Here is a 226,310-nt window from a genome sequence, read left to right as displayed (position 1 = left end):
TTCGCCCGTTCCAGCCGCTGCCTGATGCCTTGCAGGGTTGCTGCATCGGTCGCGGTGCCGAGCTGCGAATCGACCAGCTCGTCCGCCAGACGGATCGCCGCATCGAGCACGGGCGCACCAGCGGCGACCGGCACATCGCCGCGCTTGATCGATGTCCACGTCACGTCGCGGTTCGCGCGCGCCTCGCGCACTTCGGTCGGCGTGACCACCTTGTGTGCGTGCTCGAATTGCGCCACCTCGAGTTCGAGGCGGGCCGTTTCGGCATGGGATTCGTCCAGCTTCTCGCGCGCATGCGCACACGCCGTCGCGGCCTCGTGGCGCTGGCGTTGCAGCGCCGAGATTCGCGCGGTGGACGGCGCCTGCATGGCACGCAGCGTGTCGACCGGCGCGCGCCAGCGGCCCAGCGCCGCCAGCGCGTGGTTCAGCCGCTCGTTGGCCTGCTCGACCCCGGCACTCAAGGTCCGCAGCCGGGCACCGCTGTTCTTGAGCGGCAAGGCTTCATCGAGCGCCTGCCGCAATGCCATCGGCACTTCCGAGGCCTGCAGGCCCTGCAGCTCCGCGAGGTCGCCGTCGAGGTCTGCCGTCTTCTGCCGCACCGCTTCTTCGGCGCTGCGCATCGTCTGGTGCACCGCGCCACGGTCTCGCAACAGGTTCGAAACGGCCTTCAGCGCCAGCGCGGTCGGCAAGCTGGCGCGAATGCCGGCCTCGTCCCCCGGCCAGCCCAGTTGCGCGGCGGCGGCCCTGGCTTCTTCGAGCAGCCGGTCGACTTCGGCCTGCCGCAAAGGCAGGTCGCGCGGATGGTTCACGCACAGGCTTCGCATCGCGTCGAGCGCTTCGATGTCCTTGCGGAACGCCAACACGGTGCGGTCGAACGACACCTCGTCGCACGCGGCCTGCAGCGTCTTCACGTCGGCGGTGCGTGCCTGCAGGAGAGATTCGGCGGACGCCAGCTCGGCCGCGGCAGTGTTCAGGTCGACAAGGGCACTGGACGGAAACTCGGTCACCTCGCCCTGTTCCGCGAGCGCCGCCAGTTCGGCTTCGCGGCTCTGCAGCTTGAGCAGGAACGGCGCAAGCCGCCGCACGCGCTCCAGCCGGGAGCGCACCGCTTCCAGCGACTGGCGCCGGGCTTCTTCGGTGGCGATCTCGCCGTGCACCTCGTCCAGCGCGCTCCTCGCATCGCTCCAGACCTTCGTCTTGACCTGTGCGTTCTTCAGCTCGGCGCTGGCTTCGTCCAGGCGCTGCGCGGCCTGCGCATAGTCGCTGCTGGCCTTGCGCGGCGCCCACAGGCTGCTTGCCTGCTTTTCCAGCGCCTCGCGCACCGGGCCAAGGCTCGCGATGCCGGCCGCCGACTGGAACAGCACGCGCCCGACGTCCTTCGAGCCATCGAGGATGCTCTTGCCGCCTTCGACAAGCTGCTCGTGGTCCATGCAGAACATCTGCTCGAAGAAGGCCTTGTCGGCGGACCCGAGGAAGGGCGCGAGATGGTTTTCGGGCAGCGTGGCGTCGTCCGGCGTGCGCAGCGGCGTTCTTCCACGCGCCCGGTGAAAGACCGTGTCGCCCGCTTCGCTTTCCAGCGCGCCGCCAAGGCGCATCTCGGTGAGCGCATGCCTGAAGTCGAGCTTCGTGCGCAGCGGCATGCCGAACAGCAGCTCGGAAATGGCATTGCGCACGGTCGACTTGCCGGCCTCGTTGGGCCCGACGATCACGTGGAAATCGCACGCGGCTTTGGCGAATTCGATGGACGTGCCATCGAACTTGCCGTACTTGAGAAGTTGCAGTTGCCTGAGGCGCATCGCCATCACTCCCCGTCCATCAGGCTGGCCAGCAATGCCGGCGAGACATGCGCGAGCAACGCGCTGAAATCGCCCTCACGCGCCAGCGCAAGGAAGGGCACGTCTTCCTTCACGTCGGCGGGCACCTTGCCGAAGAAAGGCTGCAACTCGCTGCGCAACTGTTCCAGAAAGGCCGGGTCGGCTGCCGCCTCGCCAAGAATCTCCTGCAGGTCGGCAATCGCGTCCATGCGGGCGCCGACATCGTTCACCACATCGAAAGGCCGCGTCGCGAGCTTCACCTTTTCGAGCCAGAGCCGTTCGTTGCCGATGGCCGCGATCTGCCCCAGCACTTCGGCGCGCAGTTCATGCGCCTTGCCGAACAGCGCACCATGCGCCCGCGAGCGCCCGATCAGCGTGACCCGAACGGCGCGCGGCACGTGGCTGTCGACCTGCAGCAGGTCTTCGAGCGAGCGCCCGACCTGGCGGGCCACGTCGGCCATCGAATGGCATTCCGACGCATCGACCGCCACCGACTCCCAGCGCAGCACATCGAGGTAGAGCCGCTCGACCTGCGTGCGGCCCTCTTCCACCGTCACCAGCACCGCGCCACGGCGGCCGGTCTCGCGGATGTGCCGCCCCTGCAGGTTGCCGGGGAAGACGATCTCGGACTGCTCCGACCAGTGCTGGAACTCGTGCACATGGCCCAGCGCCCAGTAGTCGTAGCCCCGGGCATTGAGTTCGGCCCGCGAGCACGGGGCGTAGTTGGCATGGGCGCTGTAGCCCTCCAGCGCCGTGTGCAGCACGCCGATGTTGTAGTAGCCGGCCACGGGCTCCGGGTAGCGCAGCACGAGGTTGTCGGTGATGGCCTTGTCCTTGAAGCTCTGGCCATGCAGCGCGACCTTCAGGTCGTCCAGCCGGTGCACCTCGGGCTTGCGCGAAGAAAAGCTCTGCACGTTGTCGGGCAAGGTGAGCTTTCGGGTCATTTCGCTTTCGGCATCGTGGTTGCCGAACAGCACAAACACCCGGATGCCCGCGCGCTTCAGGCGCCCCATCTCCTTGCTGAAGAAGATGCCGGTGTTGTGGTCTTTCCAGTCGCCGTCGTACAGGTCGCCGGCGATCACGACGAAGGCCACCTGCTCTTCGATCGCGCGCTCGACCAGTTGGGAAAACGCGTCGCGCGACGCGTTGCGCAGCAGTGCGGCGGGCGCGTCGGGGTACGCGCTCAGGCCGTGCAAGGGGCTGTCGAGATGGATGTCCGCGGCATGAATGAATTTCACGCGGCCTCGCTTCGTTGATGGTGGGTATCGGGCAACCGCGCATTATCGGTTCCGCTGCATCGGCGCATGGAGCACGCGGCGCGGGCCGGCGTCACAATCCACCTCTCAGGAGATACACACGATGGACGGTCTGGAAGAAACGGCGGAAGCGGCCAAGGGCAAGCTCATATATCCCTTTGCGGAGCTTCCGCAACGCGGCAAATCGATCGAGGTGGCGGCCGGCGTGCACTGGATACGCATGCCGCTGCCCTACTCGCTCGATCACATCAACCTGTGGGCACTGGACGACGGCGACGGCTGGGCCGTGGTGGACACGGGCGTGCGCACCGAAGAAACCGTGGCCGTCTGGCGCGAGCTGTTCGCCAACTCGCCCGACACGCGCGGCCTGACCCGCGTCTTCGTGACGCACATGCACCCCGACCACGTGGGCATGGCCGGCTGGCTCACGCGCAAGTTCGGCGTGCGGCTGTGGATGACGCGCGCCGAATACATGATGTGCCGCGTGATGGTGTCCGACACCGGCCGCGAGGCGCCCGACGACGCCATCGGCTTCTACCGGCGCGCCGGCTGGGGCGACGCGGCCATCGAGACCTACCGCACGCGCTTCGGCAACTTCGGCAAGCACATCCATCCGCTGCCCGACAGTTTTCGGCGGCTGCGTGACGGCGAGACGCTGCGCATCGGCGCGCACGACTGGCGCGTGGTGACCGGCAACGGCCATTCACCGGAGCATGCCTGCTTGTACTGCCCCGACTTGAAGGTGCTGATCTCGGGCGACCAGATCCTGCCGCGCATTTCGTCGAACGTGTCGGTGTCGCCCGTCGAGCCCGACGCCAACCCGATGGGCGACTGGCTCGCGTCGCTGGCCAAGCTCAAGCGCGAGATTCCCGACGACGTGCTGGTGCTGCCATCGCACAACGAATGCTTTCGCGGCCTGCATGCGCGCATCGACAGGCTGCAGACGGGCCAGGAACGCGCGCTCGACCGCCTGAAGAACGCGCTGAAGACCCCCAAGCGCGCAGTGGATGTGTTCGGCAGCCTGTTCGCGCGCGCCATCGCCGAATCCGACGTTCCGCTGCTGGGCATGGCGACGGGCGAAAGCCTGGCGTGTCTGAACTACCTGCTGCACCGCGGCGAAATCGCCCGCGACACGGACGACGCCGGCATCGACTGGTACCGGGCCACCGCCGCGGCCTGAACGCCGCGGTCAGCGCAGGCCCGGCGCCAGCAGCGTGATCGCGAGCCCTGCGGCGCCGCACAGGCCCAGCAGCGGCATCACGCCGATCTTGAAGCGGAACAGCGCCACGGCGGCCAGCACCGCGATGACGGCCGAGACCACGTCGAAGTGCCCGCCGAAGCCTTGCGGCCAGAGCACGTGGTACGCGAAGAACAGTGCCAGGTTCAGGATCACGCCCACCACCGCGGCCGTGATGGCCGACAGCGGTGCCGTGAAGCCCTGCCGGCCGTGCGTGGCCTCGATGGCCGGGCCACCCGCCAGGATGAAGATGAACGACGGCAGGAAGGTGAAGAAGGTGACCACGCTGGCCGCCAGCGCGCCCGACAAAAACAGCGCTTCAGGCCCGAGCGCCTGCTTGAGCCACCCGCCGACAAAGCCGACGAAGGCCACGACCATGATGAGCGGACCGGGCGTGGTTTCGCCGAGCGCCAGGCCATCGATCATCTGCGCGCCCGACAGCCACTGGTACTGCTCGACGGCCCCCTGGTAGACGTACGGCAGCACCGCATACGCGCCGCCGAAGGTCAGCAGCGCGGCCTTGGTGAAGAACCAGCCCATCTGCGTCAGCGTGCCGTGCAGGCCTTGCACGGCGACGAGCGCGCCCATCGCCAGCAACCACAGGCCCAGCCCGACGCCCAGCACCTTGGCCAGGTGCGAGCGCGAAAAGCGCGCGTGCGGCGGCGGTGGCGTGTCGTCGTCGATCAGCGCGGGGCCGTAGCTCTTGCTGGCGCTGCCATGGCCGCCGCCGATCGCGAACACCTCCGGGTGCCATCGCGCGCCGAAGTAACCGATCAGGCCGGCGCCGATCACGATGGCCGGGAACGGGGTGTCGAACGCGAAGATGGCGATGAAGGCCGCGGCCGCGATGCCCCACATCCACCCGTTCTTCAGCGCGCGGGTGCCGATGCGATGCGCCGCGTGCACCACCAGCGCCGTCACCGCCGGCTTGATGCCATAGAAGATGCCCGCCACCACCGGCACGTTGCCGAAGCGCAGGTAGACCCACGACAGTGCGATGAGGATGAACAGCGAGGGCAGCACGAACAGCGCACCGGCCACGATGCCGCCTTTCGTGCGGTGCATCAGCCAGCCGATGTAGGTCGCCAGTTGCTGGGCCTCGGGGCCGGGCAGCAGCATGCAGAAGTTGAGCGCATGGAGAAAGCGCTTTTCGCTGATCCAGCGCCGGCGCTCGACCAGCTCGGTGTGCATCAGCGCGATCTGCCCCGCCGGTCCGCCGAAGCTGATGAAGCCCAGCTTGAACCAGAAGCGCAGGGCTTCGGCGAACGAAACGGGCTGGATCGCCGATGCGGGCACCGGCGCTGCGGGTGGCTGTGAGGTGTCCACGGAGGCCTTCGTCATGGGTCGCACACATTACCAACATGTAATCTCCGGCGGACGACGCGCCGATAAAATTTTTGGCATGTGTCGTTTCCGTGCGTGGCTTCTGTGGGCGTTGATGCTTGCGATTCCCTTCCAGGGGTTCGCGGCCGTGTCCCAGGCGTTTTGCGCACCATCGTCGCCGTCGCTGCCATTGGCCTCGCAGGCGGTGCACGCCGCGTCTTCTTCACATGACCACGCCATACCGGACGGCGATACCGCCCACAAGTGCGGCACCTGCGGTGCCTGCCAGGCTGCGGCGCTGATGCCTTCGGCTACCGCCGTGGCCTTCCCGCATCTGCCGGCGGCGGACCTGGTGCCGCTACCCAGTGCCCTGCGGGTCCTTGTGCCCGGCGTTCCCGAAAAACCTCCTCGCGCCTGAGCGCGCCCGTGCCCCTGCACCCGTGATCCGTCGCGGGTGCGGCCGTGCGCGCCCGCTCATCTGGCTCCCGGTTTTTCCCTCACATACCCCGACACACAAGGAATTTCATGAAAACGCTTCACTCCCTGGCCCTGTTCGCCCTTTCCGTATTCGCCGCCGCGAGCGCCAACGCGGCCGGCAGCCATGCGGGCGATCACGCCGACGACGACGCCGTGGGCAAGCCCGGCGTGGCGGCGAAGGTCACGCGCACGGTCAAGGTTGACATGACCGACTCGATGCGCTTCACTCCCGCCAACATAGACGTCAAACAGAACGAGACCGTGCGCTTCGTCGTCACCAACTCCGGCAACCTCAAGCACGAACTCGTGCTCGGCACCGAGAAGGATCTGAAGGCGCACTACGAGGCGATGAAGAAGAACCCCGAGATGGAACACGCCGAGCCGAACATGGTGACGCTCGCGCCCGGCAAGACGGGCGAGATCGTCTGGCAGTTCACCAAGGCCGGCAAGGTCGATTTCGGCTGCCTTCAGCCCGGCCACTACGACATGGGCATGAAGGGCGCCGTGAGCGTGGCCAAGGCGTCCGGCAAGTAGGCCAACACGCAAGCGTCCATGGGGTCACGGCCCCATGCGGTGGCCGGCTTCGTTGCCGGCCCCTTCGGCCTACCCGCCGAACCAGTCCCGGGCCGAACGCCCCTGGTCCGGCCCGAGCATCGAGAACCCGCCGTCGACCGGAATGTCCGCGCCCGTCACGAAGCGCGCGGCGTCCGAGCAAAGGAACAGCACCACCTGCGCGACGTCGTCGGCGTCGCCCGCGCGGCCCAGCGGGTGCATCGGTGCCGCGACACGGTCCGCGTGCGCCCGGTCGCCGCCGGCCATGCGGGATAGTGCATCGGACCACGTCCAGCCCGGCGACACCGAGTTCACCCGCACCCGCCGCGGCGCCAGGCTTGCCGCCTGATTGCGCGTGAGCTGCAGGATCGCCGCCTTGGCCGCGGGATACAGCGCCCGCCCCGCCGCGCCGAACTTGCCCCCGACGCTGCCCATGTTCACGACCGCTCCGCCCTGCGCCGCCAGCGCGTCGGCGGTCTTCTGTACCAGCATCGCGCCGGAGACCAGGTTGACATCGAGCGCCTGCAGCCATTCGCCGCGCGAAGCCTCCAGCCCCTTGTCGCCGTAGACCACCGCGTTGTTGACCAGGAAGTCGATGCGGCCCGCGCCGGCGAGCACGTCGGCCACCAGCGCGTCGAGCGCTGTGTCGGACGCGATGTCGCAGGCCACGAAGCGGCAGCGCGGGCCCAGCTCGGCCTGCAATGCCTCGCCCCGCGCGGTATCGATATCGACCGCAAACACCTGTGCCCCGCCTTGCACGAAGGCCCGCACGATGGCGCTGCCGAGCATCGCGGCTGCGCCGGTGACGATGGCGACTTTTCCTTCGAAGTTCATGGCGTGGCCTCCATCTGCGCGATCGCGCCGTCGACGTTCATCACCTCCGCAAGCATCGCCAGCGTTTCGAGGCTGGCTGCATGCAGATGCGCTTGCGCGGTGCTGCAGGCATCGGCAACCACCGCCACGTCGTAGCCCAGGTCGCTGGCGTGGCGCGCGCCATGCTCGACCACGTGATTGGTCGCGATGCCCGCCACATAGAGGCGTGAGGCGCCGGTGCGGCGCACGGCCTCTTCAAGCCCGCTGGCCCAGAACGGGTTGTTCCGCTTGTGCGTGACGATGGCTTCGCCCGGCAACGGCGCGAGTTCGCCATAGAACTCCGCGCCCCACGACCCGTCGAGCACCGCGCCGGTTTCGGCCACGCGCCGGAACAGCGTGCAGTTGCGCAGGCAGTCCGCATAGCCGGGCGCAAAGGCGATGCGCACGAAGATCACCGGCACGCCGTTCGCCCGCGCGCCGGCGATCAGGCGCGCGGCCGAGGCGATCAAGCGGGGCCGCGCGGGGTCGTCGGCCGCCACGCCCACCCGCACCTTGCCATCGACGTGCAGCACGTCGTTCTGGTAGTGCATGGCCAGCAGCGCGGCCGTCACATGAACACCTGCAGGGCTTCGTGCGGCGCGTCGCAATTGACGAGGTCGACGCGCTTGGTCTGCATGCGCAGTTCGCCGCCGTCGCGCCGCAGGGTGTGCAGCACGCTGCCGCCGAAGGTGCGCTGCTCGGTCTTGCGCCATTCGAGCAGCAGGAAGGTCGAGCGCACGACGAGGCCCCCTTCGGTCTCACTGCGCGATTCGAGCGAGATGTTGCCCAGCACATGCACCGTGCGCGTGGGCGGCTGCTGCGAATAGGCGCGCGCCTGTTCGAGCCGCCGCGCCCGCATCGAGCGCAACAGCGCGTCTTCGCAGAACAGCGACGCGTGGTTGATGTGGTCGGTCTGCCCGTGCACCAGCGGCACCCAGTACAGCCCGCCGGGCGTGAAGAGGCGCTGCCATTCATCCCAGCGGTGTTCGTCCAGGAGGCGTGCCTCGTGGTGCAGGAACTGGGTGATCTCCTGTTGCTCGTGCCAGTCGTTGAAGTTCATGCTGCACCTCCGGCCTGCACGCCCATGTACGACGCCCAGGCGGCAAACATGTTGCGCGACGGCATCTCGCTGTTGCCGGTGGAGGCGCGCCCGCCCGGCAAGGGCTGGTCGCGCCCTGCCGCGCGGTGCATGCTGACCCAGTCGCCGCCGTCGGAGCCCAGCCCTTCCTGCACGCGGTTGTAGGCCTCCAGGTCGTCGGGCATGACGTTCGACGAAGGCGAGTTGACGATGTTGGTGTATTTCAGCGTGCGCTGGAAGCTCGCCTCCGGCGCGCCCTTCAGCCTGAAGCTGAAGATCTCGACCAGCGTGCGGTCGACCGACAGCGGCCGGATCACGCGGATCTGCTGGAACGAGGTGTGCGGCGAGCAGCTCGGGTACACGATGGTGTTGTGCCGGTTCACGCGAAGAATCTCGTCGGCACGCTGCGCGCCCTGGCTGGCCTCGAGCGAGGCCACGTAGGCCAGGCTCACCGGGTCGGTGGGCGGCACAAAGATGCCTTCCATGAAGCCGTGGCCGTGGTCGTAGCCCTTGAGTTCGAGGTTGGCCCAGAACTCCAGCGGCTCGCCGTTGCCGTCGACGATCACCACCTCGAAGGGCTTGCGCGTGCCGGCCGGCATGGCTTCGTATTCTTCCTTGGCCGCGCGCCACGACGATTCGTGTGTGGCCACCGCGTGGATGGTGTCGTGCAGGTTCTCGAAGAAGATCTTCCAGTTGTTGCGCTGGATCACCCGCTGCACGCCGCCGGCCACCTCCACCTCGCCATCGGGGGCGCGGTCGCAGAAGTTGTCGAGCGAGGTGGCCACGCCGCCCAGAAACTCCGTCAGCCCGGGGCCTTCTTCGGACAGGCTCGCGAACACGAAGCCGCGGTGGATTGCCACGCGCGCCACCTTGCGCACCGAGTGCGAACCGTCCTTGAGATCGAGCGCCGTGTCTTCATAGCCGCTGCGCAGCGGCACCGACAGCAGGCTGCCGTCGCACTTGAAAGTCCAGCCGTGGTACAGGCACCGCAAGAACTTGCCGGCGCTGCCGCTGCCGTCGGGCACGATCTTGGCGCCCTTGTGCGGGCAGCGGTTGTACAGCACGTTCACTTCGCCGTCGGTGTGGCGCACCATCACCACGGGCTCGCGGCCCAGGCGCGTGGTGAAGTAGTCGCCGACGTTCGGCACCTGGCTTTCGTGGCCCACGTACAGCCAGGCTTGGCCGAAGACGCGGTCCATCTCCAGCTCGAAGATGGCGGGGTCGGTGTAGACGCGCTTGTGCACGCGGTCAGGCTGCACGAGCGCCTGCAGGTCGATGGTGGTTGTCGTCATGGGGGTGGGTCTCCTGAAACTTCGTCGTCAGATGTCGAGCACCAGGTGCGGCGTCTTGGCGCGCGACACGCAGGTACACAGGGTCCGGCCTTCGGCCTTTTCGCGTTCGCTGAGGTTGTGGTCGCGGTGGTCGGGAATGCCCTCGACCACATCGATGGCGCACACGCCGCAGTCGCCCTGGCGGCAGTCGTACAAGGGGTCGAGCCCGGCGGCGATGAGCACGTCGAGCAGGCTCTGTTGCGGTGAAACGGTCAGCGTCTTGCCCGAGCGCAGGGTGCGCACCTCGAAGGCCGTGTCGCCCGTCTGCTCGAGGGCGCCGGCGAACAGCTCGCAGTGCACATGGTCGTCGGGCCATCCGAGCGCGCGGGCCGTGTCCACCACGGCCTGCACCATGCCCCGCGGGCCGCACACATGCAGATGGCGGCCCGGTTGCGGGTTTGCCAGCACCGCTTGCAGCACAAGCCCGCGCGACGGGTCGCCGCCATCGTGAACCACCTGTCCGCCCAGTGCGCGCACTTCATGCAGATAGGCCGTCGCCTCCTCGCTGCGGGTGGCGTAGTGAAAGTCGAAGGGCAACCCTTCGGCCGCCAGCGCCCTTGCCATGCACAGCAGCGGCGTGATGCCGATGCCACCGGCGATCAGCAACGGCGGCGCGCTTCCCTTGTGCAGTGCGAAGTCGTTGCGCGGCGGGTGCGTGGCAATGACGGCGCCCTGCGCAAGGCCGTGCATCCAGGCGGAGCCGCCCGCGCCCTGCGGCTCGCGGAGCACGGCGATCTCGTAGCAGTCATCGCCGGCATGCGGCGCCACCAGCGAATACGCACGCTGCCCGGCACGCCCATTGGGCTGGACCACCTGCACGCCCAGGTGCGCGCCCGGCGCGAACGGCGGCAGCGCACCGCCTCGCGCATCGCGCAGCACGAAGGACGTGATGGCCGGCGTGAGCGGCTTCACCGCCGCCACCACGAGTTCCAGCATGGCGTCGGCTTCTTTCATCCCAGGGGCAGCGCGGGGTCGGCAATGGTCAGTCCGTTCGACTTCGACCAGCGCGGCATCAACGTGTTCGACGGGTGCGTTTCGTCCACCAGCTTGCGCGCGGTTTCCACGCCGGCCACCGGCAGGCCCTTCGTGTCGAGCAGGCCGATCTGCGTGAGCACGCTGGCCTGGTCCCAGTAGATGTGCTCGTGATAGAGCTTGTCCCCGCGGAACTTCACGATGGCCACGAGCGGAATTTCCACCGGCTTGCCGGTGGGCGCGATGCCCGGCAGCATCCAGTCGATCTCGACCGTGTGGGTGAAGCAGAACAGCATTTCGTCGACGATCTGCGTCGCGCCCACGGTGCGCGAGATGGGCGTGAGCCGCGTGTCCGGCGGCGTGCTCGGAATGAAGTGGTGCTTGTAGAAGCGCGACAGCTCCTTGGCCCCCACTCCGCCGGTCATGGTCGGAATGTGGTTGACGTAGGGCTCGCTCACCATCGTGGCCATGGTGGCGACCACGTCGCGCGTGGCGAACTCGTACTCGCAGTGCTTGTCCCAGAGCGCCGACAGGTCGTAGACAGGGCCGATGGCCTCCTTGAACAGCGCCATGGAGCGCTGGTGCGCCATCAGGGTGGAAGGCTTGTCGAAATGCTCGCCGCCGGTGCGCGCGAACGCGTGGTCCACGCCGGGGTAGACGTACATCTGCGCGCCCGGCTTGCCGACGAAGGCATCGAGCACCTGCGCGCGCGCCTCGGCCGGGCAGAACTTGTCGAGTTCGGCGAAGTGCAGCGCGATCGGGCATTCGATCTTGGGCACTAGGTCGAGTGCCGCCTCGATGCCGACGCCGTAGTAGCCCACGGCCGCGTCCACGCCCGAATGCGCGGCCGCCAGGTAGGCCAGCTTGCCGCCCAGGCAAAAGCCCAGTGCGCCGACCTTGCCGGTGCAGGCCGGGTGCGCGCGGAGCGCCTTCACGCTGGCGGTGACGTCCGCGATGCCGGCGGCGATGTCGAACTTCTGGAAGAAGCCGAAGGCGCGCTGCCAGTCTTCCGGCGAATAGCCCAGATCGACGTTGGGCTCCATCCGCCAGAACAGGTCGGGCGCCAGCACCACGTAGCCTTCTTCGGCATAGAGATCGGCCACCTCGCGCACGTAGTCGTTGATGCCGAAGATCTCCTGGCACAGCACGATGCCGGGGCCGCGCCCCGAGGCCGGCAGGGCCAGGTAGCCGCGAAAGGTCTGGCCGCCGTCGGTGGCCGGGATGTCGATGTACTGACTCATCGTGGGTGTCTCTCGAAGTGGTGGAAGTAGTGGAGATGGGTGGGGTTTGCGGGGCATTCTGGGCAGCGCCCTCCCCGCTGTCTGTCCATTTCGTGCAGGCCGCGTCGCTGCAAAAAGCGGATAGCCGCCCGCCATGGCGGCACGCAGACTCCGACCCGCGCTTCGCATCCCCCACGTCACCCGAATCACCCCGAGAGGAGATTTTTCATGTCGCAGGCAAGCATCAGAACGGCCTTGTTGGCCATCGCCGTCGTCACAGGCGCAACGCCGTCGTTATCGCAGGCACAGGCGCAGGCACCGGCCGTCAAGGTCGGTCTCGCGATGGACCTTTCAGGCCCGTTCGCCGTCGGCGGCGCCGAGGCCAAGGCCGGCTTTGCCGTCGCGATGAAGCAGCTGGGCGGCAAGCTCGGTGGCGTGCCGGTCGAGTTCGTCGAGGCCGACACCGCTGGCAACCCCGAGACGGCCCGGCAGGTGGTCGACCGCATGCTGCTGCGCGACAAGATCGACCTGTTCACCGGGCCCGTCGGCTCATCGGTTGCGCTGGCCGTGGGGCCACCGCTCTTTGCCGCCAAGGTGCCCTACCTGTCGAGCAACGCGGGGCCGAGCGACTATTCGGGTGCGCGCTGCAACCCGTACTTCTTCGGCGCCTCGTACCCCAACGACGCGTACTACGAATCGGCCGGCAAGTTCGCCTCCGACAAAGGGTTCAAGAAGGTCGCGATGATCGCGCCCAGCTACCCCGGCGGCAAGGACGCCATCAACGGCTTCAAGCACACCTTCAAGGGCACGGTGGGCGACGAGCTGTACACCAAGCTCGGGCAGCTCGATTACTCGGCCGAACTCGCGCAGATCCGTGCGTCGAAACCCGAGGCGCTCTACTTCTTCCTGCCCGGCGCGATGGGCGTGAGCTTCATCAAGCAGTTCGTGGCCGCGGGTCTGTCGAAAGACGTGGCGCTGATCTCCACCGCGTTCTCGGCCGACGAAGACATGATCCCGGCCGTGGGCGAGCCGATGCTCGGGCTCTTCAACACCGCGCACTGGTCGTTCGACCTCGACAACCCGGCCAACCAGCGCTTCGTGGCAGCCTTCCGGCAGCAGAACAACGGGCGCAACCCGTCGTTCTATGCGGGCCAGGCCTACGACGTGCTGATGGCCATGGACGCGGCCGTGCGCGACATCGGCGGCAAGGTGGCCGACAAGCCCGCGCTGCTCAAGGCGATCAAGGCGGCGAACTACAAGTCGGTGCGGGGCGATTTCCGCTATGGGCCGAACAACTTCCCCATCCAGAACTACTACCTGCGCGTGATCGCCAAGGACGCCAACGGACGCATCGCCAACAAGGTGATCGGCACCGTGTTCCAGAACTACCAGGACAGCTCTGCCGCCAAGTGCGCGATGAAGTCCTGAGCGTTCAGTGCTTGGCGCCCGGCTCCCGCGAGGTGTCGCGCGGGAGTTGGCCGAAGCGCTCGCGGTAGCAGGCGGCAAAGCGGCTCAGATGCGAGAAGCCGCAGTCGAGCGCGATCTGCGTCACGCTCGTGCCGTCGTGGCGTGCCAGTTGCTCGTGGGCAGCATCGAGCCGCATGTTGCGCAGCACTTCCATCGGCGAAAGATCGCGGTAGCGCCGGAACAGCAGTGCCAGCGTGCGCCGATTGACCCCGGCGGCCTGCGCCACTTCTTCCAGCGACAGGGCGGCTTCGAGATGGCTGCGCATGAACTCCTCGGCCCGCCGCAGTTGCCGCAGGCTGGTGGTTTCCGAGCCGATGCGCAGGGCCTCGTGCTGCCGGCGTACCGAATTGGGCCGGTGGCACAGCAGGTAGAGCATGAGGTTGTCTTCGCAGTGCGCGAGCCAGCGCGGGTCGTACGGCGAGCTGTCGCTTGAAGCCGGCAACAGCGACGCGAGGTTGGCCACCATGCGGCACCACTGCGTGCCGGCGGCGTCGTCGAGCCGCAGCGGCATCTCGAAATCGATCTCGCCCACGTCGTTTGAATGGCGCGTGGCGAAGGCGCGGCGCGCCACCTCCTGCAGGCGGCTGAGTTCGATTTTCAGCATCAGCTGTTCGCAGTCGGCATGCCAGCGCAGCCGCACGGGCTTGTGCGCGGACACCACCGCGCCCTGGCCGGGATGTATCTGCAGCGTCTGCCCGCCGGTGTGGATTTCGGCATGGCCCCGCAACGGCATCTGGACCAGCACGAAGTTGCCCAGGGCGTCCGGCTCGATGTCGACGTCGCAGCCATAGCGCAGGATGCACAGCGACAGTGCGCTCAGCTCGGCGCGGCAGAAGATCGCATCGACCTTGCCCCGCCCCCAGACGCTGCGATGCGCCTTCAGCTCATGCGCCACCCGCTCGTGCGTCTCGTCCGCCTCGTGCGAGCGGAAAACCTCGCGCCCGTACAGGGGAGAAAGCTGCTGGCTCGACCATGCGTCCACGAACACTCCTGAGGGCCAAAGTGGGGAAATCGATTGCTTGTGCGCCGGTGGGCGTGCGGGCAATTTACCGGCGCAAGCCGCTTCGTGCCATGGGGAGTTGCCCGAGCGGATGCGGCGGCGCAGCAAGATTCCTGCCAATAACCCTTCGGCCGCGCCGTATTCAGCGGGCATGCCGCTTGACCTTCACACCATGTCAATCCTGACACTGGCGTCAATTTCAACGAAGGAGTCCCCATGCAAGAGTTCGAAATCCAGTCGATGACCTGCGGCGGTTGCGCCAGCCGGGTCGCCCGGGCCATCAAGAACCTGGACGCCCAGGCCCGGATCGAGTTCGACATGCCGACGCGAACGGTGCGCATCGACACCACCGAGGACCGCGCGTCCGTCGTGGCCGCCCTGGCCGAAGCGGGCTATCCGCCGAAGTGATCGATCCGGCACCACGCGTGCCACGCGCACCGCTCGCAACCCCTGCAACCTCTGGTTTCCCGTGAGAGAACCTGAATGAACCACACGCACCCGCACCATCACCATTCGCCAGGACACCACGCGCACCCACCCGCGCCGCCGCAGCCGGCCCCGGCGGACGGCGCACCGGGCACGGTCTACACCTGCCCCATGCACCCCGAGATCCGGCAGGACCACCCCGGCAACTGCCCCAAGTGCGGCATGACGCTGGAGCCCTTGATGCCGACGCTCGACGAAGGCGAAGACCCGGAGTTGCGGGATTTCAAGCGAAGGTTCTTCTGGACCCTGCCGCTCACCATCGCCGTGACCGTGCTTGCAATGGCCGGCCACCGCCTGCAGTGGTTCGACATGACCACGCAGAGCTGGGTCGAACTCGTGCTCACGGTGCCGATCGTGCTGTGGGCCGGCTGGCCCTTCTTCGAGCGCGCGGTGCAGTCGGTCGTGCATCGCAGCCCGAACATGTGGACACTGATCGGCCTGGGCACCAGCGCCGCGTTCGTCTACAGCGTCGTGGCCACGCTGGCGCCGGGCGTGTTCCCGGCGTCGTTCGTGTCGATGGGGCGCGTGGCGGTCTATTTCGAGGCGGCCGCGGTGATCATCTCGCTCACCCTGCTCGGCCAGATCCTCGAGCTGAAGGCGCGCTCGCAAACCTCGGCGGCCATCAAGTCGCTGCTGGGCCTTGCGCCCAAGACGGCCCGCCGCATCGGCGCCGACGGCACCGAAGAAGACGTGCCCATCGCCCATGTGCACGTGGGCGACAGGCTGCGCGTGCGCCCCGGCGAGAAGGTGCCCGTCGATGGCGTGGTGATCGAAGGCGGCAGCGCGGTCGACGAATCCATGCTCACCGGCGAGCCGCTGCCGGTGACCAAGCGGGTCGGCGACAAGCTCATCGGCGCGACGCTGAACACCCACGGCGCGCTGGTGATGCAGTCCGAAAAAGTCGGCTCGCAGACCGTGCTGTCGAGCATCGTGCAGATGGTTGCGCAGGCCCAGCGCTCCAGGGCGCCGATGCAGCGCATGGCCGACCACGTGGCCGGCTACTTCGTCATGGCCGTCATCGGCATCGCGGTGCTGACCTTCTTCGCCTGGGGGCTCTTCGGGCCGCAGCCCAGCTGGGTCTATGGCCTCATCAACGCGGTGGCCGTGCTCATCATTGCCTGCCCGTGTGCGCTGGGCCTGGCCACGCCCATGTCGATCATGGTCGCCACCGGCAAGGCCGCCACGCAGGGCGTGCTGTTCCGCGATGCCGCCGCGATCGAGAACTTCCGCAAGGTCGATGCGCTCATCGTCGACAAGACCGGCACGCTGACCGAAGGCCGGCCCCGGTTCGAGCGCGCCGTCGCCCTGCCCGGCTTTGCCGAAGACGAGGTGCTGCGCCTTGCCGCCAGCCTGGACCAGGGCAGCGAACACCCGCTGGCGGACGCCATCGTGCGCGCGGCGCGCGAGCACGGCCTTGCGCTCGCCCCGGTCGAAGGTTTCGAGTCGGGCAGCGGCATCGGCGTGAGCGGCACCGTGGACGGCCGCAAGCTGGCGCTCGGCAACACGGCGCTGATGAATCAGCTGCACGTGCCGGTCGACAGCCTCAAGCCGCAGGCCGAAGCCCTGCGTGCCGAAGGGGCCAGCGTGATGTTCCTGGCGGCCGACGGCCAGCCCGCCGGCCTGCTCGCCGTGTCGGACCCGATCAAGGCCACCACGCTGGAGGCGCTGGCCGCGCTCAAGGCGTCGGGCATGCGCGTCATCATGGCGACGGGCGATGGCTCGACCACCGCCCGGGCCGTCGCAAGCAGGCTGGGCATCGACGAGGTGCATGGAGAGGTCAAGCCCGCCGACAAGCTGGCGCTGGTGGAAAAGCTGCAGCGCGAGGGCCACATCGTCGCCATGGCCGGCGACGGCATCAACGACGCACCGGCGCTCGCCAGGGCCGACGTCGGCGTGGCAATGGGCACCGGCACCGACGTCGCGATGAACAGCGCGCAGGTGACGCTGGTCAAGGGCGACCTGCGGGGCATTGCCCAGGCACGCGTCGTCTCCGAGCAGACCATCGCCAACATGAAGCAGAACCTGGGCTTTGCCTTTCTCTACAACGCCCTGGGCGTGCCGTTGGCCGCGGGCGTGTTGTTCCCGTTCACGGGGTGGCTGCTGTCGCCGATGATCGCCGCGCTGGCGATGAGCCTGAGCTCGGCCTCGGTCATCACCAACGCGCTGCGCCTGCGGGGCTTCGCAAGCCCGGAGGGCGCAAAAGGTGCGCACGAGGCGCACCGCCACGGCAACTAGCGCGCGGCTTCCATGTGGGTCACGGTGGGCTTGCCCTTCATGACCTCCACATGGAACCGGACCTTGTCGCCGGCCTTCACCCCGTCGAGCATCTTCCTGTCGGCAACGTCGAAGCCCATGGTCATGGCCGGCATGGCGAGGTTCGGAATGTCGCCGTGCTTGAGCACGATCACGCCGCCCGCCGTGTCGATCTTCTGCACGACCGCATCGGTCAGCATGCCGGCTGCCGCTTGCGGCGCCGGTGCGGCGGGCTTCATGGACGACATCGCGTCCTTCGACATCTGGGCCTGGGCCGCAACGGCCGATGCAATAAGCAGCGCGAACGCGAGGGGATGCAGAACTTTCATCGGGTAACTCCTTCGGTGGGTTGAATGGAAACAGCGGGAGAACGGGTGCGCGCGGCATCGCCACGCCGGCGCAACAGGAACCAGGCAGCCGGAACGACCAGCATGCTCAACAGCGGCGCGGTGACCATGCCGCCGACCATCGGCGCGGCGATGCGCGTCATCACCTCCGAGCCGGTGCCGCTGCCCCACAGGATGGGCAGCAGGCCGGCCATCACCACGGCCACGGTCATGGCCTTGGGCCGCACGCGCAGCACGGCGCCTTCGCGGATGGCGGCCAGCAGCGTGTCGTCGTTCATCGGTTCGCCGGCTTCGAGGCGCCGGGCCAGCGCGTTCTTCAGGTAGACCAGCATCACCACGCCGAACTCGGCCGCCACGCCGGCCAGCGCGATGAAGCCGACCGCCGTGGCGACCGAGATCGATTGGCCCAGCGCCCAGATCAGCCAGAAGCCGCCGATGAGCGAGAACGGCACGGCCGCCATCACCAGCGCCGCATCGGCGAACGAGCGGAACAGCAGGTAGAGCAGCACGAAGATGACCGCCAGCGTGACCGGCACGACCAGCTTCAGCCGCTCGGTCGCGCGCTCCAGGTACTCGAACTGGCCCGACCACGACACGGCATAGCCGGCGGGCATCTTCACGGCCTTGTCGACGGCGGCCTGCATGTCGGTGACGGCGGAGCGCAGGTCGCGGCCGCGCACGTCCACATACACCCACCCCGACAGGCGCGCGTTTTCGCTGCGCAGCATCGGCGGGCCGTCTTCGATGGCGATCTTTGCCACGTCGCCGAGCAGCAGTTGCGCGCCCTTGCCGGTCACGAAGGGCAACTGCCGCAGCCGTTCGAGCGAATCGCGGATCTCGCGCGGGTAGCGCACGTTGATCGGATAGCGCTCGCGGCCCGAGATGACCTCGCCCACGTTCTCGCCGCCGATGGCCGCGGACACCACGGCCTGCACGTCGGCCACCGAAAGCCCGTAGCGCGCAGCGGCCAGCCGGTCGACATCGACGTCGATGTAGCGCCCGCCCGTCAGCCGCTCCGCCAATGCCGACAACACGCCGGGAACCGTCTTCACCGCTGCCTCGATCTGCGTTGTCAGCGCATCGATGGTGGCCAGGTCCGCGCCCGCCACCTTGATGCCCACCGGGCTCTTGATGCCGGTCGCCAGCATGTCGATGCGGTTGCGGATCGGCGGCACCCACACGTTGGTCAGGCCCGGCACCTTCACCGCGCGGTCCAGTTCCTCGACCAGCCTGTCGGCCGTCATGCCCGCGCGCCATTGCGCCTTCGGCTTGAACTGGATGGTGGTCTCGAACATTTCGAGCGGGGCCGGGTCGGTCGCGGTGTCCGCGCGGCCGGCCTTGCCGAACACGCGCGCAACCTCGGGCACGGTCTTGATGAGGCGGTCGGTCTGCTGCAGCAGTTCCGAAGCCTTAGACACCGACAGGCCCGGCAGCGCGGATGGCATGTAGAGCAGATCGCCTTCGTCCAGCGGCGGCATGAACTCGCCGCCCAGCCGCATCAACGGCACCGCCGTCAGCGCCAGCAGCAAGGCGGCCACCACCAGCGTTCCCTTGGGAAAGCGCAGCACCAGTTCCAGCGCGGGCCGGTACACCGCCATCAGCAGGCGGTTGACGGGGTTGGCGGCTTCGTGCGGAATGCGCCCCCGGATCAGGTAGCCCATGAGCACCGGGATCAGCGTGACCGACAGGCCCGCGGCAGCCGCCATCGCGTAGGTCTTGGTGAAGGCCAGCGGCGAGAACAGCCGGCCCTCCTGCGCCTCGAGCGAGAACACCGGCACGAAGGACAGCGTGATCACCAGCAGCGAGAAGAACAGCGCGGGGCCGACTTCCACCGAGGCATCGGCGACGAGCTGCCACCGCTCCGGCACCGTGGGCTGCCGGCCGTGCGCCGTCTCGAAGGCCTCGATGTGCTTGTGCACGTTCTCGACCATCACGATGGCGCCGTCCACCATCGCGCCGATGGCGATCGCGATGCCGCCCAGCGACATGATGTTGGCGTTGACGCCCTGCCAGTGCATGACGATGAACGCGGCCAGCACGCCGACCGGCAGGGCCACGACCGCCACCAGCGCCGAGCGCAGATGGAACAGGAAGACCGCGCAGACCAGCGCGACGACGATGAATTCCTCGACCAGCTTGCCGCGCAGGTTGTCGACGGCGCGGTCGATCAGCAGCGAGCGGTCGTAGGTCGGCACGATCTCGACGCCCGGCGGCAGGCTGGGCTTGAGCGCGTCGAGCTTGGCCTTGACGGCCTCGATGGTCGAGCGGGCGTTCTTGCCCGAACGCATGACGATCACGCCGCCGGCCACTTCGCCCTCGCCGTCCAGCTCTGCGATGCCGCGCCGCATTTCGGGGCCGACCTGCACCGTCGCCACGTCGCGCAGCAGCACCGGCGTGGCGCCGGACACGGCGAGCGGGATCGTGCGGAAGTCGTCCAGCGAGCGCAGGTAGCCGCGCGAACGCACCATGTACTCGGCTTCGGCGAATTCGACCACCGAGCCGCCCGATGCCTGGTTGGCCTTCTGCAGGGCCTCCACCACCGCCTGCTGCGTGATGCCCAGCGCGCGCATGCGGTCGGGGTCGAGCACCACCTGGTACTGGCGCACCATGCCGCCGATGCTGGCGACCTCGGCCACATCGGGCACGGTCTTCAGCTCGAACTTGAGGAACCAGTCGTTGAGTGCGCGCAGCTGCCCGATGTCGCGCGCGCCCGTGCGGTCGACCAGTGCGTATTCGTAGACCCAGCCGACGCCTGTTGCGTCTGGGCCCAGCGAGGCGTTGGCGCCCGCGGGCAGCTTGCTCTGCACCTGGTTCAGGTACTCCACCACGCGCGAACGTGCCCAGTACGGATCGGTCTTGTCGTCGAACAACACATAGACGAAGGAATCGCCGAAGAAGGAATAGCCGCGCACGGTCTTGGCGCCGGGCACGCTGAGCATGGTGGTGGTCAGCGGATAGGTCACGAGGTCTTCGACCACCTGCGGCGCCTTGCCGGGGAAAGGCGTGCGGATGATGACCTGCGTGTCGGAAAGATCGGGCAATGCATCGAGCGGCGTGCGGGCTACCGACCACCAGCCGGCAGCCACGAGGAACACGGTCGCGATCAGCACCAGGAAGCGGTTGCCGACCGACCAGCGGATGAGCGCGGCGATCATGGCTTGGCGCCCTGCTGCGGGTTGTTCACGCGCTGCACCGAGACCAGCTCGTAGCCCGTGGGGCCGCCTTCCCTGAACTCGAAGCGGACCGTGTCGCCGGGCTTGATGTCGGGGAAGGCCTCTGGCGTGGCCTTGGCGAAGCCCATCGTCATGGCGGGCCATTTGAGCGTTGCGACGGGGCCGTGCGAGATGGTGATGCCGTCGGGCGCCACGCTTTCGACCTTTCCTTCTGCCTTGTGGACCGTCGCGGCTGGCGCCGAAGTGCCCGTGGTCGGCGAGGCTGCCGGCGCCGCCATGTTGCCCAGCACCGAGCGCAGGCGCGCTTCGGAGTCGATCAGGAACTGGCCGCTCGCCACCACCTGGTCGCCTTCGGCAAGGCCCGAAACGACTGCGATGTCGTCGCCGAGGTCGGCGCCCAGCGACACGTCTCGCGGCTCGAAAGCGCCATCGGCCTTGCGCACGATCACGACGGCGCGCTTGCCGGTGCGGATCACGGCTTCAGCGGACACAACCAACCGGGTGGCGCCGGCACCGGCCACCTGCAGCCGAAGCAGCATGCCGGGCACGAGCTTTCCGCTGCGGTTGTCGACCTCGAAGCGGGCCTTCAGGGTTCGCGTGGCCGCATTCACTTCGGGAAGGATCTCGTCCAGCGTGCCGTCGAAAGACTGCGACGCATCGGCCTGCAGGCTCGCCCTGACCTTCTGGCCGCGCGCGAGGTGCACCGCTTGCGCTTCCGGGATCTCGACCACTGCCCAGACTTTTTCGAGGCCCGCGATGCGGAACAGCGTCATGCCTGGCGTGACCGCGACGCCTTCGCGTACGCCCAGTTCGACCACGACGCCGTCGGCCGGCGCGGCAAGAACGTAGCGCGCCTGCGCGGTGCCCGTCTCTTCGCTGCGCCGGACGAGATCGGCCGGGATGGACATGGCGCGCATGCGCTCGCGCGCCGCCGCGATGAGATCCGAAGAAACACCGGACCGCTTCAGTGCGAGCAGTTCGTTCTGTGGGCCAAGCCATTCCGGCGCGAAGACCGTCGCCAGGGCCTGCCCCTTGCGCACACGTTCCATCGGCGCGCGCACCGACAGGTGTTCGACATAGCCCGCAACGCGGGTCTGCACGGCGACGCTGAGCCGTTCGTAGAACTGCACGCTGCCGACCGCGTCGAACGAGGCAGAGGTTTCCGCCCGCCGCACGCTGGCGTAGCGGATGCCCAGGTTCTGCTGGACCGAGGGGCTGATCTTCACGCCCTGTTCTTCTCCACTGCCGCTCGCGCCCGTTGCGCTGTCGGCATACACCGGGGCCAGTTGCATGTCCATGAAGGGCGACTTGCCGGGCTTGTCGAAGCGCTGGCCCGGCACCATCGGGTCGTGCCAGTAGAGAACCTTGCGGCCATCGGCGGTCGCTGGCGCGGCCATCGACGTATCCGCAGGCTGGGCCGTCTTGCGGCCCAGGTAGAAAGCGCCCGTGGCGAGCAGCAAGGCGGCCAGCGCAACGGCGCCCATCGTGTGTGTTCTGTTCATTGCGCCACCTCGGCGGTCAGCGGCCGGAAGGCCAGTTGGATTCGGGCTTTGGCAAGGTCGCGCTGCAGCGTCAGCAGCTTGCGCTGTGCCTCGACCTCGGCGTGCCGTGCCTCGAACAGGACGACGAGGCTGCCCTGGCTCGATTGGTAGGCCGCCAACGCGGCGGCCGTTCTTTGCGCGGCGGGCACGACGACGCCACTGCGATAGCGGTCGATGCGTTGCTGCAGGCGTTGCGCATCGCCAGACAGCGAGCGGTACTCGGCGGTCGCGGCCCGCGTGGCTTCGGCCAGGTCGGCTTCGGCCTTGTCGACCAGTGCCCGCCGGCTCGCGGTATCGCGGTCCTGCCGCTCGCCGGGCGCCACGGCAAGCGGAATGCTCACGCCCACCGACACCATGTCGGCATAGCCGGTACGCTGGCCGTAAGACACCTCCCAGGTCCAGTTGGGCTTGCGGTTCGACGCGGTGACGTCGGCCGCACGGCCGGCCACGTCGACATCGCGCTGCATCGCCGCGACCGTGGGGTGGCCGGCGACGTAGTCCTGCTCGCTGGGGAGCGGCATGGCATCGGGCGGCGCCAGATCGTCGGGCGGCACGCCGACCCAGCGCTCGAACGCGACGCGGGCGGTGTTCTGCTGCTGGCGGATCTCGGCCGTGTCGTCTTCCGAGATGCCGCGTGCACCGGCCAGTGCCAGCACGTCCTGGCTGTTGCCCGAGGCCGAGGACAGGCGTGCGCGCGAGGCTTCCAGCTCTTCATGGGCGTGGTGCTCCATGAGGGTGGCGAGCTTCAGGGTCTCGCCTGCGTAGAACGCGTCGAGGTACGCGAGTGCGGCCTGCAGGCGGGCATCGGCCGCAGCAACGCGCGCCTGCACGGCCTCGCGCCCGACCGAGGCGTCGGCCGCGGCCTGCCGCGCGGCGCGCTTGTCGGCGGACAGCCATTCCTGGCTGATGCCGATGCGCTTCATCGTCATCGAATCGCGCGTGGTGTTGAAGCGATCCGGCCCTGTCGCGGGCAGGTTGTCGATGCCGACGCGCAAGGTCGGATCGGGCAACTGCGCCGCGGCGCGGGCGGCCTCCGTGGCGCTCAGTACGCCGGCACGGGCGGCACGCGCCGCCTCGGAGCGCTGGACGGCGAGTCGAAGGGCCGCGTCAAAGGAAAGAGGTGCGGCCGGCGCAAGGCACGGCAGCGATAACGCGGCGGCCAGGGCGGCCGCGCGCGGAAAAGGAATGGACATGAAGACTCCGCAGACGAACGAGGCAATCGCTGGCGAGCGGACAAGCCGCGCCAGCACCGGTCAGTCGACGGAAATTTCAGACGCGAAGTCTGCGTGTGGCGAGAAAGACGGGGTCGGGTGGCGGATGCTGCTGCTCGGGCTGGGCCTGCACCGGCAGCGCATCGCCCTCCGACACGAGCACCAGCGGCATCACCACCATCTGCACGATGGCGGGCAGCGACGGCGTGGCCAGCTTCACAGGCTCGAACGACAGCGACATGTCGGCCGCGTGCTGGTAGCAGAGCACGGGCTGCGCCATGTCCATGCCTTCGCAGGGCTCGCCCGACGCCATCATCTGCGCCATCGACGAGGTGTCAGGCACGCCCGGGCACACGTAGCTTGCCAGCGCCAGCTGCGAGAACAGCAGCGACAGGACCACGAGGAGCGCGGTCATGCAGCGATGGAAGGCGGAGCGGGACGACATGTGCGGCGGGAGTGTAGCGCCGTTGGCCCGGGCACGATGGCACCCGGAAACCACGGCCCTCTTTTCAGCTCAGCGCTTTCTTATCTGGCCGGCAGGTACTGCCTCGGATCGACAGCCTTGCCGCGGTAGCGGATCTCGAAGTGCAGCTTGGCCTCGCTCCCCATCTCGGCGATCTTCTGGCCCCTTTGCACCTTCTGGCCCTGCTTGACCAGCATGGTCCGCACGTTGGTGTAGACCGACATGTACGAGCCGCCGTGGTCGACCATGATGACGCTGCCGTAGCCCCGCAGCGTTTCGGTGGCGGCCACCGAGCCCGCGCCGATCGACAGCACCGCCTCGCCGGCGCTGCCGCTGATGTCGATGCCCTTGTTGCTGCTGCCGTTGAAGCCCGCGACAACCGGACCCTGCGAGGGCCAGCCCCAGTCGCTGCGCCGGGACGCAGGTGGCACGACCGGATCGGGCTCCCTGGCCGGTGCCGTGGACCGGGGCGGCCTCGGGCGGTCGGCGCCGCTGGCGCTTCGCGAAGGCGCGGGCGCATCGGACGACGATGCGCCACCCGGCGGCACCACGCGCAGCACCTGCCCCGCTTCGAGGCGGTCAGGGTCCTGGATGTTGTTCCAGCGCGCGATGTCGGCGGCCGAGCGGCCCGACTTCGACGCGATGCGATAGAGCGTGTCGCCCTGCTGCACGACGTATTCGCCGGGCCCCGCCACCTTGGGTGTCGTGGTGCACGCGCCCACCATCAATGCCGCCACCAGCGCGAGGCTCGCGCGCCACTTCCTGCCTGTCACAACCACTACCGGATTCCTTCCTGGAAGACTGGGATCTCGCGCCCCCATGTGCCCGGGGTCGCGTTCGAAGAATCCGCAGAGGCTACCAGCAGTGGCTGAAGGGCCCTGTCGCTTTGACCCCAGAGCCCCTTCGGGCCCCGGCAGTCACCAGCCGTGGAAGCGCCCCCAGCGCGCCAGGCTGCCGTCTTCCGACAGCGCGTGGTACTCGGGAAACTGCGCGCCGGTGGCACAGGCGTGGTTGGGCAGGATGCGCAGCCGCGTGCCGAGCGGAAAGCGCGCGGCAATGCCGGTGTCGGGTGCGCCTTCGCCCGACAGGATGCCGTGCTCCTGGTTGGCCGCGCTGAGCACGTAGCCGTCGAGCACCTTGCCGTCGATGTCGCAGACCCGGCCGTAGCCGAAGTCGTGCCGCTGCTTTTGCGTGCCGCGGTCGCGGCTCATGGCCATCCAGCCTGCATCGACGATGGCCCAGCCTTTTTCAGCCTGGTGGCCGATGACCGTGGTGAGCACGCTCAGCGCGATGTCGTCTTCGGTGCAGACACCGACATTGCGCATCACGAGGTCGAAGAACACGTAGACGCCGGCCCGCACCTCGGTCACGCCGTCCAGGCGCTCGGCCATCAGCGCGGTGGGCGTGGAGCCCACGCTGACCACGGGGCACGGCAGGCCGGCGTCGCGCAGCCGTTGCGCGGCGCGCACGCAACCGGCGCGCTCCTGTTCGGCGATGGCACGCAGCGCCTCGGGCGTGTCGAACTCGTAGCTGGAGCCGGCGTGCGTCATCACGCCACCCAGGCGCATGCCGCCGTTGTGCAGCACGCGCGCCACGTCGAGCAAGGCGTCGTCTTCGGGGCGGATGCCGGAGCGGTGGCCGTCCGTGTCGACTTCGATCAGCACCTCGAACACCTCCCCCTGCGCGCGGCCGAACTCGGCAATGGCGCGCGCCGACGCCACGCCGTCGGTGAGGATGACCAGCGCGCAGCCGCGCCGGCGCAAGTCCAGCGCATGCGGCAGCCGGTGCGGCGCCATGCCGACCGCATAGAGGATGTCGGTGAAGCCATCGACGAAGAACTGCTCGGCCTCTTTCAGCGTGGACACGGTGATGCCCTGCGCACCCGCATCGCGCTGGGCCCGGGCGACCTCGGCGCACTTGGTGGTCTTGACGTGCGGGCGAAAGCGCACGCCCAGTTCGTTCATGCGCTGCTGCATGCGCACGATGTTGTGCTGCATGCGCGTGCGCTCGACGATGGCGGCGGGCGTGTCGAGGGTGGCAAGGGTCGAAGAAGCCATGGGGTGATTCCGTTCAGAGTGTCTGGGCCGAAGCGAAGGTGCGCAGCCACGGCAGTGCCGGTGCGAGCGTGGCGCCTTGCAGCTCGGGCGACGGCGCGCCCTGCGGCAGCGCCAGGCCCACGCGGTTGTGCCAGTAGGTGCGCAGGCCGACCACCGAGGTGCCGAACATGTCGTAGCCCGAACCGGCGATGAAGGCGGCGTCTTCGGCCTGCACGCCCAGCTGGTCGAGCGCGGCGCGGTACGGGCGCGGGTCGGGCTTGTAGAAGCCGGCCTCTTCCGAAGTGACGACCGCGTCCCACGCGATGCCGAGCCGCGCGGCCGCCCGATGGCCGAGACGGCGCGAGCAGTTGGTGACCACGGCCAGCTTGCAATGCGGCTGGAGCGCCAGCAGCAGTTCGCGCGCGCCGTCCCACACGGGCAGCGTGTCCCAGTGGGCTTCGAGCGCATCGGGTGCCGAGTCGGCCATGCCGGTGTTGCGGGCGGCGTCTTTCACGAGTTGCTCGTAGGGCACGTAGGCACCGCAGCCATAGGTCAGGCGCAGGTACTCGGCGCGCCAGGTGCGGCCTTTTTCTTCGGAGCCGGCGGCGGCGTTCCAGACGGTCCAGGAGTCGAGCAGCGCAGTCAGCAGGTCGAACAGAACGGCGCGTGGGTAGGTGGCGCCAGGGGGCGTTGTGGATGCTTGCATGAGCCCGGACTTTACGTTTCAAAGCCCCTGTCGTGCTTCAATACGCCATCATCAATCGTTAAGCACAAGTGAATGATCCAGATCGAGGACATGCAACTGGCGGCCGCCCTGCTGCGCGAACCTTCCCTGAGCGCTGCAGCCCGTGCGCTCGACGTGACGCCGCCCGCGCTGTCGATGCGGCTGCGCAAGCTGGAAGCCGCGCTGGGCCTGTCGCTCGCCACCCGTACCTCGCGAAAACTCAGCCTGACGCCCGAGGGTGAACGCTTCGCGCGCGAAGCCGCCGCGCTGCTCGGGCAGATCGAGGGCCTGCGCGAATCGATGCAGCGCGACGACCGCCGGCTCGCCGGCACCCTGCGCATCGCGGCGCCCTTCGGCTACGGCCGGCAGTACGTGGCGCCGATGCTCGCGCGCTTTGCCCGCCTGCATCCGGGGCTGCACGTGCAGCTCGACCTGCGCGAAACACCGTGGCCCGACCGGCACGATGCCGACGCGGTGATCCACATCGGCGCGGTGCGCGATTCGTCGTGGGTAGCGCGCACGCTCAGCGCCAACGAGCGCTGGCTGTGCGCCAGCCCCGAATACCTGCGCCTGCATGGCGTGCCGCATGTTCCGCGCGACGTGATGGCGCATGCCTGCATCAGCATCCGCGAGAACGACGAAGACGTGACGCTGTGGCACGTGCGCGCGGCCGGCAACGCTGCAACCGGCAAGCGCGCTCCGCAGCGCGAAACGCTGCGCATCGCGCCCGCCTACGTCACCAACGACGGCGGCGTGGCGCGGCAGTGGGCCGAGCAAGGCCTCGGGCTGGTGCTGCGCTCCGAATGGGACGCGGCCGACGCCATCGCGCGCGGCACGCTGGTGCGTGTGCTGCCCGACTGGCAGTTCGACAGCGCGCCGGTGCTGCTGCTGGTGCCGACCCGCAAGGGGCGCACGGCACGCATGCAGGCGCTGGTCGAGTTTCTCGAACTGAGCTTCGGCACCGCGCGCAAGTGAAGCGCGGGCGGTGCGCCGCCGCACCCGTCACAGATGATTCGTGCATGTAGAAGCAACGAATCGGTCGTTGGTCGCGCGCAAGTCGCGCCACAGAATTCGTGGCCCTGAACAGAGGAGATTCCACGATGAGCGACAACAAGGTCCCTTCTTCTTCCATCGACACGCGCTTCGGCGACCTGCACGTCCGCCGCGTGGCCGGCCACATCGGCGGCGAGGTGCAGAACCTGAAGCTTTCCGCGGAACTGCCGCAGGAAGTGATCGAGCAATTGAACGCAGCGCTGGTCAGGCACAAGGTGCTGTTCTTTCGCGGGCAGGACCATCTCGACGACGCCGCGCACCAGGCCTTTGGCGGGCGCTTCGGCCGCACCGTGGCGCACCCCACGGTGCCCTCGCCCAGCGGCACGAAGCTGTTCGAGCTCGATGCGTCCAGGGGCGGTGGGCGCGCCGACTCGTGGCACACCGACGTGACCTTCGTCGACGCCTTTCCCAAGATCTCCATCCTGCGCGCGGTAACGATCCCGGCCTTCGGCGGCGACACCGTCTGGGCCAACACCGCCCTGGCCTACGAGCGCCTTCCCGCGCCACTGAAGCAACTGGCCGACCAGCTGTGGGCCGTGCACAGCAACGACTACGACTACGGCGCCGATCGCGTGCTGGTCGACGAAGAGCGGCTGCGGCATCACCGCAACGTGTTCGTCTCGGCGGTGTACGAGGCCGAGCATCCGGTGGTGCACGTGCACCCGGTGTCGGGCGAGCGCGCGTTGCTGCTCGGGCATTTCGTGAAGAAGCTGGTCGGGCTGTCGAGCGCCGAGTCGGCGCGCATCTTCGAGCTGCTGCAGAACCGCGTGACCCGGCTGGAGAACACCGTGCGCTGGAGCTGGCGGCAAGACGACGTGGCGATCTGGGACAACCGGGCCACGCAGCACTTTGCGATCAACGACTACGGCGACCAGGCGCGGCTGGTGCGGCGCGTGACGGTGCATGGCGAAACCGCCGTAGCCATCGACGGCCAGCGCAGCCGCACCCGCAGCCGGCCCGAGGCGACGAATGACGCGCGCATCGACGAAGTCATCACCGCCACGGCTTGACGGCCTGAAGGCCTGACGGCCGGCGTGGCTGCGGTGAAGCCACGGGCCGGCCGATACCTGCCTATGCCTTCGCCGTCTCCTGCGGCTCGCCCAGCGACAGCATCAGGCGGTTGGCCCAGTTGAAGAAGGCCGCGCCGTGGATCACGTCGGCAATTGCAAGGTCGTCCAGTCCCTGGGCACGCAGCCGCTCGATGTGTTCCGCTCCGAAGGTCGATGGCGTGGAGGACAGCGCGACCGACGCCGCCACGATCGCATTCCATCGCTCACCCAGTTCCGCACCCACGCCTTCGTCCAGCAGGCGCTGCACGTCTTCCGTGCGGTGCGAGAAATGCGAGGCAAAACGCGCATGCACCGACGCGCAATAGATGCAGCCGTTGTAGCGCGAAGCGGCCGCCGCCGACAGCTCGCGCTCGGCGCGCGGCAGGCCGGCTTCGGGGTTGTAGAAGATGTCCTTGTCGGTGCGCGTGCGGGCGCCCAGGATGTCGGGGTCGCGCGCCAGCAGCCGGAAGTACGGCGACTTGGCGCGCGCCGCGTCCACCAGGCCCGCATAGTGCCGCTCGGTCAGCTCGGCCTCGGGCAGCGGTGCCAGCCACGGCAGCCATTCGAGTTGCGCCTGCGTGAATGCGGTCGGGTGCGTGTTGCCGGGCTGGGTCAGGGTCGATTCGATGGTCATGGTGTTCAGGCCGTGGTTGCAGGATGCCGGGCCAGCGACTGGAGGCCCGTGACGACGCGGATCTGGAACGCGAGAAAGGCCACGAGCTGCGACAGCGTGACGATCTCGGTGCTCGACCAGCCTTCGTCGAGCAGCGCCTGCAAGGCGGCAGGGCTCGCATCGCGCGGATGAAAGACGAGCAGGTGCGCGTGGACAAGGGCCGCGGACAGGCGGGCGCCCAGCACCTCGCGGTGCGTGTCGCTCACCGCATACGTGGGGCCGGTGGTGTCTTCGGCACTGAGCGGGCCGGCGGGATAGCGCCCGTAGGGGCCCTGCGCGGCGCCGCGCCTTGTCTCCGCGGCGATGGCTTCGGCCAAGCCGGCGCGTGGGCCCTGCCCGGCCAGCCCTGTGGCGTAGAAGTTCGCCACATCGGCGTGCCCGTGCAGCCCGGCGACGAAAGCCGCGACGGCAAACCTGTCGGCTTGATTGAAGTGTCCGAAGACGGGCGGCGTGGGCGCGAACAACGCAAGGTAGCTCTGTTGCGCATGCGTGCGCGCTTCCTGGCGCCGCGCGCGGACGAGGTCGATGGCGTCGCCCGGCGCCACGCCGACAAGGCGGTCGATCACGTCGGGAATGGAAGGCGCTGGAGAAGAAAGCGAAGAGGAAGAAGCCATGGCGTTCATGCAGCCTTGAGGAGCGTGTGAGTGGGTTGAAGGTCGGCCACATCCGCGCCGCGCACCCAGCCCAACGCTGGGGCGACCACGGTGGCGGTCAGTTCGATGGAGCGCAGGATCGCGTCGTGCGGCGGGTCGATGGAATGCACCTGGCAGACCAGGTCGGTCACGCGCTGCAGCGTGCTGTCGGCGCGCAGCGAGGCGATCACGTCATCGGGCGTGCCGACGTGCACGTCGTAGGCGGCGATCAGTTCGTCCAGCGTGGCATCGGGGCCGACACGGTCCAAAAGACCTGCCTGCCCCGACGAAGCGAAACGGGCCGCCGCACGGCGCAGGCCGATGTCGGCCAGCCGCAGCGCCTCGTTGCGGGTCTCGGCCACGAAGACGCTGCGCGAGCCGACGATGCGCGGTGTGCCGCCGGCCGGCAACGCGGCCAGATAGGCATCGACGATGGGGTTCTGGATGTCGGCCAGCGTGACGTGGGGTGCGTCGGCCGAACGCGGCTGCGTGCGCGAAAGCATGAGCCCATCGCCCACCTGCCCCGCGCGCGTGCCGCCGCTCACCGAAAAGGTCGCCTGCCAGATGCGGCCGGGCAGTTGCGGCGCTGCAGGGTACAGCGTGTCGCCGCCGGGCAGCGGTTGCCCGGCCCAGGCCGCGCGCACCAGCGCGAGATGCTTCGCGAAGATGGCTGGACGGTCGTCGCTGTCGAGCCCGAACGCAGCAAAGGCCTCCGGCGTGCCGCCCGTTCCCACGCCCACGTCGAGCCGGCCGCCGGACAGCAGGTCGAGCACGGCCGCGTCTTCGGCCACGCGCACCGGGTTCTCCAGCGGCAGCGTCACGATGCCGGTGCCCAGCCGGATGCGCCGGGTGCGCGACGCCACGTAGGCCAGGAAGACGAAGGGCGATGGCAGGCCGCCTTCGTGCTCGTGGAAATGGTGCTGCGCGACCCAGGCCGAATCGAAGCCGAAGGCCTCGGCATGCGCGATCTGCGCGGCCACGAGGCGATAGCGTTCGGCGGCCGTGGCATCGTCAAGCAGCCGGCTGAAGAAGCCCAGGCGCAGCGGCGCGGCGCGCTGGAAAGGCGTGAAGGAAGACGAAGAAGGTGCGGACACGGTCGGGGTCCCTTCCGCCGGGAGCGGTGTCCGCGATCTGGTGCCCGGCATCCGGAAGGAAAAAAGTTGCGAGGAAGCCGCCGAGTTTTGCCCGCAACACCGCATCGCCGGAAATGCGGATTTAGAGTTTGCTTATCTGTTTTTCATGACCACTCAGCGCAGCGTGTAGCCGCCATCGACGTAGATCGTCGAGCCGCTCATGTTGCCGTTGTCGAGCAGGAAGAGCGCCGCGCCCGCCGCTTCGGCCACGGTGCCGAAACGGCGGTTGAGCGTCAGCTTCTCCCACATCTGGCCCACGGCCTTGAAGACTTCGGGCGGCTTGTTGCGCCACAGCTCGCTGTCGATGGTGCCGGGCGATACGCAGTTGACGCGGATCGGTGCCAGCTCCAGCGCCAGCGCGCGTGCCAGCCCTTCGACCGCCGCGTTGCATGCCGCGTAGGCCGGCGCGCCAATGGGCCGCACCGAAGCCGCGCCCGACATCAGCACCACCGCCGCGTCCGGCGCGAGGTGCGGCAAGGCCGCGTGCACGGTCCAGTACTGGCCCCAGAACTTGGCCTTGAACACCGCCTCGGCCGCCTCTTGCGAGTCTTCGCGAAACGACACCGAGTGGTTGACGGAACCGGGCGTAAACAGGCCGGCCAGCGGGCCGCTGCCCTCGAAGAAGGCGGCGATGGATGCGCGCTCTCTCGCGTCCACGGTGCGTGCGGTGGCGAGAGGGCCGAGCTTCTGTGCTGCGGCCTCGGCCTTTTCGGGCGAGCGCCCGCCGATGAGGACGCGGTCGCCGCGCGCCACCAGTTGCTGGGCCAGCGCGAATCCCATGCCCGAGGTGCCGCCGATGATGGCGTATGTCTTGACTGTGCTCACAAGGTGCTTTCGTTGGGGGTTGAACTCATGCACCGATGCTAGGAAGCCATGCGCCAGAGGTAAAACGATAAGATTTCGCGAGACCCGTGCGCCGGGTTCCGCAATCGATCTCCCCTCGCAGCTCCCCTCCCCTTGCCCGAATGTCCAACCTCGAGCCGCACGGCCCCATCCGCGTCTTCCTGGCCGTCTGCCAGGCGGGCAGCTTCGCCAAGGCCGCGGATGGACTGGCGCTGACGCCCTCGGCCATCGCCAAGACCATTGCGCGGCTCGAAGCGCGGCTGCAGGTGCGGCTGTTCGACCGGACCACGCGCCGCCTTTCGCTGACGCGCGAAGGCCAGACCTATCAGGAGGCCTGCCAACGTGCGACCAGCGACATCGACCGGGTCGAGGCCTCGCTGGCGCAGGCCGCTTCGATGCCCAGCGGCACGCTGCGCGTCAGCCTGCCGCCGCTCTTCGGCACACAGGTGATCGCGCCGGTGCTGTACGGGCTCGGCGAACGCTATCCGGCGCTGGCCTTCGATATCTCGCTGGACATCGAGCGCGTCGACCTGCTCGCGCGCGGCATCGACCTGGCCGTGCGCATCGGCGAGCTGCCCGACGTGACGGGCCTCACGGCGCGACGGCTCGGCATGCAGGAACTGGTGATGTGCGCCTCGACCGGCTATGTCGAGCAGCACGGCGAGCCGGCCACGAGGGACGCGCTTGGTGCGCATGCATTGATCGCGACCGCGCATCGCGGCCAGCCGGTGCCCTGGCAATGGATCGATGACGAAGGCCGCATCGAGAGCTGGTCGCCGCCCTCGCGGCTGCGCACCGACAGCAGCATGCTCACGCTGGCCGCCGTGCGTGCCGGCCATGGCATCGGCCTGCTGCCGCGTTGGCTGGTGGCCGACGACCTTGCCGCGGGCCGTCTGCGCACCTTGCTGGACGGCCGGATCGCGGGACATCTGCCGATCCATGCGCTGTGGCTCACGGCGCCGGTGATGCTGCCGAGGCTCAGGGTGGCGATCGACGCGATCGTCGAGGCGGTGTGATGCGCGCTGCGATCCGTGCGATGACAGATCGCTTTGGGTTCTGCTGCTGAATTTGGCGCAGCCTCACGCCTCAACCATCCACGGCTTACCGGAAACGCCTCCGGTAACCGATACGACGCGCAAGCAAGAGCGCCGAAGCGACCATCAGCACAAGCCCACTGGCAGCTTCAGCCCAGATGGTGAGATTCGTCGCAAGCGTGTGCTCGGAGCAAAGGGCCAGCGTGTAGTGCGCAAGCCCGTCGAGACCGAAGGCCCCATACGCGCCGACCAGCAGAACGCCCAGCGCATGAAGACCGAGCCGTGCGACAAACAGGCCCGCAACGCCCAGGCAGGTGATGGCCAGCCAGGCGAGATACACCTGCTCCCGCGTCAACCAGGCGGGCATGTTCGGATAGAAGGCAATGAACTCGGCGTTGTGGGCAAAGTGCGCCAGGCTGGCGATGAAATACACCACGACAAGCACCCACATGTGGGCCGGAAAAAGTGATCTCTTGGGCATGGCCCGCATTGTGTGCCAGCGGTTGGATCGTGTGGATGCGCGCGCCATGTCCCAGTGCCCCGATGTCGTCTCGGCCCGCTCATGGCGTATGCAATACTGCCGCGGCCCCCTGCGCCTTGTCTTCGGCTCACGCTTTGCTCGCTTGCTTGAAGCGCTGCTCGCGCCGTTCCGTCGCAATCGCCCTGGGGCTGAACAGCCAACTGCTCCCCCGGTAGTTCTCTGATGCATTTTCCAGGCGCGGCTGCGCGCCCCACAGAACAATGATCGATATCGTCAGCGCGACAAGATTGTCCGAATCCGCGTTTTGGGCCGACTCCGCTTTGGGGCAATCGCTGCGCCGGCTCGAATTCGATCGTCGCTTGAGGCCACGCGTGAGCTTCGAGAATCGACGGGGTCTCTCCGACGTGTTCAACAGCGCGATCAACGCGGCCGACGCCAACGGCATGCTCGTCTTCGTGCATGACGACGTGTGGCTGGAAGACTTCTTCTTGGCCGATCGCATCTCGGACGGATTGCGCGCCTACGACGTCATCGGCCTGGCGGGCAATCGGCGCCTGCCGAAGCGGCATGTGAGCTGGAACTACATCGACACCGACCTGACCTGGGACGATCTGTCGAATCTCTCGGGAATCATTGCCCACGGGCTGCAGCCCTTCGGCCACATCGACTGCTTTGGGTCGGTTCCGGCCGACTGCGAACTGCTGGATGGCGTTTTTCTGGCAGCCAACCGGCAAACGCTGCTGGCGAAAGCCGTGCAATTCGATCCACGCTTCGACTTTCACTTCTACGACATCGACTTCTGCAGGACCGCGCGCCAGCAAGGGCTGCGATTGGGGACATGGCCGATTTCGATCACGCACCAAAGCGATGGCGCGTTCGGAGGCGAGCCATGGCGCAAGCTCCATCGGGTCTACGCGCAAAAGTGGGGCGACTGACTGGCGCCCCTTGCGCACCGACCTAGCGCATGTACCCGAGATCCCGCACGTCCGAGCGGACCGCCGCCCTGTCGGCCCCTTGCATCGGCAGGCTGACCAGCAGTTCCAGCCGGCGGCGCAGTGAGAACAGCAGCTGGATCGCGGCGTGGGCCGTTTCTTCAACGTCCTTTCCTGCCGCCACATCGGGGTAGGCCCACAGCGCGGCATCGGGCTGGCCGGGCCATGACGGCTCCAGCGGCTGGCAGGCGGCATCGAGCGTGATGACGAAATCGGCCACGGGCGAGTTGGAGCGCGCAAAGTCGTCCCAGCTGCGCGGCGGCCTGTCCGGCACGGGCATGCTCGCGCTCTTCAGGGCGCCGATGGCCGCGGGGTGGATCTCACTGGCAAGTTGTCCGGGCTGACCGCAGGAATGGGCCGAGAACCGCGTCGGGTCCAGGTGCGCAAGGCATGCTTCGGCGAGGATGCTGCGCAATGAATTTCGCCGGGAGACGAAGATCACCGCTATACGTTTTTGCATGGAACCCTGACTATAGCCACGCTTCGTGACCTCTGTCACCGCCCGCTCAGTCGAGCACGAAAACCCGGCGAAAGGTCTGGACGACGCCGTCGCCGCGGTTCTTGATGCCCAGCTCCAGTTCGAGCCCGGTCGCGGTTGTGCGCGCGGGTGCCACGCCCGGCAGGTTGCGCCATCCCTGGCCGGGTTCCCAGGCCCGAAGCTGGAAGACGGACACCGCATCCAGCACCGCCACGCGCGCGGTCGCATCCGGCGCCGACAAGGGGAACGAGGCCGACGCCGGCCCCGTGGCGCGGTACAGCGCATCGCCGCGCCGCCACCACTGCACGCGCTGCCATTGGCCCGGCGCGGCCGGTGCCGCGCGGACGATCTCCAGGAAGAACGGCAGGTCGTTCTGCCTGCGCACCAGCAACGCCGGCGGCAGCAGTTCGGCTGCGGTGGGCTGCGGCAGCTCGGTGGTCGCGCGCAGGGCCACGTCGCGCTCGAGCTGGTCGAGCGCACGCATGAGGCGGGCGATGTCTTCCGTGCGTTCTTCGAGCATGCCGTGGGCGCGCGACACGCTGTCCAGGCCGCGCCATGCCATCAGGCTCACCACCGCCATCAGCGTGATGGCGATCATGACTTCGATGAGCGTGAAACCCGCTTGCCGTCGCCGCTGCATCTAGCGGGTCTCCTGCAGGCGGGTGCGCAGCGAAGCCAGCCGGTTGCCGCCCTCTTCCGCCAGGTACACGTCGACCGCCGCGGCGCGCATGCCGTCGACGGCCGGACTCAGCTCGAGCCGGCAGACCAGCCGTACGCCGCCTTGCGGGCACGGACTGCGAATCACGCCCGGCGTGTTCGGGCCCTGGCCGATCTTCAGCTCCGCCAGCAGGTTCTCAGCGGACAGCATCGCGAGCGATTGCTGCTGCAGCAACCCGAGGTTGGTGATGGTCAGGCTCGACGCACGCACGATGGCCGCGAGCGCGATGCTGACGATGGTCAGTGCCATCAGCACCTCGATCAGCGTGAAGCCGCGCGAGCCACGGGATGGCGTCGATGATGAGAACGGCATGCGCATGAGGGGCAATGCTTGCTAGTGCACCTCGTAGCCGCCCGCCGCGTTGCGCTGCACCACGACCGTGGCGTCGCCATGGCGCAGTTCCATCCGCCAGCTCGCGCCGATGGGCTCCGACGTGAGCAGCACCGGCTGCGCGGGCGTGACCTGCACCGGCGCCACGCGCCACTGCCGGGGGCGCAGTTCGTCGTCGCGCGCAAAGTTGTCGAGCAGGCCCGCCGTCGACACCACCGGGATCGCGCTGCCGGGTGCGGCGTACCAGGTTCCGCGCGCAAAGCTGTAGCCCTCGCCATCGGCCTGCCATGCGATCACGCGGCCGTCGATGCGCACCTCGTTCTGCGCGACGGCCAGGTGCAACACCAGCTCGTGCGCATCGCGCCGCAGGTCTTTCGCGGGGTCGGGCGCGATGCTCAGGCTGATCGCCGCGGTCGCGATGCCGACAATGACCATCACGACCATCAGCTCGATCAGCGAGAAGCCGCGTTGGCCGGCTTTCGTCGGGGTTCCCTGTGGCATGCGCACCTTCATGTGGCGGCGCCCGGGGGATTCGCGGGGCCACAGCCCATGCTAGGCGGCCTGTGTGATGCCCCCGTGAAAGCGCCCATGCAAGCGCCCATGCAAGCGCCCATGAAAACGTTGACACGAAAAGCCAACACCACCGTGATAGACACGACAGGCACGAAGCCCAACGACCGCCAAGGAAAACCATGACCGCCATGCGCACCATGACCATCGCAACCCATCCCTCCGCCAAATACATCGTCCATGCGGTGGGCCTGCTGCTGGTGGTCGCGGGCGTTGCGACATGGGCCCGCGTGCTCTACAAGCCCGCCCCGCCCGCCCCCGTCGCGCGGGTGCAAGCCACGCAGGCAGACGCGGCGGCCGACGTGCTCGCCACGTGGTTCGGCCCCGGCGAGCTGCGCGCGAACATCGCGGTCAAGGGGCTCATCAAGAGCGCGGACCAGGGCGTGGTCGTGCTGGCCGTCAACGACGCACCTGCAAGGCCTTACCAGGTCGGAGAAACGCTGGCCCGTTCGGTCACGCTGAAGGCCATCGAGGCCGATGCGGTGGTGATCGACAAGGCCGGCACCGCCGAGCGCATCGCCGCGCCGGCGATCCCGCAGCCCGCGACGCCGGGCATCGCCAGGGCCACGCCGGCCGGCGCTGCGCGCTGACGCCCGCGAGCCGCACCGACGGGCCGGCATCTACCGCACCGCTTCGTGCGGCCTGGCGCCCGGCGTGGTGGACGGCGCCGACGCCCAGGCCGACAGCGCGTGCAGCAGCCCGCGGTTGACCCGGAAATCGCCGTCGCCGGACTCCGGCAAAAAGGTGTGCGACAGGCACCGCGTGATGACGCGCACCGCCCGCGCATCGGCCCCCACGGCATTCAGCTCGCGCGTGAATGCCGCGCGCGCGGGCAGCTCGTCGGCGAACTTCTCGAAACCCACGAACCATCGGAACAGCATGTTGTAGGTCAGGCTCTCGTGCACCTTCTCGCTGTCTTCCAGCGAATAGATGATCTGCAGCATCAGGCACTTGAAGAGCCTCGCCGCACCGATGGTGCTGCCGTGCTGCCGCTCCAGGTCGGCCAGCAGGTCGCGCTCGTAGCGCAGCGCGTCTTCCACCAGGTCGTGCAGCGGCACGAGGGGGTGGCTCTGCGGCACCAGCGCGCGCAGGTTGTCGGCCTGCACCCAGGCCTGGTGGCTCACGATCCACACCCATGGCGAGCCGTAGCGGTTGACCGCCACCGGCTCCTCGCGCGCCCGCTCCACGATCTTCGAGAGCTTGGCGTCCAGCTCCTGCATGGTGACCCGCATGGGCGACATCCACTTCATCATCTGACTCCCTCCACTTCCTGAATGACTGTGCAACAGGATGCGCGACAGCAGCTCGCGCAGAGGTCTCGCATCCGGTAAGCCGCTCCCTGATCGATCATCAACGCAGCACGCCCAGCGCCTGCCGCAGCGCGGTGTCCACCTTGCGCACCGACACGCCATGGCGCCTTGCCACCTCCTGGCGCGACATCTCGTGCCAGCGCAGTGCCAGCAGCACCGACTGGTGGCGGCGCGGCAGGCGCTGCATGGCGCGGTCGACCGCCGCCACCTCCGAGCGCGCCTCGGCGATCAGCTCGGGGCCGGGCTGCCCGTCGGCGATCACGTCGACGTCCGCCCCCTCGTCGTTCACGCCGATCCAGCGCTTGCGCGCGCGCAGGCTGTCCATCGCGAGGTTGCAGGCCACGCGGTAGATGTAGGCCTCGGGGTTGGCCGGCGTCTCCTGCGATCGGCGCTCGCCCAGGCGCAGCCACGCATCGTGCAGGCATTCGCTCGCCAGGTCCGAACACCCGAGCTGCCGTTCCAGGCGCTGGTGCAACACCGCGTAGTGCGCCGCCAGGTGGGCCTGCAGATCGAGCGCGGGCGCCGTTGCCTTCTTCGGTGCGCGCAGTTCCACGGCCGGCAGCGGAATGCGCTCGTCGAGCCGTCGCCAGACCGATGGGAACAGCATGGAGAACCGGTCCGGCGCAGGGCGGATCGCCTGGGTGTTGAGGGTCATGATGGTTTTCGCTGAACGCCCGGCCTGCCCGCGTCCGGGATCGCCGGTTGCGGGAAAGGCCAGGCCTTGAGACAAGAAAGGAACGGGTGCGCCCGTCGACAGGGGCGCCGGGCACGTGTCAGCGTTGCAGGTTGGCGCGCTCCTCGTCCGTCAGTTGCCGGCTTGCCGACGGCGGCAGGCTGCCGCCGCCCCCGAGCACGCGGATCACGCTGCGCGGGTTGTAGGCGACCGGCGTGCCGGCCTTGCCGGCAGGTGCCTCGCTGCTGCTGTTGTTGTCGGGTGCGGGTTCGTTGCCGAAGCCGAGCACCCGCACCGTGAAGACCGACGGCAGTGCCTGCCGCGCGGCGGCGCGCTCGCGCTGCATCGCGTCCTGTGCCGCCATGCTGGCCTGCGACGCGGCCGCGCTGGCGTTGGTCAGCGCGCCGATGTTCACCGACGCGATCACCGGCAGGCCCGACGACTCGCCCTTCACCTGGATGTTGGCCGCGTTGACCACCTGCAGTGCCGCCACGTTGACGTTGCCCGATACGCGAATGCCGGCCTCGCCCGCATCGATGGTGCCCAGCGGCGCGATCAGGTCGACGTCGCCCGGCGGCACCTCGGCGATGGGCGCCAGCGTCGCGATGCCCGCGCCCGAGCTCGGCACTTGCGGCGAGATCCCGACGTTGCCCACGTTGTCGTAGACCACCTTCGGCGGCGTGAACAGCACCGTCGTCTTGGAGCCGCGGCCGGCGTTGATGTCGCCCTTCTCGGACCACGCCAGGATGCTGCCGCCGAAGGTCGTCATGATGCGCGACAGGCCCAGCAGCAGGCTGCCTTCGCTGAACAGGCGGATGTCGCCCTGCCCTTGCGTCATCACGCCCGACGTGGCCGGCGGCACCGCGCCCTGCACGCCGAGGATGATCTTGCCGCCCGGCGCCAGCATCTCGATGTCGCCACCGAAATTGGTACGCACGCCCGAGCCGCCGAACATCGTGATGTCGCCGCTGCGCGCAACCGGGTTGCCGGCTGCATCGTTGTCGGGGAACAGCGCGGCGATCATCTCGCGGCCGCGCAGGTACGAGCCCGTGCGGCTGCCGGTCTTGCCGTTGTATTCGCGGCCGCCTTCGCGCAGCTCGGCGTAGTACACCTGCCGCAGGAAGATGCGTTGCTGCTCCGGCGCCAGGCTGTCGAAATACGACAGGGCCTGCGCAGTGCTGCCGCTGAAGCCGTAGCGCGCCTTCAGCCATGCGGCGAGTTCGACCTCGTAGGTCTTTGCCGCCTTGCCCGGTTGCTGGGCCAGCGGCGTGCCGGCCGCCGCGAGCTTCGACGGATCGAGGTAGCGCGCACGGATCGCCGACATGTCGAGGCCCGATGCGCCCACGCCTGCCATCAGCGCGATCGACGCGCCCGGCCGCGTGTCGCCCGCCACAACCGGCCCGATGGACGTGATGCCGCCCCGGTCTTCCTGCAGCAGGTTGCGGCCCGCCGAGACTTCGAGCGTGCCGGGGCCCGCGACGTCGAAGTTGGCGTAGAGGATGTCGCGGCCGGCGGAGACGATGGAGACGTCGGTGGGGTTGTTGTGGACGATGAGGTTGCCGTGCAACTTGGCGCCGTCGATCTCTGCCGGAGCCGTGGTCGAGGTGCCCGGTGCGTTGCCTGTATTGACGATGTCCCGGCCCGCCTTGATCCAGGTCGGGCCGGCGGCGTTGTACCAGGCATCCTTGCCGGGTCCCCTGTCCACCGTCTCGCCGGTCTTCAGGCCGACGATGTCGCCGCCCGCGGCGTAGAAGCGGATAGGCAGTGCATCGGCCGGGCGATCCAGGCGCACCGCCGCCGTGTTCGGGCCGAACGCGAAAAGCGTGGGGCCGTTGAACGCCGTCGTGATGCCGTTGTTCGACAACGCCGTTCCGTCTCCGGAGACGTTGCCTACAAGGATATCGCCAGCACCATAGGCCCGGCCGACGAACGCCGGATTGAACGGCGTCGGCACCTGTATGCCCGCGCCGGACATGCCGACCAAATACTGGCCCGCGTAGATCGATCCGCCTGCAAGCATTTCCAGTTCGCCCGATGTCGATGGTGCAAGGGTCAGTCCATAAGTGATCGTCTCGGGGATGCCCACGGTCTGCGGCAATGCCGCGTAGCCGTAGTAGAGGCTTCCCGTCAGGGCCGCGGCGCGGAAGATCGAGGGATAGACGATCCATGCGTCCTTCGACGCGATGCCGATCTGTTTACGATCGCCCGTCGTCGTGACAGGCGTCAACTGCCCACCCGCGGAAACCAGATTGATCGCGCTGCGACCGGTCCAGAGACTGAACCACCCCTGGCCACCACCGCCCAGGCTGCGCCCACCGGTCGAGAAGGCGGAACTGTTCGGCGTGTCGCTGCGGCCCGGGTCCGCTGCACCGCCCAGCACCAGGTCGCCGCGCGTCTGCAGGTAGATCGCCGTGTCGCCCGGTACGAGGTTGATGCCGGCCCTGGCACTGGCATAGGCGGCCGTAAAGGGATCGATGCCGCGTGCATCGACCGGGTCGGTGAACGCGGCATTGCTCGACAGATATTGCAGGCCCACGCTGCCGATCGAAGCAGCGTTGATCTGCGTGACGCCGCGCAAATTGGCGACAGCACCGGCAAGCGCATTTTTTTCCGCCACCGTGCCGAGTTCACGATGCGGGTTGAGGGCACCGGCAACGCGCATGTCGATGTCGCCGCCGCCCGTCAAGGTCAGGCTGCCGTCGGCACCGACCCGGCCCGTGCCACCCACCGCGACCATCAGGCCGTCGCTGCGATCGACGCCGCCGGACACCGCAAGGCTGCCGCGCGTTCCCATCGTTCCGGCATCGCCACCCACACGGATGCGCACGTCGCCACCGCCGAGCGTGCCGATTCCCGTGAAGCCGGTCAGGTCCGGCGCCTTGCGGTCGCTCACCGTACTGGTCGTGCGGGTGTAGGCCCCGAAATTGATCCACCACGCGGTCGGAATCGCGGCATCGATCGCTGCCGTGCCTGAGCCCTGCCGCCACAGCCAGTTGCCCGGTACCACGCTCGTCGTCGCCGCCCCGGTAAGGTCGCCCACCAGATTGCCGCCGGCGGCGATCAGCACATTGCCGCCCTGGTCCGGATACCAGGCGTGATAGGTGCCAAGGCCGCCCTTGTAGTCGAGCAGCGATGGCTGCACGCCGATCAGCGTCCCGTCGGCGGCCGTGCCGCGCGGGCGGTCGTATGCCGCGCCGACAGCTGTCGACGTCCCGGCGGTGTAGACACCGTAGAGCGAATCCATGCGGACGTCGCCGGCAGCAAGGACTTCCAGGTCGCCAATGCCAGTGCGCACCACGCTGAAGGCGGGAGCGGCAGGCGTCTTGCCCTTGATCGTGGGTGGACCACCGGGCGTTACGGTTGCGACGCACCAGCTTGGAATGCTCTTGCAGTAGATCTGCTGGCTGGCCGCGACAGGTGAACCCGGGACCTTTCCAAAACCATTGGTCTTGGACCAGGTGTAGGTGACGATGTCCGCGCTCACGACGGTGAAATCCATCACGCTGTGCGTATCACCCATCCTGACGGCCGCGCTCGAGGCCGGATTGAGTGCGCGCCGGTCGGCCGAGCCGAGGTCAGAGCCCGCCACCATCTGCATCCCCCATGAGGTGGCGCCCTCGCCAAGCATCGGCGCGACCGCCCAATTGCGCCCTTGCGCGCCGCCCACCACCGGCCGCAGGTTGACCGGCAGATTGCCCGGCAACTCAATCCCCGTGTTGGACGGAATCAGCGACCCTCGTGCGAGTTGCGTCAGGCCGGTGGTGGTCATGTTCACGGGCAGCATCACGCCCTTGGGCCAGGTCAGCGCGGCCACGGCCGCCGCCGCGCGCAGCGCCGTGCCGGCGCCCAGCCGCATGCCGGCGGCGAGCGTGACTCCCCCCGGCAACACGGCGCCGGCCGCATAGGCAACAGACCCGTCGGGGTTGTAGATGTTGGCCCCCACGACCGTTCCCGCCGGCAGGCCCAGCGTACCGGTGAGCACCGCGTCCACCGGCAGGACGACACCGGCCGGCAGCGTCATCGCGGCCACGGCCACGCTGTAGTTGAGGGTCGATCCGGCAGGAAAACGCGTACCGGTGTCGAGCGTCACGCCGTCGATCGGCACCACGACGTCGCCGCCGAATGTGGAAGAACTGTCGTTGCCCGTGTAGCGCGCCTCCGCCAGCACCCAGCCCGTGTCGTCGGGCGTGCCCGGGGGCGGCGCGAAGCCGTCGCTGATGCTGCCGTGGATGTTGAGTTGGCCGCCCGCGCGGATCGACAACCGGCCCGGCTCGCCAAAACCTCGCCGCGCCGGATCGCCGCGGTTGGCATCGGGGCCGTAGCGATAGCCCGAGAAGTCCAGGTCGCCCAACACCGTCAGATCGCCGTGCGGGTTGAGCACGCTGTCGCTGACGATCTCCACGCCGGGGCGCAGGTGGTAGCTGCCCAAGCCCGAGAGGCGGCTGCCCAGCGCCACATTGCCGATGGCGGCATTGATGAAGGACTGGCTGTCCCCGTCGATACGGTCCAGGTAGTCCTGCGTGATGAGCTGCGGCCGGTAGCCCGACACGTCGGGCAGGCTGGCCAGCGGCGCGTCGTCGTAGCGCCGGAAGGCGTTGACGGCGACGGTCTTCGCTCCCTGGATGACCGGCGTGCCATTGACCGCGATCGCCACGTCGTTGGCGCCGACGCGCGGCGCATTGAGGTCGAGCGTGCCGCGCGCGCGGCCGTCGTTCTGGCCGGCGCCCGTGCCCGCGGGTACTTCGGTGCCGGCGCGCAGGTCGATGCGCGCACCGCTGCCCAGCGTCAATGTGCCCGCGCTGCTGGTGAGGTCGACGATGGCCCGGTTCGGGCTGTCGATGATCTTGCCGTAGCTGTCCACGCGCAGACCGGTGCCGTGCGCATCCAGCGTGCCGTTGACGCGCAGGTCGCCCTTGGCCGCCAGCCGGATCGTGCCCACCTGGTAGCCGCTCGCATCGATGCGGCCGTCCACGCTGAGGCTGCCACCGTCCAGCGTAATCGCCACCTCGCGGGCCTTGACGCCATCGCCCACGGCCAGGTCGCCCTGCTTGATCTGGAAGCGGCGGGCGCCGAACACGCCGCCTTCGTTGAGCCGGCTGTTCAGGCCCGCGAAATCGCCGAGGATCTGCGCTCGCACGGTCAGCTCGGCCGCGTCATAGGGCACGACCGTGCCGCCTGCGTCGTAGGTGCCGCTGCTGCCGCCGCGGATCGCTCCGGCCAGATCGACGCGCCCGGCGCTCGTGCCCAGCGCGGTGGCCTCGACCGTGCCGCCACGGTTGAAACGAGCCGACACATCGATGACCGAGCCCGCAGCCTGCGTGATGTTGCCGGCGGCGCTGGACAGCACGAAGTCGCCGCCCCAGCTGTACTTGTCGACATCGAACAGCGACACCTTGCGCCCCGACAGGTCCACGCGCGAGGCAGCGCCCAACACGATGTCGTCGGTCGCCGACAGCACCAGCCTGCCGGAGGGCAGCACGACGCTGCCCTCCAGGCCGATGCTCTTCCCCCTCAGTTCCAGTGTTCCGCCCAGCGCATCGTTCGAAGCGCCCGCGCTGGCGCCTTCGGGCGCGGAGACGACGATGGCCCCGCCCGCGGTGATTCGCGTCTTCGAGCCTGCCTGCCCCGTCAGCAGCGGCGACACGATGGCGAGGTTGCCACCTTCGTAGGCATAGCCCGTGCCCGGCGTGTACGCACCCTGCCGGCGATACACCGACAGCGTGCTGTTGCCGTCGGAGGTCACGCGCTCTGTGGCCGCCAGCTTCACGTCGGCAAAGCCCAGCGCCATGCGCGCGTCCGTGGTGGTGCCGCTGACTTGCGCGTAAGGGCCGTGGCCCAGCACGATCGAACGGGCCGAGATGTCGAGCCTGCCGGCGCCCAGGAGCCCGGGGATGGCCGCGCCCGGCTGGCTGTCGGTGCCGGTCCAGACGAATTCGCCGGCACGGATCGCGGCCACGTCGCCCGCCGCGCCATAGCCGTAGATGGCCGGCGTGCCGAGCACCAGCCGGCGCAGGCTCGATGCGTCGAGCTTCACCGAGCCGTACATGTTGACGGCATCGCGCGCATTGAGCGTCAGCGTCTCCAGCGCAGGCGCACCCGTGGCCGTGTTACCGGCCAGCAACTGGTCGAGCTTCGCCTGGTTCAGCACGAGGCCGCGCGGCAGCTGTCCGTTGGCGCTGGCGGCGGCGATGCTCGCGTCTTCGCCCAGGTTCACCGCGGCGAGTGCCAGCAGAAGATTGCGCGTGCCGTACGAGACGTTCCGGGACAGGGTCAGCGAACCGTCGGTGGCCACGGCCAGCGTGCCCTCCGACACCAGCCGGGTCGTGCCGTTGCAGACCGTGCTCACGCAACTGCCGATGTCGATGGCCACCGTTGTCCCAGGTGTCTGCCCCGGTGAGGGTTGCGCCAGAAGAAGGTTGAACCAGCCGTTGGACAGGGCCAGCACGCCATTGCCGGTGAACACGTAGCCGTCGCTCGAGCCGTAGCTCGGCGCGCCCTTGCCGATCGTGCTGAGCGAGGCACCTTCCTCGATGGTGATGCGGCCATCGCTGGTCGAAGGCGCGGCGGCTAGGATGATTTCGGCGGCGGACAGGCTCGCGCCGCTGCGGACGACCAGGCTGCCCGCGCCTGCGATCTGGACCAGCCCGCCACGCTGCCCGTAGGTGCTGCCCATGGTGCCGTTGAGCAGCAGCCGGGGTGCGTTGAGCTTGTTCAGCGCGCCGTCGTAGACCGATGCGCCTGCCAGGGTTTCGTCCGCTGCCTGCCCTGTCGCCAGGACCTCGCCGACATTGCGCACGCTCACCGTCCCGCCGAAGCCCTTGCTGCCGGCCTGCGCACCCAGGCGCAGATCGCCGTCGAACTTCAGCCCGGTCCGGTCGCCATCCTCTTTGGCGGGCCTGGACAGGAAGATGTCCAGCGTGCGGGCATCCGAGGTTTGCATCGCGCGCAGAAAGCCGCGCCGTGCCGCGTCGGCCAGCACGAAGGCGTTGTAGTCGGTCTCGGTGTAGGCCGAGTAGCTGCGCACCTTGTCGGCCGGGGTGATGACGACCTGGTTGGGCAATGCATCGCGGATCGGGGTATCGGCCACGCCCAGGTAGCCGCCGGCGACGTAGGAGCCATTGCCGGTGCTGGTGACGCCCGACAGGCCGACGCGGTCGGCGGCGCCGATTTCGACCCGGAAGGCACCCGGCAGGAGCGCGTAGCTGGAAGGCATCAGCGTATAGGTGCCGGCGGGCAGGCCCGGCACGCCCGCGGGCACGGTGATCTGCTGCCCGATGGCCGGCGTACCGAAGCCCGCTTCAGGGGCCACCGGCGCATAGCGCGCTGCGCTGCCGGGCACGATGGCATAGACGGCGTTTCCGGCACGGCTGTAGGTGTTGACGGGGTTGGCATTGGCCAGGGCCGTGGTGAGCACGTTGACCGAACCGCCGCGTCCGCTAACGAAGCCGGCGCCGGTCAGCGTGCCGCCGCCCGACAGGTCGAGCACGGCGCCGGCCTGCGCGTCCAGATGCCGGGTCTTCACCTGGATGCCCTGCGACAGATCGCCGACACCGCTCAGCACCACCGGCTGGCCGTTGTACAGGTAGCTCAGGCCGTCGACCGTGCCCCCGTAGGGCATGAGCAAGCCCGCCCCACTCACCGAGGTGATGCTGCCGGGCAGCAGGGTCACGCGCTGCGTCGCCGCCGTCACGGTGTCGGCTTGCGAACCCAGGACCAGTTGCCCCAGCGGCGCCCGCACGATGCCACCCTGCTCGATGGTTTCGGCCACGAGAACAAGGCTGCCGAAGGCCGAATAGGGCATGGCGACTTCGCCATCTCCATAGCGACGAATGGAGAGGAGCTTGCCGGCTGCGTAGTTCGTGTAGAGGGCCCCGGAGAGTGCGTCATAGGTGACCCCGGCTCCGACCACATTGCGCGTTCCGGTTGCCGGATAGATTTGTGCGGCGGTCAGGCTCAGGTTGCCAAGCGTTCCGAGCTTCGCGCCCAGCAGGCGGATGTCGCCCCGGCTCATCAGTTCGACGGCGTCGAATCCGCGCCGGTCCACGGTATAGACCGAGGGACGCAGGTTGACATCTGCGTGGGTACCGAATCCGACATCGTCGCGAATGTCGACCAGATCGGCCGCGACAGAGAACGTGCCACCGGGCGGCTGGAGGGATGACCCGTTGGCCCAGTGAGCCCTGGGCATGATCGTGCCTTCCTTCGTGGCGATGCGCGTCGTACCGGCCATGCGCACATAGGGCGCGGACAGCGACACCTTCGAGCCGGCCGCCGCGTTCTCGCCATGGGCATAGGTGCCCGCATACAGGCGCAGGCTCTGGTTCATGGCAAGCGCCACATCGCCATCGAAGCTGAGAGGCCCGTCGACAAGCATCGAAAGATTGCCGAAGCCACCGGCCCCGATGCGGTCCACGCCGATGCGCGCCGTGCCCGTGACCAGTTGGTTCTTCGCGTCCGACAGGCCTCCCGCGCTGGCCAAGGCGCTGTCGCCTTGCGTTTGCGCCACGACCAGTTCGCGGTGCCGCAGAATGTCGCCACTGGTGGTCGCAACGTCGTAGATCGGCGAGGCCAGCGCCAGCGCCAGCGTTCCGCCCGCGGCACCAGTACCGCCGGCCGCCGCGCGCAGCGTTCCGTCCAGATACAGGCCGTGGTTGGACTTGAGCACGATGGTGCCGCCGTTGCTGGCAACCGTCACGGGCGCCGGGGCACGGCCCGGCGCGTTGCCCACCGGGTCGAGCACGGCGCTGGTTCCCGAGGCATCGAGCAGCGCGCCGGGCCGGATCACGGTGAACACGTCGGCTGCATCGGCCTCGCCTGTCTTCTCCCAATCCAGCGTGCCACCGATGCTGATGGTGCCGCCGTCGGCGACCTGGCCGTACACACGGCCGAAGTTGTCCCGCGCGGTGGCTGCGCGCGCCGCGACGTCGAGCACCGCACGCTCGCCAATCCAGACCAGGCCGGGCATTCCGGGCACCGCGCCGCGGGGCCGGTCGATCGTGATCGCGCCGCCCGGGGCACTGAGCGTGCCGTTGACCGTGACATCGCGGCCCAGCAGCGAGATCGACTGGCCGGGATCGACGATGATCGCCGTGCCCGGCCGGAGGTCGATCGGACCACCGGCCGTGGTCGCGATGCCTGTGCCGATCGTCGACTGCAGCACCACGCTGGCACCACCGCGCTGGGTGAGCACGCCGCGCACCGGGTCTTCGCTCCACACAGGCGGCGTCCAGCGCGCGAGCGCGGCGGCCGGTTCGCTGTTGGTGGCGACCGTGTTCGCGGTATCGGCAAATCGGTAGACCGGCATCGCAACATCGAGCCGGGTGTTGTCGGCAATCACGGTGCCCAGATGACCGTTGAGGTCGTAGCGGGCAAAGCCCGACTGGAAGACGGCCGCATCGATGGCTGTGTTGGCCAGGGTGGCCACGTTCTGCTTGAAGACCGAACCCGCGGCGACCGTCGTGCCGCCCTTGAGCGTGAAGTCGACCGGCGCCGCCTTGCCGGCGGCCACCGTCACGGTTTGCGGCCGGACGGCGAGTCCATCCGGAAAGACATTTGCCGGGACGACATAGCCAGTCGGGAACACGCCGTTGTCGGAGATGCCGACGAGCACCGAGCCTGCCGGCAAGGTCACCTTGGCCGTGCCATCGCCGTCCCTGCCACCGCTGAAGGTCTTCGACACGCCATTGACGATGGCCTCCACAGCATAGAAGTCGGCTTTGCCCGGAGATGCGCTGGGCAACGTCCAGTCGGCCGCCAGGGTGACCGTAGCGCCCGGGCCGTTGGCAAAGACCGGCACCGTCCCCACGGCCTCGCCTGGCCGGGCGCGCGTGCGCTCGTAGCGGTAGTCCACCGGCAGCAGGTCGCCGGCACGGACCTGGTAGTCCTGCAGCAGCACCATGTCCAGCGGTGCGGCATCGCCCGCACTCAGAAGCCCGCCGGTGCCGCGCACCTTGCCACCAACCACGATGCCCGTGCCCGAGGCCATGCGCAGCGTGCCGCCGCCGTTGACACCATACCCGCGGATGTCGCCATCGACGGTCAGCAGGCCATAGGCCGGCGCACCCGCGGACTGCACATCGGCCCACAGCGTCACGTCGCCTCCGCGCCCTCCTCGTGTCTTGCCGTTCGCCAGCACGGCACCGCCCGAGGACACGTCGACCGTCGCGCCGGCCACGAGCGTCACCGCGCCCGAGCTGCGGATATTCACGCTGCCGCCGTCCAGGTACGGCATGCCGCGCCCGTTGGCCGGATCGAGCTGCAGGTTGCTCCACAGGCCGCGCGCATCCAGCGTCACGCCCTTGGCCACGGTCACCTCGACCGGTGTCTTGTCGGCGGCGGGCATGGGTCCGTCCACGATGCCAGTGCCTGTCATGCTGCTGAGCACGTTGCCCAGCACGATCGATCCGCTGCGCGCCTTCAGGTCGGCGTTGACCGCGACCTGCGTCGCATGAAGCTCAATGTTGCCGCCGGGCTCGACCGAGAGCGCGCTCTCCACCGTCACGCTCTTGTTGGCCACCGCGACGATCGCGCCCAGGCCGAAGCCGTTCAGGCGTTCGCTATCGATATACAGCGCGTCCTTGCGCTCCTGCGGCAGCGCGCTGCCTTGTGCCAGGCCGTTGCCGAGGTCTGGTTGCGCATGGTCGAACACGATGCGGTCGAGCGTGGGCAGCAGCGTGCTGTACTTGCCGACCGGACCCAGCTTCGCATCGGCGTTGTAGCCGGTCGTGTAGCTGCCCAGGATCAGTTGCGCCGCGTGCGCCGCCGCGTTGTGCGATTGGGCGTAGCCGTCGAGCGCCGCGTCGGCCTTCTCGGTCTGGCGCGGCCCCTGGTAGGCCTTGGCGGTGATGTCGCCTTCGAGCACGGCCGCGCCCGTGGCCACCACCAGTCGGCCTGCGTCGCGGCCCACCGTGTAGCCGTTCTCCATGCGCTGCTGCGGCCCGATCAGCGGGTTGTAGAAATAGTCGGTGGTCTTGTCGCCCCAGCGCTTGTGTTCGTCCTCGAAGCCCTTGTAGAGGCCCGTGTACGAGATGTTGGCCGGCGCGTTCGACACCTCGTAGAGCCGCCCGTCGGAGCCCTTGAGCCAGCTCTGGCGGATCGCGCCGGTCTGCACGTCGAGCGTGCCGCCCGAGAGGTTGATGTTCGAGCCCGCCTGCGTGACCAGCTCGCCGCCCGAGAAGGTCACGGTGCCACCCTGCGCGGCCCACTCGCCGATGCCGTGGCCCTGCAGGCCCAGGTAGCCGCCGACCTCGAGCAGGCCGCCCGGGGTGTACCAGCGCTCCTTGTCGTAGCCGCCCGTGCCTGCGGCCACCCGCACCAGCTTGCGCCGGTCGATCCATACGTTGGCGTTGTTCAGCATCGAGGTGTCGCGGTTCAGCGGTGCGTCGCGCTGCTCGTTGCCCTGGATGTTGACCTTCACGTTGTTGGAGGACATGGCCACCTGCACACCCACCGCGCCCGAGACATCGAGCCGCGCGCCGTCGGCCACGGTGCTGCGCCCGGTGGCCTTGCCGCCCGCGCTGACCGCGATCTGGCCGCCGGTGGCCAGCGTGGTGGAGCCGCCTTCGAACAGCACGTTGCCGCCCGAGACGATCTCGATGCGCGACTGGTCGCGGCGGTCATCGAGCATCGAAAGGTTGTCGAAGGCGCCCTTTGCATCGGCGCGCGTGGTCGCCGTCAATGCGTCGCGCTGACTGTCCAGCGCCGTGCGCCCGCCCCGGTCGTCGATCAGCACCGCATTCAACGCCCTCGGCGTGACGGTGACGGTGCCCAGCTTGTCGCTGGCCGAATTCAGCAGGTGGATCGTGCCGCGCGTGTCCACGGTGGTGGTGGCGAGCGCCACGCCATCCTGCACCACCCTGCGGCCAGCCAGCGTGATGTCGCCTTCGGGTGCCTGCAACAACCCGGTGTTGGCCACGCGGCCCGCCGTGCTGTCGGCGTTGAACTGCGGCGCCACCTCGTTGCCGCGCGTGGTGGAGCCTTGATTGGTCGCCGTGCTTTGGCCGGGGCGCACGATGAAGAAATCGCCCGCCGCCAGTTGCACCTGCCCGCGCGGCGTCGTGATCGTGCCCGCGTTGCTCACCTCCTGCCCCATCAGCAGCACGTAGCCGCCGCCCTGCTTCACCGAGCCCGGCGTGGCGGTCGTGATCCGCGCGCCCGCCTCGACCGTTACCGCGCCGCCCGCATCGGTGAAGCTCGGCGCGTAGCTGTCCTTCGTCTGCGCGCTGTGGATGCCGCGCGACTTGAACTGGTCGTCGCTGATCTTCGCGGCGGCCGCCACGAGGTTGCGCGTGTCGACCTGGCTGCTGCCGCTGAACACCACGCCGTTGCGGTTGGCGATGAGCACCGTGCCGTCGGCCTTGATCTGGCCCTGGATCTGCGAGGGCCGCGCCTGCGGGTCGTTGACGCGGTTGAGCAGCGCCCAGTCAGCCTGCTGCTTGAAATCAACCGTGGTGTTGCGCCCGACGTTGAAGGTCTCCCAGTTCAGGATGGCCCTGTCGCCGGTCTGCTGGATCGCCACGTTCGTGCGGCCATCGGCCTGCTGCGTCTGCACGGGCGCGTTGGCGTTCTGCCAGCCGGCCGTGAGGCTGTTGGTGTCGACCTTCAGGCCGCCATCGGCCAAGCCGTTGGGCACCGACGACGGATCCTTCAGCGCCGCATCGCGCGCAGCGGCCTGCGCCGCCTGCTGCGCGGCAATGGCCTGCGCGGCAAGGTTCAGGTTGCTGATCGAACGCTGCAGTTGCGCATTGGCCTGCTGTTGCTGTTGTGTCGGCCCCGCGAGGCTCGCTGCCGGCATGCCGTTGGGCAGTCGGCCGGTCTGCACCGCACCTGCCTGCGCCGCGCCCTTGTCCGCGAACCACGCGGGGCTGAAGGCCTGGCCCGCATGCGCCGCACCCAGTGCACCGATGGCCGCAAGCGCCACGGCCATCGAGCGCGCCATCGGTGTCAGGCGGAGATCACCGGCAACGATTTCGCTGGAGCCTGCGGCGGACCGGCGCGAACGGGAGGTGTGCGGATTCAAGACCATGATTGCCTGGGACGAAGGTTCGGAGACAGGTTGTCGGACGCAGCGAAGGAATCCGCGCTGCGACTGGAGATGCGGATGTCGCACGCGCCAGCCGGAATTCGGGGGCGGCGGGCATGCCTTGGCTGTTCGCAGGCGACGGGCAGCAGCAGCCACAGCGCCATCGCTTCGCGCCAGGCCTGGGCATGCGCCGTGCTGCGCGCGCACCAGGCTTCGAGCGCCACGAACTCCGCCTCGCCGGCGCGAAAGCGGTTCAGCCGCACGAGCCAGTCCAGCGCTTCGCTCAGGCAGCTGTCGTCGCTGCGCGCGTTGCGTGGCCGGTCGTCATGAGGCTTTGCTTCCATACCTGCATGACGAGCCTGCGCGGGGCAACCCGTAAATTAATTTCGGGAAATCCGCGGCACCGCACGCGCGCGTCAGCTCAGCACGACGATGCCGCCCGGCAGGCTGCGCATGCGTGCGCCATACAGCTCGCGAATCATCAAAGGCGCGTTGTCGATGCTGCGCAGCGACACCTGCATCCGCACCAGCGTGCGGCCCAGTTCGTCGTTGCGCAGGAAGACCTTGCCGGGGCGATAGCGGTTGATTTCAGCGACCACCTCCGACAGCGGCATGCGGTCGAAGGACAAGGTCCCGGTGCGCCAGGTGCTCACGCTGACCACGTCCGCGCGCACCACTTCGCGCAGGCCTGTCGCGTCGTATGTCACCTGCCGCCCCGCCTCCAGCGAGCGCTGCTCGCCGCCCACCGAGACCAGCACGCGGCCATCGAGGCAGGTCACGCAGACCTGCGGGCCGGTATGGCGGATGTTGAAACGCGCCCCGCGTGCCTGCAGGCGCCCGCCACCCGTTTCGACGAAGAACTCGGCGGCGCCCGTGGTCACGACCTCGGCTTCGCCGCTCACCAGCTCGATGCCGTGTGCATTCGCGCCGCCGATGCGGTTGACCAGCGTCTGGGTGTTCATGCGCACGCTGGCGCGCTCGCCCAAGGCGACCTCGCGTTGCTCGCCGGTGGCGGTGCGGTAGTCGGCCGCCATGTCGGTGACCGAGGGCCACAACCCCAGCGGCGGCTCGACCGCCAGCACGCCCGCCGCCACCGAGGCCGCAACCGCGCCACCGAGGAATGCGCGGCGCCCCGGGGAATGCAGGGCCCGCGAAACACCGGCCCACGAGAAGGCGCGTGTTCGCGAAGCCTGGCGCGCGGCCTCTTCGGCCAGCAGCGGATCGAGTGCCGACCAGATGCGCATCACCTCGCGCCATGCCTGCGCATGCGCGGTGCTGTGCGTGGCCCATTGCCGGAATGCGTCGGCATCGGCGCGCGTGGCCTGGCCCGAATGCAGGCGCACCCACCAGGCTTCGGCCTGGCGACGCAGCGCTCCGGGTTCAGGTTCGTAGGAGGACATGGCGATCATCAGTATTTTCTCGGCCCGGCAAAGTGCCCGCGCTGGGCGGCCTCCACATCCGGCAAATGCTTCTTGCAATACTCCAGTGCCGCGCGAAGCTCCTTCTCGACCGTGCTCACCGATACGTCGAGCCGCTGCGCGATCTCGTCGTTGAGCTGGCCCTCGACGCGCGCCGCCACCAGGATGGCACGGCGCCGCGCGGGCATACGGCTCAACACGAGGCTCAGTGCTTGCACATCGCTGCGCGCGCTCGCGATGCGCTCGGGGTCGCCGGCCTCGTCCACCACATGCACCAGTTCGGCGATCTCGCCACGCACCAGCAGCACGTTGTCATGACGGTAGTGATCGGTGGCGATGTTCGCGGCCATGCGCAGCAGGTAGGCGTCGGCGTTGTTCACCGAGCCCGTGTCGCCCATGGCGGCGAGCCGAAGCCACGTCTCTTGCATGGCATCGGCCGCATCGTCGCGCGAACCCACGATGCGCTCGAGCTTGCCGCGCAGCTCGACATAGCGCGCGACCATGCGCGCGCGCAGCGAGGACGAAGTGCTTTCGCTCATGGCGCGCGCCCATCCGCGCCGGACACGGACGCTTCGCAGTCGGACTGCGCGCCCGGCCCCTCCGGCAGCAGCAGGACGACCAGCGGCTGCGGCAGCGAAGGCGGCGGCGGGCTGCCGACGGACATGCCGCGCACTTTCAGCTGCACGGCCGCATCGCGATCGGACACGCCGGTCGTGCTCAGCAGGCGAAAGCGGTCCACCGTGCCGCGCGCATCCAGATGCAGCTGCAGCGCCAGGCGGTAACTGCCCGGACGCGTCTGCGTCGAGGCACACAAGGTGCTGCGCAAGGCCTGCTGGACCTGGGCGGCATAAGACTGATGCAAGACTTCCCCCTCGTTGAATCCCGATGCCTCCATGCCCGCGGGCTCGGGCAGCAGCGGCAAGGCCTTCATGCCCGGAAACCGGGACGCCCGGATCACCACCGACGTCGCGCTCGCGCGGCGCGCCTCCAATCCCGTTCCTGCCAGCATTGCCTCGAGTCCTTCCGGCGCGGTCATCGTTCCGCGCACCGTGCTCGAAAGCCGCTGTGCATGCTCCCCGTCGATCAATACGTCCAGCCCCGTGACCATGCTGTAGACCGCGATGGCATCGCCCAGACGCTGCGCCGCGATGTCGAATTCGATGCGCGCAGCAGGTGCCGTCGAAGCCATCGGTACTGGTTGCTGCGCGTGCGCGTTGCTCGCGGCAGCCCCTAGCGCGGTACCGACCAGACACCAGGCCAGTGCCAGAACACCGACCGGTGCCGAATTCGCTGTCATACCGGATGGGTGCACATGCTCCTGAACTGCCGAGGCCGCCGCCCGACGCACAGGCCACGTCGGCGAACCCGGACAACCTTAGTCCTCGGTAGTGACGTTCACATGACATTGCTAAAACGTATGCAGTCGTTGTCATAGGCCGCGGTGGTCGAAGGCGCGCACGGAACAAAGCCCCGGGCCCGGGCCACGCTTTCGCGCGCCTGCTCCCTCGGGGGCGGAACTGCGACCGATGGATCAACGATCAGGGACGGCCGATGCCATTGCAGACATTGGTGTTGCCGATACCCAGCGAATTGGCCGAGTCCATGAAGGTTGAAACAATAGCCCCTCTCCAGTCGTTGGTGCCATTGGTGCCGTCAGGCAGGTCGACGAAACCATGGGTACCGACCAGGCTGCTGCTGTACAGGTCGCCCAGGAAGACCATGACGTTGCTCTGCACCGTTGCATTCGCATAGCACTGGTTGATCAGCAAGTTGGTCGTGCCGAAGATCGGATAGCTCGCGCCAGAGCCACTGACTGGCGGCTTGATGTAGGCCGGAACCCAGGCCAGCGGGTCGTTCGCAGCATTATTCAAGGGCAGCGACTGTGCGCCCAGTGCATTCTTGATCGAAGCGGCAACAGGCAAGAATCCGTTGACTTTGGCAATACGCGTGTTGTTGCTCGGGTTGTATGCCGGGTCAGGGCTCATGTACCCGATCCGGCCAGCTCCTCCAAACGAGCTCGACATTTCACCGTCGCCTTTGACACTGAGCCAACCCGTGGAGGCTAGCGTGGTACCGCTCGGCAGCGCGCCAGCTACGACGGCGGCAAAGCTGTTGGACACGAAAAAGCCCGAGCCCGGGCAGGCTGCGACGAGGTAGCGGCTCAGCAGTTCGGTGGTGCCGCTGCCATCGGCTTGGTAGACGACCTGCACCGGCGTGTTGTCGTTCGTGCCGAGCACTTCACCCCAAGTGCGGCCACCGGTCTTCTGCGAGAAGACGGCGCACATCTTCCCGTCGGACAGGTTCAGGTCGGTGCCCGCGCTGATGGTGGAGCTCTTGTATGGAATCAACACCGCAGTGGCGACAGCCGGGATCTGGATCAAAGGCCCCCAAGCTTGCTGACGCGTCTTCGGAGCCGACGACGTTCCAAGGAAGTTGTCGTTGTTGTAGCCGTTCTTCTCGGCCGAGGTCAGGACCGAATCGCTTCCAACGAAGTGCACCGATTGCGTGGTCGGCCAGATCGGACGGGCTGCCAGGCTTTCGTTACGGAACTCACGATCGGTGGTTGCCCGCGGGTTGTTGTTCAGGAACGCCTTCTTGCCAGCGCCACTGCCCGTACCGGTGTAGGTGAATTCGAAATTACCAACACCGCTCGGCAGGAGCGCGTCATACAGCGGCTCGGGCAGCGTCGCGCCACCACCGACGGTCTGGGCGGAGATCGCGCCTGCAGCAATCAAACCCGCCATCATCATGGCCGACAGGGTGACCGTCTTGAACTTTCCGTTCATGAAATTCCTTTGATGGACCTGAAGAAATGAGCTGCCAAGAACAGGCGTCGTATGTGATTCGCCTGCCCTTTCGCTTCTTGTGCCGCCCCTTTGACGATGTCGTTGGTTTTTTCGCACAGAACAAGACCCCGGGGCCCGGGCCACGCTTTCGCGCAGCCCGTTGCCTCGGGGCAGAACCGCAGCCGGCAGCCACCGCATCGCGGCGGCTGCACGGGCGCGATCAATCAACGATCAGGGACGGCCGATGCCGTTGCAGACGTTGGTGTTGCCGATGCCCAGCGAGCTGCTCGGGTCCAGGAAGGTCGTGATGATGGCCGTCTTCCAGTCGTTGGTGCCGTTGGTGCCGTCAGGCAGATCGACGAAACCGTGGGTACCGACCAGGCTGCTGCTGTACAGGTTGCCCAGGAAGGCGACGACGTTGTTCTGCGCCGTTGCGTTCGCGTAGCACTGGTTGATCAGCAGGTTGGTGGTGCCGAAGATCGGATAGCTCGCGCCAGAGCCGCTGACCGGCGGCTTGATGTAGGCCGGGACCCAGGCCAGGGGGTCGTTCGAAGCACCGCCCAGGGGCAGCGACTGGGAACCGAGCGCGGTCTTGATCGAAGCGGCAACGGGCAGGAAGCCATTGACCTTGGCGACGACCGTGTTGTTGCTCGGGTTGTAGGCCGGGTCCGGGCTCAGGTAGCCGATGCGGCCAGCGGTGCCGAACGAGCTCGACATGCCGCCGTTGCCGTTGACACCGAACCAGCCCGTGGAGGCCAGCGTGGTGCCGCTCGGCAGCGCGCCGGCCACGACAGCGGCGAAGCTGTTGGACACGACGAAGCCTGAGCCCGGGCAGGCTGCGACGAGGTAGCGGCTCAGCAGTTCGGTGGTGCCGCTGCCGTCGGTGCGGTAGACCACTTGCACCGGCGTGTTGTCGTTGGAGCCAAGGACTTCACCCCAGGTGCGGCCACCGGTCTTCTGCGAGAAGACGGCGCACATCTTCGCGTCGGACAGGTCCAGATTGGTCACGCCACTGGTGGTGGAGCTCTTGTAGGGAACCAGCACGGCGGCGCCAACCGAAGGCACCTGGATCAGGGGACCCCAGCCTTGCAGGCGGGTCTTGGGTGCGGAGGTCGTGCCCAGGAAGTTGTCGTTGTTGTAGCTGTTCTTTTCAGCCGAGGTCAGGGCCGAATCGCTGCCGGCGAAGTGCACCGATTGCGTGGTCGGCCAGATCGGACGGGCTGCCAGGCTTTCGTTGCGGAACTCGCTGCCGGCGGTGGCTTGCGGGTTGTTGGCCAGGAACGCCTTCTTGCCGGCGCCGCTGCCCGTGCCGGTGTAGGTGTAGTCGGTATTGCCAACGCCGCTCGGCAGGAGCGCGTCATACAGCGGCTCGGGCAGCGTCGCGCCACCACCGACGGTCTGGGCGGAAACCGCACCCGCAGCCATCAGACCCGCCATCATCACGGCCGACAGGGCGACCGTCTTGAACTTTGCATTCATGGAAACTCCTTTGAATGGACCAAAAGAAATGAGCTGCCAAGGACAGGCGTTGTTTGTGTGTTTCGCCTGCCCTTTCGCTTCCTGTGTCGCCCCTCTGGCGACGCCTTTGATCTTGCTTTTGGGAGGTGACAGCAGCCCGAAAAAAGCTCGGGAACACCGCGTTGAAAGTTCCCGAATTCATCGCTCTTTTTTCGCGCGATGCTCCCGAGAATTCAATGCACCATCTGGTTGATTTCCATGATCGGCATGAGCACGGCGAGCACGATCAACATGACCACACCGCCCATCGCAAGGATCATCACAGGCTCCAGCAAAGTGGTCAGGCGCATCGCGCGGCGCTCCAGGTCACGGGAGAGGTTCAGCGCGGCACGCTCGAACATGGCCGCGAGCGCACCCGTCTTCTCGCCGCTGGCCACCAGATGCACGAGGTTCGACGGAAAAATCTTTTGCGCTTTCAGCGCCGCCGCGAGCGGCGTGCCCTCTTTCACGCGGCCAGTGGCTTCGAGCACGCAGCGCTTGATCCATTCGTTCACCAGTGTCTGCCGCGCGGCTTCGAGTGCACGCAGCAGCGGCACGCCGGCATCCATGAGGATCGACAGCGTGGACGCGAAGCGCGCGGTGTCCACGCCCAGCGCATAGCGCCCGACCACCGGCATGCGCAAGATCAAGCCGTGCCAACGCAATCGCCGCCCCGCATCGCGCAGCGACGCGCGCGCCAGCGCCCACGCACCCACGATCAACCCCGCCGTGAGCCAGCCCCATTCGCGCACGAAGGCGCTTGCAGCCAGCATGACGCGGGTGATGGTCGGCAGCTCCTGCCGCGCCTGCGCAAAGGCGCCGATGACCTGCGGCACTACGTACCCGAGCAGGAACACGACGATGCACAGCGACACGAAGCCGACGATGGCCGGATAGATGAAGGCCGTGAGCACCTTGCCGCGCAGGTTGTCGCGGTTTTCCAGGTAGTCGGCCAGCCGCTCCATCACGCGCGCGAGATCGCCGGAGTCTTCGCCGGCACTCACCAGCGCGCGATAGATCTGCGGAAAATCGCGCGGCCGCTCACCGAGCGCATCGGCAAGGCGCATGCCAGCGCGCACGCCGTCGCACACCGCGCTCAACGACTCGGCGACGTGCTTGCGCTCGGCCTGTTCGATGGTCGCGACCAATGCTGCTTCGAGCGGCAGGCGCGCGCCCAGCAGGCTTGCCAGTTCGCGCGTGGCCCAGCACAGGTCGGCCGCGCCGAGCTTGGGGCTGAGCCACGCGAGCGCCCCGCCGCTTGCGGCCTTCTCTCGAATGTCGAGCGGCGTGAGACCGCGCTCGCGCAACTGGGCGCGCACCGAGCGCGCGGACTCGCCTTCGGTGGTGCCGCGCTGGATCTCGCCGCCGGCGGTGGCGGCCTCGAACTCGAAACGTGCCATGTCGTGCAGCCTCCTCAGGCGTCGCGCGTCACGCGCAGGATCTCCTCGGCGGTGGTGATGCCCTCGCGCACCCAGCGTTGCCCGTCTTCGCGCATGGAGCGCATGCCATGCCGCACCGCCGCGGCACGCATGGCCTGTTCGTCGCCGCCCTCGTGGATCAGGCGCCGGATGTCTTCATGCACCACGAACAGTTCGTGGATGCCGGTGCGCCCCTTGAAGCCCGAATGGCCACAGGCCGGGCAGCCCACCGGCACGTACGCGACGCTGCCATCGGGCTTCGTCTGCTGCACCTTGCACGCGGAGCACAGGCAACGCACCAGCCGCTGTGCGAGCACGCCGAGCAGCGAGGACGACAGCAGGAAGGGCTCGATGCCCATGTCGGTCATGCGGGTGACGGCGGAGACGGCGTCGTTGGTGTGCAGCGAGGCCAGCACGCCGTGGCCGGTGAGCGACGACTGCACCGCGATCTGCGCGGTCTCCAGGTCGCGGATCTCGCCGATCATGATGTTGTCGGGGTCCTGCCGCAGCGCGGCGCGCAGGGCCGCGCCGAAGGTCATGCCGATCTTGCTGTGCACCGGGATCTGGCCGATGCCGGGCAGGTCGTATTCGACCGGGTCTTCGACGGTGAGGATGTTGCTGGTGCTCAGGTCGAGCTGACCCAGCGCCGCGTACAGCGTGGTGGTCTTGCCGCTGCCGGTGGGGCCGGTCACGAGCACGATGCCGTGCGGCTGGCGCACCAGCCGCGTGAGCTCGGCCAGCGTGTCGGGCGCCATGCCCAGGCGTTCGAGCCGCAGGCGGCCGGCATCTTTTTCGAGCAAGCGCAGCACGGCGCGCTCGCCGTGCGCAGTGGGCACGGTCGACACGCGCACGTCGATCGGCCGACCGCCTACGCGCAACGCGATGCGCCCGTCTTGCGGCAAGCGCTTTTCGGCGATGTCGAGCTGCGACATGATCTTGATGCGCGAGATCAGCGCCGCATGCAACGCCTTGCGCGGCGCCACCACGTCGCGCAGCGTGCCGTCGACGCGGTAGCGCACCACCGAGTGCGTCTCGAACGATTCGAGGTGCACGTCGCTCGCACCGTCGCGCGCGGCCTGGGCCAGCAGCGCGTTGATCATGCGGATGACGGGCGCATCGTCCTGCGCGTCGAGCAGGTCTGTGACGGCGGGAATGTCCTGCATCAGGCGGTCGAGATCGACCTGCTGCTCGACCGCGCCGACCACCGATGCGGCGTCGTCGGCATCGGCATAGCTGTTGCCGAGCAGCGCGTCCATCTCCTGCGGGCTGACCTGTTGCAGCGGCAGTTCGCCCAGCATCAGGCGGGCCTCGACGATGGCCCAGCCCGGCGTGCGCTCGCACACCACGAGCGACGGCGCGGCGCCTTCGTCGTGCCGAACGATGAGGCGCTGGCTGCGCGCCCATGCATGCGGTAGCACGGCGGCTTGCAGCACGGCGCTCATGGCGTCACCACCATCTCTGGCCGGTAGCCGAGCTCGCGCAGCACGGCGATGGCGTTGTCCACCGACTGTGGATCGCGTGGAACGTCTGCGCGCACCATGTTGCCCTCGCCGCCCGGCCCGCTCACGATGTAGGCGCCAATGCCGCTGATGCGCACCCGCTTGACGACAAGCACCGCATCCGTTTCGGTCTTCACGTCGGCGATCTGCACCACGGCGAGCTTGTCGTTGGCGCTTCCGTAGAGCGCGGCGGGGTCCGAGTCCACCGTCACGCCCCTGGGTAACTGCGAGCGCGTGACCGGTAGCGGGGCCTGCACCTCGGGCGACCGGCGCAGCTCGGTGGCCGACGCGGTGGGCGGCGGTGTCTGCTCGCGCGTGCGCTCCCAGTTCTGCGGACGCAGGTCGACCTCGGGCGCGCGGCCCACGGTGGGCACGTCCGAAGGGGGCAATGCAGGCCCGCCGAGATTGGGCAGCACCCCATGAGGCATCGGCCGCGAGCGCCCCTGCCGCGCGCGCATGAAGTTGTAGCGATCGAGCGTGAGGCTGCGGCTCGCGTCGGCATCGCGAATCACGTAGGGCCGCAGAAAGACCATCAGGTTGGTCTTGACGCGCTGGCGCTTGTCGTAGCGGAACAGGTTGCCCACCACCGGCAGCGAGCCCAGGCCCGGCACGGCGTCGGTGCCGTTGGTGACGTTGTCTTCCATCAGCCCGCCGAGCACCATGATCTGGCCGTCGTCGACCAGGATGCTGGTGTCGAGCGCCCGCTTGTTGGTGACGATGCCGCTGGCCGCGCTCGATGCCTGGTCGTCGATGCTCGACACCTCCTGGTAGATGTCGAGCTTGACCGTGCCGCCCTCGGAAATCTGCGGGCGGATGTTCAGCTTCAGGCCGATGTCCTCGCGCTGGATGGTCTGGAAGGGGTTGGTGCTGCTGTTGCCGTTGGTGATGTACTGCCCGCTTACGAAGGGCACGGTCTTGCCGACCATGATCGAGGCGGCCTCGTTGTCCAGCGTGAGGATGTTGGGCGTCGACAGGATGTTGGCACCGCCCTTGGTCTGCAGCGCACGCGCCAGCAGCTTGAGGTTGAGGATCTCGCCCACGCCCGGCAGCTTGACGGTGCCGTCGACCACGCCGATGTTCAGGCCGCGCGGCATGGCCTCGATGGTGTTGCGCGCATTCGGGTTGAGCGTGGCGCCGCCGAAATTCGCACCGCCGATCACGCGGCCGTTGCCCCCGCCGGCCATCCACTGGATGCCCAGCTCGGAGACGTCGGTCTCGGTCACCTCGACGATCAGGCTTTCGACCAGCACCTGCGCGCGCCGCTGGTCGAGCGTATCGATCACGCGGCGCAGGCTGCGGTACATCGGCTCGGGCGCCGCGATGATGAGCGTGTTGGTGGTGGCATCGGCCTGCACCGTCACGCCACCGGCCGAGAAGGCGGTGGAGCCGCTGCCGCCGCTCGCAGTGCCGGACTGGCCGCCTGTGCCACCCGCGCCCCCGATGCCGCGCAGGCCACCGCTCGTCGAGCTGCTGCTGCCGCCGCTGCCGGTCGTGCTGCCCGTGCCACTCGTGCTCCGGTTCGAAGCGCTGCTGCCCGCCGCGCCATTGCCTGCGCCGTTCGCGCCCCCTGCTCCGCTGAGCATGCCGCCCGCGCCCAGCGCCGCGCGCACCGAGCCGCCGCCGGTGGTGGCCGGGTCTGCCGGCGACTCGCCCGTGAGCAGCCCGCGCAGCACGCCCGACAGGTTCACCGCCTGCGCGTTGCGGAGGTAAACCACGTGCAGGTTGCCCGGGTCGCTCTGCGCGTTCTCGAGCTTGGCGACGAGCTCGCGGGCGAGCGAGGTCCGCCCCGGGCTGCTGGAGCGAATCACGATGCTGTTGGAGCGCGGGTCGGCCAGCACCACGATGTCGCGCTTGCCCTTGTCGCCGCTGCCTTCCAGCAGTTCGGTGGCGAGCCCGGCGATGTCCACCGCCACGCCGTTCTTCAGCTTGATGACTTCCGAGTCCAGCGAGGTCGGCGTGTCGATGCTCTCGATGATGCGGGCCAGCCGTTCGAGGTTGTCGATGTAGTCGGTCACCACCAGCGTGTTGTTGGCCTGGTAAGCGGTGATGGTGTTCTCGGCCGCGATCAGCGGCTTGAGCACCGGCACCATGGCCTCGGCGTTCTCGTAGTTCAGCCGGAAGGTGCGCGTGGCCAGCCCGCCGCCGGGGTTGCGCGTGTTGACCGAGCCGCCCTGCATCTTGGCGTCGGCCACGGGCACGACGCGGCTGACCTCGCCCACGTCGACGATCGCAAAGCCGCGCATGCGCAATGCCGACGCCAGCATGCCGTAGGCCGTGGCCGCAGGCACCTCGCCTTCGGAGACGAGGGTGATCTGCCCCTTCACGCGCGGGTCGAACAGGAAGTTGCGGCCCAGGAATTTGGCCAGCGCCGAGACCACGGAGGTGATGTCCGCATCGACGAAGTTCAGCACCACCTTGTCGTCCCTGCCGCTGCGGGCGGGCTGCGGCGCAGGCGCGCGTTCCGCGGCCGCGGGTGCGCCGGTTGCACCAGTGGCACACGGCGGCAAGGAGGCCAGCCCGATGCAACAGGCCACGGTCCATCGGCGCATCGTTGCGCCCTTCATCTCTCGTATCACGGGCCATCCTTGTAGAGTGAGGTGGACTGAAGCTCCACCACGCCGCGCACATGCCCTTGCGGGCCGGCGGCTGGGTCTGCGGCGGCGCTGTCCGTGCGGTCGAGCACAGCGCCGGTGAGTTCGAGGTCGGTGCGGGCAGACACGGCCAGCAGCCACGGAAAAAACTTCGCGGCAACGACCGGCTTGGCGAACTCGATACGCCATGCCTTTGCCGGCACAGGCTTGCCGGTGGTCGGCGGTGCATCGGCCACCATCGCGTCGATGCGGTAGAGGCCTTGCAGGCCGGCGCGGTCCAGCCCGGCTTGCAGCGGTTCGCTCGCACCGGCGGCCGGTTGTGCCGTGGGTACGCCCGACAGCACCTGATCGAGCTCGGCGGATTGCGCCCGCAGCTTCGGCAGGTCGCGCTGCCAGCGCGTGACGTTGTCGAGCGCCGGCTTCGCGAAGGCCAGCCACAGCACGGCGAGCGTCATCACGAGGGCGGCGCTGCACACGGCCAGGCGATCGCGCGAAGACAGCGCGCGCCACCGGGTCGTGCCCTCGCGCAGCCATTGCCGTGCCGGAGCCAGGCGGCGGAGCATCGGACGCAGGCGGTCGGCGATCACGGCGCGCCCTTCTTGACGACGGCGCTGTCGGGCGCGGTGGTGGCCACGGTCACGCGCATGCCCTCCGCGTCGCTTTGAACGGCGAGGCCTTGCTCGGTGGCCTTGGTCTGCAAGGCATGCCACACCTCTGCGCTCGGCGCGGCGCCTTCACGCCAGCGGACGCGCAGTTCGCCCGCTGCGTAGCGCAGCCCCTGCACCTGTCCCGGCGCCGCCTGTGCCAGCAGGCCCGTTGCCGCACGCAGGAGGCCCGCCGCATCGCTGGTGGCCGATGGCACCGCGCCGGCCGCGAGCGCCTCTTTCTGCTGCTTCGCCTGCTTCACCGGATCGACCACCACAGGCACATCCGGAAAGGCTGCCTTCACCCTCGCCGCCATCTGCCGCTTCAGCGCCAGCCCTTGCGACGCCAACTGGCTCGCATAGACGTTCAACCCGACCAGCCACACGGCGACGGCAACGACACCCCACGCGACCGCCGGCCGCACCAGCGCCGCGGCTGCTTCGTTGCCCTCGGCTTCGCCCGACGACAACGCCCAGCGCCAGCCATCGCCCGACCAGGCTTCGGCCGGATCGCCATCGCCGTCACCCATCCATTGCACGTCCGGGGGCTGCGCATCGCCACCAGCCTGCGCCGCCGCAAGGGCGGCCGCCCGGTCCACACCTTCAGGCAGCCACTGCGAAAAGCCCTGATGCAATCCCGTGCGGACCACCAGCCAGCGATCGACCTGGCAGGCCACCCAGCCCCGCGCCGGGCATGGCAGGAACGCGGCCGGAAGCTGCAGCTCGTGCACCGCCAATCCGTGCTGCCGCAGCAATGCGAGCCAGCCTTCGATGACATGGCGCGCGATCCATGCGGCAGGCACGACGCCGTCCGCGCCGCGCGGGCCGAAGCCTGTCACCAGCCGGTCCAGCGGCTGCAACGCGCAAGGCTCGATGGCGCCCTGCACCGCCGCCTGCAGGCGCCGGCCCGACAGCGGTGGCAACGTGAAAGCGGCCATCGGTACGTCGCCAGGATGCAGGCCGACTTCGAGCCGCTTCGCGTTGAAGTCGCCGGTGATGGCCGACAGGGCACGCACGCCGCCGTCGCGCCACCGCCCATCGGGCTGGCGGTAGCCACAGCGCACGACGACATCGGATGCATCGCCGCCCGCCCATGGCGGCAGCATCAGGCGCAGCAGATCGACCTTCACACGCCCTCCCGCAGCCACACCACGCGCGGCAGCGAGCGCTTGTCGTCGTGCAGCAGGGCCGTCAGAACGAACTTCGTGCGCACGGTGTCGAGCACGCTCGCCACGCGAAACCAGTTGCTGGTGATGCCCACGCGCAGCTCGGTGAAGTCCTGGTCCGGCATGCGCAGGCGCTGGGTGAAGTCGCCCCGGTTGATGAACCACTGGCCCTTGTCGCGCGCCGCCAGCAAGGCGCGGGCACGCTCCAGCGAAAGCCCCGGCACGCCCGAGGCCACGACCTCGGCGCTCGCGGTGTTCGAGTTGATCCAGGTCCGCTCGGGCAGCACGGTCACGAAGGGCGTCAGCCGCGCGAGCACGTTGCCGTCCACGCCGGGCACGGCCAGCAGGTCTTCCAGTGCGCGCAGCCGCGGCGCCTGCGCGGTGCGCGGCAGCTCGGCCGGCAGGCCGAGGCTTTCGGAGAGCCTGGCTGCCTGCACGCGAACGGTGTCGGGCACATTGCCGGCCGATTGCAGGTCCGCGTCGCCCAGGCTCAGGGCCACGCGCCGCATGATCGACTGCGCCTGCGGCGCAGGCACCCCCACCAGCGCGCACAGGCGCGTGAACACCTCGGCCTCGGCCGGGTCGATGCGCCCCCGGTCGACCAGGTTGCGCAGGTTGAACTTGCCCTGCTCGTCCGTGATCTCGCTGACCAGCCGCCCGCCATCGGCAGCGACCTGCCCCGCGCCCTGGCGCGAGAAGGCCCGGTTCCACAGCCCGTCGAGCCGCGTGGTCGGTTCGCGCGCGGCCTCGGCGCGCAGCGTGCGCTGGGCTTCGCCCACTTCGCCTCGCAGCAGCCACCGGGCCTGCACGCGGAACTGCTCGCCCTGGGTGGTGCGGATAAAGCTCGACTGCCGCCCGAGCAGGCTGGCCGCCAGCACCGCGATCACCGCGACGATGAGCAGTGCGCTCACCACCGCCATGCCGCGCAGGCGTTCTTGCGCGGACGGGCCTCTGCCCGCCTTCACGCGCCCCGGTTTGTCCGGCATGGCGCTACCAGGAGCCGATGTCGGCGTTGGCTTTCTCGCCGCCGGGCTCGCCATCGGCGCCCAGCGAAAACACATCGACCTCGCCGTGGGTGCCCGGGTTCAGGTACTGGTAGGGGTTGCCCCAGGGGTCGGCGGGCAGCCGCTCCAGATAGGTGCGCCAGTTGGCCGGCGGCTTGCCGGTCGTGGGCTTTTCGACCAGCGCGCGCAGGCCTTGCGTGGCACTGGGGTAGCCGCCGTTGTCCAGCCGGTAGAGCTTCAGCGCCTGCATGATCGCGGCCACGTCCTGCCTGGCGGCGGTGGCGCGGGCCTGGTCGGGCCGGTCCATCAGACTGGGCACGATGAGCGCGGCCAGCACGCCGATGATGACCAGCACCACCATCAGCTCGATCAGGGTGAAGCCGCGCTGCAGCGGGGAGACGGAGCGCCGACCTGCGCGACAACGGGCTGAACGTGCGGCCATCTTCCACTCCCGGAACAAAGGACATCAAGGGCTTTCACGCGGTCGATCCTCGCAGCGCAGCATGTCAGTCCGATTGAAAATCCTCGGGAGTTCGGTTTCATCCGGGTGCCGCACAGCCGCCGATGGGTGCAGACTTGGGGGCATGGACAAGCATTTCCTGACCCCGCTTTTCGCCCCGGCTTCCATCGTCGCCTTCGTCGGCCACACCGACGATCCGGGCGGCCACGCCCCGGCGGGCCGCACGCTGCGCGAGGCCTTCCGCGCCGACCGCTTCGACGGCACCCTGCGCTTTCTGGATGTGCGCACCAAGGGCACGCTGGAAGAGCTGTCGCAAACCCATGCCGACCTCGCGCTGATCGCCCTCGCCCCGCGCGACGTGGCGGCCGCGTTGGAGATCGCCGGGCGCATCGGCTGCAGCGCCGCCGTCGTCATGTCGAGCGGCATCGGTGCCGACCAGGCCGACCAGTGGCGCAAGATCGCGCGGCGCGAAGGTGTGCATCTGCTGGGGCCGAATTCGCTGGGCTTCCAGCGTCCGCTGCTGCATCTGAACGCCAGCGTTGCGGGGCCGCTGGCCAAGGCCGGGCCGCTTGCGCTGGTGTCGCAGTCGGGCGCCCTCACCGCCTCGATGCTCGACTGGGCGCGGCAGAACGGCGTCGGCTTTTCCAGCGTGGTGTCGCTCGGCCCGCACACCTCGGTCGACATTCCGCAGGTGCTCGACTTCCTGGCGAACGACCAGGCCACGCACAGCATCATCGTGTACCTCGAAGGTATTGCAGACGCGCGCCGCTTCATGAGCGCGCTGCGCTCGGCCTCGCATGCCAAGCCGGTGGTGGTGCTCAAGGCCGGCCGCAAGCCCGCCGGCAACGAGGCCGCGCAGACGCACAGCGCCGCCATCGTGGGCAGCGACGATGTGTTCGATGCCGCGCTGCGCCGCGCGGGCGCCGTGCGGGTGCGCTCATTCGTCGAGCTGTTCTCGGCGGCCAAGTGCCTGGCCTCGCGCTACCGACCGGTCGGCAAGCGGCTGGCCGTGGTCACCAACGGCGGTGGGCCCGGCGTGCTGGCGGCCGACTGGATCAACGAGATCGGCCTTGACCTGGGCAAGCTGTCGGCCCCCGCGCAGCGGCTGTTGCAACCGACGCTGCCGCCGCTCGCCTCGCTGGCCGACCTGATCGACCTGTCGGAAGACGCGACCCCCGCGCACTACCGCGCCGCCATCGACGCCGCTTCGGCCGACAGCCAGGTCGACGGGGTGCTCGCCATCTTCTCTCCTAAGGCCGGTGCCGATGCAGCCGCCACCGCCAAGGCGCTGGCCGATATTCCGCGGCCGATGAACAAGCCGCTGCTGTCGTGCTGGATGGGCGATTCGTCGGTCGGCAAGGCCCGCACCGTGCTGGCCGACGCGACGATTCCGAGCTTTCGCACGCCCGAGGCGGCGGTCGGTGCCTTCGGCAACATCGCGGCCTTCTATCAGAACCAGCAACTGCTGCAGCAGACGCCGCCGCCGCTGTCGGAGATGGCCAAGCCCGACATCGAAGGCGCGCGCCTGCTCATCGAAAGCGTGCTGGCCGAGCGCCGCCGCGTGCTGACGGAGATGGAGTCGAAGTCGCTGCTGTCGTCCTTCCACATTCCGATCACGCGCACGCTGCTCGCGCGCAGCGCCAACGAAGCCATGATGATCGCGACGCAACTGGGCTTTCCGGTGGCGCTCAAGATCGACTCGCCCGACATCCCGCACAAGTCCGACGTCGAGGGCGTGGCGCTCAACGTGCTCAACGGCACCAGCGCGCGCGACACCTACATCGAGATGATGGAGCGCGTGACGCGCCTGGCACCCGAGGCCCGCATCAACGGCGTGACCGTGCAGAAGATGGTGCGCGCGCGGCGCGGTCGCGAAATCTACGTGGGCATGGTGACCGACCAGCCCTTCGGCCCCGTCATCGTCTTCGGCGCGGGCGGCACCATGATCGAGCTGCTGAACGACCGCGCGATGGAGCTGCCCCCGCTCAACCAGTTCCTGGCACGCCGGCTCATCGAACGCTCGCGCGTGGCAGAGACTTTGGGCGAATGGCGCGGTGCGAACGCCGTCGACATGGAAGCGCTCGAACACGTGCTGCTGCGCGTGTCTGAAATGGTGTGCGAGCTGCCCGAGCTGCGCGAGATGGACATCAACCCCATCATCGTGGACGAGTCGGGCGCCATCTCGGTCGATGCACGCATCGTGGTCGACAGCAGCACGCAGGCGGTGGCAGGGCACGTGGGCAACGGCTACCAGCACCTGGCGATCATGCCGTACCCCGCACGCTACCGGCGCGAATGGCCGCTGCCCGGTGGCAGCACCTACATCGTGCGGCCGGTGCATCCGAACGACGCGCAGATGCTGCAGGCGCTGGTGCAGGGCCTGTCGCCCGAAAGCCGGTGGTTCCGTTTTGTCTCGCGCTTCCACGAGCTGCCGCCGTCGATGCTCTCGCGCTTCACGCTCATCGACTACGACCGCGAAATGGCGCTCGTGGCCGTCGTGCTCGACCGCAGCATCACGCCCGACGGCACCGTGCTCGAAAGCGAGCGCATCGTGGGCGTATCGCGCTACATCACCAACCCCGACCAGACCAGCTGCGAGTTTTCGCTGGTGGTGGCCGACGAGTTCAGCGGCAAGGGCATCGGCTCGCGCCTGATGGAAAGCATCATCGACGTGGCGCGCGACAAGGGCTTGGCCGAAATCGACGGGCTGGTGCTGGCCAACAATCCCGACATGCTGAAGCTGGTGCGGCGGCTGGGGTTCAGCGTCAAGCCCTTCCCGGAAGACCCGGACTTCAGGCTTGTGACGTACATGCTGTAGCCCCTCGCCCTGAGGCGAGAGGCCACGGCAGGAACGCGTGCAGCGCCGCTCAGTCCGCGTGGTTCATGTCCGCGCATTCATGCGGATCGGCGCGGCACATCTTCTCGTAGGCCACCACGGCCTTCCTGCGTTCGCTCAAGGCCAGCGGTGTGCGGAATGGCGCGAGGATTTCCGCGAGCGACATGCTCACGCCGTTCTTCACCACGTACTCGACGGCGGCCGCGGCCTTCAGGTCTTGCAGCGGGTTGCCGCGCACCACCACGAGGTCGGCCAGCTTGCCGACCTCGACCGTGCCCAGGTCCTTGTCGACCCGGCTCATCTTCGCGGCGTTGATCGTCACGTCCTGCAGTGCTTGGAAGTTCGAGGCCGCCATGCCGGCCGCGCGCAGGTTGGTCTGCAGCGCGATGCCGGGCGCGACCAGCGGCGTGTCGGTGCCGATGGCCATCAGGCCGCCGGCGCGCTGCACCTTGGCCGATTGCTCGGCGTCCTTGCGGGCGCCTTGCAGGACGGCATCGGTCGGCACGGCGGTGCCCGTGAGGCCGGTCAGGAAGTTCGGCGGAATCAGCAGGTTGAAGCGGTCGTCGGTGGTCATCGACGCGTCTTGCCCCACCAGTGCCAACGACGAGAACAGCGTGTCGACCAGATGGAAGTCGGCCTTCGCGTGCAGGTCGTATGCATCCTGGTACGTGAAGCCGCCGACCGACTTCGACCAGCCATAGCCCATGCGCTGCGTGGCCGACAGGTGCGTGGTGCCGGCAATGCCCGCCGCCGCGCCGGGCGCCAGCATGTGCGTGCCGGTGGGCACACCCATGTCGAGCCCGGCCTGCGCGATCTTCGTCATGATCGGGATCGGCGCGCGCACATAGGACTTCAGGTAGTCGACCCCCATGGCCTTCGCCTTGGCGATCTCCAGGTCGGCCACCTCGGGCGTGCGCAGGGTCCGCGCAAAGCTGTAGAAGAGCCGGTTGCCCTCCCACAGCGGCGGCGAGACGAACACACGCGGCCCGACGAGGTTGCCCGAATCCAGTGCCTCGTGCATCTCGATGCTCTGGTGCAGCGGGCCGGCAACCGATTGCGTCGACGTGATCCCGTAGGCCAGCATCGACGCCGCCACCTGCCCGAACTGCCCGCCCTGGTACAGCGTGAGCGGATGGAAGTGCGGGTCCCACAGGCCCGGCATGACCGTGAGCGCCGAGGCATCGATGAACTTGGCCGCTGTCTTGGCCGACGACGGATCGTGCGGTCGGATCGCGGTGATGCGGTTGCCGTCGATCACGATGTCCACGTCGGTGCGCAGGTTCTCGCTGTTGCCGTCCCAAAGACGACCCGCATGAACGATGGTCGTGCCCTTCGACACGGCCTGCGTCCATGAAAGCGTCAGCGGCACCTCGGTTGCACTCGAGCCATCGGCGGCAATGGTCTTGAGCTTGTCGGTGGCCTTGTAGAGGATCGTGCGCGAATCGCCGGCCCACGAAGGCAGGTCGGCCGCTTCCTTGGTGATGGCCACGGGCGCGCCGGCTGGCGAACCATCGGGCTTGAGTGGCATCACGTGCAGCACCGAATCCATGATGAAGGCGACCTTGGTGCCGTCCGGCGACACGGTGGCGGCGCCCTCCTCGCGGTCCGAGATCTGGCGCGGCACCTCGGCCACCGGGTAGAAGGTGCCGGTCTTGGCCGCCACGTCGATCACGCGCAGCTTGTTGTAGCCCTCGCGGAAGCGGTTGTTCATGCGCTCGTTGTCGACCAGCACCACCTTCTTGCCATCGGGCAGCCACGACGGCGTGCTGACCTGCGAGCTGACCTGCGCAATCACGGTCTGCGCCGTGCGCGAGCCCACGTCCCACACCTCGAGCTGGCCCGAGCCGGTGGTGTAGGCGATGCGGTCGCCGGTAGGCGACATCTTCGGCGTGACCATCGACTTGGCGCGGATCGCCGCCAGCCGCGTGCGCTTCTTCGTCGCGATCTCGACCTGGTCGATGGCCAGCGCGCCGGCGTTGTCCTTCTCGGTCGAGAAGTACACCGAGAGCCCATCGGGCGTGAACTGCGGGCTGCCGTCGCGGGCGATGTCGTTGGTCAGTCGCACGGGCGCCTGACCGATCTTCATGACCCAGACGTCGTTCAGCGCGACGAAGGCCACGCTCTGCCCGTCGGGCGAGATCACTGGGCCGCTGATGCCACGCACCGGCTGCGGGCCCATCACGTTGAAGCCTCGGTCCTTCACCTTGGTGATGGCGGGGCGGCGCACCGTCAGCATTGCGCTGAAGGGCACGTCGGCCGGCTCGGTGCCGGCGGCGCTGCGAATCCTGATCTTGCCGTCGGCCGTGTACATGAAGCGGCCGTCCGACATGTAGCGGACCGGGAACGGAAAGAAGTCTTCGCCCGGTGCCACGTCCTTGCCCGCCACCGTCAGGGCCTTGCGGTCGTTCTGGAACACGAGGCCGCTGCCATCCGGCGTCCACGCGGGCATGGTGCCGGCGCCGACGAGCTTGGGTGCCTCGCTGCCGCCAATGGTTTTCGTGAAAACGCGCGCCGTGTCGACGAAGGCCAACTGCTTGCCATCGGGCGACACGACCGGGTTGCTTTCCGCCCCGGGGCCGGTGGTCAGCGCCGCGTAGGCAGGCTCGCTTAGCGACACGCGCCAGACCTTGTACTGCCCGTCGTTGCTGCGGTCCGACGCGAAGACGAGGCCGTTGCCATCGGGCGTCCATGCCGGCTCGCGGTCGTCATAAGGGCCGGTCGTCACGCGGCGCAGGTCTGCGCCGTTGGGCCGCACGACCCAGATGTGATAGTTGCCTTCGGCGTCGTAGTTCTGGAACGCGATCAGGCTGCCGTTGGGCGACCACACCGGCGCGGTGGGTTCCATGTCCCAGCTCGTGATGCGCGTGGCAGTGCCGCCGCTGGCCGGAAGGGTCCAGAGCGCGCCCATGGCGGTGAAGGCGATGCGCTTGCCATCGGGCGACGGCGCGGCGGCCATGTTGGTGCCCTCGTGGAACTCGACCGACACGTCTTTTGTCGAGCCCTGCAGGGTGTTCACGCTCACCACCGGCACGGCCGGTGGCGTGACACCCGAGAGGTCGACATACGGAATCCGGCCTCCGCCATCGCCGCCGCACCCCGCCACGAACAGCGATGCCGCAGCCACCGCCACCAGCGTTGCCCTGCGGGTTCTTGTGAGCGGATTCGGAAGGGGGTTCGATGGAAGTACCGGGCGGTACGAAACCGACGGACGTGCGAGTGCCGCCGCATGCTTGCGCATGTTCATGAGCTTGTCTCCTGTTGGTCTTTTTTCTATTCGCAACTTCGCTTGCGAACGCGCGGCACGCGACATAACAGTTGCAACGTGCCAGGGCACTTTGTGTGTGCTTTCTGACAGTTCGCTTACCTGTTACGGATAGAGATAATTGCGGCACTCATCTACTGAAGCTCCGAATGTTCTTGCGCTTTTGCGGCCGCCTCTCGGCATCGCTCCTCGTGTTGCTGACCGCGCTGTGGGCCTGCCTTGCGCTCTGGTACCAGTTGCCGGGGCCACCTGCGGTGAAGATCGGCGCCGCCATCCTGTGGGCCGGCTTCGGCCTTGCTGCCATCGCGTTGTTGTGGCGCGGCAGGGCGGCACGCGCCCTGCTCTCCTATGCCGTGGGCTTTGCGATGCTGATGGCGTGGTGGGGCACCATCCTGCCTTCGCAGAACCGCGTGTGGGCCGACGACGTCGCGCGCCAGCTGAGCGGCCATGTGGACGGCAACGTGGTCACCCTGCAGAACGTGCGCAACTTCGACTGGCGCAGCGACACCGACTACACCCAGCGCTGGGAAACGCGCCGCTACGACCTCGACCGCATCCGCTCGATCGACGTGGCCCTCTCCCATTGGTCCGGCCCCGCCATCGCGCACACGCTGGTGTCCTTCGGTTTCGACGACGGCCAGTTTGTCACCTTCTCCATCGAAATCCGCAAGGAGCGTGGCGAAAGCTTCTCGTCCATCGGCGGCTTCTTCAAGCAGTTCGAGCTGAGCCTCGTCGCAGCGGACGACCACGACATTCTTCGCGTGCGCACCAACGTGCGCGGCGAAGACATCTACATGTACCGCGTGAGCCTGCCGCAGCCTGAAATGCGTTCGCTGTTCCTGGCCTACGTCGATGAAGCCGCTTCGCTGGTGCGCGCGCCGAGCTTCTACAACACGCTCACCGCCAACTGCACCACCATCGTCTACGCCCTGGCCAAGCGCATCGTGCCCGGCCTGCCGATGGACTGGCGGCTGCTGGCCTCGGGCTACCTGCCCGGCTACCTCTACGACGTGGGTGCCCTGCCCACGGGCTACAGCCTTGAAGCGCTGCACACGCAAGGCCGCATCACCGAGCGCGCCATCGCCGCCGACAAGACCCCGGGCGCGGACTTCTCGCAGGCCATCCGCCGCGGCCTTCCGGGCGCAGGGGCCACGCCGTGACGCACGCTCGCGGCTTCTTCTCGCTGCCCGCACTGCTGTGTGCCGCCCTGCTGCTGGCCGGTTGCGCGGGCGTGCAGGTCGGATCGATCTCGCCGGCCGAGTACCTCGCGCAGCGCCGTGGCGACGTGCTCACCACCGGCCGCCTGAGCACCTCGGCGCAAGAGGTTCTGCGCGTGATCGGCTCCGACGCCGACCTGTGCCTCAAGGACGGCCAGGCCTGCCGGCATGCGCTGGCCGATTCGCGGGGCATCACCGACGAACAGCGGTTGTCGGCGCTGTCGGAAGTCTGGCTGCAGGTCGCGCTGACAGAAGAAAAAAGTGGCACGGCCACCAAGGCGCCGGCCACGGCCGCCATCGATGCATGGCTGGAAACCGCCCGCTACGCCTACGCCTACCTCTTCTTCACCGCGCGCAACCCGCGCGATCGTGCCTTCGAAGACCGGCAGACCCAGGTGCGCGACTACTACAACTACGCGGTGCAGCAGGCCATCACCGGCCTGTTCAGCCGCTACCAGAAGAGCAACCCGCTCGGCGCCGAGGGGGCGCAACCGGCCATTCCGCAGGTAGCCGACTGGCACATCGACAGCGACCTGTCGGCGCTGCAGCTGCCCACCGGCGCGATGCTGCCGCGCGAGCTGATCCCGGCCGCGTCCCTCACCTTCTCGGGCCTGCGCAACATCTACCGGCGCGACGGCTTCGGTGCCGAGCTGGTGGCCGTGACCGACGAGCGCCCGCACCAGGACAGGGTGCCCTACCGCGAAACGCCATTCCCCGCGCTCACCGCCGTGCTGAAGTTCGATGGCGACGACCTGGCGCAGGTGCTGGCCACGCGCTCGCTGCGGATCGTGGCCTTCGATCCCTACAAGACATCGACGGTGAAGCTGGCCGGGCAGGACATTCCGCTCGCTGCCAACTTCACCTCGGGCTACGGCCTGTGGCTCGCGCGCTCCGACTTCGCGCTGCAGGCCCTGCGCAGCCTCTTCGGCAGCGCCAACGGGCTCACGCAGCCGCGCATCTACCTGATGCAGCCCTACGACCCGAACCGCCGCACGATCATCATGCTGCACGGCCTGGCCAGCAGCCCCGAGGCCTGGATCAACGTGGCCAACGAAGTGCTGGGCGATGAGACCCTGCGCCGCCGCTACCAGGTCTGGCAGGTCTACTACCCCACCAACGCGCCGCTGCCGATCAACAACCTCGCGATTCGCGAAGCCGTCACGCAGACGCTGGCGCACTTCGACCCCACCGGGCAGGCCGAAGCCTCGCGCAACATCACGCTGATCGGCCACAGCATGGGCGGCGTGCTGTCGCGGCTGATGGTGTCGTCGTCAGAAGACAAGCTCTGGGACGCGCTGCTCGAGAGCTATCCGATGCAGGGCGCGCAGCAGGTGCGCATCGAAAAGCGGCTCGCGCCCTACCTGCGCTTCGAGCCCTTGCCTCAGGTGAGCGATGCGATCTTCATTGCGTCGCCGCACCGCGGCACCGACTTCGCCAACAACCGCATCGCACGCTGGGTGGCCAACCTCATCACGCTGCCGGTGACGATGCTCGGGCAGCTGAGCGACATCTCGCGCGAGCTGATCCGCATCGCGCCCGGCAAGCAGGACCTGGGGCCGCTGCGCATTCCCAACAGCATCGACAACCTGAGCGACCGCGATCCCTTCGTGCGCCTGTCGTCGGGCCTGCCGATGAACCCGCGCGTGCGCTTTCACTCGATCATCGGCAACGACACGCCGGGCGTGCCGCTGGCCGAGTCGAGCGACGGCATCGTGCCGTATGCGAGTGCGCATCTTGACGGCGCGGCGTCGGAGCTGGTGATTCCGTCGCAGCACAGCGTGCAGGAGAACCCGCTGGCGATCCTGGAAATCCGGCGGATTCTGAGAGAGCAATTGGCGCCTGCCGAGGCCGTCAAGGCACCCGGCGCCGCAGCAAGGCCCTAGGCCTTCTTGTTCTTCGCGCTGGCCTGCCGACCGCGCGCCTGCTTCAGGAAATCCGAGAAGAGCGAGTTCTTCTCGGGGAAGCGCGTCAGGCCTTCCGCAAAGACGGCTTCCGCCGCCTCCAGCTCACCCAGCCGCATGAGGCATTCGCCTTTTGAAAAGAAGGCAGCCACGCCATCGGGGTTCACGCGCAGAGATTCTTCGAAATCGCCCAGCGCATCACGGAAATTTCCAAGCTCCATGTGCGTGAACGCGCGGTTGTCGATGGCCTCGAAAAACGGAGGGAACAGATCGACCGCCGCGCTGTACGCAGCAATGCCCTCCAGCTTCAGGCCCTGCGCGCAGAGTTTGTTCGCACGCTGATAGTGCGCATTGGCCTCGTGGATGACCGACTGGGCGTCCTGCCCCGTCGCCTCAAGGTAACGCGGAAAGTCCGTGAGCTTCAGGTATTCGAGAAAGCCGATCCGTTCGCTCTCGGCGATTGGCTGGTTGCCGATCAACGTCCAGCCCTCACCGAAGCTGCCGGCGTCGATCGGGGCATGCCATATCAGCACCTCGGCCTGCGCGAGCGATTCGACGGTGGGCGGTTCGGCCATCGGCTTGTAGCTCAGGCAATGAGCTGCGGCCGATCCATCGGGCCACGGATCGACTTCGAGGATCTTCACGGGCCGCCAGCCCTGCGCATCGCGCATGGCGATCAGGTCGCCCGGCTTCACCACCAGCCGGCTTGTAGCAGGCGCATTCGCATGATCGGCAGCAGGCGCATCGGGTGCAGGAGCCGCAGAGCCGGCGAGGCGCGCGGCCAGCCGCTGGATGAATCGAGTGAGCATGGTGAGGTGCCTTGAAGATCGATGACGGTGGCGGGCAGGAGCCGATGACTTTAGCCGCTGTTCGCGCCGCGACAGCGGCTCCCATCGCTTCGAGGTCCGGCCCTTGTCGGGATGCCGCCTTGCCGCACCCCTGCATCGCGCTAACATACCGGCCGCGGTACAAGCCGCGCCCGGGCCCGCGGGAAGGGTTGAACCCACTTGTTGTCTTCATATGCCAATCCATCCACCTTTTGTGCAGCCGGATTTGCGGGCCATCGGCGTTTGATGCACGGAGGTTCATGTGAAGCACATTCCCGCCCGGCCCGATCTCGACCACTTGAAGAAGCAAGCCAAGACGCTGCTTGCGCTTTGTCGAGCCAACGACCCCACCGCCCTCGCTCGATTCCGCGACGCCTTGCCGGCCGCCGCGAACCAGAGCGATCACGGCATTGCCGCCCTCGGCTTGCGCCTTCACGATGCGCAGTCGTGCGTGGCGCGCGAGTACGGCTTCGCGTCTTGGGCAGACCTGAGCGGCTTCGTGCTGGCGCGCAGGTCGCAGGCGAACGACCCGGCGAAGTCGGTCCTCCATTGGCTGCGCCTTGTCTATGCCGGCGACATCGCCGGTGGATCGAACCGCGCCCGACCGCGCGTGGCCATCCGCCTGCTCGAAGATAGCCCGGGCCTTCTGGGCGACGACCCTTATCTTGGCTGCGCCATCGGTGACGAAGCCCTGCTGCGCCGCACGACCGAGCGCGATCCGGGCTGGGTCCATCGCGCAGGTGGGCCGCTCGGGCTTGTGCCGCTTGTGGCCGTCACGCATTCCGGCCTGTTGCAGCTTCCGGAGTTCCGCGAGCGCCTGCATGCCTGCGCAAGGCTGCTGCTCGCGGCCGGCGCCGATGCCAACCAGTCGGTTGGCAACCGCTGGCCGCCGGCATCGCTCGAAGTACCGGACGAAAGCGCACGCATTTCGGCGCTCTATGGCGCCGCCGGCCAGAACCACGACGCGGCGCTCACTAGGCTCTTGCTCGATGCCGGCGCCGATCCGAACGACGGCGAATCGCTCTATCACTCGCTCGACAACATCGACTGCACGCGGCTTCTGCTGCAGGCCGGGGCGCGCGTCACCGGCACGAACGCGCTCTATCGCGTGCTGGACCTCGATGCGGTCGATGCGCTGCGACTGCTGCTCGCACATGGAGGCGACGCGAACGAGGCGGCCGGGAACCAGCCCATCACGGATTGGGGTTCGCCGCTGTTGTGGGCCATTCGGCGGCGGCGCTCACCCGCGCACATCGAGGCGCTGCTGGCCGCCGGTGCGGACCCCGCTGCCATCACCTCGGATGGCATCCCCGCATACACCGTGGCCCTGCGCTTCGGACTGCCCGAGGTGGCCCGCCTGCTGCAGCAGGCTGGTGGCGGTGCGCCACTGCCGGTGGAAGAAGAATTCATCGCCGCCTGTGCTGCAGGCGATAAGGCCACAGCCCGTCGCATTCACGCGGCGCACCCCGGCATCATCGGCACACTCTCCGACAAGCAACTACGCCTATTGCCCGAACTCGCGGCCCAAGGTTGCAGCGATGCGGTGAAGCTCATGGTCGAGATGGGCTGGCCTATGGAAATCCGTGGTGGCGACTGGGACGCATCGGCACTCAACAAGGCCGTGTTCCGTGGCGACGCCGTGCTCACCCAGTTCCTGCTGGAGCACGGCGCCGACTGGAAGGCGCCGCATGGCTATGGCGACAACGCCTGCGGCACGCTGTCATGGGCTTCGGTCAACGAGCCCGTCGAAGGCGGCGACTGGCTGGGTTGTGCGAAGGCACTCGTTGCGCACGGCATGCCGACCGCGCGGCCGGACCCGGCAAGCGCAAGCAGCGTGCTCATGAACGGGCAGCGCTGCGTTTTCTCCGATGAGGTCAGCGACTTCCTGCTCGAAGCGTCGATGACGCACGCGACGGGATCGTCAGATAAACAGGACTGAAGCAATGCACCCACAAGTTCGTACGCATCAAGAAGCGCCCATCGACCGCGTTGCGCGGTGGTTCAGGACACCAGGGCACACCCAATCCGTTGTCAGATGGGCGCTACTGATTCCCGCAGCACTCGGCATTGCGGTGCTCTCCCAATTCCTGTTTCTGATGGCGTTGTCGACGGTCGCTCCATCCACCGGGGAGGCCGTGGAGAAACTCGTAATCCCATGGCTGATCCACACGTTCAACGCCGTGGTGGTCCCCTTCCTGGTCATCGTGCTGGGAACCCCCATCGCGCCGCGCTTCAAGCGAGCAGCGGCAGTGGTTCTTGCGATCCTGGCGGTGCTGCTTGTATCGATCGTGAGGCTCTCCTTCGAACTGCCTGATCGCGACTGGAGTCCTGCCCGCACGGCCTGGCTGGTTGTGTCCGCAGTGCTTTGCCTTGTGAGCGCCTGGCAGGGGCTGCGGCGGGTATGGCTCAAGTAGCAGGCGCGGCGGCAACGCCTTCGCCGAAATAGAAAGACTGGATATCGGCGCGCTGGCGCAGCGCCTGCGCATCGCCGTTCAACACCGCGATGCCGGCATCGAGCACGGTCGCGCGGTCTGCGTACTGCAGCGCCACGGTGGAGTTCTGCTCGGCCACAAGGATCGACAGGCCTTGCTCGCGGTTGAGCCGCCGCAGTTGCTCGAAGATGTCGCGCACCACCAGCGGCGCGAGGCCCATCGAGGGTTCGTCGAGCACCAGTAGCCGGGGCCGCGACATCAGCGCGCGGCCGATGGCCGTCATCTGCTGCTCGCCGCCGGAACTCAGGCCCGCGAGGGTCTTTCGCCTGTCCTTGAGCTTCGGAAAGATCGCGTAGACCCGCGCGAGGTCTTCGGCGGCTTCCGCACGCCGCGCACTGCGGCCGAGCGCGCCGGTCAGCAGGTTCTCTTCCACGGTGAGGCTGCGGAAGCAATGGCGGCCCTCCAGCACCTGGACCAGGCCGAACCGCACGAGGTCGGCCGGGCTGGTGCGGCCGGTGTCGTGCCCGTCGAAGACGATGCGACCGGCCGTCACCTGCCCGCGCTCGGCCGGCAGCAGGTTCGACACCGCCTTGAGCGTGGTCGACTTGCCCGCGCCGTTGGCGCCGAGCAGCGCATGGATTTCACCGACGCGCACGTCCAGGCTCACGCCGTGCAGCGCGACGATGGAGCGCTGGTACGCGGCCTCGACGGCTTCGATGCGCAGCAAGGGCGTCGTCATTTCAGTGCTTTCTTCCACCGCTTGCCATCAGTCATCGATGCTCTTGCGCACCTTGACGTTCTTCTCTTTCGCATAGGCCAGCGAAGACTTCTCGATGATCGGGCGCAGCAGCTTCCAGTCGGGCGCGATCCAGTCGGACACCACGTTCCACTTGCTGCCGTCCCACTGCTGGAAGGCCACGCGGCCATCGCCTTCGTGGTTGTCCCAGGTCACGTTGATCGAATGGAACAGGCCCTTGGCGCCGAGCGCGGCGGCGCGCGCCTCGTCGATCTTCAGGTTCTCCAGGCCCCAGCGGATTTCGTCGCCGGTGAGCGTGCGCTTGCCGAACTTCGCCTGCGCGATGCGGATGGCCTCCACGTTCAGGATGCCGTTGAGCACGCCCAGGTTGTGATAGACGCTGCCGATGCGCTTGGTGTCCTGCAGATTGCCCTTGCCCGCGCCATAGACGATCTTCGTGATGTCCTGCAGCACCGGGTATTGCGCGCCCGCCGCCACCGTGGTGATGGCCACATAGCCCTTGGCCGCATCGCCGGCCGGGATCACGTCTTCCTCGGAGTTGGACCACACGTTGCCCACGATGTGATCGACCGGAAAGCCCGTCTTCTGCGCCGTCTTGAGCGCCACCGGGTTCATCACGCCCCAGCCGCGCAGCACCACGTAGTCGGGCTTCACGCGGCGGATGGTGAGCCACTGCGACTGCTGCTCGTTGCCCGGATGCGGCACCTCGATCTGCTGCAGCGTGAAGCCGTACTTCTTGGCGAGCAGCTCATAGACCGGGATGGTCTCCTTGCCGTAGGGCGAGCCGTGGTACAGCACCACGATCTTCTTGCCCTTGAGCTTGTCGGTGCCGCCCTCCTTGCCCGCGATGTAGTTCACGATGCCCGAGGTTTCGCTGTACGGGTTGAGCAGCAGCGGAAAGATGTACTTGAACACGCGGCCGTCGGTGGTGTCGGTGCGGCCGTGGTTGATGGTGAGCAGCGGCACCTTGTCGGCCGTCACGCGGTCGATGAGCGCATAGGCGATGCCGACCGACAGCGGGTTCCAGGTGGCGATGCCGGGGCGTTGCTTCAGACGCTCGTACACCTCCACGCCGCGCTCCACTTCGTACTGCGTCTCGCCCTCTTCCCAGGTCAGCTTGACGCCGCCCACGCCGCCGTCGCGCGTGTTGACCAGGTTCAGGTAATCGATGAAGCCGCCGAAGAAGCCGGTGCCGCCGGCCGCATACGGGCCGACGCGGTAGCTTTGCAGCGGGAAGAACTGTTCATTGGCATCGGCATGCGCGAGCTGCAGGCCGCTCGCGGCCAGGGTGACGGCCAGGGCCGCGGTTTTCAGGTGCTTGATGAAGGACATGGTGATGAAGGCATCCTGCGATGCAAAGGAAAAAATCGGAGAGATGTGCGCTCAGGCCGGAGAGAACCGCTTGCGCGCGCGATCCCAGAGGGCAACCAGCCCCTGTGGCTCCACGGCGAGAAAGAAAATGATCAGCGCGCCCAGCACGATGCGCTGGCTCATGTCGAGCACGCCCGAATCGAACCAGCCGCCGAAGAGAAAGCTGCCGGCACGCGAGAGCAGCAGCGGAAACACCACGATCAGCGCCGCGCCGAAGAAGGCGCCGCGGATCGTCGCGAGCCCGCCGATGATCACGATGAACAGGATCTGGAACGAGCGGTCGAGATTGAAGCCCGCCGGCTCCACGGTGCGCAGGTACACAAAGCCCCACAGCACGCCCGCCACGCCGACGATGAATGACGACACCGCGAACGCCAGCAGCTTGGTGCGCAGCACCGGCACGCCGATGACGCGTGCAGCCAACTCGTTGTCGCGCACGGCGATGAAGTGATGGCCCGTCTGCGTGCGCACGAGGCGCCACGCCAGCAGCGTGAGCACCGTCACCACGACCAGCGAGAAGATGTAGCGGCCCACGGGCGTGTCGAACACGATGCCGGCCACTTCGAGCGCGGGCGCATCGATCACGCCCGAGGCGTTGTCGTTGCTGAACCAGCTGAACTTGGTCAGCGCCCATTGCACGAAGAACTGCGCAGCGAGTGTCGATACGGCGAGGTAGAAGCCGCGCAGACGCAGGCTCGGCAGGCCGAACACCAGGCCCACGGCCGTGGCAGCCAACCCGGCGAGGCCGATGCTCACGAGCAGTGGCAGCCCTTCCACGCGCAGGTTGAAGTTGTAGGCGGCGAAGGCGCCTACCGCCATGAAGGCCGCGGTGCCCAGCGAGAGCTGGCCTGCGTAGCCGGTCAGCAGGTTGAGCCCGACTGCCGCGAGCGACAGCGCGAGGAACGGGATCAGCAGCGCGTCGAACACATAGCCCGAGGCGACGAAGGGCACGACGCCGAAGGCGACAAGCAGCACGACGGCCGGCCAGATCCATGGAGGTACGGAAACTGTACGCATGGCTCAGGCACGCTCCACCAGCTTCTGCCCGAACAGCCCGCTCGGCCGGATCAGCAGGAAGGCCAACGCCGCCACATACGCGAACCAGCTCTCGATGCCGCCGCCCACGAAAGGCCCGATGTACACCTCGGCCAGCTTCTCCAGCGCGCCGATCACAAGCCCGCCGACGATGGCGCCGAGGATCGAGTCGAAACCGCCCAGCACCAGCACCGGCAGCGCCTTCAGCACCACGAGCGAGAGCGAAAACTGCACGCCCAGCCGTGCGCCCCACAGCAGCCCGGCCACCAAGGCGATGACGCCGGCCGCAGCCCACACCGTGGCCCAGATGCGCGGCAGGCGCAGGCCGACCGCAATGGCCGCATAGGTGTCGTCCGCCACCGCGCGGAACGCGAGGCCCACGCGGGTGTAGCGGAAGAAGGCCGAGAGCAGCGCAACCATCACGCCGGCCGTGGCGGCGGCGAACAGGTCGAAGGTCGAGACCATGATGCCGAGGAACTGCAGCGGCTCGTCCGCAATGCCGAGTTCGAGCGCGTGCACCTGCGTGCCCCACACGAGTTGCGCAACGCCCTCGATCACGTACGACAGGCCCAGCGTGGCCATGAAGAGCGTGATCGGCGGTTGGTTCACCAGCGGGCGCAGCACGGTGCGCTCGATGGTCAGGCCCAGCAGCACCATGAGCGCGAAGGTCAGCACGAGTGCGAGGGCAAAGGGCACGCCGCGCTCGACCAGGCTCACGAAGGTGAGCGCGGCGAACAGCAACTGCGCGCCTTGTGCGAAGTTGAGCACGCCCGATGTCTTGTAGATCAGCACGAAGCCGATGGCCACGAGGGAATACATCACGCCTGAGAGCAGGCCGCCGATGAGGACTTCGGCGAAGAAGCTGATGTCGGTGGTGGTCATTGGGCGGCCTCTGCCTTCGGGTCTTGCTCCCTCCCCTTCCGGGGGAGGGTTGGGGTGGGGGCAGTCGGCCGTTCCATCGGCGCGGCGGTATCCACCGCACAGAGCCCCCATCCCTGCCTTCGCCCGGAGGGGGAAGGAGAAATACCGGACGCGCTCATGCGCCCCGCCCCTCGTGATCGACGCCCAGGTAGGCATCGATCACCGCCGGATCGCTGCGCACTTCAGCCGGCGTACCGTCCGCAATCTTCCGGCCATAGTCCAGCACGGCCACGCGGTCCGACAGGCCCAGCACCACGCCGATGTCATGCTCGATCAACAGGATCGTGGTGCCGAACTCGTCCCGCGCGGCGCGCACGAAATGCGCCATCTCGCTTTTCTCGGTGACGGTCATCCCGGCCATCGGCTCGTCGAGCAGCAGAAGTTGCGGCGCGGCGACCAGCGCACGCGCCAGCTCGACCCGCTTCTGCAGCCCATAGGCCAGCGTGCCGGCCGGCCGCTCGCTCACGGCACCCAGCCCGAGAAAGCCGATGATCGCGTCGGCCCGTGCGCGCGCATCCTCCCGTTCACGCCGTGCACGGCCCAGCCCGATGAGTTGTTCGATGAAGGTAGAGCGCGCCGCATCCACGCGGCCCAGTACGATGTTGTCGCGCACGCTCAGGCCCTTGAAGAGCGCGAGGTTCTGGAAAGTGCGTGCGATGCCCAGCCGCGCCAGCCGCGCCGTCGGCACATGGCCGAAACCCCGCCCGCCAATCCACACGCGCCCCCGATCGGGCCGGTACAGCCCGCTGATGACATTGACCAGTGAGCTTTTGCCAGCACCGTTGGGGCCGATGATGGCGCGGATCTCTCCCTTGGCGATCGACAAGTCCACGCCCGACAGCGCGGTGACGCCGCCGAAAGACAGGTCGATGCCTTCCAGCCGCAGCACCGCCGAGGCGGCTGTGTTTTCCAAGGCAGATGCCGCACGGCCCGCCGGCATGAAGCCCACCGGATCGACACCGAGCGAGACCGGCCCTGCCTCGAAGAAAAAGTCGGGCATCGCCACGCTCACGCCACGGCTTCCAGTGCAGCCTTGGCCGAGCGGCTTGCATTCGCGCCCTGCTCCACTTCAAGCTTGCGCACCAGCGGCAGCACCTTCTCGCCGAAGTACTCCACCTCTTCGATGAAGTGCAGGAAGCCCGTGAGGATCAGGTCCACGCCGATAGCCTTCAGCGCCACGATGCGCTCGGCAATCTGCTGCGGCGTGCCGATGAGATTCGTGCGAAAACCGTCGTTGTATTGCACGAGGTCTTCGAAAGTCGACTTGGCCCAGTTGCCCTCGCCTTCGGGCGACGACTTGCCGGCCTGCTTGGCCGCGTCGCCGAAGGCATGCACCGCCTCCACATGCGCGTGCTTGATGATGTCCGCCAGCACGGCCTTGGCTTCTTCCTCGGTGTCGCGCGCGATCACGAAGGCGTTCACGCCGATGCGCACCGTGTGGCCGTTCTGCGCGGCCTTGGCCTGGATGTCGTCGATCTGCGCCTTCAGGCCTTCAGGCGTGTTGCCGTTGGTGAAGTACCAGTCCGACACGCTGGCTGCGTTATCGCGCGCGGCGCGCGAGCTGCCGCCCTGGAAGATTTCAGGGTGCGGCTTTTGCACCGGCTTCGGGCTCAGCGTGTAGTCGCTGAAGCGGTAGAAGTCGCCCTTGAATGTGAAGTTGTCCTGCGTCCAGATGCCCTTGAGCGCGCGGATGAATTCGTTGGAACGGCGATAGCGCTCATCGTGCTCCAGCCACGGCTCGCCGATGGCCTGGAACTCGCCCTTGAACCAGCCGCTCACCACGTTGATGGCGATGCGGCCATTGGAGATGTGGTCGATGGTGGCGATCTGCTTGGCCACCACGGCCGGGTTCCACGGGCCGGGCAGGATCGCAGCCAGCACCTTGAGCTTGGTGGTCGCATGCAGCAGCGCCTGGCTGAACGACACCGACTCGTGCTGGTACTCCGCGCCGTAGCCGGCGGTAAAGCGGATCTGGCTCAGCGCGTACTCGAAGCCGGCCTTCTCGGCCGCAAGCGCCAGGCGCTGGTTGTATTCGAGGCTCCAGTCGGTGCGCTGCTCGATGGTGCTGACCACGAGACCACCGCTGACGTTGGGCACCCAGTAGGCGAACTTGACGGGGTCGGCGATGGAAGACGGTTGGCTCATGGCAAGGTTCCTCTTTCTCTCTCTGTGAACGGGCGGATGGGTTTCAGGCGGCCAGCGCCACGGGCGCGGGCTTGCGGATGGCGGGCGCCGCCGCTGGCGAGGCATCGCGCAGGTCGCGAAGTTGGGGCACGGCGCGCGCCACGGCCAGCGCGATGCGTTCGCGCAGTGCCGGGTTGGCCACCTCGTAGCCCTCGAAATCCTTCTCGACCGCATAGACGCCGATGGGCAAGGTGCGTGCCTGGAAGAAGCTGAAGAGCGGGCGCAGCTGGTGGTCGATCACCAGCGCGTGGCGGTCGCTGCCGCCGGTGGCCGCGAGCAGCACGGGCTTGTCGGTCAGCGCCTCGTGATGCACGAAGTCGAACAGGTGCTTGAAGAGTCCGGTGTACGAGCCGCGGTACACCGGGCTCGCCACCAGCAGCAGATCGGCGGACTCGATGGCCGCGATGCTTTCTTCGACCACTGCGGGCAACTGGTTGCGATACAGCACGCCCGCGAACTGCGGGCCGATCTCGCCGAGCGAGATCACGCGCGCATCGATAGCGACTTCATCGCCGAGCGCGGCCAGCAGTTGATCGACCAGCACCAGCGTGCGCGAGGGGCGTTGCAGGCTGCCGGAGACGGCGACGACTTTCAGTTTCTTGCTCATGTTGATATGACCTCTGTTTGGAAGCTGCGACACATTCGCGGCGCACTGCATATAAGCGAATGGCGTGCCACTTCCGATGGCCTTATGAATCAACGAGTTAGAGCGAAATAGCTGCCGTGGCGCCTGCTGAAGCGACAGCAGGCTGCGGGTGAGTTGCTGCTGGATCAGCAAGGCCGCAGCCATAGTTGTTTGAAGCAGATCGGTATGCCCGCACCGCATGAACGCCCAGCAGCAACATGGCAGGAAAGTGCTGCCCTTGCAGCAGCACGAGGTGCGTGCGCGACTCGGTCAGCTCTCTTGCGCGAGCTGCGCCGGCTCTTGCGCATGCGATGGCGCGGCGGGTCCGGCGGTGCGGACTTGCGCTGCCAGTGCCTCTTCGCGCTTGACGCGCTCGATGTCGCGGTAGCGATGCGCGGGATGCGTGTCCGGCAGCAGCGGCCCCTGGCCGAAGAGCTTTTCGCGCAGCGTGCCCGGCAGGTAGGCCGTGGGGTACACGCCCCGGCGCTGCAGCTCGGGCACGAGATGGGTCACCACGTCTTCGAAGGTTTCGTGCGCGATCGCATAGGCCAGGTTGAATCCGTCCACGTCGGTGTGCGCCACCCACTGCTGCAGGATGTCGGCCACCGTGCTCGCGGAGCCGACGAACACCGGCCCCATGCCGCCCACGCCCCCCCACACGGCCAGCTCCGCGATGGTCCACGACCTGTCGCCTCCGGCCAGGTGCTCCACGGCGGAGACGATGGCATTGGTCTCGACCCTGCGCACAAGATCGGTCGGCGCGTACTGGCCGAAGTCGATGCCCGTCCAGCCCGACATGAACACCAGCGCGCCGTCGTAGGAAACGTAGCGCTTGTAGTCCTCGAACTTGGCCTGAGCCTTGGCGTCGGTCTCGTCCACGATCACGGTGACGAGGTTGTAGATGAGCAGCTTGCGCGCATCGCGCCCCGCTGCTGCAGCCTGCTCGCGCACCTCGCGCACATAGTTCTTCAGTACGCCCCGGGTGGGCGCCGCCACGAACACGCACTCGGCATGCTGCGCTGCAAAGGCTTTGCCCGAACCCGAGGCGCCCGCCTGGTAGAGCACGGGCGTGCGCTGTGGCGAAGGCTCGCTCAGGTGGTAGCCGGGCACCTCGAAGTACTGGCCCTTGTGTCCGATCTCGTGGATCTTTTCTGGGTGGGCGAAGATGCCCGAGCGGCGGTCGCGCACGACGGCATCGCTCTCCCAGCTGCCTTCGAGGAGCTTGTAGAGCACCTGCACGTATTCCTGCGCGACCTCGTAGCGGTTCTCGTGCTTGCGCAGCCCGCCCTGCCCGATGTTCTTCGCGCCGCTTTCCAGGTACGAGGTCACGACGTTCCAGCCCAGGCGCCCCTTCGAGTGGTGGTCGGCGGTGGAGAGCCGCCGTGCAAAGGTGTAAGGGTGCTCGAACGAGGTCGATGCGGTGATGCCGATGCCCAGGTGCTCCGTCACCATGGCGATGGGGGCGACCAGTTGCAGCGGATCGTTCACCGGGATCTGTGCCGCCTGCTGCAGCGCGTGGTAGTTGCCGCCCTTGTACACGTCGTAGTAGCCGATGACATCCGCGATGAAGATGCCGTCGAAGAAGCCCTTCTCCAGCACCTTCGCCAGGTCGGTCCAGTAGTTGAGGTCCTTGTATTCCCAGGATCGATCGCGCGGATGCGACCAGAGCCCGGGGGACTGGTGCGCCACGCAGTTCATCTCGAAGGCGTTGAAGCGGATGGTTTTGCTCATGTCGGCCGTCGCTCCTTCAGCTCCAGGCGTGGCGCGGCAAATGCACGCCGTTGAGCTGGTAGTTGCCCAGGTGATAGAACTTCCAGCGCACCGGGTCATGCAGCGTGTGCACGCGCGCGTTGCGCCAGTGGCGGTCGAGGTTGTGCTCGGCCAGCGTCGAACGGGTGCCGGCCAACTCGAAGAGCTTGTTGGTGGCGTTGATGGCCACCTCGGTGGTCAGCACCTTGGCTTCGGCCGTGGCCAGCGTGGCGGCGTTGACGGCGCTCTCTTCGGGGTCGGCAAGTGCCCGGTCGATGGCGCGGCCCGCGCGCTCCAGCAGTGCTTCCGCCGCGTGCAGGCGCAGCGTCAGGTCGCCGATCGTGCTGATGGTGAACGGGTCTTCGGCCGCTGTCTCCTTGCCGCTGTCGATCCACGGGCGGCTGCGCGTGCGCACGAAGGCGATGGTCTCCGCGATGGCGGCGGCGGCAATGCCTGCGTCGATGGCGGCCTGGATGATCTGCGAGATCGCGCCGGCCGCCGTGGGCCGGTCGAACGCGGCCACGGGCAGCAGGCGGCTGCGCGGCACGCGCACGTTGGTGATCTGTATGGAACCCGATGCGGTGGTGCGCTGGCCGAAGCTCGACCAGTCGTTGTGCACCGTGAGGCCCGGCGCATCGCGTTCGGCAAAAGCCAGGTAGCCCTTGCCCTCCACCGGGTCGACCGCCACGATGGGCACGATGTGCGAGAGCAATGCACCGGTGGTGTAGAACTTCTGGCCGTTGACCACGACGTCATCGCCATCGAACACCAGCGTCGTTTCGAACGCGGCGACGTTCTTGCTGTTCTTCTCCGAGAAGGCGTTGCCGAAGCGGATGCCTTGCAGCACCAGGCCGAACAGCTCTTTCTTCTGCTCGGGCGTGCCGTCGAGGTCGATGTGGCCGACCAGCGCCAGGTGGTTCTGCGTGATCTGGGCAATGCTCGAATCGCCCTCCGCCACGATGCGGATCACATCGGCCAGCGTGGCAAAGGACACGCCCGCCCCGCCGTAGGCCTTGGGCACGGTGATGCCCCACAGGCCGCTTTGCGAATAGGCATCCAGCTCGGCCAAGGGCAGCAAGCCGTCGCGGTCGCGCAGCGCCGACTCGGCGCCGAACTCGGCGGCAAGCTTGCGGGCCACGGTCACGGCCTCGGCGTCGTTGCGGATGACATGGGCGGGTTGCACCGGGCGTGGGCGCGGCGCAAAGGGTTCGGAAGAGTTGACGCGGGGACGGTCAAGGGTCGCAGTGGTCATGGTGAACTCCTAGGGAAAAGGGGAAAAAACGGGGTAACGGTCAGGAACGCGATGCGGATTCATCCTTGCGGCCGGGGCCATTGCCGATCTGCCACACATAGGGCGGCTCCGTGCCGTTCACGCGCCAGTCGCCGACGACGCGGGCCTTGTAGACCGTCGGGTTGTGCGAAGACACCGTGCGCGCATTGCGCCAGTGGCGGTCCAGCGCCTTCGAGGTGCTGGCGGCCGAAGCACCCAGTGCATTGAACAGATCGGTGCCGGCGCGCAGCACCAGCTCGGACACGACGATCTGGCCCTGTGCCGATTCGATCTCGGCATCGATGTTGGCTTGCCTTTCCGCGGCTTCGTCGTCGCCCTTCAGCCGTGCCTCGTAGGCCCGCTGTGCGGGGAGCGTCGCGCGCAGGGCCGTGGCCTGCGCGGCATAGGCCAGCGCCGAGACCTGCCCCACCACCTGCAGGATCTGCGCGTCCTGGCTCACGTGCTGTGCGTTGCCGTTGCTGTAGATGCGCTGGCGGTTGCGCACCTCGTGGCTCACGTCACGCTCGATGGCGCGGCCGATGCCGGCCAGCGTGGCCAGGTGGAAGAGTTGGTAGAACGCGGTCTGGTATTTGAAGCGCGTCTCGAACGGGAACACGTTCTCGTCGTCGATGTGGGCGTTCTCATACACCGAGGTGCCGCTGCCGGTGGTGCGCTGACCGAAGCCGTCCCAGTCGTCGTGCTGCGCGACACCGGCCTGATGCGTGCTGACCGCCGCCGTCACGTCGGCGTTGTCGTCGGCGCAGCGGGCGTACAGGTCGATCCAGTCGGCAAAGATGCTGCCGGTGCTGTAGAACTTGCGGCCGTTGGCCACCCAGTTGCCATCCTTGCGCGAGATCCGCGTGCCCACATCGCCGATGGCGACCGCACCGACTTCGGACCAGGCATTGCCGACCAGATCCCCCTTCACGAAGCGGCGCAGCCACACGTCGCGCGCTTCGCCGGGCGGTGCGTTGAGGCGGTCTTCCACGAATGCGAAGTGCCCGCGCAAGGCTTGCGGCACGTTCGAGTCCGCTTGTGCCAGCTCGATCAGCAGTTCGAAAAGCTGCGGAATGGAGGCGCCGCCACCGCCGTACTCAACCGGCACGCGCACGGCGCCGAAGCCCGCCTTCTTGAGCCAGTCGATGGGCTCGAAGGGCAACTGTCGGTTGTGCTCGCGCGCCAGCGCCGTATCGGCAATGCGCTGGAAAACGGGACGGAATTTCTCGGCCAGCGCGGGGTGTACGCCGGGCGTGTGCGCGGCGGTAGCGGCGGTGGGTTTATGGATGGATTCGACGGTCATGGCGATGCTAGGTCCTTGCTGCCTTGGTTGAAATGGAGTCCGCGCTGCCGGCCCGGGCCGGTGGCTGCAGACGTGCGCCCGATGCCGGGTCGAACAGATGGGTGTGCGATGCGTTCCAGGTCAACGTCACCTGCTCGCCAGCGCTGGCGCGGTGGCGTCCGGCGATCCGTGCGAGCCATGGGCGCGTATCGAACGCGCCTGCCACGGTGCCGTGCAGCTCGGTGACGGAGCCGAGGTAATCCACCGCGGACACCTGCAGCCGAAGCTGCGGCGCGCCCGGTGGCAAGGCGCCGTCTCCGCTGCGCAGCAGCAAGTGCTCGGGCCGCACGCCCAGACGCACCGCGTCGTCGTGCCGCCCCGCCATGCCCTGCGGCGCCGGCAGGCGAACGCCCTCGCCCAGCGACAGCTCGCCCTGCGCCCACCGCGCATCGATCAGGTTCATCGGCGGCGAGCCGATGAAGCGCGCCACGAACTCGTTGACGGGCTCGTCGTAGAGCGTCAACGGGTCGCCCACCTGTTCGATGCGCCCGGCCCGCAGCACTGCGATGCGGTCGGCCATGGTCATCGCCTCCTCCTGGTCGTGCGTGACGTAGACGGTGGTCGTGCCCAGTTGCCGCTGCAGCGCGCGGATTTCGGCGCGCATCTGCACGCGCAATTGCGCATCGAGGTTGGACAAGGGCTCGTCGAACAAGAAGGCCCGCGGCTCACGGACCATCGCACGCCCCATCGCCACCCGCTGGCGCTGGCCGCCCGAGAGTTCGCGCGGGTAGCGGCCCAGGTAGTCGTCCAGATGCAAGGCAGCCGAGGCCTTGGCGATGCGCTGGGCGATCAGGGTTTCGCTCTGGCGCTGCTCCCGCAGGCCGAAGGCCATGTTGTCGTGCGCGGTCATGTGCGGGTACAGCGCATAGCTCTGGAACACCATCGCCAGTCGGCGCTGCTGCGGCGGCAGATGGTTGGCCACCTCGCCGTCGAAGGCGATGGTGCCGCCGTCCGTCGTTTCGAGCCCGGCAATGGCGCGCAGCAGCGTGGACTTGCCGCAGCCCGACGGCCCGACCAGCACGACGAACTCGCCTTCGCCGATGCCCAGGTGAACGTCACGCAGCACAGGCGTGGCGCCGTACTTCTTGGACAGGCCCGTGATCTGTATGTGAGACATGGAACTCGAATGAAATGATGAAAACCGCTCAGCGGCCTGCCCCCAGCCCGCCGACCAGATGCTTCTGGAAGGCCAGCGCCACCAGGTACACCGGCGCGATGCCGACCAGCGAGGCCGCGGCCATCTGGCCGAAGTTCACCACCCGTTCGCCCTGGAAGAGCGAGATGGCGACGGTGATGGTGCGGATGTCGGGCCGGCTGTTGAGCACCGAGGCGAGCAGGAACTCGTTGTAGGTCAGGATCAGGCAGATCAGCGCCGTGGAGATCAGGCCCGGCCACAGCAGCGGCAGGTTGATGCGCCACAGCGTGCGCCAGTAGCCCACGCCATCGAGCCATGCGGCTTCGTCCAGCGCCACGGGAATCTGCTTGAAGAAGCTGCGCAGCAGCCAGAACGCGACCGGCACGTTCATCAGGCCGTCCACGAGGCCCAGCCCCAGCACGCTGTTGTTCAGGCCCGCATAGCGCATCATGAAGAACAGCGGCAGCAACGCCACCACGGGCGGTGCCACATAGCTGGACAGCAATGCGCTGGCCAGCGCAGGCCCACGCCGCAGCTTAACCACGGCGTACACCGCCGGCACGGCAACCACCAGCGTGACGACCACGCTGATCAGCGCAACCCCCAGCGAATTGAGCAGGTGCCGATGCAACGGCGCGATGTCGAACACCGAGGACCAGTTGGCCAGCGTGGGCGCCAGCGGCAAGAAGTGGCCCGACAGCACTTCGTCGCGCGTCTTGAACGAGGTTGCGATGAGAAAGGCGATCGGCAATAGGCAGAAGACCAGCACGGCCGCGAACGCAAGGCGCAGCGCCGTCTTGCGCAGCCATTCGCGCGCGTGAAACGCCGGACGGGCCCGGGCCCTGTTGCCTGCGTGCGTCTTCAGCGGGCCAGGGTGCTGCGCGGTGGATGCGTTGGCTGTCGTCATGTCGTGGTCCGTCTTCTTCGTGTGCCGACGGGCTAGCCCGTGCGCCGCTCCACCCACACCAGCGCCCGCAGGATCGGCCATGTCACCCACGCCACCAGCAGGCAGAAAACCAGCGTCTGCGCGGCCGCCTGCCCGATGTCGAAGTTCTGCAGGCCCGCTTTCCAGACTTCATAGCTCGCCAGCGTCGTGGCGCGCCCCGGGCCACCGGCGGTGAGGATGTAGACGAGGTCGAAGGTCTTGAGCGACATCACGACCCGCAGCAGGAAGATGCCGAGCAGCGCAGGCGCCAGCAGCGGCAGCGTGATCTTGAGGAAGATGCGCCGCGGGCTTGCGCCGTCGAGCGCGGCGGCCTCGTACACATCGGCAGGCAGGGCCTGCAATGCGGCCACGCACAGCACCACCACGAAGGGCAGCCATTGCCAGCTGTCTGCCAGCATCACGGCGGGCAGAGCCCATGTCGCGGAGCCCAGCAGCGAGACCGGGTCGTTCACCCATCCCAGGCGCAGCAAGGTGCCATTGAGCAAGCCGCCTGCCGGCGCCAGCAGCAGCTTCCAGGCCACGCCGACGAGCACCGGCGGCGTCATCAGTGGCAGCAGGATCAGGCTGTAGGCCCAGCGCCCTTGCCGCAGCGCCTGCAGCAGCAGTGCGATGAGCAGGCCGAAGACCAGTTGGAGTGCGCAGGCGGGCACTGCATAGAGCACGGTGCGCAGCAGGGTGAATGCGAAGTCGGAGGTCTGTACCAGCGTCGCGAAGTTGCGCCAGCCTGCCCAGGCGGTCAACGGCTGGCCCAGCGTGGACTTCGTGAATGCCAGTGCGAGCGTGTAGAGGCCGGGCACTACGCATACGAGGGCCAGGCCCAAGGCCGCTGGCGTCAGCATCCATCGCGGCGCCGTGCGTTGGCCGCTCGCGCGCCATGAGTGCAGCACGCTGTTCATTGAAGAATCTCCGCCTTCGGCTGTTGCTCCCTCCCCTTCCGGGGGAGGGTTGGGGTGGGGGCTCTGGGCGGTTGATACCGTCGCGGCAATAGAACGGCCGAGTGCCCCCACCCCAGCCCTCCCCCGTAAGGGGAGGGAGAAAGACGGAGCGCCGCGGCAGCACTCATGCGCTGAGCAACTGCACCCAACTCGCCTGGGCCGCCTCCAGCGCCTCACGCGGCTTCTTCTTGCCCGACACGATCAGCGCAAGCTGCTCCGTCAACGCATCCATCAACTTCGGGCTCTGCGCCTGCAGCGGCCACGTCAGCGCATCGCCGATGGCGGCCTTCAGCTCCGGTTGCAGCTTGGGCGCCGCCTTGATGTAGTCGGGGTGGTTCAGCACCGAGGTGCGGTTCGGGTCGATGCCGCTGCCCGGCAGCACATCCTGCTGGAGCGAGATGTCCTTGCTGGTGGCCCACTTGATGAACTCCCAGGCCAGCTCGGTCTTCTTGGTGCCAGCCGTGATGCCAAGGCCGAAGCCCGCATTCAATGCAGCGCGCGGCGTCTTGTTTTCGCCGCCGACCGGCAACTGGACCAAGGCCCACTTGTCCACGATCTTCGAAGAGGCCGGGTCCTGCGCAGTCACGCCCAGGTCGGTCCAGAAATCGATCATGGCCGCCTTGCCCGACAGGAAGGCAGGCAAGGCATGCTCGAACGCCGTCTCCGCCGGCGTGGGCAAGGCATAGGGAACGATGCGCGCGAGTTCCTCCGCGGCGGCCACTGCCTGCGGGCTGGTCAATGCAGGCTTGCCATCGGGCGTGAAGAAGCTGCCGCCGAAACCCGCGAGCCGATTGGCATAAGACGACCCGACGATCACCGGGATCTTGAAGCCCTGCACCACCGCGCCATAGATGCCGTTGGCGGACTCTTTCTCGGTGATCAGGCGAGCGGCCTTGTAGTAGTCGTCCCAGGTCTTGGGGGCCGTCAAACCATGCCGGCCGAAGATCTCCGTGTTGTAGAACAGCACGTGCGTGTCGCCGTCATACGGCAGGCCCCAGCGCCGGCCATTGCGCAGCGTGTAGGTGTCGTAGAGCGATGGCAGGAAATCGCCCGGCTCGATCTGCGCGGTGTCGCGCGCGATCCAGTCGGTGACATCGACCACCACCTTGTCGGCCACCAGCGCGCCGAGCGTGTGATAGAAATAATCGATGACGTCGAACTGGTTCGCGCCCGACTGCACATCGAGCGTGGCCTGCGCATGCAACTGGTCATAGGGCACCGGCGTGACGGTCACCTTGGCGCCGGTGAGCGCCTCGAACTCCTGGGCCAGCAGCTTGCCCGCCAGCGCATGCGGCTGGTTGAACAGCAGGTTCAGCGATTGGCCCGCGAACTTCTTCGCGCTTGCGCCGGCATCGGTCGAAGCTGCAGGTGGTGGCGTCTCGGTGTCTTTCTTGCCGCAGGCAGCCAGTGCGCCCGCAGCACCCAACGCGGCAGCCGTGCCCATGAATCGCCGGCGGCTCAAGGCCGATGCAATGGCGGAAGGCGCAGCGACCGACGTAGCGGACGCAGCAAGGACATTCTGTTTTCGACGCATGTTGATATGACCTCAATTTGGAAGCCGCGATGCATTCGCGGCGCGATGCATATAAGCGAATGGCGTGCCACGCCTTCACCTCATATGAATCAACGAGTTAGCGCGCAATGACCGCCGTCGCACGTGCTGGGGCGGCAGCAGGCTGCGGGTGGGTTGCTGATGAATCAGCAGTGCCGTCTTCACGCGGAAGCGCACGCGCAAAACACAACGGGCCTGCAACGCGAAGTCGCAGGCCCGTTGCATCTGAAGCCGAAAAAATCAGGAATAGAAGCTGGGTTGCGGCACGCGCGCATTGAGCGCCCAGTCGCCGAGTTCGCGCAGCTTGTAGTCCACCGGATCGTGCAGCGTGTGCACGCGCAGGTTGCGCCAGTAGCGGTCCAGCCGCAATGCAGCAGTGGTGGCGCGCGCCCCCGTCACCTCGAACATGCGATGCGCCACCTCGAGGCTCGCGCGTGTGCTCGCGACCTTGGCTGCAGCAACGGCAACGGCCACCTGTCCGCGCTCATGATCATCGAGCGAAGTGCCGCGCAGCCAAGCCTGGTCGAAGGCCGCTGCCGCATGGTCGAGCAGCGTGCGCGCGCCTTGCAAGGCGAGCCAGAAATCGCCGTAGTGCGTGAGCACATAAGGGTCTTCATTCGCGGCCGAAGCCGTCGAGAACAGCCAGGGCTTGCCCTGCTTCAGCGTGAATGACTTCGCCTCTTCGAGCGCGCCCTCCCCCAGCCCGAGGTAGATGTTCGCGAGGATCAGTTGCGCCAGCAGCGGGCGCAGGCAGGCGAACGGCGTCGAGAGCGGGCCGGGGTCGAGCAGCAGTTCGCCCGTGCCGACCCGCACGCTGTCGAACAGCACGCTGCCGCTGTCGGTCTGTCGCTGGCCCATGTTGTCCCAGTCATCGAGCACCGTGATGCCCGCGCGCTGCGTGGGCACAACACCGATCAGCAGGCGGTCGTTCGCATCGAGGGCAGAGGCCAGCAGCATGTCGGAATCGCTCGCACCGGAGCAGAAGCTCTTGCGGCCCGAGAACACATAGCCGCCATCGACCGCTTCAGCGCGCGTGGACTTGTCGAGCGGGTTCAGCGCATTGCCCCAGAACCAGCGCCGCTCGCGGGTCTGTTCGATCCACGGCTGCCACTGCGCACGCTGCGCAAAGAGCTGCGTGGTCGCGAGCAGCAGGTGATGAAAGGCGAACAGATGCGCCACCGAGCTGTCGACACGCGCGAAGCCGCGCACCACGTCCAGCGTCTGCTGCCAGCTCGCGCCCAGCCCACCGAGTTCGGTCGGCACGCTGAGCATCAGCAGGCCGCTGTCGCGCAACAAGTCACGCTCGACCTTGGGCGTGCCGCCGCGCTGGTCGCGTTCGACGGCGGTCTGCGCCAACGCCTGCGCGATGCGCTGCACGGTCGCATGCCACGGCACGACTTCGTCACCGGCCTCTGCAGAAAAATGCTTCATGCGGCAGCCTTCTCACGCACGGGCACTTGCGACGACGGCGGCACGATGTCGTTGGCGATGACCTCGCCGAACGGCCCGGTGATGTTGGCCTGCCCTGCCGGACGCACATGATCGAGCGGCAGCAGCGGAAACAGCAGTTCGGCCACGCGATACGCCTCTTCCAGATGCGGATAGCCCGAGAAGATGAAGGTCTCCACGCCCAGCGCGGCGTACTCCTTGATGCGCGCCGCCACCTCTTCAGGGCTGCCCACCAGCGCCGTGCCGGCACCGCCGCGCACCAGCCCCACGCCGGCCCAGAGGTTGGGCGATACCTCGAGCTTGTCTCGCCGTCCGCCGTGCAGCGCCGCCATGCGCTGCTGGCCCACCGAGTCGAAGCGAGAGAAGGCTTTCTGCGCGGCGGCGATGGTGTCGTCGGTCACATAGGAGATGAGTTCGTCGGCCGCGCGCCAGGCTGCTTCGCTGGTCTCGCGAACGATCACATGCAGGCGGATGCCGAAGCGCAGCGTGCGGCCGTGTTTCGCTGCAGCCGCACGTGCCTTCGCAATCTTGTCGGCCACATCGGCCGGCGGCTCGCCCCAGGTGAGGTACACATCGACCTGTTCGCCCGCGAGTTCGATGGCCGCGTCCGACGAACCGCCGAACCACAGCGGCGGATAAGGCTTCTGCACCGGCGGATAGAGCGTCTTCGCGTTCTCCACGCGCAGGTGCTTGCCTGAGAAGTTGACCGTCTCGCCGGCCGCCACGCCGCGCCAGATACGCAGGAATTCATCGGTGACTTCATAGCGCTCGGCATGCGTGAGAAAGCTGCCGTCGCCATGCTGTTCGTCGGGGTCGCCACCGGTCACCACATTGATGAGCAGGCGCCCATCGGAGAAACGGTCGAGCGTCGCGGCCTGCCGCGCCGAGACCGTCGGCGAAATGATGCCGGGGCGGATCGCCACCAGGAACTTGAGCCGCTCGGTCTGCGCCGCCAGCGACGAGGCCACCACCCACGAGTCTTCGCAGGAGCGCCCCGTGGGAATCAGCACGCCTTCGTAGCCCAGTTCGTCGGCGGCCTGCGCCACCTGCCGCAGGTATCGATGGCTCACCGTGCGCGCGCCGCGCGAGGTACCGAGGTAGCGGCTGTCGCCGTGCGTGGGGAGGAACCAGAAAAGTTGCATGCCACGGTTCAGCAGTTAGCGTGCCAGTCGCCCTGCCTGCGGGAATGCGCCCGCGCATGCGGTTTCTGCTGCTGGAGCAGCAGCGCAGCATCACATCTGCTGCACGCGGCACACCACCCCATGCGCAGTGCTGCCATGGAAGCAAAGCAAGGATCGATATACGGATCGCATCGTTGGCCGGGTGCTTCTTCACCGCGAACATGCTGCTGGCGCAGCAACCGTGCTGCCTGCACACCACCGAGGCCTTTGCGTGAGCTCCGTTCTTTCTCTTCCCGTGGTCGAATCCTCTCGCGACATTGCCCGCGACCTCATGCAGCGCTTTGCGGCCACGGCCGTCGAGCGCGATGAGCGTGGCGGCACGCCGAAGGCCGAGCGCGATGCCCTGCGCGAAAGCGGCCTGCTGGCCCTGAGCATTCCGCATGAATTCGGCGGCGGCGGCGCGGACTGGCGCGAGACGCTTGACGTCGTGCGCCTGCTCGCGCAGGCCGACAGCTCGATAGCGCATGTGTTCGGCTTCCATCACCTGATGCTGGCGACAGTGCGCCTGTTCGCACGGCCCGCACAGTGGCAGCCATGGTTCGAGCAGACCGCGCGCCGCCGCTGGTTCTGGGGCAACGCGCTCAACCCGCTGGACGACCGCACGGTGTCGAACGCGCACGAAGGCTGGCGCGAGTTCACCGGGCAAAAGAGCTTCTGCTCCGGCGCGCTCGATTCCGAAATGCTGATCGCCTCCGCACGCGAGGCGGGCAGCGGCGCCTTCATCGTCGCGGCGGTGCCCACCGGCCGCTCGGGCATCTTCGTCGCGCCCGACTGGAACAACATCGGCCAGCGCCAGACCGACAGCGGCAGCGTGACCTTCGAGAAGGTGCGCATCGAGCAGCACGAGGTGCTGGCCGACCCGGGCCCGCTCTCAACCCCTTTCGCCTGCCTGCGCCCGCTGGTGTCGCAGCTCGTGCTGGCCAATATCTACCTGGGCATTGCCGAGGCCGCCTTCAACGACGCGAAGCACTACACGCTGCACGAGTCGCGCCCGTGGCACACGGCCCGTGTGTCGCAGATGCACGAAGACCCTTATGTGCTGGGCCACTACGGCGACTTCTGGGTCGGCCTGGAAAGCGTGCGCGTGCTGGCCGACCGCGCGGCCGACCGGCTCGACACCGCCTGGCGGCGCGGCCCCGCGCTCACCGAGGCCGAGCGCGGCGACGTCGCGGTGGCCGTGGCCACCGCGAAGGTGGCCGCGACGAACACGGGGCTGGACATCTGTACGCGCATGTTCGACGTGGCCGGCGCGCGCGCCACGCATGGCGGCCTGCGCCTGGACCGCCACTGGCGCAACCTGCGCACCCAGACCCTGCACGACCCGGTGGCCTACAAGCTGCGCGAGATCGGCGAATGGGCCCTCAAGCAGCAATACCCCGTACCGACCTTCTACTCATGACCGCCTACACCCGCCCTCTTGCTGTGCTGCCGCCGGCCGATGCCTCCCCCGCATCGGACGAGGACTGGGATGCCCCCACCCTGCTCACGCTGCCCAACCCGCGCAAGCTCACCACCTCGATCCGCGCCACCGCGCAGGTGTTTCAGGACCCGCGCTCGGCCGCATTGCTCGACCGCATCCGCATGGTGGCGCCCAGCGATGCCAACGTGCTCATCATCGGAGAGACCGGCACCGGCAAGGAACTGATCGCGCGGCATGTACACGACCTGAGCCGCCGCAGCGGCAAGCCCTTCGTGGCCGTGAACTGCGGCGCCTTTTCCGAAAGCCTGGTCGAGAGCGAACTCTTCGGCCACGAAAAAGGCGCCTTCACCGGCGCGTTCTCGGCCAAGACGGGCTGGTTCGAGGCGGCCAACGGCGGCACGCTGTTCCTGGACGAGATTGGCGACCTGCCGCTGTCGATTCAGGTGAAGCTGCTGCGCGTGCTGCAGGAGCGCGAGGTGGTGCGGCTGGGCTCGCGCAAGAGCGTGCCCATCGACGTGCGCGTGGTGGCTGCCACCAACGTGCGGCTGCAGGACGCGGTGGCCGCCGGGAATTTCCGCGAAGACCTGTTCTACCGGCTGCACGTGGTGCATCTTGCGCTGCCGACGCTGCGCGAGCGGCCCGGCGACATTCTTCCGCTGGCGCGGCACTTCATCGAGGAATACCGCCAGCGCCTGGGCTACGGCCCGGTGGGGCTTGACGCGAGCGCCGAGCACAAGCTCAGTGAGCACGCGTGGCCCGGCAACATCCGCGAACTGGAGAACGTGATCCACCACGCGCTGCTGATCTGCCAGCACGGCATGCTGGGCGCGGAGCACCTGCACCTGTCGTCGCTGAACATCCAGCGCCGCCCGCCAGAAGGCGAAGCGCGGCCCGGCGCCACGCCGCAACAGGCGCTGGAGACCGTGCTGCGCGACCTCTTCAACGAGCCGAATGAACAGTTGTTCGAGCAGATCGAAGACACCGTGATGCGCACGGCCTTCGAGTTCTGCCACCGCAACCAGGTGCAGGCGGCCAAGCTGCTGGGCATCAGCCGTAATGTGCTGCGCTCGCGGCTCATCAAGAGCCGGGAGATCACTGCACTGAAGTAGCCGGGGCGAGGCTGGCCTGCACGGGCCCCACCTCGGGCACGCGCGCCGCGCGCAGATCCGGTACGGCTGCCATCAGCGCCTGCGTGTAGGCGTGCTTGGGCGCGTCGAGCACCTCACCCGCAGGCCCCTGCTCCACCAGCCGGCCGCGCTGCATCACGCCCACGTCGTCGCACATGTGGCGGATCACCGCAAGGTTGTGGCTGATCAGCAGGTAGGTCAGCCCGAACTCGTCCTGCAGGTCGCGCATGAGGTTCAGCACCTGCGCCTGTACCGACACGTCGAGCGACGAGGTCGGCTCGTCGCAGACGATGAACTCAGGCTGGCTCGCCAGCGCCCGCGCGATGGCGATGCGCTGGCGTTGCCCGCCGGAGAATTGGTGCGGGTAGCGCCGCCCGTCGTCGGGCGACATGCGTACGCGGCGCAGGGCCTCGACCACGCGCGCTTCGGTTTCCTCGGCGCTGCCGGCCAGGCCCAGCACCTCGACCGGCTCGGCGATCAGCCGGTCCACGCGCCAGCGCGGGTTGAGGCTGGCGTACGGGTCTTGGAAGATCATCTGGAAGCGCCGTCGCAGCGCGGCGGTCTGCTCGGTGCTGCCCCAGCGGTCGATGCCGTCGAACAGCACCGCACCTTTGGTCGGCCGCGTCAGGCCCGCGATCATGCGAGCGACGGTCGACTTGCCGGAGCCCGACTCGCCGACCAGCCCGAAGGTGCGGCCGCGCACGATGTCGAAGTGCACATCGTCGACCGCGTGCAGCACCTTCTTCGGCTGTCGCGCGAGCGTGCGAACGAGCCAACTTGCGGACAGGTCGAACTCGCGCGACAGGCCTTGCACGCGGATCAGTGGCGTGCCCTCGTTCGCTGTCGGGCGCGCCTCGATCTCCACCGGCGGCAACGCAGCAGGCGCGGCAATGTCCGCGCCGACCTCAGGCACCGGCAACCGATGCAGCCTGTGGCGCACCGAAGGAATCGCGGCCATCAGCGCGCGGGTGTAGGGCTCGCGGGGGTTGTCCAGAATCTCGCGCACCGGGCCGGTATCGAGCACGCGGCCCTGGTACATCACCATCACCCGGTCGGCAGCCTCGGCGATCACGCCCATGTCGTGCGTGATGAGCATGGCGGCAGTGCCGCGTTCGCGGCAGACGCGGCGGAACACGCGGATCACCTGGGCCTGCACCGACACGTCGAGCGCGGTGGTGGGCTCGTCGGCAATCAGCAGTTGCGGCTCGGCGCACAGCGCCAGCGCAATCGCCACGCGCTGGCGCATGCCGCCCGAGAACTGGTGCGGATACTGGTCGATGCGGCTTTCGGGGTCCGGAATTTCCACGTCGGCCAGCAGCGCCAGCGCGCGCTTGCGCGCCTCCTGCTCGCTCACGGGAAGGTGCGTGCGGATGGTCTCGATCAGGTGCCTGCCTATCGGGTAGACCGGGTTCAGGCTGGTCAGCGGGTCCTGGAACACGCTGCCGATGCGGCGCCCTCTCAGGCGGCGCATGTCTTCGCCGCGCAGCGTGTCGATGCGCTCGCCGTGCAGCTCGACGCTGCCGCTGGCGATGCGCCCCGGCTGCGGCACCAGCCCGATGACGGCAGCACCGACCATCGACTTGCCCGCGCCCGATTCGCCGACCACGCCAAGAATCTCGCCCGGTGCGATCTCGAAGGACACGCCATCGAGCACGCGCACAGTGCCCCGGTGCGTATCGAATTCCACGCCCAGGTCACGCACCCGCAGCACTGGCTGCGCGGGCACTCGGCCCACCGACCATTCGTCGCGCCCGCTCATTGCAGCCTCGGATTCAGGGCGTCGCGCAGCCAGTCGCCCACCAGGTTGACCGACAAGGCCAGTGCCAGCAACACCAGCCCGGGGAACAGCAAAATCCACCACTCGCCCGAGAACAGAAACCCCTGCCCGATGCGGATCAGCGTGCCCAGTGACGGTTGCGTGGGCGGCAGCCCGACACCCAGGTACGACAGCGTCGACTCCGCCACGATGGCCAGCGCAAAGCTGATTGTGGCAATCACCAGTACCGCCGCCAGCAGGTTCGGCAGGATGTGCCGCACCAGGATGCCCGTGCGCGAACGGCCGATGATCTGCGCGGCCGACACGTAGTCCTTGTGCTTCTCGACCATCACCGCGCCGCGCACCGTGCGCGCGTACTGCACCCATTCCGACAAACCGATGGCCACGACGATCACGTACACCGCCATGTCGTCGCGATAACCCTCGGGCAGCAGCCCACGCGCAATGCCGAAGATCAGCAGCGCCACCAGCAACACCGGAAAGGTGAGCTGCACATCAGCCACGCGCATCACCAGCGTGTCGAACCAGCCACCCGCGTAGCCCGCCGCCAGCCCGAGCGGCACGCCGATGGCCAACGACAGCGCCACCGCGCTCACGCCCACCAGCAGCGACATGCGCAGCCCGTAGAGGATGGCCGAGAACACATCGCGCCCCTGGTCGTCGGCGCCCAACGGATAGAAGGCGCCCGATGCGCCCTGCTGCCCCGGCGGCGTGAAGGCATCGATCAGGTCGAGGTTGGCCGGATCGAATGGGTTCTGCCGCGCGATCCACGGCGCGAACAGCAAAGCCACGGCGATCAGCAACAACACCAGCGCGGCCAACTGCACGGTGCGCGATCGCGCAAAGGCGCGCAGCACCGATGAATCGGCGTTGCGCCAGCGGCGCGATGCATCCGCGGCGGTCGAGGAAGGAAGCGTCATCAGGGGAAGGAAGAGAAGAGAAGAGAAGGTTCAGGCACGCCGCAGGCGCGGATCGACCAGCACATACAGCAGGTCGACGACAAGGTTGATCCCCACATAGAGCAGCGCGATCAGCAGCAGGTAGGCCGCCACCACCGGTACGTCCACCCCCTGGATCGATGAGATGAACAGCAGCCCCACGCCCGGCCACTGGAACACCGTCTCCGTGACGATGGCAAAGGCCACCAGCGAGCCGATCTGCAGCCCGGTGATGGTGATGACCGGAATCAGCGTGTTGCGCAGCGCATGCCCGTAGTTCAGGTCGCGCTCGCGCAACCCGCGTGCGCGGCCGAAGCGGATGTAGTCGGCGCGCAGCACTTCGAGCATTTCGGCGCGCACCAGCCGCATGATGAGGGTGAGCTTGTACAGGCCCAGCGTCAGCGCCGGCATCAGCAACGAGGCCCAGCCCGACGCGGTGAGCAGCCCCGTGCTCCAGCCACCGAGCTGCACCGTATCGCCGCGCCCGAACGACGGCAGCCAGCGCAGCTCGACCGCAAAGAGGTAGATGAGCCCGATGCCGATCAGGAAGGTGGGCAGCGACACGCCCACCAGCGACACGGTCATGACCACGCGGCTGGCCACGCTGTCGCGCCGGATCGCGGTGTATACGCCCAGCGCCACGCCACCTGCCACTGCCAGCACCGAAGCCACCAGCGCCAGTTCGAGCGTGGCCGGCAGCCGCTCGGCGAGCAACTCGACCACCGGCCGCTTGAGCCGGTACGACACGCCCAGGTCGCCCTGCAGCGCATGCCCCACATAGCGCAGGTACTGGATGGGCACCGGGCGGTCGAAGCCCAGCTCGGCCGTCAGCGCCGTGCGCTCTTCCACCGTCGCGTCTTCGCCGAGCAGGCTGATGGTCGGGTCGCCGATGTGGCGAAACACCAGGAACGAGACGAAAGACACCGCCAGCAGCACCAGCACGGACTGGCCGAGCCGGCGCAAGAGATGAACCAGCATCGCGCGGTGCCGTTACTTCTTGCCCACCTTCACGTCCCGGAAGTAGACGTTGCCATCGGGGTTGACCGGAATGTCCAGGCGCGGGTTCGACGCGAAGTTGAGCACCTGGTCGTGCAGCGCGATGTAGATGCGCTCCTTCTGCACCGTCTGCCAGATGCTCCTGATGGTGGCGTCGCGCTTGCCCTTGTCGCTTTCGGAGGCCAGCGATGCGATCTGCGCATCGACCTCGGGGTTGCTGTAGCCGGTGGCATTGGTCGGGCCACGGCCGTCCTTGCCGCGCGTGTAGACCAGGTAGTCGAAGATGTACGCCGAGTCGAAGGTCGGCACGCCCCAGCCGAAGAGGTAGAAGTCGGTGTCGGCCGTGTTGATGGCCGTGCTGTGCAACGCGATCGGACGTGCCGCCACCGTGGTCTTGATGCCGATGCGGCCCAGGAAGCCCGACACCGCGGTGCTGATCGCCTCATCGTTCACGTAACGGTCGTTCGGCGTGTGCAGCGTGATCGAAAAGCCGTTCGGATAACCAGCCTCGGCCAGCAGCTTCTTCGCCTGCGCGGCGTTGGCCTTCGGGTAGGCCGCGAAGCTCTTCTCATAGCCATGCACGAACGGCGGCGCGATGATGCCCGAGGGGTTCGACAGGCCGCGCATCACGGCCGTCTTGATCGCATCGCGGTCGATGGCCAGACCGATTGCTTCGCGCACGCGCGGGTCGGCCAGCGGGTTGCGGCCCTTCACATCCGAGTACTTGAGTTCTTTCGCGCCCACGTTCAGGCCCAGGAAGATCGACCGGTTCTCGGGCCCTTCGGTCACGCGCAGCCGCTTGTCGGCCTTGAGGCGGCCCACGTCCTGCGCGGGCAGGTCCTGAACGAAATCGACCTCGCCCGACAGCAGCGCCGCCACGCGCGTGGCGGGTGACTTGATGGGCACGTAGACCAGCTCGGTCACCTCCAGCGGAAACTGGCCCCGGCCCCAGTACTGCGGAAACTGCTTGAGCACCGTGCGCGTGTCGACCTCGCGCGAGGCCAGCACGTAGGCGCCCGTGCCGTTCTCGTTGCGGGTGGAGAAGTTCTCGGTCTTGCTCGCCACGTCCTGCGACTGCTCGGCCTTGTTGGCCTTTGCCCACGCTTCGCTCAGGATGAAGATGTTCGTGAGGTTGTTCGGAAAGATCAGGTTCGGCCCCTTGGTCTTGATCTGCACCGTGAGCGGATCGACCTTCGTCACCTCGGCCACCGACGTCAGCAGCGACTTCAGGGCCGACGTGGGCGCCTGTGCCCGCTTGATCGAGAACACCACGTCGTCGGCCGTGAGCAACGAACCGTCATGGAACTTGACGCCGGGGCGCAGCTTGAACTCCCACACCGTCGGATCGGCCGTGAGCTTCCACGACGTGGCCAGCGCGGGCCGCAGCTTGCTGTCGCCACCGCGCAAGACCAGCGGTTCGTAGATCTGGTGCAGCAACGCGAAGTTGGTGCCGGTGTTGACCGCATGCGGGTCGAGCGTGGCCGGATCGGCGCTGCGTGCCCATCGCACGGTTTCGGCGGAAGCGACGGACGCTTGCAGCAGGCCCGCGGCCAGCAGGGTCGCGGTCAGAAGTTGTCGGAGCATGAAATCCCTCGGGGTGTTCTTGTGAAAGAGAAACGGGCGGATGGCCATGGCTTGCATGGCATCGCCCGTTGCTGCGAGAAACGACTTTGCCGCGCCCTGCGCAATACCCAAAGAAGGAGTCCGCATATGGAAATTCGGTGCCATGTACGCCGATGCGTGGCGTAAAAAAAAGCGAGCACCAGGGCTCGCCAAAAGTCGTCCGTCGAATCGGCCGCAAGACGCGACCCGACTCCGACTCACCTCGAACTCCTCCGTGAAAGATCCATGCCCTCAGCGGGCGCGCCACCCCAGTTCGGGCGCGATGCGCGCGGACAGATCGGTCAGGATCTGCGCGTACTCTTCGCTGCTGAAGTTGTAGGGAAGCTCCACGCGCAACTCGCTCACATGCGGCAGCACCGGGTCTTTGCGCAAGCGCTCCAGGATCTCGTCGGCACTGCCCACGAGGTCGGTCGCGAACAGCGTGCGACGCTCGCCCTGCGGCGCCAGGGTGCGCTCGATGCGGCCCGCCGCAAACTCGCGGTAGCGCTTGCGCGTTGCGGCATCGGCGCTGTCGAGCGGCACGATGACGCGGCCCAGCGCCACCCTGCCCTTGCGCGGCGCCTCTTCGCTGGCACGGTAGCGCTCGATGAGGCCCGACTGGGCCTGCAGGAAATCGTCGGTGGTCTCGCCCGACAGCACGTTGCCCAGCAGCAGGTTGAAGCCATTGCGCCCCGCCCACTCGACCGAGCGCAACGAGCCGCCGCCATACCAGAGCCGGTCGACCAGCCCCGGCGCGTGGGGCTGCACGCGCGGGCGCACGCGGCCGCCGGCCGACTCGACGAAGGTGTAGTCATCGCCCAGCAGCACGTCCTCGAGGTTGGCCCGTAGCCTCCCCACCCGCTTGTGCGTGAAGTCGATGGTGTTCGGCGCCGTGTCGTAGAAGCGGTTGCCGAGCAGCGCGCCATGCAGCGGCGCACCCGCGCTCAGGCCCACCTGCAGGCGGCCGCGCGAGAGCACGTCGACGGTGGCCAGGTCTTCGGCCAGCCGGAACGGGTTCTCGTACCCCATCTGGATCACGGCGGCGCCGAGCTCGATGCGCTGCGTGCGTTGCGTCGCGGCGGCAAGAAAAGTCGCGGCCGACGAAACGCCGCGCTCCAGGTGCCGCTGGCGCACCCAGGCGCCGTCGAAGCCGAGCTTTTCGCCGAACTCGAAGAGCTTCAGCGCGGCTTCGAGGCCGGCCAGTGGATCGGCCTCGGCATAGTTGCCGGGCGTGAGAAAGCCAAGGTGTCGAATGGTCACGGTGTCAGAACTTCGGCAGGCCGGGCGGGTTGGTCTCGGACTTCGGCAACGCCTCTTCGGCCAGGCTCCAGCGTGCGAGCGCCTTGGCATAGGTGCCGTTGCGGATCAGGTTGTTGGTTGCCGTGGTCAGCGCCGCGGCGAGGCCGCTGCCCTTGCGCGTGGCAATCGCCACGTCGGACTTCAGCGGCCAGCCCGCGTTGACCGTGCCCACCAGCCGCAGTTGCCCGTTCTTCGCCGCCTCGTACGCCTGCGGCGCATTGGGGTTGAAGTTGGCATCGACCCGCTTGGTAGTCACCGCCAGCCAGCGCGTCACATCGTCGTCGTAGTACTGGATCTCGACCGGCTTCAGGCCGGCGGCGATGTTCTGCTTGTTCCATTCAAGCAGGATGCGCTCCTGGTTCGTGCCCGCGCCGGTCGTGAGCTTCAGGCCCGCCACGTCCTTCGGCGCCTTGATCGACGTGATGGCGCTGTCGGTGCGCACGTAGAAGCCGTGCAGGCCCAGCCGGTAGGTCGAGAAGTCGAACTTCTCCTTGCGCTGCTCGGTCACGCCCACATTGGAGATCACTGCATCGTACTTGCCCGAACTCAGGCCCAGCGGCCAGTCGGCCCAGGCGATGGGCTGCAGGTCGAGCTTGCGGCCCAGGGCCTCGGCAACGAGGTGCGCAAAGTCGGCGTCGAAGCCCACCACCGTTTTGGCATCGGTGGCGTAGGTGGAGATCGGCGGCGCAAAAGGCGCCACCGCGATGGTGAGCACGCCCTCCTTCACGAACTTGAAGCTCGGCGGAATGGCGTTGACGGCCTCGGCGTCCTTGCCCGTGTGTAGGCGGCCCGCCTGCTCGGGGCTGAAGTCGAATTTGTCGGCGGCGTGCGCAGTCGTCAGGATCGTCAAAGCCGTCAGGCCGAGAGTGGCCAGCACGGCTGCCTTGTTCTTGAATGACATGGTTTCTGGATGGCTCGCGGGGTTCAGTTCTTCGGCAGGCCGGGCGGATTGGTGCGCGCCACCGAGATCGCCTCCGAGCTCAGGTTCCAGCGCGACAGCGCCTTGGCGTAGTTGCCGTTCTTGATCTGCGCGTTCAGCCCCAGCGTGATGGCTTCGGCAATGCCCGAGCCCTTGCGCGAGGTGACGGCGATCTCGGCATCCAGCGGCCAGCCACCCGACACCAGCCCCGCAAGGCGTGTCTTGCCATCGCGTGCCTCGTAGGCCGCAAGGGCGTTGGGGCCCACGTAGGCATCGGCGCGGCCCGACTGGATCGCCAAGCGCTGCACCACATCGTCGTCGTAGTACTGCAGCTCGACCGGCTTGAGCCCGGCGGCGATGTTCTGCTTGTTCCAGCGCAAAAGGATCTGCTCCTGGTTGGTGCTGGCGCTGACGATGATCCGGAGCCCCGCGATGTCCTTGGGCTCCTTGATCGCGCCGATCTTGCTGTCGGACTTCACGTAGATGCCGAGCTGGTCGTTGCGGTAGGTCGAAAAGTCGAACTTCTCCTTGCGCTCTTCCGTCACCGTCACGTTCGACACCACCACGTCGAACTTGCCCGACTGCAGGCCCAGCGGCCAGTCGGCCCAGTTGGTGGGCACCAGTTCGAGCTTGCGCCCCAGGCTGTCGGCCACCAGCTGCGCGATGTCGGGCGCGTTGCCCACGGGCGTCTTGGTGTCGGTGGCATAGGCCGCGAGCGGCAGGCGCCCGACGGTGGTGCCGACGACCAGCACGCCTTCTTTCAGGAACTTGAAGTCCTTCGCGAGCCTGACCGCTTCGTCCAGCTTCTGCGCGCGCGGCCGGTCGGGCTGCGCGGGGTTCAGGTCGCCCACGGACTGGGCCGATGCGGCCAGCGGGAGCAAGGCGGCAATGGCCAGGGCGGACAGGATGCTTCTTCGGTGGTTCATGAGGGGCGATGCAGTGAGAGAAAAACGAGAAAAGAAAATCAGAGAACCTTGGCCAGAAACTCGGCCGTGCGCGGGTGTTCCGGTGCGTTGAACACCTTCTCGGGCGTGCCGGTTTCGAGGATGCGGCCGCGCTCCATGAAGACGATGGTGTCGGCCACCTCGCGGGCAAAGCCGATTTCGTGCGTCACGATGACCAGCGTGGTGCCCGAGCGCGCCAGCTCCTTGATGACGGCCAGCACCTCGCCTACCAGTTCGGGGTCGAGCGCCGACGTGGGCTCGTCGAACAGCAGCACCTTGGGCCTGAGCGCGAGCGCGCGGGCAATCGCCACGCGCTGCTGCTGGCCACCCGACAACTGGCGCGGATAGGCATGCGTCTTGTCGGCCAGACCCACGCGCACCAGCAGCTCGGAAGCCAGTGCTTCGGCGTCGGGCCGCGACAGGCCGCGCACCGAGATCGGCGCTTCGACGATGTTCTCCAGCACCGTGAGATGCGGGAACAGGTTGAAGTTCTGGAACACCATGCCCACGTCGACACGGCGCTTGAGGATCTCTTTCTCATGCAGTTCGTACAGCGTGTCTTCGTCGCGCCGGTAGCCGATCAGCTCGCCGTCGATGGCGATGAAGCCATCGTCCACGCGCTCCAGGTGGTTGATGGCGCGCAGCAGCGTCGACTTGCCCGAGCCCGACTGGCCGAGGATGACGGTCACGCTGCCGCGTGCCACGTCGAGCGTCACGTCGTCGAGCACCTTGAGCGCGCCAAAGCTCTTCGACACACCGTGGATCGTGACCTCGCCGCCCTGCGTGAGCGGGTCGGTCCACCGGGGCACCTGCACTGGTGCGGGCGGCTCGACAACATCGCTCCCGACCACAGGCGCGGCCTCGGGCGCCTTCGACCGCCACAGCCCGCGCACCACGCCACCCAGCCACGAACGGGGCGGATTGCGCAGCGCGCCGCGCGAGAAATGCCGCTCGACGTAGTGCTGCACCACCGACAACCCCGTGAGGATGATGAGGTACCACACCGTCGCCACCATCAGCAGCGGAATCACTTCCAGGTTGCGCCGGTAGATGATCTGGATCGTGTAGAACAGCTCGGGCAGCGCCAGGATGTAGAGGTTCGACGTGCCCTTGGCCAGCCCGATGATGTCGTTGAAGGCCGTCGGCAAGATGGTGCGCATCGCCTGCGGCAGCACGATGCGAAAAGACTGCCGGCCGCGCGAAAGACCCAACGCCGCAGCCGCTTCGAGCTGCCCCTGCTCCACCGACAGGATGCCGCCGCGCACGATCTCCGAGGCAAAGGCCGCTTGGTTCAGCGTGAGGCCCAGCAGTGCCGCGATGAACGGGCTGATGAGCTGCGTGGTCGGGTACGAGAAGAAGGTGATGTCGGTGAAGGGCACGCCCAGCGCGACCGTCTCGTACAGGTAGCCGAGGTTGTTGATGATCAGCAGCAGCACGATCACCGGCACCGAACGGAAGATCCAGGTGAACACCCACGACAACCGCGCCAGCAGCGGCGAGCGCGAGACACGCGCCAGTGCCAGCCCGGTGCCGAAGAAGAAGCCGAGCAGCGCCCCAAGTGCGGTCAGCAGCAGCGTGCGGCCCAGCCCTTCGAGCACTGGTTCGGCAAAGAACCATTCCGCGAAGACGCCCCATCCCCAGCGGGGATTGGTCAGCACCGAGTGCAGCACGATGCCGATGATGAGCACCGCAAACACGGTGCCCACCGTTCGCGCCGGATAGCGGGCGGGCACGACGCGGAAGTGCGAGTAGTCGCCTTTTGCCGGTGCAACTGGCTCTGCCGGTGCGATGCGCGGCGGCGGTGCAGGCTCGGGCCGCGACGGGGCGCGTGCCGGTACGGGGATTCGCGGCTCGGGGACGGCATCAAGAACGGTGGTGTTCATCGCTGCGCCGCCTCCGCCACGGCTGCGACGGGCCGGCTGTGATGGCGCGCGGTGGCCAGGTGCTTCTCGAACGGCAGCTTGCGCGGCGTCTCGGGGTCGGCGACCTCATCGAACAACGCGGTATAGCCATGGCCACGGTACAGGCCCACGGCCTCGGGCTGGCGAAAGCCGGTCGTGAGGTAGATGCGCTCGTAGCCCTGGCGCTGCACCTGCGCCTCCAGCTCCAGCAGCACCTTGCTCGCAAGGCCCTGACGCCGCAGGTCGGCGTGCGTCCACACGCGCTTCAGCTCGGCCGTGCGCTCGTCGTGGCGCATGAAGGCGCCACCGCCGATGGCCACGCCATCGCGCAGCAGCAGCACGAAGTTGCCGTGCGGCGGTGCGAACACCTCGGCCGGATAGCGGTCGATCTCGCGCGGCGCACCGGGCTCGCGCAGCACGTCGCCATAGCGGGTGTCGTACTCGAAGGTCAAGCCCTCGATCAACGGCTTGGCGCGCGGATCGAGCGGCGTGGTGTAGAGGAACTGTTCGCTCATGGGGTTGTCTCCTGGGGAACTTCGTCGGAGAGAAAGCGCTCGGCCAGCCGCACCCAGTAGATGGCCGCGGGCGCGAGGATCGCGTCGTTGAAGTCGTAGTGCGGGCTGTGCAGCGAAGCGCTGTCGCCGTTGCCGAAGAACACGTAGCTGCCGGGGCGCGCCTGCAGCATGAAGGCGAAGTCTTCGCTGGCGGTGCGCGGGCGGAATGCGGCATCGACGCGGCCGGCACCGAAGGTGTCGAGCGCCACTTCGCGGGCGAAGGTGGTCTCGGCCTCGTGGTTGATGACGGGCGGAAAGCCGAGCCGGTAGTTGACGTCCGCCGTGGCCCCGAAGCTTTCGGCCTGCGCGCGTGCCAATGCCGGAATGCGCTGCTGCAGCAGGGCCCGCACCTCGGGCTTGAACGAACGCGCCGTGAGCTTCAGCTCCACGGTGCCGGGAATCACGTTGGAGGCTTCGCCACCATGGATGGAGCCCACCGTCACCACGCCCACGTCAAGCGGGTTGACGTTGCGCGACACCACGGTCTGCATCGCCGTGATCAGGTGCGCGCTGACCACGACCGGGTCGACCGTCTCGTGCGGCTGCGCGCCGTGGCCGCCCTTGCCGCGCACGGTGATCTCGGCCTGGTCGATGGCCGCCATCGCGGGCCCCGAAACACAGCCGACATGCCCCGCGCCGACGCAGGGCCAGTTGTGCAGGCCGAAGACCGCATCGCACGGGAAGCGCTCGAACAGGCCCTCGTCGATCATCTGCTTGGCGCCCGCGCCCAGTTCTTCGGCCGGCTGAAAGATCAGGTGCAGCGTGCCGCTGAACTCGCCCGACTGCGCGAGGAAGCGCGCCGCGGCCAGCAGGATGGCGGTGTGGCCGTCGTGGCCGCAGGCGTGCATCACACCCGCGTTCACGCTGGCGTAGGCCAGGCCCGTGGCCTCGCGGATGGGCAGCGCGTCCATGTCGGCGCGAATGCCCAGGCGTTTGCCCGGGCCGCGCCGCAGCGTGCCCACCACGCCGGTGCCAGCGATGCCGGTGGTGACCTCGTAGCCCCAGGCAGTCAGCCGCTCGATCACCAGGGCCGAGGTGCGATGCTCCTTGAACGACAGCTCGGGGTGCTGGTGAATGTCGCGGCGCAGCGCGATGAACTCGTCGCCGTAGCTGGCGATGGCGGATTCGACGCGGTGAATGTCCTTGACGGCCGGGCGCGGCAATGCGGCGCCCATCAGGCGGCCTTCTTCACTGCGGGTTCAGCGCCATCCTGCGCGACGTGGCGGCTTGCCTTGCGCGGCAGGCCCAGGTGGTCGCGCAGCGTGTGGCCGGGCAGCTCGCGCTGGTAGCGGCCTCGCGCCTCCAGCACCGGGATCACGAATTCGATGAAGTCGTCCAGCCCTTGCCCCAGCACCGAAAAGCCGAGGATGAAGCCGTCGGCCGCGCCCTCGTCCACCCATCGGATGATCTCGTCGGCAATGCGCTCGCCGGTGCCGACGAACTGCGTGCGCGGCGTGGCGACTTCGAGCGCCACTTCGCGCAGCGTCTGGCCCTTGGCCCTGGCGTTGGCCTTGATGCGGTCGGTGGTCGAGCGAAAGCTGTTGCGGCCGATCTCGCCCAGCTCGGGGAACGGCGCGTCCAGCGGGTACTGGCTGAAGTCGTGGTGGTCGAAGAAGCGGCCCAGGTAGGCCAGCGCTTCCTCGACCGTCAGCAGCTCGCGGATCGCGCGGTACTTGGCTTCGGCCTCTTCCTCGGTGGCGGCGACGACCGGGCCGATGCCCGGAAAGATCTTCACGTCGTCGGCCTGCCGGCCCTGCGCCACCGCGCTGGCCTTCACCTGCTTGAGGAAGGCACGCGTCTCCTCGATGGAGGGCGAATGCGTGAACACCGCATCCGCGTACTTGCCCGCCAGCCCGACACCCGCATCGGACGAACCCGCCTGGAAGATCACAGGCTGGCCCTGCGGCGAGCGCTGGATGTTCAGAGGACCCGCCACGCTGAAGAAGCGCCCCTTGTGGTCCAGCGTGTGCAGCTTCTCGCGGTCGAAGAACTGGCCGGTCTCGCGGTTGCGCGTGAAGGCGTCGTCATCCCAGCTGTCCCACAGGCCTTGCGTCACCGAGAGATATTCGTCGGCGATCTCATAGCGCAGCGCGTGCTCCGGGTGTGTGCGGCTGTAGTTCCTGGCGCTGCCTTCGAGCGGCGTGGTCACCACATTCCAGCCCGCACGGCCGCCGCTGATGAGGTCGAGCGAAGCGAATTGGCGCGCCACCGTGAACGGGTCGCTGTACGAGCTGGAGACGGTGCCCGCCAGGCCGATCTTCGAGGTCACGGTCGCCAGTGCCGACAGGATCGAGATGGGCTCGAAGCGGTTCAGGAAATGCGGGATCGACTTCTCGTTGATGTAGAGCCCGTCCGCCACGAAGGCGAAGGCAATGCCTGCCGCCTCGGCCTTCTGCGCGGTGCGCAGGAAGAAGTCGAGGTTGACGCTGGCATCGGCCGGCCCGCCCGGGTGCTTCCATGAATTCATGTGGCTGCCGGCACCCTGCAGCATGACGCCGAACTTGATGTTGCTCATGACGATCGCTCTTCTTGACTGGAGAAAAAAAGGAAAAGGAGAAAGGCTCAGGCCAACGCAAGTTCACGCGACCTGGCCAGCAGTTCGACGGAGGCCGAACGCTCCGCGAAACCGGCGACGGGGATGTCGATGACGAACTCCTCAATGCCGTGGCGCTCGCTCAGCGCATCGAGTGCATCGCGCACTTCTTCGCCGGTGCCAGCAATCACGTGCGGGCGGCGCTCTTCGGTGCGGTAGTCGGTCACGCCAGCCTGCCGCGCGAACTCGGCTGCAGCCTCGAGGCTGGGCAGGTTCACGCTCTGGCCGCTTGGCAGATGCACCTTGAAGCTGCGCAGCGCGCCCACAAGCTGCGCAGCCTTCTCATGCGTCTCCGCCGCGAAGGCAAAGAGCGCGAGCAAGGGCGCGCGGCCCGTGGCCGAGCGGTAAGCATCGACGGACTGTTCGAGGTTGACCGGGTCGCCGTTGAAGTGCCCCGCGTAGACGAAATCCCAGCCGAGTTGCGCGGCCAGCAGAGCGCTCTCAGGGCTACCGCCGAGCAACACACGCTGCGGTAACTGCGGCGGATTCGGTGTCGCAACCGCGCCTGCCAACGCATGGCCCGAGGCCACGCCGTCATGCAGGAAGGCATCGAGTTCGGCAAGGCGCACGCCGAAGTTGTCGCGCTGCTTCACCGGATCGTGCAGCCACTGCAGCGCCTTGCTGGTGAGCGGCAGGCCTCCGGGCGCCTTGCCGATGCCCAGGTCGACGCGGCCCGGTGCCAGCGAAGCCAGCACGCGGAAAGTCTCGGCCACCTTGAACGGGCTGTAGTGCTGCAGCATGACGCCGCCCGTGCCGACACGGATGCGCGAAGTCTTGGCGAGCACATGCGAGGCAAGTACTTCAGGAGCCGATCCCGCGTAGCTGCGGTTGCCGTGATGCTCGGCCAGCCAGTAGCGGCGGTAGCCCAGCCGCTCGGCGCTTTGTGCGAGCGCGATGGTGTGCTGGAAAGCCTGCGCGGCGTCGGCGCCTTCAGGGATCAGGCTCTTGTCGAGCAGGGACAGCGAATAGGACACGGTGTGCGGCGAAAGTCGCCCTTGAAAGAATTGCTGCGAATTCTCTTGGGCATCGCGCGCACCGGTTGCGCTGAATTTCTATATCGATATTTGCAGATTGCTCAGTCGCCCGTGCGGTCGAGGATCGACTGCGCCGCGTCGGCCGCGCTGACGAAGGCCGTGTCGATCACGATACGCGGCGTGGTCCACGGCATGTAGTCATGGCTCTGAACGGAAGCCCATGTGGGTGGCGCGAGGCCCGGGATATCGGAGATGCGCCGCGTGACGCGGCGCTGGTGCTCGGCGGTATCGGAGCACACGATCTCGACTTCGATCACGCGTGAGTACGTGTCCGCGGCCACGGCCCGCCATGCCTCGCGCGTGACTGGCAGCGGGTTGACGCAATCGGCCACTACGGTCTGTCCGAACGCAAGATTGGCGCGGGCCAGCTCATAGGCGACGACGTAGCCCGCAGGCCCCACGTCCTTCGCCAGCACCCTCGCCGACACGATGGCCTGCTCGATGGCATCGATGCGCAGGTACACAGCCCGCGAACGCGCAACGATCTCGCGGGCGATGGTGGTCTTGCCTGTGCCGGGCAAGCCGCCCAGAACGATCAGCATGTGCGTCGGTGCCTCCAGGTTGGCCCCGCATGGTGCGGGCCTGGGCCCGCGCTGTCAAAGCACGCGTGCTGCGCTCACCATGAATGCGGCAGCAAGGCCAGCACCGCCGCCGCATGCAACCGGCGCAACGCCCTGACCGGTACACAGCCATGCGGCGCACGGCGTGCGATTTCGCGCGGCGAACTCGGCGGAATGCGCCACGACTTCGCCGTCAAAGCGAGAACATGGCGGGCCTGTGCGGCGGGAGAGTCGAAGAGAAGGCGCTGTGGCATGGCAATGGGAAGGTGAACGCTGCGCCCGATTCTGCGCAGCCCCCTGCCCTTTGCCAAAGACGGATTGCGAGTTTCCTGATGCAGAAAATTCCACCAGGCATGCCATGCACTCACTACGATGGCCTGGGTCAACCCCAAGGACCACAAGGAGCACAGACATGTCGAATCACGTTTACAAGTCGCTCGAGCTGACCGGCTCGTCCTCCACCGGCATCGAAGACGCGGTGCAGACCGCCATTGCCAAGGCGCACGAGACCGTCCGCAACATCCAGTGGTTCACCGTGACCGAGACGCGCGGCCATGTCGTCGATGGCAAGGTCGCGCATTGGCAGGTCACGCTGAAGATCGGCTTCACGCTCGAATAGCGGCGGGCTGCGCGCTCAGACGTAGAGCGCCACGGGGTTCAGCTCGCCCTCCTGCAGCGGCGTCTTTCGCCATCCCATGGCGACCGGCACCTGGTAGAGGCGCTCGTTGCCCAGCTCGGGCCAGATGTGGCACAGGCCGGGCACGACCACCTTCACCGTGCGCAGCGGAATGTCGGGGCGCGAGCAGTCGAGCACCACGGTTTCCATGCCGAGGGCCGAGGCGATGCCGACGCAGCGGCCGATCTCCGCGGCGATGTCGGCATGCGCGGCTGCAGCAGGCGAGCGCATCGGTACGGCGTTGCCCTGCTCAGCGGGCGTGAGAAAACGCGGCACGCCTTCCTCATCGCCCGAAGGCGCGACGGAAAGCGTCTTTCCCGCAGCGATCAGCTGCCCCATCTCCGTGAGCGCCCGTTCGCAGGCCAGCACCGCGTCCGGACTGCAACCGAAGCCGATGGCCCAGTCGCCCGTCACGCGATGCCGGCCGACGGCGGCCGAGACAGGAATGCCGAAGTCGTGCGTGATGTCGAGCACCCAGTAGTGCCATGGCGCACCCAGGCTGCGCTCGATGCGTGCGAGGCTCTCGGCAGCCAGCTGCCCCAGGTCGACAGCAGGCCTCTGGATTCGGCCGTACCACCAGATGGCGGCGGCGTCGCGCTCCACCAGTTCGAGAAAGCCCTGGAGGATGGCCTCCTCCAGCGTGTTCCCCGCGGCAGAGCCGTTCGACGTCCAGATGGCGTGCCGCTGGCTTTCCGCCGGGGCGTTGGCATGGCAGAACGACAACGGGAGGTAGCAACGTTCGTTGGATGTCAGCGACCAGGCCGGTGCCCACCACGCCGACTCGTGCGCCGCCAACGCCGGTGCGGCGACCGCATGCGGTGGCATGTTCGCATCGGGTTGCGCGCGCTGCCGGGCGCTGAAGCGTGCGAGGTCCTGCAGCGGGATGCAACGGGCGTTCAGCGCCGAGGCGGGTGCAATGACCCGCGCCTCATCGCCTTGATAGAACGCGGCGTAACGTTCGACCGCTTCGCACAGCGCACTCGCGCGCGATTGCTCCGTGGACATGCCCTTGCCAAGACAGACCTGAACCAGCCCGCCCGCGGAAAGGTCGCCATGGAGGTTCGGCGTCTTGAAGAGTTCGCTGCGGTAGACCGTCAATGCGTCTTCCGCTTGAGCGCCCACGGGAACGACCTGCGTGACGATGCCACACAGCGGATCGACGTGCGGGGCCAGGCGCTCGAGCGTGGCAGACGCCGGCATCGTGCGCCAGCCGCCATCGGACCGGGCCGTGAAAGGTGACGGCGCGAGCGTGATTGGCTGGCGCTGCCGATGGGCCATCAGCTCCGCGTCGCCACACTGCGGACACTGGGGCCGCGCCACGACGGCATGCGGCTGCATGGGGTCGAGCGTCCACAGCGCCTGTGCGGCCCGCGTGAGGATGTCTTGCGCCAAAGGAAGCAGCTGCTGCAGCCGTTCGCCGACAAAGGCTTCGTCCGCACGCACCGACATGGCGATGGTTTCGCCTCCCTGCCTGCCCTGCCACCAGGCCCGCGCGGGCTTGTTGCGCAGCAGGCGGTGCGAGAGGCAATGCCAGCACGCGGTGACCTCCACCGCGTCTGGCGTGAACATCGGCCCGACCATGGCCTGCTCGCCCGTCGGTTTGACCAACAACCACGCGCGCTTTGCGGCCCGCTGACGGGCATCGATCAGTCCGAGCCTGGGGTCGAGATAGTCGTCGCAAAAAACGACGGTGAGGTTGGTGGTGTCTCCCGCTGCGGCGCGTGCCCAAGCAATGGCCGCATCGTGCGCCACGGCTTCCGACAGCAGGATGGCGTCGACGCCTTCACTCACTGGCACGTGCACAGGCGGCAGGGAGAAATCGGGCACGACGTGGCGCACCGCATCGTCCGTTCGCACCGGCCTTGCCAAGCCCTGCCGCACCAACGCTTCGAGCGCATGCAGCATCTCGGCCAGCAGCGCCGGCATGCCCTCGGCCTCGCAATGCGATGCGAGGCTCACGCGATCGCGCAGCAACGGGTCGATGGCGTGCACCCCCGGCGAGCCGAGCATGAACAGGTCCGTCTCGCTCAGCAACAGCAGGCCGTTCTGCTGCGCCAGCGGCGGCAGGAACTTGTCGTGCCACTGGAAGGCATCGGTGAAGAAATCCATCGGCGCCGGGTCAGGCCTCGTGCGGCGATCCGAGGGCGAAGCGCGCGACGGTATAGGGCCAACTGCCGGACGTCGCCCGGAATGCGGTCTCGAAGAGCCGGTGCTGTTCAGAGAACTGCGAATAGAGATGGTCTTCGGAGAGCACGCGGATCGCCGGATGGATCGCGGCGATGCGGGCCGAGTCTTCAAAGCCCGACACCACCGGCAGATGCATGCCGCCCACCTGCACCGGCATCCTCGCCAGGATCGGATGCACGTAGTCCAGCACGACGACACTTGCGGGCTTGCACCCGGCGAACCGCGCCGCCAGCGCATGCAGGATGGCTTCTAGGGGCGCTTGCGGAAGATAGGGGCACACGCCTTCCAGCATGACGAGCACGGGGCGGTTGCCTGGCAGATCGGCGGCGTCCAGCCAGTCCGGCGAAAGAATCGAGCAGGCCAGGTTGCGCTCGCCTGTGTCGGGCGGCATGTGTTGCTCGCGCAGGCGGATGGCCTCCGGCAGATCGATGTTGAGCCAGTTGACGGTGCCGCTTGGTGCCGTTTGCAAACCCAGCCGGCTGCGGCGCGTGCACAGCCCCGCGCCCAGCGTGATGCCCATGCCGAGCGGATGGGCCGCGAAGAACTCGGCCGCGAAGCGGTCGATGAGCGCGGCCCGCAGGACCACGCCCCTGACGAAGGCCGGGTCCTTCGCGTAGGCCGAGAGATCGAACGGCAGCGCCGCGGCAATGCGGCGCGCCTCGGCGTCGAAGAACTCCGATGCCGGAACGACGCTGTCAGACCGGGCCCGGGCGGCCAACGTCAACAGCAGCGTGGCAGAGGCACCTTGCAGCGCGTGCCCCGCCTTATCGTCAACGTTTTCCGTGGGCAATCCGGCGTCCCTGCAACAAGTTCAGCAGGTGAACGGGTATGCGCTGCCCGTGTGGTTGTACGAAGTCAGTGCGATGGGCCAGGAGGCTTCAGCGGCCGGCGCAACCGGGTAATTGAGCACCACGGTGTTCTTGATCGTGCTGCCATCGGCGTTCTTCAGGTTCCACGCGCCGCGCTCGGCATCCCACGAGAAGGACGGATTGACGGTGAAGCGCACGAAGAAGTTGTAGGGGTTGTTGTACCCCAGCCATTGGCTCAGCACCGGCGTGGCGTCGCTGTGATCGGCGCGCGTGAGTTCACGCAGGAACTCTTCCGACTCCCATGCCATCGCGATTGCCCGCAGCACGACGCCACCGAACGCCAGCATCGATTCGGGTCCGCCACCCAGGCTGCCCACTTCGTCGAGCGCGGAAAGACCGACAGTCGACGAGGGTGGTGAAGCGGCGCCCGGCTGGTCCGCGAACACGCCGACGGGCCCCATGAAGTCGGGGAAGAACTGGTAGTAGGCAGCGAGCGCTTCCGACGCATTGGCGCTCGGCCGCTCGGGGATCACGATGTCGAAGGCATCGTTGAGGCCGGTCCATCCGCCGGTCAGCTGCGACTTCCACACGGTTCGGCGCGTCGGGTCGTCGATGCGATGAATCGCAATGTCCAGCAGCGGCCACACCGACTTCAGTCCGAAGTCGCGGTTGAGCATTGGCTGGATGTCCTTCTGCGCCAGCAGTTCTTCGCGGTAGGCGGTGTCATGCCACGAGCGGGCGATGGCGCGCAGGTAGGCCAGACGAAAGTCCAGCAGCGGGCCGTTGTTCTCGATCCGGTAATCCCTCATGAGGCTTCCTTTCAGGAAATGCACGATCAACTAAAACGCAACCGTGGCCACGGCACGCCGCCCTCCGAGTCAGGCGCTGCAACACACGGGCACGTGCTTGCAATGCGGGAATCGGCAAGGCGGCGCGGCCCCGGTTCGGGTCGCGGCAACGATCCGGCGCGAGGCCGAATTCGGGAGACACTTTTTTACTTTAGCTGACAGTTTGTGATTTCCGTCAGGAAATTTTCAGACGAAGTCACGGCATCCGGATCTCGGCTGTCTCCTCGAATGTGCGGACCTTTGCATATAAATCGAAAGGACTCATTACCCCTTCGATACATGGGTTCAAGCGAAGTCTGTCGACGGCTTCTCCCAGAGGTTCACGCCGCCCTCGACCGCGTACTTGTCGATCTCGGCCAGCTCTTCGACGCTCAACGGCGCATGCGCGAGTGCGGCCACGTTGTCGATGATCTGCTCGGGCCGGCTGGCACCGATCAGCGCGGAGCTGACGCGCTGATCGCGCAAGGTCCAGGTCAGCGCGAGCTGTGCAAGGCTCTGGCCCCGGCGCTGCGCGATCTTGTTCAGCGCACGGGCGCGCTCCACGTTCGCATCGGACAGATGTTCCTGCTTCAGTGAACCGCCGCCGGGCCGGTTGATGCGCGCATCGGGCGGAATGCCGTGCAGGTACTTGTCGGTCAGCAGCCCTTGCGCGAGTGGCGTGAAGGCAATCACGCCGGCACCCAGGTCGTCGGCGGCCGCGAGCAGGTCTTTCTCGATCCAGCGGTTGAACAGGTTGTAGGCCGGCTGATGGATCAGCAACGGCACCTTCCACTCGCGCAGCAGCGCGGCGATCTCGCGCGTCTTGCCGGCCGAGTAGGAAGAGATGCCGATGTAGAGCGCCTTGCCCTGCTGCACGGCCTGGGCCAGTGCCGAGGCGGTTTCTTCGAGCGGCGTGTGCGGGTCAAAGCGGTGCGAATAGAAGATGTCGACGTAGTCCACGCCCAGGCGCTGCAGGCTCTGGTCGAGGCTGGCCAGCACGTATTTGCGCGAGCCGCCGCCCTGCCCGTACGGGCCGGGCCACATGTCCCAACCGGCCTTGCTGGAGATGATGAGCTCGTCGCGATAGGCCTTGAAGTCTTCGCGCAGCAGGCGGCCGAAGTTGGTCTCGGCACTGCCGTACGGCGGGCCGTAGTTGTTGGCAAGGTCGAAGTGGTTGATGCCCAGGTCGAAGGCCGTGCGCAGCAGCTTGCGCTGCACGTCGATGGGCGTGCTGTCGCCGAAGTTGTGCCACAGGCCGAGCGAGATGGCGGGCAGCACGAGCCCGCTGCGCCCTACGCGGCGGTAGGGCATGGCGTCGTAGCGCGTGGGGGCGGCGAGGTAGGTCATGAGGTGTTTCTAGGCAGAAAGATGTGAAGAAGGAAGGCACGCGTGGCGTGCCCGAGCAGCATGCCTGCGGGCGGATGTCGCCGCAAGCGCCGAAGCCGCTCATTGAAAGCGACGGGTGCGAACGTATCAATGGACACGTGTACGCACAAAGAAGAAAAGCGCGAAACGATATACGGGAGCCGAAGCCCCCTCCATCTACTCCGTGCTCCGCGCTGCCTCGCGGTCGCCGACCTTGGCCCCGTGGCTTTCGAGCCCCTCCTTCGGCAACAGCAACGCCAGCGCCACCACACCCAGGCTCACGACCAGCATCATCAAAAACGTGAGATGCAGCGAGCTGCCCAGCGCCAGCCGGATGCCCGCGTCTCCTGCGACGGAACCGTGCACGCCCTGCAGCAGCATGCGCAGTTGGTCGTCGCTGAACATCATGGTGCCGTCTCCACGCGTCAGGCCGAAGTTGAAGACGGCACCGAAGAAGGCCGCGCCCAACGCGCTGCCCAGGTTGCGCGAGAACACATTCGAAGCGGTGGCGATGCCGCGCTGCGACAACTCCACGCCTTCCTGGATCAGGATCAATGAAGAAAGGCTCATCACGCCCATGCCAAGGCCGATGATGAAAGAGCCGATGGCGGGCAGCACCGGCGAGCTGCCGGCGCCGAGCAAGGCGAAGGTCGACGTGCCCACCGGGATCAGCGCCGCACCGACCACCACCATGCGCCACAGCCCGATGCGATGGAAGGTGCGCGAGGTCAGCGTCGCGCCGATGGGCCAGCCGAGCATGACCATCGTGAGCGTGAGGCCGGCCGTGACCGACGAGCGCTCCAGCACCACCTGCACGTACATCGGCAGAAAGGTCGTGATGCCGATCAGCACCATGCCCGCGAGCATCGCCGCGCCGTTGACGGTCGCGATCATCCGTGCGCCCCAGAGCTTGAGCGACACCATCGGGTCGGCGGCGCGGCGCTCCTGCGCGATGAACAGCACCAGCGTGACGACGAACAGCAGGCCCCACGCCAGCGCAACGCCCGAATTGCCGACGCCGAACTCGGTCAGCGCGATCATCAGCGCGGCGATGCCGACGGTGAACAGCACCGCGCCCACCACGTCGATGGACGAGCGGCGCACGGTTGGCGCCTCGTGCAGGAAGAACCAGAAGCCCGCCGCCGCTGCAAGGCCGATGGGCACGTTGACCCAGAAGATCCAGGCCCACGACAGCTTCTGCACGATCAGCGCGCCGATCATCGGGCCGACCACGGCCGACACCGCCCAGACGCTGGCCAGGTAGCCCTGCACCTTGCCGCGCTCGCGCGCCGGATACAGGTCGCCCACGATGGTGAGCGACACCGGCTGGATGGCGCCCGCGCCGATGCCCTGGATCAGGCGAAAGCAGATCATGGCCGGCATCGACCACGAGAAGCCGGCAAGCACCGAACCGATGACGAAGACCGCGATGCCCACGAACATGATGGGCTTGCGCCCGTACAGGTCGGAGAGCTTGCCGAACACGACCGTCATCGCGGTCTGCGCGAGCAGGAAGGATGCGAACACCCAGCTGTACAGATGCAGGCCGCCGAGTTCGGAGGCGATCTGCGGCATGACGGTCGAGACGATGGTGGCCTCGATGGCGACCATGGCCATGGAGGCCATGATCGAAGCGATGACCAGGGGGCGATTTGTTGTGTGTTGATTGGCGCTCATGGGGCTTCTTCGGGCCGGGAAGCGGCCCCCGGACGACGTGTCTGGTGGGCGCCGAGGTGGTATTGGCCGCGAAGCCCTCGATGCTATCGGGCCGCGCGGTTCCGCGCTTGCACGCGGGTTCTCGCCCGGGTGCGCCTGCTGCAGCTCATCCCGCGTTCAGCCCGCGTTGAGTGCCGAGGTGCCGTCGTAGATGTAGCGACGCGACCACGGCAGTGTCTTCGCCGCCCTGCCCGCCTTACGGCCGACGATCTGGTAGATCGCCACGTCGTCGTTCTCGAAGGCATACGCGCAGCCCGCGAGGTAGATGCGCCAGATGCGGAATTTTTCTTCGTCGACCAGCGCGCGGGCCTTCTCGCTGTTGGCTTCGTAGCTGTCGCTCCAGTGGCGCAGAGTCTGTGCGTAGTGGCGGCGCAGGTTCTCCACGTCGAAGGCTTCGAGGCCGCCCTGCTGCATCGCCTGCAGCGCCAGGCTGATGTGCGGCAGCTCGCCGTTGGGGAACACATAGCGGTCGATGAAGTCGCCGCCGCCATACGACACGCCGCCGCCTTCGGGGTCGGACGAAGTGATGCCGTGGTTCATCACCACGCCGTCGTCGGCCAGCAGCTCCTGCACGCGCTTGAAGTACGCCGGCAGGTTCTTGCGGCCCACGTGCTCGAACATGCCGACGCTGGTGATGCGGTCGAACTGGCCGGTGACGTCGCGGTAGTCCTGCAGGCGGATCTCGATGCGGTCTTGCAGGCCGGCCGCGCGCACGCGCTCGGTAGCCAGCTCGAACTGGTTCTGCGACAGCGTGACGCCCACGCAGCGCGCGCCGAACTTCTGCGCTGCGCGGATCACCAGCGCGCCCCAGCCGCAGCCGATGTCGAGCAGGGTCTGCCCCGGCTTGAGTTCGATCTTGGTGAGGATGTGGTCTATTTTCTTCAGTTGCGCGGTGGCAAGGTCTTCGTCGCCGTTCTCGAAGTAGGCGCATGAATAGACCATGTTCGGATCGAGCCACAGCTGGTAGAACGCGTTCGACACGTCGTAGTGGTACTCGATGGATTTCTTGTCCGACGACTTGGTGTGCGTGAAGTAGCGCGCCATGTTCTGCAGCGCACCGCTCGGCTTGTCGATCGAGGTCTTGGCCAGCCCGTAGGCAATGTCGATGACGTCGCTGAGCTTGCCCTCGATGTCGATCTTGCTCTTGACGTAGGCCTCGCCCAGGTTGTCGAGCGTGGGCTGCAGCATCAGCGACAGCGCGGCCGGGGACTTGACGTGCAGCGTGACCGCGGGCCCGCTGAAGGTGCCGAAGTCATACGACTGGCCGTCCCACAAGGTCAGGCGCGCAGGCAGGTTGGCACGTGCGCGGACGGCGGCGCTCCACTGCGCCAGCTTCTTTTCCCAAAGCATGCAATTTCTCCATGTTGTTAGGTTCTCCCGGTCGAATGGGCCGGGTTGCTGCAGCGAACAAAACGATAGCGAAATTTTGTGAAGCCTGCATGGTGTGGACAACGCAAGAAATCGCAGTAAGTGCTAGAAGGCAACCCGCTCGCGTTGCGTCCACCATGCCTGCCCGGCGGCGTGCCGTGCAGCAGCGACCCGAGGCTGCTTCGGGCCGCTTCCGGTCGATCGCGTCAGGCCGCTTCCATCGACTCCGCACCCAGCGCGTCGTTGCCCGCCTCACCGAGCCAGCGGCGCTTGTCGCGCAGCGGCGGCGCACCGAACATGCGGCCGTATTCGCGCGCAAACTGCGACGGGCTTTCGTAGCCCACGCTGTGCGCGGCCGAGGCCACGTCGGCGCCGGTCAGCAGCATCTGGCGGCGCGCTTCCTGCAGGCGCAACTGCTTCTGGTACTGCAGCGGGCTCATCGCGGTCACCGCCTTGAAGTGGTGATGGAACGACGACACGCTCATGTGCACCGCGCGCGCCATGTCTTCCACCCGCAGCGACTGCGCATAGTTGATGCGCAGCGCGCTGATGGCCTTGGTGATGCGCTGCGTGTGGCTGTCCTGCAGCGCGATCTGCCGCAGCCGCGCGCCCTCGCCGTTGACCAGCAGGCGGTACATGATCTCGCGCTTGATGAGCGGCGCCATGATCGGCACGTCTTCCGGCGTGTCGAGCAGCCGCAGCAGGCGCAGCACGGGCTCCAGCACCGGCATCGCGATGCGGTTGACGTACATGCCGCGCGAGGCGGGTGCATTGGCCTTGGCGGGCAGTTTCTCGTCGCCGATCAGCTCGCCGATCTCGTCGACGGCAAGTTCCAGCCGCACGCCGAGGTACGGCTTGTTGTCGCTGGTAAGCCGCACGTGGCCGCACACCGGCAGGTCGACCGAGGTCACCAGGTAGTGCATCGGGTCGTACACGTAGATGTCGTCGCCCACGATGATGCGCTTGGAGCCTTGCGCGATCAGGCCGAGCGCCGGGCTTGCAAAGCCGTGCTTGGGGCCATCGGGCTTGCTGATGCAATACACCTGCAGGCCGGGCACGGCGGTGATGGTGGTGCCGTCCTGTCCACGCGTGATGTGGTTGATCAACTGCACCAGTTCCTTCCTGGCTTCGTCGAGTTCGGGTTCCAGCGGCATCGGCTGGGCAATGGCGGCAGCGAGTTCGGGTGTTTCGTCGGACATGTTCAGGGCCTTGTCACGGAAGGAGCCACGGCGCACAGCAGGTGGCCGTGGAGGAATGGGCGGTTTGGAGCTTAGCGCTCCTCCCCCGGATTCGCACCTGCTGCAGGGGTGGTCTGGAGAATTAGGCAAAGACTTTGCAGGAACGCGCTCGCCACGCCGGGGCGGCCAGCCGGATACTTTTCGCTGTCGCCCCCGGGCCGTCCGGCCTTTCAGCTCTTTGGGGGGCGCCTCCAACGCAAAGGATTTCTCCATGCAATACCGCAAATTCGGCCGCACCGGCCTTCTGGTTTCCGAACTCTGCCTGGGCACCATGACCTTCGGCGGCTCCTCCGGCATCTGGGGCCAGATCGGCAACCTGCAGCAGGCCGAGGCCGAAGGCCTGCTCGGCCGCGCATTCGACGCCGGCATCAATTTCATCGACACGGCGGACGTGTACTCGGAAGGCCAGTCCGAAGTCATCACCGGACAGGCGCTGAAAAACCTCAAGGCCCCACGCGACAGCTTCGTGCTGGCCACCAAGGTGCTCGGCGAAACCGGCAGCAAGGGCGTCAACTCGGCCGGGGCATCGCGCTTTCACATCATGGATGGCGTCAAGGCCAGCCTGAAGCGCCTGCAACTCGATCACATCGACCTGTACCAGATCCACGGCTTCGACCCGATCACGCCCATCGAGGAAACGGTGCACGCGCTCGACAACCTCGTGCAGCAGGGCCACGTGCGCTACGTGGGCGTGTCGAACTGGGCCGCCTGGCAGATCGCCAAGGCGCTGGGCATCGCCGAGCGCGACCGGCTCGCGCGCTTCGAATCGCTGCAGGCCTACTACACCATCGCCGGGCGCGACCTCGAGCGCGAACTGGCCCCACTGCTGCGCAGCGAAAGCGTGGGCCTGATGGTCTGGAGCCCGCTGGCAGGTGGCCTGCTGAGCGGCAAGTACGGCCGCGACACCGAAGCCGAAAAAGGCAGCCGCCGCACCACCTTCGACTTTCCGCCGGTGAACGTCGACCGCGCCTACGACTGCATCGACGCAATGCGCGTGCTGGCCGATGCGCGCAAGGTGTCGGTGGCACAGATCGCACTGGCGTGGCTGCTGCACCAGCAGGTGGTGACCAGCGTGATCATCGGCGCCAAGCGCGTCGAGCAACTCGACGACAACATCGCGGCCACGGCCATCAAGCTGACGGCCGACGAGCTCGCCACGCTCGACAAGGTGAGCGCGCTGCCGGCCGAATACCCGGGCTGGATGCTGGAGCGCCAGGGCGGCGTGCGCGCCAAGCGACTGGCCGAATCAGGCCAGCGCGGCTGAGGCTTCTTCTTCGTCTGCGTAGCGCTGCGCCGCGGATCGACGCGCGGCGTGGGCCGCCGTCGCGCGCAGCGCACGCAGATCGATGTGGCGGGCCGCGGCCGCCGCATCGGGCGCGGCCAGGTGCGGCACCACGCCGAGCAGCGGCGCACCGAGGCGCGCGCGCAGGGTCTGCAGATTGGCCTCGGGCGCGAGCATCTGCGGATCGACCGCGCTCGCGATCCAGCCTGCCAGCGTGAGGCCGCGCGCGCGGATTGCTTCCGCACTCAGCAATGCGTGGCTGAGACAGCCCAGCCGCAGCCCGACCACGAGGATCACCGACAGGCCCAGTGCCGTGGCGAGATCGGCGCTGTCGAGGTCATCGCCCAACGGCACGCAGAAGCCGCCGACGCCTTCGACGATGACCGCATCGGCTCGCCGTGCCAGTGCCTCGAAGGCCGACTGCAGCACCGGCAGCTCGATCCGCACGCCTTCATCCCTCGCAGCGAGATGCGGCGACATCGGCGCGCGCAGCACATACGGGCATCGCAGGGCCAGCGGTGCATCGACGTTGCCGGCCGCGTGCAGCCGCACCACGTCTTCGTTCTGCCACGCGCCATCGATCATCTCGACGCCGGCCGCGACAGGCTTCATGCCGACCGCACGCAAGCCCGACGACGCCAGCAGGTGCAGCATCGCGCTGCTGGCCAGCGTCTTGCCGATGCCCGTGTCGGTACCGGTGACGAACCAGTGGCGGCCTGTCATGCCGCCTCCTGCATCGGCTGCGAAAGCGCTACGCCCAGCGCATCGACCAGGCGCACGACATCGGCCCGGCTGTGGCTGGCCGACAGCGCGATGCGCAGCCGCGCCGTACCGACTGGCACCGTCGGCGGACGGATCGCGCCGACGCGCAGGCCGCGCGCATCGAGCTGCGCCATCGTCCGCATCGCGCGTGCGTTGTCGCCGACGATCAGCGGCTGGATCGCGGTGGGCGATTCGGGCAGCCATGCGCTGCCATCCGCGGGCAGCACCGCCTTCACGCCCTCGCGCAACTGGGCGATGCGGGCTTGCAGTGCAGCGCGGCGCGCGGCCCCCTCCTCGCCTTCGATCAGCGTCAGGCTGGCCAGCAGCGCATGCGCCACCGCCGGCGGCGCGGCGGTAGTGAAGATGTAGGGCCGTGCGCGCTGCACGAGGTAGTCGATGACGGTGCGATGCGCCGCCACGAAAGCGCCCGATACACCCGCCGCCTTGCCCAGCGTGCCGATGAGCACCAGCCGCTCGGAATGCAGGCCCAGCGCCTGCACCACGCCACGGCCTGTGTCGCCCAACACGCCGAAGCCGTGCGCGTCGTCGACCACCAGCCAGGCATCGTGTCGTTCGGCCAGCGCCAGCAATTGATGCACAGGCGCGAGGTGGCCGTCCATGCTGAACACCGCGTCGCTCACGATCAGCTTGACCGGTGCATCGCAGGCACCCAGCATGGCGTCGAGCGCGTCGATGTCGCAATGCGGGTAGCGCTCGACGCGTGCCTTGGCCAACCGCGCGCCGTCGATCAACGAAGCATGGTTGAGCGCCTCCGAGAAGATCACCGCCTCGGCACCACCGAGCGCCGACAGCACCCCGAGGTTGGCCATATAGCCGGTGCAGAAGAACAGGCTCTGCGCCTCGGGAATGAAGGGCGCCATCCAGTCGGCCAACCGCTCTTCGAGCTGCGCATGCGCACGCGAGTGGCCGAGGATCAGGTGCGAGCCGCCGCTGCCCGTGCCATAGCGCGCCGCGCCTTCGGCCCAGGCCGCTGCCAGCGCGGGGTGCGCGGCCAGCCCTAGGTAGTCGTTGCTGCTGAAGCCGAGCATGGTGCGCGGCGCGGTGGTACCGGCCAGCGTGAGCGATTGTTCGGGGGCGCAGGCTGTTTCGGCGATCTGGCGGCGGCGGCGCAGCGACTGCGCGTCGAGCGCGGCGATCTCGCCCTGCAGGCGTTCAAGCAAGCGCGACATCGCAGGCCCCTTCTTCTGTCGAGTGAGCAGCTAAGACATCCGCCAGCGTAGCGAGCGTGCCGTCGACCAGCCGGTCGATCTCGCCATCGTCGATCACGTACGGCGGCATGAGGTAGACGGTGGCGCCGATGGGGCGCATCAGCAATCCGTTGGCGCGCGCCGCGAGGTGAAAGCGCTCGGCAAAACGCGGGCCGGGCGCGCGCACGTCGAAGGCCGTGATCATTCCGCGCTGGCGCAGGTGATCGACCGGTTGGCCGGCCAGCCCTTCGCGCAGCCGCTGCAGCAGCCGGTCGGCGCGATCGCGGTTGCGGCGCAGCGCGTCCTCACGCTCGAACAAGTCGAGCGTGGCGAGCGCGGCACGGCAGGCCAATGCATTGCCGGTGTACGAATGCGAATGCAGAAAGCTGCGCGCCACGTCGTCGTCGACGAAGCTCTCGTAGATGGCGTCGCGCGCCATCACCAGCGCCAGCGGCAGGTAGCCGCCGCTGATGCCTTTCGACAGGCACAGGAAGTCGGGCCAGATGCCCGCTTGCTCGCATGCGAAGAAAGTGCCGGTGCGGCCGCAGCCGACTGCGATCTCGTCGGCGATGAGATGCACGCCGTAGCGGTCGCACAGGGCGCGCACCAGCCGCAGGTACACGAGGTCGTGCATCGCCATGCCGGTGGCGCACTGCACCAGCGGCTCGACGATCACGGCGGCGATGCTGTCGTGCTGTTCGGCCAGCAGCGCTTCGAGTTCACCGGCGGCGCGGCAAGCGACGGCGATGGCGTCTTCACCGGGCTGTGCATTGCGCGCATCGGGCGATGCGACCAGATGGGCATTCGCGAGCAAGGGTGCATAGGCATCGCGGAACACCGGCACGTCGGTCACATGCAAGGCGCCCAGCGTCTCGCCGTGGTAGCCCTGCTTCAGCGCCACGAAGCGCCGCTTGCCGCCGCGCCCGGCGTTGCGCCAGGCGTGGAAGCTCATCTTCAGCGCGATCTCCACGGCCGAAGCGCCGTCGGAGGCGTAGAAGCAATGGCCCAGCGCGTGCCCCGTCAGCGCGGACAGGCGCTCGGCGAGTTCCACCGCCGGCGCATGCGTGCAGCCCGCGAGCATCACGTGCGCGAAGGTGTCGAGCTGCTCCTTCAGCGCCGCGTTGATGGCCGGATGCGCATGGCCGAAAAGGTTGACCCACCACGAGCTGGTGGCGTCGAGGTAGCGATGGCCCTCGTGGTCGATGAGCCAGGCGCCCTCGCCGCGTGCAATGGGCAAAGGCGGCACCGCGTCGAGGCGGATGCTCTGCGTGCACGGATGCCAGACATGGCGCCGGCTGCGTTGCTGCAAGGCGGCGTTGCCCTGCGCGGAGGATGTGGAAGATGGGGAAGGCAAGACAGTCGTCGAAGGCACCCGCGCATTCCTTTCTTGTTCGGAAAAAGCTCCGTCCGTCGAGAGGAACAGGAGGCAAGGCGCGGGATCGTATCGACGCTGGAGGGGCGCGGCAAACGCCTGGGCCGCGTGTGAAATGGCGGCGGATTGCGCGACGTTCCACTTCGTACGCCGCGTGTTCGGCGCAACGTCGGGCAACAAGACGGCTTCACGCATGCACAGGGCTCGCAAGGATTGCTGCAAGTTGTCCGGCCAGCGCCATAGATGGCATCGAGTTGTCCGGTTCTCGCGAGCCTGCGGGCAAGACTCCAGTATTCGGACGCGCCAATTGGCCGATTTCAGCCACCCACGGCCCGGCCCTCTGCAAGATGTGCGTCTTCAGTCTTTGGAAGTCAGCCGCGCTTCGCGGCATTGCGCCTGCGCGTCGCGGCGGCCTTCTTCGCCGAGGCCGACCGCTCGGCCGCCGTGCGATGCGCGGCAGCCGCGCCACCGAGGCGACCACCCTTGCGCGCCGGCGCATGGTTCACCGCCTTGCCGCGCCCGGAGCCGCTCTTCTTGCCGCCACCGGTCTCCGCATTCACGGTCGCCCAGGCGCGGCGTTCGGCTTCGTCCCTGGGTACGCCACGGTGTTCGTAGCTTTCCTCGATGTGTTCGGCCTGCCGCTTCTGCTTGTCCGTGTAGAACGACTTGTCGCCTCTTCGCATGTCAACGCTCCTTCGGGTTGAGAAGCCTTCATGCTGGGCGGCTGGTGCCCGCCGTGGGTAAGAAGACGCACGCGTCGCGCGTCAGCCTTGTCTGGCGCGCAGCGGTGCGAGCGCGTCAGGCGCCCGGTTTCATGCGGCGCAGATGCGCCAGCATTTCCTCGCGCACCACGCCCGTGATGTGGCTGCGCCGCCCGTTCTCCAGCATGCCCAGCCGGCGCGCGATGGGCCGGCCGGGTAGCTGCAGCACGCACAGCGCGGGGTCGCTCTCCCAGTCGAAATTCTTCAGCAGCGGCGCCATGGTGAAGCCGACGTTCTTGCGCACCAGCTCCGCAATCGCAAGCAGCGAGTTGAGTTCGAGGAACTCCGTCGGAACGAGCTGCAGCCGCCGAAGGATGCGGTCGATGCGCGCGCCCGTCGGCGTGCGCCGGTCGAAGCGGATGAAGGGGTGCGTGGCGAACAGGCTCGCGATGTTCGTGTCGGGCGAAGCAATGCCCGAGTTGGCGATGACGGCGAGCGTCTCGTCATAGCAAGGCGTCCATAGCAGGCCGGGCACTTCGGGCCATTGCCGCTCGACCACCACGGCCGCGTCGAGCTCGCCGCTCACCACGTCCTGCATCAGTTGCGTCTGCTCCCGCACGCGCAGCTCGACCTCGAGGTTGGGGTGCAGCGACTTGAGCACCGCCAGCGTGCTCGACAGCAAACCCATGGCCGTGATCAGCGAGCCGAGCTTGATGTTGCCGGCGATCTGCCGCTGGTCCTGCAGGTCGCGCCGCATCGACTCGTACTGCGCCAGCAGCTCTTCGGCACGCGGCAGCAGCAAGTGACCGGCGGGGCTCAGCACCATGGTGCGGCCGGTCTTGTCGAACAGCGTCTTCTTCATTTCCGCTTCGAGCGCGCGCATCTGCTGGCCGACGGCCGCCTGCGTCAGGGCCACCTGGTCGGCTGCGGCGGCAAAGGAACCACCGCGCGCGGCGGCCACGAAGGTGCGAAGAAAACGGATGGTGCTCACGGGTGGGCAGGTGACAAAAGATAAATAAATCCTTTATCAACTCTAAATGATTTTTAAATTTATTTTTTCCTGTACCTGCAAAACAATGCGGGCCATCGCCACCGCATTACCGCCTTTCCGCGTCGAGCGGATGACACCCAGCAGCCACCCATGACCACTCCTGAATACTTTCCCCTCGTCGATGTTTCCGGTACGCCGCACGCGCGCGGCGTGCAGCACGGCCGTGCCGTGCCAGAGCGCGTGGCGGGCGGCGTTGCGCTCTATCGCGCCCAGCTCGGCCGGCGCGGCCTCGACGCGGCCACCATCCGTCATCTCGCGCAGTCGATGCTGCCGATCATCGAGGCCTACGACGCCAGCTACCTCGAAGAGATGCGCGGCATTGCCGAAGGCGCGGGCGTGTCGCTCGAAGACGTGGTGATGGTCAATTGCCGCACCGAGATGCTGTTCGGCTATGCCGACCTCAAGGGCAAGGCCGATGCCACATCCGCCCCCACCTCCGACGCGGCCCCGTCCGAAGACGGCGACTGCACCGGCCTGCTCGTGCTGCCCGCACGCTCGGCCACCGGCCGGCTCATGCACGCCCACAACTGGGACTGGCGCCAGGAATGCGTGGACACCGGCATCGTGCTGCGCATCCGCAGCAACAACGGCGGCCCCGACATGCTCACCTTCACCGAAGCCGGTGCGCTCGCACGCCACGGCTTCAACACGAACGGCGTGTCGCTCACCGGCAATTCGCTGACCTGCGACGAAGACTTCCGCAAGGGCCCCGGCGTGCCGCTGGTGCTGCTGCGCCGCCGCATCCTGGAGGCCACCAACCTCGCCACCGCGATGAAGTCGGTGTGGGCTTCGAAGCGCTACTGCGCCAACAACATGATCCTGGCGCAGGCCACCGGCAACGACGGCTCGGGCATCAGCCTGGAAACCTCGCCGGGCGAGATCTTCTGGACCCTGCCCGAGAACGACCTGCTGGTGCATGCCAACCACTGGATGTCGCCGTCCGCCGTGATGAAGCTGCGCGACCCCGGCCTGCCACAGCGCCCCGACAGCATCTACCGCCAGCACCGCGTGGAAAACGCGCTCGGCCGCGTCGAGGGCCGCATCGACTGGACCCACGTGAAGGCCGCGCTGGCCGATGAATTCGGCAAGCCCGACGGCGTGTTGCGCACGCCCAAGCCGGCCGACTTCAGCAGCATCTCGGCCACCGTGGCCACCACGCTCATGGATGCGGCCAACCGCGTGATGTGGGTGGCGCGCAAGCCTTACGAGGCGCGCAACTTCCAGGAATACACGCTGTAGTTCCCTGCCCCTTCGGCGCCTCTCTCTTTCCACCGCAGCCTTCTTCATGACCGACACCACTGAAGCCACCACCGCCCTGGCCGAACGACGCGCCCGCGCCATCTACGACCTGGGCCCGAGCACCATCTACGCCTCGCGCAGCGACCCGCGCTTTTCGTACTGCACCTATGTGCCCGAACACATCGGCCAACCCGGCGCGCGGCCGATGCAGCTGGTGGTGGTGGTGCACGGCACCGGCCGCGCCTTCGTCAACTACCGCGAGGCCTTCAGCGGCTTTGCCAAGTGGAACGACTGCATCGTGCTGTGCCCGCTGTTTCCGGCCGGCGTGCGCGGCGACGGCAACCGCGACGGCTTCAAGCATCTCGTCGAAGCCGACATCCGTTACGACCAGATCCTGCTCGACATGGTGGCCGAGGTCGGCGAAAAGTTCGGCTGCGACTTCAGCCGCTTCGCGCTCTTCGGCTATTCGGGCGGCGGGCAGTTCGTGAACCGCTTCGCCATGCTGCACCCCGAGCACCTGTGGGCCGCGTCCATCGGTGCGCCGGGTTCGGTCACGCTCATCGACCCGCAGCAAGGCTGGTGGGTCGGCACGCAAGACTTCGAGGCCCGCTTCGGCAAGCCGATGAATCTCGACGCCCTGCGCCGCGTGCCGGTGCACATGATTGCCGGCAAGGCCGACATCGAAACGTGGGAGATCACGCACCGCGAAGGCGGCAAGTTCTTCATGCCGGGCGCGAACGACGCCGGCCGCACGCGGCCCGAGCGCCTCGAAACCCTGCGCCGCTCCTTCGAGGCGGCTGGCGTGAAGGTTGCGTTCGACCTGCTCGACAACGTGCCGCACAACGGGCTGGCCTGCGTGGGGCATGTGCAAGACTTCTTCGCGAAGGCCCTGCACGCGCTGCGCGCCACCGTGCCCTCGCCGGCCTGACGCCCATCACCCACAAGAAAGAACAAGGCATGTTCCGTTTTGCAGCCGCCCGCATCGCGATGGCGATTCCCACACTGCTCATCGTGGCGGTGTCGGTGTTCGTGCTGATACGGCTGATTCCCGGCGACCCGGCGCAGTTGCTGCTGGGCGACCTCGCCACGCCCGCAAGCCTTGCGGAACTGCGCGCACGCCTGGGCCTCGACCGCTCGGTGATGGCGCAGTTCGGCATCTGGTTCGGCCATGTGCTGCAGGGCGACCTGGGCACGTCGATCAACAGCGGCCAGGAAGTGCTGCCGCTGGTGGCCGAGCGCTTTCTGATCAGCGGGCGCATCGTGCTGGTGGCCGTGGCGCTGGCCGCCATGGTCGCGGTGCCCGCGGGCATGGTCGCCGCGTGGAAGCAGAACCGCGCGCCCGACCTGCTGCTGGTCGGCTCGGCCACCCTGCTGGTGTCGATTCCGACCTTCTGGCTCGGCCTGCTGTTGCTGCTGCTGTTCGGCCTCAAGCTGGGCTGGCTGCCGGTGGTGGGCTACGTGGGCATCACCGAAGACTGGAAGAACGGGCTGCTGTACCTGGTGCTGCCGATCCTCACGCTCTTCCTGCACGAGATCGGCGTGCTCATGCGCATGGCACGCGCCAGCACGCTCGAAGTGCTGCGGCTGGACTACATCACGCATGCGCGCGCCAAGGGTTTGTCGGAACGCGCTGTGCTGATGCGCCACGCCTTCAAGAACGCCTTCGGCCCGACCTGGACGCTGATTGGGCTGGTGCTGGGCAACCTGCTCGGCGGCATCGCGGTGGTCGAGACGGTGTTCACCATTCCGGGCCTGGGCCGCCTGCTGGTCGACGCGATCTTTGCGCGCGACTACCCGGTGATCCAGGGCTGCCTGCTGTTCGTGGCCGTGATCTACGTGGTGGTGAACCTCGTGATCGATCTTTGCTACCCCCTCTTCGACCCTCGCGTCGCCGTCGAATGACAACGATCAAGCGCAAGAAGCGCATTCCCCTCAACGCCCTGTTCGGTCTTTTGATCGTCGGCCTGATCGCCGCGGCGGCGCTCGTCAGCCTCGTGTGGACGCCGCACGATCCGCTGCGCATCAACTTCGGCTCGCGCCTGAAGCTGCCCGGCGGTACCTACCTGCTGGGCACCGACGAGTTCGGCCGCGACGAGCTGTCGCGCCTCATGGCCGGTGCCGCCACCAGCGTGTGGATCGCCGTGCTCACCGTCGGCTTCTCCATCGTGGTGGGCAGCATCGTCGGCGTGCTGACGGGCTTTCTGCGCGGCTGGACCGACCGCATCGTGATGGCCTTCAACAATGCGCTGCTGGCCTTTCCGGGCCTGCTGCTGGCGCTGGGCCTGCTCGCGGTGGTGGGCGCCAACCCGTACGGCATCATCCTGGCGCTCGGGCTGGCCTACACGCCATCTGTGACGCGCATCGTGCGCGGCACGGTGCTGTCGCTGCGCGAAAAGGAGTTCATCGAATCGTCGCGCGTGCTCGGCAACTCCGAGCTGTACACGATGCTGCGGCACGTGCTGCCCAACTGCACCGCGCCGCTGACGGTGCTGGCCACCTCGATGTTCGGCTGGGTCATATTGGCCGAGAGCGCGCTGTCGTTCCTCGGGCTGGGCGTGCCGCCGCCGGCCCCCACCTGGGGCAACATGCTCGCATCGGCCCGCCCGTTCATGGCGCAGGCCAGCTACCTGTCGATTCTTCCGGGCCTGTGCATCGCATTGACGCTGCTGGGCATCAACCTGCTGGGCGACGCGGTGCGCGACTGGCTCGATCCGCGCATGAAGGGCGTGCAATGACAGCCACAACGAACACGCCGCTGGTCAGCGTGGAAGGCCTGACGCTCGCCGTCGGCATGGGCGGGCGCGAGATCGTGCGCAATGTGTCCTTCGACATCGCGCCGGGCGAGATGGTCGGCATCGTCGGCGAGTCGGGCAGCGGCAAGACGCAGGCCGCGCGCGCCGTCATGGGCCTCACGCCGCCGCCGCTCGTGCGCACCGCCGGCCGCATCCTCTTCGAGGGCGAAGACCTGGCGCTTGCCAAACCGTCACGGCTGCGCGAGCTGCGCGGCGCGCGCGTGGGCATGGTGTTCCAGGAGCCGATGACCTCGCTGAACCCGTCGATGACCATCGGCAAGCAGCTCGGCGAAGCGCTCGCGCTGCACCGCCGCGACCTGTCGCCCGCCGCACGGCAGGCGCGCATTCTCGATATGCTGGAGCGCGTCGGCATCCGCGATCCGAAGGGGGCGCTGGCGGCCTGGCCGCACGAGTTCTCGGGCGGCATGCGCCAGCGGATGATGCTGGCTTCGGTGATGCTGCTGGAACCCGCCCTGCTGATCGCCGACGAGCCGACCACCGCGCTCGACGCCGTGGTGCAGCGCGACGTGCTGGAGCTGATGGTCGGCCTCACGCGCGAACATCAGACGGCCGTGCTGATGATCAGCCACGACCTGCCGATGGTCGCGCGCTTCACGCAACGCATGGTCGTGATGCGGCATGGCGAGGTGAAAGAGGTCGGCAACACCGACGACATGCTCGAACACCCGAAGCACGCCTACACCCGCGAGCTGCTGCAGGCCATGCCGCGCCGGCTGCCCGCGCGGCAGGTGGTGGACGATGCGCCCGTCATCGAGGTACGCAACCTCGTGGTCGACTACCCCGGCCATCGCCGGCTGTTCGCCAAGGCGGTGCCCAAGCGCGCGCTGCACGGCATCGACCTCGTGGTGCGCCCGCGCGAAGTGGTCGCAGTGGTCGGCGGCTCGGGCTCGGGCAAGACCACGCTGGGCCGCACCATCGCCGGCTTGCTCAAGCCCAGCGGCGGCGAGATTCTTTTTCGCGGCCGCTCGATTGCACGTTCCGACCCCGGCTGGCTCGACTACCGGCTGCAGTGCCAGATGGTGTTTCAAGACCCATACGCCTCGCTCGACCCGCGCATGACCATCGGCCAACTGGTCGGCGAAGGGCTGCGGCTGGTCAAAGGCATGTCGTCGGCCGACAAGGCCAATCGCGTGGCCGAAGTGCTCGATGAAGTCGGCCTGGGCACGGCCTTTGCGCCGCGCCATGCGCACGAGCTTTCGGGCGGGCAGCGCCAGCGCGTGGCAATTGCGCGGGCCATCGTGCGCCGCCCGGCCTTCGTGATCGCCGACGAGCCGGTCTCGGCGCTCGACGTGACGGTGCGCGCGCAGGTGCTCGAACTGTTCGCCGAACTGCAGAAGCGCCACGGCTTCTCGTGCCTCTTCATCAGCCACGACCTCGGCGTGGTCGAGCAAGTGGCCGACCGCGTGATCGTGATGCAGGACGGCCGCATCGTCGAGCAAGGCTCGCGCGACACGGTGTTCGATGCGCCACAGCAGGACTACACGCGCAAGCTGCTGTCGGCCATTCCGGCGCTGGAGCCGACCGATGCCGGCGGCGTGCGGCTGCGCTGGCGCTTCGGCGCCGAAGCGCCGGCCTTCGCCTGATTTTTCTTCTTGTATTTGCCCAGCAGGAGTTCTTGATGCCCCGCTCTTTCTTCCGCAACGCCACCATCGCCAGCGCCTGCCTGGCCGCTTCGGGCGCCTTCGCCCAGACCACGGTGACGGTCGCGCAACCCGCCGACATCCGCTCCACCAACCCCGGCGTGAACCGCGACAACACCACCGACGGCGTGGTGCTGAACATCGTCGAAGGGCTGGTCGGCTACCGCATGGACGGCAGCGTTGGTCCGCTGCTGGCGCAGTCGGTCGATGTCTCGAAAGACGGCTTGACCTACACCTTCAAGCTGCGCAAAGGCGTGAAGTTCCACAACGACGCGCCTATGACCTCGGCCGACGTGGCATGGAACTGGAAGCGCTACATGGACCCGAAGACCGACTGGCGCTGCACCAGCGAGTACGACGGCCGCAACGGCCTGAAGGTGGTGGAAACCACCACGCCCGACGACAGCACCTTCGTGATGAAGATCAACAAGCCCTCGGCCGTGTTCCTCGACACGCTCGCGCGCACCGACTGCGGCATGACAGCCATCCTGCACAAGAGTTCGGTGAAAGCCGATGGCAGCTGGGACAAGCCCGTGGGCACCGGCCCGTTCAAACTCGCCGAGTGGAAGCGCGGCGAATACGTCACGGTGACGGCCTTCAAGGGCTACACCTCGCCGGCCGGCGCTACCAAGTCCGACGGCTACACCGGGCTGAAGACACCGCTAGTGGACACGGTGAAGTTCATCGTCGTGCCCGACGCGGCCACCGCGGCGGCCGGCCTGAAGTCGGGCGCCATCGATGCCGGGCAGATCACGTCGAGCGACGCGCAGGAGCTGAAGAACGACCGCAACCTCACGGTGCAGGCACCGCCCGAAGCGATCAAGAACGTGCTGCTGATCCAGACGCGCGACCCGCTGCTGAAAAACCAGAAGCTGCGCCAGGCCATCGCCGCGTCGCTCGACATCGAGCAGATCGTGGCGGCCGCCTCCGAAGGCCTGGGCTCGGTCAACAACTCGGCCATCCACAAGGGCTCGGCCTTCTACAGCCCCGCGCAAAAGAAAGGCTGGCACTACGACCCCGCGCAGGCCGCGAAGCTGCTGCGCGAAGCCGGCTACAAGGGCGAGAAGATCACCATCCAGACCAACAAGCGCGCCCATGTGCCCAGCTACACGGTGGCGGTGCTGGCGCAGGCCATGATGCAGTCGGTGGGCATCAACGCGCAGCTCGAAGTGCTCGAATGGGCCACGCAGCTCGACCGCTACAACAGCGGCAACTACCAGATCAGTTCGTTCAGCTATTCGTCGCGGCTCGATCCGGCACTGAGCTACGAACAGTTCTCGGGCCCGAAGGACAAGCAGGCGCGTAAGGTGTGGGAAGACCCGCAGGCACTGAAGCTCATCGACGACAGCTTTGCCGAGTCGGACCCGAAGAAGCGCCAGGCGCTGTTCGACCAGATCCACGCGCTGATGATCCAGCAGGTGCCCATGGTGATGCTGTTCAACGGCCTCGACGCATGGGCCGTGCGCAAGCGCATCGGTGGGTTCGCGGTGTGGGAAGGCAAGCCGCGCATGTGGGGCGTTTCGGTGAATGCGGCGGGCGCGGCCAAAGGTGGTTAAGGTCGGTGCCGTCCGTCAGGCGCCAAGCTCTTGAACGGTTGCACTTTTTCCTGGAGTTCTCTTCATGTCCATCGGCAAATCGACAGGCCTTGTGCGCGCGGCGCTTCTCGCGCTCCTTCTCATCGGCTCGAACGGATTCGCCCAGACACAGGGCGAAGGCGATCTGGCGACCCGCAACAGCCGCCGCGTCGACGAGCCCGTGAAGCAGGTCGGCGACCAGCGCATCGTCGTGAAGACGGCGGAAGGCACGGGCACGATTCCGCTCTACGCCGACCGCCCGATCAACGCGCCTGCGCCCGACGTGCGGCGCGTGGTCGTGATCGTCCACGGCATCCTGCGCAATGCCGACGTGTACTTCGCCACTGGAAAGAAGATCGTGCAGAACGCGGGCAACGCGGCCACGGGCACGATGGTCGTGGCGCCGCAGTTCCTTACCGTCACCGATGCGAAGGCCTTCAACCTCTCGCCCGACGTGCTCGGCTGGGTTCGCTCGGGCTGGGCGCGCGGCGATGCGGCCGCCGGCCCCGCGCCGGTCAGTTCGTTCTCGGCGCTCGATGCGGTGCTCGCGCATTTCGCGAACCGCGATCTTTATCCGGCGTTGAAGGAGGTGCTGCTGATCGGCCATTCGGCCGGCGGGCGCATCCTCAACCGCTATGTGGCCACCAGCGACGGCGAGGCGGTGCTGCGCCGCACCGGCATCCGCATCCGCTACGTGATCGCCAACCCCAGCAACTACCTCTACTTCGACCGCGATCGGCCCTCGGCCGACGGCAAGCTGCAGCCGGCCGACATGCAGGCCTGCCCCGCCGTCAACGACTGGCCCTACGGCCTGGACAAGGCGCCGCCTTACGTGGCGAAGCAGGACACGAAGTCCCTCGAGGCCCGCTACGCATCGCGCAACGTCGTCTACCTGCTCGGCGGCGCCGACACCGATCCGTACCTGCATTTCTTCGATCGCTCGTGCAGCGGCATGGCCCAGGGGCCGAACCGGCTGGCCCGTGGCCATCCGTACTTCGACTACCTGAAGGGCCGCCACGCCACGAACTTCAAGCAGCACATCGTCGAGGTGCCGGGCATCGGGCACGACAACCTGGGCATGTTCACGTCCGACTGCGGCGTGGCGGTGCTGTTCGAGAAGAAGCTGCCGGCGCACTGCCCGGTCTTCAGGTAAGGGCGGGCTTCGCGGCCGATGCCCTTTGCCGCGCCGCATGGCCGGTATGGGCCCTACAGGCCGTACGCCGGCCTAGCCAGCCACTTCGACGCTGGCTAGGCTGTCAGGACCTGCGCAAGGTCGGCCTTCAATGACGTGGCCCGCTCGGGCGCCCCCGCCAGCCCCGCATCGACCAGGGCTTGTGCCCGCGCCCGGTCGCCCAGGTGCACCGCGATCCGCGCGAGATGCAACGCCGTTCGGGCGTGGATCTGCGCCGGGTCGGTCTCGCGCAGCAACTGCTCGAAGCTTTGCGGGTACTGGCCGTACCGCGCAAAGAACGCACGCCCCGGCCCTTCCCACTCGCTCACGATGAACTCGACGTTTTCTTCTGCCTGCTCTTTGGTCGCGCCATAGGCCCATCCGAACGCGGCGCCGGGCGGCGGTTCCATCCGGTCGCGAAACACGCAGTGCGATTCTTCCAACGCATCGGGCGCCACGGTGCCGCCACCTTCGGTCGGCAGAAACGCCAGATGCGCGCCAAGGTTCAGGTAGCACGCCTTGCCGCCACTCGCGCCCTGCACGTTGAACACGTGGATCACCGGCCCGTCGATGCGCCGCAGCGTTTGCCCTGAGCCCTGGAAGCCTTGGGCCCTCAGCACAGGAAAGAGTTTTTGCCCGAGCAGCTTGAGGAAGGTGGTGCGGTTCATGGGGTGCGGATTCTCCGTGTGCGCAAGGTGATCGAGTAACGCAGCGCCTCGGTCGGGGCGATGGCATGTTGCCACGCCCAGCGCGCCGGGCCGTGCAACAGGTACACGGAGCACGGCTCGACCAGGAATTCGAGCGTGGCCGGCCCCGATGCGGGCGCCCCCGGCACATAGGGCCTGAACTGCATCACCGCATCGTTGTTCAGCGAGACGCCGATGATGTCTTCGAAGTCGGGCACGTCGCGGTGCCAGCCCAGCGGCGTGCCGGGCCGGTACTCGGCGATCAGCATGTGGGCGAGGTCTTCGGGCGCGACGCCGGCCCACGCCGCCACCTTCGCCCGCAGCGGGTGCAGCACCTCGGGCAGCGGCGCGCCGGGCTTCAGGCGGTTGGTGTCGAAGTCGTAGCTGCCGCCGAAGCTGGTGCCGCGGCGGCGCGCGGTGTATTCCTTGTAGCGCATCTCCTTGAGCGGCAGGCCCTGCACGATGCGTATCAGCCCGGCCTCTTCGTCGGGCGAGAGAAAGCCGCGCTCGTAGCGCAGGCCCTCGATGGCGGCCACGGGCGCCTCGCCGAACAGGTCGGGCTGGCCCGCGTGCTCGAGGCGTCTAGCGGCGCGCGCCATCTTCCGCGTCTCCGGTCAGCCGCACATGCCACCAGCGCGGCAGCAGCTCGCGGATCTCCGCCCGTGCAAAGCGGTCGTCGAGCAGGTGCAGCACGCCCCGGTCTTCTTCGGTGCGGATCACGCGGCCGGCGGCCTGCACCACCTTCTGCAGGCCCGGGTAGAGGTACGTGTATTCGTAGCCCTTGCCGAAGCGCGACTGCATGCGCTCGCGCGTGATCTCGTTGAGTTCGTTGTACTGCGGCAGGCCCAGGCTCGCGACGAAAGCGCCGATCAGCCGGCTGCCCGGCAGGTCGATGCCCTCGCCGAACGCGCCGCCGAGCACGGCGAAGCCGATGCCCCGGCCGCCCTCTTCGAAGCGCGCGATGAAGCCGTGGCGATCGGCCTCGCGCATGCCGCGCGTCTGCGCCCACACCGGCACGCCGGGGTGGCGCGCGGAAAATGCGGCGCAGGCTTTGTCGAGGTAGTCGAAGCTGCTGAAGAAGGCCAGGTAGTTGCCGGGCAGGCGCTCGAACTGGGCGCCGATGATGTCGGCCACATTGCGCAGCGAGCCCGCGCGGTCGCGAAAGCGGGTCGACACGTCCATCGCCACTTCGACGCGCAACTGCCGGCTGTTGAAGGGCGACGCTACGTCGAGCAGCGCTGTGTCTTCGGGCAGCCCGAGCGCATCGCGGTAGAACTCGAAGGGCGACAGCGTGCCCGAGAAGCAGGTGACCGAGACCGCATCCGCGAAGCGGCTCTCGAGGAACGGCGCAGGCACGAGGTTGCGGATGGCGAGGCTGCGCTGTTCCTGCGCCGCGCCCAGGGTGCGCTCGAACACCGAGTGGTCGCCGAAGGCCTCGGCCATGCGGGCGAAGTGCAGCGCGTCGAAGAAGAAGCGCTGCAGCGGCCCTTGCGATGCGTCGGGCGTGGCCGCGAAGTATTCGGCCATGGCGGTGTTGGCGGCCTGCAGGGTGCGCACGAAGCGCTCGGGGATCTCGTCGCCCGTCTCGTAGTCGGCCTGCTGCGATTGCTGCAGCGTGTCCCACTCGCGGAACAGGCGGGCCAGCGGGCCGCGCAATACCGAAGGCGCCACGCGGTGGGCTTCTTCGAGCGCGGCGCCCTCGAGCTGCGCGGTGTACATGCCGCGCGCCCGCTCCAGCAGGTTGTGGGCTTCGTCCACCAGCACGGCCACGCGCCAGTCGGCGTCGCGCATGGTGGCGTAGAGAAAGGCGCTGCCGTCGAAGTAGTAGTTGTAGTCGCCGACGATCGCGTCGCTCCAGTGGGCCATTTCCTGCGCAAGGAAATAGGGGCACACCTCGTGCGCGAGCGCAATGTGGCGCAGGGCCTCGCGGTCGAGCCGCGCGGCCTGCGCCGCCTGTTCGCGCGCGGCGGGCAGGCGGTCGTAGAAGCCCTTGGCCAGCGGGCACGAGTCGCCATGGCAGGCGCGGTCGGGGTACTCGCACACCTTCTCGCGGGCGGCAAGCTCGAGCACGCGCACCCTGCCCTGCGCATGGCCGGTGTCGAGCGTTCGCAGGGCATCGAGCGCGACCGGCCGGCCGGAAGTCTTGGCGGTGAGGAAGAAGACCTTGTCGATGCGGCCCGCCGCGCGCGCCTTCAGCAGCGGGAAGATGGTGGCGAGCGTCTTGCCGATGCCGGTGGGAGCCTGCGTCATCAAGCAGCGGCTGCCGGCGGCGGCGCGGTAGACGGCCTCGGCCAGTTCGCGCTGGCCGGTGCGGAAGGTGCGATGGGGAAACTCGAGCCGCGCCAATGTGTCGTCGAGCGCGGCGCGGTGGTCGGCCTCGCTCTGCGCCCAGGCACTGTAGCGGCCGCACAGCAGTTCGAAGTGCGCTTGCAGCGACGCGCGGGTGTGGCTTTCTTCGAGCACGGTCTCGTCGCCGGTGGCAAGGTCGAGGTAGACGAGGGCCACCGTCATCTCTTCGTGGCCGTGCTGCTCACACAGCATCCAGCCGTAGGTGCGGGCCTGCGCCCAGTGCAGCGCGCGATGGTTGCCGCGGATGGCATCGAAGTCGCCGCGGAAGGTCTTGATTTCTTCCACGCGCGACCTGCGGGCTTCGTAGCCATCGGCACGGCCGCGAACGCGCAGCGTGCCGCAGGTGGCTTCGAGCCCTACCTCGCATTCGTAGCCGCTGCCCCGCCGGCCCTGCACCAGCGCATGGCCGGCCATGCCTTCGAGCGCGCTGGGCGCGGGCACGAAGCGCAGGTCGAGGTCGCCCGCCTTCGCGCCGAAAGCGCAGAGCGCCTTAACGGAAACGACGTGCGCCAAAGGAGCCCCGAGTGGCGGCCTGGAAGCTTCGGAAGCCATTTTGCTTTTACTGTATGAAATTACAGTATAGCCAGAGTACCCTTCACGGTTCCTCCCCAGGTTTCCAGCTGCCGTGCCGTCTCGGGGTGTTTTCCGACAGGGAAAGCATCCTTTTTCGGCAAGACTTGGCGAGTTTTGCTTACATACGCAACCGATGAACACTCCCACCGCGATCGACCCCGACCAATTCGAGCGTCTGCTGAGCCGCAACCTCAAGCTCCCGCTTATCGGGGGCGTCGTCGGCGCCGTGGTCTTCGTCGGGCTGATCCTTTTCCTGCTGAACACCATCGGCTGGGTCGAGCACACCGACCGCGTCACCCGCGCGGCCACCGAGCTGCAGCGCCAGAGCATTGACATGGAAACCGGCATGCGCGGCTTTCTGATCACCGGTGACGAAACCTTCCTGGAGCCCTACCAGATCGCCCTGCCCCGCATCAAGGGCGACACCGCCATCCTGCGCGAGCTGGTGTCCGACAACCGGCAGCAGGTCGAGCGACTCGACCGCATTGCCGCGTTCCAGGAAAGCTGGAACGAGTTCGCGCGCAACCTGATCGCCGGCCGCCGCGCCGGCGAAGACACCCACGCCGCGGTACGCCTGGGCCTGGGCAAGCGGCTGACCGACGAGATGCGCGCCGAATTCGCCGCCTTCATCAGCACCGAGCAGGCGCTGCGCTTCCAGCGCAACAACGACGCCAACCGCATGGCGTGGTGGGTCGTGAGCCTGTTCCTGCTGTTCACGCTGGTGTTGACCGGGCTGGTGGCGTACTTCGGCCGGCGGCAGCTGGTGCGGCTGTCCGACGGCTACGACGTGGTGCTCCAGGAACAGGCGGCGCACACCGACCGCCTGTCGCACGAGGCCTGGCTGCGCGGTGCGCAGACCGAGCTGGTGGGCGAACTGGTCGGCGAACTGAGCGCGCCGGACATGGGCCGCAAGGTCCTTGCCTTCTTCTCGCGGCACCTGGGCACCTCCGTCGGCGCGATGTACGTGCGCGAGCGGCATGGTCCGCTGCGCCGCGCCGCGAGCTACGGCTTCTCGAGCGCGGCCGAAGCAACGCCGCAGGTCTTCTCTCCCACCGAAAGCCTGGTGGGCCAGGCCGCCGCCGAACGCCGCCGCATGCTGGTCGACCCGGTCGATGCCGATTACCTGAAGGTCAACTCGGGCCTGGGCGAGATGGCGCCCAAGGCCGTGCTGCTGCTGCCGGTGGGCAGCGACGGCATGGTCAATGGCGTGGTCGAGCTGGGCCTTGCCGGCCCGCTCGACGAGCGCGGCAGCCAGTTGCTCGACGTGGTGGCCGATGACATCGGCACGTCGCTCGCGGCGGCGCGCTATCGCGAGCAGCTGCAAGACGTGCTCTCCGAAACGCAGCAGCTCAACGAAGAGCTGCAGGTGCAGCAGGAAGAACTGCGCACCGCCAACGAAGAACTCGAAGAACAGTCGCGCGCCCTGCGGGCCTCGCAGGCCATGCTGGAGAACCAGCAGGCCGAGCTGGAGCAGACCAACAGCCAGCTCTCCGAGCGCACCGAGGCGCTGGACCAGCGCAACACCGCCCTGCGTCGCGTGCAGCGCGACCTGGAAGACCGCGCCGACGAGCTGCAGCGCGCCAGCCGCTACAAGTCCGAATTTCTCGCGAACATGTCGCACGAGCTGCGCACGCCGCTCAACAGCGCACTGATCCTGGCCAAGCTGCTGGGCGACAACCCGCAAGGCAACCTGAGCGCCGAGCAGGTGAAGTTCGCGGAGTCGATCTATTCGTCGGGCAACGACCTGCTGGTGCTCATCAACGACATTCTCGACATCTCCAAGGTCGAGGCCGGCAAGCTCGAAGTGGTGCCCGAGGACGTGGCGCTCGACAAGCTCGCGCAGAGCCTGGAAGGCACCTTCCGGCCGCAGGCGATGCAGAAGAACCTGGGCTTCCGGCTGGAGATCCGGCCCGGCGCGCCGGCCTCGCTGGTCACCGACCGGCAGCGGGTCGAGCAGATCCTGAAGAACCTGCTGTCGAACGCGCTCAAGTTCACCGACCGCGGCGAAGTGGCGCTGGTGGTGTCCGCCGCGGCGGACGGCGGCGCGGCCTTCGCGGTGTCCGACTCCGGCATCGGCATCGACCCGCAGCAGCACGAGCTGATCTTCGAGGCCTTCCGCCAGGCCGACGGCACCACCAGCCGCCGCTATGGCGGCACCGGCCTGGGCCTGTCGATCTCGCGCGACCTCACGCAACTGCTGGGCGGCACGCTCGCGGTGCAGAGCCAGCCGGGCCAGGGCAGCACCTTCGTGCTGCAGTTGCCGGCACAGGCACCGCAGGCTTCGGCACGCCAGCAGGCGGCCCTGCCACCGATGCGCAGCGCGCACGCGTATGTCTCGCCCGCCCTTCCGGTGCCGGCCGCGCCGCCGCCCAAGGCGGTGGTGCCGGCGCCGCAGTTCGTCGACGACCGCTCGCTGCCGCGCGATCAGGTGCGCCGCGTGCTGGTGATCGAGGACGAGCCGCAGTTCGCGCACATCCTCTACGACCTGGCGCACGAACTGGGCTACCGCTGCCTGGTGGCGCACGGCGCGGCCGATGGCTTCGAGCTGGCCACGCAGTTCGTGCCCGACGCGATCCTGCTCGACATGCGCCTGCCCGACAGCACCGGCCTCGATGTGCTGCAACGCCTGAAGGATTCGCCGCACACGCGGCACATTCCGATCCACGTGGTCTCGGCCGCCGACAACGCACAGGCCGCGGCCCTGCACATGGGCGCCATCGGTTATGCGCTGAAGCCGGCCACGCGCGACGAACTGATGAAGGTGTTCGGCCGGCTCGAGGAAAAGCTCACGCAGAAGGTCAAGGTCGTGCTGCTGGTGGAAGACGACGCGCTGCAGCGCGAAAGCGTGATGCGGCTGATTGAAGACGACGACATCGAGATCGTCGCGGTCGGCTCGGGCGAAGAGGCGCTGGCGCTGCTGCGCACCCGCATCTTCGACTGCATGGTCACCGACCTGCGGCTGCCCGACATGCAGGGCAGCGAGCTGCTCAAGAAGATGGCGGCCGAAGAGATCGTGTCGTTCCCGCCCGTCATCGTGTACACCGGGCGCAACCTCACGCGCGACGAAGAGACCGAGCTGCAGCGCTATTCGCGCTCGATCATCATCAAGGGCGCGCGCTCGCCCGAGCGCCTGCTCGACGAGGTGACGCTGTTCCTGCACAAGGTCGAGGCGGAACTGTCGAGCGAGCGCCAGGGCATGCTGAAGACGGCGCGCGGGCGCGACCGCATCTTCGAGGGCCGCACCATCCTGCTGGTGGACGACGACGTGCGCAACATCTTCGCCCTGACCAGCGCGCTGGAGCAGCGCGGCGCGGCCGTGGAGATCGGCCGCAACGGCCGCGAGGCGCTCGAGAAGCTCGACCAGGTGAGCGAGATCGACCTCGTGCTGATGGACGTAATGATGCCGGAGATGGACGGCCTCGAAGCCACGCGGCGCCTGCGTGCCGACCCGCGCTTCGAGAAGATGCCCGTGATCGCCATCACCGCCAAGGCCATGAAGGACGACCGCGAGCAGTGCCTTGCCGCCGGTGCCAACGACTACCTTGCCAAGCCGGTGGACCTGGAGCGGCTGTTCTCGCTGCTGCGCGTGTGGATGCCCCGGATGGAACGCCTGTGACCCGCAATCGCCCGCCCCTTGAGCCAGCGGCGCCCGGCGCGGCCATCGCGCCGCTGCATCCGCTGAGCGACACCGAGATCGAGCTGCGCCTGCTGATGGAGGCGATCTACCTCAAGTACAGCTACGACTTTCGCAACTACACGGTGGCCTCGCAGAAGCGGCGCGTGCTGCATGCGCTCGACCAGCTCGGGCTGCCCAGCATTTCGGCGCTGCAGGAGCGCGTGCTGCGCGAGCCGGCGCTGTTCGGGCGGCTGCTGCAGTTCCTGACGATCCCGGTGAGCGAGATGTTTCGCGACCCGTCGTACTTTCTGGCGCTGCGCCAGCACGTGGTGCCGATCCTGCACACCTACCCGTCGGTGAAGGTGTGGGTGGCCGGCTGCAGCACCGGCGAGGAAGTGTTCTCGCTCGCGATCCTGCTGCGCGAGGAAGGCCTGCTCGCGCGCACGCAGATCTATGCGACCGACATCAACCCGGCGTCGCTCGAAAAGGCGCGCCAGGGCATCTTTCCGCTGGCGGCGATTCGCGGCTACACCGTCAACTACCAGCGCGCCGGCGGACGCGGCGAGTTTTCCGACTACTACACCGCCGCCTACGACGCCGCGCGCTTCGACCCTTCGCTGTGCGCCGACGTGATCTTTGCCGACCACAGCCTGGCCACCGACAGCGTGTTCGCCGAAACGCAGCTGGTGTCGTGCCGCAACGTGCTGATCTACTTCAACCGCGAGCTGCAGGACCGGGCGCTCGGGCTGTTCCACGAATCGTTGTCGCACCGCGGCTTTCTGGGCCTGGGTTCGAAGGAAAGCATCGACTTCTCGGGCTACGCGACCCGCTTCGATACGCACGCGCGGGCCGAACGCATCTACCGCAAGCTCGCATGAGAAGGCAGCTTCGCTCCTCCATCCGCAAGCACGTGGACGCCGTGGTGCTCGGTGCTTCGGCCGGTGGCATCGACGCGCTGACCATGCTGCTGCACGAATTGCCCGCCACCTGGCACATCCCGATGGCGGTGGTGCTGCACCTGCCCGAAGAACACGAAAGCCACCTCGCGGAAATCTTCGCGCAGCGGCTGCCGATCCCGGTGCACGAGGCCATCGACAAGATGCCGGTGGCAACGGGCAGCCTGTACTTTGCGCCGCCGGGCTATCACCTGTCGATCGAACGCGAGCGCAGCTTCTCGCTCAGTTGCGAGCCGCCCGTGCTGTTCTCGCGGCCGTCCATCGACGTGCTGATGGCCTCCGCCGCCGACGCCTACGGCCCCGCGCTCGCCGGCTTTCTGCTGACGGGCGCCAACGACGACGGTGCCGAAGGCATGCACCGCATCCATCTGGCCGGCGGGCTCACCGCCGTCCAGGAACCGAAAGAAGCACTGATTTCCACCATGCCCCAAGCCGCCATTGCGCGCCACGCTCCCGACTATGTGCTCCCCTTGCGCGAACTGCGCACCCTGCTTCTCCAACTAGAGGCCGCCCATGAACATTGACATCGAAAGCAAGCTGCTGATCGTCGATGACCTGCCCGAGAACCTGCTGGCGCTGGAGGCACTGATCCGCGCGCCGGGCCGCACGGTGTACCGCGCGCTGTCGGCCGAAGACGCGCTCGCGCTGCTGCTGGAGCATGAATTCGCGCTGGCCATCGTCGACGTGCAGATGCCCGGCATGAACGGCTTCGAGCTGGCCGAGCTGATGCGCGGCACCGAGCGCACGCGGCACATACCGATCATCTTCGTGAGCGCCGCCGGCCGGGAGCTGAACTACGCCTTTCAAGGCTACGAGAGCGGCGCGGTCGACTTCCTGCACAAGCCGCTCGACCCGCACGCGGTGGTCAGCAAGGTGAACGTGTTCGTCGACCTGTACCAGCACCGCAAGGCGCTGCGGCACGAGATGGAATCGCTCGCGGCGGCGCACCGCAAGCAGGAAGAGCTGGTGCAGCAGCTGCAGCACACGCAGCGCGAGCTGGAGCGCGCGGTGCGCATGCGCGACGACTTCATGTCGATGGTGTCGCACGAGCTGCGCACGCCGCTCAACACGCTCTACCTCGAAGCGCAGTTGCGGCAGCTTCACCTGTCCAAGGGCAACCTCGCGATCTTCGCGGCCGACCGGCTGCCCGCGATGATCGAGCGCGACCAGCGGCAGATCCGCAACATGGTGCGCCTGATCGACGACATGCTCGACGTGACGCGCATGCGGCGCGATGCGCTGTCGATCCAGACCCAGCCGGTGGACCTGACGGTGCTGGCGCAAGCCGTGGTCGAGAACCTGCGGCACCAGGCCGACGCGGCGGGCGCGGTCATCACGCTCGAAGCGCCGACCGAACTGCGCGGCGTGTGGGACGAGTTCCGCATCGAGCAGGTGCTGACCAACCTGCTGACCAACGCGCTGCGCTACGGCGGCGGCAAGCCCGTCGCGATGACGGTGCGGCAGGTCGATGGCATGGCGCAAGTGAGCGTGCGCGACCAGGGCATCGGCATAGCGCCGGAAGACCAGGCGCGCATCTTCGAGCAGTTCGAGCGCACCGACGACAGCCGCAAGCACGCGGCCGGCCTGGGCCTCGGGCTCTACATCACGCGCAAGATCGTCGACCTGCATGGCGGGCGCATCGGCGTGGAGAGCACGCCCGGCCAGGGTTCGCGCTTCGTTGTCGACCTGCCGCTGCAACCGGTGGCAAGCGGAACGTAGGCCTGCGCCTACTGCACAGCGGGCCATGGCCCGCGATACTGCCCCTTTTGAGATTCAACCGGAAAGAAGACCCTCTGTGAACGTGCTGATCGTCGACGACAACGAAGCCGCGGCCAACCTGCTGCAGGAACTGCTGATGCTGCAGGACCACACGGCGCGCTGCACCTACACCGCGCGGCAGGCGCTGGATGCGGTGGCCGCCGAACGCTTCGACGCCGCGCTGATCGACCTCACGCTGCCCGACTTCCCCGGCACCGAGGTGGCCCGCCGCCTGCGCGCGAGCACCGGTGACGGCGTGCCTAAGTTGCTGATCGCCATCTCCGGGTTTTCCGCGAAGGACGCGAGCGGGCAATCGGCCGAAGGGCTGTTCGACCATCACCTGCAGAAGCCGATCGACATCGGCGAGCTGGATCGCATCCTGGGGCAGTCGCCGAGCTAGCGATTCGCATCGCCTTGCGATGCCCTGAACGGGCTTGAACGCGCAGCGGCAGCGAGCGACCCAGTCTTCAGAACGCGCCGGTCTTCGGTGCGCGAACCCACATCCTGGTGCACGCATTGCACCGCTCCGGTGATCGTCTCGCCATTCGACGACACCCTCTTCCATCGCCCGACAGAGGGCTTTCCCGAGGGCTGCGCCTCTCGTAGGGGATTTCCCTCGCCGGCTGGCCTGGAGCTTGCGTAGGTCTTCAAGATAGTTGAACATTTCAACTATTGAAGACTTCTCCCATCTGGCCATGCACGCACCGCTTCAACTGAAGACCGACTATCTCAACGTATTGCTCGACGTGGCTTCCGCGCGAACGCGCGACCGCGGGTCGCGCGTGTACGAGATCGAACTCGGCCTGTCGATCCGCGACGTGCGCCTGCTCCGGATGATCGGCGGCGCGCCCGGCATCACCATGGGCCAGCTGGTGCAGACCTGCGGCATCGAAAAGACGCTGGTATCCAAGCTCGTGGGCTCGCTGGTGCAGCGCGAGCTGGTCCAGCGCCAGATCGGCAACGAAGATGCCCGGCAGATCCACCTGTGCCTGACCCCCTCGGGCATCGACCTCGTGCTGCAGGCCGAGCCCATCGGGCAGGAGATGGAAGCGCGCTTTCTCGACTGCCTCAGCGCCAGCGAGATCGACACGCTGCGCCGCATCCTGCACAAGATCATGGACGCGGAAGAACGCTCGCGCGACATCTTCGAGTTTCTGCTGGCCCAGCTGCGGGAAAGCAAGGCTGCGGACACCTCCCCACCCCCTCCTCCTCCCCCACCTCCCTCTGGCACTCCCCGAAAGAAGTAAGGCTTCATGGCAACTCCACTCTCGCTGCGCCGCGCGTTCGCGGTCACCCTGTCGGCACTGGCCCTGACGTTCTCGGCCGCGGCGTCGGCGGACACCGTGCTGCGCACCGTGCCTTCGTCGGACCTGAAGATCCTCGACCCGATCTGGACCACCGCCAACATCACGCGCAACCACGGCTTCATGATCTACGACACCCTTTTCGGCATGGACGAAAAAGGCGCGATCAAGCCGCAGATGGTGGACAAGTACACCGTGAGCCCCGACAACAAGGTCTGGACCTTCACGCTGCGCCCTGGCCTGAAGTTCCACGACGGCGCCCCCGTCACTTCGCAGGACGTGATCGCCTCGCTGGCGCGTTGGGGCAAGCGCGACACGCTCGGCCAGAAGATGTACGAGGCCATGGACAGCATCACCGCGGAAGGCCCCAACACCTTCCGCATGAACTTCAAGCAGCCCTTCGGCGTGGTGCTCGATGCGCTGGGCAAGCCCAACCCGCTCGTGCCTTTCATCATGCCCAAGCGCGTGGCCGACACGCCTGCCGACAAGCAGATCGAAGAGATGATCGGCTCCGGTCCCTTCACGCTCGCCAAGGAAGACTTTCGCCCCGGCGACCGCGTGATCTACCGCAAGAACACCGCCTACGTGCCGCGCAAGGAGGCACCGTCGGGCCTGGCCGGCGGCAAGGTGGTGAACGTGGACCGCGTGGAATGGGTGCTGCTGCGCGACCCGCAGACGCAGGTCAATGCCCTGCTGAACGGCGAAGTCGACATGGTCGAAACCGTGCCCGCATCCGGCTACAGCGACATGCGCACCAACCCGAAGATCGAGCTGGTGGACGTGATGCCCGCGGGCCCCTTCACCGTCATCTACAACCACAAGGTCGCGCCCTTCAACAACCCGAAGGCGTTGAAGGCGGCCATGCTCGCCATCAACCAGGAAGCCATGCTGCGCGCGCAAGCCACCTTCCGCGACTTCTACAAGCCCTGCACCTCGATCTACCTGTGCGGCTCGATGTATGCGAGCGACAAGACGGGCTTCTACACCGGCAAGCCGCAGTTCGAGGAAGCCCGCAAGCTGCTGAAGGAGTCGGGCTACGACGGCAAGCCCGTCGTCATCCTGCTGCCGGGTGACGCGCCGGCGCTGAACAAGCTGCCCGCGATCTACGGGCAGCTGCTCAAGCAGGTGGGCTTCAACGTCGACGTGCAGACCACCGACTGGGCCACGCTCGTGACGCGCCGCACAAAGAAAGACCAGCCCGAGAACGGCGGCTGGAACGCCTTCATCACCTTCTGGGGCGGCGTGGATGCCAGCAGCCCCATCACCTACAGCCCGCTGACCGGCAACGGCGACCAGGGCTACTTCGGCTGGCCCGTCGACCCTGAGCTGGAAAAGCTGAAGACCCGCTTCATCGAGACGGCCGACATCGCGCAGCGCAAGGACATCGCGACGCAAATCCAGCTGCGCGTGCTCGAAGGCGGCGTGATCGCCCCGCTGGGCGAAGGCAAGGCGCCCACGGCGGTGCGCCGCGGCGTGGTGAGCGGGCTGCTGCCGTCGCCTGCCGTCCTGTACTGGAACGTGCGCAAGAAGTAGGCGCAGCCCCTTCTCTCTTTCACCGAGGCGCTTGGCCGGTTGCCCCCGCGGCAACCGGCCGGGGACTTCCTTTGCCCGCGCCGGCTGTTCAACCGCTCGAACGAGACCCCTCACATGCTCAACTTTCTGCTGCGGCGCGGCCTGGCCACGGCGCCCGTGCTCCTGATCGTGGCCGTCATCGTCTTTCTCCTGCTGCGCATGACGCCCGGCGATCCGGCGGCAGCCATCGCGGGCGATGGCGCCACCGTGCAGGACATCGAGCGCATCCGCGCGCAGCTCGGCCTCGATGCGCCGGTGGTCAGCCAGTTCTTCGGATGGCTGGGCCACGTGCTGCGCGGCGACCTGGGCTACTCCTACTTCTACAAGATGAGCGTGACGCAACTGATCGGCCAGCGGCTGGAGCCCACGCTGTCGGTGGCAGCGGTGACCGTGGTGCTCACCGTGCTGATCGCCGTGCCGCTGGGCGTGCTGGCGGCCTCGCGGCGCGGCGGACGGCTCGACCGCTTCATCATGAGCGCGTCGGTTCTCGGCTTCTCCGTGCCGGTGTTCGTCGCGGGCTATCTGATGATCTGGCTGTTCTCGATGCAGCTGGGCTGGCTGCCGTCGCAGGGCTACAACCGCATCGCCGCGGGCGTCGGCCCGTGGCTGCGCAACCTGGTGCTGCCCTGCGTCACGCTGGCCGTGATGTACGCGGCGCTGATCGCGCGCGTCACGCGGGCGGCGGTGTCGGAGGCGCTGACCGAAGACTACGTGCGCACCGCGCGCGCCAAGGGCATCTCGGAGTGGCGCATGCTGATCCGCCATGCGCTCGCCAATGCGGCGGTGCCCATCGCCACCATCATCGGCCTGAGCGTGGCCGGCCTCATCGGCGGCGTGGTGGTCACCGAGACCATCTACGCCATACCGGGCCTGGGCCAGCTCACGGTGGACGCGGTGCTCTCGCGCGACTACCCGCTCATCCAGGGCATCACCCTGTTCTTCTCGCTTGTCTACGTCGTCGTCAACCTGCTCGTGGACCTGAGCTACCTGCTGCTCGACCCACGCATCCGCTACTGACGCGCGCGGCCATCTTTCTTTCGGAGACCTTTTCCATGACTTCGATTTCCCTACCGACGGACACGGCGGACACGGCGGAAACGACAGCGCCCCGCCAGCGCAAGCCTTCCCTGCTGCGCCGCGTCTTCTCGAACGGTGCCGTGCGCACGGGCAGCGCGATCCTGTGCCTCATGGTGCTGCTGGCGGCAGCGGCACCGTGGCTGTACACCATCGACCCCAACGCCATGGACCCGGCCAACTCGCACCTGTCGCCAGGCGCGCATGCCGAGTTCATGACGCTGGCGGGCGACAGCTTCGAGCGCTTCTTCCCGATGGGCACGGACAGCATGGGCCGCGACATCTGGAGCCGCACGGCCTATGGCGCGCGCATCTCGCTGTCGGTCGGCGTGGCGGTGGCTCTGGGCTCCATCGCGCTCGGCATGCTGGTGGGCATGACGGCGGGTTACTTTCGCCGCCTCGACGGCGTGATCATGCGTGTGATGGACGGGATGATGGCGATCCCGGGCATCCTCTTCGCCATCGTGCTGGTCGCGGTCTGGCGGCCCAGCCTGCTGACGGTGATCCTTGCCATCGTCGTGCCCGAAACGCCGCGCGTGGCACGGCTGGTGCGCTCGGTCGTGCTGTCGGTGCGCGAAGAGCCGTATGTCGAGGCGGCCATCGCGCTCGACACGCCGACGTGGAAGCTGATGCTGCGCCACATCCTGCCCAACACGGTGGCACCGCTGATCGTGCAGGGCACCTTCGTCTGCGCGGCCGCGATGCTGACGGAGGCGGTCATGTCCTTTCTCGGCATCGGCCTGCCCTCGGACGTGCCGACCTGGGGAAACATCATGTCCGAGGGCCGCGCTTATTTCACGTCGCATCCTTCGACCGTGCTGCTGCCGGGCGCCTTCCTCGCGCTCACGGTGCTGGCGGTGAACATGCTCGGCGACGGCCTGCGCGACGCGCTCGACCCGAAGTTCAACAAGCGGGGGAGCTGAGCATGGACACCACGCTTTCCAACACACCCGCCGCGGGATCGCCCTGCCTCGTCGTGCGCGACCTGTGCATCGACCTGCCGAAAGGCGCAGACCGGCCGCATGCCGTTCATGCCGTGTCCTTCGACGTGATGCCGGGCCAGGTCGTATGCCTGCTGGGCGAGTCAGGCTCCGGCAAGTCGGTGATCGCGCAAGCCGTGATGGGCCTCCTGCCCGATTCGCTGGTGCCTTCTGGCGGGCGCATCGAGGTTCTTGGCGAAAACATCCTCGCGGCCGATGCCGCGCACCTGCGCACATGGCGCGGCGCCCGCATGGCGATGGTGTTCCAGGAACCGATGACGGCGCTGAACCCCGTGATGCGCTGCGGCGCGCAGGTCGACGAGATACTGGCCGAGCACACGGCGTTCGGCGCCGCCGAACGCCGGCAGAAGGTGCTGGCCATCTTCGCGCGCGTCAAGCTGCCGGAGCCCGAGCGCATCTACGACGCCTACCCGCACCAGCTCTCGGGCGGGCAGCGACAACGCATCGTGATCGCCATTGCGTTGATCCTGCGGCCCGCGCTGCTGATCTGCGACGAACCGACCACCGCGCTGGACGTGACCACGCAGGCCGAGATCCTCTCGCTCATCCGCGAGATGCAGCAAGAGAACGGCACAGCAGTGCTGTTCATCACGCACGACTTCGGCGTGGTCGCGGACATCGCAGACCACGTGGTGGTGCTGCAGCTGGGCCGGCAGGTCGAAAGCGGCCCGAAGGACGATGTGCTGCGCCGGCCGAAGGCGCCCTACACGCGCATGCTGCTCGACGCGGTGCCGCGCCTGGAGCCCGTCTTGCGCCCGCTCGCCGCCGACGCAGCGCCGCTGCTCGATGCGCGCGGCGTGACCAAGACCTACCGCTCCGGCTCCTGGCCCGGCAAGCGCCGCACGGTGCATGCGGCAACCGACGTGTCGCTCAAGCTGCATGCCGGCGAAACCGTGGGCATCGTGGGCGAATCGGGCTCGGGCAAGTCCACCGTGGCCCGCTGCATCGCGCGGCTGATCGAGCCGACTGGCGGCGAGGTCTGGGTGCCTCACATCGACGCACAGCACGCGCCGCGCGCTCGGCTCTCGGCCTTCCGGCGCATGGTGCAGGTGGTGTTCCAGGACCCGAACCGTTCGCTGAATCCGCGCCGCACGGTCGGCCAGTCGATCATCGAAGGGCCGGTCAACTTCGGCATTTCGCCCGAAAAGGCTTGGCAGCGCGCCGAGGAACTGATGGACCTCGTGCGGCTGAAGCCCGAGGTGCTGCACCGCTACCCGAGCGAGTTCTCCGGCGGCCAGCGGCAGCGCCTGTGCATTGCGCGCGCGCTGGCCTGCGAGCCGCAGGTGCTGATTGCCGACGAGGCCGTCTCGGCGCTCGACGTTTCGGTGCAGGACCAGATCCTCAAGCTGCTTGCGGAGATCCAGCAGCGCCTGTCCATCGGCATCTTGTTCATCACGCACGACCTGCGCGTGGCCAGCCAGATCTGCGACCGGCTGATCGTCATGCACAAGGGCCGCATCGTCGAGCAAGGCACCGCGCACGACGTGCTGCTGTCGCCGCAAGAGGCCTACACCCGTTCCCTGTTGGCAGCAGCCCCTGGTCAGGGCTATGCATTCGGACAGGGCTGATGCGCGCGCACCAGCCACCGCTCCGATCAACATCTTCTTCGACCCCAAAAAGACAACCATGGAAACACCCCTGTACGCCCTGAGCGCCGTCCAACTGCTGGCGCGCTATCGCGACCGCACCCTCTCCCCTGTCGACGTGACGCAGTCGGTGCTGGCGCGCATCGAACGCTGGGAGCCGAGCATTCACGCGACCTACGGGCTCGACGCCGAAGCCGCGCTGGCTTCGGCCAAGGCCTCCGAAGCACGATGGAGCCAGGGCGCGCCGCAAGGCGAGCTGGACGGCGTGCCGGTCACGCTCAAGGAAAACATCGCCACGCGCGGCACGCCATCGCCAATCGGCAGCGCCGCCACGGTGCTGTCGCCCGCCGCGGCGGATGCGCCGGCGGCTGCACGCCTGCGTGAAGCGGGCGCGGTGATCGTCACCAAGACCACGATGCCGGACTTCGGCTTCCTGGGCGCGGCACCGTCGAGCTTTCATGCGCTCACGCGCAACCCGTGGGACCTGAGCAGGAACACCGGCGGCTCCAGCTCCGGTGCGGGCGCTGCCGCCGCCGCCGGTTACGGCCCGCTGCACCTGGGCACCGACATCGGTGGCTCGGTGCGCATTCCCGCCAACTTCTGCGGCGTGTTCGGCCTCAAGCCCAGCCAGGGACGCATTCCGGTCGATCCGCCGGCGGCCGCCCGCGTGATCGGCCCGATGACACGCACCGTTGCCGACGCGGCGCTCTTGATGAAGGTGGTTTCGCGGCCCGACCCTCGCGACTACATGAGCCTGCCGACCCAAGACATCGCATGGGAGAACCTGCGCCGCGACGTGCGGGGCCTGCACATCGGCCTGTGGACCGACACCATGGGCGGCTGGCCGATCGACCCCGAAGTGAAAGACGCCGTGCTGGCGGCGGCACGCGTCTTCGAGCAGGCCGGCGCCATCGTGGAGCCGCTGTCCGACTGGACCACGCTGGACATGCGCATGGGCATGGCGCATTTCTTCACCATGCGTTGCCGCGTCGACCTGGCGGCCATGCCGATCGAGCGCGCCAAGCTGGCGGCCGACTACATCCATGCCGCCGGCGAATACGCGGGCTCGCTCACGCCCGAAGACACCTTCCGCGCCTTCACGCGCATGCAGGCGCTGCGCGCGGCCACTGTGGCCGCCACGCAGCCGTACGACTACGTGCTGTCGCCCGTGTCGCCGGTGCTGCCGTTCGCTGCGGAGGCCATCAACAGCGGCCCCGAGAACCCGCTGAAGGACTCGCACTTCACCTCGGTGTTCAACCAGTCGGAGCAACCCGCCGCATCGATCAATTGCGGCCATGCCCGAAGCGGCCTGCCCATCGGCCTGCAGATTGCCGGCCGCCGGTTCGACGACCTGGGCGTGCTGCAGATGGCCGCGTTCTACGAGTCCGTGCGCCCGGCACAGGCGCCGTGGCCAGAGCCTGTTTGAAGTGACGTGAAGCGAGCCGGCTAGCGCATCGCCTTGTAGCGGTAGACGCGAAAGCCGTCTCTCTGCACGAAGCTGATGGGCTCCCAGCCGCGCGCCAGCGCGCTGTCGGTGATCTGCGCCATCTGCAGGCCGAGGTAGTCCTGCAGGCTGTCGGCCACCGCCAGCTCGAACTTGCGCAGGTCGCGGTCCAGCGCCTCGATCGCCGCGACGGCGGCCTCCACGTCGCCGAAGGGGCGCACCTGTGTCGCCGGGCTGGTGCTGCTGCTGCGCGCCAGGCTGTGCGGCGCCGCGGGCTCCGCGCTGAAGTTGACGCTGGCGCCGCCGTCCATGCCATTGAGGCCGCCGATGCTCATCGATGTCATTTCATGAACCCGATGTCGCGCGGATAGACGATGCCGCTGGGCGCCGTCATGCCGAAGTTCTTGAGGTTCGGCAGGATGCCGTTGAGCCGCTCGTCGGACACGCCGAACCAGCGCGCGAGCGTGCCCGCGTACTGGTCGACCGAGGTGGTCGGCAGCAGGCGGCCCTGCCCCACGTGCCATTGGTCGTCGTCGGCGCTGGTGTTGGTCACGCTCACCGGTGGCGGCGTGCCATAGAACGCCTTGCCCTTCACCGCGCCGCCCACCACGAAGTGATGGCTGCCCCAGCCATGGTCGGCCCCGTTGCCGTTGCTCGACAGCGTGCGGCCGAAGTCCGAAGCCGTGAAGGCCGTGACCTTGTCGGCGATCTTGAAGTCTTCCATCTGCCGCTGGAACGCAGCCATGGCCTCTGACAGCGCGGCCATGAGCACCGGCTGCCGGGTGTCGATGTCGTCGTGCAGGTCGAAGCCGCCCATCGAGACGAAGAACACCTGCCGCTTCAAACCCAGCGCGGTGCGCCCGCGGATCAGGCGCGCGACCATCTTGAGCTGGCTGGCCAGATAGTTGCCGGTGGGGAAGTTGGCCGCGAGGTCGTCCGACTGGATGGCGTCGGTGATCTTGCCTTCAGCATCGACCGCGCGCTTGGTGACCTTGTTGTATTCGTTCTCCAGCGTATGGCTGCGCGGCTGCTGTGCCAGCTGCTGCAGGGCCGCCTTGACCGTGGCCGAGTTGTAGATGTTGCCCGTGGCCCCGCTCACGCCCTTGATGCGCACGGCGCCCCCCGTGCCGACCTGGTATTGCAGCGCCTCGTCGCCCGACAGGAACACGGTGTTGCCCGACACCGAGATGCAGGTGAAGAGCGACGACGCCGTCGGGTTCTGCTCCAGCGCGATGTCGCCGATGTTGCCGCCCCAGCCGATGACGGAGCCTTCGGGCGACGACGATTGCCAGATCGACTGCTGGTCGTTGTGCGAGAACAGCTTGGGCGGGATCGGAAAATCTTTCCGGTTCGGGCCGTTGAACTGCGCGCGCGTGAGCGGCTTGATGAGCGGGCCGACGTTGAGCTGCACCGCCATCTTGCCTTCGTCGAAGAGCGTGGCCAGCTTCGCCATCTTCGAGTCCAGGGCGTACTGGCGGCCGCCCGCGAGCGGCAGCGTGGGCCTCAGCTCGGTGAGCTTGTCCTGCGCCAGGGCGATGCTGCCGCGGATGGTGCTGTACTTCGCGTAGCTCGCGGTGTCGTAGTTGACGACGGTGTTGGCGTAGTCGTTGCCGCCGAACAGGAAGACGCAGACCAGCGCCTTGTAGTCGTCGCTCGGCGCGGCCTGCGCGGCGGCTTCGCCCATGGCGGCGAGGTTGATCGCAAAGGGCAGCGCCGTGCCGGCCATGGCGAGCTGGCCCGTGCGGCGCAGGAAGGCGCGGCGCGAATGGCCGGCGGGGTCGATGAGGTACATGTGCGAAGGGCTCCGCGTTTATTTCTGGACGAGGTATTCGGGCGAGCCCATCACCTGCAGCACCGCCGCGCAGATGCGGTCGAGCCGGGCGGCGTCGCTGCTCGATGCATTGAGGCCGGGCGTGGCGAGCGCGTTGGCGATGAGCGTCACCGTGGCGGCCGACAGCTGGTTGCCGGTCAGCAGCAGGTTGAGGCGCCGCACCAGCGCCACGGGGTCGAGCACGAGCGCCTTCTCGGCGGCGTAGCTCGCCACCACGTCCTTGCTGTCGAAGCCGTTCTGCAGCATGCCCTGCATGAAGTTGAGGTAGCCGCCCACGCTGGTTTCGGTGACCAGTTGGAACTCGGGCGCCACCATCTTGTTGCTGGCGATGGCGGTCGACGGCGGCACGTAGCCGGGGCGGAAGAAGTTGAACACCGAGGGCGAACGCAGCGGGCTCTGGCCGAGGCTCAAGCTAGGGTCAGAGGTGTTGCCGATCTTCCAGGTGTCGTTGGCCGACGCGATGCCGAAGGTACGGCCCCATTGCACGAAGCGCAGCATCGGCTCGCGCAGGCGGCCGAAGTTCGGGTCGAAAAGGCCCGCTGGCGAGCGCGCCTCGTCGTCGATCAGCACTGCGGTGAACACGCTCTTCATGTCGCCGCGCACGCCCGCGCCGTTGTTGGCGAAGATGTCCGCCACGCGCTTGACGTAGGCCGGGCTGGGGTTGCTGGTGACCAGCCGCTGGATCAGTTGCCGCCCGATGAAGGGGCCGGTGTTCGGGTGGTTGAAGAGCGTGTCGAGCGCGATCTTCAGCGCCGCCGGGCCGGGCGTGTTGGCGGGCACCGTGACGCCGAGAAAGCGCGCCTCGCGCATCGAATGGCGCGCGGGGTCGAACTTCATCGGGCGCGTGGTCCATTCGTTGGACTCGATCGAGCCGCCGCCCGGCGGCTTGTAGGCGCCGTACTCGTTGGCCCGGATGTCGAGGTCGTAGCCGGTGAAGACGCGCGCCAGGTTCGACACGTCGTCCTGCACGTAGGTCTCGATCGGCTGGCCGTCGGCACCGGTCTTCGGCGTGCCGTCGGAGTTGAGCTGGTACAGGCCGATGGACATGAGCTGCATGACCTCGCGCGCGTAGTTCTCGTCGGGCTGCCGGCCGTTCGCGTCTTCCTTTCGGTTGTCGCGGGTGTTGAGGTAGAAGCCCATCGCCGGGTTCAGCGTGACGTCTTCCAGCAGCTGGCGAAAGTTCCCGGTGACGCCGGCCACGAGCATGTCCCAGTACTGCGCCATCATGATCACCGGCCAGCTCGAGCCGATCTCGGTGGCCGAGACCACGAAGATCTCGCTCAGCGCAAGGGCCAGGCGCTTGCGCAGCGGATCGGCCGAGGTCATGAGCTGGCGCCAGATCATGGCGTCGACCTCGGTGGGGATGCCGGTGCGGGGGCTCATCCACGCCCAGGCGGTCGGCGCGCGCGGTGCGCCGAACTGCGCGCCGAGCCAGGGCAGGTAGCCCTTGGCGCGCACGTCGGCGATATCGCTGTCCGAGGCTGAGAACTGGGCCTGCAGCAGGAAGCGCGCGGCCTCCTCGTCGTTCTTGGCTTGCAGGTAGTGGTACGGGCCGGTGTCGGGCACCGCATCAGGGGGTGCGGGCGGGTTATCGCCGGCGGCCGGTGGCGGGAAGGGAAAGGCACCGATGCCGCCCCCACCGCCCCCGCCTCCTCCACCGCATGCGGCCAGCACTGCGGCGAGGGAAAACGCCGCCCCAGCCTTCAAGGGCCGGGATGCATCCGGCGTTGTGCGGGCAGCCGTTGCCGCATCTCCCATCGGCACATCGACACGCGCCGCCTCGTCGGCTGCCACGCATGCGCAGCCGGCTTCGATCTGTTCCACCATGTTCCTCGCTCCTGCGGCGCTCCAACGCCGGTCGGGCGATTCAAGGCAAGTGGCATGCCCTGCGGAAATCGCAGAGGGGGTTAGCCCAAAGCAAGGGGATCAGATCTACAAATGTGACTTAATGTGACTTTTTGGTCACTTCCTGAAACAAAAATGGCATGCCAGAAAACTGGCGATGCTTCAGCAAGCCTTCAGCAGGCGGGCGGCCCGGGCGGACCCAGGCGCCATGTCACTCAGTCGCGCTCGTCGTACCAGTCGTCGTTCGGCGGACGATAGGGATAGCCGGGGCCGTAGTAGATGCGTCCCGGCGGCGGTGTGTAGATCGGCGCCGGTCGGTAGTACACCGGTGGCGGCGGCCGGTAATACACCGGCGGCGGGTCGTAGTAGACCGGGGCCGGGTACGTGTACACCGGCGGCGGCGCGTAGTACGGCGCCGGGTAGGCACCGATGGCAAGGCCGGGCGTGCCGATCTGCACCGACCAGCTTCCGCGCGCACTGGCCGCGCCGGCGGCCAGCAAGGCGCCAGCGGCCATTGCACCGATGGCGACCCATTTGAAAACAGAAGAATGATTTTTGAAGTTCACAACGGCTCCAGGGCCAAGGGCGGACAGCGCCCAGGTGGATACGCAACGCCCGATGTATGCATGCGGTGCACCCGCGACGCGCCCGGGTGGTTGCCAAACGTCACCGGTGGCGGGCGGTGCGAAGAGGCGTGTCAGCCCGCGATCTCTCGGCGCGACAGCATCACGTCGCCGCTGGTGGTGCTGAAGGCGATGGTCGGCGCGCTGAAGTCGCTCAGCGGCGCGCCGAGGCCGATCTCGCCACGGCCATGCAGCACGCATTCTTCGCGCCGCAATGCGATCTCGGTGCTCGGACCGCCATTGCCGTGGAAGCGGACCCAGGTGCCATAGGTGCTGACGTCGATCAGCACGCAACTGCCCTGCCGCACTTCGATGCGCGCATGCAGCCGCGAGACGCGGGGGTCGTTGACCACGAACTGCGCATCGTCGACGCGCCCGAGGTGGATCGGCAGTTCTTCGGTACGGAACATCGAGCGAACGTCGAGCCACGCCAGCTCGATCTGCCCGAATGAGGAGTCGGGCATCCTCAAGGGCGCGAGCGCGGCCGGCACTGTCAGGAAAGAGGTCACGTCTTCCTGCCAGTCGATGCGGTGCACCACCGACATTTCGCTGCGGCCGCGGATGTTGATGAGGCCAAGGTCGCGATGCTGCACCCCACCTTCGCGCAGCTGCGAGATCACGGCATCGGTCACCCAGATCTGGCCCGGCCCGGCCAGGTCGCTCAGGCGCGAGGCGAGATTGACGGCGTCGCCGTAGCAGTCGCCCTCCACTTCCACCACTTCGCCGCTCGCCACGCCGATCTGCAATGCCATGCGAAGGGGGGCGGGCCAGACGAGCAGGCGCTTCTGGTGATAGCGCTGCAATTCGATGACCGCGTGTGTAGCGGCGGCCCCGCTCGAAAAGATCGCGAACACACCGTCCCCCAGTGACTTGACCACCCGGCCCCCGTGCGCCTGGCAGACGCCACCGATCCATTGAGTAAGTCGCGTGACCGTTTCGGTAGCCCGTGCATTCCCCATGGCCTCGAAGACCCTGGTACTCCCCGTCAAGTCCGCGAATACGACTGTGGAATTGACACCCATACTGTTGTGATTCTCTCTTGCGATCTCTGGTTGATTATGGTCAAGGCTCCTCACATTTCTCTGCAAGCGGTTTCCTCGGCATTCGGCCAGACATACAAGGAACGCTCCGCATCACTCCCTTGTTGACCATATGTATACGCTCGTAACAGCCCGGTGGATGCCCTGGGGGCATCGATCACATGTAGTACTTTGGGAAACAAATCACAAATATCGGTGAAAACGTGAAGTAAAGCGTGTTGTTTTACAAACAAGAAACACTGTTTCTGATCTTGTGCAACGGTGAACTGAGGCTTAAGGTAGCGGCCGTCCCTGCTTCCGGCAATACGCTTTTTGTCACATGCCCTTCCGCCGCATTCTTCGTCTGCTGAACCTGCCCGGCTTCGGTTCCCGCCAGGTGGCAGAGAGCCAGCTGGGACGCATCCGGACAGCCATGCTTTCGGCGCTCCAGGGCCGCAGCGGTCACTCGGTCCAGCGTGTCAGCCAGCGCGTGCGCTTCGCGGTGGACATGGAAGCGCTCTGGTATCTGCGCCAAGACGTGATGATCGCGCTCAGCGACATCGACGGTGAATCGGCCGCCCGGCGCCAGATGAAAGCCATCAACAGCATGTTCAAGGGCGGTCTGCCCGGCTCGATGGGGCCGCGCGCTCACCAGCGCTTCACCAACAACGGCTGAAGCCGTCCGGCGGCCCGCCCGTGGCCGCCCTCGTTTTCGTGGCGGCCCCGCGCTCTTTTTTCAATGAGCGTGATGGTGATGGTCGTGGTGCGCGTGATCGTCGTGCGAATGGTCATGCCGATGTCCCCACACCAGGAACACGTCGCGCCCTTCGGCCGCCATCGACACCTTTGCGCCCACGGGCAGCAGCACCTTGGTCGGCACGTGCCCGAACGGCAGGCCGGCCAGCACCGGCACCTTGAGCGTGGCGCGCAGGCGGTCGATCACGGTGTTCAGCCCGAACCCGCGGTCGTAGCCCGGCACCTTGCGAATGCCGGTGAACTGGCCGAACACGATGGCACGTTGGCGCGCGAGCACGCCGGCCAGCTTCAGCTGGTCGAGCATGCGCTCGATGCGGTACGGATGCTCGTTGGTGTCTTCGATGAACAGCACGCCCTTGTCGATGGCCGGAAAGTACGGCGTGCCGAGCAGGCTGGTCAGCACGCACAGGTTGCCGCCCCACAGCACCGCGTCTTGCACGGGCTTGAGCTTCAGCTCGGCATCGCGTGCCGGCATGCGCCAGCCGGTGCCTTCGCCCTGCCCGCTCAGCAGGTCATCGAAGCAGGCTTCCATGATGTCGTCGGAGCCGTCCTCGGCGCCGAAGTCTTCGCCGACCGCGGGGCCCGACCAGGTGACGGCACCCGTCTTGGCAAGCAGCGCGTTCTGCAGCGCGGTGAAGTCGCTGCAGCCGACGAATTCGGTGCCCTTGTCGATCGCCTTGGCCACGGCCTTGTACGGAATCGCATCGAGGATGCGCGTGAGGCCGTAGCCACCGCGCGCGATGAGCGCCACGTCGGCGCCGCTGGCGGCTGCGCGCGAAATGGCGGCGAGCCGCGTGGCGTCGTCGCCCGCAAAGCGCTGGTGCACCGAGAGTGCCGCGTCGTCGACTTCGACTTCATGACCGAGTGCCTCGAGCCGCTTCACGCCACGCCGGAAGGCGGCTTTGTCGCGGATGGCACTGGAGGGAGAGTAGATGTAGATGTGTTTGCTCACGAGGTCGAGTATCCCATTGCGTTGCGCGCCTGCAGGGCCAGCGCGCGGGCCTGAACCGGTGTCGGGCCCGAAGAAGAAGCGATGGGGCCGAGCGCGCGCAGCGCGGCTTCATAACCCCGATCGGGAAAGGGTGCGCGCCATGCGTCCTTGATGCGCTCGCCGCCTTCCGGCGCCACGAGCGTCGCCGCGAAACGCGCACCCGCCGCGGCCCGCAGCAGCGACGCAAGCGCGGTGGCCGCCGCGCTGTGCACCAGCACCATCGGCCCCGGCTGCACGCGGTCGAGCCATTCGAGCAGCACGTCGCGATGCCATTCGAGCGTATGCGTCGCCTCGCGCTTGGGCTTGTCGCTCTTGCCGAAACCGATCAGGTCGGGCACCAGCGTACGCAGTCCGGGCGCGCCGACGAGGTGCCGGAAGAAGTAGCCCCACTCACCCGGGCCATGCAGGCACAGGCAGCAGGCGAGCGGATCGCCCTCGCCACTTTCGTCCACGTACTGCAGGCGCCAGCCTTGCAGGCCCGGCAGGTCGTGCACGTGATGCGGTGCGAAGGCGTAATCGCCCAGCGCGGCAAAGCGCTCTGCCGGCGTGCGCAGCGCGTCGTCGCGCAAGGGCTCGGCCTGTTCGCGCGCGATGCTGCGGCGCTGCTGGAAGAAGGCTTGCAGCACGCCGGCACATTCCTCTGCCAGCACCCCGCCCTGCACCTGCGTGCGATGGTTCAGGCGCGGCTCGGCAAAGAGATCGAGCACCGAGCCGGCCGCGCCGGTCTTCGGGTCGGTCGCGCCGAACACCACGCGCGCCAGGCGCGAATGCAGCATGGCGCCCGCACACATGGCGCAGGGCTCCAGCGTGACGAACAGTTCGCAGCCGTCCAGGCGGTAATTGCCGAGCGCGGTGGCACCGGCACGCAGCGCGTTGATCTCCGCGTGCGCGCTCGGGTCGTGCTGCGCCACGGGCGTGTTTCGCCCGGTGGCGATGAGCTGGCCGTCCTTGACCAGCACCGCGCCGACCGGCACCTCGCCCGCTTCGGCCGCAAGGCGCGCCTCGGCCAGCGCCAGCGCCATCCAATGCGCGTCGTCGTTTGTGTTGTTGTTCGGTTGCGAGGGCAATGCGTTCTCAGTTGTCATCCGGCAGCTTGCGGGCCTGCGCGGCCGCGTCGAGCGCTTGCTTGACCTGTTGCTGAACCTGCTGCGCCTGGTCGCGCACCGTGGCCGGCGCCTCGCCAGCCGCTGGCGCCGCAACACCGGGCACCGTGGGCAATGCCGCCGAAACACCGCTCCCCATCTGCTTCTTCGCGATCAACCCGACAATCAGCAACGCCAGCACGAGGCCGATCAACCCCAGCGCGCGCATTTCAGCGGGCCTCCGTCGCGGGCGCTTCAGCGTTCATGCCGAGGCGGTCCATCCACACGGCCAGCGCTTTTTCGTCCGGCGTGCCCGCGCTGTAGACCGCGTGCATCGCGGCATGCGATTCGCGGCGGTGCTGGTTGAGCTTGACCTTGCATTGCAGCGCCGTCACGCGCAGCTCGAAGCCGACGATGCCGGCCAGCATCTTGAGCTGGAACTCCTCGCCCAGGTCGCGCCACTGCTGCGCGTAGGCGGGCTCGTGATCGCCGATGAGCTTCTTGAGCAGGGCGTCCTTGGCGGCCGGCTCCTCGACCAGCCGGGCCTCGACGGTGCAATGGACCGCCAGGTAGTTCCAGGTCGGCACGCGCGCCAGATCGGGATAGACCGACGGCGACAGGTACGAATGCGGCCCAAGAAAAGTCGCGACCGCCTTCGGCCGCGCCTGCAGATAGCGCCAGTGCGGGTTGGGCTTGGCGCAATGGCCCCACAGGACCAGCTCGTCGCCCTCTCGCGGCTCGGCCACCAGCGGCAGGTGGGTGACGTACGGCAGGCCGTCGTCGTCGTTCGAGATCAGGCTCGCGAACGGGTGCGAGCGGATCAACTCCAGCGCGATGGCCGGGTCCTTGGCATTGAACTGCGGGGGCATGTACATGGGACGGGTTCCTCGTGGCGAGGCCCGATTGTCCCCGAGCCGCGCTACTTTGCGTGCGCGGCCTCCAGTTGCCTGACCATGGCCGTGTAGCCGCGCGCCTTGGCAAGTTGCAGCGGCGTGTTGCCCTGCCGGTCGGCCAGCTTCAGGTTGGCCCCGGCATCGATCAGCGCGGCCAGCGTGCGCTGGTGGCGCGGTCCGCCGTCGCCGAGCACGATGGATTCGATGGTTGCGGTCCAGTGCAGGTTGTTGACGTGGTCGAGCGGCGCGCCGGCCGCGATCAGGCGGCGCACCACTTCGTCGTGGCCCAGGTGCGCTGCGGCGATCAACGCCGTGCCGTCGTAGCGGCTCGTGGTCTGCCCGGCCTTGGCACCGAGCGACAACAGCAACGAAAGCGTGGCCACGTCGTCAGCCACGGCCGCGATGGTCACCGCGTCGTAGCGGTCGTCTTCGAGCAGGTCGAGGTTGGCGCCGGCCTTGGCCAGCAACTTCACTGCGTCGCGTTGCCGCGCATAGGTGGCGACATGCAAGGGCGTGCGGCCGCGCGGGTCGCGCGCATCGAGGCTGGCGCCCGAGGCAATCAGCGCCTTCAGCTTGGGCAGGTCGCCATGCCAGGCCGCCCGGTGCAGCCCGTCGTAGGCCAGCACCTCGGCCGCCAGCGGCGGCACCTGTGCGGACACGCCGGCCGATGCGCCCAACCCGAGCGCCACCGCCAACACCGCCGTCCAGGCACCGCGCGCCGTCATCAGAGCTGGCCCTTGACCTTGTCGATGGCCGCGTTGGCGCACTGCTCGTCGAGGTTGCCGCCCGGCGCACCGCCCACGCCCACGGCGCCGATCACTTCGTTGCCCGACTTCACCGGCACGCCGCCGCCCAGCAGCAGGAAGCCCGGCAGGTACACGAGGTTCGCGGCGCCCGGGTTCTTCTGTGCGCCTTCCATCATGGCTTGCGTCGGGCTCTTGGCCGAGGCCGAAGTCCAGGCCTTGCGCTCGCTCGATGCCAGCGTGTGCGGGCCCGCGTTGTCGGCGCGCTGCACGGCACGCACGGTGCCGGCGCGGTCGACCACGGTGGCCGCCACGTTGTAGCCGTTGGCTGCACAGGCGGCCACGGCTTCGGCCGCGATCTGGTTGGCCAGTGCGAGCGAGATGTTCTTTTCGGTGCGAACGGCCGGCGCGGGCGACTGGGCCTGGGCGGCGGATGCGGCGAGCAGAACGGCGAGGCCGCCGAGGCGAAGGATCGAATGCATTGTTTGGTTTCTCCAGTGGATGCGGGGTGAGTGCGCCGGCTGTTGCCGACCGCTGCGCCACTGTAGAAAACGCCACGCCCGAAGGCCATTCGTACGGCTACGCGCGGCGCTCCGTAGTTCTACGGAGCGCGCCCTGCCCCGCCGTTCAGGCCTTGCTGTCGACCAGCACCGCGTAGCGCCGGATCAGTTGCGCCAGCGAGTCGCAATCGAGCTTGGCGAACAGATTGGCGCGGTGCGTCTCGACCGTGCGCGGCGACAGCGCCAATGTGCGCGCGATCTCCTTGTTGGTCAGGCCCTGCACGATGAAGGCCAGCACCTCGCGCTCGCGCTCCGACAGTTGCGCGACCTGCTCGCGCGCGGCGTTGTCGGCCTGCGAGCGCTCGCGCGTGCGCACATGCGCGCGCACGGCCTGCTGCAAGGCTTCGAGCAGTTGCTCGTCGTCCACCGGTTTTTCGAGGAACTCGGCCGCGCCGGCCTTGAAGGCACGGCGGCACATCTCGACCGTGCCGTGGCCCGTGAGCATGATCACGGGCTGGTCGACGCCCTGCGCCATCAAGCGGTCGAGCACCGTGAGCCCGCTGATGCCGGGCATGCGCACGTCGAGCACGATGGCGCCTACGCTCGCGCGGTCGAAGCCGTCGATGAAGGCCTGCGGATCGGCCCAGTCCTGCACCCGCAGGCCGACCGTGCCGATCAGCAGTGCAAGGCTTTCGCGCACCGCCTGGTCGTCGTCGATCAGGTGGATGAGCGGCGACAGCGGCTGATGGGTGCCGGGCGTGCTCACGACGGGCGCTCCGGGGAAGACGCCGGCGCGACCAGCGGCAGCAGCAAGGTGAAGCGCGCGCCGCGCGGCGTGGCATTGGCCGCGCCCAGGCTGCCGCCCATGCCGCTGGCCAGCGTCTCGCTGAGGCTCAGGCCGAGGCCCAGCCCGCCTTCGCGCGTGCTGAAGAAGGGCTCGAACAGGCGCGGCAAGGCTTCGGGTGCGATGCCGCGTCCGTTGTCGGTCACGGTCAGCACGCCCTCTTGCCCGTTGCGGCCGACGGACACCACCAGGCGCCGCTCGGCCGCCGGCACGAGGTCGAGCGCCTGCAGCGCATTCATCAGCAGGTTGTGCACGATCTGCTCCAGTGCCACGGCCTCGGCCTGCACGCGCACGGGCGCCTGCGCCGTCGCATCGAACTGGGCGGTGATGGCATGCCGGGCGAACTCGGGCGCCAGCAGGTGCATCGCGCTGCGCACCACGTCCTGCAGCACCAGCGGCTTCACTTCGCCGCCGGCCTCGGGCCGTTCGATCACGCGGCGCAGGCGCCCCACCACGCCGGCTGCGCGGCGCGCCTGTTCGACGGCCTGCCCCATCGCGTCGCGAGCAATAGCAAGGTCGGGCGGATCGTCGTCGAGCAGGCGGCGCGCGGCCTGTGCATTGGCCAGCACGGCGGTAAGCGGCTGATTGAGTTCATGCGCCAGACCCGCCGACAGCTCACCCAGCGCGTTGAGCCGCGCAACCTGCCCGAGCCGCAACAGTTCTTCGGCCCTGCGGCGTGCGATGCGCTGGCGTTGCGCAGCCCACAGGCCGGCCAGCAGCAGCGCCATCGCCACCGCCCAGCCACCGATGCCGCGCCACGGCAACTCGCCCCAGCCCACATCGCGCTCGGCCACGAGGTCGAAAGGCTGGCTCGGTGACGCCAGCGCCTTGGTCAGGCTGAAGTGCCAGCCGCCCGCCGAAGGCCGGCCCGGTTGCAGCACCAGTTGCTGCCCGTCGCGCTGCAGGCTCAGGCGCACGGGGCTTTGCTGCGGGTCCATCGGCCAGTCGCGCCACGGCACCGAACCGGCAAGATCGATTTCGAGTGCATAGCTGAAGGGCGTGGCGCCCATCACGAGCTGGTAGCGGCCATGCGTCAGGTCGAGCGCGGCCAGTTCGGCGCGACGCTGGCTGCGCGACCGTGCCTCGGCCGCGGCCAATGCGCCGGCCTGCTTTTCGTCGGGCCAGGCCTCGTCGCGCTCGCGCCGCTGCACGCGCAGGATCGACGAGTACACGGACGGCAGGCGCTGCTCGGGGTGGTCTGCATTGGTGCTGGGCTCCAGCAAGGCGAGCGTGGCCAGCACGGCGTCGTACTGCACCACTTGCTGGCTCATCAGGCGATGGGCGATGCGCGCGTCGGTCTCGAAGTCGTCGTGCACCTGGGCCAGTTGGGCACGCGCCAGCCACACCGCACCGACGGCCGTGAGGACCAGCCAGGCCAGCCACCAACCACCCTGCGTACGCAACCACTGTTTCATGGCGCGGATTGTGCCCGGCGCTGCGGGCCGGTTCGATGTTGGCCGAGAATGCGGCCCCAGACATGAGTGAAGTGCAGGACTCCCTTTTTCCCGATCTTCCGCGCCCGCAAGAGGTGCCCGCGGCATCGCCGCCCGCCGGCCCGGAAGCCGGAGCCGAACCGCCCGCAAGGAAGAAATCGCGCGCCGCCACCGTCGAGCCCGCGCCGACCGATCCGGCGCTGGTCGAGCTGGCCGCCGCGCTTCCGCCTCGGTTGCGGCTTGGCACCTCGTCGTGGAGCTACCCCGGCTGGGCGAACCTCGTGTGGGACGGCGAATACGCCGAGACCGTGCTGTCGAAAAACGGCCTGTCGGCGCTGGCCAAGCACCCGCTGTTTCGCACCGTGAGCCTGGACCGCAACTTCTACCGCGCCCTTACCGCGAGCCAGTACGCGCGCTACGCGGCCATGGTGCCCGACGACTTCCGCTTCGTGGTCAAAGCACCGAGCCTGGTGACCGACGCCACCGTGCGCGACGAAAGCGGTCGCGGCATGCAGGCCAACCCGGTGTTCCTGAGCAGCGAGATCGCGCGGCAGGAGTTCGTGCTGCCCGCGCTCGAAGGGCTGGGCCATCGCATCGGCGTGCTGGTGTTCCAGCTGAGCCCGATCCCCGGGCATCTGCTGGCCGACCAGCCCGCGCTGCTCGGGCGCATCGCCGCCATGCTCGAGTCACTGCCCGACCTGACGTCCGTCGCGCCCGATGCGGTGATTGCTGTCGAAGTACGCGATCCGCAACTGCTGTGCCCCGCCTTCGCCGACATGCTGCGCAGCGTGCGCGCCACCTTCTGCATGGGCCTGCACGCCAAGATGCCGCCCATCGAAGACCAGTTGCCGATGCTGCGCGCGCTCTGGCCCGGCCCACTGGTGTGCCGCTGGAACCTGCACCGCCGCCACGGCCGCTTCGGATATGAAGACGCGGAAAAGCTCTACGGCCCGTTCGACAAGGTGATCGATCCCGATCCGGAAACGCGTGCGGCACTGGCCAAGGTGATCGTCGGCACCACCCGTGCGGGGCAGAACGCCTTCGTCACCGTGAGCAACAACGCCGAAGGCTGCGCGCCGCTGACCATTGCGCAGCTGGCGCGCGACATCGTGAGCCTGCCACCGCGTTAGTCGGGCTCTGGCAGGGGGTAGACAGGGAATCCTATTCACGTAGCATGACCTTCCCTCGATCCAAAGGACACCCCTGTCATGAGCGCGCCGGCATTGCTTCGCACCCTCTTCAACTACCAGGCATGGGCCCACGATGAGCTGCTGGATCGAATGGAAGCCTTCGACCCTGCAGTGCATGCAGATGCGCGGCACGCGGCCATCCGGCTCGTCAACCACTGCCTCGTGGTGAACCAGATATTCGCGGCCCATCTCGTCGGCAGGAAGCACGACTTTTCCGCCGACAACACCGAGCACACGCCAACGCTGAAAGACCTGCGCAAGGCGGTGACGGCCCTGGACCGCTGGTACCTCGACTACCTGGAAACGATGACGCCCGAGCTGCTGGCCGAGCGCGTGCCCTTCGTCTTCACCGATGGCGACAAGGGCTTCATGTCACGCGAAGAAATGCTGGCCCATGTCGCCACCCATGGTGGCTACCACCGGGGCGAGGTCGGGCGACTCATGAGGCAGCAGTCTCTTCCGCTGCCGTGGGACACCTTCGCGGTGTACCTGCACCAGGCGGAGCCTTCGCGCCGCCTGCAAGGGGCGGAGACAGCGCAGGCCGCCTAGGCGCCCGGCGCCTCAGGCCTTCGCGGCCACCGTCATCTCGACCTCGACCGTGGCGTTCTTCGGCAACGCATAGACACCGACCGCCGTGCGCACGTGCACGCCGGCATCGCCGAACACACGGTGCAGCAGGTCGGACGCCGCATCGGCCACCTCGCTCTGCTGCGTGAAGTCCGCCGTGCACTGCACGAACACGCCGACGCGCAGCACCTTCTCGACCGCATCGAGCGAACCCAGCGCGCGCCGCAGCAGCGCCAGGCTGCGCAGCGCGCAGATCTGCGCACCCTCTTGCGCCTTGGCCAGCGACACCTGGTCTCCGACGCGGCCAGTGACGACCACCGTGGTGCCCACGCGCGGCACCTGTCCGCTCAGGTAGACCGTGCGGCCGTCGCGCACGAGGGGCACGTAGTGCCCGCCCGCAATGATGTCGCCCTCGAAACTGTGGCCCAGTTCCGAGGCGATGAGGTCGGCGATCTGGTCGCGGCTTTGCACTGTCGTCATATGGCTTCCATGAAAGGGAGCGTCATTGTCGCCACCGGCCCTGCCGGAAAACAGATACAGATCGTGCCGGCCCGATGCGGAACAGATCGTGCGGCCTTCGCCTTTCAGGCCTCGAAGGCGAGGAAGACGCGGCCGCCCTCGATCTTCACCGGGTAGCTGCGCAGGTCTTCGGTCAGCGGCGCGCACATCGCCTTGCCACTGCGCACGTCGAAGCGCCCCTGGTGCAGCGGGCACTCGATCTCGTGGCCCTCCAGGAAGCCGTCGCACAGCCGGGCATGGCCGTGCGTGCAGATGTTGTCGGTCGCGTGGATGCCGTCTTCGGTGCCGTACAGGGCGATGTCCCTGCCCTGCACCTCGATGCCGACGACGTCGTCGGCGGGAACGTCATCGACCGCCGCGGCGTCGACCCAGGTCATCGTGCTCATGTTCTTTGTCCTTCGCTCAGTTGTCGGCCTTGATGCCCGCGCGTTCGATCACCGGCTTCCAGCGGCGCAGTTCCTCGCCCATGAACTTGCCCAGCGCTTCGGGCGTGCTGCCCACGCCATCGAAGTACGCGGTGTGCAGGCGCTTCTGGGTTTCCGGGTCTTTCAGCACCGCCGCGATCTCGCGGCTCATGCGCTGCACGATCTCGGGCGAGGTGCCCTTGGGCGCCATGTAGGCGAACCACGGCACGGCCTGGATGTCGGGCAAGCCCGATTCGCGCAGCGTGGGCAGATCGGGCAGCAGCGCCGAGCGCTCGGCCGAGGTGACGGCCAGCGCCTTCAGGCGCCCGGCCTTGGCCTGCGGCATCACCGTGACGGGCGGCAGGCAGGCGTACTGCACGTCGCCCTGGATGATGGCCGTGACCGCCTGCCCCGACGACGCATACGGAATGTGCACCGCGAACGACTGGGTCTTCAGCTTGATCAGCTCCACGCCCAGGTGCGAGATCGATCCGTTGCCGGTCGATGCGAAGTTGTACTTGCCGGGGTTCTGCTTCATCGCCGCCAGCCAGCCCTTGACCGAATCGACGTTCATCGAATTCGACACCACGCAGACATTGGGCGTGGTCGCGGCGAGCGACACCGGCACCAGGTCCTTGAACGGGTCGTAGGGCAGGTTCTTGTAGAGGATGGTGTTGTAGACCAGCGGCGCATTCACCGACAGCAGAAAGGTGTAGCCGTCGGGCGAGGCCTTCGAGACCTGGTCGGTGCCGGTGTTGCCACCGGCGCCGGGCTTGTTGTCCACGATCAGCGGCTGGCCGATGCGGGCCGAGAGCTTGTCGTTGACGATGCGCGCCAGGATGTCGGGCGACGAGCCGGCCGCGAACGGCACGACGATGCGCACGGGGCGCTGCGGCCATTCCTGTTGCGCGTGGGCGCCGGCCACAGCGAAGAGCGCGGCGACGGCAAGAGGCAGCATGCGGACCGCGCTCATGGCCTGGCCTCCACATCGACCATGCCCAAATGGTCCTGCTGCTCGCGTGCGATGAAGCCCGCGATGAGTACGCGATAGGCCGCCTCGACCACCTCCGGGTAGGCGCCCTCCCTCTCGGCCAGCGCCCGCACCTTGTCGATCACCTCCTGCTGGCGCTGCGGTGCCGACACCTGGAAGGCATCGCGCTTGAAGCGCGCGGCGTCTTTCACATAGCGGCCGCGTTCGGCCAGCAACGCGACGATCTTGCGGTCGAGCGCATCGATGTTCTCGCGCACCTCGGCGAGGTTGCTGCACAGCGGCTTGTAGGTGGGGTCGACAAAGCGCCGCAATGGCGCACCGTGGGTCTCTGGTTCTTTTTCTTGCATGGCTCAGATGGGATAGATGATGGAGTTCGGGATCATTTCGCTGTCGAAGACGCACAGGCGCGAAGCGAACTTCAGGCCCTCGGGCGTCGGCACGACCTTGTCGATGTAGCGGCCGACATTGAACACGGTGGACGGCCCGTCGAGCTTGGTGCGGAACACCGCGTAGTTGGCCTCGCTGTGGATCGCGCCATCGGCGTCCACCGAATGCACCACCGGCAGGCTGACCACATGGCGCTGGTAGTACGGGTCGTGGAACAGCGTCTCCTGGATGCCGTAGACGCGGTCTTCGAGCATGCCCCGGCTCTCGAAGGACAGCGTGGCCAGCGGCAGGTTGCGCTCGTGGTTCTCGCGCGGCTGCAGCCGGTAGCTGCATTGCTCGATGAAGAACGCGGGCCACAGGTCCCACTTGCCGGAATCCACCGCGTGGGCATAGGCCGCGTACAGGCTGGCCAGTTCGAGATAGGCGTTGGCGTCGAGCTTCATGCCGCCTCCATCACTTCGCGCCAGTAGCGGTACATGCCGCGAATCAGCGTCTCGGTCACCATGTGGTCGGTGTTCTCGACCTCGCGCCCGCCCAGTTCGGCGAGCGTGCGGTGATAGGGCTTCTGTTCGAAGCCTTCCTGCGAGAACTCGATCACCTCGCCGTCGTCGGCCGACACGAAGCCGGCCGGCCCGAACAGGTTGGCCTGGCGCAGGCGGCGCTGCGTCATTTCTTCGGTGTCGTCCTCGAAGCCGAAATGCGTCCAGACGAAATCGAAGGCGTCGTGGCCCACCGGCTGGATGTGCCGCGTCGACACGCTGTTGACCTGCTGCTGCAGGATCAGGCTGGGGAACAGCGTCATCATCACGGCGGTCGGTCCGCCCCACCAGGGCTCGGGCACGATGTCGAGAAAGCGCGGGTCCTTGAGCTGCATACTTTCCTTGAAGCTCGACACCTGCGTCACCTGCGCGGCCTTGCCCGCGCTGCCACGCGTGGAAATCATGGCGGCGTGGCGGCCGCGCGCATCCATCTTCAGCTCCGACTTGTTGTCGGCGCGCCAGAGGCCGAAGGTCACGAACCACGTATGCAGCAGGCCCGGGTGGTACGGGTCCTTGATGTTCTCCTGCATCAGCTTCCAGTTGCCCGGAATGCGCTGGCGGCTGTAGCCGAGGATGGTGAGCTTGCGGCCATCGAACAGGCGGTCGAAATAGTGAAGGATGTCGGGCCCGAGGAAGTCTTCGAACGATTCGATCCCGTGGTCGAACGACGCGAACACCACGCCGCCGCGCGACGCGACCCTGAGCTTGTTCAGGCCGTGGTCTTCGGTCCTGAAGTCGGCCGGCATGCCGCCGTGCACCTTGCCGTCCTGCTTGACGCCACGGCGAAATGGCACGCCCTGCAGGTCGCCCTTGAGCGTGTAGTTCCACTGGTGGTACGGGCAGACGAACTCTTTCTTGTTGCCGTGGCGCTCGCGGCAGAACTGCATGCCGCGATGCGCGCAGACGTTCTCGAAGACATGGATCTCGCCCGCTTCGTCGCGCGACAGGATGACCGAGCGCTCGCCGATGGTCGTGCGCTTGAAGTCACCCGGGTTCGGTATCTCGGCTTCGAGGCCGACATAGCACCAGTGCTTTTCATAGAAGAAGCGCTGCAGCTCCTTCTTGTGCAGCGCCTCGTCGGTGTAGGCCATGAAGGGGATGCGGCTGGTCTTGTCGCTCTCCCATCGCAGCTCGATGGGGAACACGGCTTGCGTGGTCATCGCGGGTCTCCTTTTCTTGTCGGTCGGTCTCTTCTGTCTGTTCTTCAGGTGCCTTGCAGGTAGAAGGCATCGGCATGGGTCTGCTCGGGCGCAAGGCCCCGGGCGCGCACCAGCTGGGTCACGGCCTCGACCATCGGCGGCGAGCCGCAGAGGTAGGCGCGCCAGCCGTCGAGCTTGCCCGGCCAGTCGGCGCGGATCGCATCGGTGATGAGGCCCAGCCGCTGGTTGTCGCGCGCGGGGCCCGTGACGACCACCACGTGCACGTCGAGGCCGGGGTGCTGCGACTGCAGCTCGTGCAGTTCCTGCAGGCCGTAGACGTCCGCATCGGAGCGCACGCCGAGGTACAGGTGGATCGGCTGCGTCAGCCCTGCCGCGATGGCGCCGCGCACGATGGAAAGAATCGGCGCCAGCCCGGTGCCGCCCGCGGCGCAGAGCATGGGGCCGCGATGCTTGGTGCGCAGGTAGGCGGTGCCGAGCGGGCCGCTCACCCGCACCGAATCACCCACGCGCAGTTGCTCGAAGATGTGCGCCGTGACGCGGCCGCCCGGCACCCTGCGCACATGGAATTCAAGCTCCGCATCGCGGCTGAGGCCCGCCATCGAATACGGCCGTGCCAGGTCGGGCGCGAACTGCAGCTGCGCGTACTGGCCCGGAGAAAACTCCAGCGGCTTGTTCGGCTTGAGCCGCAGGCGGCGGATGTCGTGCGTGAGCACATCGATGCCGATGACCGTCGCCTTCAGGATGCGCGCCGGATGCACCACAACCTCATCGGGCTCGGGAATTTCGATGGCGCAGCTTTCGGTCAGCGTGCTCTGGCAAGCCAGCACGTAGCGCTCGCCCTGCCCGTCCGGCCGGATCGCGTCCTGCCCGCCGTCGAGCACCTGGCCCGACACCACCTTGCAGCGGCAGGTGCCGCAGCGCCCCGACATGCAGCTGTACGACACCGGCACATGGTGCTCGCGCAGCACTTCGAGCAGGTTCGCGCCGGGGCGGACCTCGAGGGTGCGGGCAAGGGGGTGAATGTGCAGGTCCATCGTCGGGCTCTCTTTGCGCCGGCGTCGTGGCCGGCTTGTCTCTGGGAGCGGATGATGCGCGGCCGATGCAGATTGACCAATAGAATTCGGTGAATCCTCTCCATCACTGGCATGAATAAAGGTTTGCCATGCAGCTCAAGGACATCGACCTCAATCTGCTGCTGGTGTTCGACCGCATGCTGGCCGAGAAGCGCGTGTCGGCGGTGGCCGAATCGCTCGGGCTTTCGCAGCCTGCCATCAGCAACGCGCTGGCGCGCCTGCGCAAGCTGCTGGGCGACGAGTTGTTCCTGCGCACCGCGCGCGGCATGGAGCCCACGCCCTTCGCGCTGCAACTGGCCGAGCCGGTGGCCTATGCCATGGGCGCGCTGCACACGGCGCTCAACCAGCAGGTGGTGTTCGACCCTGCCACCAGCACGCGCAGCTTTACCCTCGCCATGACCGACATCGGCGAGATCTACTTCACGCCCAGGCTGATGGAAGCGCTGTCGCTCGCGGCGCCGGGCGTGACGATCAGCACGCTGCGCAACAACACCTCGACCAACCTGCGCGACGAGCTGGAGGCCGGCCACGTCGATATCGCCATCGGCCTTCTGCCACAGCTCAAGGCGGGCGTGTTCCAGCGGCGGCTGTTCCTGCAGCGCTACGTGTGCCTGTTCTCGGGCGCGCATCCGCTGGCGCGCAAGCGCAGCGTGTCGCTCAAGGACTTCAGCGCGGCCGACCACGTGCAGGTGCAGGCGGCAGGCACGGGCCACGGCAAGGCCGACGACGTGATGGCCGCGCAGGGCATCCACCGCCGCATCCGGCTGCGCGTGCCGCACTTCGTGGCCATCGGCCACATCCTGCATTCGAGCGGAATGATCGCCACGGTGCCCGAGCGGCTGGCGCAGAGCATCGCCGAGCCCTTCGGGCTGGTGTGGCGCCCTCACCCGGTGGCGCTGCCGCAGATCGCGATCAACCTGTTCTGGCACGCGAAGGTGCACCGCGACCCGGGCAACCAGTGGCTGCGCGGGTTGCTGTTCGACAACTTCGCGGACGGCGGTTAGCCCTCGGGACGGGGAAGCTCCGGCATCGCCGATTGGCGTGCGAGTTGGTCGACCGCGCGCAGCAGCGTTGGCACGCGGTACGGGCCATGCATGCGGCGCACCTCCTGCGCGGCGAGCGCCACGTCGATCCCGACGGCGGTCACGAACAACGGCGATCCGCTCTCGCCGCGCCGCACCTCGATTGCATCGCTCGCGCTGCGGTAGGCGGTCTTGGCGACACCGATGACGGGCACCTTGCGCCCCAGCGCCTCATACAGATGCGCGCCCAGCCCCGGGTGGCCCTGCCCCAGCGTCGCGTAGCCATCGACGATGACTATGTCGGCCGCCGGCCCTTCGTGCAGCACGCCGAGCAGGCACGGCAATTCGCGGCGATAGAACTCGCCGGGCTCGTACGCGGCGACCTCGCCGAAGCCGGCGATGGCCTGCGTTTCTTCATGCGTCGCGGCCCACCCACGGAACCAGACGCCGGCGGCCACTGCCGTGTCGGCGCGGTAGTCCACGTCGAGGCAAACCAGCAGCGGCTCGCTCACGTCAGGCCTCCACGGGGTTCGGCGCGGCCGGCCATTGCGCCAGGATCTCGTGGATGCCCTGGCCCACATGGCTGTCGATCAATGCCAGGGAACCGGCGCGCCACCGGACCGGCTGGTCGGTCGCGTGCTGCTCGAGCTTGCGGCGCGCATAAGCCAGCGTCATGTGCGGCGTGAAGGCGCGTGTCGGCTTGAAGCCCGCGTCCGCCAGTGCTTCGCCCAGCCGCTGCCTGTATTGCGCAAGCGCGCCCGTCCCTTCGTTGCCGCACAGGACGAGCGCGCCCTTCGCATAGCTCATTGCCCGGTCGAACTCGATGTCGAAGGCCGGTGCTTGAAGCGTCGCTGCGGCGGCTCGCGCGAGCGCCACCTTGTCTTGCGGCACCGCCGCGTACTCACCCAGGTCGTGCAGCGTGACATGCAGGCGCGGCGCATCGACCAGCGTGGCTTTGAGCACATGGCGCGAGTCCATCAATGCGCCCAGCGCCGCGATGGATGCGGCGTCTTCGGGACTCGGGAGGATGGCGAAGAAGAGCGCGTGCGGCAGCGCTTCCTTGCGCTGCGGCTTGTTGTTTTTTCGGCTGCGCGGCAGAGGCCGCGGCGGGGGATCGATACCGGGAAGAAGAAGCTGTTCGGACATCCCTCGATCATCGCGCATGGCCGGCAACATTCATGAGACCTTCAGCAAGCGTCAAGCTCGCCTTCAGCTTGGAATTTGAGAATTGTCGAGCGCTGACGGCATGGCTCTTCATGCGGTCAGTCGATCGATTTCAACGACTCCAACCAGGAATTTCATCTTGACGAAAACGCAAGCCTGCACCGTCCTCGCAGCCCTCATCCTCGGCACCGCTTCCATCGGCGCCTACGCGGCCGGCCCCAACCAGGACACCGGCCTGTACGTGGGCGGCGCCATCGGCCGCTCGAGCTACAGCCTGTCGGGCACGAACAGCATTCCCGTGCCGTGGGGCGGCGAAAAGAACAGCAAGTCCGGCACCGCCTACAAGTTCTACGGCGGCTATCGGCTGACGGAAACCTTCGGCGTGGAAGTGGGCTATGCGCGCCTGGGCCGCGTGAGCCAATGGACCGCGGTGAACGGCATCTCGAGCCACCAGGGTGGCACCGGCAGCGCCTTCTATGCGGCCGCCACGGCCCGCCTGCCGCTCGGCGATTCCTTCGCCCTCAACGGCCGCCTGGGCCTTGCACGCGGCAGCGTCTCCGGTGGCGACAAGTGGGCGCCGAGCTACCAGCGCATCTCGGGCAATTCCACCGGCGTGATGGCGGGCTTCGGCGCCGAATACCGCGTGACGCAGAACCTGTCGGTGACGGCGGACTACGACTACTTTGGCAAGGTGTCGAAGCAGGCCAAGGGCGGCATGTTCTCGGTGGGTCTGAAGGCGAACTTCTAAGCCTTCAATTTTGGCAATGACACGCGCCGTCATCGGTTGGTGACGGCGCGTTGTCGCGTCTCTCGTGCGAGAGTCCGAATCGGTTCTTTCGGGGTCCTGCGCCTAGCCACCGCTGCGATCTGCCTGAGCGCCTCGCAACGGCGCTCCGGCCAGGCCCAGTTCATGAACAAGGCTGATGAGCGCACGCAGCCGCGCCGGCACGAAGCGATGGCCTGAGTAGTACAGCCTCAGCCCGCCGAACGACTGGCACCACGGCATCAGCACCGGGACCAACGCGCCGGTCTTCAGCTCTTCTTCGATGAACCACTCGGAGATGAAGCCGATACCCAGCCCGAGCAGCACCGCCTTCTTGATGGCCGGCAGTTCGTTGAGCGCCAGGCGCACGGGCAGGTCCATTTGCAGCTTCTGGGCGCCTTTTTCCAGCTCCCAGTGATAGATGCCGCCGTGCGACATGCGCATGCCGATGCTCTGGTGCTGGAGCAGATCGCGCGGGTGCCTGGGCGTGCCGTGGCGCTTCAGGTACTCGGGCGTTGCCACCACGCGCATGCGGATGTCGCGCGAGAGCGGCACGGCGATCATGTCTTGCGGCACGGATTCGGCAAGGCGGATGCCCGCATCGAAGCCTTCGGCCACGATGTCGATCATGCGCGACTCGCTCACGATGTCGATGCGTATTTCGGGATAGCGCTGCGCGTACTGCAGAAAGAGCGGCTCCAGCAGCAAGGATGCCGCGCCCTGCGGCGCGTTGATGCGCAGCGTGCCGCTGGGCACGTCGACACCGGTGCCGGCCTCTTCGCCCGCGCTCTGGATTTCGGCCAGGGCCGGGGCGATCCGCTCCATGTAGCGGCGTCCGGCGTCGGTGAGCGCCACGCTGCGCGTCGAGCGGTTGAACAGCCGCACCTTCAGGCGTGCCTCCAGCCCGGCCACGGCGCTGCTCACGGCGGTGGTGGACATGCCCAGCTCCTGCGCTGCGCCGCGAAAGCTGTTGCGGCGCGCGACGGCCAGCACCACTTCCAGTTCGGTCATTCCTGTTCTGTGCATGGATTGTTCTGAATTTAGGGATACCTCATAAGCCACAAGACGGCTTATCAGAACAATAAACCATTCCTAGACTTCGCTCCATCAACCCCTACGGAGCCACCATGCAACGCATTGAACACATCTACATCAACGGCGAATTCGTCACGCCGCACGGCAAGGAATGGTTCGACCTGCACAACCCGAGTACCGAGGAAGTCATCGGCCAGGTCCGGCTGGGCGATGCGCAAGACGCGCAGCGCGCCATCGCGGCGGCGCAGGCCGCATTCCCGGCCTGGTCGCGCACCACGCGCAAGGAGCGCATTGCGGCCCTGCAACGCATGCACCGGGCCGTGGCCGCGCGCAAGGACGCGCTGATGGAAGCTGTACTGCTGGAATACGGTGCCCCTTCGGTGCGCGGACTCTGGATGGCAACCTACCCTGCCGACGTGATTGCCCAGGCCATCGCGGCGCTGGAGTCCTACGCGTTCGAGGAACAGGCCGGCGCGGCCAAGGTCATCCAGACACCCGTGGGCGTCGCGGGCCTGATCACGCCATGGAACAGCAATGCGGGCTTCATCTGCAACAAGCTGGCCACCGCGCTGGCGGCCGGTTGCACCGTCGTCATCAAGCCCAGCGAGATGAGCGCGCTGCAGACGCAGATCGTGGCCGAAGCGCTGCACGAAGCCGGCCTGCCCCCGGGCGTATTCAACATCGTCAACGGCCGCGGCGAAGTGGTCGGCGAGGAGATTGCGCGCAATCCCGGCATCGCCAAGATCTCATTCACGGGCTCCTCAGCAGTGGGCCAGCACCTGGTGACCACGGGCGCCGCCACGATGAAGCGCGTGACGCTGGAGCTGGGCGGCAAGTCACCCACCGTGGTGCTCGACGACGCGGACTTCGCCGCGGTCATGCCACTGGTGCTCCAGGCAGGGTTCATGAACAGCGGCCAGGCCTGCATTGCGGGTACGCGCATCCTGGTGCCACGCAGCCGGCTGGCCGAGTTCGAGCAGGTGGCGAAAGAGGCGGTCTCGCACATCCAGTCCGGCGACCCGCGTCAGGCCGACACCGACATCGGCCCGATGGTGAGCAAGAAGCAATGGGAGCGCGTGCAGAGCTACATCCGCCTCGGGCAGGAAGAAGGTGCGACCTTGCTGGCAGGTGGTGAAGGCCGCCCCGATGGCCTGGATGCCGGATGGTTCGTGAAGCCCACGCTCTTTACCCGTGCCAACAACCAGATGCGCATCGCGCGCGAGGAAATCTTCGGCCCCGTGTTGACCATCATCCCTTACGAGGACGAAGCCGATGCGATCGCCATCGCCAACGACACGCACTATGGCCTGAGCGCCCTGGTGCTGGGCACAGACCCGGAAAGCTGCGAACGCGTGGCGCGCCAGATCGATGCGGGCCGTGTGCTCGTCAACACCCTGGCCCACGAGCCAAGCGCGCCCTTCGGCGGCTTCAAGCATTCGGGACTGGGGCGCGAGATGGGCCGCTGGGGCATGAACGCGTACCTGGAACCCAAGACACTGCTGATGAGTGCGGGCTGAAGCTTCGGGGAGCTCTTGTCCAGATAGCGCGGCCGGTTCTTTGTCGACCCGGCCGAGATCGTCGGATCAGGCAGGCTGATCCGGGCTGGTGCCGTCGCCTTCGATCTTTTCGTCGAGCTTTTCCTTGACGAGTTCGACGCCCTTGTAGCCCGCCACGGCGGCAGCCGCCTCGCCCAGGAGCGAAGCATTCGGATCGACCTTCTTCAGGCCCTCGACTGCAACGACTGCGCCAGCGACTTCTTCCAGTGTGTTCAGAATGCCCATGATGTGCTCCAGCTTGAGTTGAAACCAAGGTAAATGTGAGTTCGGCGAACCCACGCAGAAAAGCGCAAAGCGTCGAGGCCGTTCAATGGCCCATGTATCGAGCGCGATGTCGAAGATGGTGGGCGCGAATACTGATTCGTGACTGACTTCGAATGACGAGGCAGTGCGCTTAGCTGCAAACGTCTCGATGCTTACCTGTTTCTCTGGCTGGCTGGCTCGCTGGCAACGGCCATCGATAACTGCCGTGACGCTTTTTACGGATCAACACGTCACGTCAGTTTTTCTCGATGGCTGGCGATGTCCCCGAGGGACGGCAACTCACTCCCACTCGATCGTCGCCGGCGGCTTGCTCGACACGTCGTAGGTCACGCGGTTGATGCCGCGCACTTCGTTGATGATGCGGCCCGACACCTTCTTGAGCAGCGCGTAGGGCAACTCGGCCCAGTCGGCGGTCATGAAGTCGCTGGTCTGCACGGCGCGCAGCGCGACGACGTAGTCGTACGTGCGGCCATCGCCCATCACGCCCACGCTCTTCACGGGCAGGAACACAGTGAAGGCCTGGCTCGTGAGGTCGTACCAGGTCTTGCCGGTCTCGTCCTTGAAGTTGCGCAGCTCCTCGATGAAGATCGCGTCGGCGCGGCGCAGCAGGTCGGCGTATTCCTTCTTCACTTCGCCCAGGATGCGCACGCCCAGGCCCGGGCCGGGGAACGGATGGCGATACACCATCTCGGGCGGCAGGCCGAGCGCCACGCCCAGTTCGCGCACTTCGTCCTTGAACAGGTCGCGCAGCGGCTCGAGCAGCTTCAGGCCGAGCTGCTCGGGCAGGCCGCCTACGTTGTGGTGGCTCTTGATGGTGACGGCCTTCTTGCTCTTGGCACCGCCCGACTCGATGACGTCAGGGTAGATCGTGCCCTGCGCCAGGAAGGTCGCGCCCTTGTGGCCGCCGTCGCCGGCCTTGAGCTTCGCGGCTTCCTGCTTGAACACGGTGACGAACTCGCCACCGATGATCTTGCGCTTGGCTTCGGGGTCGCTCACGCCGGCGAGCTTGCCGAGGAACAGCTCGCTCGCATCGACGCGGATCACCTTCGCGTGCAGCTTGCCTTCGAACATCTCCATGACCATGTCGCCTTCGTTCAGGCGCAGCAGGCCGTGGTCGACGAACACGCAGGTCAGCTGGTCGCCGATGGCGCGGTGGATGAGCGCGGCAGCCACGCTCGAATCGACGCCACCCGAAAGGCCGAGGATGACTTCTTCATCGCCCACCTGCTCGCGGATCTTCTGCACCGCTTCGGCGATGTGGTCGCGCATGACCCAGTCGGGCTTGGCGTTGCAGATGCCGAGCACGAAGCGCTCGAGGATCGCCTTGCCCTGCACCGTGTGCGTGACTTCGGGATGGAACTGCACCGCGTAGTAGCGGCGCGCCTCGTCGGCCATGCCGGCGATGGGGCAGCTGTCGGTGCTGGCCATGAGCTTGAAGCCCGGCGGCAGTTCGGTGACCTTGTCGCCGTGGCTCATCCACACGTTGAGCATGCCGTGGCCTTCGGGCGTGGTGAAGTCGGCGATGTCCTTCAGCAGCGCGGTGTGGCCATGGGCACGCACGGCCGCGAAGCCGAACTCGCGCTTGTGGCCGCCTTCGACCTTGCCGCCGAGCTGGTGCGCCATGGTCTGCATGCCGTAGCAGATGCCGAGCACGGGAATGCCGAGATCGAACACGGCCTGCGGGCACTTGTCGGTGGTTTCCTCGTACACGCTGGCGTGGCTGCCCGAAAGGATCACGCCCTTGAGGTGGCCGTCGGCGGCGTATTCGCGCACCCATTCGTCGGTGACGTCGCAGGGATGGACTTCGCTGAGCACGTGGGCTTCGCGCACGCGGCGTGCGATCAGCTGGGTGACTTGCGAGCCGAAATCGAGGATGAGGATCTTGTCGTGTTGCATGGCGAAAGGACTCAGAGCGTTGAAATGTCGAACAGCTTGACGCCCGCCTGGGGCGCGGCCTTGATGAGGTGCTCGTCGAAGGTGGCGAGCGGGAGATTGAGCGACTTGGCGAGCCAGAGATAACCCGCGTCGTAGAGCGACACGCCGGCGTCGATGGCCACGGCCAGCACGGCCTTGTGCTGCGCCGGTGCAAGCTCGTGCAGCTCGACGCGGTGGCGGATGGCATCGAGCACGCTCCACAGTCCTTCGACCGCGGACGACGGAATGCGGCCGCTGCGCACGCCATTGGCAAGAATGTTGGCGCACTCCCATTGCCAGGCATTGGGCGCTTGCGGCTCGACCTCGTCGCGGCGAATGGCGGCGTAGAGCTTGCGGGTGTGTTCGCTGGCCTGGTCGGGCAGCAGCCAAGCGGCGGTGACGGAAGCGTCCATGACGAAGGCTGTCACGATTGGCGCCCCTCGTCGAGCAATGCACGCACCGAAAGGCCCGGCCGGATGGTGGCGTGGAGCGCGTCGATCTGGCCGAGTTCGCGCTCGATCTGCTCGTCGGTGATGACCGGCTTGCGGCGCACCGGCAGCATGCGCACGACTTCCTTGCCGTGGCGGGTGATGCGAACCTCCTCCCCCTTTTCGACCGAGTCGATCAGGGCGGAGAAGTTGTTCTTGGCTTCGGCGATGCCGATGGATTGCATTTGGGCCAGAAAATTTGAATCTGGCCTAAATTCTAAACCGAGTCTGGCCTGACTTTCAAGGTCTGGCCAGAATGGGCTTCAGGCCGGCGCCGGGCCGCCCCAAAGCGGCCTGCGCCCCCTCGGGGGCAGCGCCCCACACGCAGTGGGGGCGCGTGGGGCCCTGTTTACTCAGCGCGGTAGTTCGGCGCTTCCTTCGTGATCTGCACGTCGTGCACGTGGCTTTCGCGAATGCCGGCCGTGGTGATCTCGACGAACTCGGCCCTGTTCTGCATGTCCTCGATGGTCGCGCAGCCGCAGTAGCCCATGCTGGCGCGCACGCCGCCGGCCATCTGGTAGACGATGGAGACGATCGAGCCCTTGTAGGGCACGCGGCCTTCGATGCCTTCGGGCACCAGCTTGTCGGTGTTGGGATTGCCGGTGGTCGATTCCTGGAAGTACCGGTCGGCACTGCCCTGCTGCATCGCGCCGATGGAGCCCATGCCGCGATAGCTCTTGTAGCTGCGGCCCTGGTACAGCACGATTTCGCCTGGCGCCTCTTCGGTGCCGGCGAACATGCTGCCCATCATCACGGTGCTGGCACCGGCGGCAATCGCCTTGGCGATGTCGCCCGAGTAGCGCACGCCGCCATCGGAGATCAGCGGAACGCCCGTGCCCTGCAGCGCGGTGGCAACGCTGTCGACCGCCATGATCTGCGGCACGCCCACGCCGGCCACGATGCGGGTGGTGCAGATCGAGCCGGGGCCGATACCGACCTTGACCGCATCGGCGCCCACGTCGGCCAGCGCGCGCGCTGCGTCGCCGGTGGCGATGTTGCCGCCGATCACGTCGACCTGCGGGTAGTTCTTCTTGACCCAGCGCACGCGCTCGATCACGCCGGCGCTGTGGCCGTGCGCGGTGTCGACCACGATGGCGTCGACGCCAGCCCTGACGAGCGCTTCGACGCGCTCTTCGGTGCCGTCACCCACGCCGACCGCCGCGCCCACGCGCAGGCGGCCGCTGGCGTCGCGTGCTGCATTGGGGAAGCTGGTCTGCTTGGTGATGTCCTTGACGGTGATCAGGCCCTTGAGCTCCCAGTCGCTGTTGATGACCAGCAGGCGCTCGAGCTTGTACTTGTTCAGCAACGCCTTGGCTTCGGCCAGCGTGGTGCCGTCGGGCACGGTGATGAGCTTCTCGCGCTGGGTCATGATTTCGCTGACCGGCACGTCGTAGCGGTTTTCGAAGCGCAGGTCGCGCCCCGTCACGATGCCGACAACCTTGCCGCCATCGACCACCGGGAAGCCCGAGATGCCGAGCTGGTCCGACAGTGCCATCACCTGGCGCACCGAGTGCGTCGGCGTGATCACCACCGGATCGCGCAGCACGCCCGATTCATAACGCTTCACGCGGGCCACTTCGGCGGCCTGCTGTTGCGCGGTGAGGTTCTTGTGAACGATCCCGATGCCGCCCTCTTGCGCAATGGCAATTGCGAGGCGGGCTTCAGTCACGGTGTCCATGGCCGCCGAGACGAGCGGCAGGTTCAGCGTGATGTTGCGGGAGAACTTGGTGGCGAGGGAGGTGTCCTTGGGCAGGACCTGGGAGAACGCTGGCACCAACAACACGTCGTCGAAGGTGAGCGCTTTGCCGAGAAGGCGCATGGGTGAAGCTCCAAAAGACGGATTGTAACGAGGGGGCCGGCCAGTTCGCTGGCGCGGGACTTTCAGGACCGTTGCAAAAGCGCCCAATCCGGATGTTGCAAAAAGTAAGGCCCCGCTAAACTTCGGGGATGAAATTCGTGCACTGGCTGCTATTGGGATGTGTTGTTGCGATGCCGCTCTCCGCGAGCGCGCAATGGCAATGGATCGACAAGAACGGAAAGAAGGTCTTCAGCGACCAGGCCCCGCCGCCTGACGTTCCCGAAAAGAACATCCTGCGCCGCGCAGGCTCGCCACCGCCGGCGCGTGCAACCTTCGATGCATCCGGCGGCGAGGCCCCGGCGGCCGATGCCGCTGGCACTGCACCAGCCAAGGCACGCGAAAACGCGGCGGCGCCCAAGCCCAGCGGGGTCGACAAGGACCTAGAAGAGAAAACCAAGAAGGCCGAAGCCGAGCAAAAGGCCAAGGAAGCCGCGGAAGCCGCCAAGCTCGCCAAGGCCAAGGCCGACAACTGCGCACTCGCCCGCCAAGGCAAGGCGACGGTCGACAGCGGCATCCGCATCGCGAAGGTCAATGCACAGGGCGAGCGCGAGATCATGGACGACACGGCCCGTGCCGCAGAGCAGAAGCGCCTGCAATCCGTGATCGACAGCGACTGCAAATAGCCTTCGACGGAGGGGCCGTCAGTACCCTGCCTTGCCACCCTTGCGGCGATTCGCAAAAAGCCCCGTGCCCCGCGCGCCCTGCCGCTGAAAGCGTTCGCGGCGCGCCACTTTCGGATCGACCTTGAGGGGGCGGCACAGCTCGATGCGGTCGCCGTCCTTCAACGCCTGGTCCCATTCGACCGCGCGGCCCCAGATGCCCGGCGTCATCGCATGGCGCCAATCCAGCGCCGGAAAACGTGAGGCCAGCCCGCTGGCCTGCACTGCGTCTGCCAGCGTCGCTCCGGGTGCGAGCCGCAGGACCTGCTCGAACACCTCGCGCGCCGCGGGCGAGCAACTCAGCGTGACCTCGATCATCGATCAGGTCGCGCCGTAGACCTGCTCGGCGCGCTTGACGAAGGCTTCGACCAAGCTGGACGCGATGGTGTCGAACACCGGTCCCACGAGCGCCTGCAGCGCGAAGTTGCTGAAGCCGTAGCTCATGTGCAGTTCGACGCGGCAGGCCCGTTCGCCCTGCTCGCCGACAGGCACGAACTTCCAGGTGCCATCGAGGTTGGAGAACGGCCCATCGACCAGTTTCAATTGCACCTCGCGCCCCGGAACGTGGGTGTTGCGGGTGGTGAAGCTCTGGTGGAATCCGCCGAAGGACAGGCCGACTTCGGCCGTCATGCCGGCCTCGTCCTGCTCGATGATCCGCGACTTGTCGCACCACGGAAGAAACTGCGGATACTTCGCCACGTCGGTGACGAGCGCATACATCTCTTCGGCGCTGTACCAGATGAGGACGGACTTGTTGACTGTTTTCATAGAATCGGTGCAGCGTGCGCGACGGATTGTATTGAAGCCATGCAGCCCCAACATTCCCGAGTCATGGCCACAAAGAAACAAGATACCTCCTCCCGCATCGCCGACAACAAGAAGGCCGCGTACAACTATTTCTTCGAAGAACGCTTCGAGGCCGGCATGGTCCTCGAAGGCTGGGAGGTCAAGTCCCTGCGCGAAGGCAAAGTGCAGCTCACCGACGGCTACGTGGTGATCCGCGACGGCGAACTGTATGTCGTGGGCTTGCAGATCAACCCGCTCAAGAGCGCGTCGACCCACGTGAACCCCGACTCGGTCCGCACCAAGAAACTGCTGTTGCACAAGGAAGAGATCAAGCGGCTGATGGGCAAGGTCGAGCAGAAGGGCTACACGCTGGTGCCGCTCAACCTGCACTGGAAAGCCGGCAAGGTGAAATGCGAGATCGCGTTGGCCAAGGGCAAGGCCGAGCACGACAAGCGCGACACCATCAAGGATCGCGAAGGCAAGCGCGAAGTCGAGCGCGCGATGAAGAGCCGCAACCGCTAGATCTTTTTTTTCGCGGGCCATGGAATAAAAGGCCGGCCGCGGGCGTTTGTGCAGTTGTCATCGGATCGCCGATGCCAACCCTCACACAGGAGTCTTTCCATGTCGCCTTTCCGTGCTTCTTCCATCGGCCTTGCCACCCTTCTGCTGGGCAGCGCCTTCGCACTCCCCGCATTCGCCCAGCCCAAGCCCACCGACGGCGCGCTGGTCGGCCCCAACGGCATGACGCTCTACACCTTCGACAAGGACACGGCCGGCAACGGCAAGTCGGTCTGTAACGGAGGCTGCGCGACCAACTGGCCGCCCTTCATGGCCGCCGACAGCGACAAGCCCGCCGGCGACTTCACCATCGTCACCCGCGACGACGGCAAGAAGCAATGGGCCGCCAAGGGCTGGCCGCTCTACTACTGGGTCAAGGACACCAAGCCGGGCGACAAGACTGGCGACGGCGTCAATGGCACCTGGAAGATCGCCAAGCCCTGAGCGACGATCAACTGCGCACCCACCTCGCCTGCCCATGGACGCCCGCCTTTTGGCCGAGCACATCCCGAGCCTGCGCCGCTATGCACGGGCGCTCACGGGCGACGCGTGGGCGGCCGATGACCTGGTGCAAGACACGCTCGAGCGCGCCTGCAGCAAATGGCGGCTCTGGGTCGCGGGCAGCGACCTGCGCGCATGGCTCTTCACCGTCATGCACAACACCTTCGCGAGCCAGGTGCGGCGCAGGCCGCCGCCGCACAGCGTGGTGCCGCTCGACGACGTGACGCAGGAGTTGCGCGGCGGCGTCGACCCGGGCCGCGATCAGGGCACAGGCCTCGACCTGCAGCGCTGCCTGATGCAGTTGCCCGAAGAGCAGCGCGCCGTGCTACTGCTCGTCACGCTCGAAGACCTGTCGTATGCCGAAGTGGCCAAGGTGCTGGGCATTCCCGCCGGCACCGTGATGTCGCGCCTCTCGCGGGCCCGTGTCCGGCTGCAGGAGCTGATGGACGGCGCTTCCGCGCCCGTTCGCCCCGGCCTGCGCCGCCTCAAATGAAAACCGCCGCCATCCCATGAACCGCCCCGCTCCACCCCCTACCGACGACGAACTGCACGCCTGGGTCGATGGCCAGTTGCCCGCGGACCGGCATGGCGCGGTCGAAGACGCGTTGGCGCGCGACCCCGCCATCGCCGCCAAGGTGGCGGCGTGGCACACCCAGCGCGATGCCTTGCGGCGGCTGCATGGCGAGCTGCTCGACGCGCCCGTTCCCGCGTCGCTGGCCCACACGCTCGATCGCCAATTGCCCCGGCATGCCCGGCACGGCGCCTGGTTGCGCTGGGGTGGCATGGCCGCCGGCCTGCTGGTCGCCTTTGCCGCCGGATGGCTCGGCAATGCCCAGTGGTCCGCCGCGCCGCGTGCCGGCGCCCAACTGGTGCGCGCCCCGGCCGTGCGCGAGTTCGTGCACGACGCATCGGTCGCACACGCCGTCTATGCGCCGGAGAAGAGGCACCCTGTGGAGGTGGCAGCCAGCGAGCAGCAGCATTTGGTGCAGTGGCTTTCCAAGCGCCTCGACCGGCCGCTCAAGGTGCCGGACCTGTCGACCCAGGGCTACCTGCTGGTCGGTGGCCGCCTGTTGCCCGGAGAAACCGGCGCGCGTGCGCAATTCATGTTCGAGAACGCCGCCGGCGAGCGCGTCACGCTCTACATCGGCACCCTCGACGCTCAGGCCGCGGGCGCCACCGCTTCGCGCGAGACCGCCTTCCGTTTCGCCTCCGAAGGGCCGGTGCCCAGCTTCTACTGGGTCGACCAGGGCTTCGGCTACGCCATCGCCGGCAAGCTGCCGCGAGAAGTTTTGCTCAAACTGGCGACGCTGGCCTACCGCGATTTGTCTTAGCAACCGCATAAACTGCCGGCTCGCGCAATCACCTGGCTTGTTTTCGCGATTTATCAACTGAAGGAGAAACTGCATGAAATTGCTCAGCGCCTCGATCCTCGCTGCGGCTTTGCTCGCCGGCTGCGGCGGCATGTCCCAGACCGCCAGCGCGCCCGACGCGCCCACCCGCACCGCCGACGGCGTGCTGGTCGGCCCCAACGGCATGACGCTCTACACCTTCGCCAAGGACACCGCGGGCGCCGGCACCTCCGCCTGCAACGCCCAGTGCGCCGCCAACTGGCCCGCGCTCGGCGTGGCCGACACCGCCAAGCCCATGGGCGGCTACACCATCATCATTCGTGAAGATGGCAAGCGCCAGTGGGCCTACAAGGGCTGGCCCCTGTACTACTGGTCGAAAGACGCCAAGGCTGGTGACCGCACCGGCGACGGCGTGGCCAACGGCGCCTGGAAGGTTGCCCGTCCCTGATCCCCTGCGGATCTGAAGAAAAAACGCCGGCATCCGCCGGCGTTTTTTTTGTCCGCTTTTCCTGGCAAGGCAGTCGATGGCACCCACGGCAGAATCCCCGCATGACTTCTGACGCCAACCCGGATGCGTTCCTGGCCCTGCTGACGCAGAGCCTGATCACCGACGCGCAGCACGACGCCGTGCTGGCCCATCCCGAGACCACCGCCCTGCCCCCGCTTCCAAGCCCGGCCCACGCCCTGGCATGGATGCGCATGCGAGGCCTGGTCACTGAAGAGCAGCAGGACGCGGCGCTCGAAAAGCTCGAGGCCGCCACGCCCCCCGACCCCAATCTGGACGACGCGGAAAGCACGGCCTTCGACGCCGACGATCTCGTCGAGTTGGCTGGGCGCGGCATCACGCACGAGGCCATCGAATCGCTCTACAAGGATGGGCTCATCGACGCCGAGATGCGCGACGAGGCGTTGCAGCAAACGCCCATCTTGAGCACCGTGCCCGCAGCGCCCGCCATCGCGCTGGCCTGGCTGGTGACCGAGGGCCTTCTCGAAAAAGAAGACTACGAGGCCACCCGTGCCCAGGTGGCCAACGAGCCGGCCTTTGCCATGGCCGCCGAGCGCCAGCGCATCGTTGCCGAGGCGCAAGTCCTGATCGACGCCGACGAGCAGGCCGTGCGCGCCTGGAGAAACCAGGCGCAACGAACCCGACGGGTCGGTGCATGGAAGTTCATCCTGACCGTGCTGGTCGTGGCGGGCGGGCTCGGCTGGTACATCTTTGCGCCGGCCAGCGTGCCGGCCTGCGACGCAAGCTCCACGCGCAAGACGCTGAACAGCCTGATGATTCGCGCGGCCATGGACGTGCGCATGCGCAACCTCGACCCAAGCAGCCGCTCTTCCATCCAGACGCCTTCGGTCAGCAGCATGCGCGAGGTCGGCTATCGCAAGCCGGAGCGCGTGCGCGGCTGCGTGGCCCTCATGACGCAAGGCGACAGCACCGAATCGATGGCCTACACCATCGGACCCGCATCGCCCAAGGGCGACGAGATGGTGGTGCGGGGTGCGGATGTCGCCATCGTCGAAGCCCGCTTCGGGCATCTCGATGCCGATGGCAAGCCGCTCTACAACGCCGAGCCCATCGGCCGCGAAGCCATGGAGAAGGCGTTTCGCGAAGGCACTGCCCCGCTCAGCATGCGCTCGTCGCCGGCCAGGGAACGCTTGCGCCAGCGCGCCGACTCCGGCCTGCTGACCCGCGACCCCGACCGCTCGCGCGAGATTGCCGAGATCGAACTCACCGGCCCCTGCAAGGCCGTCGAAGGCGGCACAGGCCACGTCTGCCCGCTGGTCATCGAATACAACGACCGCCTGCTCGGCGCCCTCTCGGGCAATGGCGACAACACGATCCCGGTCACCGGTGAATTCACTTTCGTGCAGGACAACGGCAGCTGGCGGATGAGCGACGACTTTGCGCAGACCTTCATGCGCAAGGTGGCCGAGGCCCGGATGAACAGCCTGGGTGTCATGGACGCCGCCATGCCGGCAACGCAGCCCCTTCCGCCGCCGGTTCCTCCGTCGCGCCAGTCGCGGTAGTGCCGCGCCGCATTGCCTGGTGCGCTAGTGCGCGCCCGGCAATGCCGTGTCTGCGGCCGTGGTGCGTCGACTGCGCAGCGCGAGCAGTTCGTTGAACACCAATGCGCCGATGACCAGTGCGCCGCCGGTCAACACGCTGGCCGCCGGCTCCTCGCCCGCGCCGACCCAGGCCAGCGCGATGCCGAAGATCACCTCCAGCAAGGCCAGCAGCGCGACCTCGGGTGCCTTCAGAACCTGGGCACACAGAACCGAGAGAACACAGGGAATGGCGAGCTGGAACACGCCGAGAAAAGCCAGCAGGCCGAGGTCATGTGCGCTCGCCTGGAACGGCCACGCAAAAGGCAGGGTGAACAGCGCGGTGAGCACCGCGCCGATCAGCACCGCGGGCACCAGGTCGATGTCGTGCCCTTTGGCCTGGGCATGCTGAACCACGGTCCAGTTGGCGGCGCCAGCCAGCGGCACGCACAGCGCAACCAACGTGCCGAGCACCGAGGCCCCACCGCCCTGCAGCAGCTGCGTGCCGTACATCCAGCCGATGCCAAGGCCGGCGACCACAATCGCCAGCCAGGTGCGCGTGGGCAGCCGGTGCCCGATGAAGAAGCGGGCCGCGAGCGCGGTAAGCAACGGGCCCAACGACATCGTGACCAGCACGCTGGCCGTGGAAGCCAGCGTGAGCGCAACCATGAAGGCCGTGAACATCACGGCCCAGCAGACACCCGAAATCCAGAGTTCGCGCCCGCCGTTGCGCACTTGCGAGAACACCGCGCGTCCCCGCCAAAGCGGCAAGATCACCAGCAGCGACAGCATCGTGAAGAGGCTGCGCCAGAAGGTGATCTCGAAGCTGTGCGCCTGCGCGAGGTGCCGTGTGACGACGCCCGCCGTGCCCCACATCAGGGTCACGACGACCATCAGCCAGACGGCGCCGCCGTGCGTCAGGCGCATGGCCAATCGCGGGTTGCGATCAGCCTTGCGACGTGTCGCGGCCGGCGCGCTTGCGCTCGTGTTCCTTCAGGAAACGCTTGCGCAGGCGAACGCTCTTGGGCGTGATTTCGACCAGCTCGTCGTCCTCGATGAATTCCACGCCGTATTCGAGCGTGAGTTCGATCGGAGGCGTGATCTTGATCGCGTCTTCCTTGCCCGAAACGCGGAAGTTGGTCAGCTGCTTGGTACGCGTGGCGTTCACCACGAGGTCGTTGTCGCGGCTGTGAATGCCGACGATCATGCCTTCGTACACCGGGTCGTTGGCGCGCACGAACATGCGGCCGCGGTCGTCCAGCTTGCCCAGGGCGTAGGTGAAGATTTCACCGTCGTCCATCGAGATCAGCACGCCGTTCTTGCGGCCGCCGATGTCGCCCTTGTGCGGCTCGTAGCTGTCGAAGATGTTGCTGATGAGACCCGAGCCACGCGTCAGGTTCAGGAATTCGTTCGTGAAGCCGATCAGGCCACGCGCCGGAATGCGGTACTCCAGGCGCACGCGGCCACGGCCGTCCGGTTCCATGTTGACCAGCTCGCCCTTGCGCTCGCCCAGCGCCTGCATCACGCCGCCCTGATGCTGGTCTTCGATGTCGGCCGTCACCAGCTCGATCGGTTCGTGCTTCTCGCCGTTGACGGTGCGGAACACCACGCGCGGCTTCGACACGGCCATTTCATAGCCTTCGCGGCGCATGTTCTCCAGAAGAATGGTCAGGTGCAGTTCGCCCCGGCCCATCACTTCGAAGATGCCTTCTTCGTCAGTCTCGTTCACGCGCAGCGCGACGTTGTGCTGCAGTTCCTTCTGCAGGCGGTCCCAGATCTGGCGGCTGGTGACGTACTTGCCTTCGCGGCCGGCCAGCGGGCTGGTGTTCACGCAGAAGTTCATGGTCAGGGTCGGCTCGTCGACCTTGAGCATGGGCAGCGGTGCCGGGTTGGCCGGGTCGGTCACGGTGACGCCGATGCCGATGTCGGCAATGCCGTTGATCAGCACGATCTCGCCAGGGCCCGCTTCGGTGGCCTGCACGCGGTCCAGGCCCTGGAAGGTCAGCACCTGGTTGACACGGCCCTTGATGGACTTGCCGTCCGGACCTTCCATCACCACCACGTCGGTCATCGGCTTCAGGGTGCCCTGGCTGATGCGGCCAACGCCGATGCGACCGACGAAGGTCGAGAAGTCGAGGGCCGAAATCTGCAGCTGCAGCGGCGCGGCGGGGTCACCCTTTTGCGACGGCACGTGCTTCAGGATGGTGTTGAACAGGGCCGACATGTCGGGGCCCCACTGCTCACCCTGCGCGCCCTCTTCCAGCGACGACCAGCCGTTGATGCCCGAGGCGTACACCACGGGGAAGTCGAGCTGTTCGTCGGTAGCGCCGAGCTTGTCGAACAGGTCGAAGGCCGCATTGACCACCTTGTCGGGGTTCGCACCGGGCTTGTCGACCTTGTTCACCACCAGGATGGGCTTCAGGCCCAGGGCCAGCGCCTTCTTGGTCACGAAGCGCGTCTGCGGCATCGGGCCTTCCTGGGCGTCGATCAGCAGCACCACGCCGTCGACCATCGACAGCGCGCGTTCCACTTCACCGCCGAAGTCCGCGTGGCCGGGGGTGTCGACGATGTTGATGTGCGTGCCTTCCCAGGTCACGGCGCAGTTCTTGGCCAGAATCGTGATGCCACGTTCTTTTTCGATGGCGTTGTTGTCCATCACCGTGTCGACGACCTTCTCGTGGTCGGCGAAGGTGCCCGACTGGCGCAGCAGCTGGTCGACCATGGTGGTCTTGCCATGGTCCACGTGGGCAATGATGGCGATATTGCGGATTTGCTTGGTACTCATGGTGTCGCTTCGGTCTGTTGTGCGTTCAAAAGAATTTGCTGGATTTCGATGGGGTTCAGCAAGCGCCCCGGGATCAGTTCGCCGGCCGCCACATGGGCCGTGCCGAGGAAGGCGTGCGGTTCGCTGCCGAACACGGCCACTTCTGCCGCATCGGCCCAGCCGCCACGGCGGCGCAGGCCCGAAAGAAAGCGTGCCGCATCTTCCGCGCCGAGCGTGACGCGGCTGTGGCCGTCCACCAGCGACTCGGCTGGCAGGAGTTGCGCCAGGCGCTCCTCTTCGTCCATGGCTTCGAGCGCTTCGAGCGTGACGCATTGCGCCTGCCCGAAATCGCCGGTCGCGGTGCGCCGCAGCGACGTCAGGTGGGCGCCGCAGCCGAGTGCCTCGCCGATGTCTTCGCCGAGGGTGCGAATGTACGTGCCCTTGCTCACGGTCGCCGCGATCCTGATGGCGCGCTGCCCTTGCGGGGCGGCGGCCTCGGTCACCTCCAGCTTGTGGATGACGACGTCGCGCGGAGCCCGCTCGACCTCGACGCCTTCGCGGGCGTACTCGTACAGCGCCTTGCCGTCTTTCTTGAGCGCGCTGTGCATCGGTGGCACCTGCCGGATCGGGCCGGTGAACTGCTGCTGCACGCGCGCCAAGTCTTCCGGCGTGACGTTGACAGGCCGTTCGGCGATCACGTCGCCTTCGGCATCGCCGGTCGCGGTCTTGACGCCGAGACGGGCCGTGGCCTCATAGGTCTTGTCGGCGTCCAGGTGCAACTGGCTGAATTTGGTGGCCGCGCCAAAGCAAAGCGGCAGGACGCCCGTCGCGAGCGGATCGAGCGTGCCGGTATGGCCCGCTTTTTCGGCGCGCAGCAACCACTTGGCCTTTTGCAAGGCCTGGTTGCTGGAGAGTCCCAGCGGCTTGTCGAGCAACAACACCCCATGCACAGGGCGCCGCTGCACCCTTGTGCGTGGCGCATTCATGGCTAGTCGTCTTTCGAACGCGAAGCGACGGCCTGCGCAATGAGCGCGTTCATGTCGGCGGCACGCTCGGTGGTGCGGTCGAACAGGAAGTGCAGCGTGGGCACGGTGTGGATATGCAGGCGCTTGAACAGGCCGTTGCGCAGGAAGCCCGCGGCCTGGTTGAGCGCTTCGGTGGTCTCGGTCACGTCGCCCGTGAGCATGCTGAAGTAGACCTTCGCATGCGCATAGTCGGGCGTGACCTCGACGGCCTGGATCGTGACCATGCCCACGCGCGGGTCCTTCAACTCGCGCGCGATCAGCTCCGTCAGATCCCGCTGGATCTGGTCGGCAACCTTGAACGCGCGGTTGGGGGCAGCGGCTTTTCTTTTCGGCATGGACTCTTTCGCATCGAACGCTTACAGCGTCCGGGCGATTTCCTTGATTTCGAAGAATTCGAGCTGATCGCCTTCTTTGATGTCGTTGTAGTTCTTGAGCTTGATACCGCACTCAAAACCTTCGCGGACTTCGCGGACATCGTCCTTCATGCGCTTGATCGAATCGATTTCGCCGGTGTAGATCACCACGTTGTCGCGCAGCAGGCGGAAATGCGCGCTGCGGTTGACCGAGCCCGAAGTGACGTACGAGCCGGCCACGGTGCCGATCTTCGAGGCCACGAACACCGTGCGGATCTCGGCCGAGCCGATGATCTCTTCGCGGCGCTCCGGTGCCAGCATGCCCGACATCGCAACCTTGATCTCGTCCACAGCGTCGTAAATGATGCTGTAGTAGTTCAGTTGCACGCCGTTGTTTTCGGCCAGCTTGCGCGCACCGGCATCGGCGCGCACGTTGAAGCCGATCACGACCGCCTTGGAGGCGATGGCGAGGTTGATGTCGTTCTCGCTGATACCGCCCACGCCGGCGTAGACGATCTGCACCTTGACTTCTTCGGTCGCCAGCTTGAGCAGCGATTGCGCCAGGGCTTCCTGCGAACCTTGCACGTCGGCCTTGATGATCAGGCGCAGCGTCTGCACTTCGCCCGCCGACAGGTCGGTGAACATGTTCTGCAGGTTCGCGGCCTGCTGCTTCGCCAGCTTGGTGTTGCGGAACTTGCCGGCACGGTAGGTGGCGATCTCGCGCGCACGGCGCTCGTCGGCCATCACCATGAACTCGTCGCCTGCTTGCGGCACTTCGGTCAGGCCCTGGATCTCGACCGGGATCGACGGACCCGCGGCCTTGATGGTCTTGCCGTCTTCGTCCAGCATGGCGCGCACGCGGCCGTAGGTGGAACCTGCCAGCACCACGTCGCCGGTCTTGAGCGTGCCGGACTGAACCAGCACGGTTGCGACCGGGCCACGGCCCTTGTCGAGCTGCGCTTCGATGACCAGACCCTTGGCGGCGGCATCCACCGGCGCCTTGAGTTCCAGCACTTCAGCCTGCAGCAGCACTTGTTCGAGCAGGTCGTCGATGCCCTGGCCGGTCTTGGCCGACACCGGCACGAACGGCACGTCGCCACCGTACTCTTCGGGCACGACCTCTTCGGCCACCAGTTCCTGCTTGACGCGGTCCAGGTTGGCGTCGGGCTTGTCCACCTTGTTGATGGCAACCACGATCGGCACACCCGCCGCCTTCGCGTGCTTGATGGCTTCCTTGGTCTGGGGCATGACGCCGTCGTCGGCCGCCACCACCAGGATCACGATGTCGGTGGCCTGTGCACCGCGGGCACGCATGGCCGTGAAAGCCTCGTGACCCGGGGTGTCGAGGAACGACACCATGCCGCGTTCGGTCTGCACGTGGTACGCGCCGATGTGCTGCGTGATGCCGCCGGCTTCGCCCGCTGCGACCTTGGCCCGGCGGATGTAGTCGAGCAGCGAGGTCTTGCCGTGGTCGACGTGACCCATGACGGTCACGACCGGTGCGCGCGGCAGGGCTTCTGCGGTTTGCGCCGACACGTCCTCGTCGGTGAAGGCTTCCGGATCGTCCAGCGCGGCAACCACGGCGTTGTGACCCATGTCCTCCACGATGATCATCGCGGTGTCCTGGTCGAGCGACTGGTTGATGGTCGCCATCATGCCGAGCTTCATCAGCTGCTTGATGACTTCCTGTGCCTTGACGGCCATCTTGTGTGCCAGTTCGGCCACGGTGATGGTTTCGGGCACGTGCACTTCGAGAACGCGCGCCTCGACCGGTGCGGCCGGTGCGTGTTGCTCGTCGTGACCGCCACGGTCATTGCCGCGACGGCCGCGCGGGCCTCCGCGCCAGTTGCCGCGACCGACGCCACCGCTGGCATCGCCGCGGGTCTTGATTTCCTTCTTCTTGGCAGGATCGCCAGCCCAGCTCGACGAGAGCTTGGCGGACTTGACTTCCTTGCCGGCACCGGCGGCGCCGGGCGCTGCTGCAGCACCGGGTGCGGCAGGCGCGCCGGGGCGTGCCGCCGGGGTGGCCGGCTTGTGCAGCGTGCCCTTGACCGCGGCCTTTTCGGGCTGCGGCTTCTCGGGCGCCTTGTGCGGCACCAGCACGCGGGCTGGTGCATTCATCATCGCGCGAATGGCTTCGGCTTCGGCGAGGGCCTTGCGGCGACGCTCGTCGAGGTCCTTGGCACGTGCAGCCTCTTCGTCGGCACGGGCCTTCGATTCGGCAGCGGCCTTGGCCTTTGCGTCTTCCTTGGCTTGCGTCGCGGCGGTCTGGGCGGCGAGCTTGGTGTCGGCGGCCTGCTGCTCGGCGGCAGCGGCGGCGGCCGTCACTGCGGGAGCGGGCGCGGCGGCCGGCTTGGCAGGCGTGTCCTTGGCCGCAGCGGTTGCGGCGGCAGCTGCAGCAGCGGCCTTCTTCTCGGCGGCGATGCGTGCGGCTTCTTGCTCGGCCTGTTCGGCGCGCTCGGCCTTTTCAGCCTGTTCGCGTTCGCGGGCTTCGGCTTCTTCGCGCAGACGGCGCTTTTCGGCCAGCTCTTCTTCCTGGCGGCGGATCAGCTCGGCTTGGCGGCGCGCTTCTTCCTCGCGGCGGGCCAGTTCGGCCTCGTCGACCTGGGGCGCAGCCGGCGCAGGTGCCGGTGCTTCAGCGCTTTGCTGTGCGTGTTCGGGCGTGGCCGGGTGGCCTTCATCGCGCTGGATGAACGTGCGCTTCTTGCGCACCTCGACCTGGATGGTGCGGGCGCGGCCGGTGGCATCGGCCTGCTTGATCTCGCTGGTCGACTTCTTGGTCAGCGTGATCTTCTTGCGCTCGGGCTCGACGGTGCCATGGCTGGCTTTGAGGTGGCCGAGCAAGCGCTGCTTGTCAGCCTCCGTGAGCGCATCGGTGGCGGCCGCTTTGGGCACGCCTGCGCTCTTGAGCTGGTCAAGCAAGGTTTCGGGAGTCTTCTTGAGCTCGTTCGCGAACTCGGCGACAGTGGTACTGGACATATTGGTTTCGTGCCTCCATGACCGTCACTCTTGGCCGGCGAACCAGTGTTCGCGGGCTTTCAAGATGAGGGCTTTGGCGTCATCGGCGCTGTGGCCGGTGATCTCGGTGAGTTCATCGACCGCAAGGTCGGCGAGGTCGTCACGGGTGTTCACACCCGCCTCGACCAGCTTGGGAATCAGCTCGGGGTCCAGGCCCTCGAGGTCATGCAGGTCCTGAGACACCTGCGGCTGCACCTCGACACCCTCCTCCTTGGCGATTTCCATGGTCAGCAGCGCATCCTTGGCACGCGAGCGCAGCTCATTGATCGTGTCTTCGTCGAAGGCCTCGATCTCCAGCATTTCGGAGATCGGCACATAGGCGACTTCTTCCAGGCTGTTGAAGCCTTCGGAGATCAGGATGTCGGCGATTTCTTCGTCGACGTCGAGCTTTTCCATGAAGAGCTTGCGGCTGGCATCCGTCTCGGTCGCCTGCTTCTGGGCCGACTCGTTGGCGTCCATGATGTTGATCTTCCAACCGGTCAGGTCGGAAGCCAGTCGCACGTTCTGGCCGCCGCGGCCGATGGCGATGGCGAGGTTCTCCTCATCGACCACCACGTCCATGGCGTGCTTTTCTTCATCGACGACGATCGACGACACGTTCGCCGGCGCCAGGGCACCGATCACGAACTGGGCCGGATCTTCGCTCCACAGCACGATGTCCACGCGCTCACCGGCGAGTTCGTTCGTGACGGCATTGACGCGGGTACCACGCACGCCGACGCAGGTGCCGATCGGGTCGACGCGCTTGTCGTGCGAGAGCACGGCGATCTTGGCGCGCGAACCCGGGTCACGGGCGCAGCTCTTGATTTCGAGCAGGCCTTGCTCGATCTCGGGCACTTCCTGGCGGAAGAGCTCGATCATGAACTCGGGGGCCGAGCGCGACAGGATGATCGGCGCGCCGCGCAGCGTCAGGTCGACTTCCATGATCATGGCGCGCACGCGGTCGCCATTGCGCAGGTTTTCCTTGGCGATCATCTCGCTGCGGCGCAGGCGGCCTTCGACGCGACCGGCCTCGACGATGATGTCGCCCTTGTCCAGGCGCTTGACGGTACCGACGAAGATCTTGTCGCCACGCGACATGAAGTCGTTGAGCAGCATTTCGCGCTCGGCGTCGCGAATCTTCTGCAGGATCACCTGCTTGGCAGCCATGGCGCCGATACGGCCGATCGGCACCGAATCCACCGCTTCTTCGATGTACTCGCCGACTTCGATGTCCGACATTTCTTCCTTGGCTTCGAACAGGAGGATTTCCTGGTCGGGCAGCTGCAGGCCGGCTTCGTCGGGAACGACGTGCCAACGGCGGAAGGTCTCGTAGTCGCCACTGTCGCGATCGACCGAGACGCGGATGTCCACGTCACCCTGATGGAGCTTCTTGGTGGCTTGCGCCAGTGCGGACTCGACTGCGCCGAAGACGACGTCACGCTCGACGTTCTTCTCGCGCGAGATCGCATCCACCAACATCAACATTTCGCGATTCATGCCACCACTCCTCTGGTCAGTCCGGAACATTCGTTCCGTCGTCAATATCCGAAAAACCCGGTTGGGTTTTGGCCTTGCGGCCCTTGAAATCCACAATGGGCGCGAGCCGCGCATCGCGCAGCTCGTCCAGCACGAAGCCCAGCGCGTGCAGGGGTGCAGGCGCGCGCTTCTTGCTTACTTTTTGACCCGGCTTGGGCTTGGGCGCATCGCTCCAGACGATTTGCCAACCCGGGGCCGCACCCTCGGCAGCCCCTTGCGCCTTTTCGGCACGCTCCAGCGTGCCGCGAAACTTCTTGCGGGTGGCCGACACCTGGCCCGCCGCGGCAGCCCCCATGGGCGCCTTGAGCGTGATGTCGATTTCCGACCCGACAAAACGCTCGAAATCCTGCTCATTGCGCAGCGGGCGATCGATACCGGGCGAGGAAACCTCGAGCCGCTTGTAATCGACGCCATCGACTTCGAGCGCAAATTGCAATTGCCGCGTGACTTTTTCGCAGTCTTCCACCGTCACGAACGGCTCGGGCACACCCGCAGCCACATCTTCAGAGGTGGGGGCCGTCCAGGGCAAATCAATCGTCACGCGCAGCAATCCCCCGGCCGAGCGTTCGATCTCAACCAGGTCGTAGCCAAGACCGGCCACGGTTTGTTCCACTATTTGCTGCAATGCCACGTGTTTGAAAGTGCCTTTTAAATACCGAACCCGCGCATCCGCCCCGCCGCGGATACCCGAATCCCAATGATCTCAATGAGTGCTCAGAATGAATAGACCAAAAAAAACGGGCGGTTGGTACCCGCCCGTTTGGTCGTGAGCCTCGAATTATATGCTATTCGTGTGATAAATGAAGGGGCATTCGCACTCAGGCAGCCATTGGCGCACGAGATTTGGACCAAACCACCGCAAACAACACCGCACCGAGCGCCAGGGCGGCGGCGGCGACCAGCAGCGGGAGCTCGAAAGACCCGGTTCGCTGGGCCAACGGCGCCGCAAACAGCGGCCCGATGATCTGCCCCACGCCATACGACGCCGTCGCGTAGCCGATCAGCCCGGCGGCCGCATTGCCACGCAGGCGGCGCGCCTCCCGCATCGCGAAAAGCGTGATGGCCGTGAACGGCATCCCGAGTAACAGGCTGCCGAGCGCGAACCCGCCGATGGTCGGCCATGCCACCGACAGCACCACGCCGAGCGCCTGCAGTGCATAAGCCACGGCCAGCAGCAGGCGGTTGTCCCAGTAGGTCGGCGCGCGTGCCCCGATGAGAGCGCCCGGAATGATGGCCAGCCCGAACAGCGGCCAGAAGAAGTCGGGCCACGACGAACCGGGCAGCGCCTGGCGCGCGATCACCGGGAGAAAGGTCGCCGTGATGATGTAGCCGAAACCCGCCAGACCATAGAGCGCAACCAGCCAGATCGCGTCGCTGCGGGCGGCCGCCGTTCCAGCAGCAGCGCCTGCCGTCACTGGCGCCGGCGCAGCGGCACCGCTCGCCGGCTGTTCGCCATCGTCAAACACGCGCCAGATCACGGCGATCAGCACGATCGCGAGAAGACCAAGGCCCATCCACCCCGCTTCGGAACCCCAGCGCCCCAAGGCGCCGCCCAGCAATCCAGTCATCGCGATCCCGATGCCCGGCCCGGTGTAGATCACGCCCGCCAGCGTCGGCGCATTCGTTTCGGCCAGCCGCCGCATGCCCCAGCCCGAGGCGAAGACGAAGACCCAGGCGCTCATCACGCCCGCAGCGGTACGCAGGACACCCCACCCGATGAAGCTGTGAAGCAGCCCCATGCCGAGCAGCAGCGCTGCGGTGGCAACCAACCCGCCGCGCACCATGCTCGACGCCTTGATTCCGATGGCTGCACAGCTGACTGCACCGAAGAAATAACCCAGGTAATTGAGCGACGCCAGCACGCCGCCGCCCGCAAGCTCCAGCTTTCCCTCGTGCAGCATGATGGGCAGCATGGGCGTGAAGGCAAAGCGCCCTAGGCCCATCGCCACCGCCAGGGTGACCATGCACGCCAGTGCTGCACGCCAGGCACCGCGCCGGTCGCGTCCGATTTCCGACATTTCCTGCAATCTCCGTTTATTCCAGCAGCGCCGCGGCCACCAGTTTTTTTGTATAGGGATGCGCCGGCGCATCAAGCACCCGCTCGACCGGCCCGGCTTCAAGGATCGCTCCATCCTTCATCACGATGACCTCGTGCGCCATGGCGCGGATCACTTCGACATCGTGCGTGATCAGCAGATAGCTCAGACCCCGCTCCCGCTGCAAGCGCTGCAGCAGGCTCAGCACCTGCTTCTGGATCGTCACGTCGAGCGCGCTGGTCGGCTCGTCGAGCACCAGCAATTGCGGATCGACGATCAGTGCACGCGCAATCGCCAGGCGCTGGCGCTGCCCGCCCGAAAACTCATGCGGGTAACGCTCGAGCAGCGACGGAAACTGCGCCTCGGTCAACCCGACATCGGCCAGCGCCGTGAGTGCGCGGGCGCGGCGGGCCTCGGTGCCGAGTTCGGGCGCATGCACGCGCAAGCCTTCACCCACGATCTGCTCCACCGTCATACGCGGCGAGAGCGACGAAAACGGATCCTGGAACACCACCTGCATGACCCGGCGCAGGCCCAGGTCGGAAGCCCGATCCACCGCCCACCCCTTGCCGTCGACTTTTAACGTACCTTGGTGCTTCAGCAGGCCAAGCGCCGCAAGCGCAAGCGTCGACTTGCCCGACCCCGACTCCCCGACCACGCCCAGTGTTTCGCCCGGCACGATGCGGAAGTCCGCGCCTTGCACAGCGACGAATTCACCCTTGCGGAACCAGCCCGCGAAGCCAGGGCGGGGCACCGGGTAGATCACGCGCAAGGCCTTGGCTTCGAGCACCGGTGCCGCCTCGTCCCGCGCGGCGACCGCCACCACATCGCGCTGCGGATGGCTGTCGATCAGCTTGCGGGTGTACGGGTGCTGCGGCGCTTCGAACAGGCGCGCCACGGCGCCATGCTCGACCACGTGGCCGCTCTCCATGACCACCACCCGGTCGGCGAAGCGACGCACCAGGTTCAGGTCGTGGGTGATCAGCAGCACGGCCATGCCGTACTTGCGCTGCAGGCCCGCCAGCAATTCAAGGATTTGCGCGCGCACGGTGACGTCGAGCGCGGTGGTCGGCTCGTCCGCCAACAGCAGGCGCGGCTTGCAGGCGAGCGCCATCGCGATCATGGCGCGCTGCCGTTGGCCGCCCGAAAGCTGGTGCGGAAACGCCCTCGCCCGCCGCTCCGGCTCCGGAATACCGGTGTCGGCCAGCAACTGGACGGCCGCCGCTTGCGCGGCACGAGCCGACAACCCTTCATGCAACTCCAGCACCTCGGCGATCTGGTCGCCAACGCTGTAGAGCGCATTGAGCGCGGTCATCGGCTCCTGGAAGATCATCGCGATCTCCTTGCCTCGGATGCCACGCAATTCGCGCTCGGGGATCGACAGCAGATCGCGCGCATTGTTCTGCGCATGCTCCGGGCCGAAGAGCCTTGCGACGCCGGCAAGATCGGCGTTCTGCACCAGGCGCAGCAGCGACAGCGCCGTAACCGTCTTGCCCGAGCCCGATTCACCGACGAGCGCGAGTTTTTCGCCCGCGGCGATCTGGAAGTCGATGCCGTGCACCACCTCCTTGCCGCTGAACGCGACGCGCAGGCCCTTCACGTCGAGCAGGGGTTGGTTCTTGGTGTCGCTCATCACTTGTCGGCCTTCCGGGGGTCGAGTGCGTCGCGCAGCGCGTCGCCCATGAAGGTCAGCAGCATCAGCGTGACGACCAGCACGACGAAAGTGGACAACGAGATCCACCAGGCGTCGATGTTGCCCTTGCCCTGGCTCAGCAATTCGCCGAGCGATGGCGTGCCTTGAGGCACGCCAAGGCCGAGAAAGTCGAGCGAGGTCAACGCAAGAATCGCCGCGCTCATGCGGAACGGCAGGAAGGTCACGACGGGCACCATGCTGTTGGGCAGGATGTGGCGCCACATGATCTGCAGATTGCCCACGCCGAGCGCGCGCGCCGCACGCACGTAGTCCATCTGGCGGTTGCGCAGGAACTCGGCGCGCACGTAGTCCGACAGCCCCATCCAGCCAAACAGGCTCAGCAGGATCAGCAGCAACGCCACGCTGGGCGTAAAGATCGCGCTGAAGATGATCAGCAGGTACAGCTCGGGCATCGCTCCCCAGATCTCGATCAGGCGCTGGAATGTCAGGTCGATCTTCCCGCCGAAGAACCCCTGCACGGCACCGGTCGCGATGCCCACCACCACCCCGATCACCGTGAGCGCCAGCGCAAACAGCACGCTCACACGAAAACCGTAGATCAGTTGGGCCAGCAGATCGCGCCCCCGCTCATCCGTACCGAGCAGGTTCTCGCGCGAGGGGGCCGCAGGGTTCGGAGGCTTCGAGAAATAGTTGAGCGTGCTCGGGCCATAGCGATTGGGCGCATAGAGCGCCCAGTTGCCGCCCTGCGTGATGCGTTGTTCGACGAACGGATCGAGGTAGTCGGCCGGCGTTTCGAAATCGCCGCCGAAGGTCTTCTCGGAATAGTCCCGCAGCACCGGGAAATAGGTCTTTCCTTCATAGCGCACCACGAGCGGCTTGTCGGTGGAAAGCACATCGGCAAAGAGGCTCAGCACCACCAGTGCCGAAAAAATCAGGAGGCTCCAGAACCCCAGCGGATTGCGGCGGAAACGGCGCCAGGCACGGCGCCCCGGGCTCACGGACACGGCAGGCGCTTTAGTCAAACTTCACCCTCGGATCGACCCAGACATAGCAAAGATCGGAAATGAGCTTGGTCACCAGGCCGATCAGCGTGAACAGATAGAGCGTGCCCAGGAACACCGGGTAGTCACGCCGCAAGACGCTCTCGTAGCTGAGCAAGCCCATCCCGTCGAGCGAAAACAGCGTCTCGATCAGCAGCGCACCCGAAAAGAATGCGCCGATGAAGGCTGTCGGAAAGCCCGTGATGATCGGGATCAGCGCGTTGCGGAACACGTGCTTCCAGAGCACCTGGCGTTCGGCCAGCCCCTTGGCACGTGCCGTCAGCACGTATTGCTTGCGGATCTCTTCGAGGAAGGAATTCTTGGTGAGCATCGCGGTGATCGCGAAACTGCCCAGCACCATCGCCGTCACCGGCAACGTGATGTGCCACAGGTAGTCGGCAATGCGGGCGCCCCAGCTCAGCGACTCCCAATTCGGCGAAGTCAGCCCGCGCAGCGGAAACCACTGCAACTGCCCCCCGAAGATCACGAGCAGCGCCACGCCGAGCACGAAGCCCGGGATGGCGTAGCCGACGAGCACCAGCAGCGTCGTCAGAAAATCGAAACGTGAGCCGGCGCGCACGGCTTTCGCGACACCCAGCGGCACGGCGATCAGGTAGCTGATGAAGAAAGTCCACAGGCCGAGGCTGATGGAAACCGGCAGCTTCTCCTTGATGAGTTGCCACACGTCCTTGCTCTGAAAGAAGCTCTTGCCCAGATCGAAGCGTGCGAACTGCTTGAGCATCTGCCAGAAGCGCTCGGGCGCCGGCTTGTCGAAGCCGTAGAGAGCCTTGATCTCGGCCACCTGCTTGGCATCGAGCGTGCGCCCCGTGGGACCGCCCGAGATGCGGTTCTCCTTGTTGGTCAGTTGCGACAGCAACTGCTCGGCCGGGCCGCCCGGAACGAATTGAACGATCGCGAAATTGAGAAGCAGCACCCCGAACAAGGTGGGAATGATCAGCAGAAGGCGTCGGATCAGGTAGGCGGCCATGCGGTCTGTCTGTGTCGGGTCGGTCTACTTCGTGGCCGGGTCGATCCACCACATCGTCAGCATCGCCGAGCTGGCGAGAAGACGCTGAGGCAACGGTGCCTCGGGGCGGTGCAGCTTGCGCTTGTGGGCAATGAAATATTGCTTGCCGTAGTACATCGGGATCACGTAGTGCTGGTGGAGCAAGTAACGATCCAGCAGCCGCGCTCCTGCCGCCAGCGACTTGCGATCCTGGCTGTTGACGATCACTTCAAGAATCTCGTCGATCACTGGATCGCTGATGCCGCTGAGGTTCTGGCTGCCCTTCTCCGCGGCCGATTTCGAGCCGAAGTCGTCATACAGCTCGTTGCCGGGACTGGACGATCCGCCCACAAGGCTGATGGTCATGTCGAAGTCGAAGTCGTCCTGCTTTTTCTTCAGCAGGCTCGGGTCACGCAGGCGGTACTCCAACGCGATGCCCAGCTTGGCGAGATTGCGCGCATAGGGCGCCAGCACCACACCGGAGCTGCGGTCCGAGATGTCGAAATTGATCACGAAAGGCGTGCCGTCCTTGTCGCGCAGCGCACCATCGCGGTAGGTCCAGCCTGCCTCCTTGAGCAGCTCCTGTGCGCGGACAAGGTTGCGTCGCAGGCCTTCGGCGGTGTCTCCGCTGCTGTCGGGGCGCGGCAGTTCACCCTTCACGTTGTCGAGGTAGCGCTGCTTGTTCTTGAGGTGATCAATCAACACCTGCTCCTCAGGACTGACCTCGGGCTGGGCCATCAGGTCGTCGCTGTTCTGGAAGTAGCTCGTCGTGCGGCCCCTGCGCCCATAGAAGAGATGCTGGTTGAGCCAGTCGAAATCGAAGGCCAGCGCTAATGCGCGGCGCACGCGCATATCCATGAAACGGGACTGCCGCAGGTTGGGCGCAAGGCCCTGCATGCCAGTGAAGCGGCGATGCGAAATCTCTTCCTTGATCAGCTCACCGGAATCGAAGCGGCGGCCCTTGTAGCGGCGCACCCAGGCGATGATCGAGCGTTCTTCCATCGCGTCGAGCGAGCCCGCCTTGAGCGACTCTTCCTGGCCCAACGCGTCCTTGAAGTACTGGTAGGTCACCGAGCCGAAATTGAACATTCCCTTGCGCACCGGGAGATCGGCAGCCCAGTAGTCCGGCCGCCGGCGGTACGAGATGTACTTGCCGTAGTCGACCTTGTCGACGACATACGGCCCGCTCGCAATCGGTGGCTCGCTCACGATCTGGTCGAACGGCTTACCCTTGCCCCAGGCGCTCGAGAACACCGGCATGCTGCCGATGATCATGTGCAGCTCGGCGTTCTGGCGCCTGAAGTCGAAACGAACCGCGCGCTCCCCCACCACCACGGCATCCTTGATGTCGGCCCAGTAGGAACGGAAGGTCGGCCCCGCCTGCTTGCTCATCAAGGTGTCGAAGGAGTACTTCACGTCCTTCGCCAGCACGGGCGAGCCGTCGGAAAACCGGGCCTTGGGATTCAGGCGAAAGGTGACGCTCAGGCGGTCGGCGGCAAGCTGCACATCTTCCGCCAGCAATCCGTATTGGGAGAAGGGCTCGTCTTCGCTGGGCGTCGTCAATGAATCGAAGATCAGGCCGTACTCGGAGAACACGAAGCCGTTGGCGCTGTAGCCCATGCCCTCCGGCGGCACGCCCCTCAATGTGAACGGGTTGAGCTTGTCGAAAGTCCCGCTGGCCGACAGCATCAGGTCGCCGCCCTTGGGCGCGTCGGGGTTCACGTAATCGAAATTCTTGAACGACGCCGGGTATTTCGGCTCGTAGCCCATGCCCAGGCCATGCGCGGCCCACGAGGGAAGCGCCAAGAGAGCCAACATCAGAAGCAGCCAACCTCGCATGCGAGAATTCTGCCCAAGATTTTCACAAGGCAACTTCATGGGCTTTCTTTCCGGCAAAAAACTGTTGATCACCGGTGTGTTGAGCAATCGCTCCATTGCTTATGGCATTGCCAAGGCCTGCCATGAGCAGGGCGCCGAGCTCGCCTTCAGTTATGTCGGCGAGCGATTCAAGGACCGTATCACCGAATATGCCGCAGACTTCGGCTCGAAGCTGATTTTCGACTGCGACGTGAGCGACGATGCACAGATCGACAAGCTCTTCGCCGATCTCGCCCAGGCCTGGCCGAAGTTCGACGGCTTCGTGCACAGCATCGGCTTCGCACCGCGCGAAGCCATCGCGGGCGACTTCCTCGAAGGCCTCTCGCGCGAGGGCTTCAAGGTCGCGCACGACATCAGCGCGTACAGCTTCCCGGCCATGGCCAAGGCGGCCCTGCCCTACCTCAACGACAAGTCGGCCCTGCTCACGCTGACCTACCTGGGCGCCGAACGCGCGCTGCCCAACTACAACACGATGGGCCTGGCCAAGGCTTCGCTCGAAGCCTCGGTGCGCTACACCGCCTCCTCGCTCGGCCCGAAGGGCATGCGCGTGAATGGCATCAGCGCTGGCCCGATCAAGACGCTGGCGGCCAGCGGCATCAAGGGCTTCGGCAAGATGCTGGCCGCCGTGGCCGACGCCTCGCCGATCCGCCGCAACGTGACGATCGAGGAAGTCGGCAATGTGGCCGCCTTCCTGCTGAGCGACTTGGCCAGCGGCGTGACGGCAGAGATCACCTACGTGGACGGTGGCTTCAGCAACGTCGTCGGGGGCATGGCGGAATAAGCGCCGAGCCCAACTGGCTTGAAGCGGCCGCCTTGCGGCCGTTTTTCGCTCTTTATTTCATAGCATCGTGCTGAATCGACGCACCCTTCTGCTGGCCGGCCTCGGCGCGACACTGGCGCGCGGCGCGTTCGCGCGCGACGCCGCGCCATCGCTGATGCTCGCCGAGGTCTACCGTCGCGGCATGTCGCTGAACGACTACTGGGTCAGCGAAAAATTCGACGGCGTGCGCGGCTACTGGGATGGCAAGCAGCTCTGGACGCGCGGCGGCGAAAAGGTCGTGGCACCGGCATGGTTCACAGCCCCGCTGCCCCGGCAGCCCATGGACGGCGAACTGTGGGCGGGCCGCGGCCGTTTTTCTCACGCGGTATCGACCGTGCGCAGCCAGACGCCGAACGACGTCGCCTGGCGCGAGATGCGCTTCATGGTGTTCGACCTGCCATCACGCGGTGGCGACTTCACCACCCGGCTGGCGGCCCTGCGCAAGCTGCTGCCCATCACCGATGCGCCCTGGATCGTGCCCGTTCCACAACAGCGCGCGACCACGCACGAGGAACTGCAGGCCCTGCTCGACAAGACCGTGAAGATGGGCGGCGAAGGCCTGATGCTGCATCGCGGCAGCTCGCTCTACCTGGGTGGACGCAACAACGACCTGCTGAAGGTCAAGCCTTTCGACGATGCCGAGGCACGCGTCGTCGAACATGTGCCCGGCAAAGGCAAGCACAGCGGCCGGCTCGGCGCGCTGGTGGTCGAAACGCCCGAGGGCAAGCGCTTCAAGCTTGGCAGCGGCCTGACCGACGCCGAGCGCGAGAACCCGCCGCCGATCGGCAGCTGGGTCACTTACCGCTACAACGGCCTGAACCCGAGCGGCCTGCCCCGCTTCGCGCGCTTCATGCGGATTCGAGAAGACGCTCCGCGTTCCTGAAGAAGAAAGCAAAAGGGGCGCCACTGCAGCGCCCCTTTCTCGATTGCAGCCGTCAGCTGTCAGCTGGCCTTGCGCACGCAATCCGCGTAGTAACGCTTCTTGCCCGTCTCGTCGATGCGCGCCACCAGACCATGGATGTCGGTCTCGAAGCCCGGGCACTGGGTGTTGAACTCGCGCGAGAACTTGAGGTAGTCGACGATCTTCTTGTTGAACACTTCGCCCGGAATCAGCAACGGAATGCCCGGTGGGTACGGCGTGATCAGGCTGGTGGTGATGCGGCCTTCGAGTTCGTCGATCTCCACGCGTTCGGTCTTGCGGTGCGCGATGTGGGCGAAGGCGTCGCTGGGCTTCATGGCCGGCGTGAGGTCGCTCAGGTACATCTCGGTCGTGAGGCGGGCCACGTCGTAGCGCGCGTACAGCTGGTGGATGTGCTGGCACAGGTCGCGCAGGCCGAGGCGTTCGTAGCCCGGGTGCTGCTGGCAGAACTCCGGCAGGATGCGCCACATCGGCTGGTTGCGCGCGTAGTCGTCCTTGAACTGCTGCAGCGCAGTCAGCAGCGTGTTCCACCGGCCCTTGGTGATGCCGATGGTGAACATGATGAAGAAGCTGTACAGGCCCGTCTTCTCGACGATCACGCCATGCTCGGCGAGGAACTTGGTCACCACGCTCGCAGGAATACCGGTCTCGGCGAAGTTGCCTTCGAGATCCAGGCCCGGCGTGACGATGGTCGACTTGATCGGGTCGAGCATGTTGAAGCCGTCGGCCAGCTCGCCGAAGCCGTGCCAGTTGCGCGGCGACTTCTTGCTCTTCGGCTGGCGATTCTTCTCGCCGTGCATGATCCAGTCTTCGGCGCGGCCGATGCCTTCGTCGACGAGCTTCTCGGGGCCCCAGACCTTGAACCACCACTCGTCCTTGCCGAACTCTTCCTCGACCTTGCGCATGGCGCGGCGGAAGTCGAGCGCTTCAAGAATGCTTTCTTCCACCAGCGCGGTGCCGCCGGGCGGCTCCATCATGGCGGCGGCCACGTCGCAGCTCGCGATGATCGCGTACTGCGGGCTGGTCGACGAGTGCATCAGGTAGGCCTCGTTGAAGAGGTCGCGGTCGAGCTGGCGGTTCTGCGAGTCCTGCACCAGCACGTGGCTCGCCTGGCTGATGCCGGCCAGCAGCTTGTGGGTGGATTGCGTGGCGAACACCAGCGACTCCTTCGGCCGCACGCGGCGCTTGCCCATCGCGTGGTAGGCGCCGTAGAACGGATGGAAGGCGGCGTGCGGCAGCCAGGCCTCGTCGAAGTGCAGCGTGTCGACGTAGCCGTCGAGCATGTTCTTGATGGTTTCGGTGTTGTAGATCACGCCGTCGTAGGTCGACTGGGTGAGCGTCATCACGCGCGGCTTGACCTTGTTCGGGTCCACGTCGGCCAGCAGCGGATTGGCCTTGATCTTGGCCTTGATGGCGCTCTGCTCGAACTCGCTCTTCGGGATCGGGCCGATGATGCCGAAGTGGTTGCGCGTGGGCTTCATGAACACCGGAATCGCGCCGGTCATGATGATCGCGTGCAGGATCGACTTGTGGCAGTTGCGGTCGACCACGACCACATCGTCGGGCGCCACCGTGTGGTGCCACACCATCTTGTTGCTGGTGCTGGTGCCGTTGGTCACGAAGAAGCAGTGGTCGGCATTGAAGATGCGCGCCGCATTGCGTTCGCTGGCCGCCACGGGGCCGGTGTGGTCGAGCAACTGGCCGAGTTCTTCCACGGCGTTGCAGACGTCGGCGCGCAGCATGTTCTCGCCGAAGAACTGGTGGAACATCTGGCCCACAGGGCTCTTGAGGAACGCCACGCCGCCCGAGTGGCCCGGGCAGTGCCACGAATATGAACCGTCTTCGGCGTAGTCGATCAGCGCCTTGAAGAACGGCGGCTGCACGCCTTCGAGGTAGGCCTTGGCCTCGCGGATGATGTGGCGCGCCACGAACTCGGGCGTGTCCTCGAACATGTGGATGAAGCCGTGCAGCTCACGCAGGATGTCGTTCGGGATGTGGCGCGAGGTCTTGGTTTCGCCGTAGATGTAGATCGGCACGTCGGCGTTCTTGCGCCGCACTTCGCCGATGAAGTTGCGCAGGCTCAGCACGGCGGGGTCGAGGTCGGGGCCGACCGTGAACTCCTCGTCGTCGATCGACAGGATGAACGCGCTGGCGCGGCTTTGCTGCTGCGCGAACTGGCTCAGGTCGCCGTAGCTCGTGACGCCCAGCACCTCGAAGCCCTCGCTTTCGAAGGCTTGCGCGAGCGCGCGGATGCCGAGGCCCGAAGTGTTTTCGGAGCGGAAGTCCTCGTCGATGATGACGATGGGAAAGCGGAATTTCATGAGCGGGGCTCCGGACAGGCAGTAAGGCGAGGCAATGAGGCGAGGCGCGAAGTGTACGGAATTCAGATGAAGAATCTGGTCAGCCTGCAGCAAGACATTCGAGCCATGGCGCCAAGAGCCACTTCCGCAGGGAAAGTACCCCTACGTAACACAAGCGCATGAAACGCTATGCCTCAGAATGGCGCGGATCGAACGAGCATAAAGAGGAGTTGTCATGGCGAATTCCACCGTCTGGTGGCTGATAGCAGGCGCCGCCATCGTGGTCGAGCTGCTGTCCGGCACGGTCTACCTGTTGCTGCTGGCCGCCGGCTTTGCCGCCGCGGCCATCGCGGCGCACCTGGGTTTTGGCACCGTCACGCAGTTGCTGGTGGCCGCCGTCATCGGTGTGGGCGCCGTGCTGGTCTGGTATTCGATCCAGCGCAAGCGCCCGCCGGCACCGCCGACAGGCACGAACCGCGACGTGAACCTCGACATCGGCGAAAGCGTCTTCGTCGACGCGTGGAACCCCGACGGCACCGCCACCGTGCGCTATCGCGGCGCCCAATGGACCGTGGTGCCGCGCGCGGGCCGCGCACCCTCGACCGGCGAGCATCGCGTGGTCGAGATCATCGGCTCCCGTCTTGTCGTCGACAAGGTCTAGTCAGTCAGAACACAGAACCCGAAAAGGAAGCGCACCATGGAATTTTCCGTACCTCTCATCATCCTGGTCATCGCGATCATCTTCATCAGCCAGTCGGTCAAGTTCGTGCCGCAGCAAAACGCCTGGGTGCGCGAGCGCCTGGGCAAGTACCACGGCACCATGACGCCCGGGCCGAACTTCCTGATCCCGTTCATCGACCGGGTGGCCTACAAGCACAGCCTGAAGGAAATCCCGCTCGACGTGCCGAGCCAGATCTGCATCACGCGCGACAACACGCAGCTGCAGGTCGACGGCATCCTGTACTTCCAGGTGACCGACCCGATGCGCGCGAGCTACGGCTCGTCGAACTACATTGTGGCCGTGACGCAGCTCGCACAGACCTCGCTGCGCAGCGTGATCGGCAAGCTGGAGCTCGACAAGACCTTCGAGGAACGCGATGTCATCAATGCCCAGGTGGTGGCCGCCATCGACGAGGCCGCGCTCAACTGGGGCGTGAAGGTGCTGCGCTACGAAATCAAGGACCTGACGCCGCCCAAGGAAATCCTGCTGGCCATGCAGGCGCAGATCACGGCCGAGCGCGGCAAGCGCGCGCTGATTGCCGCATCGGAGGGTCGCCGCCAAGAGCAGATCAACATCGCCACTGGCGAGCGCGAGGCGTTCATCGCCCGCTCCGAGGGTGAAAAGCAGGCCCAGATCAACAACGCCCAGGGCGAGGCCGCTGCCATCACGGCCGTGGCCACGGCAACGGCGGACGCCATCGAACGCGTGGCTGCCGCCATCCGGCAGCCCGGCGGCGAGCAGGCCGTGCAGCTCAAGGTGGCCGAACGCGCCGTCGATGCCTACGGCAAGGTGGCCGCGGATTCCAAGACCACGCTGATCGTGCCGAGCAACATGACCGAGACCGCAGCGCTGATCTCTTCGGCCATGCGCATGATCCAGACTGGCAAAAGCTCCGGCCCAACCTGAAAACGGCCCGAAGCCACGCTACAATCGTGGGCTCAGGAGCGGTGGATGAGCGGTTTAAGTCGCACGCCTGGAAAGCGTGTGAGGGTTAATAGCCCTCCGCGGGTTCGAATCCCGCCTGCTCCGCCAGAGATTGATTGTTCGTAACCGTTCGCGAACATGCAGACAGCAAGAAGCCCAAGTCGCCACAAGCACTTGGGCTTTTTTGTTGCCCATGCTGTCCCTGCTGCCTGCAAGACAAGCGATGCGTTGCTTTGCAGCAACTGGGCATCGCAGGCACGGGCCCTTTCGTCTGGCGTACGATCCAAACGTTTTACTTTCAAGCCCGCAAAGGAACCTCGATGGCTGGACAACCCGAAACCTCGCCGCGTGGCACGACACCACTCGACAAGACGCTCGCCAAGAGCGAGCAGGTGGCCGCCGATGTGCAACGGGCATCGGACAACCTCGCCGTGGTGAGCACGGTGCTCGAACAGGAACTGCCCGACGAAGTCCAGGTCGGCGAAGTCGCGCAGGCCATCGAGCACACGAGCCAGCTCGAAGAAAAGCTGGCCAAGTCGGCCAAGAAGCTCGCCGAAGTGAATGCGGCCCTGAGCGAAGAGATCGAGAAGCGCCTCGAGGTGACCGCCGAACGCGACGAAAGCCAGGCGCTGGCCGAAAAGCTCAAGGCCAAGATCCGTTCCGACGGCACAGGCTGACCCCGGATTGCCCGCGGATCCCTCCGTCCGTATCCCTTCTCCTACGCTGCGGCGGCGCCAGGCACGCTACGCTATTGGTTCTCAAAGCGAAACCACGGCATGGCCCTCATCACGTTCCTCGTCGAGGACAACAAGACCATCAGGGATAACCTGGTCCCGGCCCTCGAGGATCTGGTCAATGGCCGTGTGGTCGGCTTCGCCGAAACCGAGTCCGACGCGCTCGAATGGCTGGCAGCCCATCCGGACGACTGGCAATTGCTGATCGTCGATCTCTTCCTGAAGGAAGGCTCCGGCCTTGGCGTCCTGGCCGGGCGCAAGTCGCGCAAGCCGGGCCAGCGCGTCGTGGTGCTGAGCAACTACGTCACGGGGGACATCCGGGCGCGCTGCGAGGCCCTGGGTGCCGACGCCGTGTTCGACAAGTCGCACGACCTCGACGCCTTCATAGAGTACTGCAACACCGACCGCCCTTCGGGCCTTGCCGCGCTCTGAGCCGGCTCAAACAGCAGGCATGAAAAAAGGGCCCGAGGGCCCTTTTCTCTTTGGCGGAAAACCGCCTGGTTGCAGATGCGATCAGCGCACCACGGCGATCTGCGTACGCACGCCACCCTTGTAGGTGTACAGCGTCAGTGCACCATTCTTGATGTCGCCCTTTTCGTCGAAGGCGATCGGGCCGGTCACGCCCTTGTACGAGATCTTGCCGACTTCAGGCAGGTACTTTGCCGGGTCCGAAGAACCAGCAGCGACCATCGCCTGGGCCAGCACGTTGACCGCGTCGTACACGTACGGTGCATAGATCTGCACGTCGACGCCGTTCTTGGTCTTGAATTTGGCCTTGAAGTCTTCCAGCGGCTGCTTGAAGTCGCCGTCGACACCGCCGGCTTCAGCGCACACCACCATGTCTTCGCCGATGGCATCGCCAGCCAGCTTCGGCAGTTCGCCGGTGCACAGGCCGTCGCCGCCCATGAACTTGACGTTCAGGCCGAGTTGCTTGACCTGCTTGAGCATCGGGCCGCCGACAGCGTCCATGCCGCCGAAGAACAGCACGTCAGGCTTGGAGGCCTTGAGCTTGGTCAGGATGGCGTTGAAGTCAGTCGACTTGTCGGTGGTGAATTCGTGGCCCACGATGGTCGCGCCAGCGGCCTTGGCCGACTTCTCGAATTCTTCGGCAACGCCCTGGCCGTAGGCCGTGCGGTCGTCGATCACGGCGATGTTCTTGCCCTTGAGGGTTTCGACGGCGTACTTGCCGAGCGTGCCACCCAGTTGCGTGTCGTCGGCCACCACGCGGAACGTGGTCTTGAAGCCTTGACGCGTGTACTTGGGGTTGGTTGCCGAGGGCGAGATCTGCGGAATGCCGGCGTCGCTGTACAGCTTCGAGGCGGGGATGGTGGTGCCCGAGTTCAGGTGACCGACCACGCCGTTGACCTTTTCGTCCACGAGCTTCTGGGCCACGGCCGTGCCCTGCTTCGGATCGCCTGCGTCGTCTTCAGCGACCAGTTCGAACTTGGCGACCTTGTCACCGATCTTGAGGCCCTTTGCATTCAGGTCTTCGATGGCCATCTTGGCGCCGAACTCGTTGTCCTTGCCCAAGTGGGCGATGGGACCGCTGGTAGGTGCCACGTGACCGATCTTGACGACCAGGGTGTCTCCGGCAGGTGCTGCAGGTGCGGGGGCCGCAGCCGTGGGCGCCGGCGTTGCCGCGGGTGCAGCAGCTTCTTCTTTCTTGCCGCAAGCCACAAGCGTGATTGCAGCCAGTGCGACCGCAGTCCATTTCAATTGCATGGGAACCTCCAGAACTTGGATGAAAAGAATAAAAAACCGGTCGTGTGATCCGGGCGCGCAGACCTCGCAAGTTTCGCGCCGCAGACCAGCGGCACCCTCACGCCCTTCCGACCTGCGGCGCAGTTTAGCCGAGGATTTACGCGCCGGAAGCTGGCGTAGACCCTGTGTTTTCGGAGAGTTCGGCGGCCATTGCCTCGATCACCAAAGCACGCAGGACGGCCTCGATTTCATTGCGCAAACGCGGCACCATTGCATCGAGTTGATGCTGAACGGCAGCTGACACGGTGTCGCTCAAACGCTCTTCCAGAGACAGGTCGACGCGCTGCAGCACACGGTGCAGAAGCTGCTCTTCGAGGCTGACGATTTCCGCTTGCGAAAGCTGGGCTGCGGGAGGCAAGGCAACGGCGCTCGCCAAGTCGGGCTGGGGCGTCGATGCGGCGGACGCACCCTGGAGCGCTTCGGCGGCGACGGGCTCCGCCGGGATCTCGAGCACCGTGGTCAGGGTGGGAACGAACCGGGGTGGCGTGCGCAGCGTACTGGCCATGTCAGGAGCTCTTTGCGAAGTCGTGCGGCTGGATGGTGTAGCCGCGATCGGCATAGTGGCGCCAGCGCGAGCGACCGACCTGTCGGTCGTTGGTCTCGTCGCTCACGATGTCGATGAGGCGCTCGTAGCGCTCGAAACCGGCAGGCACTTCGAGGCCGAGGTTCACCAGCATCTCGCGGTGCGGCAACGCCGCCGCATCGGCGCCGCCCACGGAAAGAACGACCGGCGAACGGGCCACCACATGGGCCGGTGCATCGCCGCGGCAATGCGCGACGAAGTCCACGGGCGACAGCTGCCAAAGGGCGGCATCCACTGCGTCCAGCATCTGCGGATCGCCGACGACCACCACGCGCAGGCCGCGCGCATTGACGGCCTTGCGAACCAGCCGGCAGGCATAGTTCAGCTTGTCGGGCGCGTTGTAGTGAAAGCCGATTTCCGTCACTTTGCGGACCGGGCCTTTCGAGCTGGCGCATCCGAAGCCTTTGAAGACGCCTTGCGTTCGGCCTTCGCGGCCTTGTCGGCCGCACCGCTGCTCGCGCGATTCGTCAGGTAGGACACCAGCAGGCCCACCGGTCGACCGGTCGAGCCCTTGGCCGCCCCGCTCTTCCACGCAGTGCCCGCGATGTCCAGGTGCGCCCATGGGAAGTCGCTGGCAAAACGCTGCAGGAACTTGGCGGCGGTGATTGCGCCACCGGCACGGCCCGCGATGTTGGCCACGTCGGCGAAGTTGCTCTTGAGGCCTTCGGCGTAGTCATCGTCGAGCGGCAGGCGCCAGCAGCGGTCTTGCGATGCCTCGCCAGCTGCTTCGAGCGCCGAGGCCAGCGTCTCGTCGCTTGAGAACAACCCGCTGCGCACACCGCCGAGCGCCACCACGCAGGCGCCAGTCAGCGTGGCGATGTCGATCACCGCGGCCGGATCGAAGCGCTTGGCGTAGGTCAGCGCATCGCACAGGATGAGCCGGCCTTCGGCGTCGGTGTTGAGCACCTCGATGGTCTGCCCGCTCATGCTGGTCACCACGTCGCCCGGCTTGACCGCGCGGCCGTCGTTCATGTTCTCGCACGAAGGAATGAGGCCGACGACATTGATCGCGGGCTGGATGTCGCCGAGCGCGCGGAAGGTGCCGAGCACGCTCGCGGCACCGCACATGTCGAACTTCATCTCGTCCATCTCGGCCGCCGGCTTGAGCGACACGCCGCCGGTATCGAAAGTGATGCCCTTGCCGACCAGCACGACAGGCGCCTGGTCTTTCGACGCGCCCTGATAGCGCAGCACGATGAAGCGCAGCGGCTCGGCCGAGCCCTGCGCCACGGCGGCGAACGAGCCCATGCCGAGCTTTTCGACTTCCTTCGGGCCGAGCACCTCGCACTTGATGCGGGGCAGCTTGGCGAGGTCCTTGGCGGCTTCGCCAAGCAGCGTGGGGGTGGCATGGTTGGCGGGCCGGTTGCCCCATTCCTTGGCCAGCTCGATGCCCGACACAGTGGCGCGGGCCTCGTTGAAAGCACCGCTCACGCCGGAAGCGTCGGCCACGCCGACGGTCAGATGGCGGATGCTGCGCGGCTCGGCTTTCGACTTGGTGGTGGTGTAGACATAACTGGCATCGGCCGCGGCCGTGACGGCGCCAGCCACCGCGGCGCCGTCCGCGGCCTGCGCGAACACCACGACCACCCGCTTCGGCCCCTGGGCCTTGACCGCATTGATTGCCGCGGCCACGCCGCTGCGCACCGACGCGAGCTTGCCGTCGCCGATGGCCGCGAACACGACGCGCGACGCCACGACGTCGTCGGGGCGGTACAGCGTGAGCAGCTTGCCGGCCTTGTCGGGCAGGTCGCCGGCCTTGCGGGCACTGGCGGCCAGCACGGAAAGCGGGTCTTTGGTGGTGAGGGGAGCGCTGCCGACGAGCACGATCAGGACATCGGATTTCTCGGCTGCAGCCTGGGCGACGGTGAGGGTCTTGAGTTGAAAGTCCATAATCCTTTTTTTCCTCGAACGATGTTATTCCATTCTTCCCTACGCAAGGAGCTGTCGCGCAGCTTCGGAGCGACCCTCGTGGTTCTGGTCACCATCGTGATGACCATGATGCTCATCCGTACCCTCGGGCTCGCGTCCAAGGGCAGTGTGAATCCGCAGGAGGTGTTCCTCGTGATGGCCTACACGGTGCTCGGCTACATGCCGACCATCCTGAGCCTGAGCCTGTTCATCGCCATCGTCGGGACGCTCTCGCGCATGTACCGCGACAGCGAAATGGTGATCTGGTTCTCCAGCGGACGCGGGCTGGTGGACTTCGTGAAGCCGCTGTTCCGCTTTGCCTGGCCGGTGCTGGTGCTGATCACCGCCATGGCGCTGATCGGCTGGCCATGGGCCAACTCGCAGACCATCGGCATGCGCCAGCAGTACGAGCAGCGCAGCGACATCGAACGCGTCTCGCCAGGAGAGTTCCGCGAGTCGGCCGGACGCATCCGCGTCTTCTTCGTCGACAAGGAAACGCCGGGCGATGCCACGGCCACGAACGTCTTCATCTGGTCGATGGAAACGCTCAAGCAGGTCACGACGTCGGCACGCAGCGGCCACATCGACACCATCGGCGATAGCAAGTACCTGATCCTGGAGAACGGCCAGCGGCTGGAGCGCCCCTTCACGCCGACCGAGCCCCTCAAGATCAGCGAGTTCAAGACCTACGGCACGCGCGCCGGCGGCAGTTCCGGCCTGACCGACAACACGACGCCACCGCGCGCCCTCAACACCCTTGCGCTTCTTCGCGAACCCAACGACGCCAACCTTGGCGAACTGGGCTGGCGCCTCGGCATGCTGCTGGCCGCCATCAATTTCGTGTTGCTGGCGCTGACGGTGTCCAGCGGCAACCCGCGCGTGGGCCGCAGCGGCAACATGGTGCTGGCGCTCTTCGCGTTCATTCTTTACTACAACATGCTCAACCTCGGGCAGAGCTGGGTCAGCGCCGGACGTTATGGCCTGGGCTCCTTCATGCTCCTGCTGCACGGCGGCGTGTTCCTCGCCGCCATGGTCTGGCTGACCTTGCGCAACAACAACTGGAGCCGCAAGAAGACGGTCCGCGCAAGCTTGCCGCAGACGCTCTCGCCTCCAAAGATCGACCCCACCTCGTGAAAACCATCCGACGCCTGATCTACGTCGAGGCACTGAAGGCCGTTGCCTTCGTGACGCTCGGCTTTCTGAGCCTGTTCTTCTTCTTCGACTTCGTCGACGAGCTTCAGTCCGTCGGCAGGCCGGAGAGCCTCGCCTACGGGCCGATGCAGGCGCTCATCTACGTCACGCTGATGATCCCGAACCACCTCTACGAGCTGCTGCCGATCACCGTGCTGATCGGCTGCATCTTCGTGATGGCGCGGCTCGCGCAGAGTTCGGAATACACCATCCTGCGCACCAGCGGCCTGGGGCCCTGGCGTGCGCTGCGCACGCTGCTGCTGCTGGGCATGGGCTTCGTCATCCTGACCTTTGCGGTCGGCGACTACGTGGCGCCGATCTCCGGCCGCACGGGCCAACTGATCAAGTCGCGCTACCAGGGGACCTATTCGTTCGTCGGCAACACCGGCGCCTGGCTCAAGGAGAAGCGCGACAACATGTCGTATGCGGTCAACGTGCTGTCGATTTCCCGCGACGGCGAACTTCGCAATGCGCGCATCTTCGAGTTCGACCCGAACGGCTACGTGAACAGGCAGCTGGCCGTCAGCAGCGCGCGCATCTACGACGGCCACTGGGTGCTGTCGGACATCGAGCAGCAGGACTACGACACGAGCGGCAAGAACGACACCGCCCACATCACCACCACCAAGATCCCGCAGATGGACTGGCCCACCTCGCTGACCGCCGAAATGGTGTCGGTCGCGCTGCTGCGGCCGGACCGCATGAGCACCATCGACCTGTTCGACTACATCCGCCATCTGGATGCCAACGGCCAGACCGCGCAGCGCTACGAGATCGAGTTCTGGCGCAAGGTGTTCTATCCGCTCTCGTGTCTGGTGATGGTGGTGCTCGCCCTGCCCTTTGCCTACCTGCACTTCCGCCAGGCCGGCATCACCACCTACGTGTTCGGCGGCGTGATGATCGGCATCAGCTTCTTCCTGCTGAACAACGTGTTCGGCTACCTCGGCAATCTCAGCAACTGGTCGCCATGGCTGACAGCCGCCGCGCCGGGGATGATCTATTCGGTGATGTCGTTGACAGCCTTCAGCTGGCTGGTCTTGCGAAGATGACCCCCGCCGGATCGGTGCTGGGCATCGTCCTGCTGGCACATGGTTCACGCGACGAGCGCTGGCGCCAGCCGATCGAGGCCGTGGCCGCGCGCGTGTGCCAGTACGCGCCCGACGCCCGCGTGACCTGCGCCTACATGGAACTGGCCACGCCCGACCTGCCGACGGCAACCGCCGCGCTGATTGCCAGCGGCGCGCGTGCCATCCGCGTGATCCCGCTGTTCCTGGGCATGGGCAAGCACGCACGCGAAGACCTCCCGTTGCAGATCGAGGCGCTGCGGCAGCGCTGGCCCGACATCGACTTCACGCTCGCCCGCATCGTGGGTGAAGAGCCCGAACTGGTCGACCTGCTGGCCAAAATTGCCATCAAATCCTGAACATCCGGCAATTTCGATAGATTCCGAAGGCATAATGAATTCCGCAATAAGACGGAATTTGATATGAATCTGCATCAGTTCAAGTTTGTTCAGGAAGCCGTGCGGCGCAACCTGAACCTCACCGAGGCGGCCAAGGCGCTGCATACCTCGCAACCGGGCGTCTCCAAGGCGATCATCGAACTCGAGGAAGAGCTGGGCGTCGAAATCTTCGCCCGCCACGGCAAGCGGCTCAAGCGCGTGACCGAACCGGGCCAGCATGTCATCGCCAGCATCGAGCTGATCATGCGGGAGGTCGGCAACCTCAAGCGCATCGGCGAACAGTTCAGCGCACAAGACAGCGGCACCCTTTCGATTGCCACCACCCACACCCAGGCCCGCTACGTGTTGCCGGTGCCCGTGGCCAACCTGCGCGAGGCGTACCCGAAGGTCAACGTCAGCCTGCACCAGGGCTCGCCCGACCAGGTGGCGCGCATGGTGATCGACGAGATCGCCGAGATCGGCATCGCCACCGAATCGCTCGACGGCTATGCCGAGCTGGTGACGCTGCCCTGCTACGAATGGCAGCACGTGCTGGTGCTGCCCAAGGACCATCCGCTGGCGGCCAAGGAGCGGGTGTCGCTCGAAGACCTGGCGAGCGAACCGATCATTACGTACCACCCGTCGTTCACCGGCCGCACGCGCATCGACCACGCCTTCGCGCAGAAGAAGCTCACGCCGCGCATCGCGCTCGAGGCGATCGATTCCGATGTGATCAAGACCTACGTGCGCCTCGGCTTGGGCGTCGGCATCGTGGCCGAAATGGCGGTACGCGACGAGTCGAATGCCGACCTCGTGGTGCGCCCGATGGGCCATGTGTTCGGCCAAAATATTGCGCGTGTCGCCTTCAAGCGCAGCGCCTACCTGCGCAACTTCGTCTTCAAGTTCGCAGAGCTGCTGTCCGACCGGCTCGACCGCAACCTGATCGCCAAGGCCCTGAGCGGCCATCAACAAGACTACGAGCTATAGGATCACCCCCAGTCTTCGCGCACTTCGTGTCGCTACGCCAACCCCCTTCCAGGGGGCAACACCTGCGGCCCGGCAAAGCCGGTTCCGCGGTGTTCCACGAAGGAGTGCGAGGCGGCAGAACATCCGAACCCACGACCACCATGAGTACCGCTCTTTCTTCTCCCCGCACGCCCGAGATCACCACCAAGCTGCCGGCTGTCGGCACCACCATCTTCACGGTCATGTCGACGCTGGCCGTCGAGAAGAACGCGGTCAACCTGGGCCAGGGCTTTCCGGATTTCAACTGCGATCCGAAGCTGCTCGAAGACGTGACGGCCGCCATGGCCGCGGGCCATAACCAGTACCCGCCGATGCCCGGCATCCCGGCACTGCGCGATGCCATCTCGGCCAAGATCTCGGCGCTCTATGGCCACAGCTACAGCGCGGCCACCGAGATTACCGTCACCGCCGGCGCCACGCAGGCCATCATCACGGCCATCCTCGCCATCGTGCGGCCGGGCGACGAAGTGATCGTGCTGGAGCCCTGCTACGACAGCTACGTGCCCAACATCGACCTGGCCGGTGGCCGCGTGGTGCGCGTGCCGCTGGTGCCCGGCACCTTCCGCCCCGACTTCGACAAGATTGCCGCCGCGCTCACGCCGCGCACGCGCGCGATCATCATCAACACGCCGCACAACCCGAGCGCCACGGTCTGGACCGAAGCCGAGATGCGCAAGCTCGAAGAGCTGCTCGCGCCGACCGACGTGTTCGTGATCGCCGACGAGGTCTACGAGCACATGGTCTTCGACCAGGCGCGGCACGAGAGCGTGGCCCGCTACCCCGGCCTGGCGGCGCGCAGCTTCATCGTGAGCAGCTTCGGCAAGACCTACCACGTCACCGGCTGGAAGGTAGGCTTCGTGGCCGCGCCAGCGCCGCTGATGGCCGAGTTCCGCAAGGTGCACCAGTTCAATGTGTTCACCGTCAACACGCCGATGCAGCACGCGCTGGCGCGCTACATGGCCGACCCGAAGCCGTACCTCGAGCTGCCGGCCTTCTACCAGCGCAAGCGCGACCTGTTCGCCACCGGCCTGGCCGAGAAGACGCGCTTCAAGCTGCTGCGCAGCGAAGGCAGCTACTTCCAGTGCGTCGACATTTCGGCCGTGAGCGATCTGTCCGAGGCCGATTTCTGCCTCTGGCTCACCAGCGAGATCGGCGTGGCGGCGATTCCGCTGTCGGCCTTCTACGGCGATGGCTTCGACCAGCGCGTGGTGCGCTTCTGCTTCGCCAAGAAAGACGAGACGCTGATCGCCGCGCTGGACCGGCTCGCGCGGCTCTGACATCGGCAACCGCCCTGCGGCAGGCAACACCGGCATGACGATGAATCGTCCGCGTTGGGTCTTGCTGCTGCTGGGGGCGTCTTTCTTCGTCGCGGGCGTGGCAGATGCATTCCTTCCGCCGCTGCGGGGCAAGGACTACACCGTGGTCGATGTCGTCCATGCCTTCGTCATCGGGGCGCTCTGCTACACGTGGTGCAGGGCCGAAGCGCTGGCACGCGGCGTCGTCCCGCCCGGCCGCTCGGCGCTGGTCGCCGGCCTCTTCCCGTTGCTGGGTCTACCGATCTACTTCTTCCGTACGCGCCCCTGGCGACTCGCCCTGGTGGCCACGCTGTGGGCGCTCGGTTTTCTGCTCGCGGGCCTCCTGCTCTCGGCCGCCGGCACCTTGCTGACCGAGCAGGTGCTGGTCCGAAGATAGGCCTCGCGATACTGCGCCTGCCTGCAAGCGAGCCGGCAAAGCGCCGACACCACAGTAGGACGGCCCTGACCGTCGGAGGGCCGCCCCTCCCGCGCTTCATGCGCCTGGAGACGATGAGCATCAAGGCTCGTCACAACAACATCCCAGGAGAAAACATGTCGCTCTCGTTCATTCTGTTGATCGTCCTGATCCTGATATTGATAGGCGCACTGCCGAGCTGGGGCTACAGCCGGTCGTGGGGCTACGGGCCCAGCGGCGGCCTGGGGCTGGTGGTGCTGATCGTGGTGATCCTCGTGCTCATGGGGCGCATATAGGCCCATCGCATCTGCCCAAAGAAAAAGCCCGCAGTGCGGGCTTTTTCTTTGTCTTGCGGCAGCGACCCCGTCAGGCCTGCAGCTGCGCCCAGGCCTTGTCCAGCCGCTTCACGCTCACGGGCTGCGGCGTGCGCAGCTCCTGCGCGAAGAAGCTCACGCGCAGCTCTTCGAGCAGCCAGCGGAACTCGAGCATGCGGTCGTCCACCACGCCCTTGCGCTCCGCCACCAGGCGCCAATAGCGCTGGTCCTGCGGGCGCAGTTCGGACAGCTTGGCGGTGTCGCGCGCAGGGTCGGCGCGCAGCTTGTCGAGCCGCAGCACGATCGCCTTCAGGTAGCGCGCGAAGTGCTGCAGCTGCGTCCAGGGCGCATCGGCGATGAAGCGCTTGCCGATCAGGCGTTGCAGTTGCTGCGCGGCGTCCTGCACGGCTTCGGGCTGAATCTTCGTGTCCTTGATCTTGCGTGCGGCGGCGGCGTACTCGACGAGGATGATCGACGCGAGCCGCGCCACCTCGTTGGCGATCAGCGTGAGGCGGCCCCGGCCCTCT

The 226,310-nt window shown here is 67.2% G+C and carries 204 protein-coding genes and 1 tRNA gene (2 of these 205 running past the window's edge); 67 read left to right on the top strand and 138 right to left on the bottom strand.

Features of this window, described 5'->3' with window-relative positions; all coding sequences use genetic code 11:
* Together ACGLHS_RS06805 and ACGLHS_RS06800 are read right to left on the bottom strand one after the other, a co-directional pair.
* Positions 1-1,799: the 5' portion of an AAA family ATPase gene (locus ACGLHS_RS06805; RefSeq protein ID WP_394478048.1), read on the bottom strand. 1,696 nt of this gene lie to the left of the window's left edge; only the first 1,799 of its 3,495 coding nucleotides appear in the window; the start codon lies at positions 1,797-1,799; its stop codon lies beyond the left edge, outside the window.
* Positions 1,799-3,049 (bottom strand): exonuclease SbcCD subunit D, encoded by a 1,251-nt coding sequence (locus tag ACGLHS_RS06800; protein WP_394478046.1) that lies wholly within the window; start codon positions 3,047-3,049, stop codon positions 1,799-1,801. The genes ACGLHS_RS06805 and ACGLHS_RS06800 overlap by 1 nt, the downstream gene beginning before the upstream one ends.
* A gap of 121 nt (positions 3,050-3,170) precedes the next feature.
* On the opposite strand from ACGLHS_RS06800, the gene ACGLHS_RS06795 reads away from it, so the two are divergent.
* Positions 3,171-4,247, top strand: coding sequence for an MBL fold metallo-hydrolase (locus ACGLHS_RS06795; RefSeq protein WP_394478043.1), 1,077 nt, complete (start codon positions 3,171-3,173; stop codon positions 4,245-4,247).
* Positions 4,248-4,256: 9 nt separating this feature from the next.
* Here ACGLHS_RS06795 and chrA read toward each other — a convergent pair whose 3' ends face one another.
* Positions 4,257-5,645 carry a chromate efflux transporter gene (gene chrA, locus ACGLHS_RS06790; protein ID WP_394478041.1) on the bottom strand — a complete coding sequence of 463 codons (1,389 nt, stop codon included), beginning with the start codon at positions 5,643-5,645 and terminating at the stop codon, positions 4,257-4,259.
* Here chrA and ACGLHS_RS06785 point away from each other — a divergent pair.
* Both ACGLHS_RS06785 and ACGLHS_RS06780 read left to right on the top strand, forming a co-directional pair.
* Entirely contained in the window at positions 5,644-6,045 is a 402-nt protein-coding gene (locus ACGLHS_RS06785; RefSeq protein WP_394478039.1) for a hypothetical protein, read from the top strand. The two genes, chrA and ACGLHS_RS06785, sit on opposite strands and share 2 nt — an antisense overlap.
* A gap of 107 nt (positions 6,046-6,152) precedes the next feature.
* Positions 6,153-6,638, top strand: coding sequence for a plastocyanin/azurin family copper-binding protein (locus ACGLHS_RS06780; protein ID WP_394478037.1), 486 nt, complete (start codon positions 6,153-6,155; stop codon positions 6,636-6,638).
* 69 nt (positions 6,639-6,707) lie between these two features.
* On the opposite strand, the gene ACGLHS_RS06775 is transcribed toward ACGLHS_RS06780, so the two are convergent.
* From ACGLHS_RS06775 to ACGLHS_RS06750, 6 genes are read right to left on the bottom strand one after another with little or no spacing between them, the layout of a single operon-like run.
* On the bottom strand, positions 6,708-7,490 hold the full coding sequence (locus ACGLHS_RS06775; RefSeq protein WP_394478035.1) for an SDR family oxidoreductase: 783 nt from the start codon (positions 7,488-7,490) through the stop codon (positions 6,708-6,710).
* Complete coding sequence (locus tag ACGLHS_RS06770; protein WP_394478033.1) at positions 7,487-8,080, bottom strand: cysteine hydrolase family protein; 594 nt, start codon at positions 8,078-8,080, stop codon at positions 7,487-7,489. The genes ACGLHS_RS06775 and ACGLHS_RS06770 overlap by 4 nt, the downstream gene beginning before the upstream one ends.
* Positions 8,077-8,568, bottom strand: a complete 492-nt coding sequence (locus ACGLHS_RS06765) for an aromatic-ring-hydroxylating dioxygenase subunit beta (RefSeq protein WP_394478031.1) — start codon at positions 8,566-8,568, stop codon at positions 8,077-8,079. Before ACGLHS_RS06765 ends, ACGLHS_RS06770 begins: the two co-directional genes overlap by 4 nt.
* Complete coding sequence (locus ACGLHS_RS06760) at positions 8,565-9,878, bottom strand: aromatic ring-hydroxylating dioxygenase subunit alpha (protein WP_394478029.1); 1,314 nt, start codon at positions 9,876-9,878, stop codon at positions 8,565-8,567. Before ACGLHS_RS06760 ends, ACGLHS_RS06765 begins: the two co-directional genes overlap by 4 nt.
* Before the next feature lie 27 nt (positions 9,879-9,905).
* Positions 9,906-10,871 carry a PDR/VanB family oxidoreductase gene (locus tag ACGLHS_RS06755; RefSeq protein WP_394478027.1) on the bottom strand — a complete coding sequence of 322 codons (966 nt, stop codon included), beginning with the start codon at positions 10,869-10,871 and terminating at the stop codon, positions 9,906-9,908.
* On the bottom strand, positions 10,868-12,130 hold the full coding sequence (locus ACGLHS_RS06750; RefSeq protein WP_394478025.1) for a dienelactone hydrolase family protein: 1,263 nt from the start codon (positions 12,128-12,130) through the stop codon (positions 10,868-10,870). Before ACGLHS_RS06750 ends, ACGLHS_RS06755 begins: the two co-directional genes overlap by 4 nt.
* Before the next feature lie 207 nt (positions 12,131-12,337).
* On the opposite strand from ACGLHS_RS06750, the gene ACGLHS_RS06745 reads away from it, so the two are divergent.
* Positions 12,338-13,537, top strand: a complete 1,200-nt coding sequence (locus ACGLHS_RS06745) for an ABC transporter substrate-binding protein (RefSeq protein ID WP_394478023.1) — start codon at positions 12,338-12,340, stop codon at positions 13,535-13,537.
* 4 nt (positions 13,538-13,541) lie between these two features.
* Here ACGLHS_RS06745 and ACGLHS_RS06740 read toward each other — a convergent pair whose 3' ends face one another.
* Positions 13,542-14,558 carry an AraC family transcriptional regulator gene (locus tag ACGLHS_RS06740; protein WP_394478021.1) on the bottom strand — a complete coding sequence of 339 codons (1,017 nt, stop codon included), beginning with the start codon at positions 14,556-14,558 and terminating at the stop codon, positions 13,542-13,544.
* 234 nt (positions 14,559-14,792) lie between these two features.
* On the opposite strand from ACGLHS_RS06740, the gene ACGLHS_RS06735 reads away from it, so the two are divergent.
* Together ACGLHS_RS06735 and ACGLHS_RS06730 are read left to right on the top strand one after the other, a co-directional pair.
* On the top strand, positions 14,793-14,984 hold the full coding sequence (locus ACGLHS_RS06735) for a heavy-metal-associated domain-containing protein (protein ID WP_093239809.1): 192 nt from the start codon (positions 14,793-14,795) through the stop codon (positions 14,982-14,984).
* Positions 14,985-15,059: 75 nt separating this feature from the next.
* Complete coding sequence (locus tag ACGLHS_RS06730) at positions 15,060-17,297, top strand: copper-transporting P-type ATPase (RefSeq protein WP_394478018.1); 2,238 nt, start codon at positions 15,060-15,062, stop codon at positions 17,295-17,297.
* Here the strand turns inward: ACGLHS_RS06730 and ACGLHS_RS06725 are convergent.
* The 8 genes from ACGLHS_RS06725 to ACGLHS_RS06690 all read right to left on the bottom strand — a co-directional run bounded on the left by ACGLHS_RS06725 (position 17,294) and on the right by ACGLHS_RS06690 (position 26,792).
* The gene (locus tag ACGLHS_RS06725) at positions 17,294-17,644 is read right to left on the bottom strand and encodes a copper-binding protein (RefSeq protein ID WP_394478016.1); all 351 of its coding nucleotides are present in this window, start codon (positions 17,642-17,644) and stop codon (positions 17,294-17,296) included. The two genes, ACGLHS_RS06730 and ACGLHS_RS06725, sit on opposite strands and share 4 nt — an antisense overlap.
* Positions 17,641-20,817: an efflux RND transporter permease subunit gene (locus ACGLHS_RS06720; RefSeq protein ID WP_394478014.1), complete on the bottom strand. Its 3,177-nt coding sequence runs from the start codon at positions 20,815-20,817 to the stop codon at positions 17,641-17,643. Before ACGLHS_RS06720 ends, ACGLHS_RS06725 begins: the two co-directional genes overlap by 4 nt.
* Entirely contained in the window at positions 20,814-22,337 is a 1,524-nt protein-coding gene (locus ACGLHS_RS06715; RefSeq protein ID WP_394478012.1) for an efflux RND transporter periplasmic adaptor subunit, read from the bottom strand. The genes ACGLHS_RS06720 and ACGLHS_RS06715 overlap by 4 nt, the downstream gene beginning before the upstream one ends.
* On the bottom strand, positions 22,334-23,569 hold the full coding sequence (locus ACGLHS_RS06710; RefSeq protein ID WP_394478010.1) for a TolC family protein: 1,236 nt from the start codon (positions 23,567-23,569) through the stop codon (positions 22,334-22,336). The genes ACGLHS_RS06715 and ACGLHS_RS06710 overlap by 4 nt, the downstream gene beginning before the upstream one ends.
* A 76-nt stretch (positions 23,570-23,645) precedes the next feature.
* A complete protein-coding gene (locus tag ACGLHS_RS06705) occupies positions 23,646-24,002 on the bottom strand; it encodes a hypothetical protein (protein ID WP_394478008.1) in 357 nt (118 codons plus the stop codon).
* A gap of 110 nt (positions 24,003-24,112) precedes the next feature.
* Positions 24,113-24,829, bottom strand: a complete 717-nt coding sequence (locus tag ACGLHS_RS06700) for a peptidoglycan DD-metalloendopeptidase family protein (protein ID WP_394478006.1) — start codon at positions 24,827-24,829, stop codon at positions 24,113-24,115.
* Between the two features lie 138 nt (positions 24,830-24,967).
* On the bottom strand, positions 24,968-26,107 hold the full coding sequence (locus ACGLHS_RS06695; protein WP_394478004.1) for a DSD1 family PLP-dependent enzyme: 1,140 nt from the start codon (positions 26,105-26,107) through the stop codon (positions 24,968-24,970).
* A 13-nt stretch (positions 26,108-26,120) separates the two neighbouring features.
* Positions 26,121-26,792: an HAD family hydrolase gene (locus ACGLHS_RS06690; protein WP_394478002.1), complete on the bottom strand. Its 672-nt coding sequence runs from the start codon at positions 26,790-26,792 to the stop codon at positions 26,121-26,123.
* Positions 26,793-26,864: 72 nt separating this feature from the next.
* Between ACGLHS_RS06690 and ACGLHS_RS06685 the strand changes: the two genes are divergently transcribed.
* Entirely contained in the window at positions 26,865-27,785 is a 921-nt protein-coding gene (locus tag ACGLHS_RS06685; protein WP_093239788.1) for a LysR family transcriptional regulator, read from the top strand.
* 125 nt (positions 27,786-27,910) lie between these two features.
* Positions 27,911-28,873 carry a TauD/TfdA dioxygenase family protein gene (locus tag ACGLHS_RS06680; RefSeq protein ID WP_394477999.1) on the top strand — a complete coding sequence of 321 codons (963 nt, stop codon included), beginning with the start codon at positions 27,911-27,913 and terminating at the stop codon, positions 28,871-28,873.
* A 61-nt stretch (positions 28,874-28,934) separates the two neighbouring features.
* Here ACGLHS_RS06680 and ACGLHS_RS06675 read toward each other — a convergent pair whose 3' ends face one another.
* The 3 genes from ACGLHS_RS06675 to ACGLHS_RS06665 are packed head-to-tail and all read right to left on the bottom strand — an operon-like array spanning position 28,935 to position 31,311.
* Positions 28,935-29,546 carry an alkylhydroperoxidase domain protein gene (locus ACGLHS_RS06675; protein ID WP_394477997.1) on the bottom strand — a complete coding sequence of 204 codons (612 nt, stop codon included), beginning with the start codon at positions 29,544-29,546 and terminating at the stop codon, positions 28,935-28,937.
* 5 nt (positions 29,547-29,551) lie between these two features.
* Positions 29,552-30,199, bottom strand: coding sequence for a CMD domain protein (locus ACGLHS_RS06670; RefSeq protein WP_394477995.1), 648 nt, complete (start codon positions 30,197-30,199; stop codon positions 29,552-29,554).
* Positions 30,200-30,204: 5 nt separating this feature from the next.
* Entirely contained in the window at positions 30,205-31,311 is a 1,107-nt protein-coding gene (locus tag ACGLHS_RS06665) for a putative FMN-dependent luciferase-like monooxygenase (protein WP_394477993.1), read from the bottom strand.
* Here ACGLHS_RS06665 and ACGLHS_RS06660 point away from each other — a divergent pair.
* Positions 31,283-31,480, top strand: a complete 198-nt coding sequence (locus tag ACGLHS_RS06660; protein ID WP_394477990.1) for a hypothetical protein — start codon at positions 31,283-31,285, stop codon at positions 31,478-31,480. The two genes, ACGLHS_RS06665 and ACGLHS_RS06660, sit on opposite strands and share 29 nt — an antisense overlap.
* Here ACGLHS_RS06660 and ACGLHS_RS06655 read toward each other — a convergent pair.
* Positions 31,465-32,175, bottom strand: a complete 711-nt coding sequence (locus ACGLHS_RS06655; RefSeq protein WP_394477988.1) for an SDR family oxidoreductase — start codon at positions 32,173-32,175, stop codon at positions 31,465-31,467. The genes ACGLHS_RS06660 and ACGLHS_RS06655 overlap by 16 nt on opposite strands.
* A 140-nt stretch (positions 32,176-32,315) precedes the next feature.
* Between ACGLHS_RS06655 and ACGLHS_RS06650 the strand changes: the two genes are divergently transcribed.
* Positions 32,316-33,209 (top strand): LysR family transcriptional regulator, encoded by an 894-nt coding sequence (locus ACGLHS_RS06650; RefSeq protein ID WP_394477986.1) that lies wholly within the window; start codon positions 32,316-32,318, stop codon positions 33,207-33,209.
* Positions 33,210-33,294: 85 nt separating this feature from the next.
* Here ACGLHS_RS06650 and ACGLHS_RS06645 read toward each other — a convergent pair whose 3' ends face one another.
* Positions 33,295-33,678, bottom strand: a complete 384-nt coding sequence (locus ACGLHS_RS06645; protein WP_394477983.1) for a hypothetical protein — start codon at positions 33,676-33,678, stop codon at positions 33,295-33,297.
* Positions 33,679-33,968: 290 nt separating this feature from the next.
* On the opposite strand from ACGLHS_RS06645, the gene ACGLHS_RS06640 reads away from it, so the two are divergent.
* Positions 33,969-34,643 (top strand): glycosyltransferase, encoded by a 675-nt coding sequence (locus tag ACGLHS_RS06640; RefSeq protein ID WP_394477981.1) that lies wholly within the window; start codon positions 33,969-33,971, stop codon positions 34,641-34,643.
* 22 nt (positions 34,644-34,665) lie between these two features.
* On the opposite strand, the gene ACGLHS_RS06635 is transcribed toward ACGLHS_RS06640, so the two are convergent.
* From ACGLHS_RS06635 to ACGLHS_RS06620, 4 genes are read right to left on the bottom strand one after another with little or no spacing between them, the layout of a single operon-like run.
* Positions 34,666-35,199, bottom strand: a complete 534-nt coding sequence (locus tag ACGLHS_RS06635; protein WP_394477979.1) for a low molecular weight phosphatase family protein — start codon at positions 35,197-35,199, stop codon at positions 34,666-34,668.
* A 7-nt stretch (positions 35,200-35,206) separates the two neighbouring features.
* A complete protein-coding gene (locus tag ACGLHS_RS06630) occupies positions 35,207-35,818 on the bottom strand; it encodes a prepilin-type N-terminal cleavage/methylation domain-containing protein (RefSeq protein ID WP_394477977.1) in 612 nt (203 codons plus the stop codon).
* The gene (gspI, locus tag ACGLHS_RS06625) at positions 35,819-36,214 is read right to left on the bottom strand and encodes a type II secretion system minor pseudopilin GspI (RefSeq protein ID WP_394477975.1); all 396 of its coding nucleotides are present in this window, start codon (positions 36,212-36,214) and stop codon (positions 35,819-35,821) included.
* Between the two features lie 15 nt (positions 36,215-36,229).
* Positions 36,230-36,727, bottom strand: a complete 498-nt coding sequence (locus ACGLHS_RS06620) for a prepilin-type N-terminal cleavage/methylation domain-containing protein (protein ID WP_394477973.1) — start codon at positions 36,725-36,727, stop codon at positions 36,230-36,232.
* A gap of 191 nt (positions 36,728-36,918) precedes the next feature.
* Here ACGLHS_RS06620 and ACGLHS_RS06615 point away from each other — a divergent pair, with 191 nt between their 5' ends.
* Positions 36,919-37,386, top strand: a complete 468-nt coding sequence (locus ACGLHS_RS06615) for a type II secretion system protein N (protein WP_394477971.1) — start codon at positions 36,919-36,921, stop codon at positions 37,384-37,386.
* A gap of 30 nt (positions 37,387-37,416) precedes the next feature.
* Here the strand turns inward: ACGLHS_RS06615 and ACGLHS_RS06610 are convergent, their stop codons facing one another.
* The 16 genes from ACGLHS_RS06610 to gspG form a co-directional block, all read right to left on the bottom strand.
* The gene (locus ACGLHS_RS06610; RefSeq protein ID WP_394477969.1) at positions 37,417-38,046 is read right to left on the bottom strand and encodes a transposase; all 630 of its coding nucleotides are present in this window, start codon (positions 38,044-38,046) and stop codon (positions 37,417-37,419) included.
* 100 nt (positions 38,047-38,146) lie between these two features.
* Positions 38,147-38,761 (bottom strand): RNA polymerase sigma factor, encoded by a 615-nt coding sequence (locus ACGLHS_RS06605; RefSeq protein WP_093239754.1) that lies wholly within the window; start codon positions 38,759-38,761, stop codon positions 38,147-38,149.
* Between the two features lie 118 nt (positions 38,762-38,879).
* Entirely contained in the window at positions 38,880-51,716 is a 12,837-nt protein-coding gene (locus tag ACGLHS_RS06600) for a filamentous haemagglutinin family protein (protein WP_394477964.1), read from the bottom strand.
* Positions 51,717-51,793: 77 nt separating this feature from the next.
* Complete coding sequence (locus ACGLHS_RS06595; RefSeq protein WP_394477962.1) at positions 51,794-52,144, bottom strand: FecR/PupR family sigma factor regulator; 351 nt, start codon at positions 52,142-52,144, stop codon at positions 51,794-51,796.
* Between the two features lie 72 nt (positions 52,145-52,216).
* The gene (locus ACGLHS_RS06590; protein WP_394477960.1) at positions 52,217-53,200 is read right to left on the bottom strand and encodes a FecR family protein; all 984 of its coding nucleotides are present in this window, start codon (positions 53,198-53,200) and stop codon (positions 52,217-52,219) included.
* A gap of 8 nt (positions 53,201-53,208) precedes the next feature.
* Positions 53,209-53,757, bottom strand: coding sequence for an RNA polymerase sigma factor (locus ACGLHS_RS06585; protein WP_394477958.1), 549 nt, complete (start codon positions 53,755-53,757; stop codon positions 53,209-53,211).
* Positions 53,754-54,407, bottom strand: coding sequence for an STN domain-containing protein (locus tag ACGLHS_RS06580; RefSeq protein WP_394477956.1), 654 nt, complete (start codon positions 54,405-54,407; stop codon positions 53,754-53,756). The genes ACGLHS_RS06585 and ACGLHS_RS06580 overlap by 4 nt, the downstream gene beginning before the upstream one ends.
* A gap of 349 nt (positions 54,408-54,756) precedes the next feature.
* Positions 54,757-56,004 (bottom strand): substrate-binding domain-containing protein, encoded by a 1,248-nt coding sequence (locus ACGLHS_RS06575; protein ID WP_394477953.1) that lies wholly within the window; start codon positions 56,002-56,004, stop codon positions 54,757-54,759.
* Positions 56,005-56,235: 231 nt separating this feature from the next.
* Positions 56,236-57,483 carry a substrate-binding domain-containing protein gene (locus tag ACGLHS_RS06570; RefSeq protein WP_394477951.1) on the bottom strand — a complete coding sequence of 416 codons (1,248 nt, stop codon included), beginning with the start codon at positions 57,481-57,483 and terminating at the stop codon, positions 56,236-56,238.
* A 212-nt stretch (positions 57,484-57,695) separates the two neighbouring features.
* Positions 57,696-58,901, bottom strand: coding sequence for a type II secretion system inner membrane protein GspF (gene gspF, locus ACGLHS_RS06565; protein WP_394477948.1), 1,206 nt, complete (start codon positions 58,899-58,901; stop codon positions 57,696-57,698).
* Between the two features lie 14 nt (positions 58,902-58,915).
* Entirely contained in the window at positions 58,916-60,361 is a 1,446-nt protein-coding gene (gene gspE / locus ACGLHS_RS06560; protein ID WP_394477946.1) for a type II secretion system ATPase GspE, read from the bottom strand.
* On the bottom strand, positions 60,358-62,967 hold the full coding sequence (gene gspD, locus ACGLHS_RS06555) for a type II secretion system secretin GspD (RefSeq protein WP_394477943.1): 2,610 nt from the start codon (positions 62,965-62,967) through the stop codon (positions 60,358-60,360). Before gspD ends, gspE begins: the two co-directional genes overlap by 4 nt.
* Before the next feature lie 23 nt (positions 62,968-62,990).
* On the bottom strand, positions 62,991-63,596 hold the full coding sequence (gene gspM / locus ACGLHS_RS06550) for a type II secretion system protein GspM (protein ID WP_394477932.1): 606 nt from the start codon (positions 63,594-63,596) through the stop codon (positions 62,991-62,993).
* A complete protein-coding gene (gspL, locus tag ACGLHS_RS06545; RefSeq protein WP_394477928.1) occupies positions 63,593-64,783 on the bottom strand; it encodes a type II secretion system protein GspL in 1,191 nt (396 codons plus the stop codon). Before gspL ends, gspM begins: the two co-directional genes overlap by 4 nt.
* Positions 64,780-65,805 carry a type II secretion system minor pseudopilin GspK gene (gspK, locus tag ACGLHS_RS06540; protein ID WP_394477926.1) on the bottom strand — a complete coding sequence of 342 codons (1,026 nt, stop codon included), beginning with the start codon at positions 65,803-65,805 and terminating at the stop codon, positions 64,780-64,782. Before gspK ends, gspL begins: the two co-directional genes overlap by 4 nt.
* Positions 65,806-65,809: 4 nt before the next feature.
* Positions 65,810-66,265 carry a type II secretion system major pseudopilin GspG gene (gene gspG / locus ACGLHS_RS06535; RefSeq protein ID WP_394477924.1) on the bottom strand — a complete coding sequence of 152 codons (456 nt, stop codon included), beginning with the start codon at positions 66,263-66,265 and terminating at the stop codon, positions 65,810-65,812.
* A 142-nt stretch (positions 66,266-66,407) separates the two neighbouring features.
* Between gspG and ACGLHS_RS06530 the strand changes: the two genes are divergently transcribed.
* Positions 66,408-69,101, top strand: a complete 2,694-nt coding sequence (locus ACGLHS_RS06530; RefSeq protein ID WP_394477922.1) for a GNAT family N-acetyltransferase — start codon at positions 66,408-66,410, stop codon at positions 69,099-69,101.
* Positions 69,102-69,150: 49 nt separating this feature from the next.
* On the opposite strand, the gene ACGLHS_RS06525 is transcribed toward ACGLHS_RS06530, so the two are convergent.
* Complete coding sequence (locus ACGLHS_RS06525; RefSeq protein WP_394477919.1) at positions 69,151-72,363, bottom strand: amidohydrolase family protein; 3,213 nt, start codon at positions 72,361-72,363, stop codon at positions 69,151-69,153.
* A 167-nt stretch (positions 72,364-72,530) separates the two neighbouring features.
* Between ACGLHS_RS06525 and ACGLHS_RS06520 the strand changes: the two genes are divergently transcribed.
* A complete protein-coding gene (locus ACGLHS_RS06520; RefSeq protein ID WP_394477917.1) occupies positions 72,531-73,541 on the top strand; it encodes a DUF4105 domain-containing protein in 1,011 nt (336 codons plus the stop codon).
* Positions 73,538-75,481: an esterase/lipase family protein gene (locus ACGLHS_RS06515; RefSeq protein WP_394477915.1), complete on the top strand. Its 1,944-nt coding sequence runs from the start codon at positions 73,538-73,540 to the stop codon at positions 75,479-75,481. The genes ACGLHS_RS06520 and ACGLHS_RS06515 overlap by 4 nt, the downstream gene beginning before the upstream one ends.
* On the opposite strand, the gene ACGLHS_RS06510 is transcribed toward ACGLHS_RS06515, so the two are convergent.
* Positions 75,478-76,308: a tetratricopeptide repeat protein gene (locus tag ACGLHS_RS06510; RefSeq protein ID WP_394477913.1), complete on the bottom strand. Its 831-nt coding sequence runs from the start codon at positions 76,306-76,308 to the stop codon at positions 75,478-75,480. The genes ACGLHS_RS06515 and ACGLHS_RS06510 overlap by 4 nt on opposite strands.
* A 280-nt stretch (positions 76,309-76,588) precedes the next feature.
* On the opposite strand from ACGLHS_RS06510, the gene ACGLHS_RS06505 reads away from it, so the two are divergent.
* Together ACGLHS_RS06505 and ACGLHS_RS06500 are read left to right on the top strand one after the other, a co-directional pair.
* Positions 76,589-78,265 (top strand): ankyrin repeat domain-containing protein, encoded by a 1,677-nt coding sequence (locus ACGLHS_RS06505; protein ID WP_394477911.1) that lies wholly within the window; start codon positions 76,589-76,591, stop codon positions 78,263-78,265.
* Positions 78,266-78,269: 4 nt separating this feature from the next.
* Positions 78,270-78,740 carry a hypothetical protein gene (locus ACGLHS_RS06500; RefSeq protein WP_394477909.1) on the top strand — a complete coding sequence of 157 codons (471 nt, stop codon included), beginning with the start codon at positions 78,270-78,272 and terminating at the stop codon, positions 78,738-78,740.
* On the opposite strand, the gene ACGLHS_RS06495 is transcribed toward ACGLHS_RS06500, so the two are convergent.
* From ACGLHS_RS06495 to ssuD, 16 genes are all read right to left on the bottom strand, one after another.
* Complete coding sequence (locus tag ACGLHS_RS06495) at positions 78,733-79,497, bottom strand: ABC transporter ATP-binding protein (protein ID WP_394477907.1); 765 nt, start codon at positions 79,495-79,497, stop codon at positions 78,733-78,735. The genes ACGLHS_RS06500 and ACGLHS_RS06495 overlap by 8 nt on opposite strands.
* A gap of 27 nt (positions 79,498-79,524) precedes the next feature.
* Positions 79,525-80,847 (bottom strand): ABC transporter substrate-binding protein, encoded by a 1,323-nt coding sequence (locus ACGLHS_RS06490; RefSeq protein ID WP_394477905.1) that lies wholly within the window; start codon positions 80,845-80,847, stop codon positions 79,525-79,527.
* Positions 80,848-80,898: 51 nt separating this feature from the next.
* Positions 80,899-81,903: a branched-chain amino acid ABC transporter permease gene (locus ACGLHS_RS06485; RefSeq protein WP_394477903.1), complete on the bottom strand. Its 1,005-nt coding sequence runs from the start codon at positions 81,901-81,903 to the stop codon at positions 80,899-80,901.
* A gap of 3 nt (positions 81,904-81,906) precedes the next feature.
* The gene (locus ACGLHS_RS06480; RefSeq protein WP_394478185.1) at positions 81,907-82,788 is read right to left on the bottom strand and encodes a branched-chain amino acid ABC transporter permease; all 882 of its coding nucleotides are present in this window, start codon (positions 82,786-82,788) and stop codon (positions 81,907-81,909) included.
* A 169-nt stretch (positions 82,789-82,957) separates the two neighbouring features.
* Positions 82,958-83,782 carry an ABC transporter ATP-binding protein gene (locus ACGLHS_RS06475; RefSeq protein ID WP_394478183.1) on the bottom strand — a complete coding sequence of 275 codons (825 nt, stop codon included), beginning with the start codon at positions 83,780-83,782 and terminating at the stop codon, positions 82,958-82,960.
* Between the two features lie 68 nt (positions 83,783-83,850).
* Complete coding sequence (gene sfnG / locus ACGLHS_RS06470) at positions 83,851-84,987, bottom strand: dimethylsulfone monooxygenase SfnG (protein WP_394477901.1); 1,137 nt, start codon at positions 84,985-84,987, stop codon at positions 83,851-83,853.
* Between the two features lie 43 nt (positions 84,988-85,030).
* A complete protein-coding gene (gene msuE / locus ACGLHS_RS06465; RefSeq protein WP_394477899.1) occupies positions 85,031-85,633 on the bottom strand; it encodes an FMN reductase in 603 nt (200 codons plus the stop codon).
* 288 nt (positions 85,634-85,921) lie between these two features.
* Positions 85,922-87,382, bottom strand: a complete 1,461-nt coding sequence (locus tag ACGLHS_RS06460; RefSeq protein ID WP_394477897.1) for an LLM class flavin-dependent oxidoreductase — start codon at positions 87,380-87,382, stop codon at positions 85,922-85,924.
* A 16-nt stretch (positions 87,383-87,398) separates the two neighbouring features.
* Positions 87,399-88,652 carry an SfnB family sulfur acquisition oxidoreductase gene (locus tag ACGLHS_RS06455; protein WP_394477895.1) on the bottom strand — a complete coding sequence of 418 codons (1,254 nt, stop codon included), beginning with the start codon at positions 88,650-88,652 and terminating at the stop codon, positions 87,399-87,401.
* A gap of 40 nt (positions 88,653-88,692) precedes the next feature.
* Positions 88,693-89,970, bottom strand: coding sequence for an acyl-CoA dehydrogenase family protein (locus ACGLHS_RS06450; RefSeq protein WP_394477893.1), 1,278 nt, complete (start codon positions 89,968-89,970; stop codon positions 88,693-88,695).
* Positions 89,971-89,977: 7 nt separating this feature from the next.
* On the bottom strand, positions 89,978-91,126 hold the full coding sequence (locus ACGLHS_RS06445) for an ABC transporter ATP-binding protein (protein ID WP_394477890.1): 1,149 nt from the start codon (positions 91,124-91,126) through the stop codon (positions 89,978-89,980).
* Positions 91,127-91,154: 28 nt separating this feature from the next.
* On the bottom strand, positions 91,155-92,051 hold the full coding sequence (locus tag ACGLHS_RS06440) for a carbohydrate ABC transporter permease (RefSeq protein WP_394477888.1): 897 nt from the start codon (positions 92,049-92,051) through the stop codon (positions 91,155-91,157).
* Between the two features lie 32 nt (positions 92,052-92,083).
* The gene (locus tag ACGLHS_RS06435; RefSeq protein WP_394477886.1) at positions 92,084-92,986 is read right to left on the bottom strand and encodes a carbohydrate ABC transporter permease; all 903 of its coding nucleotides are present in this window, start codon (positions 92,984-92,986) and stop codon (positions 92,084-92,086) included.
* A gap of 163 nt (positions 92,987-93,149) precedes the next feature.
* Entirely contained in the window at positions 93,150-94,559 is a 1,410-nt protein-coding gene (locus ACGLHS_RS06430) for an ABC transporter substrate-binding protein (RefSeq protein ID WP_394477884.1), read from the bottom strand.
* Between the two features lie 258 nt (positions 94,560-94,817).
* Positions 94,818-96,008: an acyl-CoA dehydrogenase family protein gene (locus ACGLHS_RS06425; RefSeq protein ID WP_394477882.1), complete on the bottom strand. Its 1,191-nt coding sequence runs from the start codon at positions 96,006-96,008 to the stop codon at positions 94,818-94,820.
* The gene (gene ssuD / locus ACGLHS_RS06420) at positions 96,005-97,168 is read right to left on the bottom strand and encodes an FMNH2-dependent alkanesulfonate monooxygenase (protein WP_394477879.1); all 1,164 of its coding nucleotides are present in this window, start codon (positions 97,166-97,168) and stop codon (positions 96,005-96,007) included. Before ssuD ends, ACGLHS_RS06425 begins: the two co-directional genes overlap by 4 nt.
* A gap of 56 nt (positions 97,169-97,224) precedes the next feature.
* Between ssuD and ACGLHS_RS06415 the strand changes: the two genes are divergently transcribed.
* Genes ACGLHS_RS06415 through ACGLHS_RS06405 form a run of 3 tightly spaced genes read left to right on the top strand, consistent with a single transcriptional unit; the run spans position 97,225 to position 99,736 of the window.
* Positions 97,225-97,422: a hypothetical protein gene (locus ACGLHS_RS06415; RefSeq protein ID WP_394477877.1), complete on the top strand. Its 198-nt coding sequence runs from the start codon at positions 97,225-97,227 to the stop codon at positions 97,420-97,422.
* Between the two features lie 56 nt (positions 97,423-97,478).
* Positions 97,479-98,606, top strand: coding sequence for an acyl-CoA dehydrogenase family protein (locus tag ACGLHS_RS06410; RefSeq protein ID WP_394478181.1), 1,128 nt, complete (start codon positions 97,479-97,481; stop codon positions 98,604-98,606).
* A complete protein-coding gene (locus ACGLHS_RS06405) occupies positions 98,603-99,736 on the top strand; it encodes a sigma-54 interaction domain-containing protein (RefSeq protein ID WP_394477874.1) in 1,134 nt (377 codons plus the stop codon). The genes ACGLHS_RS06410 and ACGLHS_RS06405 overlap by 4 nt, the downstream gene beginning before the upstream one ends.
* Here the strand turns inward: ACGLHS_RS06405 and ACGLHS_RS06400 are convergent.
* The 14 genes from ACGLHS_RS06400 to ACGLHS_RS06335 all read right to left on the bottom strand — a co-directional run bounded on the left by ACGLHS_RS06400 (position 99,720) and on the right by ACGLHS_RS06335 (position 115,257).
* Positions 99,720-101,513: a dipeptide ABC transporter ATP-binding protein gene (locus ACGLHS_RS06400; protein ID WP_394477872.1), complete on the bottom strand. Its 1,794-nt coding sequence runs from the start codon at positions 101,511-101,513 to the stop codon at positions 99,720-99,722. The genes ACGLHS_RS06405 and ACGLHS_RS06400 overlap by 17 nt on opposite strands.
* On the bottom strand, positions 101,510-102,451 hold the full coding sequence (locus tag ACGLHS_RS06395; RefSeq protein ID WP_394477870.1) for an ABC transporter permease: 942 nt from the start codon (positions 102,449-102,451) through the stop codon (positions 101,510-101,512). The genes ACGLHS_RS06400 and ACGLHS_RS06395 overlap by 4 nt, the downstream gene beginning before the upstream one ends.
* 30 nt (positions 102,452-102,481) lie before the next feature.
* The gene (locus ACGLHS_RS06390) at positions 102,482-103,447 is read right to left on the bottom strand and encodes an ABC transporter permease (RefSeq protein WP_394477868.1); all 966 of its coding nucleotides are present in this window, start codon (positions 103,445-103,447) and stop codon (positions 102,482-102,484) included.
* A gap of 12 nt (positions 103,448-103,459) precedes the next feature.
* Positions 103,460-105,049, bottom strand: coding sequence for an ABC transporter substrate-binding protein (locus tag ACGLHS_RS06385; RefSeq protein WP_394477866.1), 1,590 nt, complete (start codon positions 105,047-105,049; stop codon positions 103,460-103,462).
* Positions 105,050-105,319: 270 nt separating this feature from the next.
* Entirely contained in the window at positions 105,320-106,327 is a 1,008-nt protein-coding gene (locus ACGLHS_RS06380; RefSeq protein WP_394477864.1) for an LLM class flavin-dependent oxidoreductase, read from the bottom strand.
* A 4-nt stretch (positions 106,328-106,331) separates the two neighbouring features.
* Positions 106,332-107,267, bottom strand: a complete 936-nt coding sequence (locus ACGLHS_RS06375; protein WP_394477862.1) for an ABC transporter substrate-binding protein — start codon at positions 107,265-107,267, stop codon at positions 106,332-106,334.
* 23 nt (positions 107,268-107,290) lie between these two features.
* The gene (locus ACGLHS_RS06370; RefSeq protein WP_093239699.1) at positions 107,291-108,211 is read right to left on the bottom strand and encodes an ABC transporter substrate-binding protein; all 921 of its coding nucleotides are present in this window, start codon (positions 108,209-108,211) and stop codon (positions 107,291-107,293) included.
* Positions 108,212-108,249: 38 nt separating this feature from the next.
* Entirely contained in the window at positions 108,250-110,112 is a 1,863-nt protein-coding gene (locus ACGLHS_RS06365) for an amino acid ABC transporter permease/ATP-binding protein (protein WP_394477860.1), read from the bottom strand.
* On the bottom strand, positions 110,109-110,645 hold the full coding sequence (locus tag ACGLHS_RS06360; RefSeq protein WP_394477858.1) for a GNAT family N-acetyltransferase: 537 nt from the start codon (positions 110,643-110,645) through the stop codon (positions 110,109-110,111). The genes ACGLHS_RS06365 and ACGLHS_RS06360 overlap by 4 nt, the downstream gene beginning before the upstream one ends.
* Complete coding sequence (locus tag ACGLHS_RS06355; RefSeq protein WP_394477856.1) at positions 110,642-111,859, bottom strand: M20 aminoacylase family protein; 1,218 nt, start codon at positions 111,857-111,859, stop codon at positions 110,642-110,644. The genes ACGLHS_RS06360 and ACGLHS_RS06355 overlap by 4 nt, the downstream gene beginning before the upstream one ends.
* Positions 111,859-113,199 (bottom strand): LLM class flavin-dependent oxidoreductase, encoded by a 1,341-nt coding sequence (locus ACGLHS_RS06350; protein ID WP_394477854.1) that lies wholly within the window; start codon positions 113,197-113,199, stop codon positions 111,859-111,861. The genes ACGLHS_RS06355 and ACGLHS_RS06350 overlap by 1 nt, the downstream gene beginning before the upstream one ends.
* Positions 113,200-113,246: 47 nt before the next feature.
* Positions 113,247-114,251, bottom strand: a complete 1,005-nt coding sequence (locus ACGLHS_RS06345) for an LLM class flavin-dependent oxidoreductase (protein ID WP_394477852.1) — start codon at positions 114,249-114,251, stop codon at positions 113,247-113,249.
* Between the two features lie 101 nt (positions 114,252-114,352).
* A complete protein-coding gene (locus ACGLHS_RS06340) occupies positions 114,353-114,853 on the bottom strand; it encodes an AAA family ATPase (protein WP_394477850.1) in 501 nt (166 codons plus the stop codon).
* Positions 114,854-114,927: 74 nt separating this feature from the next.
* On the bottom strand, positions 114,928-115,257 hold the full coding sequence (locus ACGLHS_RS06335) for a hypothetical protein (RefSeq protein WP_394477848.1): 330 nt from the start codon (positions 115,255-115,257) through the stop codon (positions 114,928-114,930).
* 26 nt (positions 115,258-115,283) lie between these two features.
* Here ACGLHS_RS06335 and ACGLHS_RS06330 point away from each other — a divergent pair, with 26 nt between their 5' ends.
* Positions 115,284-115,490 (top strand): dodecin, encoded by a 207-nt coding sequence (locus tag ACGLHS_RS06330; RefSeq protein ID WP_093239690.1) that lies wholly within the window; start codon positions 115,284-115,286, stop codon positions 115,488-115,490.
* A 15-nt stretch (positions 115,491-115,505) separates the two neighbouring features.
* On the opposite strand, the gene ACGLHS_RS06325 is transcribed toward ACGLHS_RS06330, so the two are convergent.
* The 7 genes from ACGLHS_RS06325 to ACGLHS_RS06295 all read right to left on the bottom strand — a co-directional run bounded on the left by ACGLHS_RS06325 (position 115,506) and on the right by ACGLHS_RS06295 (position 125,018).
* Positions 115,506-117,656, bottom strand: coding sequence for a TOMM precursor leader peptide-binding protein (locus ACGLHS_RS06325; protein ID WP_394477846.1), 2,151 nt, complete (start codon positions 117,654-117,656; stop codon positions 115,506-115,508).
* 10 nt (positions 117,657-117,666) lie between these two features.
* Positions 117,667-118,524, bottom strand: a complete 858-nt coding sequence (locus ACGLHS_RS06320) for a class I SAM-dependent methyltransferase (RefSeq protein WP_394477844.1) — start codon at positions 118,522-118,524, stop codon at positions 117,667-117,669.
* 21 nt (positions 118,525-118,545) lie between these two features.
* Entirely contained in the window at positions 118,546-119,352 is an 807-nt protein-coding gene (locus tag ACGLHS_RS06315; RefSeq protein ID WP_394477842.1) for a BMA_0021/BMA_0022 family TOMM bacteriocin, read from the bottom strand.
* Positions 119,353-119,676: 324 nt separating this feature from the next.
* On the bottom strand, positions 119,677-120,717 hold the full coding sequence (gene mgrA, locus ACGLHS_RS06310; protein ID WP_394477840.1) for an L-glyceraldehyde 3-phosphate reductase: 1,041 nt from the start codon (positions 120,715-120,717) through the stop codon (positions 119,677-119,679).
* A 195-nt stretch (positions 120,718-120,912) separates the two neighbouring features.
* Entirely contained in the window at positions 120,913-122,412 is a 1,500-nt protein-coding gene (locus ACGLHS_RS06305) for an MFS transporter (protein WP_394477838.1), read from the bottom strand.
* Positions 122,413-122,568: 156 nt separating this feature from the next.
* The gene (locus tag ACGLHS_RS06300) at positions 122,569-123,801 is read right to left on the bottom strand and encodes a cyclopropane-fatty-acyl-phospholipid synthase family protein (RefSeq protein WP_093239682.1); all 1,233 of its coding nucleotides are present in this window, start codon (positions 123,799-123,801) and stop codon (positions 122,569-122,571) included.
* Between the two features lie 224 nt (positions 123,802-124,025).
* Positions 124,026-125,018 (bottom strand): AraC family transcriptional regulator, encoded by a 993-nt coding sequence (locus ACGLHS_RS06295; protein WP_093239681.1) that lies wholly within the window; start codon positions 125,016-125,018, stop codon positions 124,026-124,028.
* Positions 125,019-125,268: 250 nt separating this feature from the next.
* Between ACGLHS_RS06295 and ACGLHS_RS06290 the strand changes: the two genes are divergently transcribed.
* On the top strand, positions 125,269-126,321 hold the full coding sequence (locus ACGLHS_RS06290) for an aldo/keto reductase (protein WP_394477836.1): 1,053 nt from the start codon (positions 125,269-125,271) through the stop codon (positions 126,319-126,321).
* Here the strand turns inward: ACGLHS_RS06290 and bioD are convergent.
* From bioD to ACGLHS_RS06265, 5 genes are all read right to left on the bottom strand, one after another.
* On the bottom strand, positions 126,304-127,062 hold the full coding sequence (gene bioD / locus ACGLHS_RS06285; RefSeq protein WP_394477833.1) for a dethiobiotin synthase: 759 nt from the start codon (positions 127,060-127,062) through the stop codon (positions 126,304-126,306). The genes ACGLHS_RS06290 and bioD overlap by 18 nt on opposite strands.
* The gene (gene bioF / locus ACGLHS_RS06280; protein ID WP_394477831.1) at positions 127,059-128,291 is read right to left on the bottom strand and encodes an 8-amino-7-oxononanoate synthase; all 1,233 of its coding nucleotides are present in this window, start codon (positions 128,289-128,291) and stop codon (positions 127,059-127,061) included. The genes bioD and bioF overlap by 4 nt, the downstream gene beginning before the upstream one ends.
* Positions 128,275-129,681 (bottom strand): adenosylmethionine--8-amino-7-oxononanoate transaminase, encoded by a 1,407-nt coding sequence (bioA, locus tag ACGLHS_RS06275; protein WP_394477829.1) that lies wholly within the window; start codon positions 129,679-129,681, stop codon positions 128,275-128,277. The genes bioF and bioA overlap by 17 nt, the downstream gene beginning before the upstream one ends.
* 371 nt (positions 129,682-130,052) lie before the next feature.
* Positions 130,053-130,364: a plasmid stabilization protein gene (locus ACGLHS_RS06270; protein WP_394477827.1), complete on the bottom strand. Its 312-nt coding sequence runs from the start codon at positions 130,362-130,364 to the stop codon at positions 130,053-130,055.
* A 115-nt stretch (positions 130,365-130,479) separates the two neighbouring features.
* Positions 130,480-131,373 carry a LysR substrate-binding domain-containing protein gene (locus ACGLHS_RS06265; protein WP_394477825.1) on the bottom strand — a complete coding sequence of 298 codons (894 nt, stop codon included), beginning with the start codon at positions 131,371-131,373 and terminating at the stop codon, positions 130,480-130,482.
* 150 nt (positions 131,374-131,523) lie between these two features.
* On the opposite strand from ACGLHS_RS06265, the gene ACGLHS_RS06260 reads away from it, so the two are divergent.
* The 7 genes from ACGLHS_RS06260 (at position 131,524) to ACGLHS_RS06230 (ending at position 139,852) form a co-directional block, all read left to right on the top strand.
* Positions 131,524-132,672, top strand: coding sequence for a C45 family autoproteolytic acyltransferase/hydolase (locus tag ACGLHS_RS06260; protein WP_394477824.1), 1,149 nt, complete (start codon positions 131,524-131,526; stop codon positions 132,670-132,672).
* Positions 132,673-132,718: 46 nt separating this feature from the next.
* Complete coding sequence (locus tag ACGLHS_RS06255; protein ID WP_394477823.1) at positions 132,719-133,600, top strand: hydrolase; 882 nt, start codon at positions 132,719-132,721, stop codon at positions 133,598-133,600.
* A 29-nt stretch (positions 133,601-133,629) separates the two neighbouring features.
* Positions 133,630-134,574, top strand: coding sequence for an ABC transporter permease (locus ACGLHS_RS06250; protein ID WP_093239665.1), 945 nt, complete (start codon positions 133,630-133,632; stop codon positions 134,572-134,574).
* Positions 134,571-135,407 (top strand): ABC transporter permease, encoded by an 837-nt coding sequence (locus ACGLHS_RS06245; protein ID WP_093239663.1) that lies wholly within the window; start codon positions 134,571-134,573, stop codon positions 135,405-135,407. Before ACGLHS_RS06250 ends, ACGLHS_RS06245 begins: the two co-directional genes overlap by 4 nt.
* Positions 135,404-137,068 carry an ABC transporter ATP-binding protein gene (locus tag ACGLHS_RS06240; RefSeq protein WP_394477819.1) on the top strand — a complete coding sequence of 555 codons (1,665 nt, stop codon included), beginning with the start codon at positions 135,404-135,406 and terminating at the stop codon, positions 137,066-137,068. The genes ACGLHS_RS06245 and ACGLHS_RS06240 overlap by 4 nt, the downstream gene beginning before the upstream one ends.
* A 35-nt stretch (positions 137,069-137,103) precedes the next feature.
* Positions 137,104-138,681: an ABC transporter substrate-binding protein gene (locus ACGLHS_RS06235; RefSeq protein ID WP_394477817.1), complete on the top strand. Its 1,578-nt coding sequence runs from the start codon at positions 137,104-137,106 to the stop codon at positions 138,679-138,681.
* A gap of 64 nt (positions 138,682-138,745) precedes the next feature.
* Positions 138,746-139,852 (top strand): alpha/beta hydrolase, encoded by a 1,107-nt coding sequence (locus ACGLHS_RS06230; RefSeq protein ID WP_394477815.1) that lies wholly within the window; start codon positions 138,746-138,748, stop codon positions 139,850-139,852.
* Between the two features lie 95 nt (positions 139,853-139,947).
* Here the strand turns inward: ACGLHS_RS06230 and ACGLHS_RS06225 are convergent, their stop codons facing one another.
* From ACGLHS_RS06225 to ACGLHS_RS06215, 3 genes are read right to left on the bottom strand one after another with little or no spacing between them, the layout of a single operon-like run.
* Complete coding sequence (locus ACGLHS_RS06225) at positions 139,948-140,538, bottom strand: DUF4304 domain-containing protein (protein WP_394477813.1); 591 nt, start codon at positions 140,536-140,538, stop codon at positions 139,948-139,950.
* Positions 140,535-141,155: an alpha-ketoglutarate-dependent dioxygenase AlkB gene (locus tag ACGLHS_RS06220; protein WP_394477811.1), complete on the bottom strand. Its 621-nt coding sequence runs from the start codon at positions 141,153-141,155 to the stop codon at positions 140,535-140,537. The genes ACGLHS_RS06225 and ACGLHS_RS06220 overlap by 4 nt, the downstream gene beginning before the upstream one ends.
* The gene (locus tag ACGLHS_RS06215; RefSeq protein ID WP_394477809.1) at positions 141,139-143,457 is read right to left on the bottom strand and encodes an ATP-dependent DNA helicase; all 2,319 of its coding nucleotides are present in this window, start codon (positions 143,455-143,457) and stop codon (positions 141,139-141,141) included. The genes ACGLHS_RS06220 and ACGLHS_RS06215 overlap by 17 nt, the downstream gene beginning before the upstream one ends.
* 154 nt (positions 143,458-143,611) lie before the next feature.
* Between ACGLHS_RS06215 and ACGLHS_RS06210 the strand changes: the two genes are divergently transcribed.
* From ACGLHS_RS06210 to ACGLHS_RS06160, 11 genes are all read left to right on the top strand, one after another.
* Complete coding sequence (locus ACGLHS_RS06210; protein WP_093239651.1) at positions 143,612-147,094, top strand: response regulator; 3,483 nt, start codon at positions 143,612-143,614, stop codon at positions 147,092-147,094.
* On the top strand, positions 147,091-147,972 hold the full coding sequence (locus tag ACGLHS_RS06205; RefSeq protein ID WP_394477807.1) for a CheR family methyltransferase: 882 nt from the start codon (positions 147,091-147,093) through the stop codon (positions 147,970-147,972). Before ACGLHS_RS06210 ends, ACGLHS_RS06205 begins: the two co-directional genes overlap by 4 nt.
* Positions 147,969-148,574, top strand: coding sequence for a chemotaxis protein CheB (locus tag ACGLHS_RS06200; protein WP_093239649.1), 606 nt, complete (start codon positions 147,969-147,971; stop codon positions 148,572-148,574). Before ACGLHS_RS06205 ends, ACGLHS_RS06200 begins: the two co-directional genes overlap by 4 nt.
* Complete coding sequence (locus ACGLHS_RS06195) at positions 148,564-149,769, top strand: ATP-binding protein (RefSeq protein ID WP_394477805.1); 1,206 nt, start codon at positions 148,564-148,566, stop codon at positions 149,767-149,769. The genes ACGLHS_RS06200 and ACGLHS_RS06195 overlap by 11 nt, the downstream gene beginning before the upstream one ends.
* A 76-nt stretch (positions 149,770-149,845) precedes the next feature.
* Positions 149,846-150,208, top strand: coding sequence for a response regulator (locus ACGLHS_RS06190; protein ID WP_394477803.1), 363 nt, complete (start codon positions 149,846-149,848; stop codon positions 150,206-150,208).
* A gap of 295 nt (positions 150,209-150,503) precedes the next feature.
* A complete protein-coding gene (locus ACGLHS_RS06185) occupies positions 150,504-151,055 on the top strand; it encodes a MarR family winged helix-turn-helix transcriptional regulator (RefSeq protein ID WP_394477800.1) in 552 nt (183 codons plus the stop codon).
* 6 nt (positions 151,056-151,061) lie between these two features.
* Complete coding sequence (locus tag ACGLHS_RS06180) at positions 151,062-152,645, top strand: ABC transporter substrate-binding protein (RefSeq protein WP_394477798.1); 1,584 nt, start codon at positions 151,062-151,064, stop codon at positions 152,643-152,645.
* Positions 152,646-152,759: 114 nt separating this feature from the next.
* On the top strand, positions 152,760-153,701 hold the full coding sequence (locus ACGLHS_RS06175; protein WP_394477796.1) for an ABC transporter permease: 942 nt from the start codon (positions 152,760-152,762) through the stop codon (positions 153,699-153,701).
* A gap of 35 nt (positions 153,702-153,736) precedes the next feature.
* Positions 153,737-154,681 carry an ABC transporter permease gene (locus ACGLHS_RS06170; protein WP_394477793.1) on the top strand — a complete coding sequence of 315 codons (945 nt, stop codon included), beginning with the start codon at positions 153,737-153,739 and terminating at the stop codon, positions 154,679-154,681.
* Between the two features lie 2 nt (positions 154,682-154,683).
* Positions 154,684-156,327 (top strand): dipeptide ABC transporter ATP-binding protein, encoded by a 1,644-nt coding sequence (locus ACGLHS_RS06165; RefSeq protein WP_394477791.1) that lies wholly within the window; start codon positions 154,684-154,686, stop codon positions 156,325-156,327.
* Between the two features lie 58 nt (positions 156,328-156,385).
* Entirely contained in the window at positions 156,386-157,771 is a 1,386-nt protein-coding gene (locus ACGLHS_RS06160; RefSeq protein WP_394477789.1) for an amidase, read from the top strand.
* Between the two features lie 20 nt (positions 157,772-157,791).
* On the opposite strand, the gene ACGLHS_RS06155 is transcribed toward ACGLHS_RS06160, so the two are convergent.
* The 5 genes from ACGLHS_RS06155 to ACGLHS_RS06135 all read right to left on the bottom strand — a co-directional run bounded on the left by ACGLHS_RS06155 (position 157,792) and on the right by ACGLHS_RS06135 (position 163,110).
* Positions 157,792-158,124 (bottom strand): hypothetical protein, encoded by a 333-nt coding sequence (locus tag ACGLHS_RS06155; protein ID WP_394477787.1) that lies wholly within the window; start codon positions 158,122-158,124, stop codon positions 157,792-157,794.
* A gap of 5 nt (positions 158,125-158,129) precedes the next feature.
* Positions 158,130-159,581 carry a DUF1501 domain-containing protein gene (locus ACGLHS_RS06150; RefSeq protein ID WP_394477785.1) on the bottom strand — a complete coding sequence of 484 codons (1,452 nt, stop codon included), beginning with the start codon at positions 159,579-159,581 and terminating at the stop codon, positions 158,130-158,132.
* Positions 159,582-159,599: 18 nt separating this feature from the next.
* Positions 159,600-161,447, bottom strand: coding sequence for a DUF1800 family protein (locus ACGLHS_RS06145; RefSeq protein WP_394477783.1), 1,848 nt, complete (start codon positions 161,445-161,447; stop codon positions 159,600-159,602).
* Positions 161,448-161,680: 233 nt separating this feature from the next.
* Positions 161,681-162,031: a hypothetical protein gene (locus ACGLHS_RS06140; RefSeq protein WP_093239627.1), complete on the bottom strand. Its 351-nt coding sequence runs from the start codon at positions 162,029-162,031 to the stop codon at positions 161,681-161,683.
* Between the two features lie 131 nt (positions 162,032-162,162).
* Positions 162,163-163,110 (bottom strand): adenylate/guanylate cyclase domain-containing protein, encoded by a 948-nt coding sequence (locus tag ACGLHS_RS06135; RefSeq protein WP_093239625.1) that lies wholly within the window; start codon positions 163,108-163,110, stop codon positions 162,163-162,165.
* A 337-nt stretch (positions 163,111-163,447) separates the two neighbouring features.
* On the opposite strand from ACGLHS_RS06135, the gene ACGLHS_RS06130 reads away from it, so the two are divergent.
* A complete protein-coding gene (locus tag ACGLHS_RS06130) occupies positions 163,448-163,783 on the top strand; it encodes a hypothetical protein (RefSeq protein ID WP_093239624.1) in 336 nt (111 codons plus the stop codon).
* Between the two features lie 60 nt (positions 163,784-163,843).
* Here the strand turns inward: ACGLHS_RS06130 and ACGLHS_RS06125 are convergent, their stop codons facing one another.
* From ACGLHS_RS06125 to ACGLHS_RS06090, 8 genes are all read right to left on the bottom strand, one after another.
* The gene (locus ACGLHS_RS06125) at positions 163,844-164,815 is read right to left on the bottom strand and encodes an LD-carboxypeptidase (protein ID WP_394477780.1); all 972 of its coding nucleotides are present in this window, start codon (positions 164,813-164,815) and stop codon (positions 163,844-163,846) included.
* Positions 164,812-165,939, bottom strand: coding sequence for a tRNA adenosine(34) deaminase TadA (gene tadA, locus ACGLHS_RS06120; protein ID WP_394477778.1), 1,128 nt, complete (start codon positions 165,937-165,939; stop codon positions 164,812-164,814). The genes ACGLHS_RS06125 and tadA overlap by 4 nt, the downstream gene beginning before the upstream one ends.
* Positions 165,929-166,165 (bottom strand): hypothetical protein, encoded by a 237-nt coding sequence (locus tag ACGLHS_RS06115; RefSeq protein WP_394477776.1) that lies wholly within the window; start codon positions 166,163-166,165, stop codon positions 165,929-165,931. The genes tadA and ACGLHS_RS06115 overlap by 11 nt, the downstream gene beginning before the upstream one ends.
* A gap of 1 nt (position 166,166) precedes the next feature.
* Entirely contained in the window at positions 166,167-166,811 is a 645-nt protein-coding gene (locus ACGLHS_RS06110; protein WP_394477774.1) for an FMN-binding negative transcriptional regulator, read from the bottom strand.
* Positions 166,812-166,855: 44 nt separating this feature from the next.
* Entirely contained in the window at positions 166,856-167,554 is a 699-nt protein-coding gene (locus ACGLHS_RS06105) for an ankyrin repeat domain-containing protein (protein ID WP_394477772.1), read from the bottom strand.
* On the bottom strand, positions 167,554-168,054 hold the full coding sequence (locus ACGLHS_RS06100) for a heme-binding protein (protein ID WP_093239615.1): 501 nt from the start codon (positions 168,052-168,054) through the stop codon (positions 167,554-167,556). Before ACGLHS_RS06100 ends, ACGLHS_RS06105 begins: the two co-directional genes overlap by 1 nt.
* A 145-nt stretch (positions 168,055-168,199) precedes the next feature.
* Positions 168,200-168,838 carry a response regulator transcription factor gene (locus ACGLHS_RS06095; RefSeq protein ID WP_394477770.1) on the bottom strand — a complete coding sequence of 213 codons (639 nt, stop codon included), beginning with the start codon at positions 168,836-168,838 and terminating at the stop codon, positions 168,200-168,202.
* Positions 168,835-170,331: a sensor histidine kinase gene (locus tag ACGLHS_RS06090; RefSeq protein ID WP_394477768.1), complete on the bottom strand. Its 1,497-nt coding sequence runs from the start codon at positions 170,329-170,331 to the stop codon at positions 168,835-168,837. Before ACGLHS_RS06090 ends, ACGLHS_RS06095 begins: the two co-directional genes overlap by 4 nt.
* A 62-nt stretch (positions 170,332-170,393) precedes the next feature.
* On the opposite strand from ACGLHS_RS06090, the gene ACGLHS_RS06085 reads away from it, so the two are divergent.
* Together ACGLHS_RS06085 and ACGLHS_RS06080 are read left to right on the top strand one after the other, a co-directional pair.
* A complete protein-coding gene (locus ACGLHS_RS06085) occupies positions 170,394-171,479 on the top strand; it encodes a DUF72 domain-containing protein (protein WP_394477766.1) in 1,086 nt (361 codons plus the stop codon).
* Between the two features lie 78 nt (positions 171,480-171,557).
* On the top strand, positions 171,558-172,088 hold the full coding sequence (locus tag ACGLHS_RS06080) for a DinB family protein (protein ID WP_394477764.1): 531 nt from the start codon (positions 171,558-171,560) through the stop codon (positions 172,086-172,088).
* 12 nt (positions 172,089-172,100) lie between these two features.
* Here ACGLHS_RS06080 and ACGLHS_RS06075 read toward each other — a convergent pair whose 3' ends face one another.
* The 7 genes from ACGLHS_RS06075 to ACGLHS_RS06045 all read right to left on the bottom strand — a co-directional run bounded on the left by ACGLHS_RS06075 (position 172,101) and on the right by ACGLHS_RS06045 (position 177,140).
* Positions 172,101-172,586 carry a RidA family protein gene (locus tag ACGLHS_RS06075; RefSeq protein WP_093239607.1) on the bottom strand — a complete coding sequence of 162 codons (486 nt, stop codon included), beginning with the start codon at positions 172,584-172,586 and terminating at the stop codon, positions 172,101-172,103.
* A gap of 104 nt (positions 172,587-172,690) precedes the next feature.
* Entirely contained in the window at positions 172,691-173,011 is a 321-nt protein-coding gene (locus tag ACGLHS_RS06070; protein ID WP_394477762.1) for a non-heme iron oxygenase ferredoxin subunit, read from the bottom strand.
* Between the two features lie 16 nt (positions 173,012-173,027).
* Positions 173,028-174,002, bottom strand: coding sequence for a Bug family tripartite tricarboxylate transporter substrate binding protein (locus tag ACGLHS_RS06065; RefSeq protein WP_394477759.1), 975 nt, complete (start codon positions 174,000-174,002; stop codon positions 173,028-173,030).
* A complete protein-coding gene (locus ACGLHS_RS06060) occupies positions 173,999-174,367 on the bottom strand; it encodes a chorismate mutase (protein WP_394477757.1) in 369 nt (122 codons plus the stop codon). Before ACGLHS_RS06060 ends, ACGLHS_RS06065 begins: the two co-directional genes overlap by 4 nt.
* A 3-nt stretch (positions 174,368-174,370) precedes the next feature.
* Positions 174,371-174,850: an aromatic-ring-hydroxylating dioxygenase subunit beta gene (locus tag ACGLHS_RS06055; RefSeq protein WP_394477755.1), complete on the bottom strand. Its 480-nt coding sequence runs from the start codon at positions 174,848-174,850 to the stop codon at positions 174,371-174,373.
* Entirely contained in the window at positions 174,847-176,106 is a 1,260-nt protein-coding gene (locus ACGLHS_RS06050; RefSeq protein WP_394477753.1) for an aromatic ring-hydroxylating dioxygenase subunit alpha, read from the bottom strand. The genes ACGLHS_RS06055 and ACGLHS_RS06050 overlap by 4 nt, the downstream gene beginning before the upstream one ends.
* Before the next feature lie 44 nt (positions 176,107-176,150).
* Positions 176,151-177,140: a 2Fe-2S iron-sulfur cluster-binding protein gene (locus tag ACGLHS_RS06045; RefSeq protein ID WP_394477751.1), complete on the bottom strand. Its 990-nt coding sequence runs from the start codon at positions 177,138-177,140 to the stop codon at positions 176,151-176,153.
* Between the two features lie 128 nt (positions 177,141-177,268).
* Between ACGLHS_RS06045 and ACGLHS_RS06040 the strand changes: the two genes are divergently transcribed.
* Positions 177,269-178,183 (top strand): LysR family transcriptional regulator, encoded by a 915-nt coding sequence (locus ACGLHS_RS06040; RefSeq protein ID WP_394477749.1) that lies wholly within the window; start codon positions 177,269-177,271, stop codon positions 178,181-178,183.
* Here the strand turns inward: ACGLHS_RS06040 and ACGLHS_RS06035 are convergent.
* Both ACGLHS_RS06035 and ACGLHS_RS06030 read right to left on the bottom strand, forming a co-directional pair.
* Positions 178,180-178,713: an endonuclease V gene (locus tag ACGLHS_RS06035; protein ID WP_394477747.1), complete on the bottom strand. Its 534-nt coding sequence runs from the start codon at positions 178,711-178,713 to the stop codon at positions 178,180-178,182. The two genes, ACGLHS_RS06040 and ACGLHS_RS06035, sit on opposite strands and share 4 nt — an antisense overlap.
* 1 nt (position 178,714) lies before the next feature.
* A complete protein-coding gene (locus ACGLHS_RS06030) occupies positions 178,715-179,347 on the bottom strand; it encodes a 2'-5' RNA ligase family protein (RefSeq protein WP_394477745.1) in 633 nt (210 codons plus the stop codon).
* 157 nt (positions 179,348-179,504) lie between these two features.
* On the opposite strand from ACGLHS_RS06030, the gene ACGLHS_RS06025 reads away from it, so the two are divergent.
* Positions 179,505-180,113, top strand: a complete 609-nt coding sequence (locus ACGLHS_RS06025; RefSeq protein ID WP_394477743.1) for a porin family protein — start codon at positions 179,505-179,507, stop codon at positions 180,111-180,113.
* Positions 180,114-180,215: 102 nt separating this feature from the next.
* Here ACGLHS_RS06025 and ACGLHS_RS06020 read toward each other — a convergent pair whose 3' ends face one another.
* Positions 180,216-181,139: a LysR family transcriptional regulator gene (locus ACGLHS_RS06020; protein ID WP_394477741.1), complete on the bottom strand. Its 924-nt coding sequence runs from the start codon at positions 181,137-181,139 to the stop codon at positions 180,216-180,218.
* Positions 181,140-181,255: 116 nt separating this feature from the next.
* Here ACGLHS_RS06020 and ACGLHS_RS06015 point away from each other — a divergent pair, with 116 nt between their 5' ends.
* Entirely contained in the window at positions 181,256-182,680 is a 1,425-nt protein-coding gene (locus tag ACGLHS_RS06015; RefSeq protein ID WP_394477739.1) for an aldehyde dehydrogenase family protein, read from the top strand.
* A 66-nt stretch (positions 182,681-182,746) separates the two neighbouring features.
* On the opposite strand, the gene ACGLHS_RS06010 is transcribed toward ACGLHS_RS06015, so the two are convergent.
* From ACGLHS_RS06010 to guaB, 5 genes are all read right to left on the bottom strand, one after another.
* Complete coding sequence (locus ACGLHS_RS06010) at positions 182,747-182,944, bottom strand: hypothetical protein (RefSeq protein ID WP_394477737.1); 198 nt, start codon at positions 182,942-182,944, stop codon at positions 182,747-182,749.
* Between the two features lie 318 nt (positions 182,945-183,262).
* Positions 183,263-184,879, bottom strand: a complete 1,617-nt coding sequence (gene guaA, locus ACGLHS_RS06005; protein ID WP_093239588.1) for a glutamine-hydrolyzing GMP synthase — start codon at positions 184,877-184,879, stop codon at positions 183,263-183,265.
* Between the two features lie 11 nt (positions 184,880-184,890).
* Positions 184,891-185,310: a type II toxin-antitoxin system VapC family toxin gene (locus tag ACGLHS_RS06000; RefSeq protein ID WP_093239586.1), complete on the bottom strand. Its 420-nt coding sequence runs from the start codon at positions 185,308-185,310 to the stop codon at positions 184,891-184,893.
* Between the two features lie 11 nt (positions 185,311-185,321).
* Positions 185,322-185,570, bottom strand: a complete 249-nt coding sequence (locus ACGLHS_RS05995) for a type II toxin-antitoxin system Phd/YefM family antitoxin (RefSeq protein WP_394477734.1) — start codon at positions 185,568-185,570, stop codon at positions 185,322-185,324.
* A 164-nt stretch (positions 185,571-185,734) separates the two neighbouring features.
* Positions 185,735-187,204 carry an IMP dehydrogenase gene (gene guaB, locus ACGLHS_RS05990; RefSeq protein ID WP_093239583.1) on the bottom strand — a complete coding sequence of 490 codons (1,470 nt, stop codon included), beginning with the start codon at positions 187,202-187,204 and terminating at the stop codon, positions 185,735-185,737.
* A gap of 128 nt (positions 187,205-187,332) precedes the next feature.
* Between guaB and ACGLHS_RS05985 the strand changes: the two genes are divergently transcribed.
* Positions 187,333-187,866, top strand: coding sequence for a DUF4124 domain-containing protein (locus tag ACGLHS_RS05985; RefSeq protein WP_394477731.1), 534 nt, complete (start codon positions 187,333-187,335; stop codon positions 187,864-187,866).
* Between the two features lie 18 nt (positions 187,867-187,884).
* Here ACGLHS_RS05985 and ACGLHS_RS05980 read toward each other — a convergent pair whose 3' ends face one another.
* The gene (locus tag ACGLHS_RS05980; RefSeq protein ID WP_394477729.1) at positions 187,885-188,220 is read right to left on the bottom strand and encodes an RnfH family protein; all 336 of its coding nucleotides are present in this window, start codon (positions 188,218-188,220) and stop codon (positions 187,885-187,887) included.
* 3 nt (positions 188,221-188,223) lie between these two features.
* Positions 188,224-188,670: a type II toxin-antitoxin system RatA family toxin gene (locus tag ACGLHS_RS05975; protein WP_394477727.1), complete on the bottom strand. Its 447-nt coding sequence runs from the start codon at positions 188,668-188,670 to the stop codon at positions 188,224-188,226.
* A gap of 63 nt (positions 188,671-188,733) precedes the next feature.
* Between ACGLHS_RS05975 and smpB the strand changes: the two genes are divergently transcribed.
* From smpB to ACGLHS_RS05945, 6 genes are all read left to right on the top strand, one after another.
* A complete protein-coding gene (smpB, locus tag ACGLHS_RS05970; RefSeq protein WP_093239577.1) occupies positions 188,734-189,210 on the top strand; it encodes an SsrA-binding protein SmpB in 477 nt (158 codons plus the stop codon).
* A gap of 99 nt (positions 189,211-189,309) precedes the next feature.
* Positions 189,310-189,690 carry a hypothetical protein gene (locus ACGLHS_RS05965; protein ID WP_394477724.1) on the top strand — a complete coding sequence of 127 codons (381 nt, stop codon included), beginning with the start codon at positions 189,310-189,312 and terminating at the stop codon, positions 189,688-189,690.
* Between the two features lie 34 nt (positions 189,691-189,724).
* Positions 189,725-190,240, top strand: a complete 516-nt coding sequence (locus tag ACGLHS_RS05960) for an RNA polymerase sigma factor (RefSeq protein WP_394477722.1) — start codon at positions 189,725-189,727, stop codon at positions 190,238-190,240.
* A 16-nt stretch (positions 190,241-190,256) separates the two neighbouring features.
* A complete protein-coding gene (locus ACGLHS_RS05955; protein ID WP_394477720.1) occupies positions 190,257-191,078 on the top strand; it encodes an anti-sigma factor family protein in 822 nt (273 codons plus the stop codon).
* Positions 191,079-191,151: 73 nt separating this feature from the next.
* Entirely contained in the window at positions 191,152-191,544 is a 393-nt protein-coding gene (locus tag ACGLHS_RS05950; RefSeq protein WP_093239571.1) for an ATP-binding protein, read from the top strand.
* Positions 191,545-191,645: 101 nt separating this feature from the next.
* A complete protein-coding gene (locus ACGLHS_RS05945) occupies positions 191,646-193,124 on the top strand; it encodes a hypothetical protein (protein ID WP_394477717.1) in 1,479 nt (492 codons plus the stop codon).
* Between the two features lie 24 nt (positions 193,125-193,148).
* Here the strand turns inward: ACGLHS_RS05945 and ACGLHS_RS05940 are convergent, their stop codons facing one another.
* From ACGLHS_RS05940 to ACGLHS_RS05885, 12 genes are all read right to left on the bottom strand, one after another.
* Positions 193,149-194,066 (bottom strand): DMT family transporter, encoded by a 918-nt coding sequence (locus ACGLHS_RS05940; RefSeq protein ID WP_093241577.1) that lies wholly within the window; start codon positions 194,064-194,066, stop codon positions 193,149-193,151.
* A gap of 19 nt (positions 194,067-194,085) precedes the next feature.
* Positions 194,086-195,924: a translational GTPase TypA gene (gene typA, locus ACGLHS_RS05935; protein WP_394477714.1), complete on the bottom strand. Its 1,839-nt coding sequence runs from the start codon at positions 195,922-195,924 to the stop codon at positions 194,086-194,088.
* A complete protein-coding gene (gene truB / locus ACGLHS_RS05930; protein WP_394477712.1) occupies positions 195,921-196,889 on the bottom strand; it encodes a tRNA pseudouridine(55) synthase TruB in 969 nt (322 codons plus the stop codon). The genes typA and truB overlap by 4 nt, the downstream gene beginning before the upstream one ends.
* 2 nt (positions 196,890-196,891) lie before the next feature.
* Positions 196,892-197,263: a 30S ribosome-binding factor RbfA gene (gene rbfA, locus ACGLHS_RS05925; RefSeq protein WP_093239564.1), complete on the bottom strand. Its 372-nt coding sequence runs from the start codon at positions 197,261-197,263 to the stop codon at positions 196,892-196,894.
* Between the two features lie 21 nt (positions 197,264-197,284).
* On the bottom strand, positions 197,285-200,260 hold the full coding sequence (infB, locus tag ACGLHS_RS05920) for a translation initiation factor IF-2 (RefSeq protein WP_093239562.1): 2,976 nt from the start codon (positions 200,258-200,260) through the stop codon (positions 197,285-197,287).
* Between the two features lie 24 nt (positions 200,261-200,284).
* A complete protein-coding gene (gene nusA / locus ACGLHS_RS05915) occupies positions 200,285-201,778 on the bottom strand; it encodes a transcription termination factor NusA (protein ID WP_093239560.1) in 1,494 nt (497 codons plus the stop codon).
* 16 nt (positions 201,779-201,794) lie between these two features.
* On the bottom strand, positions 201,795-202,448 hold the full coding sequence (gene rimP, locus ACGLHS_RS05910) for a ribosome maturation factor RimP (protein ID WP_093239559.1): 654 nt from the start codon (positions 202,446-202,448) through the stop codon (positions 201,795-201,797).
* Positions 202,449-202,635: 187 nt separating this feature from the next.
* On the bottom strand, positions 202,636-203,835 hold the full coding sequence (locus tag ACGLHS_RS05905) for a YbfB/YjiJ family MFS transporter (protein WP_394477707.1): 1,200 nt from the start codon (positions 203,833-203,835) through the stop codon (positions 202,636-202,638).
* A 16-nt stretch (positions 203,836-203,851) separates the two neighbouring features.
* Positions 203,852-205,486: an ABC transporter ATP-binding protein gene (locus tag ACGLHS_RS05900; RefSeq protein ID WP_394477705.1), complete on the bottom strand. Its 1,635-nt coding sequence runs from the start codon at positions 205,484-205,486 to the stop codon at positions 203,852-203,854.
* Positions 205,486-206,511 (bottom strand): ABC transporter permease, encoded by a 1,026-nt coding sequence (locus tag ACGLHS_RS05895; RefSeq protein ID WP_394477703.1) that lies wholly within the window; start codon positions 206,509-206,511, stop codon positions 205,486-205,488. The genes ACGLHS_RS05900 and ACGLHS_RS05895 overlap by 1 nt, the downstream gene beginning before the upstream one ends.
* Before the next feature lie 10 nt (positions 206,512-206,521).
* Positions 206,522-207,535 (bottom strand): microcin C ABC transporter permease YejB, encoded by a 1,014-nt coding sequence (locus ACGLHS_RS05890; protein WP_394477701.1) that lies wholly within the window; start codon positions 207,533-207,535, stop codon positions 206,522-206,524.
* A 24-nt stretch (positions 207,536-207,559) separates the two neighbouring features.
* On the bottom strand, positions 207,560-209,371 hold the full coding sequence (locus ACGLHS_RS05885) for an extracellular solute-binding protein (protein WP_394477699.1): 1,812 nt from the start codon (positions 209,369-209,371) through the stop codon (positions 207,560-207,562).
* 58 nt (positions 209,372-209,429) lie between these two features.
* Here ACGLHS_RS05885 and fabI point away from each other — a divergent pair, with 58 nt between their 5' ends.
* On the top strand, positions 209,430-210,212 hold the full coding sequence (fabI, locus tag ACGLHS_RS05880; RefSeq protein ID WP_093239549.1) for an enoyl-ACP reductase FabI: 783 nt from the start codon (positions 209,430-209,432) through the stop codon (positions 210,210-210,212).
* A 67-nt stretch (positions 210,213-210,279) separates the two neighbouring features.
* Positions 210,280-211,134 carry a DNA ligase gene (locus ACGLHS_RS05875; RefSeq protein ID WP_394477696.1) on the top strand — a complete coding sequence of 285 codons (855 nt, stop codon included), beginning with the start codon at positions 210,280-210,282 and terminating at the stop codon, positions 211,132-211,134.
* A 59-nt stretch (positions 211,135-211,193) separates the two neighbouring features.
* On the opposite strand, the gene ACGLHS_RS05870 is transcribed toward ACGLHS_RS05875, so the two are convergent.
* On the bottom strand, positions 211,194-213,491 hold the full coding sequence (locus ACGLHS_RS05870; RefSeq protein ID WP_394477694.1) for an Orn/Lys/Arg decarboxylase N-terminal domain-containing protein: 2,298 nt from the start codon (positions 213,489-213,491) through the stop codon (positions 211,194-211,196).
* Positions 213,492-213,705: 214 nt separating this feature from the next.
* On the opposite strand from ACGLHS_RS05870, the gene ACGLHS_RS05865 reads away from it, so the two are divergent.
* From ACGLHS_RS05865 to ACGLHS_RS05845, 5 genes are all read left to right on the top strand, one after another.
* Positions 213,706-214,131 (top strand): NfeD family protein, encoded by a 426-nt coding sequence (locus tag ACGLHS_RS05865; protein WP_093239544.1) that lies wholly within the window; start codon positions 213,706-213,708, stop codon positions 214,129-214,131.
* 36 nt (positions 214,132-214,167) lie between these two features.
* Positions 214,168-215,097 (top strand): SPFH domain-containing protein, encoded by a 930-nt coding sequence (locus tag ACGLHS_RS05860; protein ID WP_093239542.1) that lies wholly within the window; start codon positions 214,168-214,170, stop codon positions 215,095-215,097.
* A gap of 35 nt (positions 215,098-215,132) precedes the next feature.
* Positions 215,133-215,223: transfer RNA gene (locus ACGLHS_RS05855), tRNA-Ser, on the top strand.
* Positions 215,224-215,435: 212 nt separating this feature from the next.
* Positions 215,436-215,792: a hypothetical protein gene (locus ACGLHS_RS05850; RefSeq protein WP_394477690.1), complete on the top strand. Its 357-nt coding sequence runs from the start codon at positions 215,436-215,438 to the stop codon at positions 215,790-215,792.
* Positions 215,793-215,891: 99 nt separating this feature from the next.
* Positions 215,892-216,281 carry a response regulator gene (locus ACGLHS_RS05845; RefSeq protein WP_093239539.1) on the top strand — a complete coding sequence of 130 codons (390 nt, stop codon included), beginning with the start codon at positions 215,892-215,894 and terminating at the stop codon, positions 216,279-216,281.
* A gap of 81 nt (positions 216,282-216,362) precedes the next feature.
* Here ACGLHS_RS05845 and ACGLHS_RS05840 read toward each other — a convergent pair whose 3' ends face one another.
* The 4 genes from ACGLHS_RS05840 to ACGLHS_RS05825 form a co-directional block, all read right to left on the bottom strand.
* Entirely contained in the window at positions 216,363-217,571 is a 1,209-nt protein-coding gene (locus tag ACGLHS_RS05840; RefSeq protein WP_093239538.1) for a branched-chain amino acid ABC transporter substrate-binding protein, read from the bottom strand.
* 136 nt (positions 217,572-217,707) lie between these two features.
* Complete coding sequence (locus ACGLHS_RS05835; protein WP_394477687.1) at positions 217,708-218,115, bottom strand: hypothetical protein; 408 nt, start codon at positions 218,113-218,115, stop codon at positions 217,708-217,710.
* A gap of 1 nt (position 218,116) precedes the next feature.
* Positions 218,117-218,557: a DNA polymerase III subunit chi gene (locus tag ACGLHS_RS05830; RefSeq protein ID WP_394477684.1), complete on the bottom strand. Its 441-nt coding sequence runs from the start codon at positions 218,555-218,557 to the stop codon at positions 218,117-218,119.
* Positions 218,554-220,083: a leucyl aminopeptidase gene (locus ACGLHS_RS05825; protein ID WP_394477682.1), complete on the bottom strand. Its 1,530-nt coding sequence runs from the start codon at positions 220,081-220,083 to the stop codon at positions 218,554-218,556. The genes ACGLHS_RS05830 and ACGLHS_RS05825 overlap by 4 nt, the downstream gene beginning before the upstream one ends.
* A gap of 21 nt (positions 220,084-220,104) precedes the next feature.
* Here ACGLHS_RS05825 and lptF point away from each other — a divergent pair, with 21 nt between their 5' ends.
* From lptF to ACGLHS_RS05790, 7 genes are all read left to right on the top strand, one after another.
* The gene (lptF, locus tag ACGLHS_RS05820; protein WP_093239532.1) at positions 220,105-221,235 is read left to right on the top strand and encodes an LPS export ABC transporter permease LptF; all 1,131 of its coding nucleotides are present in this window, start codon (positions 220,105-220,107) and stop codon (positions 221,233-221,235) included.
* Complete coding sequence (gene lptG / locus ACGLHS_RS05815; RefSeq protein ID WP_093239530.1) at positions 221,232-222,341, top strand: LPS export ABC transporter permease LptG; 1,110 nt, start codon at positions 221,232-221,234, stop codon at positions 222,339-222,341. The genes lptF and lptG overlap by 4 nt, the downstream gene beginning before the upstream one ends.
* Entirely contained in the window at positions 222,338-222,715 is a 378-nt protein-coding gene (locus tag ACGLHS_RS05810; RefSeq protein WP_394477679.1) for a sirohydrochlorin chelatase, read from the top strand. The genes lptG and ACGLHS_RS05810 overlap by 4 nt, the downstream gene beginning before the upstream one ends.
* A gap of 63 nt (positions 222,716-222,778) precedes the next feature.
* Positions 222,779-223,720 carry a CysB family HTH-type transcriptional regulator gene (locus ACGLHS_RS05805; protein WP_093239527.1) on the top strand — a complete coding sequence of 314 codons (942 nt, stop codon included), beginning with the start codon at positions 222,779-222,781 and terminating at the stop codon, positions 223,718-223,720.
* Between the two features lie 140 nt (positions 223,721-223,860).
* Positions 223,861-225,036: a pyridoxal phosphate-dependent aminotransferase gene (locus ACGLHS_RS05800; RefSeq protein WP_394477676.1), complete on the top strand. Its 1,176-nt coding sequence runs from the start codon at positions 223,861-223,863 to the stop codon at positions 225,034-225,036.
* Between the two features lie 34 nt (positions 225,037-225,070).
* Complete coding sequence (locus ACGLHS_RS05795) at positions 225,071-225,451, top strand: rard protein (RefSeq protein ID WP_093239523.1); 381 nt, start codon at positions 225,071-225,073, stop codon at positions 225,449-225,451.
* Positions 225,452-225,606: 155 nt separating this feature from the next.
* Complete coding sequence (locus ACGLHS_RS05790; protein ID WP_093239522.1) at positions 225,607-225,765, top strand: DUF3309 family protein; 159 nt, start codon at positions 225,607-225,609, stop codon at positions 225,763-225,765.
* 70 nt (positions 225,766-225,835) lie between these two features.
* Here the strand turns inward: ACGLHS_RS05790 and hrpA are convergent, their stop codons facing one another.
* A protein-coding gene (hrpA, locus tag ACGLHS_RS05785; RefSeq protein WP_394477672.1) for an ATP-dependent RNA helicase HrpA crosses the window boundary here: on the bottom strand, positions 225,836-226,310 show its 3' end. It continues 3,428 nt past the right edge of the window; the window shows 475 of its 3,903 coding nt (coding positions 3,429-3,903); its start codon lies beyond the right edge, outside the window; the stop codon is at positions 225,836-225,838.

Source organism: Variovorax sp. VaC1 (assembly GCF_043658315.1).
Taxonomy (GTDB): Bacteria; Pseudomonadota; Gammaproteobacteria; order Burkholderiales; family Burkholderiaceae_C; genus Variovorax.
Note: the sequence above shows the minus strand (reverse complement) of the source record. Positions and strands in the feature narration are given on the sequence as shown.

Excerpts from the sequence above, each read along its gene's own strand:
- ACGLHS_RS06795 (WP_394478043.1), top strand. The coding sequence starts at position 3,171 with ATGGACGGTCTGGAAGAAACGGCGGAAGCGGCCAAGGGCAAGCTCATA.
- ACGLHS_RS06785 (WP_394478039.1), top strand. The coding sequence starts at position 5,644 with ATGGGTCGCACACATTACCAACATGTAATCTCCGGCGGACGACGCGCC.
- chrA (WP_394478041.1), bottom strand. The coding sequence starts at position 5,645 with ATGACGAAGGCCTCCGTGGACACCTCACAGCCACCCGCAGCGCCGGTG.
- ACGLHS_RS06780 (WP_394478037.1), top strand. The coding sequence starts at position 6,153 with ATGAAAACGCTTCACTCCCTGGCCCTGTTCGCCCTTTCCGTATTCGCC.
- ACGLHS_RS06775 (WP_394478035.1), bottom strand. The coding sequence starts at position 7,490 with ATGAACTTCGAAGGAAAAGTCGCCATCGTCACCGGCGCAGCCGCGATG.
- ACGLHS_RS06765 (WP_394478031.1), bottom strand. The coding sequence starts at position 8,568 with ATGAACTTCAACGACTGGCACGAGCAACAGGAGATCACCCAGTTCCTG.
- ACGLHS_RS06760 (WP_394478029.1), bottom strand. The coding sequence starts at position 9,878 with ATGACGACAACCACCATCGACCTGCAGGCGCTCGTGCAGCCTGACCGC.
- ACGLHS_RS06755 (WP_394478027.1), bottom strand. The coding sequence starts at position 10,871 with ATGAAAGAAGCCGACGCCATGCTGGAACTCGTGGTGGCGGCGGTGAAG.
- ACGLHS_RS06750 (WP_394478025.1), bottom strand. The coding sequence starts at position 12,130 with ATGAGTCAGTACATCGACATCCCGGCCACCGACGGCGGCCAGACCTTT.
- ACGLHS_RS06745 (WP_394478023.1), top strand. The coding sequence starts at position 12,338 with ATGTCGCAGGCAAGCATCAGAACGGCCTTGTTGGCCATCGCCGTCGTC.
- ACGLHS_RS06735 (WP_093239809.1), top strand. The coding sequence starts at position 14,793 with ATGCAAGAGTTCGAAATCCAGTCGATGACCTGCGGCGGTTGCGCCAGC.
- ACGLHS_RS06730 (WP_394478018.1), top strand. The coding sequence starts at position 15,060 with ATGAACCACACGCACCCGCACCATCACCATTCGCCAGGACACCACGCG.
- ACGLHS_RS06725 (WP_394478016.1), bottom strand. The coding sequence starts at position 17,644 with ATGAAAGTTCTGCATCCCCTCGCGTTCGCGCTGCTTATTGCATCGGCC.
- ACGLHS_RS06720 (WP_394478014.1), bottom strand. The coding sequence starts at position 20,817 with ATGATCGCCGCGCTCATCCGCTGGTCGGTCGGCAACCGCTTCCTGGTG.
- ACGLHS_RS06715 (WP_394478012.1), bottom strand. The coding sequence starts at position 22,337 with ATGAACAGAACACACACGATGGGCGCCGTTGCGCTGGCCGCCTTGCTG.
- ACGLHS_RS06710 (WP_394478010.1), bottom strand. The coding sequence starts at position 23,569 with ATGTCCATTCCTTTTCCGCGCGCGGCCGCCCTGGCCGCCGCGTTATCG.
- ACGLHS_RS06705 (WP_394478008.1), bottom strand. The coding sequence starts at position 24,002 with ATGACCGCGCTCCTCGTGGTCCTGTCGCTGCTGTTCTCGCAGCTGGCG.
- ACGLHS_RS06695 (WP_394478004.1), bottom strand. The coding sequence starts at position 26,107 with ATGGCTTCTTCGACCCTTGCCACCCTCGACACGCCCGCCGCCATCGTC.
- ACGLHS_RS06690 (WP_394478002.1), bottom strand. The coding sequence starts at position 26,792 with ATGCAAGCATCCACAACGCCCCCTGGCGCCACCTACCCACGCGCCGTT.
- ACGLHS_RS06685 (WP_093239788.1), top strand. The coding sequence starts at position 26,865 with ATGATCCAGATCGAGGACATGCAACTGGCGGCCGCCCTGCTGCGCGAA.
- ACGLHS_RS06680 (WP_394477999.1), top strand. The coding sequence starts at position 27,911 with ATGAGCGACAACAAGGTCCCTTCTTCTTCCATCGACACGCGCTTCGGC.
- ACGLHS_RS06675 (WP_394477997.1), bottom strand. The coding sequence starts at position 29,546 with ATGACCATCGAATCGACCCTGACCCAGCCCGGCAACACGCACCCGACC.
- ACGLHS_RS06670 (WP_394477995.1), bottom strand. The coding sequence starts at position 30,199 with ATGGCTTCTTCCTCTTCGCTTTCTTCTCCAGCGCCTTCCATTCCCGAC.
- ACGLHS_RS06650 (WP_394477986.1), top strand. The coding sequence starts at position 32,316 with ATGTCCAACCTCGAGCCGCACGGCCCCATCCGCGTCTTCCTGGCCGTC.
- ACGLHS_RS06645 (WP_394477983.1), bottom strand. The coding sequence starts at position 33,678 with ATGTGGGTGCTTGTCGTGGTGTATTTCATCGCCAGCCTGGCGCACTTT.
- ACGLHS_RS06640 (WP_394477981.1), top strand. The coding sequence starts at position 33,969 with ATGATCGATATCGTCAGCGCGACAAGATTGTCCGAATCCGCGTTTTGG.
- ACGLHS_RS06630 (WP_394477977.1), bottom strand. The coding sequence starts at position 35,818 with ATGCAGCGGCGACGGCAAGCGGGTTTCACGCTCATCGAAGTCATGATC.
- gspI (WP_394477975.1), bottom strand. The coding sequence starts at position 36,214 with ATGCGCATGCCGTTCTCATCATCGACGCCATCCCGTGGCTCGCGCGGC.
- ACGLHS_RS06620 (WP_394477973.1), bottom strand. The coding sequence starts at position 36,727 with ATGCCACAGGGAACCCCGACGAAAGCCGGCCAACGCGGCTTCTCGCTG.
- ACGLHS_RS06615 (WP_394477971.1), top strand. The coding sequence starts at position 36,919 with ATGACCGCCATGCGCACCATGACCATCGCAACCCATCCCTCCGCCAAA.
- ACGLHS_RS06610 (WP_394477969.1), bottom strand. The coding sequence starts at position 38,046 with ATGAAGTGGATGTCGCCCATGCGGGTCACCATGCAGGAGCTGGACGCC.
- ACGLHS_RS06605 (WP_093239754.1), bottom strand. The coding sequence starts at position 38,761 with ATGACCCTCAACACCCAGGCGATCCGCCCTGCGCCGGACCGGTTCTCC.
- ACGLHS_RS06600 (WP_394477964.1), bottom strand. The coding sequence starts at position 51,716 with ATGGCGCGCTCGATGGCCGTGGCGCTTGCGGCCATCGGTGCACTGGGT.
- ACGLHS_RS06595 (WP_394477962.1), bottom strand. The coding sequence starts at position 52,144 with ATGGAAGCAAAGCCTCATGACGACCGGCCACGCAACGCGCGCAGCGAC.
- ACGLHS_RS06590 (WP_394477960.1), bottom strand. The coding sequence starts at position 53,200 with ATGTCCTCCTACGAACCTGAACCCGGAGCGCTGCGTCGCCAGGCCGAA.
- ACGLHS_RS06585 (WP_394477958.1), bottom strand. The coding sequence starts at position 53,757 with ATGAGCGAAAGCACTTCGTCCTCGCTGCGCGCGCGCATGGTCGCGCGC.
- ACGLHS_RS06580 (WP_394477956.1), bottom strand. The coding sequence starts at position 54,407 with ATGGCTTCGACGGCACCTGCTGCGCGCATCGAATTCGACATCGCGGCG.
- ACGLHS_RS06575 (WP_394477953.1), bottom strand. The coding sequence starts at position 56,004 with ATGAACGGAAAGTTCAAGACGGTCACCCTGTCGGCCATGATGATGGCG.
- ACGLHS_RS06570 (WP_394477951.1), bottom strand. The coding sequence starts at position 57,483 with ATGAATGCAAAGTTCAAGACGGTCGCCCTGTCGGCCGTGATGATGGCG.
- gspF (WP_394477948.1), bottom strand. The coding sequence starts at position 58,901 with ATGGCACGTTTCGAGTTCGAGGCCGCCACCGCCGGCGGCGAGATCCAG.
- gspE (WP_394477946.1), bottom strand. The coding sequence starts at position 60,361 with ATGAGCGCCGTGCTGCAAGCCGCCGTGCTACCGCATGCATGGGCGCGC.
- gspD (WP_394477943.1), bottom strand. The coding sequence starts at position 62,967 with ATGCGCCGATGGACCGTGGCCTGTTGCATCGGGCTGGCCTCCTTGCCG.
- gspK (WP_394477926.1), bottom strand. The coding sequence starts at position 65,805 with ATGCCGGACAAACCGGGGCGCGTGAAGGCGGGCAGAGGCCCGTCCGCG.
- gspG (WP_394477924.1), bottom strand. The coding sequence starts at position 66,265 with ATGGCCGCACGTTCAGCCCGTTGTCGCGCAGGTCGGCGCTCCGTCTCC.
- ACGLHS_RS06530 (WP_394477922.1), top strand. The coding sequence starts at position 66,408 with ATGGACAAGCATTTCCTGACCCCGCTTTTCGCCCCGGCTTCCATCGTC.
- ACGLHS_RS06525 (WP_394477919.1), bottom strand. The coding sequence starts at position 72,363 with ATGAACATGCGCAAGCATGCGGCGGCACTCGCACGTCCGTCGGTTTCG.
- ACGLHS_RS06520 (WP_394477917.1), top strand. The coding sequence starts at position 72,531 with ATGTTCTTGCGCTTTTGCGGCCGCCTCTCGGCATCGCTCCTCGTGTTG.
- ACGLHS_RS06510 (WP_394477913.1), bottom strand. The coding sequence starts at position 76,308 with ATGCTCACTCGATTCATCCAGCGGCTGGCCGCGCGCCTCGCCGGCTCT.
- ACGLHS_RS06500 (WP_394477909.1), top strand. The coding sequence starts at position 78,270 with ATGCACCCACAAGTTCGTACGCATCAAGAAGCGCCCATCGACCGCGTT.
- ACGLHS_RS06495 (WP_394477907.1), bottom strand. The coding sequence starts at position 79,497 with ATGACGACGCCCTTGCTGCGCATCGAAGCCGTCGAGGCCGCGTACCAG.
- ACGLHS_RS06490 (WP_394477905.1), bottom strand. The coding sequence starts at position 80,847 with ATGTCCTTCATCAAGCACCTGAAAACCGCGGCCCTGGCCGTCACCCTG.
- ACGLHS_RS06485 (WP_394477903.1), bottom strand. The coding sequence starts at position 81,903 with ATGCGTACAGTTTCCGTACCTCCATGGATCTGGCCGGCCGTCGTGCTG.
- ACGLHS_RS06475 (WP_394478183.1), bottom strand. The coding sequence starts at position 83,782 with ATGCCGGCGGGCCGTGCGGCATCTGCCTTGGAAAACACAGCCGCCTCG.
- sfnG (WP_394477901.1), bottom strand. The coding sequence starts at position 84,987 with ATGAGCCAACCGTCTTCCATCGCCGACCCCGTCAAGTTCGCCTACTGG.
- msuE (WP_394477899.1), bottom strand. The coding sequence starts at position 85,633 with ATGAGCAAGAAACTGAAAGTCGTCGCCGTCTCCGGCAGCCTGCAACGC.
- ACGLHS_RS06460 (WP_394477897.1), bottom strand. The coding sequence starts at position 87,382 with ATGAGCAAAACCATCCGCTTCAACGCCTTCGAGATGAACTGCGTGGCG.
- ACGLHS_RS06455 (WP_394477895.1), bottom strand. The coding sequence starts at position 88,652 with ATGACCACTGCGACCCTTGACCGTCCCCGCGTCAACTCTTCCGAACCC.
- ACGLHS_RS06450 (WP_394477893.1), bottom strand. The coding sequence starts at position 89,970 with ATGACCGTCGAATCCATCCATAAACCCACCGCCGCTACCGCCGCGCAC.
- ACGLHS_RS06445 (WP_394477890.1), bottom strand. The coding sequence starts at position 91,126 with ATGTCTCACATACAGATCACGGGCCTGTCCAAGAAGTACGGCGCCACG.
- ACGLHS_RS06440 (WP_394477888.1), bottom strand. The coding sequence starts at position 92,051 with ATGACGACAGCCAACGCATCCACCGCGCAGCACCCTGGCCCGCTGAAG.
- ACGLHS_RS06435 (WP_394477886.1), bottom strand. The coding sequence starts at position 92,986 with ATGAACAGCGTGCTGCACTCATGGCGCGCGAGCGGCCAACGCACGGCG.
- ACGLHS_RS06430 (WP_394477884.1), bottom strand. The coding sequence starts at position 94,559 with ATGCGTCGAAAACAGAATGTCCTTGCTGCGTCCGCTACGTCGGTCGCT.
- ACGLHS_RS06425 (WP_394477882.1), bottom strand. The coding sequence starts at position 96,008 with ATGAAGCATTTTTCTGCAGAGGCCGGTGACGAAGTCGTGCCGTGGCAT.
- ssuD (WP_394477879.1), bottom strand. The coding sequence starts at position 97,168 with ATGCAACTTTTCTGGTTCCTCCCCACGCACGGCGACAGCCGCTACCTC.
- ACGLHS_RS06415 (WP_394477877.1), top strand. The coding sequence starts at position 97,225 with ATGCGGTTTCTGCTGCTGGAGCAGCAGCGCAGCATCACATCTGCTGCA.
- ACGLHS_RS06410 (WP_394478181.1), top strand. The coding sequence starts at position 97,479 with ATGCAGCGCTTTGCGGCCACGGCCGTCGAGCGCGATGAGCGTGGCGGC.
- ACGLHS_RS06405 (WP_394477874.1), top strand. The coding sequence starts at position 98,603 with ATGACCGCCTACACCCGCCCTCTTGCTGTGCTGCCGCCGGCCGATGCC.
- ACGLHS_RS06400 (WP_394477872.1), bottom strand. The coding sequence starts at position 101,513 with ATGAGCGGGCGCGACGAATGGTCGGTGGGCCGAGTGCCCGCGCAGCCA.
- ACGLHS_RS06395 (WP_394477870.1), bottom strand. The coding sequence starts at position 102,451 with ATGACGCTTCCTTCCTCGACCGCCGCGGATGCATCGCGCCGCTGGCGC.
- ACGLHS_RS06390 (WP_394477868.1), bottom strand. The coding sequence starts at position 103,447 with ATGCTGGTTCATCTCTTGCGCCGGCTCGGCCAGTCCGTGCTGGTGCTG.
- ACGLHS_RS06385 (WP_394477866.1), bottom strand. The coding sequence starts at position 105,049 with ATGCTCCGACAACTTCTGACCGCGACCCTGCTGGCCGCGGGCCTGCTG.
- ACGLHS_RS06375 (WP_394477862.1), bottom strand. The coding sequence starts at position 107,267 with ATGTCATTCAAGAACAAGGCAGCCGTGCTGGCCACTCTCGGCCTGACG.
- ACGLHS_RS06370 (WP_093239699.1), bottom strand. The coding sequence starts at position 108,211 with ATGAACCACCGAAGAAGCATCCTGTCCGCCCTGGCCATTGCCGCCTTG.
- ACGLHS_RS06365 (WP_394477860.1), bottom strand. The coding sequence starts at position 110,112 with ATGAACACCACCGTTCTTGATGCCGTCCCCGAGCCGCGAATCCCCGTA.
- ACGLHS_RS06360 (WP_394477858.1), bottom strand. The coding sequence starts at position 110,645 with ATGAGCGAACAGTTCCTCTACACCACGCCGCTCGATCCGCGCGCCAAG.
- ACGLHS_RS06355 (WP_394477856.1), bottom strand. The coding sequence starts at position 111,859 with ATGGGCGCCGCATTGCCGCGCCCGGCCGTCAAGGACATTCACCGCGTC.
- ACGLHS_RS06350 (WP_394477854.1), bottom strand. The coding sequence starts at position 113,199 with ATGAGCAACATCAAGTTCGGCGTCATGCTGCAGGGTGCCGGCAGCCAC.
- ACGLHS_RS06340 (WP_394477850.1), bottom strand. The coding sequence starts at position 114,853 with ATGCTGATCGTTCTGGGCGGCTTGCCCGGCACAGGCAAGACCACCATC.
- ACGLHS_RS06330 (WP_093239690.1), top strand. The coding sequence starts at position 115,284 with ATGTCGAATCACGTTTACAAGTCGCTCGAGCTGACCGGCTCGTCCTCC.
- ACGLHS_RS06325 (WP_394477846.1), bottom strand. The coding sequence starts at position 117,656 with ATGGATTTCTTCACCGATGCCTTCCAGTGGCACGACAAGTTCCTGCCG.
- ACGLHS_RS06315 (WP_394477842.1), bottom strand. The coding sequence starts at position 119,352 with ATGAGGGATTACCGGATCGAGAACAACGGCCCGCTGCTGGACTTTCGT.
- mgrA (WP_394477840.1), bottom strand. The coding sequence starts at position 120,717 with ATGACCTACCTCGCCGCCCCCACGCGCTACGACGCCATGCCCTACCGC.
- ACGLHS_RS06305 (WP_394477838.1), bottom strand. The coding sequence starts at position 122,412 with ATGAGCGCCAATCAACACACAACAAATCGCCCCCTGGTCATCGCTTCG.
- ACGLHS_RS06300 (WP_093239682.1), bottom strand. The coding sequence starts at position 123,801 with ATGCTTTGGGAAAAGAAGCTGGCGCAGTGGAGCGCCGCCGTCCGCGCA.
- ACGLHS_RS06295 (WP_093239681.1), bottom strand. The coding sequence starts at position 125,018 with ATGTCCGACGAAACACCCGAACTCGCTGCCGCCATTGCCCAGCCGATG.
- ACGLHS_RS06290 (WP_394477836.1), top strand. The coding sequence starts at position 125,269 with ATGCAATACCGCAAATTCGGCCGCACCGGCCTTCTGGTTTCCGAACTC.
- bioD (WP_394477833.1), bottom strand. The coding sequence starts at position 127,062 with ATGACAGGCCGCCACTGGTTCGTCACCGGTACCGACACGGGCATCGGC.
- bioF (WP_394477831.1), bottom strand. The coding sequence starts at position 128,291 with ATGTCGCGCTTGCTTGAACGCCTGCAGGGCGAGATCGCCGCGCTCGAC.
- ACGLHS_RS06270 (WP_394477827.1), bottom strand. The coding sequence starts at position 130,364 with ATGCGAAGAGGCGACAAGTCGTTCTACACGGACAAGCAGAAGCGGCAG.
- ACGLHS_RS06260 (WP_394477824.1), top strand. The coding sequence starts at position 131,524 with ATGACCACTCCTGAATACTTTCCCCTCGTCGATGTTTCCGGTACGCCG.
- ACGLHS_RS06255 (WP_394477823.1), top strand. The coding sequence starts at position 132,719 with ATGACCGACACCACTGAAGCCACCACCGCCCTGGCCGAACGACGCGCC.
- ACGLHS_RS06250 (WP_093239665.1), top strand. The coding sequence starts at position 133,630 with ATGTTCCGTTTTGCAGCCGCCCGCATCGCGATGGCGATTCCCACACTG.
- ACGLHS_RS06245 (WP_093239663.1), top strand. The coding sequence starts at position 134,571 with ATGACAACGATCAAGCGCAAGAAGCGCATTCCCCTCAACGCCCTGTTC.
- ACGLHS_RS06240 (WP_394477819.1), top strand. The coding sequence starts at position 135,404 with ATGACAGCCACAACGAACACGCCGCTGGTCAGCGTGGAAGGCCTGACG.
- ACGLHS_RS06235 (WP_394477817.1), top strand. The coding sequence starts at position 137,104 with ATGCCCCGCTCTTTCTTCCGCAACGCCACCATCGCCAGCGCCTGCCTG.
- ACGLHS_RS06230 (WP_394477815.1), top strand. The coding sequence starts at position 138,746 with ATGTCCATCGGCAAATCGACAGGCCTTGTGCGCGCGGCGCTTCTCGCG.
- ACGLHS_RS06225 (WP_394477813.1), bottom strand. The coding sequence starts at position 140,538 with ATGAACCGCACCACCTTCCTCAAGCTGCTCGGGCAAAAACTCTTTCCT.
- ACGLHS_RS06220 (WP_394477811.1), bottom strand. The coding sequence starts at position 141,155 with ATGGCGCGCGCCGCTAGACGCCTCGAGCACGCGGGCCAGCCCGACCTG.
- ACGLHS_RS06215 (WP_394477809.1), bottom strand. The coding sequence starts at position 143,457 with ATGGCTTCCGAAGCTTCCAGGCCGCCACTCGGGGCTCCTTTGGCGCAC.
- ACGLHS_RS06210 (WP_093239651.1), top strand. The coding sequence starts at position 143,612 with ATGAACACTCCCACCGCGATCGACCCCGACCAATTCGAGCGTCTGCTG.
- ACGLHS_RS06200 (WP_093239649.1), top strand. The coding sequence starts at position 147,969 with ATGAGAAGGCAGCTTCGCTCCTCCATCCGCAAGCACGTGGACGCCGTG.
- ACGLHS_RS06195 (WP_394477805.1), top strand. The coding sequence starts at position 148,564 with ATGAACATTGACATCGAAAGCAAGCTGCTGATCGTCGATGACCTGCCC.
- ACGLHS_RS06185 (WP_394477800.1), top strand. The coding sequence starts at position 150,504 with ATGCACGCACCGCTTCAACTGAAGACCGACTATCTCAACGTATTGCTC.
- ACGLHS_RS06180 (WP_394477798.1), top strand. The coding sequence starts at position 151,062 with ATGGCAACTCCACTCTCGCTGCGCCGCGCGTTCGCGGTCACCCTGTCG.
- ACGLHS_RS06175 (WP_394477796.1), top strand. The coding sequence starts at position 152,760 with ATGCTCAACTTTCTGCTGCGGCGCGGCCTGGCCACGGCGCCCGTGCTC.
- ACGLHS_RS06170 (WP_394477793.1), top strand. The coding sequence starts at position 153,737 with ATGACTTCGATTTCCCTACCGACGGACACGGCGGACACGGCGGAAACG.
- ACGLHS_RS06165 (WP_394477791.1), top strand. The coding sequence starts at position 154,684 with ATGGACACCACGCTTTCCAACACACCCGCCGCGGGATCGCCCTGCCTC.
- ACGLHS_RS06160 (WP_394477789.1), top strand. The coding sequence starts at position 156,386 with ATGGAAACACCCCTGTACGCCCTGAGCGCCGTCCAACTGCTGGCGCGC.
- ACGLHS_RS06155 (WP_394477787.1), bottom strand. The coding sequence starts at position 158,124 with ATGAGCATCGGCGGCCTCAATGGCATGGACGGCGGCGCCAGCGTCAAC.
- ACGLHS_RS06150 (WP_394477785.1), bottom strand. The coding sequence starts at position 159,581 with ATGTACCTCATCGACCCCGCCGGCCATTCGCGCCGCGCCTTCCTGCGC.
- ACGLHS_RS06145 (WP_394477783.1), bottom strand. The coding sequence starts at position 161,447 with ATGGTGGAACAGATCGAAGCCGGCTGCGCATGCGTGGCAGCCGACGAG.
- ACGLHS_RS06135 (WP_093239625.1), bottom strand. The coding sequence starts at position 163,110 with ATGGGTGTCAATTCCACAGTCGTATTCGCGGACTTGACGGGGAGTACC.
- ACGLHS_RS06130 (WP_093239624.1), top strand. The coding sequence starts at position 163,448 with ATGCCCTTCCGCCGCATTCTTCGTCTGCTGAACCTGCCCGGCTTCGGT.
- tadA (WP_394477778.1), bottom strand. The coding sequence starts at position 165,939 with ATGACAACTGAGAACGCATTGCCCTCGCAACCGAACAACAACACAAAC.
- ACGLHS_RS06115 (WP_394477776.1), bottom strand. The coding sequence starts at position 166,165 with ATGCGCGCGCTGGGGTTGATCGGCCTCGTGCTGGCGTTGCTGATTGTC.
- ACGLHS_RS06110 (WP_394477774.1), bottom strand. The coding sequence starts at position 166,811 with ATGTACATGCCCCCGCAGTTCAATGCCAAGGACCCGGCCATCGCGCTG.
- ACGLHS_RS06105 (WP_394477772.1), bottom strand. The coding sequence starts at position 167,554 with ATGACGGCGCGCGGTGCCTGGACGGCGGTGTTGGCGGTGGCGCTCGGG.
- ACGLHS_RS06100 (WP_093239615.1), bottom strand. The coding sequence starts at position 168,054 with ATGCATTCGATCCTTCGCCTCGGCGGCCTCGCCGTTCTGCTCGCCGCA.
- ACGLHS_RS06090 (WP_394477768.1), bottom strand. The coding sequence starts at position 170,331 with ATGAAACAGTGGTTGCGTACGCAGGGTGGTTGGTGGCTGGCCTGGCTG.
- ACGLHS_RS06085 (WP_394477766.1), top strand. The coding sequence starts at position 170,394 with ATGAGTGAAGTGCAGGACTCCCTTTTTCCCGATCTTCCGCGCCCGCAA.
- ACGLHS_RS06080 (WP_394477764.1), top strand. The coding sequence starts at position 171,558 with ATGAGCGCGCCGGCATTGCTTCGCACCCTCTTCAACTACCAGGCATGG.
- ACGLHS_RS06075 (WP_093239607.1), bottom strand. The coding sequence starts at position 172,586 with ATGACGACAGTGCAAAGCCGCGACCAGATCGCCGACCTCATCGCCTCG.
- ACGLHS_RS06070 (WP_394477762.1), bottom strand. The coding sequence starts at position 173,011 with ATGAGCACGATGACCTGGGTCGACGCCGCGGCGGTCGATGACGTTCCC.
- ACGLHS_RS06065 (WP_394477759.1), bottom strand. The coding sequence starts at position 174,002 with ATGAGCGCGGTCCGCATGCTGCCTCTTGCCGTCGCCGCGCTCTTCGCT.
- ACGLHS_RS06060 (WP_394477757.1), bottom strand. The coding sequence starts at position 174,367 with ATGCAAGAAAAAGAACCAGAGACCCACGGTGCGCCATTGCGGCGCTTT.
- ACGLHS_RS06055 (WP_394477755.1), bottom strand. The coding sequence starts at position 174,850 with ATGAAGCTCGACGCCAACGCCTATCTCGAACTGGCCAGCCTGTACGCG.
- ACGLHS_RS06050 (WP_394477753.1), bottom strand. The coding sequence starts at position 176,106 with ATGACCACGCAAGCCGTGTTCCCCATCGAGCTGCGATGGGAGAGCGAC.
- ACGLHS_RS06045 (WP_394477751.1), bottom strand. The coding sequence starts at position 177,140 with ATGGACCTGCACATTCACCCCCTTGCCCGCACCCTCGAGGTCCGCCCC.
- ACGLHS_RS06040 (WP_394477749.1), top strand. The coding sequence starts at position 177,269 with ATGCAGCTCAAGGACATCGACCTCAATCTGCTGCTGGTGTTCGACCGC.
- ACGLHS_RS06030 (WP_394477745.1), bottom strand. The coding sequence starts at position 179,347 with ATGTCCGAACAGCTTCTTCTTCCCGGTATCGATCCCCCGCCGCGGCCT.
- ACGLHS_RS06020 (WP_394477741.1), bottom strand. The coding sequence starts at position 181,139 with ATGACCGAACTGGAAGTGGTGCTGGCCGTCGCGCGCCGCAACAGCTTT.
- ACGLHS_RS06015 (WP_394477739.1), top strand. The coding sequence starts at position 181,256 with ATGCAACGCATTGAACACATCTACATCAACGGCGAATTCGTCACGCCG.
- ACGLHS_RS06010 (WP_394477737.1), bottom strand. The coding sequence starts at position 182,944 with ATGGGCATTCTGAACACACTGGAAGAAGTCGCTGGCGCAGTCGTTGCA.
- guaA (WP_093239588.1), bottom strand. The coding sequence starts at position 184,879 with ATGCAACACGACAAGATCCTCATCCTCGATTTCGGCTCGCAAGTCACC.
- ACGLHS_RS06000 (WP_093239586.1), bottom strand. The coding sequence starts at position 185,310 with ATGGACGCTTCCGTCACCGCCGCTTGGCTGCTGCCCGACCAGGCCAGC.
- ACGLHS_RS05995 (WP_394477734.1), bottom strand. The coding sequence starts at position 185,570 with ATGCAATCCATCGGCATCGCCGAAGCCAAGAACAACTTCTCCGCCCTG.
- guaB (WP_093239583.1), bottom strand. The coding sequence starts at position 187,204 with ATGCGCCTTCTCGGCAAAGCGCTCACCTTCGACGACGTGTTGTTGGTG.
- ACGLHS_RS05985 (WP_394477731.1), top strand. The coding sequence starts at position 187,333 with ATGAAATTCGTGCACTGGCTGCTATTGGGATGTGTTGTTGCGATGCCG.
- ACGLHS_RS05980 (WP_394477729.1), bottom strand. The coding sequence starts at position 188,220 with ATGATCGAGGTCACGCTGAGTTGCTCGCCCGCGGCGCGCGAGGTGTTC.
- ACGLHS_RS05975 (WP_394477727.1), bottom strand. The coding sequence starts at position 188,670 with ATGAAAACAGTCAACAAGTCCGTCCTCATCTGGTACAGCGCCGAAGAG.
- smpB (WP_093239577.1), top strand. The coding sequence starts at position 188,734 with ATGGCCACAAAGAAACAAGATACCTCCTCCCGCATCGCCGACAACAAG.
- ACGLHS_RS05965 (WP_394477724.1), top strand. The coding sequence starts at position 189,310 with ATGTCGCCTTTCCGTGCTTCTTCCATCGGCCTTGCCACCCTTCTGCTG.
- ACGLHS_RS05960 (WP_394477722.1), top strand. The coding sequence starts at position 189,725 with ATGGACGCCCGCCTTTTGGCCGAGCACATCCCGAGCCTGCGCCGCTAT.
- ACGLHS_RS05955 (WP_394477720.1), top strand. The coding sequence starts at position 190,257 with ATGAACCGCCCCGCTCCACCCCCTACCGACGACGAACTGCACGCCTGG.
- ACGLHS_RS05950 (WP_093239571.1), top strand. The coding sequence starts at position 191,152 with ATGAAATTGCTCAGCGCCTCGATCCTCGCTGCGGCTTTGCTCGCCGGC.
- ACGLHS_RS05945 (WP_394477717.1), top strand. The coding sequence starts at position 191,646 with ATGACTTCTGACGCCAACCCGGATGCGTTCCTGGCCCTGCTGACGCAG.
- ACGLHS_RS05940 (WP_093241577.1), bottom strand. The coding sequence starts at position 194,066 with ATGCGCCTGACGCACGGCGGCGCCGTCTGGCTGATGGTCGTCGTGACC.
- typA (WP_394477714.1), bottom strand. The coding sequence starts at position 195,924 with ATGAGTACCAAGCAAATCCGCAATATCGCCATCATTGCCCACGTGGAC.
- truB (WP_394477712.1), bottom strand. The coding sequence starts at position 196,889 with ATGAATGCGCCACGCACAAGGGTGCAGCGGCGCCCTGTGCATGGGGTG.
- rbfA (WP_093239564.1), bottom strand. The coding sequence starts at position 197,263 with ATGCCGAAAAGAAAAGCCGCTGCCCCCAACCGCGCGTTCAAGGTTGCC.
- infB (WP_093239562.1), bottom strand. The coding sequence starts at position 200,260 with ATGTCCAGTACCACTGTCGCCGAGTTCGCGAACGAGCTCAAGAAGACT.
- nusA (WP_093239560.1), bottom strand. The coding sequence starts at position 201,778 with ATGAATCGCGAAATGTTGATGTTGGTGGATGCGATCTCGCGCGAGAAG.
- ACGLHS_RS05905 (WP_394477707.1), bottom strand. The coding sequence starts at position 203,835 with ATGTCGGAAATCGGACGCGACCGGCGCGGTGCCTGGCGTGCAGCACTG.
- ACGLHS_RS05900 (WP_394477705.1), bottom strand. The coding sequence starts at position 205,486 with ATGAGCGACACCAAGAACCAACCCCTGCTCGACGTGAAGGGCCTGCGC.
- ACGLHS_RS05890 (WP_394477701.1), bottom strand. The coding sequence starts at position 207,535 with ATGGCCGCCTACCTGATCCGACGCCTTCTGCTGATCATTCCCACCTTG.
- ACGLHS_RS05885 (WP_394477699.1), bottom strand. The coding sequence starts at position 209,371 with ATGTTGGCTCTCTTGGCGCTTCCCTCGTGGGCCGCGCATGGCCTGGGC.
- fabI (WP_093239549.1), top strand. The coding sequence starts at position 209,430 with ATGGGCTTTCTTTCCGGCAAAAAACTGTTGATCACCGGTGTGTTGAGC.
- ACGLHS_RS05870 (WP_394477694.1), bottom strand. The coding sequence starts at position 213,491 with ATGAAATTCCGCTTTCCCATCGTCATCATCGACGAGGACTTCCGCTCC.
- ACGLHS_RS05865 (WP_093239544.1), top strand. The coding sequence starts at position 213,706 with ATGGCGAATTCCACCGTCTGGTGGCTGATAGCAGGCGCCGCCATCGTG.
- ACGLHS_RS05860 (WP_093239542.1), top strand. The coding sequence starts at position 214,168 with ATGGAATTTTCCGTACCTCTCATCATCCTGGTCATCGCGATCATCTTC.
- ACGLHS_RS05850 (WP_394477690.1), top strand. The coding sequence starts at position 215,436 with ATGGCTGGACAACCCGAAACCTCGCCGCGTGGCACGACACCACTCGAC.
- ACGLHS_RS05845 (WP_093239539.1), top strand. The coding sequence starts at position 215,892 with ATGGCCCTCATCACGTTCCTCGTCGAGGACAACAAGACCATCAGGGAT.
- ACGLHS_RS05840 (WP_093239538.1), bottom strand. The coding sequence starts at position 217,571 with ATGCAATTGAAATGGACTGCGGTCGCACTGGCTGCAATCACGCTTGTG.
- ACGLHS_RS05835 (WP_394477687.1), bottom strand. The coding sequence starts at position 218,115 with ATGGCCAGTACGCTGCGCACGCCACCCCGGTTCGTTCCCACCCTGACC.
- ACGLHS_RS05825 (WP_394477682.1), bottom strand. The coding sequence starts at position 220,083 with ATGGACTTTCAACTCAAGACCCTCACCGTCGCCCAGGCTGCAGCCGAG.
- lptF (WP_093239532.1), top strand. The coding sequence starts at position 220,105 with ATGTTATTCCATTCTTCCCTACGCAAGGAGCTGTCGCGCAGCTTCGGA.
- ACGLHS_RS05810 (WP_394477679.1), top strand. The coding sequence starts at position 222,338 with ATGACCCCCGCCGGATCGGTGCTGGGCATCGTCCTGCTGGCACATGGT.
- ACGLHS_RS05805 (WP_093239527.1), top strand. The coding sequence starts at position 222,779 with ATGAATCTGCATCAGTTCAAGTTTGTTCAGGAAGCCGTGCGGCGCAAC.
- ACGLHS_RS05800 (WP_394477676.1), top strand. The coding sequence starts at position 223,861 with ATGAGTACCGCTCTTTCTTCTCCCCGCACGCCCGAGATCACCACCAAG.
- ACGLHS_RS05795 (WP_093239523.1), top strand. The coding sequence starts at position 225,071 with ATGACGATGAATCGTCCGCGTTGGGTCTTGCTGCTGCTGGGGGCGTCT.
- ACGLHS_RS05790 (WP_093239522.1), top strand. The coding sequence starts at position 225,607 with ATGTCGCTCTCGTTCATTCTGTTGATCGTCCTGATCCTGATATTGATA.